We start from the raw sequence: 230686 nt of genomic DNA, 5'->3' as shown, positions 1-230686 counted from the left end.
AGCGGCGGCGGGAGTTGCGCATGATCCGGGCCTTTTTCGAACTGGCCGCAGGCTGAGCTGGCGGTTCAGTCCAGAGGTGCCTGCAACCACCGGTACAGGGGCTCGAGCCCGGCGCCACGGTCTTCGAGGGCCTGGCCGCAGCGCGCGAATGCCTGGCGCTGGGCGTGGCTCCAATGTTGCTGGAAGTACTCGTGCAGCTCGATACAGCGGCCAGGGTAAAGCAGGTTCAGTTGTCCCGGCGTCAGGGCGTACTCCCTGGCCAATCGGCGCTGCTGCTCGCGGTTCAGGCGCAGGCGCCCCGTCGAATCGCTGCGGCCTTCGAGCAGGATGTTGGCGTATTCGAGCCGCTTCAGTTCCTCCAGCCCGGGCCTGGGCATGCGCACGATGTACCAGTCGAGTTCGGGTAGGCACCGCTCCTGGTCGTGCGGGTGTTCGAACAGGTAGATCTCGCCCGTGCACTCTGTTTCCGGCGACGTTGTTTCGGCCTGCGACTGGAGGTCCGGACTGGCTTGCGATAGACCTTGCTGCCGGCCCTGAAAAACGATGCTGTCTGCGCGCACCTGGATCAGATTTCCATTGCTGTGCAAGGTCATGCGTGCGCCGGCAGTGACGTCGAGTACCTGACCAGTGCTTAGGTTCAGCATGGACTCCGCTGGGTTCCAGGCCTGGCCGTCGAGTTCAATGTGGGGCGGCGGTGTGCCGGACGCGTCCGGCTGACCCGAGGGCGGTGGCTCATCCCGTGGGGCAAGACAGCCGCTGATCACGGGTTGCTCAAGGTCCGCGTCGATAAATTCGAGCAGCACCCGGGAGCCGGCCACGGGCGGCGCCTGCGTCGTGCCGCCGAGCCAGGGGACCCAGAGGCCGAGGGGTTGGGCATTGGGTAGATGGTGAGATTCGAGCACCACCTCAAGCCGTCCCGCAGAGTCGCAGGCTACGGCTTGCCCCTGAACGCCGGCGACCCGAGCCAGCAGATGACCAAAGGCTGCTGGGCGACCAGTGGTGAGCGCCGGCCTGAATGGGGTGGCTTGGGGGATGGCCTTGAAATCGTTGTAATAGCTCGCCTCGGGGCCAGCGGTGGAGGGATGATCGCTGTCGGCGTGATGCGTGATTTCAGTGAGTAGCCAATGCTTGTTGTAGGTTACCTGCGGATGGGCTTTGACCTCGAACGTCCGGCCACTGCGCAACAGCGCTTGATTGCTCGCACCCTCGAGCTGACGCCGCCGACAGCGCATGCGCTCCAACTGGCGACGGCCGCGCTGGTCGCCGCGTGCCTGTCCCGCCAGTTCCGGCTCAAGAGGTGTCTGGTTAGCGGCGCCATCGGTCAGGTTCACGGCGCAACGGCTGGCGGCCTCGCCCTGGCTGATGGCGGGAGACTCGAGGCTGACGTCCAGTGACTGGCACTCATTGAGGCGATGGATCTTCGGCTCCAGCGGGTTCGCTGATGGGCCGTTCTGATAAGGGAGTGGCGGTGCCAGCTCGACAAAGCTCTGCCCATCGTCGGCCAATACCAGCACGTGGCGTTGCGGGGTGTGTTCGAAGTGGTAATGGATGCCTTCTTCGGCACACAGGCGCTGGAACAGCTGCAGATCGGTTTCGCCGTACTGGATGCACAGCGGCCGCGGCGGATAGACGCCACGCGCCAGCTCGAAACGGTAGTCGCGCGCGAGGAGCCCATGCTCGTGCAACAACTGGTGCAGTATCGTGGGGACGTCGAGGTCGTGAAATGCCCGCAGGCGTGGCTGGCGTCCCAATGACAGCAGTCGCGGACCGAAGGTCAGGTGATAGTGGTACTGCTGAGCGTCCAGGTGACGCTCGGTCACGGTCTGGACGCTGCCATGCAGGCCCTCTCCAGCCGGGCCGAAGGCCAAAAAGGCGGGGCATTGCAGCAGGGTTTCCAGGGCGGGTGCAAGCTGCTCGCCGAGCAGGTCTACCGCGATGCTGAAGGGTTCGTTCAGGGCTTCGCGCGCACTGAAACCGGTAATGCGCAGGTTCACGGGGTGCTGGTCGAGGGTCAGGGTAAACAGTCGCTGCTGTGCCGGCATATCGTGCCCTCCGATGGCGGTTTTTTAGGTCGGGAGTCAGAGGTTACGTAAAGCCGTGAGGCCTGGGCACTGCAACGCGGATTTTGGGAGTTTGCCTACGAGGCGCGGGTTGGGATCGGGCAATTCCCAGAGTTTTTGGTCGATTGGTGACGGTCAGCCGTATAAACTGGCGCCCATGCGCCGGCCGAGAAGTGGCCCGGCGCCCCAGATCGAGAGAGCAAGCAATGGGCGCACAGTGGAAGGTTAAACACAAAGAGGCAGCAGCCAACGCCAAGGGCAAGATTTTCGGCAAGCTGTCCAAGGAAATCATGATCGCGGCGCGCTCGGGTGCCGATCCAGACATGAATTCACGCCTGCGCCTGGTTGTCGAGCAAGCGAAAAAGGCGTCGATGCCCCGTGAAACCTTGGAACGTGCCATCAAGAAAGGCGCGGGCCTGCTGGGTGAAACCGTTCAGTACCATCACGTCACCTATGAAGGCTTTGCCCCTCACCGGGTGCCGGTCATCGTCGAGTGCCTGACCGACAATATCAACCGTACCGTCGCGGAGATCCGCGTGCTGTTCCGCAAGGGGCAACTGGGTGAAAAGGGCTCGATCACCTGGGACTTCAACCACCTCGGGATGATCGAGGCCCAGCCGGATTCGGCCGACGTTGATCCGGAAGTGGCGGCGATCGAGGCCGGTGCCCAGGATTTCGAGCCGGGTGAAGACGGCACCACCCTGTTCCTGACCGACCCGGTGGATCTGGATGCCGTGCAAAAGGCCCTGCCCGAGTTCGGTTTTACCGTACTGTCGGCCAAGCTGGGGTACCAGGCCAAGACCCCGGTCAGCGGCTTGAGTGATGAGCAGATGGCTGAAGTCGAAGCGTTCCTTGAAGCGCTCGACAACCATGACGATGTGCAGGATATGTTCGTCGGCCTGGCGGGCTGATCCAGCTACCCGCTACTGTCGCAAGCGCCGGCCAGAGGGCAACCTCTGGCCGGCGCTTGTCGTTTAGGCGTGAGGGTTAGCGAACTGCTGAAGGATGTGCCCAAAGTCTGGGCGAGCGTGGATATCGGCTTGAACACAACGTTGCTGCAGGGCGTGCCAGGGTCTGAGTTCATCCGCTGAAGGCGCATTGTCCAGCCGCTCCAGCAGTTCTCCAAACAGGATGCCGAACGCCCTTACCTCGATTTTTTGCAGGGCGCGGCTGCGAGCGCTGTCATCCACAGGATGAAACGAGGCGGCACCAAAATCTCCCAGCAGGCAGTCACCTTGGCGGTTGACCAGAACATTGTGTGCATAGAAATCCCCGTGGCAGATGCCGCGTGCATGCAGATGGGCACCGGCGGATGCCAGAGCCGCAGCGATGTTCAAGGCGCTGGCGACGCTGAAGCGGCGGTGCGGGGCATAGCTGTCGCGTGTGCAGCTCGCCAGGCTCGGGGGCTCTGCAAGGTTACTGAACGCTTGGTCGATCAGCGCCATGACCAGGCCGTCGCTCTCCTCGGGGTGTCCCTTGAGACGACCCTGGATGCGGATCAGATTGGGGTGATGGCCTGCGGCAATGCTAGCCGCCATTTCATGTTGCGGCGAACCGTCGCTGGTGATTGCGCCTTTGTAGAGTTTGAGCGCAACCGGGAGTGGCGGTTGGTGCGAGCGGTGCCAATCGGCCTGGCGGATAACCCCGGAGGCACCTTCCCCCAACTGGTGGGTGACACGCAGCTGGCTCCAGTCGATGTCTGCCAGAGGCTCGTTGTCGAATGATGCCGTGGGCTGGGCGCAAGGATTACCGGCATATCCCAGCCACGCCAGGCTGGGAAGCTCAAACAGCCAGTCGGGCAGTTCGCTCAGGTGATTGCTGGCAATACGCAGCAGCTCAAGACGCTGGCAGCTCGCCAGGCTGGAGGGCAGGTTGCGCAGCCGATTTCCCGCGAGTAACAGTTTTTGCAGATCGCGGCACTCCCCCAGGGCCTCGGGCAAGGTTTCGATACGGTTATCGGTCAGGGTCAGCCAGCGCAGGTTGGGGGGCAAAGCGGCCGCTGGGATCTGCTCGATGCGGTTGGTCTTGAAGACCACCATGCTCAGTTGCTGACATTCGCCAAGGCTTGTCGGCAGCTCGGTAAACCGGTTGTTCGAGCAGAACAGCGCGCGAAGGTGCTTCAGGCGATGCAGGTCGGGGGGCAGTTCGCTCAGGGCATTATCGCTGAGATTGAGGATTTCCAGAGAATCTGCCAGTTGGAAGATTTCCCGGGGGAACTCGGCCAGTGCCTCGCTCAGGTCGAGACGCTTGAGGCCGGCGAGTTCACCGCTGCGGAGTTGGGCAAGTGTGTGCATGAATGTGCGTGACCTTGGAGGGCGGCCTAACGAGGCATGATAGCGATGCTGGTGGCAGGATGGCCGATGTTTGGGGATGAGTTGCGCGCGATCACTGCGGCCCAACTTCAAGCAGTTGTCCCAGGCGGCTACGGGTTCGGGCCAGATCGCTGGCATCGCCGAGCAGGCTGTCACGCAGCGGTTGCCGGCCGATCAGCGTCAGGTGCTTATCCTGATCGTAGAGTACGTCGATCAGATTGATAAACCGCTGCTGTACGGCGCTCGGCAGCGCTTCCAGGCTGGGCAGTTCGTCGATGATCCAGTGGTCGTAGCGTCGACTCAGTTCCAGGTAGTCCATCACGGCGGTGGGCTGCTCGCACAGATCGCTGAAATGGACGCTCAGTGTCCGTTCGTTCGCGTGGCGTATCTGCAAGTGGCGAGTGCCGACCAGCAAGGCCTCGGGCGCACTCTGGCGCTGGGGCAGTTGCAGGGCCTGGCGCTGGGCTGGTGAGCCCGGCCACAGGTAGCGACCGAGGGTAAAAACCTGCTGGGAATGCTGGCGCGCCAGGCTGCGATAGTCGTGGGGGCCGCCGACCTCCATGACCTGCATCCGCGTTTCGATCAGCTCGATAACCGGCTTGAAGCGCTGGTGGTGCAGGGGGTTGGGCAACAATCCGGCGGGCGGATAGTTGGACGTGACGACCAGCAGGATGTCGCGTTGGAACAAGGCCTTGAACAGCCGAGAGATCAGCATCGCATCGCCGATATCGTGCACATGGAACTCATCGAAGCAGAGCAGGCGGCAGTCCTGGAGCAGTTCGTCGAGGGTCGTCGCCAGGGCATCCGGCTGCTGGCGGTGGGCAAACATGCCTTGGTGCAATTGGGCGAAAAAGTCGTGGAAGTGCAGGCGGCGCTTTTCTTCCAGCGCGGCGGCCTGGAAAAAACCATCCAGCAGCCAGCTTTTGCCTCGGCCCACGGCTCCGTGCAGGTACAGGCCGGGTGCCCGCGAAGCGCGATGGCTTGTCGGTTGGACCAGTTCCCGGGCCTGGACGGCCATGTTTTCGATCACCCGCAACTGGCTATGGCTCAGGGTATATCCCTGTTGGCTGGCTTTATTGCGCAGGTGTTCGCGTACGCGATGGCCGGGGTCCTGCGCCGATGGCACTGGCGCCGGGCGTCTGCCCAGTAGGCGCGCCAGTGTTTGCCAGCGGCTGGGCGGGGAAGGGCGATCAGGTGGTGAAGCAGACAATGGCAGTTACCCCGTGCGCCCGAGGTCCCGTCGGGGTTGGTGGCGGCGCCTCAGCCGGGCGCCATCGGGCGCTAATTTAACCAATCGCCGATACGCCTTCAATATGTCGAGAGCCAGTGCGTACTGGCGGCTCAGCGCAAGCGGTTGACGGTGGCGGCAATGCTGCTCAGCACATCCTTGGCCAACTGCCTGGAGCGCTTGGCGGACCAGCCGGTTAACGGGTCAGGTGCATCGTTATGATCCTTGAAGGGCATTTCCAGGGTCAGTGAAAGACAGTCGAAGCGCTGGCCGACGCTATTGCAGGCCAGGGTCATATTGGCCTGGCCCGGCAGGTCGCGTGTATAGCCGTGGAGCGTCTGGAAGTCGCGGGTCTGGTGGCACAGGTGCTCGCGGAACCCGGCTTCCAGTGCCGCGATCCGCGACGTGTAGCCCGGGTTGCCTTCGCACCCTGCGGTAAATACGTAGGGGATTTCTTCATCGCCGTGGATGTCGAGAAAGAGGTCTACACCGTACTTGTCCATTTGTTCCTGCGCAAACAGGACCTCCGGGCTGTGCTCACGACTGGGGTTTTGCCAGGCTCGATTGAGGTCCTGGCCCAGGGCATTGGTGCGCAAATGACCGTGGAAGGCGCCATCCGGGTTCATATTGGGGATCAGGTACAGGTCAGCGCTGGCCAGCAGTTCAGCCAACTGCGGGTCATCGACCTGCTGCAGGCGCTCGATCACGCCTTCCATAAACCATTCGGCCATATGCTCGCCGGGGTGTTGCTGGGCAATGATCCAGATCTTGCGTTGGCTGCTCGCGCCTTGGCCTCGACGTAGCAACGGGATCTCGCGCCCTTCGGCGCTAAGCCCCGTGGCCAGTAGCTCGCAGCCGGCATGGTCCAAGGCTTGCTCGATCAGCCAGTCATGGCGCTGGCGGCTGTAGGGTTCGAAGTAGGCAAACCAGGCATGGTCGTGCTGGGCGTCGAGGCTGAAGCTCAGCGTCTGGCCGTCAAAGTGACTGGGTAGGCGAAACCAATCGACTTGGTTGTAGGAGGCGACCGCCTGGTAACCACTCCAGGCCAGGGGATAGGAAGACTGGGCAGCGTTACTCAGGTTGAAGACATGACGCTGCCCGTGTTGCAGGCCCTCGGCCTTGAAATGAAACCACTGGAAATGTGCGCTGCGGGTGTCCGGCTTGATTGCCAGCAGGACATTGCACGGATCGCGACTATCGAGCATGGCAATATTGGCACTGTCGAAATCGCTGCGAATAATCAGGGGAGAGCTGGGAGTATTCATGGGGTGAGGCCTGCACAGTCACGGTATGCGGGCTACTGTACACCGGCTGGGCGGCGAATCCTGGAGGGAGTTTGCAGGAGGGGGCGTCTTCCTTGACGCGGAGCCAGCTTAGTGGCCATGCGATTGATTCTCAAGTGCTAAAGTCCAAAGCCTCGACCTGTAGGGCGTGCTTGGTCTTCCGTGCTGCAACATTCTTTTGCTATCATCCGCGCCATCGAAAGAAACAGTCTTCATTAGCCTGAAGCCAAGCCAGAAAAACTGGCAAAAAAAGAACCCGGCAAAAAGCCGGGTCAAATAACCGTGATTAGCCTGATGAGGAGATAATCGAGAGTCCGACCTAAGGTCTCCAGATTATCCGCCAGTCTTGCGACCAGCTGCGTTCAATAATAATCATTATCATTTGCAAGTCAAATGAATTTCCACGCTTTCTGAAATTTTTTTACCTCCCCCCTTTCTCCGACACTTTCAAGCAACTGAGCCGACTGGCTGATAGGTGCTTGCTGGCGCATGAGGCAATGTTCAGGCGTTGCTGCGGTGTGTTCAGCTCGGCCCAGGCCCAAGTAGCCGTGCGCGTGTCATGGAGCGCTCCATCAGGGAACGTGCCAGTTCCAGCATATGGACTACCGAGAACGCGAGATCGCGCTTGGCTCCCTGCAAGTCGACAGCTGACTCGTAGGCAATGGCTGAAGCGCAGCGCATCAGATCAGCGGCGTGAATCAGCGCTTCTTCTTCGCCGATACTCTCGTTGACCTTGAACAGTTGTTCCTTCACTTCCTGCTCTGAAACGCCCGGTTTCAAATAGTAATCCAGTGCACGCTGTGCCGCAGCGCAGTTCTTGAGGGAGGAGTAAGGCGCTTCCTCGTTCTCTTCGGGAGCGTCCTTGAGTAGAAAAACCATGGCTCTCGTTCCTTTATGACGATTTGTGCAAAAAGTCTGCTTGATCTTAGTACGTATCGTATTCATTTCTTTGTTTTAAATACTACAATATGTGTGTTGAGAGCTGGAGGACGGTCCGTATTGTTCCGCCGATGGATAAATGGATCGCCTTGGTCAAAGCCAAGATGGCTGAGTTGAAGCTCACCCAAGAAAAGCTCGCAGAACGTATCGATAAATCTCAGGGCGCTGTTGGTCACTGGCTGAACAAGCGCCGCACGCCTGAGCTGAAGATCATGAATGCGATTCTCGAAGCCCTGGAACTCGGCCACTTGGAGGTGGTGCTGAGTGTTCGTGAACGAGGTCCTGGCGCAAGGGAAATCGACGCGGCCAACGATGAGGGCCTGGCAGTGGCTTTGCGCCAGAAACTCTCGTTTCGTTATCCGATCAGCGATTGGGCCCAGGCCGGTGAGATTTGTGAGCCGGGGCAGGTGACCTATCCGCCGGGCCGTTTCGAGGCCACCGATTATCGGGCTCAGGGGCAGGCGTTCTGGTTGCAGGTCACGGGCGATGCGATGACCGCACCGATGGGTATCAGTGTGCCCGAAGGGATGATGGTGTTGGTCGACCCGGATTTGCCGGTCGAGCCCGGGGTCATGGTGGTTGCGCGGTGGCCGGGCAGTTGCGAGGCGATGTTCAGGCAATTGATCGAGGAGGGCGGCCAACGTTACTTGAAGCCGCTGAACCCGACTTACCCCAAAGTGCTGTACAGCGACGAGTGCCGAATTGTCGGTGTGGTGGTTCAGGCCACCATCAAATTTATCTGAGCATCATGCGTCCAAGGCCCCCTAGCCGGGGAGCAGGTCAAAAAAGGAGAGCCGGGGCTCTCCTTTTTTGGGGCTTACTCCAGCTCGACCAGGGCACTGCCTTCGCTCACCATTTCACCCTCCAGGCAGTAGAGTGCCTTGATCACGCCAGCGTGGGGCGCCCGGATGCTGTGCTCCATCTTCATCGCTTCGAGCACGACCAACTGGGTGCCCGCTTCGACGCTTTGCCCGACTTCGACCAGGACCCGGACGATGCTGCCGTTCATCGGTGCGCCAAGACCACCCTGCTGGCCGTGGCTGGCGTCGACCGCCGCAATGGGGTCGTAGGCCTCGATCTTGTGCAGTTCACCCCTCCAGTGCAGATAGAGGCCGTTGGGCCGAGACAGGGCCAGGTGTTGGCGCCGCATGCCGGCGTCTTCACAGGTCAAGCGTTCGTCCTGCCAGTGGTGGCGGGCCAACGTCGAGGCTTGCAGGCGTAAGGCCCGATGCTCGCTACCGCAGTTGAGGTGCAGGGTGGTCTCGGCGGGCAGCCCCAGGCGCAGGCCGGTGCCGATGGCCCACGGCGAGCCTGGGTCATCCTGGCGTTGGCGGGCTGGTTGGCTCTGGATAAACGCGCAGCCTGCGGCTTGCCAGAAGTCGTCCGGCAAGGCTTGCTGTGCGGGTAAAAGTTGCTCCTGATAGCGTGGGATAAAGCCGGTATCGAGTTCGGCCCGGGCGAAGGCCGGATGGGCGACGATACGGCGCAGGAAGCCCAGGTTGGTCTTCACGCCGCCGACCGCGAATTCATCGAGCATACTGAGCAGGCGCAGGCGCGCTTGCTCGCGGTTTTCGCCCCAGGCAATCAGCTTGCCCAGCATCGGGTCGTAGAAGGGCGAGACGACATCGCCTTCGGCCACGCCGCTGTCGACGCGCCTTCCGGGGCCAGCGGCCGACTCGCGGTAGACCTCCAGGCGACCGGTGGCGGGCAGGAAGTCATTGCCCGGATCTTCGGCATATAGCCGCACTTCCATGGCATGACCCAGCAAGGGGACCTGTTCCTGCGTGAGCGGCAGGGGTTCGCCCTGCGCCACACGAATCTGCCAGGCCACCAGGTCCAGCCCGGTGATCGCCTCGGTCACCGGGTGCTCGACTTGCAGGCGGGTGTTCATTTCCATAAAGAAGAACTGGCCCCGGGCGTCGAGTAGAAACTCCACGGTACCGGCCCCCACATAGCCAATGGCCTGGGCTGCGCGTACGGCAGCCTCGCCCATGGCTTGGCGCAGCTCGACGCCAAGGCCGGGGGCGGGCGCCTCTTCGACGACTTTCTGGTGGCGGCGTTGAATCGAACAGTCGCGTTCGTTGAGGTACAGGCAGTGCCCGTGCTGGTCGGCGAACACCTGGATTTCCACATGCCGGGGCTTGAGCAGGTATTTCTCCACCAGCATGCGCGAGTCGCCGAACGACGATTGCGCCTCGCGCTGGGCAGAGGCCAGGGCTTCGGCCAGTTGACTGTCGTCCTCCACCACTTTCATGCCCTTGCCGCCACCGCCGGCGGTGGCCTTGAGCAATACCGGGTAGCCAATCTGCTGGGCGGCGGTACGGAAGGTTTCCAGATCCTGGGCGTCGCCGTGATAGCCGGGAACCAGCGGCACGCCGGCGGTCTCCATCAGCGCCTTGGCCGCCGATTTGCTGCCCATGGCATCGATGGCGCTGGCAGGTGGCCCGAGGAAGATCAGACCGGCGGCTTCGATGGCGCGGGCGAACGCGGCGTTTTCCGAGAGAAAGCCGTAGCCGGGATGGATCGCCTGGGCGCCACTGGTTCGGGCGGCGGCAATCAGCTTGTCGATTTGCAGATAGCTCTCGGCGGCCTTGCTGCCGCCCAGGTCGACGCGAACATCAGCCTCGCGGCAATGGCGTGCGTCACGGTCGACGGCACTGTGGACGGCGACCGTGGTCAGGCCGAGGGCCTTGGCGGTGCGCATGACGCGACAGGCGATTTCGCCGCGGTTGGCGACCATCAGGGTAGTGATTTCGGGGGCGCTCATCAGCGGGACTCCTGAGTGTCGGACGCAACCTGCCACTGGGGCGGACGTTTTTCCAGAAAGGCGCGCAGGCCTTCCTGGCCCTCGGGGCTGACCCGAAGGCGGGCGATGGCCTGTTCGCAATAACCGCGCAACGCGGGGGTCAAGGCGCCATTGCCGACTTCACGTAGCAGTGTCTTGCTGGCGCGCAAGGCCTGGGGGCTATTGAGCAACAGGTTGTCGATCCATGCGCTGACATGGGTGTCGAGTTCGCTGCCCGGGTAGCTTTCGGCCAGCAGTCCGAGTTCGCGGGCGCGCTCGCCGCTGAAGCGTTCGGCCGTCAGGGCATAGCGACGCGTGGCGCGTTCGCCGATGGCCTGGACCACAAAGGGGCTGATCACGGCGGGGGCCAGGCCAATACGTACTTCCGAGAGGCAGAACTGCGCCTCGTCGCTGCCGATGGCCATGTCACAGCAACTGATCAGGCCCAGGGCGCCGCCAAAGGCCGCGCCCTGAACTACGGCCAGGGTCGGGACTGGCAGTTCCGCGAGGCGGTACATCAGCTCGGCCAGTTGATGGGCATCGTCCAGGTTACTTTGCAGGTCCAGTTCGGCCGATTGCTGCATCCAGGCCAGGTCGGCGCCGGCACTGAAATGCTTGCCGCGCGCACGCAGCAGGACAAAACGCAGGTCCGGATCGGCCTGGAGCTGCTGCAGCGCCGCAATCAGTTCGCCAATCATCTGGGCATTGAAGGCGTTGTTCTTGTCTTCGCGGCTTAGCCACAGGGTGGTGAAGCCGCGGGGGTCGCGTTGCAACTCAAGGGTGGTAAAAGCACTCATGGGGCAGGGCTCCGGTAACAGGGGGGCGCGACGCGCGATCACATGCGGAACACGCCAAAGCGGCTCGGCTCGATGGGCGCGTTCATGGCGGCGGACAGGGCCAGGGCGAGCACGTCGCGGGTCTGTGCCGGATCGATCACACCGTCGTCCCACAAGCGTGCGCTGGAGTAGTAGGGGTGCCCCTGATGCTCGTACTGGTCGAGGATCGGCTGCTTGATCTCGGCTTCCTCGGCGCTGCCAAAGGGCTGGCCGGTGCGTTCACTCTGCTCGCGCTTGACCTGGACCAGCACCCCGGCGGCCTGTTCGGCGCCCATCACGCCGATTCGGGCGTTGGGCCACATCCACAGGAACCGCGGGTCGTAGGCCCGGCCGCACATGCCGTAGTTACCGGCGCCGAAACTGCCGCCGATGATGACCGTGAATTTCGGCACCCGGGCACAGGCCACCGCGGTGACGAGCTTGGCGCCGTGCTTGGCAATGCCGCCGGCCTCGTACTTCTGGCCGACCATGAAACCGGTGATGTTTTGCAGGAACAGCAAGGGAATGTCGCGCTGGCAGGCAAGCTCGATAAAATGCGCGCCTTTTTGCGCGGCCTCGGCGAACAAAATGCCGTTGTTCGCCAGAATCGCAATCGGGTAACCGTGCAGATGGGCGAAGCCACAGACCAGGGTGGTGCCGAACAACGCCTTGAACTCATCGAATTGCGAGTCATCGACCAGGCGCGCGATGACTTCGCGTACATCGAAGGGGCGCTTGGCATCGCTCGGGATCACGCCATACAACTCGTCAGTGGCGTAGCGCGGGGCGAGGTTGGGGCGTACCTGCAACTGGCCCTGCTTGCGCCAGTTGAGGTTGGCCACGCTGCGTCGGGCAAGGGCGAGGGCGTGTTCATCGTTTTCGGCGTAATGGTCGGCTACGCCGGAGACCTTGCAGTGGACATCGGCCCCGCCCAGGTCCTCGGCGCTGACCACCTCGCCCGTGGCGGCTTTTACCAGGGGCGGGCCAGCGAGGAAGATGGTTGCCTGCTGGCGGACCATGATCGCTTCGTCGGCCATCGCCGGCACATACGCACCACCGGCAGTGCAGGAGCCCATGACCACGGCGATCTGCGGGATGCCGCGTGCGCTCATGTTGGCCTGGTTGAAGAAGATCCGCCCGAAGTGCTCGCGGTCCGGGAACACTTCGTCCTGGCGTGGCAGGTTGGCGCCCCCGGAGTCCACCAGGTAAATGCAGGGCAGGCGATTCTGCTCGGCGATCGTCTGGGCGCGCAGGTGTTTTTTAACCGTGAGCGGGTAATAGGAACCACCTTTGACCGTGGCGTCGTTGGCCACGATCATGCATTCCACGCCTTCGACCCGGCCGATCCCGGCAATGACCCCGGCGGCGGGCACGTCTTCGCCATACACTCCATGGGCCGCCAGCTGGCTGAGTTCAAGAAAGGCCGAGCCCGGATCGAGCAGCCGATTGATGCGCTCGCGCGGCAGCAGTTTGCCCCGCGAAGTGTGCCGCTCCTGGGCCTTGCTGCCGCCGCCCTGGCTGATGGTCGCCAGCAGGGTGCGCAAGGCCTCGACCTGCTCGAGCATCGCCGCACTGTTGTCGGCGAACTCCGCTGAACGCGTATTGATTTGTGAATGCAGAATCATGGCTTACTCCGTAAGCACTGAAAGAAATAGCCGTCGAGCGCAATGCTCTGGTTGCTTGCTGCTTGAAGCTCGCCGCTACCGTCTATTTCGTTTCGTTGAACAGCTCACGCCCGATCAGCATCCGGCGGATTTCGCTGGTACCTGCGCCGATTTCATACAGCTTGGCGTCGCGCAGCAGGCGGCCGGCTGGAAATTCGTTGATGTAGCCATTGCCCCCGAGGATCTGGATGGCATCGAGGGCCATCTGTGTGGCGCGTTCGGCGCTGTAGAGGATGACGCCGGCGGCGTCCTTGCGGGTGGTCTCGCCGCGCTCGCAGGCCTGGGCCACGGCGTACAGGTAGGCGCGGCTGGCATTGAGCTGGGTGTACATGTCGGCCACCTTGCCCTGGATCAGTTGGAACTCGCCGATACTCTGGCCGAACTGTTTACGGTCGTGGATGTAGGGGACGACCAGGTCCATGCAGGCCTGCATGATGCCGGTCGGTCCGCCGGAGAGCACCACGCGCTCGTAGTCCAGGCCGCTCATCAGCACTTTTACCCCGCCGTTGAGGCTGCCCAGCAGGTTTTCCTCGGGGACCTGGACATCATCGAAAAACAGCTCGCAGGTGTTGGAGCCGCGCATGCCGAGCTTGTCGAACTTGTTGCTGCGCGAGAAGCCTTTCCAGTCGCGTTCGACGATAAAGGCGCTGATGCCATGGGCGCCCTTTTCCAGGTCGGTCTTGGCATAGATCACGTAGGTGTTGGCATCCGGACCGTTGGTGATCCAGGTCTTGCTGCCGTTGAGGACAAAGTGGTCGCCGCGCTTGTCGGCCCGCAACTTCATCGACACGACGTCGGAGCCAGCATTGGGCTCGCTCATGGCCAGGGCGCCGACATGTTCGCCGCTGATCAGTTTGGGCAGGTACTGGCTTTTCTGGGCGTGGCTGCCGTTGCGATTGATCTGATTGACGCACAGGTTGGAGTGCGCGCCGTAGGACAGGGCTACGGACGCCGATCCGCGGCTGATTTCTTCCATCGCCACCACATGGGCCAGGTAGCCTAGGCCGGCGCCGCCGTATTCTTCCGGCACGGTAATGCCGAGCAGGCCCATATCACCGAACTTGCGCCACATATCGGCGGGGAACAGGTTGTCGACATCGATCTGCGCGGCTCTGGGGGCCAGTTCCTTGGCGACGAACGCCTGGACCTGGTCGCGCAGCATGTCGATGGTCTCGCCGAGGGCGAAGTTCAGGGTGGGATAGCTCATGGGGATACCTTTGCCATTTATTGTTGTGAAGGTGGCGAGCGGGGCCGGCTCGTTGCTTGACGTTAACGTAAAGGCTGGTCGCGGTGGTTGTCAATGACCTTTACGTTAACGTAAGGGTGGCGTTCGACGGCAAGCTGCGAGGCAACTATAGATCCCGTTGCGTTCAGGTGTGGGGGGGGGCGTCTCTGCCAGGGAGGTGGGGGAGCAAGAGGGGGAGCGAGGAAACACAAAGGGGAGCCGAAGCTCCCCTTTAATTGTGTTGTTGCCTGCTCTTTTTATTATGAAGGGGGCGGTCTATTGTTGTTTTTGGCAACCGTGATCCCTTTACTGCGTATCGTGCGACCCCCATCCGGGGTCAAGAGCAAACGTATTTTTTTGAGCGCTGATCTGCTTATCCGCAAGTGATCCAACCAGTTCGGGAGCTACCTGAAGGTAGTTTTATTGTTCTCTGCCCGGTCGCGGGTGACTCCGAAGAGTTCCCTGTAAGCACACCTTCTCCAAAAAAATCTGTTAGCTGCGTCTCTGCCGTGTTGTTTTTGTTATGTCAGAGTCGTTTCGTCTTATTTTTATTGGTTTGCCGCTTTTTATTATTGTTGTGCGATAGAGATAGCAGAAGCCGTGCCAACTTTTAAAATACCTTGTAAATCAATGAGTTATAAATTGTGCGTGTTTTCGGGGCGGGCACAATGCTGGAAAACTGTTTCCGTGTTACTCGTCTGAGGGTGGACAAAACGTGCGCGGTAACACCACGACACATTTTCTCTCCCTCACTGTGCGCTGCGTGCCCTGGCGACCCGTGACCCGCTTGGACGTCCCAGCACGTTGCAGATCTGCTGCCCGGCCAGGATCAGGCGCGACATATCGATGCCGGTGCTGATACCGAGTCCTTCAAGCAGGTAGAGCACGTCCTCGGTGGCCACATTGCCGCTGGCGCCCTTGGCGTACGGGCAGCCGCCCAGCCCGGCGATTGAGCTGTCGAAGACCTGGATGCCTTCCAGCAGGCTGGCGTAGATATTGGCCATGGCCTGGCCATAGGTATCGTGGAAATGCCCGGCCAGCTTGTCCCGTGGCACGTGGGCCGAGACCGCTTCGAACAGGCGGCGGGTGGCGCCCGGGGTGCCAGTGCCAATGGTGTCGCCCAGGGACACTTCGTAGCAGCCCATGGCGTAGAGTTCCCGGGCGACCTGAGCCACCTGCTCGGGCGCAACCTCGCCCTCGTAGGGACAGCCCAGTACACAGGACACGTAACCGCGCACGCTGATGCCCTGTGCGCGGGCGGCCTCCATGATGGGCGCGAAACGCGCCAGGCTTTCACTGATCGAGCAATTGATATTGCGCTGGGAGAAGGCTTCGGAGGCGGCGGCAAACACCGCGACCTCCTTGACCCCGGCCGCCACGGCATCCTCGAAACCGCGCAGATTGGGGGCGAGTGCAGCGTAGGTGACCCCCGGCTTGCGCTGGATCTGCGCGAAGACGTCGGCCGACCCGGCCATTTGCGGCACCCACTTGGGCGACACGAAACTGCCCACTTCAATGTAGCCCAGGCCGGCGTCGGTCAGGGCGTCGACCAGGCGGACCTTGTCGGCCACGCTGATCGGTTGGGCTTCGTTCTGCAGGCCGTCGCGGGGGCCGACTTCGATCAGGCGAACATGGGTAGGCAGTGACATGGTTGTTACCTTTGTTGGGCGGCTCGCTTGCGGCGACCGATGGGGCAGGGCTCAGGACGCGGTCTGATTGCGGATAGTCTGTTCGAGCGCCTGGGTGCAGCGCTCTTCGGCGGTGTCGAGTTCGAGTTTCATCTGCTCGATATCGAGCATCTGCTGTTCGAGTTGGGCACGGCGTTCGGCGATTTTGGCCAGCATGCTGTTGAGCTGTTTCTGGTTGCCGCTGGTGGGGTCGTAGAGTTCGATCAGCTCGCGGCATTCGGCCAGGGAAAAACCGATGCGCTTGCCGCGCAGGATCAGTTTCAGGCTGACCTTGTCCCGTGCCGAATAGATCCGTTCCAGGCCACGGCGCTCGGGCGCGAGCAGGCCTTGTTCTTCATAGAAGCGGATGGCACGGGTGGTGATGTCGAGCTCGCGGGCGAGGTCGGAAATGCTGTAGGTCTGGCTGCTCATATGCACGCTCGGATTCGTCGTGGCGCTACGCTAATGTCTGCTTGACGTATACGTCAAGCAGATTGCCGCGCTTTCCATGCATGCGTCGAGGGACCGATGTCGGGATCAGGCGCTCTTGTCGAGCTTCTTTTCCTGGGCCGCGACCTGCTGGCACAACTCGATGATCTGCTCGCGCATCCAGCGGTTGGCCGGGTCCTGGTCGGTACTTTCATGCCAGTACAGATGGGTTTCCACGGCGGGCACATCATTGACCGGCAGGGAGAAGTACTGCAGTTCGTGGCGACGGGCAAAGCGCTCCGGCACGGTCATGACCATATCGGTCTGTTGCAGGACCTGGGAGGCCATCAGGTAGTGTTGGGAGCGCAGGGCGATCTTGCGCTGGATGCCCATCTTGCCCAGCGCCAGGTCGACATGGCCCAGGCCGTTGCGGCGGCTGGAGATATGGATATGGGTCAGGCCCAGGTAATCGTCCAGGCTGAACTTGTCCTTGCCCGCCAGCGGGTGGCCTTTGCGCATGGCGCACACATAACGATCTTCCATCAGCTTGACGTGGCGTACCTGCGGGTCGGTATTGAGCGGTGCGTCGACGGCAAAATCGATACGCCCGGCCGCCAGTTCCTTGGTGGTCTCGCGGCGCTTGGTCAGGAAGCTTTCTATCACCACGGCTGGCGCCAGGCGGCGCAAGCGCTGGAACAGCGGTGGCAGGATCACGGCTTCAGTCAGGTCGGTCATGCTGATGCGGTAGGTCTTGTTCGCCTGCAACGGGTTGAAGATGCGGCTTTCCTGCACCGAGACCCGCAGCAACGAGAGGGCATTGCGCACCGGGCCGATAATGTTCTGCGCCATGGGCGTGGGCACCATGCCCTGGGCGGTACGCACGAACAACGGGTCGTTGAAGGTCTCGCGCAAGCGGGCCAAGGCGTTGGAAACCGCCGGCTGGGTGATGCCCACAATTTGCCCGGCGCGGGTCAGGTTGGCTTCGGTATAGATGGCGTCGAAGACGATGAAGAGATTGAGGTCAACCTTGCTCAGATTCATTGCGCGGCGCTCTTATTATGGGTGGCTCTATGGGCCGATCATATATCGGTGATGAATGTTAATACACGCCGAGAATAGGTTAGGTAAATTTTCGTAGCTGCTCTAGCATCGACTTCATGACCTAAACAACCTCTCTCCAGAAGGTATCTGCCCATGGATTTCGCTTACTCGCCGAAGGTTCAGGAACTGCGTGAGCGCGTCACCGCGTTTATGGACGCCTATGTCTATCCGGCTGAACCGGTGTTCGAACGTCAGGTCGGCGAAGGCGATCGCTGGCAGCCCACGGCAATCATGGAAGAGCTCAAGGCCAAGGCCAAAGCCGAAGGCCTGTGGAACCTGTTTCTGCCCGAGTCCGAGCTGGGTGCCGGCCTGACCAATCTGGAATACGCGCCCCTGGCGGAAATCATGGGCCGCTCGCTGCTCGGCCCGGAGCCGTTCAACTGTTCGGCGCCGGACACCGGCAATATGGAAGTGCTGGTGCGCTACGCCAACGAAGCGCAGAAGCGCCAATGGCTGGAGCCCTTGCTGCGCGGCGAGATCCGTTCGGCGTTTGCCATGACCGAGCCGGATGTGGCCTCATCCGACGCCACCAATATGGCGGCGCGTGCGGTGCGTGACGGCGATGAGTGGGTGATCAACGGCAAGAAATGGTGGACCTCCGGCGCCTGTGACCCGCGTTGCAAGATCCTGATCTTCATGGGCCTGAGCAACCCCGATGCGCCGCGCCACCAGCAGCATTCGATGATCCTGGTGCCGGTGGATGCCCCAGGGGTGAAGATTGTCCGGCCGCTGCCGGTCTTCGGTTATGACGATGCCCCCCATGGCCACGCCGAAGTGCTCTTCGATAATGTGCGTGTGCCCTACGAAAACGTCCTGCTGGGCGAAGGGCGCGGCTTCGAGATTGCCCAGGGGCGCCTTGGTCCTGGCCGTATCCACCACTGCATGCGCTCGATCGGCATGGCCGAGCGCGCGCTGGAGTTGATGTGCAAGCGCGCCGTTGAGCGCACCGCCTTTGGCAAGCCGCTGGCGCGCCTGGGCGGCAATATCGACAAGATCGCCGACTCACGGATGGAGATCGACATGGCCCGCCTGCTGACCCTGAAGGCGGCGTACATGATGGACACCGTGGGCAATAAGGTGGCCAAGAGCGAAATCGCCCAGATCAAGGTGGTCGCGCCGAACGTCGCCCTCAAGGTGATCGACCGCGCCATCCAGATCCACGGGGGGGCCGGCGTCTCCAACGATTTCCCGCTGGCCTATATGTATGCCATGCAACGGACCCTGCGCCTGGCCGATGGCCCGGACGAGGTGCACCGTGCGGCCATCGGCAAGTTCGAGATCGGCAAGCACGTGCCTCGCGAGCTGTTGCGCGGCGGGCATTGATTCGCCGCTGGCCGTGACCAACGCCCGATGGCGATCAGGATTGATCGCCATCGGGCGTTGATGTTTCTAGTACACCCAAACCTCGACCCGGCGATTTCTGAAGCGGCCTTCATCCAGGTTGTTTGCGGCCACCGGCATCTGCGCCCCGACGGCCTGGATATCGCGCAGCACCACGCCGCCCTTGATCAATTCCCGGCGCAACGCCATGGCCCGTAGCTTGGACAGCAAAGCTGCTCGCTGTGGATCGCTCTTGGCATCGCCAAACCCCACCAGCGTGACCCGCCGGTCCAGCTTGTTGTGCTGGCGCAGATAGTCGACCACTCGGCGCAGGTCCTCGCGGGCCTTGTTGTCCAGGCTGGCGCTGCCTTCCTCGAAGCGAAAATTCACGGTCAGCCGTTGTGCCTGGCGAGCCAGGCTACGGTAGGCCTCGGGCATCTGCGGGTTGGCGGGGACGCTGATGGCGTGGACGGTCTGGGCGATAAAACCGCTGCGCGCAACGATGGCCTGGCCTTCGGGGCTCTGGGTGAATTGCACCAGTTGTTCGGCCCAGGGGTTGCGCCGGGTTTCGGGCAGGTAGAAGTACAGCCGGCGCGAGAGCGGGTAGTCCTCGGTGGCGATCAGGCTATTGACCGGCAGCATCGGCGCGGAAGCGCCATCGACAATGGCCATGGCCTTGCCCCGGCGCACAGAGGGGAGGCCGATAAAGCCAATGCCCTGTGGGTCGGCGCTGACTGCATCGGACAGCCGTTCGCTGGACTCGAAGCGCCTGGCCTGGCTGGCCAGGGCTTTGCCGCGCCCGGCCAGGACCAGCTCCCTGAAGGTGTCATAGGTGCCCGACTGATCGTCACGGGCATACAGGTGGATCGGCCCGCCCAGCCCGCCGAGTTCTTCCCAGGTCTTGATCTCGCCGGCGAACACCCGGGCCAGTTGTTCGGTGTTCAGCCGCTCCAGCGGGTTGTCTGGATGCACAATGATCGCCAGGCCATCGATGGCGATAATCTGCTCGGCGCCGGGGTGTTTCAGGTCGCCCAGGCTTTGCAGTTCGGCTCGCTCGCTGTCCTTGATCGGCCGCGAGGCGGCAGCAAGGTCGGCCTGCCCGGCCATGAGTGCGGTAAAACCGGTCCCCGAGCCATGGGCGGCGACTTCCATCACCACGCGGCGTCCGTCGGCAGTTGTGCCGACGATGCGCTGTTCATTGTCGCGGCCGGTGTTTTCGTTGTGAATATCGTGCAAGCCACGGGCGTGAAGCAGGCCCTTGACCAGGGCCGGGCCGAGTTCGGCGCCAATGGTGTTGGAGCCCTGGATGCGCAGGGCCGGGCCGTGCTCTGGCGGTTCGGCCAGCGCCGCGAAGGCAGGGGGCGCCAGGGGGCAGAGGAGCAGCAGGAAGACAGCGCGCAGCATCGGGCCGGCACCTTCAATAAGGGAAAGTGCGGCAAGAATGAGTCGAAATGATGACAGGCAGATGACGGGCGCCCCTGGGTAGGGGCGCTGGTGGTGTCAGCTCAGTTCGAGCCAGATCGGAGCGTGGTCGGAGGGTTTTTCCATGGCGCGTAGTTCGTAGTCAACGCCGGCGTCCTTGATCCGCGGCACCAGGCCGTTGGACGTCATGATCAGGTCGATCCGCAGGCCGCGCTTGGGCTCGTCCTCGAAGCCACGGCTGCGGTAGTCGAACCAGCTGAAGCGATCATCGACCTCGGGGTTCAGGTGCCGGAAGCTGTCGACCAGCCCCCAGTTCTTGAGGCGCTCCATCCATTCACGCTCTTCAGGCAGGAAGCTGCACTTGCCGCTCTTGAGCCAGCGCTTGGCATTGTCCGGGCCGATGCCGATGTCCTTGTCCTGAGGCGAAATATTCACATCGCCCATGACGATCAGGGGCTGGTCGTTGCTGAACCGGCTTTCGAGCAGGGTCTGCAGGTCGTTGTAGAAACGCTGCTTGGCCGGGAATTTGGTGGGGTGGTCGCGGCTTTCGCCCTGGGGGAAGTAGCCGTTCATGATGGTGATCGGGTTGCCATGGCTGTCGGCATAAGTGCCCCAGATAAAGCGGCGCTGTGCGTCTTCCTCGTCGCTGGCGAAGCTTTTGTGCAGGGCCAGGGGCGCCTGGCGAGACAGCAGAGCAACACCGTAATGACCTTTCTGCCCGTGAAAATGCACGTGATAGCCCAGGGCTTCGATCTCGGCGTGGGGGAACTGTTCGTCGCTGACCTTGGTTTCCTGCAGGCCGATCACGTCCGGCTGGTGTTTCTCGATCAGCGCCGCCAGTTGATGGGGGCGGGCGCGCAGCCCGTTGATATTGAACGAAACGATCTTCATGGGCGCCAGTCCTGATAAAACCAGCGATGCTAGCCGACAAGCCCGGACACGGCCAGCATGGCGGCAGAGCAAATGCGCTGCTAACGTCCTAGAGAGTCATCCGGTCGCCACACGGTTGGCGACGAGAACGAGAAACACCGCCCGTGCAGCGGTGTCCAGGGGGAGAACCAGCCTGATGCCAGATACTTCGACCGCCCTCGCAGAAGTCCGCCTGCTCGACAGCGGCTACTCGCGTGAAGCCCGCTCCATGCTGTACCACGCCTATCGGCACGAGCCGACCTTTGCCTACCTGTTCGAGTCCGAGCGCCCTGGTTACGACCAGCGCGTGCGCGCCACGGTACGGGAACTGGTCAAGCAGCACTTCTTGCAGGACCTGCCTGCCATTGGCCTGTTTATCGATGATCGGCTGGTTGGTATCGCCCTGATCGCGCCGCCGCAGCGGCGCCTGGGGATCACCGAGAGCTGGGCCTGGCGCCTGCGGATGCTGCTCAGTACGGGCCTGCGGTGTACCCGGCGATATCTGGAATACCACCAGGCGGTGCTGGCCTGCCTGCCTACGGACGCGGTGCATGTCTTGCCATTGCTGGGCATTCACCCGCAATTCCAGGGTCGGCACCTGGGTGAGCAGTTGTTGCAGGCGGTACATAACTGGTGCGCCGAGGACCCGCACTCCGAGGGCGTGGTCCTGGATACCGGCAACCCGCGTTACCTGGAGTTCTACACGCGTCAGGGCTATCAGGATATCGGCGAGGTGGCGGTGGGGCCGATCCGCGAGCACGTGTTTTTCCATCCCAACCCGCAGGTCGTGGATAAAGCCGGTAATCACTAGCGAACTTTTTGCGCCGTGGTGCGCTCTATGACGGTCCCTCGCTCGTGGTAGCATCCGCGCCTATGACGTTTCCAGGAAAATTAGCCAGCGCATTGCTGGTGCTGCTCTGCAGCTGCGCCGCGCTTGCCGAGAGCGAGTTGCAGGTCAAGATCAAGCCGGCCAATGCCGAGCTCAAGGCCAATATCGAGGGCTATATCGGCAGCCTTGGTGATCGTGACGAAGAGGCTCTGCTGCGTTTCAGTCGCGGCGCCGAGGAGCAGGCGCGCAAGGCCGCCCAGGCCTTGGGCTACTACCAGGCGCGAGTGACGAGCGAGGTCAAGACCGTCAAGGTGCCGCGCCTGGTCCTGACGGTCGACCCGGGTGAGCCGGTGCATTTGCGCAATGTCACCGTGCGGATCGAAGGCCCGGCGGCTGAACTCAAGTCTTTTCGCGTGCCCCGTAGCGATGCGTTGCAGCCCGGCGCGGTGCTCAATCACGGCCACTATGAAGATGCCAAGCGACTGATCCAGAACCAGGCGTCGCGCTACGGTTTTTTCAGCGGGCACTTTACCCAGCAGACCTTGAAGGTCGACCCCCTGGCCGGTGTGGCCGATATCGATCTGGTCTATGAAAGCGGCCCGCGTTACCGCCTGGGCCAGGTGCACTTTGCTGGCGATACGCCCTTTGATGAAGAGTTGCTGCAGCGCATGGTGCCGTTCAAGGCCGACACCCCCTACGACTCCGAATTGATCGCCGAATTGAACCAGGCACTGCAAGGCAGTGGCTATTTCGAGGGGGTGCGTGTCGACACTACGCCAGCCAATGCGGTGGCCCAGGTGATTCCGGTCGATGTCCAGCTGCAGACCCGCAAGCCCCGGACCATGGGCCTGGGCCTGGGCTTCTCGACCGACGTCGGGCCGCGCGGCAAGGCCAACTGGACCCGGCACTGGGCCAACCCGCAGGGGCATAGCTACGGTTTCGAGTCGGAACTGTCGGCACCGCGGCAGAACATCGGCCTCTGGTATGACGTGCCACTTGATCCGCCGCTGACCGACAAGCTGCGCTTTGCCGGCGGTTATCAGTATGAAGAGCTGTCCAATACCGACACCCTGAGCAAGCTGCTCACCGTCGGCCCCGAATGGCACAGCAAGTTGGCCAGTGGCTGGCAGCGGGTGATTTCGCTGAAATGGCAGCACGAAGAGTACCGGCTTGGCGACGACTCGGGGCTCAGCACCTTGTTGATGCCCGGGGTTAGCTATTCCTACCTGCGTAGCGACAACCGTATTGACCCGCACAATGGCTACCGGCTGCAGTTCGATGCCCAGGTGGCCAAGGAAGGCCTGCTCGCCGATACCAACCTGCTGCATGGCACGGTGCTACTCAAGGGCTTGACGACCCTGTGGGATCGTCATCGTTTTCTCGGGCGGGTGCAGTTGGGGGGCAGCGCGACCAACGGCTACAAATCGGTGCCACCGTCCCTGCGCTTCTTTGCCGGTGGCGATCAGAGCGTGCGCGGTTACGATTATCAAAGCCTGTCTCCGGAAAACGCCGACGGCGACCGGGTCGGTGGGCGCTACATGGTGGCGGCGAGTGCCGAGTACCAGTATTCGGTGGCCGAGAAATGGCGGGTGGCGACCTTTGTCGACCAGGGTAACTCGTTCAACTCCCTCGAACTGCCGAGCCTCAAGACCGGGGTCGGGATCGGCGTGCGCTGGGTCTCGCCGGTCGGTCCGCTGCGGCTGGACCTGGCGCGGGCGCTGAATGATGACGGCGGTATTCGTTTGCACTTTTCCATGGGGCCGGAGCTGTGACGCGTGGTGTGAAGATTCTGGTGGCCGTGTTGGCGCCGCTGCTCCTGCTGGTCGTGGCGATTGGATTGCTGCTGGGTACCCAAGCCGGCGGCCGCTGGCTGCTGGGCCAGGTCCCGGGTTTACAGGTCGAGGCTTATCAGGGCCGCTTGGCCGGGCAATGGCAGGCCGACCGGGTGCTCTGGGAGCAGGGTGGCGACCGGGTCGAGCTGGATCAGGTGCGGTTCGACTGGTCACCGCTGTGTCTGGCGCGCCTGACGCTGTGCATTGACCGGCTGGTGGTGGAGCAGATCGACCTGCAACTGGCGCCTGCCCAGGATACGTCCAGCAGTGGCCCCATGACCTTGCCGGACCTGCACCTGCCATTGACGATCCGCCTGGGCGACGTGCGCCTCGGCAGTCTGCGGCTCGATGGCGGTGAACAGCTCAAGGACCTGCAGTTGGCCGCAGCCTGGACGGATGAAGGGCTGCGTATCGAGGCCCTGCAACTGCAGCGCGAGGGGCTTGCCCTGGACCTGAGCGGCTTGCTCCAGCCCGCGGGGGACTGGCCGTTGAGCGCCAGCGGCAGCCTGAAGCTGCCGGCCCCGGATGGGCAACCCTGGGATCTGGCGCTGACGATCCAGGGTAACCTGCTCAAGACCCTCAACCTCAAGGCCGACAGCCGGGGTTACCTGGCCGGGCAACTGAATGCGCAGTTGCAGCCGCTGGCCGAGAACCTGCCGGCCCAGATACGGATCAGCGCCGATGGCTTCAGGGCCAGTGCCGACTTGCCCGATACCCTATTGCTCAATCAACTTGAGCTGAGCGGTGCCGGCGATCTGCAACATGGCTATGCCCTGCAGGGCCAGGCCAGCCTGCCCGCCGAACAGGGGCCGGTGGCGTTGCGCCTGCAGGGGCGGGTCGATGCCAAGGGCGCGCAGCTCGCCGGCCTGGACCTGACGGCCGGTACGCAGCAGCACCTCAAGCTCAGTGGCCAGGTGGATTGGCAACAAGGTCTCACGGCCGAGGCCAAGGTCGCCTGGCGTGACTTCCCCTGGCATCGGCTGTACGCCGAAATCGATGAGCCGGCGGTCACGCTCAAGACCTTTACCGCCGAGGTGCAGTACCGCGACGGCAACTACCTGGGCAACTTCCAGGCGGCCCTCGATGGACCGGCAGGCGCCTTTAGCCTGGGCAGCCCCTTCAGCGGTGATATGCAGCAGATCTTCTTGCCCCAGCTGCAACTGGTGGCGGGGCAGGGCAAGGCTGACGGTCATCTGAAGCTGCGCTTTGCCGATGGCATTGCCTGGGACACCGCGCTGCAGTTCAGCGCGCTGAATCCGGCCTACTGGGTGGCGGAACTGCCGGGCACGCTCGCCGGGCCGTTGCGTAGCCAGGGCGAAATCAAGGATCAGCGCCTGAGCCTCAATGCCGACCTGGACCTCAAGGGCCGGCTGCGCGGCCAGCCGGCGGTTTTCCAGGCCAAGGCCCAAGGTGCGGGGGAGCAATGGAGCCTTTCGACCCTGCACATCCAGTTGGGCGACAACCGTATCACCGGCAGCGCGAGCCTGCAGCAGCGCCTGGCTGGGCAGGTTGATCTCAATTTGCCGCGCCTGGGCCAGCTCTGGCCCGAGTTGCGTGGACAACTGAACGGGCGACTGGCCCTGGCCGGTACACCCAAGGCGCCCCAGGGCTCACTTACCCTGCAAGGCCAGCAACTGGCGTTTGCCGACAATCGCCTGCAAAGCCTCGCCCTGGATGCCAGCCTCGACAATGGGCAACGGGGCCGACTGACGTTCAAGGGCAGCGGCATTCAGGCCGGCGAAACAGCACTGGGGACGCTGACCGCCAGCGGCCAGGGCGATATCAAGCGCCAGCAGTTGCAAGTGGCTTTGCAGGGGCCGCAGTTGAAACTGGATCTGGGCCTGGATGGCGCGTTGGATCGCGGCAACTGGCGCGGTCGCCTGGCCAGTGGCGAAATCCAGGCCGGTGGCCAGGACTGGTTGTTGCAAGGCCCGGCCAAGCTCGAGCGCCTCGCCGATGGCCGGCTGAACTTTGGGGCGCATTGCTGGCGTTCCGGCGATGCCAGCCTGTGCGGCGAAGACCAGCGGCTGATGCCGGACCCGCGCCTGCGTTTTCACCTCAAACAGTTCCCCATCGAAAGCCTCGCGCAATGGTTGCCCAAGGACTTCGGCTGGCAGGGCCGACTGAGCGCCGACCTGCAACTCGACTTGCCGGCCAGCGGTCCGAAAGGCCGGATCATGGTCGATGCCAGCGGCGGTACGCTGCGGGTGCGGGAGAAGAATCAGTGGTTGGACTTCCCTTACGACACCTTGCGTTTTGACAGCCTCCTCAATCCGCGTCGCATCGATAGCGAGCTGACCTTTCGGGGTGGGCAACTGGGTGAGTTGAGCGTCAAGACCCAGCTTAACCCCGTGGCACGCAATAAGCCTCTGAGTGGCGAGTTTCGCCTCAGCGGCCTCGACCTGGCCGTGGCGCGACCCTTTGTGCCCATGGTGGAAAAACTCAATGGCCGGCTCAACGGAAGCGGGCGTATCTCTGGTGGATTGCTGATGCCCCAGGTCAACGGCAGCCTGGTGTTGAGCGGCGGCGAGATTGCCGGTGCCGAGCTGCCGACCCATCTACGTGATCTCCAGGTACAGGCGCTGATTGCCGGGGAAAACCTGCAGATCACTGGCAGTTGGAACAGTGGCGAAGCGGGCCAGGGGCATTTGAGCGGGCAGGTCGCCTGGGCCAAAGGGCTGGCAGTGGACCTGAGCCTGCGCGGTACGCGCCTGCCGATCAGTGTCGAACCCTATGCCCAGTTGGAAGTGGCGCCGGATTTGAAGTTGAGCCTGCATGATGAGCACCTGGCGATTTCCGGCAAGGTGCTGGTGCCCAAGGGCGCGATTGTTGTGCGCGAGCTGCCGCCCTCGACCGTCAAAGTGTCGGATGACACCATCATCGTCGGCCAGCAGACCACGCAGGCCAATGCACCGCTGGCGATGGCCATGGATATTGATGTCGAGGTCGGCCAGGAAAAACTCAGTTTCACTGGCTTCGGCCTCACGGCCACCTTGCAGGGGCAGGTGCATATTGGCGACAACCTGGATACCCGCGGCGAGCTGCGCCTCAATGACGGACGCTATCGGGCCTACGGCCAGCGCCTGACCATTCGCCGTGCGCGGTTGCTGTTTGCCGGGCCGATTGACCAGCCTTACCTGGATATCGAAGCGATTCGCCAGACCGGCGATGTGATTGCCGGGATTCGCCTGAGCGGCAACGCCGAACAGCCGACCACCCAGGTGTTTTCCGAGCCGGCCATGAGCCAGGAGCAGGCGCTTTCCTATCTGGTCCTGGGACGTCCGCTGAGTACCACGGGCGAAGACAACAATATGCTGGCCCAGGCGGCATTGGGGCTGGGTTTGATGGGGAGTTCGTCGATTACCGGCGATTTGGCGAAAAACCTCGGCATCCAGGATTTCGAACTGGATACCGAAGGCAGTGGCAACAACACGGCGGTGGTCGCCAGCGGCAAGATTACCGAGCGGCTGAGCCTGCGTTATGGGGTCGGGGTTTTCGAACCGGCGAACACCATTGCCTTGCGTTATATGTTGAGCAAAAAGGTGTATCTGGAGGCGGCGAGTGGTATCGCCAGTTCGCTGGATATCTTCTACAAGCGTGATTTTTGATACCGGCAGCCTTGTCGCGGTTGTTGCGCCCAGCGCCGTAACGCGTTTATCCAGGCCGATTGAGCGGCCTGGATGGCGAACGCAGCCTGGCGGCTATCGATTCAACTGGCCCATCACGGCCTCGGGATAACGCAGGCCTGCAGCGGCATTCTCGCTAAAGATCGCCTCCAGTGCCTGCAACTCCGCAGGCAGCAGGCGGATCTCCAGCGCCGCGACATTCTCTTCCAGGTATTTGCGCTGTTTGGTCCCGGGAATCGGGATCAGATAGTCGCCTTGGGCCAGTACCCAGGCCAGGGCCAACTGGCCGGCGCTCACGCCTTTGTCCGCCGCCAGCTGCTGGACCTGCGTCACCAGGCGCAGGTTGCGTTTGAAATTCTCGCCCTGGAACCGCGGGCTGAAGCGGCGATAGTCATCGGCGGCAAAGTCATCCGGGCTTTGCAGGGCACCGGTCAGAAACCCCCGTCCCAGTGGGCTATAAGGCACAAAGGCGACGCCCAGGTGCTGGCAGGCGGCCAGGCAGCCGTTCTCTTGCGGGTCGCGACTCCACAGCGAGTATTCACTTTGCAGGGCGCTGATGGGGTGGATCCGGTGGGCCCGCTCCAGGGTCGCCGCCGATGCCTCGCTGAGCCCCAAGTAGCGCACCTTGCCGGCCTTGACCAGGTCGGCCATGGCGCCGACGGTCTCTTCGATGGCCACATCCGGGTCGACGCGATGCTGGTAATAAAGGTCCAGCGTCTCGATCCCCAGGCGTTGCAGCGTGCCTTCGAGGGCCGCCTGGACATACTCGGGGCGGCCGTTGACCCCACGCCGTTCGGGGTGCGCCGGGTCGCGCAGGATGCCGAACTTGCTGGCCAGAAAGACCTGCTCGCGCTTGCCGCGCAAGGCCTGGCCCAACAGGGCTTCGTTGGTGTGGGGACCATAGATGTCGGCCGTATCGAAGAAGTTGATCCCCAGTTCGAGGGCGCGATGCAGGGTCGCAGTGGCTTCGCGGGTATCGCTGCCGGTGGTGTAGAAGTCAGTCATGCCCATGCAGCCAAGGCCGATGGCCGAGACCTGCGGCCCCTGTGTTCCCAGTTGACGTGTGTACATTGTGGGCAGCTCCTGAGTGAGAGAGCCTATTGTTGTCCTCGACAAACCCTGGATAAACCGGCTAGAACCGCTAACACTGTTTGTAAATTCTAAATAATGGGGCTGCCAATGGACCGATTCCACGCCATGCGCGTTTTTACCCGCATCGTCGAGCTCGGCGGTTTCGCCAAGGCAGCCGACAGCCTGCAATTGCCGCGGGCATCAGTGACCATCGTGATCAAACAGCTGGAGGCGCACCTGGGCGTGCAGCTGTTGCAGCGGACCACCCGGCAAGTCTCGCCGACCCTCGATGGCGCGGCTTACTACCAGCGCTGTGTGGGTCTGCTGGCGGATCTGGAGGAGGTTGAGACGCAGTTTTCCAGTACGCGGCAGAATCCGCGCGGCACCCTGCGGGTCGATATGCCATCAGGCATCGGCCAGCTCATCGTGATCCCGGCCCTGGCGCAGTTTACCGAGCGTTACCCGCATATCGAGCTGGAGATCGGTTTGAACGATCGGCCGGTCGATCTGATCCGCGAGGGCGTCGATTGTGTGCTGCGTGCCGGCCTGCCGCTGGATGACTCGCTGGTAGCCCGGCCCCTGGCCCTGATGGACCAACTGACGTGTGCCAGCCCCGGGTATCTGCAGGCGCACGGTACCCCTCTGACCATCGAGGCGCTGGAAGGGCATCGCATGGTCGAGTACTTCTCCACCACCAGCGGTAAACGCTACGGCCTGGAGTTTGAACGGGGTGACAGGATTTGGCCGGTGGACCTGCCTCGACGGATTTCGGTCAACAGCGCGGCGGGGTACCTGGCCGCGTGTACGGCAGGGTACGGCCTGGTGCAGGTGCCGTACTACCATGCGCGGGCTCATTTGTGCGAAGGGCACTTATGTGAAGTGTTGCGCGATTGCCCGCCGCCCGGGCTGCCATTGACGGCGCTGTATCCGCCCCATCGGCAGTTGTCGCAGCGCGTGCGGGTGTTTGTCGATTGGTTGGTGACGTTGTGCGCGCGGCCGGACAGCGGTTTGCAGCGTCCGGCCTGAGAGGTGGGGGAGTGGGCGGATCAGCGATGGTAGTAGCCCGGGCCAGGACCCGCGTTGTAGTAACGCGGGCCGTGATCATGCCAGCCACCGCCGCGCGGGAAGACGATGCAACCGCTTAGGGCCAGGACCAACAACAGGGGAATCAGCCGGGTGATTCGACGTAACATGGATCAATCCTCATGGTTAACGCCTGGCAGCGAAAACGCTGATCGGGCTGTAATATGAGACTGTGCATGTGTCGTCTTATTCGTCCGGCTTTGTAGGTTGTTGGCATGTATCTCGATACAAAGCCGATACACTGCGCCATCCTTTTCTACTTCTATTCCAAGAGCCCGCAATGACTCAATCCCAACGCTTGAAATACTCGCTCCTGATTGCCCTGGCGGTACTGGGCATCATGCTTGGTTTGTCCTACCTGCAGAATGCCGGGACGATCAGCGAGAAAACCTTCCAGTACATCGCCATTGGCGTTGCGGTGCTGGTGGTGGTGATCAACGGCGTTATGCGGCGCAAGGTGAAGCCCTAGGCTTCACCTCCAAGCCCCCACTCTGTTCTTGCCGCTTAGAGCTGCTTCAGAACAGCGGTGGCCTGCTGATTCAGCCCATAGCTTTTATCGGCATTGAGGGTGATGACGCCTTCGCTGCTGAGCCGCTTGAGCACTTCGCGCACGCTGAGAAAGGACAAGGGAATGTCCAGCTCGACCAGGTGGCTGTGTACGCCGCGCACGCCGAGCTTGCGATTGTCGGCGGCGGCGGTCAGTAGCGCATCGATCACTTTCAGCCGGATCAGGCTGGTGCGCAGGCCGAAGTGCTTGAGCAGGCAACGGATGCGCTCGTTGCTCCTGCGTTCGCTGTGTTTATCGAGAAACGGCTCGCCTGCGCTGAATGACGTCTCGCGGGAGAGGTTGCGGCCTTCCATTGGCGCTTGCTGGTCGTACATGCAAAAACTCCTTTTCAGAGCGTGAAACAGGAAGTCAATGATTGCTCTCATTAGATAAGACGAACGAGAGCGCAAAATCATGAAGCCGTCGGTGTGTAAATTTTGTCAGTAGCGGGTTTGAGAGCGATTTTGCTGGGCCTGAGGCTTAAATTTTTTGTCGGGGCTTCGTCTTAACGGGGGTAGCCAACTTCCGGCTGTGCGTTTTTGCTCAGGAGCCCGCGTGACTTATTCCAGGTTGTTACCCCGTATTGGCCTCGCCGGGCTGTTCTTCGGACTGATCCTGGCCGCCCAGGCCCGCGTATCGCCCACCGATACCGAAGCCGAAATCCGGCGCACCACCTTCGGTGTTCCCCATATCAGCGCACAGAACGAGCGAGGTCTTGGCTACGGGATCGGGTACGCCTATGCCCAGGACAATCTCTGCCTGCTGGCCAATGAAATCGTTACGGTCAATGGCGAGCGAGCGAAATATTTCGGCGCCGAGCAGCGAACACTGGAGCAGCGCCCGAACCTGGCCAGCGATGTGTTCTTTCAGTGGCTCAACGGCTCGAAAGCCGTTGCGGCGTTCTGGCGCGCGCAGCCGGACGAGGTTCGCCAACTGATGGATGGCTATGTGGCCGGCTACAACCGTCAGTTGGCCGAGCGCGGCAGCGCCGGCTTGCCGGTTGAGTGCCAGGCGGCGTGGGTGCGGCCGATCACCACTGACGATCTGGTCAAGCTCACCCGCCGGTTGCTGGCGGAAGGCGGCGCGGGGCAGTTTGTCGAAGCCCTGGCGGGTGCGACGCCACCCCAGGCGACGGCGCAGCGTGTGTCGGCGCCGGCGGATTTCCAACTGGCCGCCGAGCGCCAGCAGCGGTTTGCCCTGGATCGTGGCAGCAATGCCGTGGCGGTCGGCGGCGAGCGTTCATTCAATGGGCGTGGCCTGCTCCTGGCCAATCCGCATTTCCCTTGGGACGGTGGCCTGCGTTTCTATCAGATGCACCTGAGCATTCCCGGCAAGCTCGATGTCATGGGCGCCTCGTTGCCCGGCCTGCCGCTGATCAATATCGGTTTCAGCCAGCACCTGGCCTGGACCCATACGGTCGACAGCTCCAAGCACTTCACCCTGTACCGGCTGACACTCGATCCGAAGGATCCGACCCGTTATCTGCTCGATGGCCGCTCCCGCCCGCTGACCCGCCAGACCGTGGTGGTCGAGAGCCTGCAGCCTGATGGCTCCCTGGCCCGGGTCGAGCGCGTGGTCTATAGCTCGCCGTTTGGCCCCGTGGTGCAATGGCCCGGCCGGCTCGATTGGAGCCCACAGTTTGCCTACAGTCTGCGCGACGCCAACCTGGACAATGATCGGGTTCTGCAGCAGTGGTATGCGATGAACCAGGCCGCCAGCCTGGAAGAATTGCAGGCGTCGGTGCATCGCCTGCAGGGGATTCCCTGGGTCAACACGCTGGCGGTGGATGATCGTGGCCAGGCGCTGTACATGAACCAGTCGGTGGTGCCCCATGTTGACGCGGCCCAGATGGCGCAGTGCAGCGATCCTCGGGCCGGCTTGCAACTGATCGTGCTGGACGGTTCGCGAAGCGCCTGTGCCTGGGGCAGCGATCCAAAGGCAGCGCAGAAAGGTATTTTCGCCGCCGAGCGGCTGCCTCAGTTGCAACGTGGCGACTTTGTCCAGCACTCCAATGACTCGGCCTGGCTGGCGAATCCGGCAGCCCCGCTGACGGGCTTCTCGCCGCTGATCAGCCAGGACGGCCAGCCGCTGGGGCTGCGCGCGCGGTTTGCCCTCGACCGCCTGGGCCGGCTGGATCGCCCGGGAGCGGTGGGGGTCAGTGACTTGCAGCAGATGGTCATGGACGACCAGGTGTACCTGGCCGACCTGTTGCTGGCGGATGTCCTGCAGTTCTGCGCGGCACAGCAAGGCAGCGCCGCTACCGCCGTGGAGCCGGCCTGCAGCCAGCTGAAGCGCTGGGACCGTGGCGCCAATCTGCACAGCGGGTTGGGCTTTGTGTACTTCCAGAAGCTGGTCGAAGCCCTCCAGCCGCTCGATGGTCACTGGCGTGTGGCGTTCGATCCTCGTGCCCCTCGGCATACGCCAAATGGCCTGGCTATCGAGCGTCCACCCGTGGCTGAAGCATTGCGTGGGGCACTGGTCACGGTCACCCAGGCACTGGCCGAGAGCGGCCTGCCGGCCGATACCCGCTGGGGTGATTTGCAGCAGGTCAGCGCGGGCGGCCAGGCTGTGCCGATTCATGGCGGGCCGCAGGCGCTGGGCGTGTACAACGCCATGCAGAGCGTGGCGGGCACCGGCGGCAAGCGGGAAGTGGTGAGCGGCACCAGCTACCTGCAGGTGGTCAGTTTCGAAGAGTCGGGGCCGAAGGCCCTGGGGGTATTGGCGTTTTCGCTGTCCAGCGATCCGTCGTCCCCGCATTTCCGCGACCAGACACAAGCGTTCTCGGATAAACAGTGGCATACCATGCCCTTCACCCGCGCGCAGATCGAGGCCGATCCGGCCTACCGCCTGCAACGGATCGCCGAGCGCGACGGGCAGCACGCGAGCACGGCTTCACATTAAAGGGGTTTTGTCAGGTATGCAGAAAGGCCGTGTGCGACCGGGAGGCGTACGCGGCCTTTCAGCTTTCGGGCGGAACGCGAGGGATCGAGTTGAGCACCGGGTTGCCGTCCCGGTTGCGGGTCAGGTAGACCGGCAGCACCTTGGGCAGGGAGCCGATCAGCCCGGCGACTTCCTGGGTGTTGTAGATGCCGCCGATACGGATGCGGCCGGTCGTATGGTCGGCGAGCATGACTGGGTTCTTCAGGTAGCGGTTGATCAAGGGCAGGGCGTCGGTCAGGGCCAGGTTGTCCAGGATCAACTTGCCATTGCGCCAGGCCAGGTTCGGGTCGTTGGCCGCGCTCTGGCTCAGCCGTGGCTCGAAGTCGCCAGAGTGGTAGCTGGCCTGCATGCCGGGCTCCAGGCGAAAGCCGTCGGTTTGCAGATTGCGGTTACTGCTGACCAGCACCGAACCTTCGAGCAGGGTCACGCGGACCTGGTCTTCGTACATCCACACATTGAAGCGCGTGCCGGTCACCCGGATTCGCCCCTCGCCGGCGCGGACCACGAATGGGTGCTCGGCATCGTGACTGACGTCGAAAAACGCTTCGCCCTTGCTTAACGTGACCCGGCGCTGATCCTTGTAGTTGCTGTAGGTCAGTTGGCTGCCCAGGTTCAGTTCGACGGTGCTGCCGTCGGCAAGGGTGACGTGGCGCACGCTTGCCCCGGATTCGAAGGTTTCGTAGGTGTTGGGCAACAAGCCCAGGTTCCAGCCGCTATAGGCCACGAGCGGCAATGCCAACAGGCTGATAGCCGCGGCCAGCCCATAAGTGCGGCGGCGCGAACGGCGTGGACGTGCTGGCAGGACGGGCGCCGCAGCGGGCGTGATGTGCTCGGTGTGCGGGCGAGGCAGGTGGTCGGCGATATCCCAGACTTCCTGGATGGCCTCGTACTCGAAGGCGTGCATCGGATGCGCGGCCAGCCAGCGGGCAAATGCCTCGCGTTCCGCCGGGGTGCAATCCGCCGCGTGCAGGCGCATGCACCAATGCGCAGCGGCATCGGTGATGGCGTCGTGTTCGGCTTCGCTGAGGATCGGCTCGGTCATAGACTCATCCAGGTTTCGCGCATTCTACTCTGGCAGGGAGGTGAGGCGAACAACCACATGGCAAATGCACATCAATGTGCGGTTCTTTTTTTGTAAATGGGACCTGGAATCATACAGACCTCGGCATTTTTCGAAGAAATGCAGCGAAACCCTGTCCGCAATGCTGTGGTCGGTGCGCGGGTGATTGGTGCAGTGATTCTGGCCCTGGGTGCATTAACGGCGGATGAAGGACGGTGTGCTGCCCTCGGTTTGTCTGGCGCGCCACTCTTCACGGGTGATTTCCCAGGTTTCACAGGGTAAGCGTCCGCTGACGAAGTCCTGCTCCTGACAGTGAATCAGACGCATGCCGCTGCGTTCACTGAGCCGGCGCGAGGCCTGGTTCGGCGCGGCCTTGGGCACGCGCAGGCAGTCGCGATCCAGCACCTCGAACCAGTAGGCGGTCACCGCTGCGCTCGCCTCGCTGGCCAGGCCGCGGCCTTGCCAGGGCGGTGCGAGCCAGAAGCCACGGTTGTTGTCCGTTTCATTCATCAAGCTGACGCTGCCGATCACTTGTTCCGGCGCGGTCTGCAGGCGCAGGGTCCAGTGCCATTCCTGGCCGCGATCCATAGCCGGCAAGGCGAGGTCGCGCACGTAGGTCAGCGCACCGTCGTCAGGGTAGGGCCAGGGTACGGCGGCATTCAGGTAGCGCACCACGGCCCATTGCGGGAACAGGCGCTGGATCGCGTCGGCATCGGCCAGCACCAGTGGTTGCAGGATCAGGCGTTCGGTCAGCAGTCGCGGTGTGTGGGGCATGGATGATGTGCCTTGGGGTGGGTTGCCGGGTCGATCATAACCTGCGGGTCGGGTCGGGCAAGCCCTTTGGCCCGGCCCCGCGCGCGGTCGCGCCGAGCGCTGCTAGACTGCGCGCTTTTGCTCAGGATCTCGCTTGGATGTTGCCTCCCGCCGATTGGTCTGCCCAGGCCCCGCTCGAACGCTTGCAGTTGGACTGGCTGCAACGTGCCGGCGTCGAAGTGGCGGTGCTGCGCCTGGATTGCATCGACCCGCTGATCAGCGGCAATAAATGGTTCAAGCTCAGCGAGCACCTGGCCGAGGCTCGGCGGGTCGGTGCCCGGGGGCTGATCAGCCTCGGGGGGGCGCACTCCAATCACCTGCATGCCCTGGCGGCGGCGGGGCAGCGCTTTGGCTTTGCCACTGTCGGCCTGTTACGAGGCCAGCCGCTGGACACGCCCACCGTCGCCGACCTGCTGGCCTGGGGCATGACCTTGCATTGGCTCGGCTATGCCGGCTACCGCGAGCGCCACGCAGCCGGTTTCTGGACGCCCTGGCAAGCGCGCTATCCCACGCTGCTGGGCGTGCCCGAGGGCGGTGGTGGCCTGCCGGGTGCCCGCGGGTGTGCGGTGCTTCTGGAGCAAGTGCGCGGGCAATTGGCGGCCCTGGGCTGGGGCGATCACGATGGCTGGTGGCTGGCCTGCGGGACTGGCACCACACTGGCGGGATTGGTCCTGGCCGAAGGCGGGAGGCACCGGGTTTACGGAGCGCTGGCGGTGCCATCGGATCATGGTGTGGCACCGCAGGTGGCGGCGATACTGGCCGAAGCCGGTTTTGCCGGGGCGAACTACGAGCTGATCGAGGCCTGCCGTGGCGGATTCGCCAGGGTCGATGACGCGTTGCGAGCGTTTATGGCCGAGACGGAACGGGCCTGCGCCCTGCCCCTGGAACCGCTGTACACCGCCAAGGCGCTGCTGGCCTTGCGTCAGGCGGTAGAGGGTGGGCGCTTTGGCGCGGGGACGCGCCTGGTGTTTGTGCACACCGGCGGCCTGCAGGGCCGCCGGGCATTGCTGGCGCGCTAGCCGCGCTTGGGCAGCATGCGCAGCAGGGTGTTATCGCGCTGCACGTAGTGGTGATAGATCGCGGCCAGGGCATGCAGGCCGATCAGCCAGTAGCCGAGGGTGCCGCCCAGCACGTGCCAGTCTTCGATCTGCTTGGCCAGTTCCTTGTTCTCGCCGATCAGCGGCGGCAGTTCGATGCCGTAGAACAGCACGGAATGGCCTTCGGCGCTGACGATCAGCCAGCCGAAAATCGGCATGCCGATCATAAACAGGTACAAGGCCCAGTGCGTCAGCCTGGACAGCAGGATCTGCCAGTTGGGCAGGGCTGGCACAATCTTTGGCGCCACCCCCAGGGAGCGTGCGAACAGGCGCAGCCAGACCAGCACGAACACGGTCAGGCCGAGCATGAAGTGGGCTTCCTTGATCAAGGTGCGCCCGCCGCTGCCTTTGGGGAAGATGCCGCGAAACTCGATGGTCGCGTAGACCAGTATCAGCAGCACCACCATCAACCAGTGCAGGGCAATGGAAACCGTACTGTAGCGTGACTCGGTGTTTTTCCAGGGCATTTCGATTCCTCGGTTAATCAGGTCTGAATCCCCCGTTCTAGTGCGACGGAGTCCTTTTACTCTAATCCTCTTTTCAGCGTTTCGCCCGAGTCAGATCAGTGGTTGGCGGGTTTGGCTTTCCCGGGGCGTCGGGGAACCGTATATTGCCCACGCCTATCGATCCACGCCCTGTTCAAGGTCTTTTGTCATGCTGCTAGCCGTCGCCATTTTCCTGCTGACCATCACCCTGGTGATCTGGCAACCCCGGGGGCTGGGCGTCGGTTGGAGCGCCACGCTCGGCGCGGTGCTGGCGCTGCTCGCCGGCGTGGTGCAATTGAGCGATATCCCGCTGGTCTGGCAGATCATCTGGAATGCCACGGCCACCTTCATCGCCCTGATCGTGATCAGCCTGCTGCTCGACGAGGCGGGCTTCTTCGCCTGGTCGGCGCTGCATGTAGCGCGCTGGGGACGGGGCCGTGGGCGGCGGCTGTTTGCCTTTATCGTGCTGCTGGGCGCACTGGTTTCGGCCTTGTTCGCCAATGACGGCGCGGCGCTGATTCTGACGCCCATTGTGATTTCCATGCTGCTGGCCTTGCGGTTTTCGCCCGCTGCGACCCTGGCCTTTGTCATGGCCGCCGGCTTTATTGCGGACACCGCGAGCCTGCCGCTGGTGGTGTCGAACCTGGTCAACATCGTCTCGGCCGACTTTTTCGGCATCAGTTTCAACCGCTATGCGGCGGTGATGGTGCCGGTCAACCTGGTCAGCGTGGCCGCGACACTGGGCGTGCTGCTCTGGTATTTCCGGCGGGACATCCCGGATGACTATGCGCTGGAGCAACTGGCCGATCCGGCCAGCGCGATCCATGACCGGGCGACGTTTATTGCCGGTTGGTGGGTGCTGGGGATCCTGCTGGCGGGCTGCTTTGCCCTGGAGCCGCTGGGGATTCCGGTCAGTGCCATCTCCGCGACTTGCGCCGTGTTGCTGTTGGGGGTTGCGGCCAAGGGGCACAGGATCTCCACGCGCAAGGTGTTAAAGGAGGCGCCCTGGCAGATCGTGATTTTCTCCCTGGGCATGTACCTAGTGGTCTATGGCCTGCGCAATGCTGGCCTGACGGCGCAGCTGGCCGGCTGGCTCGATGGCTTTGCACAGGGCGGGATCTGGGGCGCCGCATTGGGCACCGGCCTGCTGACGGCGGGGTTGTCGTCGGTGATGAACAACCTGCCGACGGTGTTGATCGGCGCGCTGTCCATCGATGCCAGCCAGGCAACGGGGGTGGTGAAGGAAGCGATGATCTACGCCAATGTGATCGGCAGCGACCTGGGGCCCAAGATCACCCCGATTGGCAGCCTGGCGACGCTGCTCTGGCTGCATGTGCTGGAGCGCAAGAGTATCCGGATCGGCTGGGGCTACTACTTCAGGGTCGGGATCGTGCTAACCGTTCCGGTGCTGCTGGTGACTCTGGCCGCGCTGGCTCTGCGGCTGAGCCTGTAGCCGCACGGGTTCCGGCGGCGTCAGGTTAAACACCGGGTACATTGGGCCAGAGATCGGCCACCAGAAACAGCCGCTCGACTTCTTCCCAGTCGCCTTGGGCGTTCTGTTTCAAGCGCACCAGCAGTTGCGCCGGTGCCTGGGGGTCGAGTTCGGCCAGCCAGGCGTCCAGTTGCCAGGGGTGCCAGGTGTCCTGTTCGCCATAACACGCCGGTGCCAGCCAGGCATGCCGGGGCAGGGGTTGCCAGCGCCCCGCCGGGCTCTGGGCGAGAAAGGCCGGCCAGTCACGCTGGTGCAGCCAGCGTCCGCGCAGATGCCGTGGGTGCGCGCCCTGGGGCGGCGCAGCCAGGCCCGGCCAGGGGTACAACAGGTAGCCGCCCATCCAGAAGTGAGCGCTGAACGCCTGGATATCCAGCTCGGCCAGCAGCTCGCGACTCTCCGGACGGGCGGAAATCGGCAGTTGATGGGTGTGCAAATGCTCCAGCTTGCGGTCCAGGCGGTCATGACACCCCGGGCCCAGCCACTGTGAAGGATCGTCGCCATCGCCCTGTTGCGGTCCCAGATAGAGCTTAATCGCCAGTTCCAGGTGGTGCACGCCGTCGCGGTCGCGCAACAGCAGGTCGAGCTCGCCCAGGGTATGCCCCGCGCGACGGATCGGCAGGTTGGCGGCGATAAAATCGATGCCCGGCGCCTGCTGCACTGCAAACTGCCACAACCGTTCGTAGTACAGCCCCAGGCGGCGGGTGGCGCCCAGGGCCAGCCAGTCGAGCAGGGCACTGCAATCGCGGTCGAGTTGGTGCAGCCAGCGCTCCAGTCGGTCCGGCGCGGCCACCCAGTCACTGCCGGCCAGGGGGTGACGCTGGGGCCAGGGCGTGCGTTCGAGCATCGGCGGGGCGAGGATCACCCACGCCAGGTCGCGTACCGGCGGCTGGCGCAGTTGGCGGGGGAGGTCGAGTAGTTCGGGGAACAGGATCATTCTGCGAGCATAGTCTCCCGGCAGCGGCCTGAAAGGATTTTGTCTATCGGCGCCTTTCGCCCATAATCGCTGTTTTAGCCCGTCCGAACCCCCGCAGGAGCCCCATGGAGCAATTTCGCAATATCGGCATCATTGGCCGCCTGGGCAGTTCGCAGGTGCTGGATACCGTCCGCCGCCTCAAGCGCTTCCTGCTCGAACGCCACCTGCATGTGATCCTCGAAGACACCATCGCCGAAGTCCTGCCGGGCCACGGCTTGCAAACCTCGTCGCGCAAAATGCTCGGTGAAGTCTGCGACATGGTGATCGTCGTCGGCGGCGACGGCAGCCTGTTGGGCGCCGCCCGGGCGCTGGCACGGCACAATATCCCGGTGCTGGGCATCAACCGTGGCAACCTGGGCTTCCTGACCGATATCAGCCCCGACGAACTGGAAGTGAAGGTGGCCGAGGTGCTCGACGGTCATTACCTGGTCGAGAACCGTTTTTTACTTCAGGCCGAAGTGCGCCGCCATGCCGAAGCCATCGGCCAGGGCGATGCCCTCAATGATGTGGTGCTGCACCCTGGCAAATCGACCCGGATGATCGAGTTCGAACTGTATATCGATGGCCAGTTCGTCTGCAGCCAGAAGGCCGACGGCCTGATCGTCGCGACCCCGACCGGCTCCACGGCCTATGCGATGTCCGCGGGGGGGCCGATCATGCACCCCAAGCTCGACGCCATTGTCATCGTGCCGATGTACCCCCATACCTTGTCCAGCCGGCCCATCGTGGTCGATGGCAACAGTGAGCTGAAAATCGTCGTCTCGAAGAATATGCAGATCTATCCGCAAGTCTCCTGCGATGGGCAGAACCATTTCACCTGCGCGCCGGGCGATACGGTCACGATCAGCAAGAAACCGCAGAAACTGCGCCTGATTCACCCCCTGGACCATAACTACTACGAGGTCTGCCGGACCAAGTTGGGTTGGGGCAGCCGACTCGGCGCTGGAGGCGACTGATGCTCGATCCCGCGCGTAGCTACGATCTGATCGGTGACGTGCACGGTTGCGCCCACACCCTCGAACACCTGCTCGACCGGCTGGGTTACCGCAAACATGCCGGGGTCTGGTGCCATCCTTCGCGCATGGCGTTGTTCCTGGGCGATATCATCGACCGCGGGCCACGGATTCGGGAGGCGCTGCATATCGTCCACGATATGGTCGAGGCCGGGCAGGCGTTGTGCATCATGGGCAACCATGAGTTCAACGCGCTGGGCTGGAGCACACCGGCGCCGCCGGGCAGTGGCAAGCAGTTCGTGCGCGAGCACACGCCGCGCCATGCCCGGCTGATCGACGAGACCTTGCAGCAGTTCGCCCAGCATCCGCGGGACTGGCATGACTTTCTCGGTTGGTTCTACGAGTTGCCCCTGTTTGTCGATGCCGGACGCTTTCGCCTGGTCCACGCCTGCTGGGATGCCGAGTTGATCGCCCAATTGCGGGTGCAATATGGCGATGGCCGGGTCGATGAGCATTTTGTCCAGGCCGCGGCCGTACCGGGCAGCTTTGCCTGCAATGCCTTCGACCGCTTGCTGCGCGGCACCGATATGCGCCTGCCTGATGGCTTGACGCTGACCGGGGGCGATGGCCTGACCCGCTCGTTCTTCCGTACCAAATTCTGGGAAGACGATCCACAGACCTACGGTGATATCGTCTTCCAGCCCGATGCCCTGCCTGAACGGGTTGCGCGTACGCCGCTGTCTTCGAGCCAGAAAAACACCTTGCTGCGCTATGGCATCGACGAGCCGCTGTTGTTTGTCGGGCATTACTGGCGTAGCGGCCGGCCGGCCCCGATTCGGCCGAACCTGGCCTGCCTGGATTACAGCGCCGTGCTCTACGGCAAGCTGGTCGCCTATCGGCTGGACCAGGAAACCCTTCTCGACCCGCGCAAGTTCGTCTGGGTCGATGTCGAACGCCCGGAGGCGCCTCGATGAGTGCAATTGCCGTACTACGCCTGCCGCTGGAGCGCGATCTCAGCGGCTTTGTCCATTTGCTGCAGCGCATGCAGGTGCCGCATCGGGTCAGCGAGGAGGCGGGCGAACAGGTGCTCTGGGTGCCCGAGGCCATCAGTGCCGATGTCCTTTCGTTGTACCAGCGTTTCCCCGAGGGCGATCCCGAGCATCAACTGCCCTTGCCCGAGACCACGACCACGCGCTTGCGCCCGGGGTTTGCCCAGCAGTTGCGCGATGGCCCGGTGACCGCCGCCGTGCTGTTGGCGGCCCTGATCGTTGGGGCGCTGACATTGCTGGGCGACAACCTGGCGTCGATGCACTGGCTGACCTTTCTCGATTTCCGCATCCAGGGCGACTACATCCAGTTCCGCCCCTTGGCCGAGAGCCTGGCGGCGGGGCAATGGTGGCGCCTGGTCACGCCGATGCTGCTGCACTTCGGCATCCTGCACATCGCCATGAACGGCATGTGGTACTGGGAGCTGGGCCGGCGTATCGAGCGGCTGCAGGGCGGGATCAATCTGCTTGGCCTGACATTGCTCTTCAGCCTGGTGTCCAACTACGCCCAGTACTACTGGAGCGGGCCGAGCCTGTTTGGCGGTTTGTCCGGCGTGCTGTACGGGTTGTTGGGGCATTGCTGGATCTATCAATGGCTCGCCCCGAACCCGGTCTATCGCCTGCCCCGCGGGGTGCTGGTGATGATGCTGGTCTGGCTGCTGGTCTGCATGTCGGGGCTGGTGTCGATGATCGGCTTCGGCCAGATCGCCAATGCCGCGCACCTGGGCGGGTTACTCATCGGATGCCTGACGGGCCTGTTGGGCGGTGCGCTGGCGCGCCGTAGACTGGCCGCCTGAATTTATTCATCCAACGCGTGGAGCGCTTGTATGTCCTCTTTTAATGAAATGATCGAAAACATCACCCCCGAGATCTACCAGAGCCTGAAGCTGGCGGTGGAAATCGGCAAATGGTCCGATGGTCGCAAACTCAGTGCCGAACAGCGCGAGCTGTCGCTGCAGGCCATGATCGCCTGGGAAGTGCAGAACTTGCCCGAAGACCAGCGCACCGGCTATATGGGCCCGCAGGAATGCGCGTCGAAGTCGATCACCGTGCCGAATATCCTGTTCAAGTCGGATGCCATCCATTGATCGAGATTGGCCGCGGTGCAATCAGCAAGATGTCCGCTCGCCTCGAGGGCGAGGACGTCCAGTACGCGTTTCGTCTGGGTGACAGTGAGGTGCCGGTCAATCCGTTGATCGGCACTTTCCTGCGCCTGGAGTACCTGGGGGCGATCCACTGCTCCCATTGCGGGCGCAAGACCAAGACCAGCTTCAGCCAGGGCTACTGTTACCCCTGCATGACCAAGCTGGCCCAGTGCGACCTGTGCATCATGAGCCCCGAGCGCTGCCATTACGACGCCGGCACCTGCCGCGAGCCGAGCTGGGGCGAGCAGTTCTGCATGACCGACCATGTGGTCTACCTGGCCAACTCGTCGGGGATCAAGGTCGGGATTACCCGCGCGACCCAACTGCCGACCCGTTGGCTCGACCAGGGCGCCAGCCAGGCCCTGCCGATCATGCGTGTGGCGACTCGCCAGCAGTCGGGCTTCGTCGAAGACCTGTTCCGCTCCCAGGTGGCCGACAAGACCAACTGGCGCGCGCTGCTCAAGGGCGATGCCCCCGCCGTGGACCTGGCGGCGGTACGCGAGCAACTGTTTGCCAGTTGCGCCGAAGGGCTGCAGGCGCTCCAGGCGCGTTTCGGCCTGCAGGCGATCCAGCCGGTGCATGACCTGGAACCGCTGGGCATCCGCTATCCGATCGAGCAGTACCCGACCAAGATCGTCAGCTTCAACCTGGACAAGAACCCGATTGCCGAAGGCACGCTGATGGGGATCAAGGGCCAGTACCTGATCTTCGACACCGGCGTCATCAATATCCGCAAGTACACGGCCTACCAGCTCGCCGTGCATCAGTAGAAGGACTCCAGCATGCGCACAGAACAACCGCAGATGATCTACCTGAAGGACTACCAGGCGCCCGAGTACCTGATCGACGAGACGCACCTGACCTTCGAGTTGTTCGAGGACCACAGCCTGGTCCATGCGCAACTGGTGATGCGCCGTAACCCGGCCCGTGGCGCCGGCCTGCCGCCGCTGGTGCTCGATGGCCAGCAACTGGAACTGCTGTCGGTCAAGCTCGATGACCGCGAACTCGGCGCCGGTGACTACCAGCTCAGTGACAGCCACCTGACGTTGCAGCCGACCCGGGACAGCTTCACGATCGACACCAGTGTGAAGATCCACCCGGAAACCAACACGGCCCTCGAAGGCCTGTACAAGTCCGGCAGCATGTTCTGCACCCAGTGCGAGGCCGAAGGTTTTCGCAAGATCACCTATTACCTCGACCGTCCGGATGTGATGAGCCGCTTCACCACCACCGTCAGCGCCGAGCAGCATCGCTACCCGGTGCTGTTGTCCAACGGCAACCCGCTGGCCAGCGGGCCGGAAGACGGCGGACGGCACTGGGCGACCTGGGAAGACCCGTTCATGAAGCCGGCCTACCTGTTCGCCCTGGTGGCGGGTGACCTGTGGTGCGTCGAGGACAGTTTCCGCACGATGTCCGATCGCAATGTGGCGCTGCGCATTTATGTCGAGCCGGAGAATATCGACAAGTGCCAGCACGCCATGAACAGCCTGAAGAAATCCATGGCCTGGGACGAGCAGACCTACGGGCGCGAGTACGACCTGGACATCTTCATGATTGTCGCGGTCAACGACTTCAACATGGGCGCCATGGAAAACAAGGGCCTGAACATCTTCAACTCCAGCTGCGTGCTGGCTCGGGCCGAAACCGCCACCGATGCCGCCCACCAGCGTGTCGAGGCGGTCGTCGCCCACGAGTATTTCCATAACTGGTCGGGCAACCGCGTGACCTGCCGCGACTGGTTCCAGCTGTCGCTCAAGGAAGGGTTCACGGTGTTTCGCGATGCCGAGTTCTCCGCCGACATGAACTCGCGCACGGTCAAGCGGATCGAGGACGTGGCCTACCTGCGCACTCATCAGTTCGCCGAAGATGCCGGGCCAATGGCCCACGCCGTGCGCCCGGAAAGCTTTATCGAGATTTCCAACTTCTACACCCTGACCGTCTACGAGAAGGGTTCGGAAGTGGTGCGCATGATCCGCACGCTGCTGGGCAACGAGGGTTTCCGTAAGGGCAGCGACCTGTATTTCGAGCGCCATGATGGCCAGGCGGTCACCTGCGATGACTTTATCCAGGCCATGGAAGACGCTACTGGCGCCGACCTGACTCAGTTCAAGCGCTGGTACAGCCAGGCCGGCACGCCGCGCCTGGCGGTGAGCGAGGCCTACGACAGCGCCGCGCAGACCTACAGCCTGACCTTCCGCCAGAGCTGCCCGCCGACGCCGGACAAAGTCGAGAAGCTGCCGTTTGTCATCCCTGTCGAGCTGGGCCTGCTGGACAGCCAGGGTGGCGAGCTTGCCCTGCAACTGGCTGGCGAAGCACAGGCTGGGGCGACCAGCCGCGTACTGTCGGTGACCGAGGCCGAGCAGACCTTTACCTTTACCGGGATTGCCGCCAAGCCGCTGCCGTCGCTGCTGCGCGGTTTCTCGGCGCCGGTCAAGCTGAGCTTCCCCTATGATCGCGACCAACTGATGTTCCTGATGCAGCACGACAGCGATGGCTTCAATCGTTGGGAAGCGGGGCAGCAACTGGCGGTGCAGGTGTTGCAGGAGTTGATTGCCCAGCATCAACAGGGCCAGGCGCTGGTGCTCGATCAACGGCTGGTCAGTGCCTTGGGCACGGTACTGGCCGATACCACGCTGGATCAGGCCATGGTGGCCGAGATGCTCTCGCTGCCGAGCGAGGCGTACCTCACCGAAATCAGCGAAGTGGCCGATGTCGACGCCATCCATGCCGCGCGCGATTTCGCTCGCCAGCAACTGGCCGACCAGTTGTTCGAGGCTTTGTGGCAGCGTTACCAGACCAACCGCGCCGTGTCGAAGCAGACGGCCTATGTGGCCGAGGCCGAGCACTTTGCGCGGCGCAGCCTGCAGAACATTGCGCTGTCCTACCTGATGCTGAGCGGCAAGCCTGAGGTGTTGGCAGCCACGCTGGAGCAGTTCGAGGCGTGCGACAACATGACCGAACGCCTGACGGCCCTGGCGGTGCTGGTCAATTCGCCGTTTGCCGAGGAGAAAGCCCAGGCACTGACCAGCTTCGCCGAGCACTTCAAGGACAATCCGCTGGTCATGGACCAATGGTTCAGTGTCCAGGCCGCCAGTGCATTGCCGGGCGCGCTGGAGCGGGTCAGGGCGTTGATGCAGCACCCGGCCTTTACCCTGAAGAACCCGAACAAGGTGCGTGCCCTGATCGGCGCGTTCGCCGGGCAGAACCTGGTCAACTTCCATGCGGCGGATGGCTCCGGCTACCGTTTCCTGGCCGACCTGGTGATCGAGTTGAACGGCTTCAACCCGCAGATTGCCTCGCGCCAGTTGGCGCCACTGACCCGCTGGCGCAAATACGACAGCGCCCGCCAGGCGCTGATGAAGGCCGAACTGGAGCGCATTCGCGGCTCGGGCGAGCTGTCCAGCGATGTGTTCGAGGTGGTCAACAAGAGCCTGGCCTGATCCCCCAGGCCCCGCTTTTCCTGCCGCAGCACGTTCGCTGCGGCGGGATAAGGGCGGTGGCGGTCATTTCTTTCAAGGCCACGATAGTGGCCTTTTTTCATCATGGGCCGGAATGCACTACCATTCAGGAGGCTGCCCGACGCCTGCGGGTTAACAAAACATAACGTCGTATCGATTGTCAGACGTTTCCAAAGCTGGCTAGGATAGCCCAGCTTCCAAGGGGCTCTAGATTGCAGGTTTCAGGACATCGGTCCGCTATCCGGCAACCAGGGCAATGCCCGCTACGGGGCCCTGAGTGACCTAACAATAATAAATGGGGGAAAGGTCTATGAGTGAGCCTGTCATGGGTGTGAGGGCCTATCGCCCGCCGGCGCTGCGCAAGGTCGCGTTGCTGACCACAGCGTTCTCGCTGTTGGGTGTCGCGGTCCTGTCGGCACCGGTCCAGGCTGCGGCTACGCCAGCTGCCGATACGGTCTATGCGATTGAAACGCCCCGGGCCGTCAAGAGCCTGCTGCTGGACGTGGTCCATGCCGGCAAGCGCCTGGTGGTGGTCGGCGATCGCGGGCATATCCTCTATTCCGACGACCAGGGCCAGTCCTGGACCCAGGCCAAGGTGCCGACCCGGCAGATGCTCACGTCCGTGTTCTTTGTCGACGACCAGCATGGCTGGGCCGTTGGCCATGATGCGCAGATCCTCGCCAGCAGCGATGGCGGCGTGACCTGGACCCGGCAGTTCGAAGACCTCAAGCGCGAAGCGCCCCTGCTCGATGTCTGGTTCAAGGACACCACCCACGGTTTTGCCGTGGGTGCCTACGGCGCGTTGCTGGAAACCCTGGACGGCGGCAAGACCTGGGAAGACATCAGCGAGCGCCTGCACAACGACGACCAATACCATCTCAACGCGATCAATGCGGTCACGGATGCCGGACTGTTTATCGTCGGCGAGCAGGGCAGCATGTTCCGCTCCACCGACTGGGGCCAGACCTGGGAACGCCTCGAAGGCCCTTATGAAGGCTCGCTATTCGGCGTGATCGGCACCGGCCAGGCCAATACCCTGTTGGCCTATGGCTTGCGCGGCAACCTGTTCCGCTCCACCGATTTCGGCAGCACCTGGACCCCGATCGAGCTCAAGGCGGTGCGCGGTGCACTGGAATTCGGCCTGTCCGGTGCAACGCTGGAAAGCGACGGGGCACTGGTGATCGTCGGCAACGGCGGCAGCGTGGTGCGCAGTACCGATAACGGCCTGACCTTCACGGTGTTCAACCGCCCGGACCGGATTTCCCTGTCGGCGGTCACCGATGCCGGCAATGGCAACCTGATTCTGGTCGGACAGGGTGGCGTACGCGCTGCTTCGCCAACAGGCGCCGAGCTGGGCAAATAATAAGAAGGCGGGGAGTTTTCCATGAGTGACCATCATCAGGACAAGGCGACGTTTCTCGAACGCCTGATTTTCAACAACCGCCCGGCAGTGATCGTGATCTGCCTGCTGGTCAGTGCCTTTCTGTTCTGGCAGGCGACGCTGATCCGCCCGTCCACCAGCTTTGAAAAAATGATCCCGCTCAAGCATCCCTTTATCGAAAAGATGCTCGAGCACCGCAATGACCTGGCGAACCTGGGCAACACCGTACGTATTTCGGTGGAGGCCAAGGACGGCGACATCTTCACCAAGGAGTACATGGAGACCCTGCGTCAGATCAACGACGAGGTGTTCTACATTCCCGGTGTCGACCGCTCGGGCCTCAAGTCCCTGTGGAGCCCCAGCGTTCGCTGGACCGAAGTGACCGAGGAAGGCTTTGCCGGTGGTGAAGTGATCCCGCAGAGCTACGACGGCTCGCCCGACAGTCTCGACGAGTTGCGCAACAACGTGCTCAAGTCCGGCCAGGTCGGGCGGCTGGTCGCCAACGACTTCAAGTCGAGCATCGTTGATATCCCGCTGCTGGAGGCGTACCCGGACCCTGAAGACCAGGGCAAGCTAGTGGCGCTGGACTATCAGAAATTCTCCCATCAGCTTGAAGAGAAGATCCGCGACAAGTTCGAGGCACAGAACCCCAATGTGAAGATCCATATCGTCGGTTTCGCCAAGAAAGTCGGCGATCTGATCGATGGTCTGATCATGGTGGTGATGTTCTTCGGCATCGCCTTCGTGATCACCTGGATCCTGCTCTACTGGTTTACCTGGTGCATCCGCAGCACCATTGCGGTACTGATCACCACGCTGGTGGCGGTGATCTGGCAACTGGGGCTGATGCATTTCTTCGGTTTCGGCCTGGATCCGTATTCGATGCTGGTGCCGTTCCTGATTTTCGCCATCGGTATTTCCCACGGTGTGCAAAAAATCAACGGGATCGCCCTGCAATCGAGTGATGCCGACAACGCCCTGACGGCGGCGCGGCGGACCTTCCGGCAACTGTTCTTGCCGGGGATGATTGCGATCCTGGCCGACGCCGTGGGGTTCATCACCCTGCTGATCATCGATATCGGCGTGATCCGTGAGTTGGCCATTGGTGCTTCCATCGGTGTGGCCGTGATTGTGTTCACCAACCTGATCCTGCTGCCGGTGGCGATTTCCTATGTCGGTATCAGCAAAAAGGCCATCGAGCGGAGCAAGAAGGACGCGACCCGCGAGCACCCGTTCTGGCGCCTGCTGTCCAATTTCGCCAGCCCCAAGGTGGCACCGGTCTCCATCGCCCTGGCGATAGTGGCCTTCGGTGGCGGCCTCTGGTACAGCCAGAACCTGAAAATCGGCGACCTCGACCAGGGCGCGCCGGAGCTGCGTCCGGACTCGCGCTACAACAAGGACAACGCCTTTATCATCAACAACTACTCGACCAGCTCCGATGTGCTGGTGGTGATGGTCAAGACCGCGTCCGAGGGTTGCTCGCGCTACGAAGCCATGGCGCCGATTGACGAGCTGATGTGGAAGATGCAGAACACCGAGGGCGTGCAGTCGGCGATTTCTCTGGTGACTGTGTCCAAACAGATGATCAAGGGGATGAACGAGGGCAACCTGAAGTGGGAAACCCTCTCGCGTAACCCGGATGTGCTGAACAACTCCATCGCCCGGGCCGATGGCCTGTACAACAATAACTGTTCCCTGGCGCCGGTCCTGATCTTCCTCAATGACCACAAGGCCGAGACACTCGACCGCGCGGTGCATGCGGTGCAGGAGTTCGCCAAGGAACACAACCGTGACGGTCTGGAATTTATTCTGGCGGCCGGCAACGCGGGGATCGAAGCGGCGACCAACGAAGTGATCAAGGAATCGGAACTGACCATCCTGATCCTCGTGTACATCTGCGTGGCGGCCATGTGCATGATCACCTTCCGCTCCTGGGCGGCGACGCTGTGCATCGTGCTGCCGCTGGTCCTGACGTCGGTGTTGGGCAATGCCCTGATGGCCTTTATGGGGATTGGCGTCAAGGTCGCGACCCTGCCGGTGGTGGCGTTGGGTGTGGGGATCGGCGTGGACTACGGCATCTACATCTACAGCCGCCTGGAAAGTTTCCTGCGTGCCGGTCTGCCGCTGCAAGAAGCCTATTACCAGACGCTGAAGTCCACGGGTAAGGCGGTGCTGTTTACCGGTCTGTGCCTGGCGATTGGCGTGTGTACCTGGATCTTCTCGGCGATCAAGTTCCAGGCGGACATGGGCCTGATGCTGACCTTTATGCTGTTGTGGAACATGTTTGGCGCCCTGTGGCTGCTGCCAGCCCTGGCGCGGTTCCTGATCAAGCCCGAAAAACTGGCGGGCAAGGTGGGTGGGTCGCTGTTCTCCCACTAAGGATGGAGGCTTGAACAAAGACACCCCGGACCGTAAGGCCGGGGTGTTTTTGTTGGCGTGTGGCGTTACGAAGGCTGGCTGGCAGCCGTGGGTGTCTAGGCGGGTTGCGAGTCCCACCGTTGGGACCAGTCGCGCTCGGTCTTGACCAGCTCGCGCAGGATCGTGAAGGCTTTTTGCAGGGTCGCCGAATCACGGTCGCGGGAATAGACCAGGTAGGTCGGGTAGCTGAACTCCGGCGCCTTGGGCACCCGTTCCAGCACACCACTGTCCAGGTAGCTTTGCACCACCCGCGTGCGGAAGTAGCCGGCCCCGCCATTGCCGAGAATGTATTGCAGGGCCATGGGCCCAAGATTGAAGCTTACGGCGGCCCGGGCCCTTTCCGGTAATGCGGCATCGTGCTGGCGGCGAAAACTCTCCCCCCAATCGATGTACACATAGGGTTCGGGGCGTTCGGGCAGGCGCACCTGGATCAGTTTCTCCTCCAGCAACTGTTCGACCTGCATCCCCGGCCAGTAAACCGGTTGATAGACCAGGGCGGCATCGAGCAGGCCCAGTTCGAGCTGGCGCAGCAGATGGTCGCCCTGGCTGACTTCGGTGCGCAGGGCGTGGCTGGGGATCTGGTCGCGCAGTTCGCGAATCCAGCCCAGCATCAGCGGGTTGTACAGGCTGACCTCGCTACCCAGGTGCAGCACGGTGTGGAAGCCGTCGGGCAATGGCAAGTCGCGGCGGGCGGCTTCCCAGGTTTGCAGCAGCTGGTTGGCGTAGACCACAAAGGCCTCGCCATCGGCGGTCAAGCGGGCGCCGGCGCGGTTGCGTACAAACAACCGCGCATCGAGCAGGCTCTCGAGTTTGTGCACGCGGGCGGTAATGGCGGTCTGGGTGACATGCAGTTTCTCGGCCGCCGCCGCCAGGCTGCCACAGCGGACGATTTCGAGAAAGGTGCGGGCGAGGTCCAGGTCCATGCTCAGGCTCGGAAGGGGAAAGCAGGCATTGTAGGCGCCTGGACGGGAGGGGCAAATGTTCCGGTCTTGCCTGGGGCGAGATGGTTCCGGCCGGATAAGCCATCAGTTGCCCAGGAACCCCTGGCCGATCAACCAGAGATTGGCGCTGCTGATCAGCGTGAACAGCATCCAGGCCCGGCCGGGATGGCCGCGGCGAGCATCATCGGCGTTTGCCGAACACCGATTTGGGCGATTTGCCAAAGAAGCGGGTGAACGCCGCGCTGAAGTTGTTCGCAAACGCATAGCCGACCTGATAGCCGGCCTGCGCCACCTGACAGCCGTTTTCCAGCAGGGTATGGGCCTTGCGCATGCGCAGTTCGGTCAGCAGGCGATAGGGGCTGGTCTTGTAGTGATGGCGAAAGCCTTCCTTGAGCTTGCATTCGTTGAACCCGACGCTGGCGGCCAGGTACGCCAGGGTCAGCGGTTGGTCGAGTTGTTCGAGCATCAATTGACGGACCCGTTCGAGCTTTTCGATATCGGCCAGGGAAAACTTTGCCTGTGGCGCGGTGGGCGCCGGGCTCAACCGTTCGAGTTGCTCGGCCAGCAGGCCAAGGCTGCGCATATGCAGGCGCAGGCGGTCGCCGCCCAGGCTGAGTTCGCGGGCCAGGGCCTGGCTGGCGGGGGAGGTCCGGGAAAACTGCAGATGGTGCAACTGGCCGCTGCCGAGCAGGGCTGCCGTGCGCGGCTCGCCAATATAGCTGCGCAGGAGTTGCGGGCCGATCAGCAGGCGCAGTTGGCGGGTCTCGGTGTCGGCGGTATAGCAGCGTTCGCCATCGCTGGCCTGGAACGCGGTGATGGTGGTGTGCCCGGCCTCGAAGGCGACCGCCGAACCATCGGCACCGCGATAGCCGGAGGCGCCGCTCAGGCCGAAAGTCATCACCAACATTTGCCGTGCATGGGGGCTGGCCGTGGCTTCGCGCAGGGGATGGTTGGGGCGGTAATGGGAACGCACCAGCAGCAGGTCGGGCGCCAGGCTCAGGTGTTCCGAATAGCAGTCGCCCAGGGTCGTCGGCAGTTGCTGGCGACTCCAGCCGTCGGCGCCCTGGCTGATCTGGCGCACGTCGCTGGTGGCGACCCGACACGTTTGGGAGGCTTTCGCTGAAGCAGGCAACACGGGCTCCTTCCTTTGTCCGGCGGATTGCATAGCAATGGCTACTCAATGCATATGAAGATGCATGATAAGCGTTCTCATTAATGAATAGCATGGTTGCCGGTCGACTGTCATCCGGTCGGCGCATATTCATCAGGGGGAGAACGATGTCCAGAAATACGCGGACCTTTGGCGGTTGTACGTTGCTTGCCGGCTGCTGGCTGGCGGGTGCGGCGCAGGCGGCGCCCACCGAGTTGCCGGAACTGCGGGTCACGGCCAACAAGCTTGAACAGAGCCAGGAGCAGGTGGCGGGCAGCCTGTCGGTGATCGACGGTCAAACGCTGCGCGATGGCGGGATCGATGATCTGGAAAAGCTGGCCCGGTTGACGCCCGGTTTTACCTTCCAGCCTTTTGGCCAGTCCGGCACCCAGTTGCCGGTGATGCGTGGCCTGACGTCCAGTGCTACCGGATTCTCCTCCTCGGTGCTGATGCTGGTCGACGGGGTGCCGACGGTGATGGGCCAGGGGTTCGACCACAATCTGCAGGGGGTCGAGCGTGTCGAGATCCTGCGCGGCCCGCAATCGACCCTCTATGGGCGCAATGCCGAGGCCGGCGTGTTGAGCCTGCACACCCGGCCCCTGGACGCCACGCCCGTGGCTCGTGCCGACCTTGGCCTGGGCAGCCGCGAGCGGCGTGACCTGGGCCTGGAATTGAGCCAGGCACTGATTGACGACACCCTTTACGCAGGCGTTTCCGGTCAATGGCATGGGCAGGATGGCTACATCGAGAATACCTATCGCGGTGGCCAGGCCGACGACCGTGAGCGCCACACGGGGCGGGTGCATCTGCGCTGGACCCCGGGCCTAAACACGGACATCAGCCTGCGCTACAGCCGTCAGGACTATCGCGATGGCGGTTCGCTCTGGGGCGCAGTGGATCGCTCGCGGCGCGAGGTGCAATCGGGTACGTCGAGCTGGAACCATTCCAGTGCGCGTAGCCTGTCGCTGGATCTGCAGCACGTGCTCGACTCCGGTTTGACGTTGCGCTCAATCACTGCGCGCAACGACTTCTATGATCGGGTCCGCCAGGACAGCGACTTCAAACCCGCCGACCTGTTCCATGTGGCCCGGGACTACCATATGAACACCCTGTCCCAGGAGTTTCGCCTGGAGGGCCAGTGGCGCCAGAGCCAGTGGCTGCTGGGGGCCTATGCCGACCGTGACGACCACGACCTGGCCTTCGAGCAGAAGCTGCCGCTGCGCCTGAGCCGCACCGAAGTCAATCTGGGCGGTAATACCCGCGCGTTGTTTGGCCAGTGGATCGAGCCGCTGGCCGAGCACTGGACGCTGACCCTGGGCGCCCGTATGGAGCAGGACAAGGTGCGTGTGGCCCCGCGCTCGGGCCAGAGCCGCAGCGAGCAGTGGAAACGCTTCACGCCCAAGCTGGCGCTGCAATATGAATGGCAGGCCGACTCCACGCTGTATGCCAGCTACAGCGAAGGTTTCCGCGCCGGAGGGTTCAACGCATTTTCCGCGGCCGCCGGCTATCCCGGCTACGACCCCGAGAAGGTCCGGTCCTGGGAAATCGGGGCCAAGGGCTGGCTGGCGGACAAGCGCCTGCGCTACTCGGCGGCGCTGTACTGGATGGACGTCAAGGACATGCAGGTCCAGCAACTGGTGCAGCCGGGCGTGGTGTATATCACCAATGCGGCAGCGGCCCGCTCCACGGGACTGGAGCTGGAGGCCGACTATCTGCTGGGCGAGCACTGGCGTATCCAGTCGGCACTGGGGCTCAATCGCACCCGTTTCCAGCGCTTCAGCGAAGGCGCCAATGACTATCAGGGCAACCGCAACCCCTTTGCCCCGGACCTGACGGGCCGCCTGGGACTGCGCTATGACGCCGACGCGGGTTGGTACGCCCAGGGCGGTGTCAGTGCCGTGGGCAAGACCTACCTCGATTCGGCCAATCAATATCAGCGCGGCGGCTACGGGCTGATCGATCTGGCGGCAGGCTACGATTTTTCCCACTATCAAGTGGCAGCCTATGTCGACAACGCCGCCGACAAACGCTACGACGCGGTGGGGTATTTGAGCGGCACGGCGCGGGTCTACAGCCCGCCCCGCGAGTTTGGCCTGCGCGTGAGTGTCGAGCTATGAGCGCGCTCCGGGTGATGACCGAACATGCCTTGCAGCCCTATTGGGACCTGACCCTGGCCACGGTACGGGCCGATGCACTGCGGGTAGCATTGGAATGGCGGTTGTTCGACCGCCTGTGCCAGCCTCTCGGCGCCACTGAACTGGCCAGGCAGTTGGAAAGCGATCCAGCCAATACCGGCTACCTGCTGGAATTGCTGTGGAGTATGCAACTGCTCGACCGCGACGACGCATTGCGTTATTGCAATAGTGCGGTGGCACAGGAGTATTTCTGTACCTGCGCGGCACGTTACTGCGGTGATGCCTGGGGGTTCCGCCTGGCCAACCTGCGCCGGTTTGGCGGGCAGTTGGCCGAGCAGGTCAGCAGCGGCCAGCCATTGACCGCCGGGTTTGCCCCCGGGGGTTGGGCCAGTGCGGCGAAAGTGCAGATTGCCCAGGAGCAGCGTGCCGTGACGGCCGACCTGGCCGTCGCGCTGCTGGCGCAACTGCCGGAGTTTGCCGGCGCCCGGCGCCTGCTCGACCTGGGGGGTGGCCCGGGCCTGGTGGCGATTGCCCTGGCCACGGCCCATCCGCAGTTGCAGGGTGAGGTATTTGACTTCGCCGATACCGTTGCCATTGCCGCCGACAACATTCGCCAGGCCGGCTTGCAGCAGCGACTGGGGGTCCGCGCTGGCGACCTGGATCAGGATCCATTGGGCGAAGGTTTCGACCTGATCTGGTGTTCCTCGGTGCTGCATTTTGTCCAGGACCCGTTGGCCAGCCTGGGCCGGATCCGGGCGGCCCTGCGTCCCGGCGGGGTGCTGGTCTGCGCCCAGGCGCAGATCCCGGACGATCCGTCTGCCGCCGCGCGGGTGTTGCCGTATTACCTGTCGATGCGCATGCAAGGGCGGCATGTCACGGGGGCCGGCGGCTTGCAGGCGCTGGCGCGCGAAGCCGGTTTTGTCGGTATTGAATGCCACGCCGAGGTGCCGTTTGCGGTGGCGCCGGTAGCGGTGCTGGTGGCTCGGCGGGGTGAATCGTGAGTCCGCTGGGCAGGGTCTTCTGGTTGCAGGCCGTGTTTGGCTGGCTGAATTTTGTCGTGGCGGTGCCCAGCCTCTATTTGCTGATGGGCTTGCCTCTGGTGATGCGTGAGCACGGTTGGTCGGGCACCGATATCGGCCTGTTTCAGTTGGCCGGGCTGCCGGCGTTGTTCAAGTTCGCCCTGGCCTGGCCGGTGCAGCGTTGGCGTGTTGCCGCTGGCCAATTTCAGGGGTGGGCGATGCTGTTGTGCCTAGCCCTGGCGGTGTTGCTCTGGCTGACCGGCCAACAGGCGCTGCTGGACAACCCCCTGCAATTGTTTGCCCTGGCACTGCTGGCCGGAGTCCTCGCCACCTGGGCGGATATCCCGGTCAATGCCCTGGCCATTAAGTTACTGCCGCCTGAGCAGCAGATGCGCGCGGGCAGCGTGCGCGCGGCGGCGTTGTTTCTCGGGGCGATTGTGGGGGCCGGGGTGATGCTGCTGGTGCAGAGTCGCTGGGGCTGGCAGGCGCCGTTTCTGGTGATGGGCGCCGGCTTGTTGCTGGCGGTTGTGGCCTTGGCCTGTGTGCAGGAGGGCAAGGCGCACGCGCTGCCGCCTGTAGCGCCGCTTAGCGAGGGGCAAGGCGGGCCGGGGTTTTTCCGGCAACCCGGCGCATGGCTCTGGACCAGCCTGCTGTTGGGCGGTTTTCCCTTTATCGGCGCGGCCTGGCTGTACCTCAAGCCGCTGCTGCTGGATCAGGGCATGGCGGTCAATCAGGTCGCGGCCATTGCCGGGATCGGGGGTGGCGTGGTCGGCGCCCTGGCCAGCCTGCTCTGTGGGCGTTGGTGGCCCAGGCTGGGCGTGGACCGGGCGATTGCCCTGAGCCTGGGCGCGGCCTTGTTGGCGCTGTGTGGCTTGACCCTGGCGGTCTGGCTGAAGACGGGAGCGCTGGGTTTGCTGTTGGCGGCCTTGCTGCTGGCCGTGGCCATGGGGGCGATGTCGGCCCTGGTGTTCGGGCTGATGATGGGGTTTACCCGCCAGCATCGGCAGGCCAGCGACTATGGCTTGCAGGCCAGCCTGTTTGTGGCGAGTCGTTTGCTGGTGCCGATAGGTGCAGGTGTTTTGCTCGACCACTTTGGTCATCTGGGCATGTTGCTTGGGTTGAGCCTGGCGATGTTGGCGGTGTGTTTGCTGGTGCTGGGCCTGAGTGGCCGGTTGGGTGCCCTGGCGCGGGCCTGATACATCGTTCAATCGTGCAGTTGCAGGCCATCGCGAATCTGCCGGACTTCGGCTTCGGTGGCCGTGTAGCCTTCGGTCGACCCGGCATAGGACAGCGACCAGGCGGTTTGTGGCGAGACGGCGGCGACCAGGGTCTGCTTCATGACCGGCACGCCGTTCTGGGTGATGGTGCAGGTCGATTCGACGGCGTCCAGATTGCCCAGCGTGCTGGGCCGGATCGAGTTGCACACGCTCATGAAGCCGTTGCGGATAAAGTCAATCTGGATGGTCTTGCGCATTTGCAGCAACACACTGGGCAGGTTGACGACATGGCCCGGCTGCAAGGGCGAACGGGTCAGTTCCAGGACCATCTGTGGCTCGCCGCTTGCATCGTTCTTGACCGCACGCTGGCGCTGGCTGCGCTCGTCAGTCGGCACCGGCTGTGCCTGCCAACCGCTCGGCAGAACCAGCGAGGGTTGGTCGGCGAAGGCTGCGGGCAGGGCGAACACGGCTAGCAGGGCGAGGCGGCGGGGCAAGGGCTTCATGGTCGGTTCTGTGGCGGCAGTAGCGTTACAGTGTATCAATGGTTTCGTTGGGCTGTCTCTGTAGGCGCAAACCCGTGCAGGGTCACGATCATGAGCAGGCTCGCCCCTACAATAGCGGCGTAATGACAGGGGCGAGCGCCTCGGGCTGCGGATCGGCATCGCTCAACTGGTTGAAGTATTGGCTCTTGTCGGGGGTAAAGGTGACGATCATCGCGGTACGCGCGCACGTCAGAACCTGTTCGCGAGCGGTATCGACGGCCAGGTCTTCGCCGCGCAGACCCTGCCATTGCGCGAGGTATTTCAGTGAGCCGAATTTCTCCAGCTTCTTCAGCGCCCGGGCCACACCGCCTTTCCAGCCCAGTACCGGCAGTTCGCCAGCCAGGCAGCGTGCGGCGAGTTCGGGATGTTGGCGGGCCCGCTCACGGCCGACTTCCCAGCATTTGATCAGCCCCTGGTCGACGTCTTCCCAGGTCTGGCGCCAATCCAGGCCGGTGCGAACGTTTGTTTCGATACTGCGTCGGATCAATGTGCTCATACGATTCCCTGCGTTCGTGATGGCGCTAACAGCACCGATCATAACCGCAGTTTTTACCCGTGCGACATACTGCGTGGCGCACCCCGCAGCATAGGGTGCGGCGAATAGGAGCTATCGGAGTGCTTTTTTAGATGCATATCATAAAAGCGCTCTTTAGAGTATGGCATGATGCCACTACTTATTTCCTGGACGAGAGCGGTGGCATGGACGCACGAGCGATGACGAGCCTCGGCATCGACGACGTTTTATTTACGGCGAGAGATCAATGTCGGTAATCCCACTGCTGGTCTGTGACGACTCGAATATGGCGCGCAAGCAGGTCTTGCGGGCCTTGCCTAGCGACTGGGCGGTCAGCGTCAGCGAAGCCGCCGATGGCCGCCAGGGCCTGGAGGCCATTCGCCAGGGCCTGGGCCGGGTGGTGCTGCTCGATTTGACGATGCCGGTCATGGATGGCTATCAGGTCCTGACGGCCATTCGTGAAGAAGGGCTGGACGCCAAGGTCATCGTGATCTCCGGTGACGTTCAGGAAGAGGCCGTGCGCCGGGTACTGGGCCTGGGTGCACTGGCCTTTCTGAAAAAACCCTTCGATACCGACGAACTGACCGCGACCCTCGAACGCCTGGGCCTGATGGGCGCGCCTGGCCAGATGAGGTTCGCCAACGCGCAGGCTGACTTGCCGGCGGTCAGCTTCCGTGATGCCCTGCGTGAAACCATCAACGTCGCCATCGGACGCGCCGCCGCGCTGATCGCCCAGGTGCTCGGGGTGTTCGTGCAGTTGCCGGTGCCCAACGTCAATCTGCTGGAGGTCGGCGAGCTGCATATGGCCCTGGCTGATCTGTGCAGTGGCAATCAACTGACGGCCATCTGCCAGGGCTATATCGGCAGTGGTATCGCCGGCGAGGCGCTGTTGATTTTCCATGATTCGGACGTCGCCGATATGGCGCAGCTGATGCAGCGCACCTCGCCTGACTACGGCGATATGGAAATGCTCCTGGATCTGTCCAGTGTCCTGATCGGAGCTTGCCTGAGCAGCATCGCCGAGCAGATCGACGTGGTGTTTTCCCAGGGCCATCCGCAGTTGCTGGGTGAACATGCGGCTATCGACGAACTGATCCGGGTCAACCACCAGCACTGGAAGAAAACCCTGGCCGTGGAAATCAGCTACAGCCTGGAAGGGCACAACATCCACTTCGACCTGTTGCTGCTGTTCACCGAGGACTCGGTCGAACGCCTCAATCAGAAACTTGCCTACCTGATGAATTGAGCCATGAACGAGCCTATCGATCTGAATGAATTCCATTGGTTGCTTGCGATTGCCCAGAGCATCGATGTCGGGGTCGTGGTGTTGGACCGCGATTACTGTGTCCAGGTGTGGAATACCTTTATGGAGAATCGCTCCGGTGTGCAGCCCAAGGAGGCCTACAACCGTTCGTTCTTCGACCTGTTCCCGGAAGTCGACCGCAGCTGGTTCAGCCGCAAGGTCGAAAGCGTGGTGACCCTCGGTACGCCGGCGTTCACCATCTGGGAGCAGCGGCCCTACGTGGTGCGGTTCAAGAGCTACCAGCCTATTACCGGGCAGGAAGCGTTTATGTACCAGAACACGACCCTGTTGCCGTTGCGCTCGACCGACAGCGAGATCCGCCATATCTGCCTGGTGATCTACGATGTCACCGATGTCGCGACCAACCGCCATCAACTCCAGGCAGCCAACGTGCAATTACAGAAGCTGTCCAGCACCGATCGCCTGACCGGGCTGTACAACCGTGGGCATTGGGAAGAAAGCCTGAAAGTCGAGTACGCGCGCTTTCGTCGCCATGGCACCAAGGTGACCCTGGTGATGTTCGATATCGACCACTTCAAGCAGGTCAACGATACCTATGGCCACCAGGCCGGAGACCGGGTGATCGAGCGGGTGGCGAACGTGGTGCGCGACCATGTGCGTGACAGCGATATCGCCGGGCGCTACGGCGGTGAGGAGTTTGCAGTCTTGCTCTCCGATACCGACAAGGCCGGCGGCCAGGTGTTTGCCGAGCGCCTGCGCAAGGCGGTCGAGGCCGAGGAGGTCTTGCACGACGGTCAGACCATTCGTTTTACCATCAGCCTGGGCGTGGCGGATTTGAGCCGTTACTCCACTGAGTACAAGGAACTGATCGAGTGGGCCGACCAGGCGTTGTACGTCTCGAAGAAGGCCGGGCGCAACCAGGTCAGCGTGGCGCCCTGAGCGTTCACACTCTAGAGCACCGTGAGCCCCAGGCCGGCCAGCAGCATGCTGGCCTGTGACCTGGAGATGATTGCGCCCTTGAACAGGTTGGCATCGACCAGGCGCAGCCCGTGCAGGCTGGCCTCGCGCAGGTCGGCTTCGTCGAAGCGGGCATTGTTGACGCGGGCCAGGGACAGGCTGCCGCCGTCGACAAAGACCGCCTTGCGAAAGTCGCAGTAGGTGAGGTCGGCTTCGGTGAAGTCCAGGTTGTGCAGTTGCGATTTAAAAAAGGAAATGCCCGACAGGCAGGCGCTGCGCAGCAGGCAGTCGGAGAAGCTCAGGCCCAGGGAGGCGACATCGATAAAGCTCGCCCCGGTCAGCTTGCATCCCTGGAAGTGGACATGGGCCAGTTTGCTGCGGTGCCATTGGCTGTTGTTCAGGTCGCAGCGCTCGAAGCGCGCGTCGGTCAGTACTGCATTGCGAAACACCGCGTGTGCGCCACGGCAGGCAATCCAGTGGCTGGCACTCAGATCTGCCGCCGTGAGATTGCTCGCGGAAAACTGACAACGTTCGAAGCGCACACCCTGCAGGTTGATCCGCGACAGGTCCTGCTCGCTGAAATCCATATCCGTGCAATGCAATGGGCGTTCATGCTGGGCGACCAGTTGCGCCAGTGTGCAGCCTGCCATATCGGCGGGGCCGACCGGAACAAAGTCATCGAGTGCCTGCATTGAACTCTCCCGAGTCGAGGGGGCGGATACACCCGTTGCCGGAGGGCGGCGGGGATGGGAAGGGGCGGATAATCTGGTGATGAGGCCCGACAAGTCAAGATTGACCTGGGCCCGCGTTATGTGAGCAAGAAGGCATTTCTCCCGCAGAAAGAGCGCCAGTCGATTAGCACTTTTTAACCTGATTCGTATCGGTTTTCATGGGGCCCTTCGACAGAACAAGCGCACTGAAAATACAGGTCTACACCGCCGCCAGGCTTACCGTAGAATCCCCTTCCACCTCATTCGGTCGAGCCGTCTATGTCCACTTCCGCCCAGCCTCCGTTGTGGAAAATCTATCTGATTTTTCTCGCACCCATGGTGCTCTCCAATTTCCTGCAATCGATGTCCGGCACGCTCAATGGCATCTACATCGGCCAGATGCTCGGCACCCAGGCGTTGGCGGCGGTGTCGGGGATGTTTCCCATTGTGTTCTTCTTTATCGCGCTGGTGATCGGCCTGGGCGCGGGGGCCGGGGTATTGATTGGCCAGGCCTGGGGGGCCAAAGAGCTGGGCAAGGTCAAGGCCATTGCCGGTACGACGCTGTTGCTGGGCGCGATCATCGGGCTGGTGGCGGCGGTGCTCGGGAGCATTTTCGCGCGCCAGGCCCTGCTGGGGCTGGGCACGCCGGCCGATGTGCTGGAGGATGCGGTGGCCTATGCCCGGGTGATGATGCTGATCATGCCGATCCTGCTGGTGTTCGTGCTGTTTACCCAGTTGCTGCGCGGGGTCAGCGATACGCTGTCGCCGCTACTGGCACTGTTGGTGTCGACCGGCGTCGGACTGCTGCTGACACCGGCGCTGATTCGAGGCTGGTTCGGCTTGCCGGTGATGGGCATTCAGAGCGCGGCCATCGCCGGGCTGCTGGGGAATGCCTTGGCCCTGGGCCTGCTGTCGTGGCGGCTGCTGTCGAAAAACCATGTGCTGGCGCCGGACCGGGCGCTGTTCGCCGCCATGCGCCTGGACCGGGCGATCCTGGCCAAGGTCCTGCGTATCGGCCTGCCCACGGGGGTCCAGATGGTGGTGATTTCGCTGTCGGAGCTGGTGATCCTGGCCCTGGTCAATCAGCATGGCTCCCAGGCGACGGCGGCTTATGGTGCGGTCACGCAGATCGTCAACTATGTGCAGTTCCCGGCCCTGTCGATTGCCATTACCGCCTCAATCCTCGGCGCGCAAGCCATTGGTGCCGGGCGCCTCGAACGCCTGGGGCCGATCCTGCGCACGGGGTTGTCGATCAATATCTGGCTGACCGGCAGCCTGGTGCTGCTGGGCTACGTGTTGTCGAACTGGTTGCTGGGGCTGTTTATCACTGACCCCAGTGCGCTGGTCCAGGCCGAACACCTGCTGCATATCATGCTCTGGAGCATGCTGGTCTTCGGCTTCCAGGCGGTGATCGGCGGCCTGATGCGCGCCAGCGGCACGGTGATGGTGCCGGTGCTGATCTCGGTGTTCTGTATCGTTGGGGTGGAGTTGCCGGTGGCGTATCTGCTGGACGTCAAGTACGGTCTGCAGGGCGTGTGGATGGCGTTTCCGGTGGCTTATCTGAGTATGTTGGTGCTGCAAAGCCTGTATTACAAGCTGGTCTGGCGGCATCAGAAGATCGAGCGATTGGTATAGGGCAACCCCAACAACAAAAAGGCGACGTGGAATCACGTCGCCTTTTTTGTTCCTGTTGCGCGGGGCTGCCGGTTTAGAGCTTGAACTGCACCACCATCTGGTTCAGCTCAACGGCCAGTCGCGACAGGTCGCGGCTGGCGGCATTGCTTTCATTGGCGATGGCCGAGGTCTCGGCAGACAGGTCGCGGATATTGATCAGGTTGCGGTCCACTTCGCGTGCGACCTGGGCCTGTTCTTCACTGGCACTGGCAATGACCAGGTTGCGTTCGTTGATCGCGGTAATGGCGTCGGTGATCTGGTCCAGGGCCAGGCCGGAAGCATGGGCGGCGTCGAGGGTGGCGTGGGCCCGCTCGTTGCTGTTGCGCATGGCACTGACCGCGCCCTCGGTACCTTGCTCGATGGTCCCGATCATGGTGGCGATTTCCTGGGTCGACTGCTGGGTCCGGTGGGCCAGGGCGCGCACTTCGTCAGCCACCACCGCAAAGCCACGTCCGGCATCGCCGGCCCGGGCGGCTTCGATAGCCGCGTTCAGGGCCAGCAGATTGGTCTGCTCGGCAATCGAGCGGATCACTTCCACCACCTGGCCGATATTGCGTACATCGCCTGCCAGGTGCTCGACCTGCTCGCAGGTGCGGGTCACGTCTTCAGCCAGCAGGCCAATGGAGTCGACGGTGTGCTGGACCTGCTGGCGACCGTGATGGGCGGTTTCGTCGGTGGTGTTCGAGGCCTCGGACGTGCTGACGGCGTTGCGCGCCACTTCTTCCACGGCGGCGGTCATTTCATTGACCGCAGTGGCCGCCTGTTCGACTTCGGCGCTTTGTTGCAGCAGGGTCTGGCTGGAATGGTCGGTCACCGCATGCAGTTGTTCGGCGGAGGCGGCCAGTTGGCCGGAAGAGTCGCTGATTTTTTGCAGGGTATTGCGTAGGCTGGCCTGCATCACTTGCAACGCGTGGAGCAAGCGGGCGGGTTCGTCATTGCCGACCACCCGGATCTCATGGCACAGATCGCCTTCGGCAATGGTTTCGGCCACGCGCACAGCCTGGCTAAGCGGTTGGACGATGCTGCGGGTCAGGATCACGGCCAGGGCGATGGTCAGGGCGACCACCAGGAGCAGAATGCCCAGCACCATGGTGATCGCGCGCTGGAACACCTGGTTGCTTTGCGCGGCGGCGATTTCGCCACCGCGGGTGTTGGTGTCGATGATCACCAGCAGGTCCTTGAGCATGGCGTCGGCATTGGCCAGGAAGGGGCCGGCATCGATAATGGCGGCGGCCTCGTCCTTGCGGCCTTCGCGCATCAAGTCGAGGACCTGCTGCTGGTCCTGGCGGTACAGGGCCTTGGCCTTGACGAAGCGGTCATAGGCCGAGCGCTCTTCGGGCAGGGTGATCAGTTTTTCGTAGGTGCTTTGCTGGGCGTCCAGGCGATTGAACAACTGGTCGATACGCCCGAGCAGTTCCTTGACATCGTTGCTGTCGCGCACCAGCAACAGGCGCAGGGTCAGGGTACGGATCTGGGTGCTGGTCAGGGCCACGCCGTTGGCGGCGACAATCGAGGGGAGCCAGTTTTTATCGACGTCCAGGGACTGCTGGTTCATCTGGCGCATCTCCATCAGGGAGAACCCGCCCAGTGCGATCGCCAGCAGGGCGATCAGGGCAAAGGCCAGGCCCGCGCGCCGGGAGATATTCATCGATCTTAAAAACATGACTCAAGTCCTTGTGGCAGCAAAAGGCACAACCGGCGCAGTCATGGGCCGATTGGCGTCACGGGGCGCGTTAGCGGAGCGGGCTCCGACGCACCATCAGGTGTTTGCAGGCAAGGCAGGCGGGCAGCGCATCAGGTGCGCTTTTTTTAGGCGTGGGACAGCGGCTGAACCGCTGGCCAACGCATTATCGAGCAATGATATCACGGTGATAGCGCTGCGTAGAGAGGGCGACCCTCCGCAGATCCGGGCCTTGCTGGTGCTGATCAACGAGGCGCCGGTGCTGTTGCTCGATAATCGGGCGATGGCACCCGTTGGCCAGGGACAGGGCTTGGGGCGCCACAGGCTGGCGTTTGTCGAGCCGATCGCGCGGGACACGGGATGCAGCCGTCTGCGTCTCTATACCCACGAAGCCATGACGGAAAATATCGCGCTCTACACCCGCGCCGGTTACCGGGAAACCCACCGCACGCACGCGGACGGCTGGCGGCGGGTGCATAGGAGCAAGGACCTGACAGGCCGGTAAATTATTTTTACGGCGCACTGCATCCAAAGGCCTCGGTGGTGGGTAGTCAGAGTAGTAGTCGTTGCTACTGAGCCGATCCCAACCTCTGGAGTACGTGCCATGAATACCCAATCCCTGTTGAGCCTGACCCGTAATGCCCTCGCTGGCGCCTGCCTGCTGGCGCTCGCGCCCCTGGCCTCTGCGGCGCTGGCCGTGCCCGACAGCATCAAGGTGCCGGACGGCCACAAGGTCGCCCTGGAAACCGTCGGCGTCGGCGAGATCACTTATGAATGCCGTGACAAGGCCGGGGCTGCCGGGCAGACCGAATGGACCTTTGTCGGGCCCAAGGCGGTGCTCAATGATCGCAGTGGCAAACAGGTCGGCAGCTACTTTGGCCCGCCCGCCACCTGGCAAGCCCAGGACGGCTCCAAGGTAACGGGCACCCAACTGGCCGTTGCACCCTCCAGCGCCGGCAATCTGCCTTATCAACTGGTCAAGGCCAACCCTGCCGAAGGTCAGGGCTTGATGAGTGGCGTCACCTATATCCAGCGGGTGGCGCTCAAGGGCGGTGTGGCGCCGGCCAGCGCCTGCACGGCCGCCAACAAAGGCGCCATGGAACAGGTGAAATACCAGGCCGATTATCTGTTCTGGGCCGCCAACTAAGCGGCACCAGGCGGATTTCACGGGCCGCCTGGCAAACTGGTCTAAGCTGCCAGACGCCGACCCCGACCTTTTGGTTGGGGTTCCCTTTTTCTGCCGGTGCCTGAATCCCTTGTCTTTGCCCGAGCCCGCTCCATTCGACTACGAAGCCCACCTGCTGGCCTGTGCCCGCGGCGAGCGCCAGGCCCTGCACCGCCTTTATCAGCACGAAGGCGCGCGGCTGCTGGGCGTGGCCCGGCGCCTGGTGCGCGACACGGCGTTGGCGGAGGATATCGTGCATGACGCGTTTATCCGGATCTGGACCGGCGCAGGCGGCTTCGATCCCGTGCGCGGTTCGGCCCGCGGCTGGATGTTCAGCGTGACCCGGCACCTAGCGCTCAATGTGCTGCGCCGCCAGGGCCGTGAAGTGCTGGTCGACGGGACGCAGGAGGCGGGCTTCGACGCATGGCTCGCTGCCGGCGCGGCGGATGAACGGGACGCCGGCCTGGATGGCCTGCTTCAGGCCGGGCGGTTACAGGGGTGTCTGGAAGGGCTTGAGCCACAACGACGCGCATGCATCATGCTGGCCTATGTCGACGGTTGCTCCCACGCCGACATCGCCCGACGCCAGGGCACGCCGCTGGGTACGGTCAAGGCCTGGATCAAACGGAGCCTGACGGCATTGCGCGAGTGCATGGGATGACGAGCGAATTCGAAGACAACGAAGCAGAACTGGACCAACTGGCGGGCGAGTATGTGCTGGGCACATTGTCGGCCGCCCGCCGCGCCGAAGTGATCGAGCGGCTGCCCCATGACCGCGAGTTGCGCGACGCTGTGGACGCCTGGGAGCGTCGCCTGTTGCCGTTGGCCGGGCTGGCGCCGGCGCAGACGCCTGCGCCGTCTCTCTGGGCGCGTATTGAGCGCAGTCTCGGTCAACTGGACCCGCGTACGCGGACTGGCGAGGCGGCGAGCCTGTGGCAACACCTGGCCTTCTGGCGAGGCCTGGCGGGTGCGGGGCTGGCGGCGAGCCTGGTACTGGGCGCGGTGTTGTTGCTGCGGCCGGTGCCCGTGGCGACGCCCAGTTATCTGGTGGTGCTGGTCGCGCCCCAGGACAAGGCGCCCGGCTGGGTGATCCAGGCCGGCTCACGGCAGGAGATCGAATTGATTCCGCTGGCGACCTATGCCGTCCCGGCCGACAAGGCGCTGGAATTCTGGACCAAGGCAGATGGCTGGCAGGGCCCGGTGTCGCTGGGACTGGTCAAGCCGGGTGAAACCCTGCGCGTTGCGCTGGACCGCCTGCCGCCGCTGGAGCCCAACCAGTTGTTCGAGCTGACCCTGGAGGGCCGCAATGGCTCGCCGAGCGGCAAGCCGACGGGGCCGATCCAGTTTATCGGGCGGGCAGTGAAGGTGATCTAAGCGCCGAGCTTGCCGCTCAGGTTACTATGCGGCCTGCCTGATGCCGTTCCGGAGTCCGTTGTTCATGTTTACCCTGTACCAGAGCCCACCCCCCGAGGCGATCAAAAGCCAGATTCTGCAGATGGTGGTCGACTACCTCAGCGATATCAGCCTGGTCGCGCTGACGCCTAGTAATCCGCTGTTTCAGCTGTATCAATACGGCGTTGGCTTCGAAGTGCATCTGTATCTGCAGGCGCTGGGCGAGGGCCAGGACATTCCGGTCGAATTGCTGGTCGCCAGTGATCCGCAGGATCCCGACAGCGTGCTTGGCTTTACCCTGTACCAGCCGCTGAAGGGGGATGCCCAGGCGTGCGCCGTGGCGTTTATGGCGGTGCGGGAAAACCAGCGGCGCCAGGGCATTGCGCGGGGAATGCTGGGTGAAATGCTGGCACGCTATCCCCATGGCGAACTGGCCTGCAGCGTGGCCAGGGTGCCGTGCTTCGAGGCGCTGGGGTTCCAGGTAGTGGGTGCCCGGGGGCCACAGGTGCTGATGAGTACCCGCGACCATGCGAGTGATGGTCTGCGGGCGGTGGTGGATGTGGCGCCGATCTACCGGACCCTGGAAGTGCAGCAGATCCACGCTTACCTGCTTAAACAGCATGGCAAGAAGGCCATGGCCGAGGCCGAGAAAAAGCGCGACCGCCACCTGGATCAACTGACTTACCAGGCCCGGGTCTTTGTCGAGCAGCGTCTGGGTGGCGAGGCGAGCCTGTAAACGCTGCGTCAATTCAGTGATGGCGGCAGCGGCGATCAAAAAGTGGCGTGTCGTTCAGCCATTGTGCTGCAGGTAGTTGCGCAGCGCCTGGCGGGTCAGGTCGTTGAGCGTGACGTTCTGCCGCGCCGCCGCGAGCACTGCCGCCAGGTGCAGATCGTGTCCCACCCGCACATTGAACGAACCCTTGCAGGGCACCTGGGGAGCGCTGCCCTGCTGCTGGCAGGTCGCCAGATATTCATCCACCGCGGCGTGGAACGCGGCTTGCAACGCTGCCACGGTGCGGCCTTCGTAGCTCACCAGCGGGCGGATATACAGGAGCTTGCCGTAAAGGCGGTTATCCGCGGTACTGGCCTCGATCGAGCCGTAATAGCCCTGGTACTGCATCTGCTTGCTCACGGAATCCGTCCTCTTGAGATCAGGTGATCGACCACCTGGCGACTGGCATAAGCCCTCAGCACGTTGCCGGTTGAGAGCATGGTTGCCGCGACGGCTGGAAGCCATCAATGGAGTAAGGCCAAGACATCCCCTGCCGGCTGCATCCTGGCCCAATGCCCACATCCCTTAGGCAACCCCCCCGCTGGCCGCTTGCAGCGGGCCACTGACCTCTGCCCCAGCAGGCCTGAGCTGCTGGCGATAGCGTGGTAACGCCAGCCCGAGAAACACCGCCGCCAGCACCAATACCGACACTGAAGCCGCGAGGGCATAGCGCAACGACTCACTGCCCAGGGTTGGCAGGAACAGGTCACTGAGCATGCCGATCAGCAGCGGGCCGATACCGACGCCGAGCAGGGTCATCGACATCACGAAAATCGCCGTCGCCTGGGCCAGTCGCGTGGCCGGAAACAGGTGGGTAATCGCGCCCAGGCAGGGTGTTGCCCACCAGACCCCGAAGAAGCCGAAGGCGCTGTAAAAGAGAAAGGCCTGGGGCACCGCGATGGTGCCGATATGGAAGGCCGTACCCTGGGGCCAGAGAAAGTAGGCCAGGGCCAATGGGATGCTGAGCAGTGTGCCTAGCAGCGGTACGCCAATCTGCCAACCCACATCGCGGCGCGCCAGCCGATCGGTCAGTACGCCACAGACCAGCGTGCCCAGGGCCGAGCCAGTACCACCGACCACACCGACCAGAAAGCCGGCTTCCTGCAGGTTCAAACCATGGGAGCGGATCAGGAAGCTCGGGCTCCAGGTGCCGATGGCGTAGCCGGCAATGGCTGCTGCGCCGCCGGTCAACACCAACCACAGGAACGAGGGAGTCTTGAGCAGATCGGCCAGGGTCCTGGCCCAGCCGTCGTGCAACGGCGCGGCTGTGGCCAGGCGAACCGGCGACGCGGCCATTTTGGGCGCTCGCACGGTGAGCAGGAGCAGCAGGCCGAGGAAAATCCCCGGCGCACCAATCAGCAAGAACGCATAGCGCCAGCCATGATGCTGGGCAATCCAGCCGCCCAGCCCAAGGCCCACCACCGCGCCCAGGCTTGACCCGAGCATCAGCACGGACAGGGCCGTGGAGCGCCGCCGCGCCGGGTACAGGTCGGACACCATGGCCACCGAAGGCGCCGTGCCGCCGGCTTCGCCGATGGCCACGCCGATACGTGCCAGCACCAGCGTCAGAAAGCTGTTGGCCATGCCGCAGAACATGGTCATCACGCTCCAGGCGATGCAGCTCATGGCGATCACCGGCTTGCGGCCGATACGGTCGGACAGGCGCCCCAGCGGGAAGCCGAAAACGGTGTAGAACAACGCGAACGTCACCCCGGACAACAGCCCGATGGCGGTGTCGGAAATCCCGAATTCGAGTTTGACGGGCTCGATCAGAATCGCCATCAACTGGCGGTCCACATAGTTGAAGACATAGATGGCTGTCAGCACGAAAAGCGCGTAGTGCGTACGCCATGTCACTGGCTTGGATGAGTTCACAACGGGTGCTCCCGGTCTTGTTCTAGTGGCTGGATGCTCGACGCATCGTGCCGGTTTTTCATCGTCCGTTCAGACCAGTTTTTCCCCTCTGGCCAATCGTCTTGGCGCAAGCAAAACCTAGTCTTGACGGACGATGTTTCGAGCGCGCTCACGGTCAATCATTTGGCCCATATCCGGCTCTGCGCAATCGATTGCCGTCAGGCGGCGAAGATTGTGGCACGGCGTGAAATCCCTGTAGTGAAGGAACTGACATGAGCATTCTGTTCGAGCCTGTGTGCCTCGGTGAGCTGCAACTGGCCAATCGTATTGTCATGGCGCCGATGACCCGCAGCCGGGCCGATGCGCGTGCGGTGCCGACGGCCGAGATGGTCGACTACTACCGCCAGCGCGCCAGTGCCGGACTGATCGTGGCCGAAGGAACGGCACCCTCGGCCAGCGGCCTGGGCTATTGCCGGACCCCGGCGATTTACACCGGCGAGCAGATTGCAGCGTGGCGGCGCGTCACCCGTGCGGTGCATGACGCCGGCGGGCGGATCGTGCTGCAGTTGATGCATGTGGGCCGGGCCGCAAGTCAGCACAACAAGCCGCTCGGTGCGCCGACGGTGGCGCCCTCCGCGTTGCGTGCGCAGACCCAGGTGTTCAGTGACACCGCCGGGCTGGTCGATACCGAGCAGCCCGAGGCGCTGAGCCTGGAGGGGATTGCCCAGGTGATCGGCGAGTACCGCCAGGCGGCCCTGAACGCCCGCGAAGCCGGGTTCGATGGTGTCGAACTGCACTGCACCAGCGGCTATCTGCCCATGCAATTCATGGCCTCGGGCAGCAATCTGCGCGCTGACGCCTACGGCGGCAGCGTGGCCAATCGGGTGCGTTTTCCCGCTGAGGTGCTACAGGCCATGGCCGCTGCGATTGGCGCCGGTCGGGTCGGTTTTCGCCTGTGCCCCGGCAACAGCTACAACGATATCCAGGACGCCGATCCGCTGGCCACGGCCACGGCCCTTTGCTCGGCAGTCGAGCCGTTGGGCCTGGCCTACCTGCATATCATGCGTTCGCCGCTGGGCGAGCTGGACGCCTTTGCCCTGGCGCGCCAGCATCACCCCAGCGGGCTGATTCTCAACGATGGTTTCGATGGCGCTTCTGCCGCCGCAGCGCTGGTTGCCGGGGAGGGCGATGCGGTCTCGTTCGGCCGTCATTTCATTGCCAACCCGGACCTGGTCGAGCGCTTGCAGCGTGGCTTGCCCCTGGCCGGCTTTGACCGCAAGACCCTCTACACCCCGGGTCCTCGCGGCTACACGGATTACCCTGTCCAGGCGAGCCAGGCCCTGGAGGTGACGCCATGAACCAGGCTCTTGCGGCTCGCGTGTCGAGCAGCGTCGTGGTGCCCCGCGAGCAGACCCAGGCGTTGCTCGACCAGCGTGCCGTTGCCAGTGGGCAGATCAAGCCCGGCGACCGCTACACCCTGGCCGATCGTCTGGAGCAGCAGGCTCAGCGCTTTGGCGAACGGCCTTTTCTGATCTATGCCGAGCAGACCCTGAGCTACGCCGAAGTCGACGCCCGCGCCAATCAGATGGCCCATACCTTCTATGCCAAGGGCCTGCGCGCCGGCGATGTCTGCGCAATTGCCATGGAAAACCGCCCGGCGTTTTTCTGCACCTGGTTTGGCCTGGTCAAACTGGGTGTGGTGGTGGCGTTTATCAATACCCAGGTCCACGGCCGCGCGTTGTTGCATGCTTTGGAAACCACCGCCGCCAAGGCCGTGGTGATCGGCGAGGAGTGCCTGGGCAATCTGCAGGCCACCGAAGGCCTGCCGTCGGTGCCGTTCTGGTTGGTCCCGGACCCTGAGTACCCGGCCGGCGAGCCACTGCCCAAGGGCGTCGACCGCCAGTTTGCGGCACGCCTGGACAGCGCCCCACGCACGGCCTTCCCCCGGGATATTCGTGCCGATATCCGGGCCGAAGAACCGACACTGCTGATCTTTACCTCGGGCACCACGGGTTTACCCAAGGCTGCGCGCTACAGCCATATGCGCTGGATGTCCTCGGGCGATGTGATGGAAGTAACCCTGCAGGCGACCTGCGAGGACGTGTTCTATTGCTGCCTGCCGTTGTACCACGGCGCTGCTGCGACCTCGGTCACCTCGACGGCGCTGCGGGTGGGCGCCAGTATCGTGGTCCGGCGCAAGTTCAGCGTCCGCGAATTCTGGAAGGATGTCGCCCGCCACCACATCAGCGTGTTCCAGTACATCGGCGAAATCTGTCGCTACCTGCTCAACCAGCCAGTGGTCGCGGGGGAGCGCGAGCACAGCCTGCGCTGCATGTTGGGCGCCGGCCTGACTCCGGAGTCCTGGCAGCGCTGGCTCGAACGCTTTGGCCCGATCCAGGTCTTCGAGGGCTGGGGCGCCACCGAAGCCAACGCCAATCTGATCAATGTCGACAACTACGTCGGCTCCTGCGGGCGTGTGCCGGACTGGGCCAAAACCAATCTGCGGCTGGTACGTTTCGACGTGGAAAACGATTGCCATCCCCGGGATGAACACGGCTTTTACCAACTTTGTGAAGTCGGTGAGGTCGGCGAGGCGATGGGGTTTATCGTCGACCATCCGCAGATCGGCGGCGGTCGCTTCGAGGGCTATACCAACCCCGAGGCCAGTGAAAGCAAGATCCGCCGTAATGTCTTTCGCGAAGGCGATGCTTACTGGAGTTCCGGCGATCTTTTGCGCTATGACGCCGATGGCTACTGCTATTTCGTCGACCGGATCGGCGACACCTTTCGCTGGAAAAGCGAGAACGTCTCCACCCTGGAAGTGGCCGATGCCCTGAGCGAATTGCCGGGCCTGGAACTGATCAATATCTATGGCGTACAGGTGCCGGGCAACGAAGGCCGGGCCGGGATGGCGGCGGTGCTGATGCAGCCGGGTCGGGCATTCGATCCCGCGGCCCTGTTCGCCCTTGGCGAAGCCAGCCTGCCGCGCTATGCCGCGCCGGTCTTTGTCCGTGTTACCCAGGCGGCTGACCTGACCAGCACCTTCAAGCTGCGCAAGGTCGACCTGCAACGCCAGGGCTATTGCCCCCAGGCGTGCGGCGATCCGCTGTTTATCCGCGATGAGGCGGCGCGCACCTATCGGCCGTACTCCGCACAGGCCCTGGCCGACGCCGGGCTGGCGCCCTTTGGTGGCGCCCATGGCTGACCTCGAAGCCTTGGGCCATGAGGTGCGCAGCGGCCTGCGCTATCCCTGGCGCGAGGCGCCTGCCAGTGGTGCGGTGCTTGAGGTTGCTGCGGGGGTGTTCTGGTTGCGCATGCCGCTGCCGTTTCGTCTCGACCATATCAACCTCTACCTGCTGCGCCATGAAACCGGCTGGGTGATTGTCGATACCGGAATGAACACGGCGCAAACCCGTGAAGTCTGGGATCAGGTGCTGATCGAGGTCTGCGATGGCCTGCCGGTGCTGGCAGTGGTCTGCACGCATTTTCACTCCGACCATGCCGGCGTGGCCGGCTGGCTCGCCGAGCGTTTTCGCTGCCCGATCTTCATGACCGCCGGCGAGTTCCAGTGGTTGCACCTCAATGCGCCGAGCGAGGCGCGGCCAGCCTGGGCCTTCCTGGACTTTTACCTCAAGGCCGGTTTCAGCCGCGAAGACGCGACCCAGATGCTCTCGGTCATCCAGAACGGCAGTTTTCGGCCCCTGCCTTGCAGCGGCTTTCGTCGCCTGGTCGCGGGCAGTCGGTTGCGCATTGGCGGGCGGACCTGGCAGGTGGTGATCGGCAACGGCCATTCGCCCGAGCATGCGTGCCTTTATGCAGAGGATGACGGCCTGCTGATTTCCGGCGACCAGGTGCTGCCACGCATCACGTCCACCGTTGGCGTGCAGGTCACCGAGCCCGAGGCCAATCCGCTGCGCGACTGGCTGGACTCGATCGAACACCTGCGCTCATTGCCCGACAGCGTGCTGGTACTGCCGGCCCACGAGCGACCGTTCTTCAATTTGCATCAACGCCTGGACCAGTTGCAGGCCCATCACCAGGCCCACCTGGCGTCGCTGCTGACCCTCTGCGAGGCGCCGCGCAGCGCGCGCGAGCTGATGGTCGAATTGTTCCCCAAACTATCGGGTCGTTTCGACGAACTGATGGCCCTGGGTGAAACGTTGGCCCATGCCAACTACCTCATCGCCGAGGGGGCGCTCGTGCGGGAGGAATACGGGGGGCTCTATCGGTATCGACGCTCCCCGGCGGGGACGCTGGCACCGGATCCGCTCGTGGTGTTTTGAGTGGGCCGGCGCACGGTGAAGTTGAACATTCCAGGCGACCAGTCGGTCGTCACTCAGGAGAGTCAGTGTGATCAATAAGAACAACAATAATTGTACTGGTCTTGGCCCGCACGGAGTCCAGGTAGCCTGCCTGGCGGCGGCCATCGCTGTGGTTTCGCTACCGGCCTGGTCGGGTGAAACCATCGAGTTCGACGACGGCACCACTGTCGACTGGTCGGTGACCACCAGCTACGGCATGGGCGTACGTTTGGGCAATCCGAGCGACCGGCTGTTGGTCCCCGCTGGGCGTAACGCCGACGATGCCAACCGCAACTTCGATAAGGGTAGCCTGACCACCAACCGTATCGGCGCCCTGGGCGAGATGATCGTGCGCAAGGACAACTACGGCGCGGTGGTACGAGCCAGTACCTTCTACGACGATGTCTACCACCAGAAAAACGACAACGACTCCCCCGGCACCGTCAACAAAAACGGGCGCAACGACGAGTTCACCAGCGACACCAAGTACTACAGCGGCGGCCGCACGCGCCTGCTCGACGCCTATGTGTTCAGTGGCTGGCGCTTTGCCAATGACACCATGCTCGACGTCAAGGCCGGGCGGCACATCGAGTCCTGGGGCGAGAGCCTGTTCTATCCCGGCGTCAACGGGGTACAGAACCCGTCCGATGCGGTCAAGGCCGCGCAGCCGGGGGTTGAGGTCAAGGAAATCCTGCTGCCGGTGGGCCAGTTCTCCGCGTCCTACCGCTTGAATCCCCAGCTCACCTTTGGCGCCTATGTGCAGTACGAATGGAAAGGCACCGAGTTGCCGCCGGTAGGCAGCTACCTGTCGGGCAGCGATGTGACCGGGCCGGGCCGCGAATTCATTCTTAACGCCGACGGCTCGCGGATCAACTACCGCGGCACTGACGAGCCACGCGATGGCGGGCAATGGGGGGTGCAGGTTCGCTACCGGCCGGTACCGGCGCTGGAGCTGTCGTTGTTCCATGTCAACTACCACGACAAGAACCCGGCGACCGCGCTGGTCGGCTATGACCCGGTCGCCTTGGGCGGTGGCCTGTATATGGGCAGCCCCAATGGTTACCGGGTCAAGTACTTCGAAGACATCAAGCTGACCGGTGTCAGCGCCTCGACCAAGATCGGCGATGTGCAACTGGGCGCCGAGTGGTCCTACCGCGATGGCGCGCCGGTGATGGTGCTGACCAACCTGGGCCCGGTACCGGCCAAGGGCAAGGGGCAGCAGTTCCAACTGTCGGCCATTCGCATCCTAGGCGATCGGCCGTGGGCCAGCCAGACCTCGCTGACGGCCGAGCTCGTACGGGTTCAGGTCGACAGTGTCCAGAGTGCGTCCGGCGCGAGCAATCTGCAGGGCTACAACCTGATACCGGTGTACGCCAACCTGGTCAAGGACTCCGACAACTACACCTATCGGAACGCGGGCGGCTGGCGTGACAAGTCCTCGATGGCTTACACCGTCGGCGCCTCGTTCAGCTATCCGGGAGTGTTCGAAGGTTGGGACCTGGAAGTGCCGGTGAATTTTTCCAACGTGTTCACCGGTGCCGCGCCGATGGCCGGGACCATTGCCGGTGTGCAGGGCGACCGTCGCCTGGGCATCGGGACCACCTTCAAGTACCTGGGCAACCTGGAAGTGGCGCTCAAGTACACCGGTTACCTGGGTGAAGCGAACCTGCGAGACCGGCCGATGGCTGACCGTGACTACGCCACCTTCTCGATGAAATACACCTTCTGATCCCGGGCTCGCGCCTCTAACCGTGCGGTGCGCAGCGGGCGTTCCTGCCGCTTGCGCGCCGGCATTCATGCATAGACGACTGTTCGCGGCGCTGGCCGCGCAGTGGGAGGAAACATGGGTCTTAAAGGTCACGCGGCCATTGTCGGTACCGCGCAGTACAAGCCAGAGAAATACGCCACTGCGCCGAAGATGTTCCATCTTGAACAGGTCGCCGACCTGGCGGCCCAGGCCTTGCGCGATGCGGGTCTGCGGGCCGAGGATCTCGACGGGCTGGTGATCAATGGCCCGCAGTTTCATGAAGCCTCGGTATTTGTCCCGGCCATGGCCGCCGAATACCTGGGCCTGCGTCTCAATTTTGCCGAAGTGGTCGACCTGGGTGGCTGCACCTCGGTGGGCATGGTCTGGCGCGCGGCTGCGGCCATCGAGCTGGGCCTGTGCCAGGCGGTCTTGTGCGTGCTGCCGGCACGCATGGCGCCGTTTGGCCCCGATGAAGACCCGAGCTGGATGGCCCGGGCCATGCGTTTTGGCGGCCACAGTACGGCGTTTGGCGCACCCGAAGCGGAGTTTGACCTGCCGTATGGGCATATGGGCCAGAACACCGGCTACGCAATGATCGCCCAGCGCTATGCCGCGCAGTATGGCTACGACCCGCGGGCCATGGCGAAGATCGCCGTGGATCAGCGCACCAATGCCCAGGCCAACCCCCAGGCGATGTTCTACGGCCAGCCACTGACCATCGAACAGGTGCTGGCGAGCAAGAAAGTCGCCGACCCGCTGCATGTCCTGGAAATCGTCATGCCGGTGGCCGGCGGCGCGGCGATGATCATCGCCTCGCGGGAAGTCGCGGCCCGTGCGCGCAAGCGTCCGGCGTTTATCAAGGGCTTTGGCGAGCACCTGGCCTTCAAGTCGCCGTCCTATGCCGCGGACATGCTTCACACGCCCATCGGGCCGGCTTCCGAGCGTGCGTTTGCGATGGCCGGCTTGAAACCCGCCGATGTCGATGCCGCACAAATCTACGACTGCTACACCATCACCGCGTTGCTGACCCTGGAAGATGCCGGGTTCTGTGCCAAGGGCGAGGGCATGGCATTTGTTCGCGAGCATGACCTGACCTGGCGCGGCGACTTCCCGATGAACACCCATGGTGGGCAGCTCAGTTTTGGCCAGGCCGGGTCTGCCGGTGGTATGTCCCAGGTCATCGAAGCGGTGACGCAGATCGCCGGCCAGGCTGGCGAGCGGCAACTCCAGCGTTGCGACAACGTCTACGTCTCCGGCACCGGTGGCGTGATGAGCGAGCAGGGCGCATTGATACTTCAGGGAGCATAAGAGCATGTCCAACAACAAACCGATGCCGGTGCCGACTGAAATCTCCGCACCGTTCTGGGAAGGCCTCAAGGCCGAGCGCCTGTTGATCCAGCAGTGCAATGCCTGTGAGCACTGGATTTTCTACCCGCGCCGACATTGCCCGGTCTGCCTGGCCCACGACCTGGCCTGGCGCGAAGTCAGCGGCGGCGCGACCCTCTACAGCTTTACCCTGACGCGTATTGCCACCTTGCCCGACTTTATCGACGAAATGCCGCAGAAACTGGCGGTGGTCGAGCTGGACGAAGGCGTGCGGATCAACACCAATCTGGTGGGCCTGGAAGAGGACGAGATCCGCATCGGCATGCGCCTGCAGCCGGTGTTTGCCGAGGTCGATGCCAAGGGCAACCGACTGCTGCGCTTTACCGGCCTGGACAAGGATGCGGCGCGCCTCAAGGGCTTGCCGTCGGCGGCAGAAACGCCGGTCGTTGCGCCTGCGCCCACGGTACGCAAGATCGACCTGAACGACACCGCCAGCCTGCAGGCCCTGGTGGGTGAAACCTTCAGCGAGTGGAGCAACAGCGTGGTGGTCGACCAGGCGTTGATTGATGCCTTTGCCGTGTTGTCTGGGGATGACTACTGGATCCACACCGACCCCGAGCGCGCGCGTAAGGAAAGCCCGTTTGGCGGCACCATCGCCCACGGCGCGCTGGTCCAGGTGCTGCAGTCGCGGATGAAGCTGGCGCTGGACTTCGAGATCAGCGGGTTCAGTACCATGATCAATTATGGCTCTGACCGCCTGCGCTTCCCGGCGCCGGTCTCGGCCGGCTCGCGGATCCATTCCCGGGCGCGGGTCAAGCGGGTCGAGCAATTGCCACGAGGCACCCAGTTGACCCTGGAACTCAATACCCACGTGGTGGGCAATGAGCGACCGTCGGTCATCAACGACCTGGTCATTCTCTACCAGCCATAACGCCCACGGTAACCACCTTGCAGGAGCGAGTTGACTCGCTCCTGCAGTCGTTTGTGCCCATGGATTTTGCGACGTTGACCCGCCGGTCATCCCTGGCGAATTTTTAAGCCATATGGACGATGTTTCCCAACGCGCTTGCCCTGAGTATCCCCCTAGGCAATGCCCATCTCACTCGCCGCGCCCTGCGCGGATCCTGACAAGAACAAGAGGATTGGCCGCATGACCCCCTTTGCGTGTATCAGTCTCGAACCGGAGTGCCGTCCATGCGTTCAGTAGTCGGCTACTTGGTCTGTCTGGTGGTCGCCCTGACCATCGCCTTCACCTTCACCCCCAAGCCCGCGCCGGTCCAAACCGAGCTGGCGCTGCGTTCCGATCGCGTGCAAATCAACGGGCTGCTGACTCTGGGCCCGCGGGTGATTGCGGTGGGTGAGCGCGGCAGCATTCTGCTAAGCGACGACCAGGGCGTGAGCTGGCGTCAGGCTGACGTGACGCCGCAACGGGACGTAGCGCTCACCGCCCTGGTGGCCTTGAGCGAGCAGCGTCTGCTCGCCGTTGGCCATGACGGCTGGATCCTGCGCTCCGACGATGGTGGCAACCACTGGCAGGAGGTGCGCCATGACGCCCAGTTGGGCGAGCCGTTGCTGGGCATCTGGTCCGCCGGCAATGACCAGGCGCTGGCCTTTGGCAGTTTCGGCAAGTTCTACCAGTCCGCCGATGGCGGGACGCACTGGCAGCCGCTCGCGCTGCCCGTCGACAGTGCCCATCTCAACGGCATGGATGGTGACCGCGACGGCCGGCGCATGCTCGTGGGCGAGCAGGGCCTGGTCCTGCGCTCGGCCGACGGCGGCCAGCACTGGCAGACCCTCCCGGCGTTCTACAACGGTTCGCTGTTCGGCATCGTCCGTCTGAGCGCCGACCACTGGGTGACTTATGGCATGCGCGGGCATGTGTTTGTCAGCCGCGATTTTGGTGACAGCTGGACCCAGGTGAAGCTGGGCAACCAGTTGCCGCTCTATGGCCATGTGCTGTTGCCCGATCATTCCGGGCTGTTGATCGTCGGCGCCGGGAGCGCGCTGGTGCGCCTAGATGCCCAGGGTGGGCTGGTCGGGGTCGGACGGATGCCCGGGCTGGGCACGCTGACGTCTGCCGTGCTGGTCGGCGAGCGGCTGCTGGTGGGCGGCGAGCGTGGCGTATTCCAGGGTTCCAGTGGCAGCGTTGCTGCCCTCGGCAAGTGAGAGGCGGGTCATGAATCAAGGTAATAACTGGGTGACACAGGCGGTCCATGCCTGCGCCGATCGGCTGATGGCCTGGCGCAACGGTTTGTTGCTGGTGTTTGTCCTGCTCACCCTGGGGCTGGGCTATAGCGCCACCCACACGCAACTGGATCCGGGCTTTAACAAGCAAATCCCGGTGCGCCATGAATACATGGTCAACTTCCTCAAGTTCAGCCAGTACTTCACCGGGGCCAACCGCTTTTTGGTCAGCGTGCACTGGAAGGGCGAGGGCGATATCTACAACCGCGAATTCCTCGACACCCTGAAAAAGGTCACGGATGAGGTGTTCTTTATCTCCGGGGTCAATCGCGCCAGTGTGACCTCGCTGTTTACCGCCAATGTGCGCTACATCGAGATCACTGAAGCGGGCTTTTTCGGCGACGTAGTAGTTCCGCCACGTTTTGGCGGCAGCGCCGAGGACCTGGCCCAGGTGCGCAGCAATACCGCCGCTTCCGGGCAGATTGGTCGCCTGGTGGCCAATGACCAAAAGTCGGCCATGGTCCGTGCCGACCTGCAGGACCTCGACCCACAGACCGGCCAGCCGGTGAATTACGCCGAGGTGGCCCAGCGTCTGGAGGACATCCGCGCCAAGTATGCCAACGCGCAGATCGAGATCAATATCGTTGGCTTCGCCAAGCTGGTCGGCGATGTGGTCGAGGGCCTGAACACGGTGATCGGCTTCTTTGTCGTGGCCTTCCTGATTACCGCCGTGCTGCTCTGGATGTACTCGCGCTCGCTGCGCCTGACGGTGGTCGCGCTGGTCGTCGCGTTGCTGCCGGTGGTCTGGCTGCTGGGCCTGTTGCCCCTTTTGGGGCTGGGTATCGACCCAATGTCGATCCTGGTGCCCTTTCTGATTTTCTCCATCGGCGTGTCCCATGCGGTGCAGATGACCAACGCCTGGAAGCAGGACGTACTGGCCGGCAGCGATTCGGTGAGCGCGGCCCGGGCGGCGTTCTGCAAGATCTTTATTCCCGGTTCGCTGGCACTGCTGATGAATGCCTTGGGCTTTGCGGTGATCATGCTGATCGATATTCCCATCGTCCATGAGCTGGGTGTCACGGCGTGCATCGGCGTGATGCTGATGATCGTCACCAACAAACTGATGCTGCCGATCATCATTTCCCACCTGCGCCTGGAGCCGAGTGTGATCCGCCGGGCCCAGCGCAAGTCGGCCGGCCGGCACCGCCTGTGGTGGCGGCTGTCGGCCCTGGCCGAGCCGCGCCCGGCGCTGGCGGTGTTTGCCATCAGCCTGTTGCTGCTGGCGGCAGGCGCCTACAAGGCCCGCGACCTGGCGACAGGGGACATCGGCGCCGGGGCGCCGGAGCTGCGTGCCGATTCGCGCTACAACCTGGACAACCAGAAAATCATCAGCAGTTACTCCATTGGCCTGGATGTGATGTCGGTCTTTGTCCAGGTCCAGAATGTCGAGGAGGGCTGCCTGTCACCGGAAGTGATGCGCGCGGTCGAGGCGTTTGATTTTCGCATGCGTGCCGTCACGGGTGTGCAGTCGGTGCAAAGCGTCGCGGGCATGAGCAAGGTGGTGATTGCCGGCAACAACGAAGGTAACCCGCGCTGGGCCGCCATTCCGGGCTCGGCCCGGGGCTTGAGCCAGGGCGCGCGGGCTTATCTGCCGGATGATGGGCTGGTCACCGATGGCTGCCAGCAGATGCAGATCCTGGTGTTCCTGACCGACCACGAAGGTGCGACCCTGGGCCATGTGCTGGCTGAAGCGCAGCGGATCATCGCCCAGGTGGCCACGCCCCAGGTCGAGTTCCTGCTGGCGGGGGGCAATGTCGGGGTCATGGCGGCGTCCAACGAGGCGGTCAAACGGGCGGAAATCGTCATGCTCGCGGCGTTGTTCGGTTCGGTGGCGCTGTTCTGCTGGCTGACCTTTCGCTCGATCCGCGCCGTGCTGTGCATTCTGGTGCCGCTGGCCATTGTGGCGATTCTGTGCAACGCGCTGATGGCCCTGCTCGGCATCGGCCTCAAGGTCGCGACCCTGCCGGTGATGGCCCTGGGGGTGGGCGTGGGGGTCGACTACGGGATCTACCTGTACGAGCGGATCCAGCATGAAATGGCGGCCGGGGCGGACCTGCGCGAAGCGTTCTATCAGGCCATGTGCCAACGCGGCACGGCAGCGGTGTTCACCGCCCTGACCATGTCCATCGGGGTCTGTACCTGGGCGTTTGCTCCGCTCAAGTTTCAGGCGGATATGGGCGTGCTGCTCTCGTTCATGTTCCTGGTCAACGTGCTCGGGGCGATTTTCCTGCTGCCGGCGCTGGCGGCCTGGTTCAACCGCGGACGCCGTCTGGTGGCGCTCGAACCGGGCGTTCGGCGTGCCCCGAGCGGGCATTACCCGCTGCGCCAGCAGACCGCCGCCAAGGACATTTGAGGGCCGAAAATATTCTTGTTACGGCTCTTGTGGAGTGATTGAGGGCGCGGGAGACTGTGGCGCGCGGCCTTGCTTCAGCGCCGCGCCAAGCGTGCAGCAGCCATCGGGGGAAACGCCTCCCCGGGCCGAAAAAATAAAAATAAAAAGGGAAGGCGTCAGGCCTTACCCGTGCGAAGGAGAAGACTGTGGAAAATGCTGTCTTGACCCATCAAGCCCTGGCCAGTGTCGGCCTTGATCTGGCTGGCTACGACCGGCTGATCGGCGAGTTCTACGACGGTGCCCTCGACCCCAAGTTGATGGCGCAGATCCTCAAGAATCTTCGCGTTCTCTATGGAGCCAATTACGTGACCCTGATCCTGCGGGTGCCGGATCAACCGGACATGGGGCTGATGATCGTCGCGGGCGATATCGAAGGCGAGGGCGAGGTGATCTGCCATTGCTACCCGCAAACCAATACGCCCTTTGCCAATCAACCCCTGGATTATGTGTTTACCGTCGATGACGTGATGACGGCCAGCGAGTGGGAGCACTGCGCCTACTTCAAGATGTTCTGCGGCCCGCAAGGGGTTTACCACGTGATGGGCGCCGATATCTCCACGCCCGACGGCGGCAAGCTGCGGTTTCGCATTACCCGGCCCAAGTCGGCGCCTGGCTTCAATGCCAATGAGCGCGCGCTGTGCGCCATGTTTCTGCCGCACCTGCGCCGCGCCCTGCATATGCATAACCTGCTGGACCGCAGCGAATCGTTGAGCGAGCGCTATTCCCAGGCTATTGGCCGCCTGTCGGTGGCGACCCTGGTGCTGGACGAGAGTGGCAGCGTGCTGCGGGTCAATCCGGTGGCCCAAGAGATTCTGGCCAGCGCTGACGGCCTGAAGCTGGTGGGCGGGCGCCTGGAAGCGACGTATCCCAGTGACAACCGTGAGCTGCAACGGCTGATCCGCCACGCCTTCTCCGATCAGGCCCGCGCCAGCGTGACCAGCGCAGAGGCGATGTCGGTGACGCGGCCCTCGGGGCTGGTCAACCTGGGGTTGGTGGTCGAGTCGATTCCGTCCCTGGAGTGGGCCGATGAAAAGGGCAAGCCGGCGGCGCTGGTGTATATCCGTGATGCGGCGAGCAAATCGCTGGCCAGTGAAGTGGTGACCAAGCAGCTGTTCAACCTGACCAAGTCCGAGACGGCCCTGGCCATGGAGCTGGCCAATGGCTTGTCCCTGGAAGAAGCTGCCGAGGTCCTCAATATCCGTCGCAATACCGCCCGTGCGCACTTGCGCTCGATCTTCTCCAAGACCGGTGTGCGGCGTCAGACCGAACTGGTGCGCATCCTGCTCAACAGCGTGGTGGCCTTGGGAAAGCCAAAGCTGGCGCTAAAGCCAGCTGAACGGCTCAAGGTGCCGCCGCCGCAATTGGCTACCGTGGTCCGCCGTCAGGCCTGAACCCGCTCCGCAGGGTGGAGCCCGCTGGCTTCACCCTGGATGTAATCCCGGTTTTTTTAGTCCGCCCGGACGATGTCGCGCCGTGGGCGGCGTTCCCATACTGCTCGGACCCTTTACGGAGAAAAACTATGCCAGTTACAGCTATCAGCGGTTCCGCCTCGGGTATCGGTGCGGCGGTCAGTGCTGCCTTGCGCGCGGCCGGGCACCAGGTGATCGGGATCGACCGGGCGAATGCCGAAGTCGAGGCCGATCTGTCCACCCCCCAAGGCCGCCAGGCGGCCATTGCCCAAGTGCTGGAACTGAGCGGCGGTGTACTGGATGGCCTGGTCTGCTGTGCGGGCGTTGGGGTGACCGCACCGTCCGTTGGCCTGGTGCTGGCGGTCAACTACTTTGGCGTCAGTCAGTTGCTCGACGGCCTGGCCTCGGCCCTGGCCAAGGGGCAGCAACCGGCGGCCTTGGTGATCGGCTCGGTGGCCGCGACCCATGGCGGTGCCGAGCAACAACCCATGGTCGAGGCGATGCTCGCCGGTGACGAGCTGCGGGCCCTGGAATTGGCCAGCGCCCTGGGCCAGCCCCATGTGGCCTACGCCTGTTCCAAGTATGCGGTGACCAGCCTGGCCCGCCGCCTGGCGGTGGATTGGGCAGCCCAGGGCATTCGCTTGAACGTGGTCGCCCCGGGCGCGGTGCAGACCCCATTGCACCAGGCGTCGCTCGACGATGCGCGGTTTGGCCAGGCGGTGCGTGAGTTCGTCGCGCCACTGGGCCGGGCCGGCACGCCCGAGGAAATCGCCGCGGTGGTGGCATTTTTGCAGTCCGCCCAAGCCAGCTTCGTGCATGGCAGCGTGATCTTCGTCGATGGCGGCATGGACGCCATGGTCCGCCCACAGCGTTTCTAAGAAAAGGAACTGCAATGAACAAGGTGGCATTCATTACCGGCGCCAGCCGCGGTATTGGTCGGGCAACTGCGCTGGCCTTTGCGCGCGCCGGGTTCGACCTGGCGATCAGCGCCCGCACGATCGATGAAGGCGAAACGCATCCGCACGCCTTGCGCGATAACAGCGGTGCGCCGTTGTCCGGCAGCCTCAACAGCACGGCCCAGGCGATTCGCGACCTGGGGCGCCGAGCGCTGGTGGTGCCCATGGACTTGCTCGACAGTGCCTCGGTGCTGGATGCCTGTGGGGCGGTGTTCGCCGAGTACGGGCGGGTCGATGTACTGATCAACAACGCGATCTACCAGGGCAGCGACCTGAATGCCGGGTTTCTCGACCTGCAACCGCAGACCCTCGAACGGGTGTTCCAGGGTTATGTGCTGACGCCCTTTCTCCTCACGCGTGCGGTGGTGGAAAAGATGCTGGAGCAGGGCGGCGGCGTGGTGATCAATGTCACCTCCGGTGCCGGTGAATGCGATCCGCCGATTGCTGCCAGCCAGGGCGGCTGGGGCTATGCCTATGGTGCGGGCAAGGCCGCGGTCTCGCGGTTGGCCGGGGTGTTGGCCGTGGAGTTGGGGGAACAGGGGATTTGTGCGTACACGGTCAATCCGGGGGTGGTGACCACCGATGCGCTCAAGGCCACCATCGGCGACCAGGGCCTGATTGCCCTGCGCGCCGGCAGTGCGCCGCCCGAGGTGCCAGCAGCCGTGATGCTCTGGCTGGCGACATCCGCAGAGGCCCCGCGTTTCCAGCGCCGTACCCTTGCAGTACAAGCCTTTGCGCGGGAGCAGAATATCGTTGCCGACTGGCGTTGATCGCGGCCCTTCGGGAGGTTGGGTCCCGAAGGGCAGGGCGCGGTCTTAGAGTTCTGCCGCCAGTCGCGAGCCCTGGTTGATCGCGCGCTTGGCATCCAGCTCGGCGGCGACGTCCGCGCCGCCGATCAGGTGTACGTTCTGTCCGGCGGCCACCAGGCCGTCGTGCAGTTCGCGCAGCGGATCCTGGCCGGCACAGATCACCACGTTGTCCACCGGGAGCAGTTGTGGCGCGCCTTCGCCGATGCGGATATGCAGGCCGGCATCGTCGATCTGCAGGTACTCGACGCTATTGAGCATCTGCACCTGTTTGTTTTTCAGGCCGGTGCGGTGGATCCAGCCGGTGGTCTTGCCCAGGCCGTCGCCGACCTTGGATTTCTTGCGTTGCAGCAGGAAGACCTGGCGCGCCGGGGCATGGGGCTGGGGCTTGACGCCGGCGACGCCGCCACGGGCCTGCAACTGGGTGTCGATGCCCCATTCCTTCCAGAAGGCCTCGCGGTCCTGGCTGGTCGAGACGCCCTGGTGGACCAGGAATTCCGACACGTCGAAGCCGATGCCGCCGGCGCCGATCACGGCGACCGAATGGCCCACCGGCTTGCGCTCCAACAACACGTCCAGGTAGCTCAGGACCTTGGGGTGTTCGATGCCGGGAATCGCCGGTAGGCGCGGGGCAATGCCAGTGGCGAGGATCACTTCGTCGTAGCCGCCGGCGACCAGTTGGGCGACGTCCACGCGGGTGTCGAGGCAAACCTCGACGTGGCTGGTCTGCAGTTTGCGCTTGAAGTAGCGCAGGGTTTCGTAGAACTCCTCTTTGCCCGGCACGCGCTTGGCCACATTGAATTGGCCGCCGATCTCGCTGGCCGAATCGAACAGGGTGACTTGATGCCCGCGTTCGGCGGCCACGGTGGCGGCCGCCAGACCGGCGGGGCCGGCACCGACCACGGCGATTTTCTTCACCTGGGTGACGGGCAGGTAATTGAGCTCGGTTTCGTGGCAGGCCCGTGGGTTGACCAGGCAGGTGGTCAGCTTGCCGCCAAAGGTGTGGTCCAGGCAGGCCTGGTTGCAGCCAATGCAGGTGTTGATTTCGTCGCTGCGCCCTTCGGCGGCCTTGTTGACGAAATCGGCGTCGGCCAGGAATGGCCGGGCCATGGAGACCATGTCGGCATCGCCTTCGGCGAGTACCTGTTCAGCGATTTCTGGGGTATTGATGCGGTTGGTAGTGACCAGCGGGATCTGCACCGAGCCGCGCAGCTTGGCCGTGACCTTGCTGAAGGCCGCGCGCGGCACCTTGGTGGCGATGGTCGGGATACGCGCTTCGTGCCAACCGATCCCGGTGTTGATAATCGTCGCGCCGGCCTGCTCGATGGCCTGGGCCAACTGCACGATCTCTTCCCAGGTGCTGCCGCCTTCCACCAGGTCGAGCATCGACAGACGGAAGATAATGATGAAATTCGGTCCAACGGCTTCGCGGACCCGGCGCACGATTTCGACCGCCAGGCGCATGCGGTTCTCGTAGCTGCCGCCCCAGCGGTCGGTACGGTGGTTGGTATGGGCCGCGAGGAACTGGTTGATGAAGTAGCCTTCGGAACCCATGATCTCGACGCCATCGTACTCGGCGTTTTGCGCCAGGCTGGCGCAGGTGACGAAATCGGCGATCTGCTTCTCGATGCCGTCTTCGTCCAGTTCCCGGGGCTTGAATGGGTTGATTGGCGCTTGGATCGCACTCGGTGCCACCTGTCGTGGGCTGTAGGCATAGCGTCCGGCGTGGAGGATCTGCATGCAGATCTTGCCACCGGCTTCGCGTACGGCCTGGGTAACGATGCGGTGCTTATCGGCTTCTTCCTGGGTTGTCAGCTTGGCCGCCCCGGAATACACGCCACCTTCATCGTTGGGCGCGATCCCGCCGGTGACCATCAGGCCGACGCCGCCACGGGCACGCTCGGCGAAAAACGCTGCCATGCGCTCGAAGCCGCCCGGCTTTTCTTCCAGGCCGGTGTGCATCGAACCCATCAGGGTACGGTTGCGCAGGGTGGTAAAGCCCAGGTCGAGCGGGGCCAGCAGATGAGGGTAGTGAGCGGCGGCCATAAATGACTCCACAACAAGCAGGTTCACGGAATGCGGGAGGCTTCTTGGCCCCACGTCGGTTATGTCTGGCACCTTAAAGAGAGGTGCCAGCGGCCTCAATGACCGAAACTGACAAGTTATTGATCCAAATGCGCAGCACCTCTTGGCAAGCGTGCGCCATCGTCCTACCCTAGCCGACGAATCCCGCCAATGACTGCCTGCTTGACTTCCCATGCGCAAAATCGTTCTGCTGACACTGGGCCTGGCCCTGATTGCCATTGGCACCGCCTACGGGCTGTGGGCCGAGAAACGCCCGGTCGCTCACTACCTGTCGGACCTGCGCAGCGAGCTGGTGACCAACCAGGGCACGCCCAGCGAGCGTGGCAATCTACTGGGTATCCAGCCCCAACTGTTTCCCGGTGATTACCAGAGCCCGGCGCGCCTGCGCCTCAAGCTCGCCGCGTACCTGAGACATGCCCGTGAACTGGGCCTGCTCAATGACAAGACCATCGCGGTGTTGCCGGAACATATCGGCACCTGGCTGATGCTGGTGGGGGAGAAGCCCGAGCTGTACCAGGCGGCGACGACCAGTGAAGCCATGCATTGGCTGGCGATCAGCAACCCGTTGCTGTTTGTGCAGGCCATGGCTCGGGCCGAGGGTGACAAACGTCTCGATGATGCGCGCCTGCGCATGAAGGCGGCGAGCATGGCCCAGGACTATCAAGCGTTGTTTGGCGGCCTGGCCCGCGAGTTCGGTGTGACCCTGGTGGCCGGCTCCATCGTGCTGCCCGAGCCGAGCGTCGAACAGGGCAACCTGCATATTGGTCGCGGCCCGTTGTACAACAGTGCCCTGGTGTTTGGCCGCGACGGCCGGATTATCGGGCAGCCGCAGCGCCAACGGCTGTCGGACTTCCCCGGCCGTGGCCCACAGGCCCTGGCGGCCCGGCAACCCTTGCAGGTGTTCCAGACCCCCGCCGGCCCGCTGGGCGTATTGATTGGCCGTGACAGCTGGTACCCGGCCAACTACCAGCAACTGCGCCAGATGGGCGCGCAGATGATCGTCGTCAGTGCGGCGCTGTCCGGCAAGGATCGCTGGCAGCAACCGTGGCGCGGCTACCGGCGTCTGCCGTGGCCGGCCCAGGTCACCCTGGCGCCCGGCTCGCTGAGCGAGGCCCAGGCCTGGCAGCAGTTGGCACGCCTGGACGGCCTCCACCCGGGCATCAGCGTTTTTCTGCGCGGGCGCTTTTGGGACAATGATCAGGACGGGCAAAGCTTTGCCCATGGCAGCGTGCTTGCAGACCAGCCGGCCGCCGCACCGGCCGCGCAGTTGCTCAATGTCTGGCTCTAGCCGATGAAGCCGCAGCCGGTGCGTCTGGGCGATCTATCCGTCGGCTTTGTGCATGCCCTGGCGGCCGCGGTCGAACAGCTGGACCAGGACCCTGAGCCGCTGTTGGCGCAATACGGCCTGGATGCCGCCCGCCTGGCCGAACCGGGCGGGCGTTTGTCGATTCCCCGCTACATGCGCCTGGGCCATGGGGCCATCCAACTGACGGGGGAGGCGGCCCTGGGGTTGCGCATGGGCGCTTTGAGCCGCTTCAACCAATTGGGGCTGGCCGGTGTCACGGCGGCCCAGGCGCCCACGGTGCGCGAGGCGGCCCGGACGCTGATCCGCTTCGAGGCGCTCTATGGTTCCAACTACCGTGGGCAGTCGAGCTTCCATGAGGACAGCGCAGGCGCCTGGCTGCGTTTCTACTCCATCAGTCCCTACAACGCCTATAACCGCTTTGTGGTGGATTCAATCCTCGCCAGCTGGTTGCAACTGCTCTCTAGCCTGGTCGGCAGCCCAGTACGCGCGCAGCGCATCGAGATCGAGTTTGCCCCACCGGCCTACGCCCCGGCCTATGCCCAGTTGGGTGAGTGCCCGATTGGTTTTGAGGCGGCGCACAACCAGCTGCGTCTCGACCAGGCCAGCCTCGGCTTGCGTAATCCGCAGCATTGCCCCAGCACCTGGCGCCATCTGCTGCAGTTGTGCGAACGCGAACTGGAGCAGTTGACCCGCACCCGCAGCCTGCGCGAACGCATCACGCAATTGCTGGGGCCGTTGCTCAATGGGGGGCGCGAACCCGACCTGGAAGAAGTGGCGGCGCGCCTCAAACTGCCGACCTGGACCCTGCGGCGCAAATTGGCCGAAGAGGGCACGCAGTTTCGCGCCATTCTCAACGACACCCGCCGCGACCTGGCCATGACCTATATTCGCGATACCGAACTGGCCTTTGGTGAAATCGCCTATCTGCTCGGCTTTGCCTCGGCCGAAGCCTTTCAGCGCGCCTTCAAGCGCTGGAGCGGCCAGACACCGGGTGAGTTCCGGCGCAGCCAGCGGCATTCGGCCTGAGTTACAGCTCCGTCGCGTCGTCCGCCGGCTCCGGTGGATCGAGTTCGATGGCCTGGTACTCCAGCAATTCTTCCTGATACTCATCCATGCGTTGAACCCTCGTGTGGTACGCAAGTGGTGACGGTCAAGCTGACCGTCGGGGCAGCATAGAACGGCCAGATGAAGGAACAGTGACGCGTTTTCCTCTTGATACAAACGTAGCAGCGCCTGACGGATTTACAGGGGCGTGCGATCAGCTCGGTCCGGGCCCGTTTGCTACGATGGAGAGGCATCAACGGATAGTTGGCTGACGTACTCGCTGGGAAAAATACGACCAATGTGAATAGATGACGGGGCTGCCAATGCCAGAGTATTGATTCTCAATTGCGCGATAGGCCGAGGGGGATATATGAGGGATGTTGGTATGCAGGCCCCGCAGGATGCGCAGTGCGTTGACATACGCCGGTCGGAGCCCTTGGGGAGAGGCAGGAGTTGCCCGGTGGCCGCTCTGCCTGCTGATGCAGCGTTGGGCGCTCGGCGTGAGACTCTGTGCTCTAGCGCGTTGGGTCATTTGAAAACCGTATGGGTGCATTTTTCCCGGCTCCCCAAGGCAATAATTGCGTGGGTTAAAGGGCTGCTGGAAGATAACACGCTGAAAAAACAGGAAAAGGTTTTGAACGCCTGTTCTATGGATTTGCTCAACGCAGCCGCCTTGAACGCCTGTTCTATGGATTTGCTCAACGCAGCCGCCTTGAACGCCTGTTCTATGGATTTGCTCAGCGCAGCCGCCTTGAACGCCCTCAATCCTATGTCATGGCGGACTCAGTACCTTGCGGTGTTCGAAGGCAAGAATGAACTAGCCCGGCTGATCAATGGCCTGCGTGCCACTAAAGAACACGCTGACAGTGCTGCCTTAGAACACGATGTCAGTGCTGCCTTAAAACACGCTGTCAGTGCTGCCTTAGAACACTATGTCAGTGCTGCCTTACAACACGATGTCAGTGCTGCCTTAGAACACGCTGTCAGTGCTGCCTTAGAACACGCTGTCAGTGCTGCCTCAGGACACGCTGTCAGTGCTGCCTTAGAACACGCTGTCAGTGCTGCCTTAGAACACGATGTCAGTGCTGCCTTAGAACACGCTGTCAGTGCTGCCTCAGAACACGCTGTCAGTGCTGCCTTAGAACACGATGTCAGTGCTGCCTTAGAATACGCTGTCAGTGCTGCCTTGCGTAACGAAGCCGAGCGACTGCTGGAGTGCGTTTTCAGTCGCTCCATCCAGGACATGTTGCATCAGTGCCATCGAGTCACCGAGGCAGAGGTGGCGCAGTCAAAATTGGCCGATTTGGATTACTGGCGTGATCTGGCAATTTCCGTTCAAAAGGTGCCAATAGAGGTACTTAGGCTCAGGAAGCAAATGCTTTTGTTCAGTATGTCGTTTGGTCGCGGAGCTGTTGATATGACGCCTAGCAATGTCGATGGATTACCTGCGTTATGTGCATTTGCCTGAGGCAAATATTCGCGCAGCAAATCGCCAAGCAGGCAGCAAAGGCTTGCTTGGCGAGCGATACTGAGCCGCTTCTCTGGGCCGTTGGCTGCTGATCATGATCGTTGACTCACCACTGGCTGCCTGGCAACAGGCGGTCGAACAACAGGGGTTTGTGCATGACCCCTCGCAATGGCAGGCCGTGCAGGCCCTGCAACGTTGCCACGAGGCCCTGCATCAGGGCCATACCCCCCAGGGTGTTTACCTCTGGGGGCCGGTGGGGCGTGGCAAGACCTGGTTGATGGACCAGTTCCATCGCACCTTGCGCGTGCCGTCGCGCCGCCAGCATTTCCACCACTTCATGGGCTGGGTGCATCAGCGCTCCTTTCAGTTGACGGGCACCGCCGATCCGCTGCAGGCCCTGGCCCGCGAGCTGAGCCAGGAAGTGCGGGTGCTGTGTTTCGACGAGCTGTTTGTCAACGATATCGGCGATGCGATCATTCTTGGCCGGCTGTTCCAGGTCATGTTCGAGCAGGGCGTGGTGCTGGTCTGTACATCCAATCAGCCGCCTGAGCAGCTGTATGCCGACGGTTTCAATCGCGAGCGCTTTATGCCGGCGATTGCCGCGATCGAACGGCATATGCAGGTGGTCTGCGTCGACGGTGGCGAGGACCACCGCCTGCATCCTGGCCAGGCCGAGCCACGTTATTGGGTCTGCGAGCCGGGGCAGCCAAGTGCCCTGGCCGAGGTCTTCGCCCGGCTGACGCAGGGTGAGGTGGTTTCTTCGGCGCCTATCGAGGTGGGCTATCGCCGCTTGTCAGTGGTGCAGGCCGGCGCGACGGTGCTCTGGTGCCGCTATGGCGAACTGTGCGAGCAGCCGCTGGCGGCCATGGATTTCATGGCGCTGTGCGACCGCTTCAGGGCGATTCTGTTGAGCGAGGTGCCGGCCCTGGGTGCGCCCCAGCGCCCGGGACGTATCGCCCGCGGTACCGAGGATGGCGCTCAGAGGGTCGAGGCCGGGGATCGCGAGTTGCCGCAGTTATCCATCCATGATGACAGCGTGCGGCGTTTTATCGCTCTGGTGGACGAGTGCTATGACCGCAAGGTGCCCCTGTATATCGAAGCCAGGGTGGCGATGGATCAGCTCTATACCGAGGGCTATCTGGCCTTTGCCTTTCGCCGAACCTACAGCCGGCTGCAGGAGATGCAGTTGCATCGATTTGGCCAGCAGAATGAGGGCGAGAGGGCTGTTGCGGTATCGGATCAGGGTTGAGTCGACGAGGGCTTGGCGTGAGAACGCTCTTGAAGGCCCTGCTTTCCCGGATCGCCATGGGTTGTTCAATAAACTCGACTGGAACTGATAGTGGGTCAGTACGGGGGGACTAAATTCGGCACTCCATCCTGCTGCCGGAGTAACGTCCGGCGGCAGGGAAATTGAGCGTTTGAGCCAGGGAAGCGCGGTGTTTTGCCGAGCTTCCGGCAGGCTTTAATTCCCAAGTGAAAAAGGAGATTGATATGAAAGTTGACAACTCTTGCCAAGTAGGAGGCTTGGTATTTTACGGTGCTCCCTTAGACGGCGATGCTGTTTCCGGGCGCGTTGCGGCTGTCCCGGGCTCGTTAAGTGATAAAGAACTTTCGATGATCAACGATCAGGGCGGTGCAGCTCAGCTGGCACGGCGCAGGGAGGACGTTTCGCCAGAGGCTCTTTCTAGTGAGAATGCCGTTCTGGTGAATGATGGGGGCGAATCTCTGTCGGGTCAGACGGTAACGCTGCCCGCTGCTGGATCTGTTGTCCCGGCCATATTTAGTTCCCGACCAGCGAAGCCGCTTCCGCCATTGCCTGTTTTCCAGCCTCGAGCTAGCGCGGCTGAGCACATCTATGCCGAGGCTATCTATGCCGACTCCACCCAGGATAAGGCGGCAACTCTGTCCGGTGCTGGGCCTGCGGTGATGCGCGATAATAGTGTCTACGTCGGAGCATCGAATGCTCGGCCTGCGCAGCCGCTTCCGCAAGTGTCTGGTTCTCAGTCTGGGCGGGCAGAGCCTATTTATGACGTACTTGAAGCAGAGCCCATTTATGACGTACTTGAAGCAGAGCCCATTTATGACGTACTTGAAGCAGAGCCTATTTATGACGTACTTGAAGCAGAGCCTATTTATGACGTACTTGAAGAAGAGCCTATTTATGACGTACTTGAAGCAGAGCCTATTTATGACGCACTTGAAGCAGAGCCTATTTATGACGTACTTGAAGCAGAACCCATTTATGACGTACTTGAAGCAGAACCCATTTATGACGTACTTGAAGCAGAGCCTATTTATGACGTACTTGAAAATGTCGAATCTATCGATGACGGGCCTAGCGAGGAGAGCGGTAAGAGCACAGCCTTGCTTTGAGAGTGGCTGACAGCCTTGTTTTGAGCATCGTAATTATCGGCCGTAGCTGGGTGCGGACGATTGGGGTATTGAGATGGTTTTGATGCCGGAGGCTTGGTCAAACTCTTGGCTCTCCTGCTTACCTTGCTTGGCCGAGGATCTTCCGCAAAAAAATATGCCTGCCCCGTTTGTTCGGGGCAGGCACTGTTAGCACTGTTACAGCGTGGGTAGTCAGTTTGCTGGTGTGCTCAGGCGTTCGGCCGCCTCGATCAGCATTTCCAGCTGGTGGTGAATCATCGCTCGATCCATCTGCAGCAGGGACTGGCGGTTCCATAGCACCTGGGTATCGGTCTCGGCATCCAGGCCCAGCGTGGGCTTGCACAATTCCTGGCTAAACAGGTTCTGTTCCTGGGCTTGCTGCCCATCGCTCGGTTCGATACGTGTAAAGATCAGCAGATGGTCCGTCGGATGTTCGGTCAAATGGCAGACATGCTCGCCGACCTGCAGGCTGGTGACCTCGTCAAATTCCTGCGGCTCCGGCATATCCAGGGCCATGCACAGTTGTTTCAATACGTACTGATACGCCACGCTCATAAGATCCACCTTGGCAAAAACACAAGGGTAGGGCGCCTTGCCTGTAGGCGGCTATTGAGTGGCGTCGCGGTTTTGTACTTTCCCGACGCAGAAAAGGCGGGCATAAAAAAGGCGTCCGGGGAGGGACGCCAAGGGAGAACACCTCGTCCAAAGGAGCCAACGGGCTGCTGAGATGTACTTCGATAGGAAGGGAGTCTGGTGGCAGGGGATTAAGGGCGGGTTAACGCGATGCAAGGGGTTTCGCCGGCCCAGGGGATTTGGCCTATCATGCAGGCTTTCCTTTTGGTGACTGAATGTTATGACCGGCTCTACCGACACCCTGCTCAATGCTCTGGACACCTGCGACATGCTTGAAATCGACGGTCTGCATGCCTTTGATTTCACGCTGGACGACGCCCAGTTGAAGATCGAATGCATGGATGGTCGCGCCGCCAAGCAGTGGTCGTTCAGTCTGGCCCAGGTCCAGGCCGCGACCTTCGACACGGCCCTGCAGAGCTGGACCCTGCTGGGCGAAAACGGGGAGCATCGGCTGGTGTGCCTGAGTGCGCACTCGGGCAACAATACTGACGACGATAGCGACGAAACCCTCTGATGATCCGCCGCCGCTGGTCGTCGTTACTGGCCAGCGGTGTGCTCGTCCTGCTCCTGCCTGCGGCTGAAACCCCAGCCGGGGAACTGTTGGTGGGGACTTATACCCAGGGCGCCAGCGAAGGCATCTATCGCTTTCGCTTCGATAGCGCGACTGGCCACCTCGATCCTCGGCCACGGCAGGTGCTCAAGACCGCCAATCCCTCCTGGCTGGTGCTGTCCGCCGATCAGCGACGCGTGTATGCGGTCAATGAAAATGGTCCGGGCCAGGTCGATCCGGTGGGCCGGGTCAGCAGTTTTGCCATCGATCCGCAGAGCCGCTGGCTAAGCCCGCTCAACCAGGTTCCCAGCCAGGGCGATGAACCGACCCATGCCAGCCTGAGTCGCGATGAGCGCTATCTGTTTGTCGCTAACTACGCTGTACAGCCCCAGCCGGGCGGCAATCTTGCGGTGCTCAAGCTGGCTGATGACGGGCGCCTGGCGGCGGTTATGCAACGCGAACGGCAGGCTGCCCAGCACCAGGCTTCGTCTCACCCGCATTCGGTCGTGTCTTCTGCCGATGGGCGTTATGTGTTTGTCAGCGATCTGGGGGCCGACCGGGTCTTTGTCTATCGTTATCGGGCCGAGCACCCCATACCGCTGGAGGCCGCCGCGGCGGTGGTGCTGCCGACGGGCAGCGGGCCGCGGCATCTGTGGTTCGGGGTTGGGGGGCGGCATGTCTACCTGACCCTGGAACTCAGTGCGCAGGTGGCCGTGTTCGACTACCGCGAGGGCCGGCTGGAGCGCCGCCAGTTGCTGGACCTGGCCGCAGGTCGGCCGGCCTCCGACAAGGCTGCCGGCGCCTTGCACGGCTCGGCGGATGGGCGCTTTCTATATGTCAGCAATCGCGGGACGGCCAACCAGCTGCTGGTGTTTGCCATCGACCCTGATAGCGGCCAGCTTGACGAAATCCAGCGGCGCTCAGTGGAAGGCATCGAGCCGCGCGAATTCAGCCTCGATCCCACGGGCCGGTTTGTGCTGGTGGCCAACCAGCGCAGCAACCAGGTGGTGGTCCTGGCCCGCGACCCGGCCACGGGCCTGTTGGGCGAGGTGATACAGCGCCTGGCAATCGATTCGCCTGCCGCTCTGCAGTTCCTGTCGCATTAGGGCTTCTATCGATGGCGCTGATAGTGGCTACTGCTGCAATGAATTTCAGCCGTGCCCGCCCTCGGAGTAGTTTTGGACCACGGCCTCAAAGGTCAACCAAGCAGCTCAACCGAGGGTTAGTGCCATGAACTTCAATCTCTTTGCCGTGATCGCCGCTTCCGCTATTTCCGCATCCGTTGCCCTGCCTGCCAGCGCCAGTGTGGAAGCCCGCGAGAAAAAAACGTCCAGCCATTCCTACACCCAGAAGTACCTGCAACAAAGCGCCAATTTCTATGCCGCCCTGGATCACAAAAGCCACTCGTAAACAGCCTGAGCTGCGCATAAGCGCCCTCTGATCCAGCGAACACCAAGGCGCCTCCTAGGGCACCTTGGCCATGCTCTCGATGAAGAGCCTGGATTCCAGGTGTCGCGCCAGCCAGGCCTGCAGATGCCCATAGGGCGTCTGCGCAAACCAGTCACGGTCGACATGGGCAAACTGGCGCACAAAAGGCAGCAGGGCGAAATCCGCCAGGCTCAGCGTCGGCGCGACCAACCCGGCCTGCTCTTGCAGGCGGCGATCCAGGCACGCGATAAAGGCACTGGCCGCTTCACGGTGGGCCGGCATCGATTGCTGTGGATGGCGCTCCGGGTATTTGTAGGCATCGAGCAAGTGCTTGAACTGCGTGTCGTTGGCGGCAATCAGGCGCAAGCCCGCTTGCCGGGCGTCTGGCTGATCCAGCAACTGCCAGTTATCCGGATCATTGTGCGTCAGTGCCCACTGCATGATCTCCAGGCTCTGCTCGATCACCTGGCCATCGGCACAGGCCAGCACCGGTACCGTGGCCTTGGGCGACAGCTCGAGCAGGCGCGCCGGCTTGGCCTTCAGGCTGACTTCCTCGATGTGCACCGGCACGCCGCTGTAGCGCAGGGCCAGACGCGCCCGAATGGCATAGGGGCAGCGTCGGAACGAGTACAGGACCGCCGTGCTCATATCACCTCCAGCGTGCTCAGGCCGTTGCCCTGGCGCCGCACCTGAATCTGCACCGGGATGCGCTCATGCATTTCCTGCACGTGGGAAATCACCGCGACCTTGCGGCCCTGAGCCTGCAAGCCATCCAGGGCGTCCATGGCCAGTTGCAGCGATTGTGGGTCGAGGCTGCCGAACCCTTCGTCGATAAACAGCGATTCGATCTTCAAGGTACTCGAGGCCATGGACGCCAAGCCCAGGGCCAGCGCCAGGGACACCAGGAAGGTTTCGCCGCCGGACAGCGAATGCACCGAGCGCAGTTCATCGCCCATTTCCGTATCCAGTACCAGTAGCCCGAGCATGCTGCCACCTCGTTTGAGGCGATAGCGGCGAGCCAGTTGCTGCAACTGGGCGTTGGCGTGGTGGACCAGCAGGTCGAGGTTGTAGGCCTGGGCGATCTTGCGGAACCGATCGCCGGTGGCCGAGCCGATCAGCTCGCTCAGGCGCGCCCAGCGGCGGTACTCGGCGTTGGCGGCAGCGCTTTGTGCCTGCAGGGCCTGGTTGGCGTGCTGGCGGCGCTGGTCTTCGGCCTGTTGTGCGCGCAGTTCGGCGCATTGCTGTTCGCTCTGGGTCAACTGGCCTTGTCGTTCGTTTAGCGCCTGGAGCAGTGCCTCGGCGTCATGTTGGCCGTTGCGTTGGGCCAGATGCTGGTGCAGGGTTTGCTCACGTTCCTGGACCCGTACTTGGGCCTGTTCAATGGCGGTTTCCCCCAGTTGCAGGTGCTGGCGCAGGGCGCTGATGGCGCCGTCGTCGAAGCTCAGTAGCTGTCCCAGGCTGGCTTCGTCGAGGTCCGGATGCTGGCGGCGCCACTCATCCAGGGTGTTGCTCAGGTCCCGGTACTCTTGCTCCAGGCTGGCAAGTCGCTCCTGGCGGGCCTTGAGGTCGCTGTCGAGCTGGATCAACTGGTCACGCACCGCCTGCAAGGCTTGGGCGCTATCGGTTTCGGTCTGGCGCGCCTGGTCGAGCGCTTGCTCCAGTTGCAATTGCCACTGTGCGGCGCTGGGTTGCCCGGCCAGCAAGTGTTCAAGTTGCTGCTGAGCCTCACGGGCCTGGCTTTCAAGCAGGGCGCAACGTTGTTGCCGTTCACCCAGCAAGTGCTCGCGATTGAGCTGCTCGACCTGTTGCAGATCGAGGGTTTTCTGCCGCTCGCTTTGCTCTTGCTGTTCATCGCGCTGCTGTTCCAGATACGCCAGGTGCTGGCTGACCTGGCGATCCAACTGCATAAAGGTGGTCGTCGGCTCATCACGCAGGCGCTGGAGGGTGGCGGCGCAGAGCAGGCTGCTGAAACCGTCGAGCTCTTCGTCCAGGCGCTGGCGGTCGGCCGTCAGTTGGCGGGTCTGTTCGACCCATTGCTGGCTGGCCGTCTGGCTGGCCTGTTCACTGGCGCGCAGTTGTTGTTGTAGGCGTGCGGCGTCCTTTTGCAGGGCCAGCAGCGCCCCCTGGCGTTGCTCGTCCTGGGCGATGCGTTGTTGTAGCTGGCCAAGGCGCAGCGTGAGCCAGGCCGCGCGCTGGTCGACGGCCTGATCGGCCAGTTGCGGGTACAGCGGATGGGCTTCCAGGCTGGGCGCCAGGGTTTGCCGTTCCTGGTTGAGGGTGTCCTGCTGGCCCAGCTGCTCTTTTTGCCGGGCAATCAGGCCACCGGCTTTTTCACGCAACTGGGCAAGGGTTTCCTTGAGTGCTTCGACCTGCGCGCGGGCCTGGGCCTCTTCACTTTCATCATGGCGCCCGAGGCTCTGCAACAGGGCCTCGGGTTGATGGTAGGGGTGTTCCTGGCTGCCACAGACCGGACACGGCTGGTCGTCCTGCAACTGGGCGCGCAATTCTTCGACGCTGGCGCTGCGGGCCAGGCGCTGGCGTTCGAGCACTTCGCGGGTAATGGTCAGGGTCTGCTCGGCGACCTTGAGCTGCTCCTTGGCCTCAAGGCCTTCGCGATTGAGCTGCTCGCGCTGCTGCTGAGCCTCGTGCAGGCGCTGTTGCAGTTCCGCGAGCCGTTGGTCGAGGCTGTGCTGGGCCTGCCAGAGGCGTTGCAGCTCCTGCAGGCTGTGCTGCTGGCGATGACTGTCCTGCAGCAGGCTGGCGAGGGTTTGCACCTGTTCGCCGACGGCCTCGGGTTCGGCCCCGGCTTCACGGTAGAGGATTTCCAGGCTGGCGCGCTGTTCGCCCAGTGCCTGTTCGGCGCTGGCGGCGCGTTGCTGCAAGGCGGGGAGTTCGCCCTGGCCGGTGTGCAGCCGGCTGGCAATCTTGAGCACCTGCTGCAAGCGTTCGCGGTGAAGGGGCCAGGCTTCGGCCAGTGACGCCCACTCGACACTTTCGGCCAGCTGTTCAGCGATGCCGGCCAGGCGTGTGCTGCTTTGCTCTTGGCGGGCGCGCAACCCCTGGAGCGCTTCGCGCCCCAGTTGCAGGGCCTGTTCGGCTTCTTGTCGCAGGCTGTTGGCCTGCTGCGTCTGGTCGCGCAGCAGGGCCAGGCCGTGTTCGGTTTCCATGGCCTGGCGCAAGCCAGGGGCGGCTTCGCTGCGGCGCTGCTGGGCGGCGGCGCGCTGGGCCTGGGCGGTTTGCAGCTGTTGTTCAAGCTGGTCGGCGCGCGTGCGCGCGGATTCGAGTTGCTGGCGCTGCTCGCCCATTTGTGCCGCCAGGGGGCTCAGTTGGGTCTGCAACTCGGTGTGCCGGACAAAGAGATGGCGCTGGGGCGTCAGTTGTTCCAGGCGACTCAGTTGCAGGCGTTGGGCCTGTTGGTCGGCGCGTTGCTGCTGGGCCTGGAGCAACTGTTCAGCGGCGCTGGACTGCAGGTCCTGCAAGCGTTGCAGCTCGTTGAGCCATTGCTGTTGCTGTTCGAGCTGACGCAGTTGGCCCTGGTGCAACTTCAGCTGGGCCTGAGCCTGTTCGAGGCTCAGGTCGAGGGCGGCGCGGGCTTCGGGTTCCAGTGCGGCGCTGCCTTCGGCCTTGAGTGCCAGTTGCTTGCAGACGTCCTCGGCTTCTTTGCTCCGGGTGAACGCACGACGACCCAATTGGCTATAGATCGCGGTATTGGTGAGTTTTTCCAGCAGCTCGCTGCGGTCCTTGTCGTCGGCCTTGAGGAAGGCGCTGAACTCGCTCTGGGCCAGCATCACGGCGCGGGTGAACTGCTCGAAGTTCAGGCCCAGCTTGGCTTCGATCAGTTGCTTGTATTCGCTGCGGCTCTGGTTGCTCAGCAGTTGCTGCTGGTCCAGGTCATAGAGGCTCTGGCGACTGCCCTGTAATTTGCCATTGGGCTTCTCGCGGGCGCGATTGGTGTCCCAGCGGGCGCGGTAGCGGTGGCCATCGATGCCGACAAAGTCGACTTCGGCAAAGCCGCTGCCGGTGCCTCGGCGCAGCAGGGTGCGTGGGTCGCTGGTGCTGATTTCGCCGTCGACTTCCGGGACCTTGGTTTCCCGACCGATATTATTGAGCCGCGGTACGGCACCGAACAACGCGAGGCACAGGGCGTCGAGCAGGGTGCTTTTGCCGGCGCCGGTGGGCCCGGTAATCGCGAACAGGCCGGCGCTGGCCAGCGGTTCGGCGGTGAAGTCGAGTTCGAAAGGCCCGGCCAGCGAGGCAAGGTTCTTCAGGCGAATCGCCAGGATTTTCATGCCTGTTCCTCCTGCTGGACGTCCTGCAACAGCACGGCGAAATCTTCCAGGGTTGCCTGGTCGACCTCGCTGGCGTACTGGTCCTGCCAGGCGCGCTTGAACAACTCCTGGGGGCTGAGCTGGTCAAGTTCAATCAACTGTTCCTCGCGCTCGCTGCCATCCGTGTTGCGCCCGGCATACTCGGCGGCGATCCGTACCAGGCGCACGGCCTTGCCCTGCAGCGCGGTTTCGATTTGCTGACGCAGGTCCGGTTGCGGTTCGTCAAGGCGCGCGCGCACCTCCAGCCAGGGTTGGCGGCGGGTTTCGGCGAGCAGGTCGATATCCGGCAGGTCGGCCAGTTGGGCGAGGATTTCGTTCAGTGGTGCCGGCCCCAGGCGCTGCAGGTTGACTGCCCGAGGGATCAGGCGGGGCTCGACGCTGAGCAGGGTCTCGCCTTCGAGCTGGATATCGAGAATCTGATGGGGGTAGCTGATTTCGGAAAACGACAGCGGAATCGGCGAGCCGCTGTAACGAATACGGCTTTCGCCATTGACCTGCTGCGGCTTGTGCAGATGGCCGAGGGCGACGTAGCTGACGCTGGGGTCGAACAAGCTGGCGGGCAGGGCCTCGGCATTGCCGATGATCAGGCTGCGCTCGGAGTCCTCGGAAATCGAGCCTCCGGCCATATGGGCGTGGCTGATGGCGACCAGTGCCTGGCCTGGCTGACGGCGGGCGTTGGCGGCGGCAATCAGCCGCTCGTGGACTTGACCGATCCCGCGCAGATAGTCGTCACCCAATTGCGCGCCAGTGACTTCGGCCGGGCGCAGAAACGGCAGGGCCAGGCACCAGGCGGCAATGTTGCCATCGGCGTCGGGCAGGGGAATCAGCAGGCGCTCGGCGTCCAGCTCGCCGTCGTCGAGCCAGAGGATCCGGCCGATGGCGTGGGTACGGAGGCGGCGCATCAAGGGCGCCGGCAACTCGATGCGTGAGCCGGAATCGTGGTTGCCAGCAATCATGACGATGCTGAGCTGGGGCTGCTGTTCGTGGGCGCTGACGATAAAGTCGTAGAGCCGTTCCTGGGCTTTGAGTGGTGGGTTGGCGGTGTCGAAGATGTCGCCGGCGATCAGCAAGGCATCGGGTCGCTGGCTGGCCAGTTGGGCAAGCAGCCAGTCGAGAAAGCACAGGTGTTCGTAGTCACGTTCCTGGCCATGGAGGTTCTGGCCCAGGTGCCAGTCGGAGGTATGAAACAGACGCAAGGCAGACTCCGCGAGAGCGAGGGGCGGCAAACAATAATCGCCCAGTCTACTGGCAAACGCGCACCGGGGCATCAAGGGGCCTGTCGCGGCCCCGGGCTACTTGGGGTAGAGCGGCGGCAGGCTGGTGTCGCCGGCTGGCGCCTGGACACCTTCTGCGGCCGGGATCAAGCGGATGGCCCGCCACAGTTCCTCACCTTGCCAATGCTGGCCGGTCTCGCTGTAGAGGGCGCCGTTGAGGCCGTCGAGGGCATCGGACAACGGCACGAAGCGCGCGGCCATATCCGCCAGGGTTTCCGGTTGCTGACGAGCCCAGGCGTCGAGGGCCTGGCGGGTGGCCTGGGGGTCATTGGCCAGGCAACTGCGCTTGAGGTCGTCGAGCAGGGTGCGCGGGCTTGGCCCGGTCTGCGCTGCGCGGTGGATTGCCGGCTGCCAGCGCGCACGCCACCACAGGCCGAAGCCAAGCAGGGTGGTGCAGGCCAGGACCAGGGTGCTGAGCTGCCAGCGCCAGAGGTCTTCGCTGCGTGGCTGCGGGTCGCTGATGCCGACGTTGCTCGGGGTGTCGACCACCAGGCTCGGGTTACTGGCCACCCGCAGCGTGCGTGCCGGCAGGCTGCTGCGTTCCAGATGATCCTCGTGGGTGTTCCACCAGACCACTTCGACCGCCGGTAGCTCGAAATCGCCGCTGTGCCCGGGCACCAGCGCCTCGCGCTCTTCACGGCTGCCGATCAGGCCGCGCTCGCTGGTCTGATTGTCCAGTTGAGGCTGGTCCGGGTAGCGCCGCAGGCCACTGACCTCGGTCGCCGGCAACGCCGGTAACTGGGCACTGGACAGGCCTTCGGCCTTGAGGGTGAGGGTGCGGGTCAGCGAATCGCCAACCTGGCTGTGGTCGGGTTCCGGGTTCCAGCTTTCGCTCAGGCTCAGGCTGCGTGCCGGCAGCCAGGGCGTATCGGCCGGGTAGTCGGCGGGTCGCGGTTTGACGGTGAGAGGGACTTGTGCCGAGCTGACGCGCAGCAGCTTGCCCGGTCTCTGGCCCTGGGCCGCAGTGCCTGGCTGGGCATCGACCTGGGTCGCGCTGAAGACCAGTGCCGGGATGATCAACGGGCCACTGTGCTGGGGATAGATGGCGTAGCGCAGCTCGATCACGCCATGGCGCAGGCCGTTGATCAGCTTTTCATAGGTGCGCGACTCCCCCAGTTGCTCGATGCGCGCATCGGGGATCTGCAGGGGCGCGAGGTTGCTGTCGTCATACAGGGAGACCGAGTGGTAGATACGCAGGGTCAGGATGGCCTGGGCTTGCACATAGACACTGTCCTGGTCGAGGCTGGCATCGATAAATACCGGCGCCAGCTTGCCACTGTCTTTCTGGCTGCTGTTCTCGAGCACTTGCAGGGGGATGGGCGCAGTCGTGAACTCCCCAACCTTGAGCGGCGGGATCACCACGGTGCCACTGTGGCGGGGGACCAGCGTGACGATCCAGCGGGTGGTGGCTCTTCTGTCGCCGTCCAGAGTGGTCAGTTGGTTGACCTGGCGCGTACCGCGTACCTCGAACAGGGCGTCCAGCGGTGCCAGGTCAGGCTTGCCAAACAGGGTGACGTCGTTGGATTCCAGGGTCAGTTCCACCGACTCGCCGACGGTCAGTCGTGCCCGGTCGACACTGGCGAGCAGGCCTGTCGCCTGGGCGTGTACGGCCCAGAAAAAGGCGACGAGCAAGAGGGCGCTAAGGCGATTCATCGAGTCTTTTCCTGATGCAGCTGCTGTTCGTACCAGAATTTGCGGCGCAGCAGTTCGGCGGGATCGTCCGGGATCTGTTGCAGCCATTGTTCCAGTGCTTGGCGGTGCTCGCCGTCGAGGGCATCGGCGCCCAACTGTGAGGGCGGCCGCGTGGTGCTTTCATCGCCGAGTTCGCTGCCGGGCACGTCATTGCCGCCGGGCTCGGGCGTTTTTTCCGCCGGCTCGCCGCTGTCACCCGGTTGGGGCTGCGGGCTGCCGTTGGGGTCCTGATTGCCGCCGGCGGCTGGCGTCTCGGTCGGCGGCGCGGGTGTCGAAGTGTCGCCTTCCTCGGCATCGCGGTCGTTGTCCGTCTCGTCCTCGGCTGTGGCGTTGCGCTGCTCCAGCAATTCCTCCACCAGGGCCTTGTTGTGCAGGGCCGGTTGCAGGTCCGGTTGCAGTTCGAGGGCCTGTTCATAGGCATCCAGTGCCGCTTCCAGCTCGCCGCTGCGCGCCAGGGCATTACCGCGATTGTAGTGCGCGCTGGCCGTGCTGCCTTCGGCGAAGCGCCGGGCCGCTGCACTGTAGTCGCCGGCCTCGTAGAGGGCCAGGCCCTGCCATTGCGGGTCTTCGAAGCGTTTGGCGGCGTCACCGGGACGTTGCTGGCGCAGCAGCGCCTGGCCCTGTTGATCGGGGCGTAGCCACAGGTCGCGGAATTCGAAGGCCTGGCTGGTCTGGGGCGGCAGTAGCAACAGGAATGGCAGGCAGAACAACCAGCCCCGGCGTCCGGCGCAGGCGGCCAACAGCAGCAGGGGTAGCAATAGCCAATAGCCCTGGTCGGCCCAGCTGTCCAACTGCTGGATCTGGCCGGTGGCGCGCATCTGCCGTGGGCCACCCAGCAGGCCCAGGCCGCGCAGGTCATTGTCATCCAGGCGGGCCTGGCGATAACGTCCGCCGACGTCGCTGGCAAAGGCCTTGAAGCTGGGGCTGTCCAGGCGCGGTAGCAGGATGGCGCCCTGATCGTCCTTGAGCAGGCTGCCATCTTCTTGGACCACCGGCGCGCCGTCGCGGCTGCCGACACCGAGGATCAGCAGTGGCGTCGACTGCCCCTTGAGTGCCTGTTCGATGCCGGTGCGTTCCTGCTCGCTCAGCGAGGAGGCAATCAGGAGCAGTCGACCCTGGCCTAGGGCACCCTGTTTGAGCAGCGCCAGGCCCTTGTCCACGGCCAGGTCGGCACGCTGCCCGGCCTGAGGCATGATAGACGGCTTGAGCGCTTCAAGCAGGTTGCGGCTGGTCGCCAGGTCGTCGGACAGCGGCACCAGGGTATGGGCGCTGCCGGCATAGACGACAATCGCGGTCTGGGCATCGCTGCGCGCCTGCAGCAGATCGAAGAGTTTGCGCCGTGCCTGTTCGAGGCGGTTGGGCTGGGTGTCGGTGGCGAGCATCTGCGGCGTGAGTTCAAGCAGCACGACCAGAGGGTCGGCGGGTTTCTGGCTGAGCTGCTCGACCCGCTGCCAGCTCGGTCCGAGCAGCGCCAGCAGGGCGAGCAGCCAGGCCAGCCCGAGGGCGATCCAAGGCAGTTTGCTGTCATTGCCATTGCCGCCGCTGAGCAAGACGCGATGAAAGGCTGAAGGCAGGATCATCTGCCAGCGTCCGGCGCGTTTCTGGCGATGCCAGACCTGCCAGAGCAGCCAGCCCATCAGGGGCGCGAGCAACAGCCAGGCGGGCCGCAGGCCATGGGGCCAGAATTCGCTCATCGACGCCTCCGCAGGCGCAGACGCTTGAGTCGTTCGCGCCAGTCACTGGGCTGCAGCTTGAAACGCTCGGGGTTGAACAGCTGTTGCAGCGGATGGTTCGGCCAGCGTTCCCGCGCGACCAGCAGCAGGCTCAGCAGTACCGCCAGGGCCAATGGCCAGCTATACAAAGCCTGTGCCGGCCGCGCGCGGGTCGGCTGCTGGGTCACCGGCTCCAGTTCGTCGAGGGTTTCCTGGATTGCCTGGAGTTCTTCGCCATTGCGTGCGCGAAAGTAGCGGCCGTGGGTGATTTCGGCGATCTGCTTGAGCGCCGGTTCATCGAGGTCCAGGCTCGGGTTCAGGCCGAGAAAGCCCAGGGTGCCGGTTTGCTCCGGGTCGGCGCCGATGCCGATGGGGTAGATGCGCACGCCTTCCTCGGCGGCCAGGCGGGCGGCGGTCAGCGGGTCGATCTCGCCCCCGTTGTTGGCGCCGTCGGTGACCAGGATCAGTACCCGGCTCTGGGCGGGTCGCTGGCGCAGGCGCTTGAGCGCCAGGCCGATGGCGTCGCCAATGGCGGTGTTCTTCCCAGCAATGCCGATGCGTGCCTCGTCGAGCCAGACCCGCACGGTATGCCGGTCGAACGTCAGCGGGGCCTGTAGATAGGCCTGGCTGCCGAACAGGATCAGGCCCACGCGGTCACCCTCGCGGTTTTGCAGAAAGTCGCCGAGCAGATGCTTGACCAGGCTGAGCCGGCTGATGTCATCGCCTTGCCACTGCATATCGGGAAAGTCCATGGAGCCGGACACATCCACCGCCACCAGCAGGTCGCGGCCGCTGGCGGCCACTGGCAGTGGTTCGCCGAGCCATTGCGGGCGCGCCGCGGCGATCAGCAACAGCAGCCAGAGCAGGACAAACGGACTCTGCTGGCGCCAGGCCGGCAGGTTGGCACGGGCGCGGCGTCGGGCGAGGCCTTCCAGCTCGCCGAGAAAGCTGACCTTGAGCGCCGCCTCGCCACTGTCGGCCGCCGGCAGCATTACCCGCAGTAGCCAGGGCAGCGGCAGCAGGGCGAAAATCCACGGCCAGGCGAATTCAAACATGTTTGCGGATCCAGATTTCGACGGCCTGGTTCAGTCCGGCGATGGCCTTGTCATCCAGTGTGCACTCTGGCTTGTAGGCCCCCTCGACCAATACCATCCAGCGGGTCAGCCCCGCGGCCGGGCAGCGATTGTCGAGAAAGGCCAGCCACTTGCGACCATTGAGGGTGTGGCTCTGGCTGTAAGGATAGTGGTTGCGGCACAGGCGCTTGAGCAGGGCGTTGAGCTGTTGTAGCCAGGCGCCGGCGGGAGCACCGTCGTAGGGCTTGGTCAGTTGCGCCAGTTCAGCCAGGGCGGCCAGGCGTACCGGGTCCAGGGGTTGTTCGGCACGGCTGACGGCACGGCGCACCGGCAGGAACCGGCGCAGCCACCACAGGCCCCAGCCGAGGGCAGGCACCAGTACGATCAACAGCCACCAGCCCGGGGCCGGTGGCCAGAAACCGATGGCCGGTGGCGCGATCAGTGGCTGTAACTGGTCGAGGCTGCTCACGAGGATTTACCCGGGCGTTGTGGGTTGAGGTACTCGCGCAACTGCTCGACCATCGGGCTCTGGGTGCTGAGGGGCATCAGCAGCACGCGCAGTTTCTGCGCGAGCAGCTCCCAGCGGGCGATTCGGGTTTCGGCCTGGGCACGATAGGCCTGGCGCAACTCGACGTTCAGGGTGTCGAGCTCCAACTGCGCGCCGCGCTCGGCAAAACGCAGCAGCCCGGCAGCGGGGAGGGCATGATCCAGCGGATCGGACAGCGGCAGCATCAGCAGGTCGCAATGGCGCGACAGCAGGCTCAGTTGCTGTTCGGCCGCCTCGCTCAAGGCCCGCTCGTCGCAGATCAGGATCACCAGGCTGCCCGGGCGCAGCACTTCGCGGGCGCGAATCAGGGCCAGGCCGAGGGCGTTGGGGTCGGGCTGGATTTCGGTGTGCAGCGACTGGTTGACCCGCACCAGGCGATTGAGCAGCTGCAGCAGGCTCTGCTTGCTGCGCCGGGGCTTGATTTCATAGTGTTCGTTATCGCCGAAGACCAGGCCGCCGACCCGGTCGTTGTGTCCTAGGGCAGCCCAGCCGATCAGGCTTGCCGCCTGGGCCGCGAGCACTGACTTGAACATCAGGCCGGAGCCGAAAAACAGCGGTCGGCTCTGCTCCACCAGAATAAAGATCGGTCGCTCGCGCTCTTCATGAAACAGCTTGGTGTGCGGCTCCTGGGTGCGGGCGGTGACGCGCCAGTCGATGGTGCGCACATCGTCACCGGGCTGATAGACGCGCACCTGGTCGAAATCCACACCGCGCCCGCGCAGTTTCGAGTGATGCAGGCCGATCAACGGGCTGCGCTGGCTGGGCGTCGAGAACAGTTGCACTTCGCGCACGCGATGGCGCATCTCGATCAGCTCGGCCAGGGTCACTCGGATGCCGGGTTCGGCGGGCAGGGGGTGGGTCATGATTCAGGCGACGGCCACGACATCGAGAATCCGCTGGACCACGCGGTCCTGGTCGATCCCTGCCGCTTCGGCTTCGAACGACAGGATGATGCGGTGGCGCAGGACATCGAAGAGCACCGCCTGGATATCTTCCGGGCTGACAAAATCGCGTCCCGCGAGCCAGGCATGCGCCCGGGCGCAGCGGTCCAGGGCGATGGAACCGCGGGGGCTGGCGCCGTAGGCGATCCATTCGGCCATCTCCGGGTCGAATTTGCCCGGGGTGCGGGTCGCCATCACCAGTTGCACCAGGTATTCCTCTACGGCGTCGGCCATATAGAGGCCGAGAATCTCTTTGCGCGCGGCGAAGATCGCCTGCTGGCTCACCCGGCGCTCCGGTTTGGTTTCGCCGTTCAGGGCTTCGCCCCGGGCCTGCTGAAGAATCCGCCGCTCGACGGCCGCGTCGGGGAAACCGATCTTCACATGCATCAGAAAGCGGTCGAGTTGGGCTTCGGGCAGCGGGTAGGTGCCTTCCTGCTCGATGGGGTTCTGGGTTGCCATCACCAAAAACAGTGGCGACAGCTCATAGGTGCTGCGCCCAACGCTGACCTGGCGCTCGGCCATGGCTTCGAGCAACGCCGACTGGACCTTGGCCGGGGCGCGGTTGATTTCATCGGCCAGCACCAGATTGTGGAAGATCGGCCCTTGCTGGAAGACGAAGCTGCCGGTTTCCGGGCGATAGATCTCGGTGCCGGTGATGTCGGCGGGCAGCAGGTCGGGGGTGAACTGGATACGATGGAACTGGGCTTCGATGCCTTCGGCCAGTTCTTTGATGGCCTTGGTCTTGGCCAGGCCGGGTGCGCCTTCGACCAGCATGTGACCGTCCGCGAGGAGGGCGATCAGCAGGCGCTCGATCAGTTTTTCCTGGCCGAGAATCTGTGCTGAAAGAAAGGTTCGCAACGCGAGCAGCGCTTCACGATGTTCCATCGATGACGGTTCCTGGAAGGAGTGGCGGTGGCAATCGATAAAACGCCACGGCTGGGGGCGTTACTTTAATCCATCGCGAGGGGCGGCGACTAACGGCGTTGGGGACAATTGCAAGTTTTTGCGCAAATCAGCGATTGGAGTGGGCCAAGGGGCCGCCTGGCTATTGTGCTTTGGTCGTTTATTGATCCATCGTTTCGTCAGGTGTCGATTTGTATCGCGTGATGCCGACGTAGTCGTTGGCGCCACGCCGTCATCGGATACAGGACATTCGTAAAGCGCCCTCGATGCGGTTTTACACGGCGCTGGCGAAGCGTGGGACGCCGCGATCGGACGCCGCGTGGGCGTGTCGGCGTATGAGGTCGCTCAGCCTGGTCTCAGTTATCCAGCTCGCTGATATAGGTGCCGGTCCCGTCCAGAATGATGCGCAACGTCGCTTCGACCTCCGCCAGATCGCCTGCAGGCGTCGCATGGCGGATCTCTAGATGGTCGATGCCATTGAAGTCGGCGGCATCGTTGGCGCTCAACTCGATCAGCAGGCGCTCGGGGCCGAAGGTGATTTTCAGGTCCTGCCACGCATAGGCGTCGTCCCCCAGGCTGAGCGCCACGTCTTCGTCGTCCGGGAAACGCGACAGCAGCAGGGTTTCCTGCTCCACGGTTTCGCAGAAGATCAGCGCCATGTTGTCTTCTTCTTCATCACACGGATTGGCAAACAGCTGGGCGGTGGTCAGTTGCATTATCGGGTTCCTGTCGAGGCGATACGGGCTAATGGAGGTGATTTTGCCAGTATCGCTGATGGCGTGCAGCGGCTTCGGCGGCTTTTTCGGACGACGCTGGGTGACTCGGTCAATTCCTGCGCCCTCTTTACGGAGGTTTGGGTGTTTTGAGAGCGCTCTTATAGGTCGCATTCGGGGGCTGTGTTTTTCTCTCGCGGTCCAAGGCTTGGGCAATCTGCCATTTGCCTGATTTGGATATGGTTTTTTCTTTAAGCAGTGTAGGAGAACGATGTTGAGCGTCGCAGCGACGTCAGGCCTGCCCCGGTCCCCCAGGCGGTTGCCTCTGTTCTTTATGCGGGTACTGGGCTTGAGCCTGGCACTGTGCTGGCTTGGCGGCGCAGCCTATTGGTTTATCGAGTATCGACATCCGCAGGTTGAGCTGCATGTACAGCCCGCTTCGCGCAGCGACCTGGATGGACTGAACCGCCCAGGGGTGTTCAGTTTGACGCCGGACGAAGCCATTACGCGGTTGGCCATTGCCTTTGAGTCGCTCCAGGAGCGCCAGGCCTTTATTGCCAGCCCGGCATTGGAGGGCGTGACGCCGCAGGCCTTCGGCGAGGGCACCTTGCGGGTCACGCGGATCGAAGGGGCCAAGCCCGTGCAGGCTCCGCATTCGCTGCGTCTGGTTTACCACTACAGCGACGACCGGCAGGGCGCGGCATTGCTCGAGGCTTTTGCCGCGTTTGTCATCGCTCGCGAAGGTGAACGTATTGCCGAGGAATTGAAGGTGATCGTCGGCAATCGTGTCGCTGAGCTGGAAGCCAGGCTATTTGCCGCACGACTTAACTACGAGGTCCGCAAGAAAGCCCGGATTGCCAGCTTGCTTGAGGCCGATACGGTGTTGCGTGCGCAATTGCAGGATGAACTGCAGGCCTGGCAGGCCGCGCGCCTGGGCGAGGAGGGCCAGCGCCGGGTGGCTCAGATCAACAGGCAGTTGCATCAGTTGCAGTTCAATCGCCAGGCCGAGGCCATGGCCCAGCGTGAGGACGAAGACCTTCGGGTGCCGGGGGTCGATGCGCTGCGCGCCAGTGCCCAGCACCTGCGTGACTATCAACAGCGGCTTCAGGAGGTGCGCCCCGCGCGGGTGGAGCCGGCGGTCGTGCGCCCTTTGGCGCAGACCTGGTGGCCAATGGCGGCGATTCTGGGGCTAACTCTGGTGAGCGCGACTATTCTGGTGTGGGCGCTGATGTTGCGTCGCCGCCGATTGTCTGCGTGCCGATGACCGAATATGTCGCAGCGTCGCAAGAGCAGCCTTCCAGCAGTGGTTAAGCTGCGCAACGGATAGTCATCTCTAAAGACACAGCCCGCAGGCTCGGCAGTCGTTTTTGTAGATGCCCATTCTGTGAACGTGCAGGCGGTGCCTTGCTCCTGCGCGCTCGCTCTGCACCACCCGGTCGCTCCTGCACCGCGATGCAGGCTCCCGGGGCTACACGCGACGCTTTTCTATTTATAACAAGCCCAAGCGGAGTACCACAGATGGCGTTCTTCACCGCAGCCAGCAAGGCCGACTTCCAGCACCAACTGCAAGCGGCACTGGCGCAGCACATCAGCGAGCAGGCACTGCCACAAGTGGCGCTGTTCGCCGAGCAATTCTTCGGCATTATTTCCCTCGACGAACTGACCCAGCGCCGGCTTTCCGACCTGGCCGGCTGTACGCTGTCGGCCTGGCGCCTGCTTGAGCGCTTCGACCACGCCCAGCCCCAGGTGCGCGTGTACAACCCGGACTATGAACGCCATGGCTGGCAGTCGACCCACACCGCCGTCGAGGTGCTGCACCACGATCTGCCGTTCCTGGTGGATTCGGTCCGTACCGAACTCAATCGCCGCGGCTACAGCATCCATACCCTGCAGACCACTGTGCTCAGCGTGCGCCGTGGGGCCAAGGGCGAATTGCTGGAAATCCTGCCCAAGGGCACCCAGGGCGAAGGGATTCTCCATGAATCGCTGATGTACCTGGAGATCGATCGCTGTGCCAATGTCGCTGAGTTGAGCGTGCTGGCCAAGGAGCTGGAGCAGGTGCTGGCCGAAGTGCGGGTCGCGGTAGCCGACTTCGAGCCGATGAAAGCCAAGGTCCAGGACCTGCTGGTTGGCCTGGATAACAGCCAGTACGCCGTGGATCCGGATGAAAAGGCCGAGATCAAGAGCTTTCTGGAGTGGCTGGTGGGCAACCACTTCACGTTCCTCGGCTATGAAGAATTCGTGGTGCGCGAAGAGCAGGACGGCGGGCATATCGAATATGACCCGAACTCCTTCCTCGGCCTGGCCAAGCTGTTGCGCGTCGGCCTGACCGCCGAAGACCTGCGCATCGAAGACTACGCCGTCAACTACCTGCGCGAGCCGGTCCTGCTGTCGTTTGCCAAGGCGGCGCACCCTAGCCGTGTGCATCGCCCGGCCTACCCGGACTACGTGTCGATTCGCGAGATCGATGCCGACGGTAATGTCATCAAGGAATGCCGCTTCATGGGCCTCTACACCTCGTCGGTGTATGGCGAAAGCGTGCGCGTGATCCCGTATATCCGCCGCAAGGTCGCGGAAATCGAGCGCCGCTCCGGCTTCCAGGCCAAGGCGCATCTGGGCAAAGAACTGGCCCAGGTGGTCGAAGTGCTGCCACGCGACGATCTGTTCCAGACGCCGGTGGACGAACTGTTCAGTACCGTGATGTCGATTGTGCAGATCCAGGAACGCAACAAGATTCGCGTGTTCCTGCGTAAAGACCCCTACGGACGTTTCTGCTACTGCCTGGCCTATGTGCCGCGCGATATCTATTCCACCGAGGTGCGCCAGAAGATCCAGCAGGTTCTGATGGATCGCCTGAAGGCCAGCGACTGTGAGTTCTGGACGTTCTTCTCCGAGTCCGTGCTGGCGCGGGTGCAATTGATTCTGCGGGTGGATCCGAAGAACCGTATCGATATCGACCCGTTGCTGCTGGAGAAGGAAGTGGTCCAGGCCTGCCGCAGTTGGCAGGACGATTACGCGAGCCTGGTGGTCGAGAGCTTTGGCGAAGCCCAGGGTACAGCTGTGCTGACGGACTTCCCCAAGGGCTTCCCGGCCGGCTATCGTGAGCGGTTTGCCGCGCATTCGGCGGTGGTCGATATGCAGCACCTGCTCAGTCTGGGTGAAGCCAATCCACTGGTCATGAGCTTCTACCAGCCGCTGGGCCAGAGTGCCGGCCCGCAGCAACTGCATTGCAAGCTGTACCACGCCGATACGCCACTGGCGCTGTCGGACGTGCTGCCGATCCTGGAAAACCTTGGCCTGCGCGTACTGGGTGAGTTCCCGTATCGCCTGCGCCACAGCAATGGTCGCGAGTTCTGGATCCATGACTTCGCCTTTACGGCGGCCGAAGGCTTGAACCTGGATATCCAGCAGCTCAACGACACGTTGCAGGATGCTTTTGTGCATATCGTGCGTGGCGATGCCGAGAACGATGCCTTTAACCGCCTGGTGCTGACCGCCGGTTTGCCGTGGCGCGATGTGGCGCTGCTGCGTGCCTATGCCCGTTACCTGAAGCAGATTCGCCTGGGCTTCGACCTTGGCTACATCGCCAGCACGCTGAACAACCACACCGATATCGCCCGGGAACTGACCCGGTTGTTCAAGACCCGTTTTTACCTGGCCCGCAAACTGAGCAGCGAGGACCTGGATGACAAGCAGCAGCGTCTTGAACAGGCGATCCTGACGGCGCTGGACGATGTCCAGGTGCTTAACGAAGATCGCATCCTGCGACGCTACCTGGACCTGATCAAGGCTACCCTGCGGACCAACTTCTACCAGGCCGACGCCAATGGCCAGAACAAGTCCTACTTCAGCTTCAAGTTCAACCCGCACTTGATTCCCGAGCTGCCCAAGCCCGTCCCCAAGTTTGAGATCTTCGTCTACTCGCCCCGGGTCGAAGGCGTACATCTGCGCTTTGGCAATGTAGCGCGCGGCGGTCTGCGCTGGTCCGACCGGGAGGAGGATTTCCGTACCGAAGTCCTGGGCCTGGTAAAAGCCCAGCAGGTGAAGAACTCGGTCATTGTCCCGGTCGGTGCCAAAGGTGGCTTCCTGCCACGGCGCCTGCCACTGGGCGGTAGCCGCGATGAAATCGCCGCCGAGGGGATCGCCTGCTACCGGATCTTTATTTCCGGCCTGCTGGATATTACCGACAACCTCAAGGATGGTGCCCTGGTGCCGCCGGCCAACGTGGTGCGCCACGACGATGACGACCCCTACCTGGTGGTTGCAGCGGACAAGGGCACGGCGACCTTCTCCGATATCGCCAACGGCATTGCCATCGACTACGGCTTCTGGCTGGGCGATGCCTTTGCTTCCGGTGGCTCGGCCGGCTATGACCACAAGAAGATGGGGATCACGGCCCGTGGCGCCTGGGTTGGTGTGCAGCGGCACTTCCGTGAGCGCGGTATTAATGTCCAGGAAGACAGCATCACGGTGGTCGGTGTCGGCGACATGGCCGGCGACGTATTTGGCAACGGTCTGTTGATGTCGGACAAACTGCAGCTGGTGGCCGCGTTCAACCACCTGCATATCTTTGTCGATCCCAATCCGCAGCCGGCCAACAGCTTTGCCGAACGCCAGCGCCTGTTCGATCTGCCGCGTTCGGCCTGGTCTGACTACGACACCAGCATCATGTCCGAAGGTGGCGGGATCTTCTCGCGCAGCGCGAAAAGTATCGCCATCTCTGCGCAGATGAAGGAGCGCTTCGCGATCCAGGCCGACAAGCTGACGCCGACCGAGCTGCTCAACGCGCTGCTCAAGGCGCCGGTGGACTTGCTGTGGAACGGCGGTATCGGGACCTACGTCAAGGCCAGCACCGAGAGCCACGCCGATGTGGGCGACAAGGCCAACGATGCATTGCGCGTCAATGGCAACGAGCTGCGCTGCAAGGTTGTCGGCGAAGGTGGCAACCTGGGCATGACCCAGTTGGGCCGGGTCGAGTTCGGCCTCAATGGTGGCGCGACCAACACCGACTTTATCGACAACGCCGGTGGTGTGGACTGTTCCGACCATGAAGTGAATATCAAGATCCTGCTCAATGAAGTGGTGCAGGCCGGGGATATGACCGGCAAGCAGCGCAACCAGTTGCTTGGCAGCATGACCGAGGAAGTCGGCGGCCTGGTGCTGGGCAACAACTATAAGCAAACCCAGGCACTGTCCCTGGCGGCCCGCCGTGCCTACGAGCGGATTGCCGAGTACAAGCGCCTGATGAGCGACCTGGAAGGGCGCGGCAAGCTGGACCGGGTGATCGAGTTCCTGCCGTCGGAAGAACAACTGACCGAACGCGTCGCGGCGGGCCATGGCCTGACCCGTGCCGAGCTGTCGGTGCTGATCTCCTACAGCAAGATCGATCTCAAGGAGGCGCTGCTCAATTCCCAGGTGCCGGATGACGATTACCTGACCCGTGATATGGAAACGGCTTTCCCACCGATGCTGGTGAGCAAGTTTGCCGAGGCCATGCGCCGTCATCGTCTCAAGCGCGAAATCGTCAGCACCCAGATCGCCAACGACCTGGTGAACCATATGGGTATCACCTTCGTTCAGCGGCTTAAGGAATCGACGGGCATGAGCCCGGCGAACGTGGCGGGCGCCTATGTGATCGTGCGCGATATCTTCCACCTCCCGCATTGGTTCCGGCAGATCGAGGCGCTGGACTACAAGGTCAGCGCTGAAACCCAGTTGGCATTGATGGATGAGCTGATGCGCCTGGGCCGGCGCGCGACGCGTTGGTTCCTGCGCAGCCGCCGCAACGAGCAGGATGCGGCGCGGGATGTGGCGCACTTCGGCCCGCACCTGGCGGCGTTGGGTCTCAAGCTGGACGAGCTGCTGGAAGGGCCGACCCGCGAGATGTGGCAGACGCGCTACCAGGCCTATGTCGAAGCCGGTGTGCCGGAATTGCTGGCGCGCATGGTGGCGGGCACTACGCATCTGTACACCTTGCTGCCGATTATCGAGGCGGCGGATGTCACTGGGCAGAATGCGGCGGATGTGGCCAAGGCCTACTTTGCCGTGGGCAGCGAGTTGGACCTGACCTGGTACCTGCAGGAAATCAGCGGCTTGCCGGTGGAGAACAACTGGCAGGCGCAGGCCCGTGAAGCGTTCCGCGATGATGTCGACTGGCAGCAGCGGGCAATCACCATCTCGGTCCTGCAAATGGCCGATGCCCCGCAGGAAGTCGAAGCGCGCCTGGCGTTGTGGCTTGAGCAGAACCAGGCGATGGTTGAACGCTGGCGGGCCATGCTGGTGGAGATCCGTGCCGCCAGTGGCACTGACTACGCCATGTATGCAGTGGCCAACCGTGAGTTGCTCGACCTGGCCATGAGTGGTCAGTCGGGGCTGTAACAGGCCCGGGCAATCTCTGAATAAAAAAACGCCCCGGCTCGTGAGAGTCGGGGCGTTTTTTATGGGGCGGGCTTATGACCTAGGGAGCGTTTAAATGCCGATATTGCCCAGGGTCTGGACAATATTGCGCAGGGTGCCGGCCAGGGCCGGATGCTCCAGTTCGAAACGTTCGACGGCCAGGTTGACGCCATCGGCGAGGCTGCTGTCTGGCGCTGCGGTTTCCAGCTGGATCTGTGCTTCGATTTTCTGCGCCAGTTCGTGCAGATGTTCGCGTTCTTCCAGCGAAAGCGGCGGATTTTGCTCCAGTTGCTCGCGCAGGGTGTCGAGTTGTTGCTGTAGTTCGCGGGCAGGCATGGCGTTTCCTCTCTGAATAGTCTCTGGCATAGACCGTCTAACGGCGCCAAAGGTCGGTGTCTGGCTTTCAGAGTAATCCACCTGCGCGGCCCTTGCATGATCTTGATCAAAGCGTCCGTCAGGGCTTCTCGCCCTTGAGGCGGCGCAGGCCGATATCGGCCAGGCAGGTGTGCAGTTCGCCCAGGGTGTCGATCACCGAATGCACGCCGAGGGCGAACAGCTGCAGGGTGGCCCGGGCGCGCCGCTGTTCGCACTCTTGCGGGCTGAGGTCCTGCCAGTCGCTGGCGGCCGGCGGGCAGGCGGCGAGGCCGATGGTCCAGAGCCCGGCATTGAGCCCTGCTTGCAGCAGTGTCGGCTGGTTGCTGATCAAGATGCAGCCATCGAGGCGGTTGACATTGAGGCCCATCAAGGCCTGCCAGCAGGCGTCCGGCGCTGGCCAGGCGGCGCATTGCGGATGGGCGTTGGCCTGCGGCAGCCAGTCCGGTAGCGCGCAGGTGCTGCTGGCACTTGAAGTGGTGTCGAGCCAGGCGCAGGGAATGCCCAGGTGCCGGACATGGCCAAGGGCGTCGTGGGGCGGCTGGGTGAGGGTGTGGCGTGGATCGCCGAGGCCAAAGAGCAGCGCGGTCGGCTCGGGAATCGTCTGGCTGGCGAGCGGGGGCATGGAAACATCTCTGAAATACCCAGAGGCTAGTAGCCTGAGATGACGATTACGTGACATTTGACGCGTGCTGCGAGGTAAAACTGCGCGGTGCGCTGCCTAAATAGCGGGATGCGTTTATACTCCGCGTTTGGCTAGGGCATAGCGCCCGCTTGTTCAGTATCCTCAAGGAGTTCCTGCTATGCGTTGGATTGACCGCCTAGCTCAATTGTCTTTGTGCGCCACCGTGGTGATGCTGCCAATCGCCGCTCAGGCTGCGGAAGATGACCCGTGGGAAAGCATCAACCGTCCCATCTTCAAATTCAACGATGTGCTGGATACCTACGCGCTGAAGCCTCTGGCGCAGGGTTACCAGTTCATTACGCCGTCCTTTCTCGAGGATGGCATTCACAACATCTTCAGAAACATCGGCGATGTGCGCAACCTGGCCAACGACGTTCTGCAGGCCAAGCCGCGTGCGGCGGGTGTCGACACTGCGCGGCTGATTTTCAATACCACGTTCGGCCTGCTCGGATTCTTCGACGTGGGGACGAAAATGGGCCTGCAGCGCAACGATGAAGACTTCGGCCAGACCCTCGGTTATTGGGGCGTTCCCAGCGGGCCCTACGTGATGCTGCCGTTCTTCGGCCCGAGCACAGTACGTGATGCACCGTCCCTGTACGTCGACAGCTACACTGACCCCTATCGCTACATGGACCACATTCCGACGCGCAACATGGCGATCGGTGTGGACGTGATCGATACCCGGGCCAGCCTCTTGTCAGCCGAGAAACTGATCAACGGCGACAAATACACCTTTATCCGCAATGCCTACCTGCAGAACCGCGAATTCAGGGTCAAGGATGGCCAGGTCGAAGACGACTTCTAGGTCTCGGCCTCTGCCAATAAAAAGGCGACCTGCGGGTCGCCTTTTTTGTACCTGCCGATCTTCAATGCATTTTCAGGATCGACAGGCCAAGCTTCTGGCTGCCGCCGTCCTGGTCATTGGCCCAGACCACCTCGGTCTCGGCCTCAAGGCCTTTGAGGGCGCTGTGGTCGGAGTCGATACGCACACTCAGGCGGTCGCCGACCTTGAATGCGCGAGGCGCCTGAACCTGCATGCCGCTGCTGGAAAGGTCCACGCAGACCGCTGCAATCACCTGGCCAGCATGGATTAGCGTGATGTCGGCATCGACGCGCATCCGGATGTAATCCCGCTTTTCACTGTAGTCGCGATCACTTTGACTCATGGGGCCGTCCTACGATTGAGTTGTGGTTCTGCGTGTTCTTATAACTCCCGGTGATTTGCACTGTAAAGAGCATGAGCCGACCCTGTGCATGAGCTTGAAACCCCCAGCGGATGGGAGTACCGTCTGCGCCTTAGAAGGGCACCTCTGATCCGTGAATTTGGATCCAGGGTGGCTAGAAAGCGAATCCAGTAGAGTGCGCCAGGGCTAAGCCCGGCCGTCTACGCCAACCTAATTCTGGCGCCGTTTGCCCACATGCAGAAAACCAGTGCCACGCTGCTGATAATTGACGACGACGAAGTAGTGCGCGCCAGCCTTGCGGCCTACTTGGAAGACAGCGGTTTCAGCGTTCTTCAGGCCAGCAATGGCGTGCAGGGACTTGAGGTGTTCGAGCAAGCGAAGCCTGATTTGGTGATCTGCGATTTGCGGATGCCCCAAATGGGCGGTCTTGAGCTGATCCGTCAGGTTTCCGAGCTTGCCCCCCAGACCCCGATGATTGTCGTATCCGGCGCCGGCGTGATGAACGACGCGGTCGAGGCCTTGCGCCTGGGCGCTGCCGATTACCTGATCAAGCCGTTGGAAGACCTGGCGGTGCTGGAGCATTCGGTGCGCCGGGCGCTGGATCGAGCGCGCCTGCTGCTGGAAAACCAGCGTTATCGCGAAAAACTCGAGACTGCCAACCGTGAGCTGGAGGCCAGCCTGCATTTGCTGCAGGAGGACCAGAATGCCGGGCGCCAGGTGCAGATGAATATGCTGCCGGTCAGCCCCTGGAGCATCGACGAGTTCCAGTTCGCGCACCAGATTATTCCGTCGCTCTATCTGTCCGGTGATTTTGTCGATTATTTCCGGGTCGATGAGCGGCGTGTCGCATTCTACCTGGCTGATGTCTCCGGCCATGGTGCGTCTTCGGCCTTTGTCACCGTGCTGTTGAAGTTCATGACCACGCGGCTATTGTTCGAGTCCAAGCGTAATGGCACCTTGCCCGAGTTCAAGCCTTCGGAAGTGCTCGGCCATATCAACCGCGGGTTGATCAACTGCAAGTTGGGCAAACACGTGACGATGGTCGGTGGCGTGATTGACGAAGAAACCGGGCAATTGACCTACAGCATTGGTGGGCACTTGCCGCTGCCAGTGCTGTACACGCCCGATAGCGTGCGCTATCTCGAAGGGCGTGGTTTGCCGGTGGGGCTGTTCAATGAGGCCACCTATGAAGACCAGGTGCTTGATCTGCCGGAAAGCTTCAGCCTGACGCTGATGTCTGACGGGATCCTGGACCTTTTGACTGAACAGACACTCAAAGAAAAAGAGGCTGCCTTGCCCCAACGGGTCAAGGCAGCAGGCGGTAGCCTGGATGGCTTGCGCCGGGTTTTTGGATTGGCCACGCTAGGGGAGATGCCGGATGATATCGCCCTGATGGTGTTGAGCAGGAATCTTTGATGAGTACCGGTAGAATCCAGTTCGCCGAGCAGGATGGCACCTTCGTCCTGAAGTTTGTCGGTGAAGTGCGCCTGACCTTGTGTTCCGCGCTGGACGCGACGATTGAGCGGATCTTCACGGCCTTGAATTTCTCGGCGATCGTGATCGACCTGACCGAAACGCGCAGTATCGACAGCACCACGCTGGGCTTGCTGGCCAAGCTGTCGATCCTCTCGCGGCAGAAGGTGGGCCTGCTGCCGACCGTGGTGACGACCCATGAGGACATCACTCGCCTGTTGCAGTCGATGGGTTTCGATCAGGTGTTCAACATCGTTGATCGGCCGATTCCCTGCCCTGAATGCCTGACGGACCTGCCGTCCCAGGATCAGTCTGAAGAAGTGGTGCGGGTCAAGGTGCTCGAAGCGCACAAGATCCTGATGGGGCTCAATGACTCCAACCGCGAGGCCTTTCACGACCTGGTCAACGCGCTGGAACGCAGCTGAGCCAAGGCTGACACCCGCGCATAAAAAAGGGCGACCCTACCGGGTCGCCCTTTTTGCATTTGGCGTAGTGCTTAGCGCTTGGCTGCGAGCAAGGCCTCGAGCTTTTCCTGGTCGCGGGCAAACTGGCGAATACCTTCGGCGAGCTTTTCGGTCGCCATGGCATCTTCGTTCGATGCCCAGCGGAAAGCGCTTTCGCTCAGGCTCTGGCGTGCTTCACCAGCGTTGCCAGGGGCCAGGCGGCGTTGCAGGGTGCCTTTGTCCTCGGCCAGTTGCTTGAGCAATTCAGGGCTGATGGTCAGGCGGTCGCAGCCGGCCAGTTGCTCGATCTGGCTCAGATTGCGGAAGCTGGCACCCATGACCACAGTCTTGTAGTCATTGGCTTTGTAGTAGTTGTAGATGCGCGTTACCGACTGTACGCCCGGGTCTTCGGCGCCAACAAACTCATTGCCGGTGGCCTTTTTATGCCAGTCGTAGATACGGCCGACAAAGGGCGAGATCAGAAACACCCCGGCGTCGGCGCACGCCACCGCCTGGGCGAAGGAGAACAGCAGGGTCAGGTTGGTCTGGATGCCCTTGCTCTCCAGCTGCTCTGCCGCACGGATACCTTCCCAGGTGGACGCGATCTTGATCAGTACGCGGTCGCGGCCAATGCCGGCCTGTTCGTACAGATCGATCAGGCGTTCTCCGCGCTCGAGCATGGCGGGGGTGTCGAACGACAGGCGGGCATCGACTTCAGTGGAAATGCGCCCGGGAATGACCTTGAGGATTTCCTGCCCCACCGAGACGCCGAAGCGATCGCAAGCCAGGCCCAGGTCGCCGCCGGACTCGTTCATCGCGGCATTCAGCAGCTCGGCGTAGCGGGGCATGGAGGCCGCCTTGAGCAGCAGCGAAGGGTTGGTCGTGGCATCCACGGGCTTGACCTGAGTGATCGCATCGATATCGCCGGTATCGGCAACCACGGTGGTGAACTGCTTGAGTTGATCCAGCTTGGAAGTCATGAGTCTGCTCTGTCCTGTGCGATGCGGTGACATTACTTGAGCTGTGCCAAGGCCTCAAGGGCGCCTCTGAAATGCGCGTGAAGATTCGATTGGCAATTGCCCCCTGGGTTCCATGCGGGGGGGGCGGCTAGCGACCTTCGAGCAATAGCCCGGCCTGGTCGAGCAGGGCCAGTGGGTCCTGGGTCTTGTGAATATCCACCGACAACAACTGGCGGAAGCGTCGCGCCCCGGGGAAACCCTGGCCCAGGCCCAGCATATGGCGGGTGATATGGTGCATGGCGCCGCCAGCCGCGATATGCGCGGCGATATAGGGCCGCATGCGCGCGAGGGCTTCGGCCCGGGAAATCACCGCAGCGGTACTGGCGAACAATTGCTGGTCGACTTCGGCCAGCAGATAGGGATTGTGATAGGCCTCGCGGCCCAGCATGACCCCATCGAAGGTCTGCAGATGCGCGTGGCACTGTTCCAGGGTCTTGATCCCGCCGTTGAGAATGATCTCCAGCTCGCTGAAATCCTGCTTCAACTGCGCCGCCACGTCATAGCGTAGAGGCGGGATATCGCGATTCTCTTTAGGGGACAGCCCCTCCAGAATCGCGATGCGCGCGTGAACGGTGAAGCTGGTGCAACCCGCATCGCGCACGGTGCCGACAAAATCGCAGAGCTGGGCATAACTGTCCCGCCCATTGATCCCGATGCGATGCTTGACCGTGACCGGAATCGCCACCGCATCGCGCATCGCTTTTACACAATCGGCGACCAGTTGCGGATGGCCCATCAGGCAGGCGCCGATCATATTGTTCTGCACCCGATCGCTGGGGCAGCCGACATTCAGATTGACCTCGTCGTATCCAGCGGCTTCGGCCATGCGCGCGCAGGCCGCCAGATCCGCGGGAACACTGCCGCCCAGTTGCAAGGCCAGCGGATGCTCAGCCTCGTCATGACGCAGAAAGCGCTCATGATCGCCATTGAGCAGCGCCCCGGTGGTGACCATTTCGGTATAGAGCAGGGCATTGCTGGAGAGCAGGCGCAGGAAGTAGCGGCAGTGGCGATCGGTCCAATCCATCATCGGCGCAACGCTGAAGCGGCGGGATGGCTCGGGGCGTGTCTGCGCGGGCTTTGCAGTGGGTTTTGGGGGGCTTTCGTTCAAAGTGTCTTGCACCGTTTCTCGGGTGTTTTTGGCGTGATGTACCACCCTGGAGTCGACTCGTACCATTTTCCCATGGCAACGATCAGAGTGCGTAAAAGGGGGCGAAGGTGCTGTAAATGGCAGTGTTCGGGCCCACATCAGTCGTGATAGGCCGCTATTCTATCAAGAGCCTCGCAAATTCGCCTGCCTGTAGGGTGCGCTGATTTTCCTCAAGTGGGGGAGGCTGAGTCGAGGGCCAGGGCCCGCCGGTTGCTACCGGCGGGTGTGGTTGTGCGGGATGTCATCGAAAAGCCAGGTGGGAGCCGGGTGGCTTCACTTGGCTTCCTGGTTGATTTTTTCTCGAAGAGAAATGGCGCGTCCTAAGAAGGCGGAGCCTGTGTAGGAAAGATGGCCAGCGTCTCGGTAAAGCGGGGCGTTGTTGATGTGTGTGGTGCAAAATGCCGAATTGCACAGGTACGAGTCGAAACGGATAACCCCAACATTGTTTTTTAGTGAGGCTTCTGTCAGGAGTGCTTTCGTTTCTTTACTTCTCGCGTTGTAGTCTTTGACTGCGATATTGCAGTTGTCCGTGCCCAGAGAAAATAGATTATTTGCGAACCTTTCCAGACAAATCGAGGTGTCTCGTCCGTTGGAGGGGGGCGGGGCGATAATTACGACTTTTTTTCCTGACGCCCTGATTGCATCAATGGTTTTCGTCAGTCCTTCTAATGTTTCCGCTTTTCCAGTGCTGATGAGTTGGTATGAATTGTTGTTGTAGTTCTTTTTGAGTAACTCGTATTCGTCGGATAGGTAAGAAGCGAAAGGGCTGGCCAGTACCACGGTGTGTATTGATGTCGATTTGTTCAGGTAATCAACGACGGAGTCGTTGAATGCGATGCAGGTTTCGGCCCAAGATTGTGTAAGGCTGGCCTCGACTCGTTTGTTCGCCAATCCGAGTAAGGGGGCGCACGAAGATTTGGTCGCTTGAATAATGAGTGGCTTTGTTTCTTCGCTTTGAATTATTCCAGGTACGATGTGCATGGCAAATGAGTCGCCCCATACCAGGATCTCTGGAGCTTCAGCGTTCGTGCATTCGGGCTGTGCTTTAAAGGTGCCTTTGAAGTTGCATGACTCTGCGAGCCCATAATTGGGGCGGGCCAAGTATGTATAGTTGAGGTCGCTTTTGAATAGTTGCGGCAGTGCAGATGCGATCACAATCAGCGTCAATGTGCTGGTCGCGATATAGAGCAGTGAAGCCTTTGTCGGGAGTGTGCTCTTGTGCCGCAGGGGCTCTTCAATGAAACGGTGCAAAAGCCAGGCTAATAGCAGTGAAAGTGCAATGAGCCCAATACGGATGAAAAGAGCGCGATGATCATCAGCGTCACCAATCCAGATATTGTTGAAAAACGCAAAAATTGGCCAGTGCACTAAATAGAGTGAATAGGATATATCGCCAATTTTGCTGGTGGCTTTTATTGCCACGCCTTGTGATAAACGCGGGTGGTTTCGTAGCAGGACGACTAAGGTGGCCGCGCAAATAATCAGTGCGCCAGGGCCGGGGTGAAGGCTGCTGTAAGGGATGAAGGGGAGTGAAACCAGGGCAATGAGTGCGGGCCAGAATGCAAGCTTCAGGAAGGCCTTGAGGTGGTCGCCCTGTATGATAAGCGCTCCCAGGGCCCCGATAATCAACTCCCAAGCTCGAAAGGGGAGTAAGTAGAAAGCCGCAGTGGGTTTGAGTTGCACCATTAAGAAGCACAGTAACAGGCTTGTCAGCAGTGCGAGCACAGCCGCTTTTAACCAAAAGCGTCGAGGTATGAAGAACAACATGGCGGGAAGAACCAGATAAAATTGTTCTTCGATGGCCAGTGACCAGGTGTGCAGCAATGGCTTGAGCTCTGCACCTGCTGCAAAATAGCCACTTTGACGCCAGAGTACGATGTTGGACGTGAAGGTGACGGCTCCAAGCACCTGCGTACGCAAGTCATTCAGGGCAGCGCTGGTCAGAATAAAAGGAGCCAGAATCAGCGTGAAGAAAAAAGTAACGTAGGCGGCGGGCAACAGTCGCTTGGCACGACGCCAGTAGAATTTCGAAAATTGAAAACTTCCTCTTTCAATTTCGCTTTTTATAAGTTGTGTGATCAGGAAGCCTGATATCACGAAGAAGATATCAACTCCGAGATACCCATTTGCCAAAACTCCAAGCTTGGCGTGATACAACAGAACTATTAATACTGCGAATCCTCGGAGCGCCTGTATATCTATTCGCAGAGGGCGTGGGCTGGGTAATGTATTATTCATTGCTCGACTATTATGGGTGGTGTGAAATTATTTGAGTGGTTAGACGGTACAGGTTACTGCGGCGTGGATTACGTTGATGGGGATTGCCTTTGGTCAGCGAAGAGTTGACTGCGCAATAGATCGATCGCACTTAAGGTAAAGAGGGGTGCGTATTCAGCCTTCAGCCGTCTCGCCAGGCGCATTGATGCGGATCTGGCTGGCGGATTCTACCATCACGACCTGCGCTGAGCGTCGAGATGTTTCGATGTATAGGGTCGGCGAAAAGCTTCGTCATCGCTCCTGTGGCCCGGCCCTTTAGGGGCGACCTGCTAGGGGCGACCGGCTAGGGCGAGCCGCTGCCACATCTGTCCCGCCCCTGTAGCGCTCGGTGCAACACCTGTAGCGTTCGCCAGAAGTCCAATCAAGCTCCCCATATCTCGCCAGGCCCTGCAGATCAAGGCTTTCAGCTTTATCTGCCGAGGCTGGCATGGCCGTTGCTCTGTCTCTGTTGCGCAGCGAAAAGACCGCGCCACTAATAAGAACAGGACAAACCCCATGAGACAGATTGGCCTTGCCTCGCTTTCCGGCGCTCGTTCCACGGTCGCCGGTATCCCTCTCAAATCCCTGGCTGGTGCTTTGTTGTTGAGCCTGGCCGGCACTTGTGTCCAGGCCGTCGAGCTACCGGCCAATGTCGACAGCAAGCGCTTGATTGCCGCCGACCAGGAACCCGGCAACTGGATGAGCACCGGGCGCACTTATGACGAGCAGCGCTACAGCCCGCTCAAGCAGATTAGCGACCGGAACGTCGGCCAGTTGGGCCTCGCCTGGAGCTACAAACTGGACTTGGATCGTGGCGTGGAGGCCACGCCTATTGTGGTCGATGGCGTGATGTACACCACCGGGCCGTTCTCGGTGGTCTATGCGCTGGATGCACGTGACGGCAAGCTGATCTGGAAGTACGACCCACAGTCCGACCGCAACCGTGCCGGCGAGGCTTGCTGCGATGCGGTCAACCGTGGCGTGGCGGTGTGGAAGGGCAAGGTCTATGTGGGCGTGCTCGACGGCCGCCTGGAGGCTATCGACGCCAAGACCGGCCAGCGTGCCTGGTCGGTCGACACCCGGGCCGACCATAAGCGCAGCTACACCATTACCGGCGCGCCCCGGGTGGTCAACGGCAAGGTGGTGATCGGCAATGGCGGCGCCGAGTTCGGCGTGCGCGGTTATGTCACTGCCTATGATGCCGAAACGGGCCAGGAGGCCTGGCGTTTCTACACCGTGCCGGGCGATCCGAAATTGCCGCCGGAAGGCAAGGGGATGGAGATCGCCGCCAAGACCTGGCACGGCGATGCCTTCGTCGAACAGGGCGGGGGCGGGACGGCCTGGGATTCGTTTGCCTTCGATCCCGAGCTGAACCTGCTGTATATCGGCGTCGGCAACGGCTCGCTCTGGGACCCGAAATGGCGCAGCCAGGCCAAGGGCGACAACCTGTTCCTGTCGTCCATTGTCGCGGTCAATGCCGACACCGGCGAATACGTCTGGCACTACCAGACCACTCCGGGCGACGCGTGGGACTACACCGCGACCCAGCACATGATCCTGGCCGAGCTGCCCATCGACGGCAAACCGCGCAAGGTGTTGATGCAGGCGCCGAAGAACGGCTTCTTCTATGTGATCGACCGGGCCACCGGCGAGCTGTTGTCGGCCAAGGGTATCGTGCCGCAAAGCTGGACCAAGGGCATGGACATGAAGACCGGCCGGCCCATCGTTGATGACGAGAATGCTGCCTATTGGAAGGATGGCAAGCGCAAGCTGGTGACCCCGGCGTTCTGGGGTGCCCATGACTGGCAACCGATGTCCTACAACCCTAACACCGGGTTGGTGTATATCCCGGCCCATATCATGTCGGCCTACTACGAACACATTCCCGAGGCGCCCAAGCGCAACCCATTCAAGAGCATGTACCAGTTGGGCCTGCGTACCGGGATGATGCCGGAGAATGTCGATGGCTTGCTGGAAATGGCCAAGGGCTGGTCGGGCAAGTTGATCGCCTGGGACCCGGTCAAGCAGCAGCCGGCCTGGGAAGTGCCCTATGTGACGATCTTCAATGGCGGCACCCTGAGTACTGCCGGCAACCTGGTGTTCGAGGGCAGCGCTGATGGCCGCGTGATTGCCTATGCCGCCGATACCGGTAAGAAACTCTGGGAGCAACCCGCCGCCAGTGGCGTGATGGCGGCGCCGATCACCTATAGCGTCGACGGCGAGCAGTACGTGACCTTTATGGCCGGCTGGGGTGGGGCGTTCTCCACGTTTGCCGGGGCGCTTTCGCTACGGGCCGGGGTCCAGCCGTTTTCCCAGGTGTTGACCTACAAGATCGGCGGCACCGCCAAGCTGCAGGAACCGGCGCCACGTCCCGATACGCCCAAGCCACCGCCGTTGGGCAGCGATACGGCGGCCATCGAAGCCGGCGCGAAGCTTTATGACGGTTACTGCTCGCAGTGCCATGGCATCCATGCGGTCAGCGGTGGTGTGCTGCCGGACCTGCGCAAGCTGACGGCGGACAAGCACCAGATGTTCCTCGGCATTCTGTTCGGTGGCCGAGTGCCCGACGGCATGCCGTCCTTTGCCGATGCCTTTACGCCCCAGCAGGTCGACCAGATCCACCAATACCTGATCAAGCGCTCCCACGACCTGCAGGACGAAGGCGCGGCCTGGAAGCAGTTCAGCACCCAGCAGTAAGCCCCGCGACCGGCTGCCTGGCTGGCCGGTCGCGCCATCCCCGACAAGAGAGACGCGGATATGAGTGACGCCATCTACCAGAACTACATCGCCAATGCCTTTGTCACCAGCGATGAACACCTTGAGGTGCATAACCCGGCCAACGGCCAGTTGCTTGGGCGTGTGCCCCAGGGCAGCAGCGCCGAGGTCGAGCAGGCCATTGCCGCCGCCCGCCAGGCCCAGAAAGCCTGGGCGGCGCGCCCGGCCATCGAGCGCGCAGGCTATCTGCGCAAAATCGCCAGCAAGGTCCGTGAGCACGGCGAGCGCCTGGCGCGGGTGATTACCGCCGAGCAGGGCAAGGTGCTGGAGTTGGCCCGGGTCGAGGTGAATTTCACCGCCGACTACCTCGACTACATGGCCGAGTGGGCGCGGCGCCTGGAAGGCGAGGTACTGAGCAGCGACCGGGCGGGGGAGAGCATTTTCCTGTTGCGCAAACCCCTGGGCGTCGTGGCCGGGATTCTGCCCTGGAACTTCCCGTTCTTTTTGATCGCCCGCAAGATGGCGCCGGCCCTGTTGACCGGTAATACCATCGTGATCAAGCCCAGCGAGGAAACCCCGATCAACTGCTTCGAGTTCGCCCGCCTGGTGGCGGAAACGGATTTGCCGGCCGGGGTGTTCAATGTGGTGTGTGGTACGGGGACAACGGTTGGCACTGCCTTGACCAGCCATCCGGGTATCGACCTGATCAGTTTTACCGGTAGTGTTGGCACCGGCTCGCGGATCATGGCCGCCGCCGCGCCGAATATCACCAAGCTCAATCTGGAATTGGGTGGCAAGGCGCCGGCCATTGTCCTGGCGGATGCCGACCTGGATCTGGCCGTCAGGGCCATTACTGCCTCCCGAGTGATCAACACCGGGCAGGTGTGCAACTGCGCCGAGCGGGTCTATGTCGAGCGCAAGGTGGCCGATGCGTTTATCGAACGTATTGCCGCGTCCATGGCCGCGACCCGCTATGGCGATCCGCTGGCGGAGGACGGCCTGGATATGGGCCCGTTGATCAATCGGGCGGCGCTGGACAAGGTCGCGCAGATGGTGCGCACTGCCAGCGGGCAGGGTGCGCAGATCATCACCGGTGGGGCAGTGGCTGACCTCGGGCAAGGCTTCCATTACCAGCCAACGGTACTGGCCGGTTGTTCCGCCGAGATGGAAATCATGCGCAAGGAAATCTTCGGCCCGGTTCTACCGATCCAGATTGTCGATGATCTGGACGAGGCCATTGCCCTGGCCAACGACAGCGAATACGGCCTGACCTCATCCATCTACACTGCCAGCCTGAGCGCGGCCTTGCAGGCCACTCGCGCGTTGGACTTCGGCGAGACCTATATCAATCGCGAAAACTTCGAAGCCATGCAGGGCTTCCATGCCGGGACGCGCAAGTCGGGTATCGGCGGCGCTGACGGCAAGCATGGCCTGTACGAATACACCCATACCCACGTGGTATATATCCAGGCCTGACGACGGGATCCCCCTCCAAAAAGCCCGGGCCGTGCAAGCGGCCCGGGCTTTTTGGCAGGGGCCTAGAGGCGGTCGTTGGGTTGCACCAGGCGGTGTTTTTTCATCTGCCGATAGAGTGTCGAGCGGGCGACGCCCAGCTCGCTGGCCGCCGCACTGATATTCCATCGATGGCGACGCAGCGTCGCCAGCAGGCGCTGTTCTTCCGGTGCGTCGGGGTCGGGTTGATCGGGTACTCGCTGGCGGTTTGCCAGGGCCTGCACAGCACCTGGCAGCAGTTCGCCGGGCAGGCAGTCCAGATCGATGCAGCCGTCCTCGGCCAGTGCCGCGCCATAGCGCAGGGCATTGAGCAACTGGCGGATATTCCCCGGCCAGGGCGCGTCGAGCAAGCACTGATGGGCCTGGGCCGTAAGGCGGACCCCCGGCGCCTGGCTGTCGAGCAGTTGCTGGATCAGTTGCGTCCGGTCGCTGCGCTCGCGCAGGGGCGGCAGGCTCAGGTGCATGCCATTGAGGCGATAGAACAGATCCTCGCGAAACCCCTTGTCGCGCAGCATGCCGGGCAGGTCCTGGTGGGTCGCACAGATCACCTGGATATCCAGCGCCACCGGCGCCTGGGCGCCGAGCGGAGACATCTCGCGCTCGGCCAGCACGCGCAATAACCGGGTTTGCAGATGGGCCGGCATATCGCCGATCTCATCGAGAAACAGCGTGCCGCCATTGGCCAGTTCCAGCTTGCCCTTCATGCCTTTTTTCTCGGCGCCGGTAAAGCTGCCTCCCCGGTAGCCGAACAGTTCGCTCTCGATCAGGCTCTCGGGGATCGCCGCGCAATTGAGCGCGACAAAGGGCCCGCCGTGGCGGGCGCTGGTCTGGTGAATGGCGCGGGCAAAGGCCTCCTTGCCGGTCCCGGTCTCGCCGGTAATCAGGATGGCGATGTCTTTGTCGATCACTTTGCGTAGCCGCCGCACCGCTTGTTGCAGGGCCGGGTCGCCGCCGGCCAGTCGGTCCAGGTCGGGGTGCCGGGGCCGTTGCGCCTTGGCGGGCGCCGGTGCCGGGTGATGCTGTGCCGAGGGAATGCGCAGGCTCAGGTCCAGCAACGCTTCGTCATGCCGGGCGCGCAGGCGCAGGCCGCGTCCGCCGCCCTGGGTCAGGCGCAGTAACGCGTCCACGCCCATGGGCAGCAACTGGTCGATCAGCCCACCCAGCAGGGCCTGCCCATGGGGTCGGTCATGGGCGACAAAGGCGGCTCGGTTGGCGCCGATCACCCGGCCGCTGTCGTCCAGGGCCAGCAGTTGTTCATTGGCCAGGTCGGCGATTTCGTCAATGGGCTTGAGTGAGAGGGTCAGGCGATCCCGATAGCTCTGGCGAAAATGCGCATTCTCGATCAGGCGGGCATAGAGGATCACCAACTGTAGCGTCAGGTACTGGCTTTCCTTGGGCCCGTCGCTGTTCAGGCAGGTGGCGTTCAGGCAGCCCTGCAGCAGGCCCTGGGCATTGAAGATCGGCGCGACGGAACAGCTCAGGCGTGCATTGGCGGTCAGGAAATGCTCCTCGCGGTGGATGATCAGTGGCTCGACAGCGGCCAGGGTGGTGCCAATGCCATTGGTGCCGGCGATGGATTCGTCCCAGCGCGCCCCGACCACCAGCCCCGAGCGGATATAGGGCTCATGTTGGGCCGGCAGGCGGGCGTCAAGGGTGATGCCGTGCTCGTCGCTGAGCAGCACCGCGAAGCCGGCCGGGACCACCCGCCGGGCTAGGCCGCTGACGCCTTGGCTGGCGATATCGAGGTACTGCTGGTGTTGCTGCTGATGACGACGGATATCCTCGGCGCAAAGGATATCCAGGCGGGTGGCGGTGCCAGGGTCGAGCCGGTGCTCCATCACACTGCGGTACCAGGACTGGGCAATCAGCCCGTCCGGGCGGATACGCCGTTCGGGGAAGTGTTCGTTGACGAAGGCGGCGAGTTCGCTCGGGTGGGTCTGCGCGCTGTGCCGAGTCATGGATGGCTCCCGTCTGGCGTGCCGTTGCAGGGGGCACGGCGATCTTGTTATGGGGCGACGAGCCGCTGTCGCCAGGCGCCTAAGATAGACCCTGGCGGCGGCCAGCGCCATGGCCGCAAGCCGCGCGAAATCCCTCGACCACCAGATAGAGCAGCGGCCCGAGCGAGACAAAAACGGCCGTCAGCAGCCAGTACGGCAGCAGCGAGCGCCATGAACGGCCTTTGGCACGGGCATCGCGGTACATCCAGATCCCGCCCAGCCCGGCCATCAGGTACAGGTCGATCACGACCTGGGCGGTGTCGGGGCGGGCGAGTAGTTCGCGGCCAAATTGCAGCAGGGACTGTTCGGCGTGTACCAGCGTGAACAGCGTAAAGCTGCCAAACGCCAGCAGGGCAATAAGAGCGGCGAGTGTCGGGTAGCGGGGCATGGCGAGGCTCCTGGCAGGGCCCGCGGGCGGGCGTCGGTGATGAGCTTTCACCCTAGCCGCGGGCAGGCCCGCGGCTCAATGACCTGCCAGGTCATGAGTGCTAGGTCGGGTAGGCCATGGCAGGCAGGCGATGCATCCAGGGCTGGGCCCGCTCCAGCTGCGCGGCCAGTTGCAGCAGCAGCCCCTCCTGACCGAACGGCGCAATGAACTGCACGCCCAATGGCAGGCCTTCGGCGGTCCAGTGCAGCGGTACGCTGATCGCCGGGGTGCCGGTCAGGTTGGCCAACTGGGTGAATGGCACATAGCTGAGGTTTTGTCGCGACAGCTCGTTCAGCGGCTTTTCCATCAGGCCCAGGCGGGCCAGGACGCCGAGCAGCCCGCTATTGAGCAGCCAGCCCAGCAGGCGCTCCTGGCCGGCGGGCATCTGCGCGGCGGCGTGGGGTGCGGGCGGGCAGGCCAGGGTAGGGGTGAGGAACAGGTCATGACGCTGATGGAACTCGCCCAGGGCGCGGGCGAACTGGTTCCAGCGTCGATGACTGCGTACATAGTTGCCGGCGCGAGTGGCGTTGCCAAAGGCTTCGAGCAGACGGGTCGCGAGTTCGAAGTCGGCGCTGCGGGCGCCGGCTTCACGGGCTTCGGCCAGGGTCGCGGCGACCTGGCCGAAGTACATGTCCAGGTAACAGCGGGCGAGGGCATGGCCGTCGTATCGTGGTTCGGCCTCGATCACCTCGTGGCCGAGTTTTTCCAGCAACCGCACGGTGTGCTGGACGGCGGCGATGGCCTCTGGATGGACCTCGGTGTCCAGAGGCGAGCGGGTGCTGAAGGCGATGCGCAGGCGGCGTGGTTCCTCGCTGAGCAATGCGCGAAAAGACTGGGCGGGCGGGGCAATCACGAAGGGCTCGCCGCACGCCGGGCCGGCCAGGACGTCGAGGGCCAGGGCCGAGTCGCGCACGCTGCGCGAGACCACCAGATCGCTTGAGGCGCCTTCCCAGATCTCGCCGCTGGCCGGTCCACAGGGCACCCGGCCACGGGAGGGGCGTAGGCCCAGCAGCCCGCAGCAGGCCGCCGGGATGCGGATCGAACCGCCACCGTCATTGGCCCCGGCCATGGGGACGATCCCGGCGGCCACCGCCGCGGCCGAGCCGCCGCTGGAGCCGCCCGGTGTGCGCGTCAGGTCCCAGGGGTTGCGGGTGATGCCGAAGGCCTGGGGATCGGTAAAGCCCTTGAGGGCCAGCTCCGGGGTATTGGTCTTGCCGATAATGACCGCGCCGGCGTCCAGCAGGCGCTGGACCACCGTCGAGTGGCTGGCGGCAACGTGGTGTCGAAAGGCCCGGCTACCATTGGAGGTCGGCAGCCCGGCATAGTCCTGCACCGCGTCCTTGATCAGCACGGGCACCCCGGCCAACGGGCCCTCCAGGGTCTCGCCCACGCGCTGGCGGGCCTGTTCAGGCATGGGCCGATTGACGGCGTTGAGCTGGGGGTTGAGGCGTTGTAGCTGGGCCGTGGCCAGGGCCAGCAACTCGGCGGCGCTGACCTCGCCACGCTGGACCAGATCGGCCAGCGCCGTGGCGTCGGCCTGCAGGTACTGCTGCACACTCAGGGTCATTGAAAGGTCCTAATAGAGGTTTTTCAGGTCGTGCTTGACCACCGCATCGACCACCAGTGTAGTGGCCTTGCCGAGCAGACCCCGGCCATTCATATGTTCGGAAAGCATTTTCGGGAACGACGGGACATCGCTTTCGCGCAGATGGGTGTCGGTGCACCAGAGCCCGGCCTCCACCAGTTCAGGGCAGTGGTTGAAGGCAAAGCGTTCGACTTGCAGGGCAATCGCCACCACCGGCACCTTGCCATTGACCGCCAGGGGTTCGAGCTGGCTGCGCTCGGCGGTCAGCCAGGCGCTGCCCGTCACCGACAGCACGGTGCTGCTGCCGGGAATCAGGAACGCGGCGGTGGCTGCACCGGCCTCGATGATATTGCTCAGCGTGCAGGCCACCTTGTTGCCCGGCCGCTCGGGGATCAGCAGGGTGCGTCGATCGGCGGCCAATACAAAACCTTCCGGATCGCCCCGGGGCGACAGCTCCGTGGCCCCGGCGCCGTTATGGCTCAGCACCAGCAGATAGGGCGAGCGGGCGATAAAGCCCAGTGCCTCGTCCGAAAGCTCTGCACCTGCGGTCGCGCCGCTCGGCGTTGGCTCTGCCTCACGTGGCTGCCAGAACTGCGCGCGCACCTTGGCCCGGGAGCAGTGCAGGAACAACGCGGCGGCGCGAAACTCCAGGCGCGCGCCCTGGGCGTCCGGGACCCAGCGGGCATGGCCATTGGCGCGCAAGGCGAAGCCAATGCCGGGCAGGATGAAGTAGAGGCTGCAGGCCAGCGCCTGGCTGTTCTCCAACACGGTCGGCAGAGGTTTTTCCGTTGGCCAGGCCAGGGCGATCCGATCCCCCTCGGCGACGGCTACCGGCTGGTCGCGCAGATTGAAGAACGTGATATCCAGCCGCGGGTCGAGAAAACCGACCGCGCAGACCGAGGCTTTTTCGATCAGGGTCAGGCAATAGTCGTCGATCTGGGTCTGCAGCCTTTTCTTCATCATGGCCGGCGGCTCGGCAATCAGCTTGCGCAGGCTTTTGACCGAATCGATTCGCTGGGCCGGGGCATTTCCGAACATCTGCAACCTCCTGCTGGCATGGGCTCTTTTCGGCACGATGCTAGGGCGCGAGGAGGCGGCTGAACAGGGCGTGGGGGATCACTGCCATGGCGTTTGGTTGCAATCTGCAGCCCAGGGAAAAATGAGCCCGAACGCCGCGTAACTGACTCCGGGCGCCATGCCCCTGGCGGCTGGCCGTTCCTAGAATCGACGGCCTGGAACCCGCTGAAGGAGACTTCCCTTGATGCTGCGAACCCTTGCCGATATCCACGCTCTGGAGCGTACCCCGCTCGAACAGCACGACCTGCCTGCCAGTACTTACGAGATGCTGCTGCGCAGCGCGCGCCGCCATGGTCCGCGCCCGGCGCTGTCGTTTTTCGCCAGCATGGCCACGCTGGACCAACCCAGGACCTGGAGCTACAACGGCCTGCTCAGTGAAATCCATCGTTTTGCCAATGCCCTGCATAGTCGCGGCTACGGTGCCGAGGACGTGGTGGCCTATGTCCTGCCGAACGTGCCCGAGACCCATTTCGTCCTGTGGGGGGCCGAGGCCAACGGCATCGTGCTGGCGATCAATCCACAGTTGAGTATCGAGGCGATGGGCCAATTGCTGCACGCGGCCCAGGCCCGGGTGGTGGTGACCTTGAGCGGCGATCTGGGGGCCAAGGTCCGCCAGGCGCTGACCACGGTGAGCGCGGCGCGCTTGTTGATCGAGGTCGGCCAGGAGGCGCCTGCGAACGCCGAGCCGGCCTACAACGCCCAGGCCGAGCCGGTGGAAGTTGTCGGGTACGCGCGCTTCGTCGAACACCAGAATGAGCGGTGCCTCGATAGCCAACGCTGCGTGACTGCTGAGGCGTTGTCCTCGTATTTCTGCACGGGCGGAACCACCGGTTTGCCGAAGATTGCCCAGCGCGAGCAGCGCAACGAGGTCTTTGATGCCTATGCGATGAACCTGCTGATGGGGGGCGCGCTGGGGCCTGGCAAGAGTCTGTTCTGCGGTTTGCCGCTGTTCCATGCCAATGCCCAACTGGTCACCGGCCTGGCGCCCTGGGCTGCCGGCGCCCATGTGGTGCTCGGCACGGCCCAGGGCTATCGCGGGGCTGGGGTGATCGAGGGGTTCTGGCGCATTGTCGAGCGCTACCGGATCAACTTTTTCAGCGCGGTGCCCACGGTCTATTCGGCGCTCCTGCAGCAGCCCAGCGCAGGCTTCGAGATCGGCTCTCTGGAGGTGGGCATGTGTGGCGCGGCGCCGATGCCGGTGGAGCTGTTTCGCCGGTTCGAGCAGCACACCGGCATTCGTATCCTGGAAGGCTATGGCCTGACCGAAGGCGCCTGCGCCAGCAGCCTTAACCCCATGGCCGGTGAATCGCGGATCGGCTCCATCGGCCTGCGCTTCCCCTATCAGGCGATGCGCGCGGTGCAACTGGACAGCGACGGCAACTACCTGCGTGACTGCGTGTGCGACGAGATTGGCGTTATTGCCCTGTGTGGGCCGAATGTCTTTCGCGGCTATCTGCAGGCCGAGCATAACCGCGGCATCTGGTTGGAACTGGGGGATGGCCAGCGCTGGTTCAATACCGGCGACCTGGGCCGGGTCGATGCCGACGGCTATTTCTGGCTGGCCGGGCGGCGCAAGGAGCTGATTATTCGCGGCGGGCACAATATCGATCCGTTGCTGATCGAGGCGCCGCTGCATCGCCATCCCCGGGTCGAGCTGGCAGCGGCCATCGGCCGTCCCGATGCCCATGCCGGCGAGGTGCCGGTGGTGTATGTGAAGGCCCGTCCGGGGAGCACCGTCACGGCGGCCGAGCTACTGGACTACCTGACCGAGGAGATTGCCGAGCCCGCCGCGCTGCCCAAGCGTCTGCTGCTGGTCGATGAGTTGCCGCTGACGGCCATCGGCAAGCTGTTCAAGCCGGCCCTGGTGATCCGTGAAATCGAGGATGTGGTGCGCGAGATGGCCAGCGCCCATGGTGTGCGGTTGACGGCGCTGGCGGTACAGCAGGATCCGCGCCACGGTTACCGGGTCGAACTGGTCGTGGCGCGCGCATCGCCGGCTTTGGCCCAGGCCCTGGGCCGCTTTGCCTTTTGTACCGACATTCTCCCAACCCACCCCGAAGCCCCGGCGCCTGACGCCATCACCCCCCTAGAGGAGCAGCGTGTATGCCCGTAATCCAGGTTACCGAACTCGACGGTCGCATCGTCTCGATTGAAGGCCAAGTTGGCGAAACCCTGATGGAGGCCCTGCGCAACGGCGGTTGCGACGACCTGCAGGCCATCTGTGGTGGCGCCTGTTCCTGCGGCTCCTGCCATGTCTATATCGCCCAGCCAGGTTTCGAAGCGTTAGGCTCGCGGCATGAAGGCGAGGAAATGCTGCTGGGCGATTCCGACTACTTTCAGTCCCATTCCCGCCTGTCCTGCCAGGTGGTACTGACGGCGCAACTGGCGACATTGCAGGTGACGATCGCGCCGCCCGAAGGTTAGTGGCATCGGGCTATTGGATCGCGCTACAGTCCCCGGCTGAATTCGTTAGCCGGGAGAGTCGCGCGATGCGCAGGTCCACCACCGTTTCCAGCGTCGCCGTGCTGGACCTGTATGACCAGTTGCTGGAACTGGGTGTGGCCAGTGAGGCGCAGCTGCACGCGGCCGGCCTGGATCGTGCGGCCTTGATCGATAGCAGCCCGGCGGCGCTGCCGGTGCAGGAGCAACGTCTCGATGAGGGGTTGCTGCTGGCGTTGTGGCAAGTGGCAACGCGCGATGAACCATCGGTACCGGCCATCGGCGTGCGAATCGGCCAGGCCTTCAATCCGGCCATGCGTGGGTTGCTCGCCAGCTGGCTGTTCCAATGCACCGAGCTGGGCGAGGCGCTGCAGGTGTTCCAGCGCCACAGTGCGCTGATGAACCCGTCGGAGCAGTGGTGCCGCCACGACAGCGACACCACGCTGGTCCTGGCCTTCGCTTTTGTGCCGGGTGGTCGCTATCCCCAGGCGGCCATCGAACGCAGCATGAGCGCGCTGCTGCGCTGGAGCCAAGCCCTGAGTGGTGAGGCGCTGCGGCCGCTGGCCTGTGAGTTCGAGTGGTCGGCGCCGCAGGATCTGGGGCCATACACCGAAGTCTTTGGGGAAAACCTGCGCTTTGACCGCCCGCACAATCGCCTGCACCTGCCGGCGGATTTCCTGCACCGGCCCATTCAGAGCGCCAATATCTACCTCAAGCAGATGGTCGAGGCGCGGGCGTTGCAGGCCTTCGAGCTGCTGCAGGCCCAGGGTGAGCTGATTGCCCGGGTGCGCCAGTTGATCCAGGCCAATTTGCGCGAGGGCGTGAGTATCGAGTCGGCCTGCGCGGCGCTGCATGTCAGTCGTCCCACCTTGTACCGGCGCCTGAAGCAGCAGGGCAGTAGCTTCAGTGAGCTGGTGGAGAGCGTGCGCAAGGACCAGGCCTACAAGCAGATCCAGCAGGGCCTGTCGGTGGCGGCGGTCAGCGAGGGATTGGGGTTCAAGGATGTCAGTACCTTCCACCGGGCGTACAAGCGCTGGTTCAAGCAGTCACCGGGCGGCGGACGCGAGCCGCGCCGAGGTACTACGCCGCGCCAGGGCTAGGCCTGCAGCCTGGGCCGGCTTCAGGTGCGAGCTTGGCAGAAGCGTCCTTGAACCGCTGACAGCGCAGGGCTATTGGCGCATCCCGATCGCCAGTCGATTGAAGGCACTCATCAAGGCCACCACGAAGGTGAGGTCGCTGATTTCGGCATCGCTGAAATGCGCCTTCAGGGGCGCGAACACCTCGTCCGGGGCGTGGCTCTGGGCGATTTCCACCAGGGACTCGGACCAGGCCAGGGCGGCGCGCTCGGCTGCGCTGAACCGCGCACTGACTCGCCAACCCGCCAGGCTATCGAGCTTGGCATTGGCCATGCCGCCGGCGCGCAGCTGGGTGGCATGCATTTCCAGACAGAACGCGCAGCCATTGATCTGCGAGACCCGCAGATTGACCAGCTCGACCAGCGACTTGTCCAGGGTACTTTTATCCAGGGCCTGCTTGACTGCGACAAGGGCTTGGTAGGCCGCCGGGGAAAGGGTGCTGTAGGGCAAGCGAAGGGTGCTCATGGAAGGTCTCCAGATCCGCAAGGGGCGGTGGGTAGTGGGCGATTGCGTAGCCGGTACTTTAGGGTAATCATGGCCCGGCCATCAGGGCCAAGAATTGACTAAACAAGTAGGACATGAAAATGGGCGACGCTGCGGATTTCGTGTTCCTGCTGCCTCCAGGCGAGCAGGGCGTTCCGATTTATCTGCAACTCTATCGACGTTTTCGCACGGCCATTGCCACGGGCAGGCTGGCCCCGGGCGATCGAGTGCCGTCCGTGCGCAGCCTGGCCAGCCAGTTGAACCTGGCACGGGGGACCGTGGAGCAGGCCTATCAATTGTTGACCAGTGAAGGCTATCTCCTGGCACGTGGCCAGGCCGGGACTCTGGTGTCGCCCAGCCTGGCGGGCGTGAACGGGGCCTTGCCCGGCCAAGGCGTCGAGCGGCGGGTCGAGGCGCGCGCGAGTGCCCAGCCCGCCGACCCAAGCCCCTTCCAACTGGGGCTGCCCGCCCTGGATGCCTTTCCCCGCAAGACCTGGGTCCGCCTGGCGGGGCGTCGCCTGCGCAACATGGACACGGCAGCCATGACCTATCCCGATCCGTGTGGATACGAACCGTTGCGCCGGGCCATTGCCACGTACTTGGGTATCTCCCGGGGCATTACTTGCAGTCCTGAGCAAGTGTTCGTCACGGCCGGCTACCGTGGCGCCCTCGACCTGGTCTGCCGGACCCTGCTGCAGGCCGGTGACAGCGGCTGGTTCGAAGAGCCCGGTTATCGCTTTGCTCGCCAGTTTCTGGAGGCGGCGGGCTTGCAACTGGTACCGGTGCCGGTGGATGCCGAAGGCCTGGATATCGAGTCCGGCTGCCAGCGGGCCGAGCAAGCGCGTTTCGCCCTGGTGACCCCCACCCATCAGAGCCCCTTGGGCGTGGCACTGTCGCTGCCCCGGCGGCTGGCGTTGCTGGAGTGGGCCAACCGCCGCCAGGCCTGGATTATCGAGGACGACTATGACAGCGAGTTCCGCTACCACGGCCATCCGCTGCCGGCCTTGAAGAGCCTGGATCGGGAGGGGCGGGTGCTGTACGCCGGGACCTTCAGCAAGGTGCTGTTCCCGGGGGTGTGCCTGGCGTATCTGGTGGTGCCGCCGGGGCAGGTCGAACGCTTTCGCCAGAGCGCGGCATTGCGGCCCAGCCCCGGCGCCATTGTGCTCCAGGCTACGGTCGCGGATTTTATGGTCGAGGGTCATTTTGCCCGGCACCTGCGCCGGATGCGCGCGCTGTACGCGGTGCGGCGCGGTTATCTGGTCCGGGCCCTGGCCGAGGTGTTTGGCGAGCGCTTGCAGGTCCAGCCCCAGGCTGGCGGCATTGCGCTGCTGGCCGGCCTGGATCGGCCGGCAGACGACCGTGCCCTGGCGGCAGCGGCCAATGCCCTGGGGCTGGCAGTCGAGGCCTTGGGCGACTGGTGGGGAGGGACCCCGACCCGGGCGGGCCTGCTGCTCGGCTTTGCCAATCTGGCGACACCGGAGCAGGCACTGGCGGCGGTCAGACGCCTGCAGGCGGCGCTGCACGGTCAGGTCTAGAACGCCATGGCCAAGCCCCGCGTCAGGCGGGTGGCGCGGTCGAGCCCGGCCTGTAGCCCCAATTGCACCTTCGCAGCAGCCCCGACAGCCTCTCGACAACGGCCAAGTGCAAACGCCGGGGTGGCGTCAGGGGCGGTCGCGCAAGGGGGCGGCAGACCTGCGCTTCAGGCCTGTTCGGTCATGGCGGCCAGGGCGACCGAGGTGGCGGCGGTGCGAGTTTCCACGCCGAGCTTCACGTAGATATGTTCCAGGTGTTTGTTCACGGTGCGCGGGCTCAGGCCGAGAATGTCGCCGATGTCCTTGTTGGTTTTGCCGCAGGCGACCCAGCGCAGCACCTCGATTTCGCGCTCGGTCAACTGGAAACGCCGCGTCAGCCGGTCCTGGGCAGGGTGGTCGTCCAGGGACAGGCTCGGCACCTTGCCGGCCTTGCGCGCGGCTTGCAGGATGCGCGCGGTGCGCAGGTGCGAGGCCACCCGTGCCAGCACTTCATTGCAGACAATCGGCTTGGTCACGTAGTCGATGGCCCCGGCCTCGAAGCCACGGACCACGTGCTCGCTGTCGCTCAGCGCCGTCATGAACAGCACCGGAATATCGGCCATGTCGGCCATGGCCTTGATCCGTCGGCACGTTTCGAAGCCGTCGAGCTCGGGCATCATCGCGTCGAGCAGAATCAGGTCCGGTTTACGCCGTTCGATCCGGCTCAGGGCGCTCAGGCCATTGAGCGCCACCAGCACCATATAGCCGGCCGCATCCAGGGCGTCGGAGAGCAGTGCGAGGTTATCCGGCACATCGTCGACGATCAGGATAATGCCGTTGTCCGCAGGTTCAGTGTGCATGGGCATCAATGGCCTCTTTGAGGTGTTGGCTGAGTTCATCCAGGCGAAAGCCCTTGAGCAGCACGCGCAGTTCGGCGGCGAAGCCGGCGCTGCCGGGGTCAAGCTGTTCCATGGCGTCGAGTTTTTCCTGCAAGCCGCGCACATACCCCTGGGCGCACAGCCCGTCGAGGGCCAGCAGATCGGGCAGGGTTGGCAGGGTGCGCGCCGGCACGTGCGCCGCCGGTACGGGAGCCTGGCGCTGCCAGTGCAGGTCGAGGTGGCGTTGCAGGGTTTCCAGCAACTGGGCCAGGTGCAGCGGCTTGGCCAGGTAGTCGTCGCAGGCCTGGATCTGGCTGTTGCGCGGTTCTTCGGCAAAGGCATTGGCATTGGCCGATAGCACCACGATCGGCACCCGGGACTGGGTATTGCGCCGGATCAGATGGCTGGTTTCCCAGCCGTCCATGCCGGGCATGGACAGGTCCATCAGCACCAGGTCGGGGCGCGCCAGCGAGACCTGGCGGATCGCTTCCTGGCCATTGGCGGCCTCAACGATGTCGAAACCCAAGGGGCCGAGCAACCCGGCAATGACCTGGCGATGCTCGATATGGTCATCGACCACCAGGATCCGCCGCCGTGGGCCGCTGTAGCCGATCACGTCGTGCTCGGCATGGATGACCGCCTTGGGCACCCGTACTTCGCCCAGATACAGGCGAATCTGAAAGCGCGAGCCGGCGCCTTCGCGGCTGGTCACTGACAGCTCGCCGCCCATCAGTGCGATCAGCATGCGGGTGATGGTCAGGCCCAGGCCGACGCCCTGTTCCTGGTGGCTCAGTTCACCGCGCTCGAACGGTTGAAACAGTCGCTCCAACTGCGCCTCGGGGATACCTATGCCGCTGTCGATCACCTCGAAGGTGGCGGTCTCACGCAGGTAACTGACGCGCAGGCAAACCTCGCCAAAGTCGGTGAATTTCACGGCATTGACCAACAGATTGATCAGAATCTGGCGCACGCGTTTTTCATCCCCGCGCACCACGGCCGGTGTGCGTCCGATCAACTCCAGGCGAAAGCCCAGGCCCTTGTCCCTGGCGCTGGGGGCGATCATCCGTTCCAGATCGTGGATAAACCCCTGGAACGCGATTTCACTGGGCTCCAGGCGCAGCTTGCCGGCCTCGATACTGGCGACATCCAGTAGCCCGTCGATCAGTGAAAGTAGGTGCGAACCGTTGCGCAAAATGGTCGCCAGCGGCGCCTGATGCTGGGCCGGGGTGGCCGCATCCCGCTGCAGTATCTGGGTGTAGCCCAGCACGCTGTTCAGCGGCGTACGCAGCTCGTGGGAGAGCCCGGTGACGTAGCGGCTCTTGGCGGCATTGGCGGCCTCGGAGGCCTCCTTGGCTTTTTGCAGGGCCAGATCGGTCTGGTGATGGGCGTCGATTTCCTGCATCAACAACACGGTCTGGCGGTCCGATTCCTCTTGGGCCACGCGCCGGCTTTCGCGGGTCAGTACCACCCACCAGGCGAGCACGCCGGCGAACACCGACAGGGTCAGGAACGCCTTGATAAAGTCCAGCAGCAGGGTGTGCTGCACCTGCGCCAATTGGTCGATCAGGCTGTGGGACACCTGGCTGTAGATCAGCATCAGCGCCGCGCCGAGCATCAGGATCAGCACCGTGAACAGCCCCAGGTAGTGGGCCAGCAGGGTGTGCAGACGCGCCAGCGGCAGCCTGGGCAGCAGGCGCTGGATCAGGTCTTCGAGTTGATGGCCCAGGCGCGCACGGGGTTTGCATTTATCGCCGCAGCGCGCATCCAGGGAGCAGCACAGCGAACAGATCGGCGTGCTGTAGGCCGGGCAGAACGCCATGTCCGGGGTTTCGAAAGCGTTATTGCACAGGCCGCAGACCAGGCTGCTCTGGCGGTCGATGGGGTAGAGCAGAGACGGCTCGCTGGTGCGCGCCAGGTAATAGCGTCCGCCGGTAAACCAGGCAATCAGCGGCGAAATCAGCAGTGCGGTGGTCAGTGCGACCAGCGGCGGGGCTGCCTGGGCAAAGGCACCGAATGCACCGAAATGGGCAATAATCGACAGCAGGGAGGCAATCAGCATCGCGCCAACGCCCACCGGGTTGATGTCATACAGGTGGGCGCGCTTGAACTCGATGGTCCGGGGCGACAGGCCCAGTGGTTTGTTGATCACCAGGTCGGCGACCAGTGCGCCGATCCAGGCAATCGCCACATTGGCGTAGAGCCCGAGCACCTGCTCGACCGCATCGAACACCCCCAACTCCATCAGCATCAGCGCAATCGCCACATTGAACACCAGCCAGACCACCCGGCCGGGATGGCTATGGGTGACCCGCGCGAAGAAGTTCGACCAGGCCAGGGAACCGGCATAGGCATTGGTCATATTGATCTTGATCTGCGAGACGATCACCAACAGGACCATGGCCCCCAGGGCCCATTGCGGCGAGCTGAACACATAGTTGAACGCCACCAGGTACATCTGGGTCGGCTCGGCGGCGCGCTCCAGCGGCACTTCATGTTGCAGGGCGAGGAAGGCCAGAAATGCGCCGGCGAGGAGCTTCAGCGCCCCCGGAACGATCCAGCCTGGCCCGGCCAGTAGCAGGGCGGCCCACCAGCGTTTGCGATTGGCCGCGGTTTTTTCCGGGAGAAAGCGCAGGTAGTCGACCTGTTCACCAATTTGGGTCACCAGGGACAGCCCGACGCTAAAGGCTGCACCAAAAAACAGCAGATTAAAGGTGCCGCCTTCGCCTTCGCGCCCGGCGAAGCTGGTGAAGTCGACCAGTGCCTCGGGGTTCTTCACCGCGACAAAGGCATAGGGCACCAGCAGCAGGATGATCCACAGCGGCTGGGTCCACAGCTGTATGCGGCTGATAAGGGTGATGCCGTAGGCCACCAGCGGAATGATGATGATTGAGCACAGGACATAGGCCAACGCCAGCGGCAGGTCGAAATACAGCTCCAGGGCCAGGGCCATGATCGCCGCTTCCAGGGCGAAGAACAGAAAGGTAAAGCTGGCGTAGATCAGCGACGTGATGGTTGAGCCGATGTAGCCAAAGCCGGCGCCACGGCTGAGCAGGTCCATGTCTACGCCATAGCGCGCGGCGTAATAGCTGATCGGCAGCCCGGTCAGGAAAATCACCAGGGCCACGGCCAGCACCGCCCAGAGTGTATTGGTAAAGCCGTAGCTCATTACGAGGGCGCCGCCGATGGCCTCCAGGGCGAGAAAGGACACGGCACTGAGGGCGGTATTGGCGATGCGCCATTCCGACCATTTGCGAAACGATTTGGGCGTATAGCGCAGGGCGTAGTCTTCCATGGTCTCGTCGGCGACCCAGGCGTTGTAGTCGCGACGGATTTTGACGATGCGCTGGGAACCGGTGGTGTGCACGTTGGATGTCCTGCTGGGAATCGGCCGCACAATCGCGGAGGGTCACTGCTGTAAGCAGGTTCCGTGCCTCGTGCTCCCAGGTGAAGGGCATCGACACCTCAGTCAAATGACGTAGGGCGGTACGTCATGCGGCGTATACCGCCTTTTCGGCGCGCGTCCCATGCTTGCTCCGACCCCGCCGCCACCAGATGCCGGGCACCGTGCCCTTTGGCCGGTCCGGCGGCAGCGATCCCCCCGCACAGGAGCGAAACCATGGAACCCACCCTTGCAGGCGCCAAGCGCCTTTTGCCTCGACGGCTGGCACTGGGCGCTGCGGCGCTGTCGCTGCTCGCGGCAAGCGTCTTCAGCCAAAGCGTGCTGGCGGACGCGGCCAATACCACCGGCCTGGCTGTGACCGATACCGAAGTGCTGGTCGGCCAATTGCATTCGGCCACCGGCACCATGGCCATTTCCGAAACCGGTTCGATCCAGGCCGAGCGCCTGGCCATCGATCAGATCAACGCCTCGGGCGGCATTCTCGGCCGGCAGATCAAGGTGGTGCAGGAAGACGGCGCGTCCGACTGGCCGACCTTTGCCGAAAAAGCGAAGAAACTGCTGGTCGGCGACAAGGTGGCCGCGGTCTTTGGCTGCTGGACTTCGGCTTCGCGCAAAGCGGTGCTGCCGGTATTCGAGAAGGAAAACGGGCTGCTCTATTACCCCACCTTTTATGAAGGCCTGGAGCAGTCGAAAAACGTGATTTACACCGGCCAGGAAGCCACACAGCAGATCCTCGCGAGCCTGGACTGGATTGCCCAGAACAAGGGTGCCAAGACGTTCTACCTGATCGGCTCGGATTACATCTGGCCGCGCACCTCGATGAAGATTGCGCGCAAGCATATCGAGAATGTCCTGCATGGCACCGTGGTCGGCGAGGACTACTACCCGCTGGGCAACACCCAGTTCGGTTCGCTGATCAACAAGGTCAAGCTCAAGAAGCCCGATGTGGTGTTCGCGGCGGTTGTGGGCGGTTCCAACGTGGCGTTCTACAAGCAGATGAAAGCGGCGGGCGTGACCTCGGCCAAACAGAACCTGCTGACCCTCTCGGTGACCGAGGATGAACTGCTGGGCATCGGCGGCGAGAACATGGCCGGCTTCTACGCCTCGATGAAGTACTTCCAGAGCCTGGACAACCCCAACAACAAAGCCTTTGTCGAGGCCTTCAAGGCCAAGTACGGCAAGGATTCGGTGATCGGCGACGTGACCCAGGCCGCCTACCTTGGGCCTTGGTTGTGGAAAGCGGCGGTGGAGAAGGCCGGCAGTTTCGATATCGATAAAGTGGTCGCTGCATCGCCGGGGATCGAGCTCAAGACTGCGCCGGAAGGCTACGTCAAGATCCACGACAACCATCACCTGTGGAGCAAGTCGCGCATTGGCGAAGTGCTACCCAATGGCCAGTTCAAGGTGCTCTACGAGTCCGAGCTGATCGAGCCAAACCCATTCCCCAAAGGCTACCAGTAAACCCTGCGTCCCCCCTGCAGGTGCACGCCTGCGGGGGGCATTGAGGTTGCCGTACCTTTTTTCCTTTACCTGGAGACCATCATCATGGAATGGCTATCGGAGTTTGGAGCCATCGCGGCCATGCAGGGGTTCAACGGGCTTTCCGTGTTCTGCGTACTGCTGCTGATGGCCCTGGGGCTGGCGATCATTTTCGGGCAGATGGGGGTGATCAACATGGCCCATGGCGAGTTTCTCACCATCGGTGCCTATACCACCTACCTGCTGTCCAGCCTGACCCTCGACTATTTCCCGGCCTTGCAGCCGTACTATTTTTTCTTTGCCATCGCCTTGTCGTTCGTGGTCGCCGGCGCCGTCGGCTGGCTGGTCGAGTGGGCCATGATCAGCCGACTGTACAACCGCCCGCTGGACACGCTGCTGGCCACCTGGGGCCTGTCGTTGTTCATGCAGCAGGGCTTTCGCTCGATCTTCGGCGCCCGTGAAGTCAGCGCCACGCCACCGGAGTGGTTGATGGGCTCGTTCAGCCTGAGTGACGCCATTGATATCCCGCGCAACGGGGTGTTCACCATGGCCCTGACGGTGCTGATGACCGGCGCGGTCTTCGTGCTGCTGTACCGCTCGCGCTGGGGCCTGCAGGTCCGTGCCACGGTGCAGAACCGGATGATGAGCCGCGCGGTGGGGATCAACACCCGCAAGGTCGACCGCATGACCTTCGCCCTCGGCTGCGGCATTGCCGGGGTGGCCGGCGCCGCCTTTACCACCATCGGCTCGACCGGACCCACGGCCGGTTCGCTGTACATCGTCGACACCTTCCTGGTGGTGGTGTTCGGTGGCGCGCAGAGCCTGTTCGGCACGATCGCCTCGGCCTTCGCCATCGCCCAGACGCAATCGGTCTCGGAGTTCTTCATGAGCGGCTCCATGGCCAAGGTGCTGACACTCAGCGCCGTGATTCTGATCCTGATGCTGCGCCCCCAGGGCCTGTTCACCAGCAAAGTCCGCAAGTAGAGGCTGCCCTATGAATGCTCTCGATAAATTGCTCGGCGGTCGCCAGGGCACGCTGGGTCTGGCGCTGCTCGCGCTGCTGATCCTGGTGGTGTTTCCCCTCAGCCTGGATGCCCTGCGCCTGGGCATGATCGGCAAATACCTGACCTACGCCTTCGTCGCGGTCGGCTTGGTACTCTGCTGGGGCTATGGCGGTATTCTCAGCCTGGGCCAGGGCGTGTTTTTCGGCCTTGGCGGCTACTGCATGGCGATGTTTCTCAAGCTCGAAGCCTCGGACCCGCAAAGCACCGCCATCCAGTCGACCCCGGGGATTCCGGACTTTATGGACTGGAACCAGATCACTGAACTGCCGGCCTTGTGGATCCCGTTCCAGAGCTTTGGCTTTACCCTGCTGGCGGTGATCGCGGTGCCGGCCCTGTTGGCGGTGGTGATCGGCCTGGCGATGTTCAAGCGCCGGGTGGGCGATGTGTATTTCTCCATCGTGACCCAGGCCATTGCGTTAATCCTCACGGTGCTGATTGTCGGTCAGCAGGGGCTGACCGGCGGGGTCAACGGCATCACGGATCTCAAGACCCTGCTCGGTTGGGATATCCGCGACGACAGCGCCAAGCTGGTGCTGTATTTCATCAACGCGGCCTTGCTGCTGGGTTGCATCGTGATCGGCAAGTTCATCCTCGCGTCCAAGCTCGGCCGTCTGCTCATGGCCATGCGCGATAAGGAAGAACGGGTGCGGTTCTCCGGCTATGACGTGGCCAGCTTCAAGATCTTCGTCTACAGCGTCGCAGCCGTGTTCTCGGCCATTGGCGGGGCGATGTTCACCTTGCAGGTGGGCTTTATGTCGCCCTCGTTCGTCGGCATCGTGCCGTCCATTGAAATGGTGATTTTCGCTGCCGTGGGTGGGCGCATGTCACTGCTGGGCGCGGTGTACGGCGCGCTGCTGGTGAACTACGGCAAGACCTATTTTTCCGAGTCGTTTCCCGAACTGTGGCTGTACCTGATGGGCGGCCTGTTTATCGTGGTGGTGATGTACTTCCCCAATGGCCTGGCGGGCTTTTGGGACAGCCATGTGCGCCCCTGGCTGCGGCGTCTCGCCCGGCGCCGTGCGCCGCTGGCGAACATTCCTGCACCTGCACCTGCGGCGACGCAGTCCGAGCCCGCCAAGACCCTGGAGGTACAGCCATGAGCGCCGTGGGCTTCGAGATGAACAAACCGGTGCTGGCCATCGAAGGCCTGACGGTGTCCTTTGACGGCTTCAAGGCGGTCGACAACCTCAACCTGTACATCGACCGCAATGAGCTGCGCGTGGTGATCGGCCCCAATGGCGCCGGCAAGACCACCGTGCTCGACCTGATCTGCGGCAAGACCCGCGCCACCGCCGGCAGTATCCAGTTCGATGGCCGCGAGCTGACCCGCCTGGCCGAGTACGACATTGTCCGGGCGGGGGTTGGGCGCAAGTTCCAGAACCCGTCGATCTACGAAAACCTCAGCGTGTTCGAGAACCTGGAAATTTCCTATCCCAAAGGCCGTGGCGTGCTTGGCGCGCTGTTTTTCAAGCGCACTGCTGCCGTGGTCGAACGGGTGGAAGAGGTGGCCGCCGAGATCTTTCTGAGCGAGCTGCTCCAGCAACCGGCGGGGCTTTTGTCCCACGGCCAGAAGCAGTGGCTGGAGATCGGCATGCTGCTGATGCAGGACCCTGACCTGTTGATGCTCGACGAGCCGGTCGCCGGCATGAGCGTCAGCGAACGGACCCAGACCGCCGCGCTGTTGCAGCGGATCTGTCAGGGCCGGTCGGTCCTGGTGATCGAGCACGATATGGAGTTCGTCAAGAGCATCGCCCACAAGGTCACCGTGCTGCACCAGGGCAAGGTCCTGGCCGAAGGCAGCATGGAGTCGGTGCAGAGCAACCCGAAAGTCATCGAAGTTTATCTGGGCCACTAAGGAGCGCCGCATGTTCACTATCCGCCAGCTGGCATCCGGGTATGCCCAGAGCCAGATCCTGCACGACCTCGACCTGAACGTGGCGAAGTGCGAAATCGTCGCGGTGATGGGCCGCAACGGCATGGGCAAAAGCACCCTGTTCAAAAGCCTGATGGGCGTGCTGCCCGCCTGGGGCGGGACGATCAGTGTCGACGCGGTGGAAGTCAGCCACCTGCCAACCCATGCCCGGGTGGAGCACGGCATGGCCTATGTACCCCAGGGCCGGATGATCTTTCCCGGCATGAGTGTGCTGGAAAATATCCAGACTGGCCTGCCGGCCTCGGCCCGGGGCCAGGTGCCGGAAGATCTCTACGCGCTGTTCCCGGTGCTCTACGACATGCGCTCGCGCAAGGGCGGCAACCTTTCCGGCGGGCAGCAACAGCAACTGGCGATTGCCCGGGCACTGGCGACCAACCCCAAGGTGCTGCTGCTGGACGAGCCCACCGAAGGCATCCAGCCGTCGATCATCAAAGACATCGCCCGCACCCTCAAGGAGATCCGCAGCCTGCGCAATCTGACCATCGTGGTCTCCGAGCAGGTGCTGTCGTTCACCCTGGAGATTGCCGACCGCTTCCTGGTGATCGAGAAGGGCCGGTTCGTGGTCGAGGAAAGCCGCGCCAATGTCGATGAGGCGACCATCAGCCGCTACCTCTCGGTGTGAGGCACGGCTACGTCATCCAACGTATTTGCCCAGCGCCCGATCGCGCTGACACTGCTTTCAACCCCGGCGCAGTGCCGACTTATCTCCCTCAAGGTTCAGGAGTCTTGCCATGACCGAAACGCTGATCAAAGTCGATCTCAACCAGCCCGTGACTGAAAACGAACAGGTCCACAACCGCTGGCACCCGGATATCCCGATGGCCTGCTGGGTCAAGCCGGGCGAGGACTTTATCCTCGAAACCTATGACTGGACCGCCGGTGCGATCAAGAATAATGACGATGCCAGCGATGTACGCGATGTCGACCTGTCGACCGTGCATTACCTGTCCGGGCCGGTCGGCGTGCACGGCGCCGAGCCGGGTGACCTGCTGGTGGTCGACCTGCTGGATATCGGTGCCCGGGCCGATTCGCTCTGGGGCTTCAACGGCTTTTTCTCGAAACAGAATGGCGGTGGCTTCCTGACCGATCACTTCCCGCTGGCGCAAAAGGCCATCTGGGATTTCAAGGGCATGTTCACCAGCTCCCGACATATTCCCGGGGTCAATTTCGCCGGTCTGATCCACCCCGGCCTGATCGGCTGCCTGCCGGACCACAAGATGCTCGCGGACTGGAACAAGCGTGAGCAGGAACTGATCGACACCGATCCACACCGTGTGCCGCCACTGGCCAACCCGCCGCTGGCGGCTACCGCCCACATGGGCAAGCTCAAGGGCGAGGCCCGTGATCGCGCTGCCGCCACGGGCGCCCGCACCGTGCCGCCGCGCGAACATGGCGGCAACTGCGATATCAAGGACTTGTCCCGGGGCTCCAAGGTGTTTTTCCCGGTGTATGTCGACGGTGCCGGGCTGTCGGTGGGCGATTTGCACTTTAGCCAGGGCGACGGCGAGATCACGTTTTGCGGGGCGATCGAAATGGCCGGCTGGGTGCATATGAAGGTCGAGCTGATCAAGGGCGGCATGGCCAAGTACGGGATCAAGAATCCGGTGTTCAAGCCCAGCCCCATCGTGCCCAACTATAACAACTACCTGATCTTCGAAGGTATCTCGGTGGACGAGAACGGCCAGCAGCATTACCTGGACGTCAATGTTGCCTACCGCCAGGCCTGCCTGAACGCCATCAACTACCTGACCAAGTTCGGTTACTCGCCAGCCCAGGGCTATGCGCTGCTGGGGTCGGCACCGGTGCAGGGGCATATCAGCGGCGTGGTGGATATTCCCAATGCCTGCGCGACCCTGTGGCTGCCGACCGAAATCTTCGAGTTCGATATCAACCCCAATGCCAACGGGCCGACACGCTTTCTCGATGGCAGCATCGATTTGCCGATTGCCCAGGACAAATAGGCGGTCCGTGCGCCGGGCGATTGCGCTCGGCGCCACCCGTGCATACAGGAGCCGATATGCCTATCTATGAATACGACTGTGAACACTGTGGCGACTTCACTGTGCTACGGCCGATGGCCCGGCGCGATGAACCGTGCGCGTGCCCGCACTGCGCCGGCCCGACCCGGCGCGTGATCCTCTCGGCCCCGGCGCTGGCCACCATGGCCGGCAATACCCGCCGTGGCATCGAGATCAATGAGCGCAGCGCCCATGCCCCCAAGACCGTCGAACAGTACGCCGAAAGTCGCCGCCACCCCAAGGGCTGTGGTTGTTGCGGGCCGAGCAAGCCGCTGGCCCCGAGCAAGACCAACCCCCATGCGCTCAAGGGCAAGCCCGCGGGCCGGCCCTGGATGATCAGCCACTAGCCCCGGCAGGGGCGTACCCCGCAGGCGCGGCATGGCGGTAGGTGCGAAACAGCAGGAACACCGAGCCCAGCACCGGCAGGCTGACCAGCAGCAGGGCATAGCGCAGCGACTCTACGCCGAACAGCGGTTGCAGCAGGTCGCTGAACAGCCCGGTCAGCAACGGGCCGACGCCAATCCCCAGCACGGTGCTGATAAGAGTCTGCAACGCCATGGCCGTGCCTCGGCGGCTGGCCGGGACCAGTTGAGTGACCAGGTTGTAGGAGGGCGCTACCCACCACACCGCAAAAAAGCTGTACAGCGCACACCAGAGCATCGCCGTCGGGACGGGCACATCGGCGAGAGCGCCAAGCAGCGTGGCCGGCCACAGTAGGTAGGTAGTCAGGGCGCTGATGGCGGTTAAATGCCCAATGATCGGGATCGCGATTTGCCAATGGGCATTGCGCGGGGTCAGGCGGTCGCTTAGCCAGCCGGCGAACAACCCGCCAAAGCCTGCGGCAGTGCCGCAGATCACCCCGGCGAGGATCCCGGCATGTTGCAGTGATAGGCCATGGGAGCGCACCAAAAAGCTGGTGTTCCACATCCCGACGGCATACGAGCCCAGGGTGGTCAGCCCTCCCGCCAGGATCAGGCAGCGATAGGCCGGCAGGGCCCAGAGCTGGCGTGCCTCGCGCATCAGGCTATGGCGTACCGGCGCCGGTTGCGCGGGTTTCAGGTCCCAGCGCCCGCGCACGGGATCTTTGGCCACAAACCCCAGCAGGCTGCTGAACAGTAGTGCCGGCAGGCCAATGGCGATAAAACCGCTGCGCCAGCCGTATTGCTCGACCACCCAGGCGCCGATGCTCAGGCCGATAATCGAGGAAAACGTCGGCGCGGCGGTAAAGCAACTGATGGCAAAGGAGCGCCGTTGCGGTGGGTACAGGTCGGCGATCAGCGACAGCGAGGCCGAGGTGGTTGGGGACTCGCTCACGGCCACCAGCATCCGCGCAATGGCCAGCACCACAAAGCTACCCGCCAGGCCGCAGGCCATGGTCGCCAGGGCCCATAGCAGGCAGGACAGTGCCAGCAGGCGGGTCCGCGGCATGCGGTCGGCCAGGCGCCCGGCCGGCAGGGCGAGCACCGCGTAGACCGCGGCAAAGGCCAGGCCGGAAATCAGCCCCATGGCGGTATCGCCCACACCGAACTCGGCTTTGACCGGCTCGATCATCACCGCCAGGATCTGGCGGCCGACGAAGTTGTCGGCAAACACCACCGCCAGCAGCATCAGCAGGCCATGGCTGCGCCAGCCGACCTGGGTGGAGGGTAACGCCGCGTTCAACGCGGCGCCCAGAGGTCGGGCAGGCCGGGGTCGGTGACGGCGATCAGGCGCTTGAGCAGGACCTTGAGCGCCTGGGCATCACTGGCGCCGAGCTTGCTTGAAATGCTTTCTTCCACGGCCTTGGCCAGGGCCAGTTGTTGCAATGAGGCTTCGCGTCCGTCGGCAGTGAGCACAAAGCGCAGGCGCTCGGTTTCGCCTTCGATAGCGACCAATTGCTGGCGCTCCAGGAAGCGCATGCTGGCCAGCGTGACTTCATGGCCGGTGTAGCTGACGAAGGTATTGATCTCGTCCAGGCTCAGGTTGTCGCGGATGCACAGCACCGACAGGATAAAAAACGCATGTTCGTCCAACTGCTGGTTGCTCAGCAGTCGGCTCAGGGCATCGAGGCACTGGTAATGGGCGCGGCCCAGCAGGTAACCGAGCAAGTCCTCGGTGTAGCTGCATTCCGGCGGCGGTGGCGTGGTGGCCAGGCGCAGTTCGCTGCGCGGCTTGCGGGTCGCCAGGGCATAGTCGCCGCTCTGGAAGGCCAGGGGCGCACGATCACTGTGGTCGAAAGCGAGCACTTCGCCGACGAAGATCACATGGTCGCCGCCCTCGTACTGAAACGCGGTGCGGCACTGGAAGCGGGCCGTGCAGTCCTGCAGCAGCGGGGCTTCGCTGACGCCGTTGTCGAGCACCACTTCGGCAAACTTGTCCTCGCCCTGGCGGGCAAAGCGCCCGGACAGGGTTTCCTGCTCGGTGGACAGCACGTGCACGTTCCAGTGCCGGCCGCTGCTGAAGACCGGCAGGCTGCGGGCGTTCTTCGCCAGGCTCCAGAGCACCAACGGCGGGTTGAGCGAGACCGAGTTGAAACTGTTGGCCGTGATGCCCACCGGCGAGCCGTCCTCGGCCTGGGTGGTAATGATCGTGACCCCGGTGGTGAAGGTCCCGAGCGCGGCGCGGAAAGCCTGGGGGTCGAAGCTGGTGTTTTGCATAGCCATGACGGGCCTCATGGAGTGGGATTTCGTGCACCTAGTATTGGGCTGCAGGCCACGGCGTACATCGTCTTAACGGACTAACGCTTTTGCTCGATCCTCGTCCGATCGGACCATGTGCGCGGTCCCTGACGAGACTAGTGTCGGGGCATCGGGAAACGCGGCGAACAGCGGATTCCCGGGCCAGCCAACCAGCACCAGTGAGCGAGGGGACACGAATGAGTGCAGCGACGTCATCCGTACAACAGCTGTCGGACCTGTTATCCAGGCAAAAGGCCGCCTTCAATGGTGCCGGGACGGTCAGCGCCGTCGAGCGCCGGGCGCGGATCCAGCGGGTCATCGACTGGCTGGTGGCCCACCATGCAGCGCTGACCGAGGCCATGGACGCGGATTTCGGTGGCCGGCCCCAGGGCTTCTCGCTGATGAACGACGTGCTCGGCTCCCTGGCCTCGCTCAAGCATGCCCGCGATCACCTGGAAGACTGGATGCAGGACGAGCCGCGCCAGCCATTCCCGCCCTATGACCTGCTCGGCGCCAAGGCCTGGGTCATGCACCAGCCCAAGGGCTCGGTGGGCATTATCGGCACCTGGAACGCCCCGCTGTTTACCTTGTTCAGTCCCCTGGCCTATGCGCTGGCGGCGGGCAACCGGGCGATTCTCAAACCTTCGGAAGTGGTGCCGCGCACCGCAGCACTGATCCACGAACTGGCCACGGCGAGCTTCGATCCGCTGGAGGTGGCTGTGGTGACCGGCGATATGGCGCTGGGCCAGGCCTTTACCTGCCAGCCCTTCGATCATCTGGTGTTTACCGGCAGCACCGATGTCGCCCGTTCGGTAATGAGCAATGCGGCGCAGCATCTGGTGCCCCTGACCCTGGAACTGGGCGGCAAGTCGCCGGTGTTCGTGTCGCGCAGTGCCGACCTGCACAAGGCGGCGTTCAGCATCGCCGTCGGCAAGGCCACCAATGGCGGGCAGATCTGTATCAACCCCGATCTGGTCTATGTGCCGCGGGCGCAGTTGGAAGCCTTTATGACGGCGCTGCGCACGGCCTATACCGAGTTGAATCCATCGGTGAGCGGCAATCCGGACGTGGTGGCGGTGGTCAATCAGCGCCATCTGGAACGGGTCGAGGGCTATATCGAGCAGGCTCGCCAGTTGGGTGCGCGGGTCGAAAGCCTGCCCGAGGACCCGGGCACGGCGACCGAGGACCGGCGTCGGCCGCTGCGGGTGGTGGTCAATCCGCCCCGGGACAGCCAGATCATGCAGCAGGAAATCTTCGGCCCGGCCATGGTGGTGCTGACTTATGAGCAAGTGGCCCAGGCCATCGACGATATCAACAGCCGTCCACGGCCCCTGGCGCTCTACTACTTCGGCGAGGACCCGGAGGAGCAGCACGAGGTGCTGAGCCGCACCCTGTCCGGCGGGGTGACGATCAATGACGTGATGATGCACGCGGCCATGCACGACGCACCGTTCGGCGGTGTGGGCGCTTCGGGCATGGGCCATTACCACGGCCGGGAGGGCTTTCTTGAGTTCAGCCATATGCGCACCGTGTTCAAGGCCCCGGCCCAGGACCCGCGTCGTGAGTGGGGCCTGCTGCCGCCGTATGGCGAGCATTACCTGGCGGCCATGCAGGCCATGGTCACTTCCGACTGATCCCATCCGGCCGGTGGCGCTTGGCGCCCCGGCCCGTGCGCGAGGCTTGTGCTCACCATGTTCAAGGCAATCACCATTGCCCAGCGCCTGTGGTTCTGGGCGTTGTTGGCCACGCTGTTGTTTATCGTCGCGGTCGGCTTCGGCTGGTACGGCCTGTACCAGGCCCGCGAAAGCCTGAAGGCCGTGAACGAAGACAATCTGGCGACCCTGTTGCAGTTCGGCGAAATCCAGCATCGCCTGGATGACAGTCGGCGGCGGGCGCTGGTCGCCGTTCTGCACGATCCGGAAGGGCCGCTGGTGGCGGCCTTCGATCGCGAGGTCGAAGTCGTGCTCAAGGAGATCGAGGCCAACAATGCCGTGATCGGCCAACGGCTGGAAAGCCTTCGCCAGCGCGCCCTGGCTCCCGAGGAGCAGCAGGCTCTGGAGACCTTTACCGGGCATTTTCAGGGCTGGAGCGAAGAGTTGGCGATCCTCCTCGAATCGCTGCGCGCCGGGGACTATCGCTTGTCCGGAATTATTTCCTTTCTGCGCATGGCCGAGCCCGAGGGCGAAGCCGCCGGGGTGGCCCTGGGGACGTTGCAGGCGTTTCAGAAAGAGGCGGCGGCCCGGGCCTACCAGGCGGCCCAGCAACGTTATCAGCGCGCCGTGGCACTCTATCTGGCCCTGGCGGTGCTCGGGGTGCTGGCCGGCAGCGTGACGGCGTATTCGACCCTGCGCCGGCTGAAAAAGGCTTTTGCCCAGGCTGCCGAGAGTGTGCGTGCGATTGCCGATGGCGACCTGTCGCGGACCATCGTGGTTCGTGGTGGCGATGAGTTTGCGTTGATGCTGCGCGATATCGTCGCCATGCGTGACGGCCTCCATGGCTTGATCTCGCAGATGCGCGAGCTGGTGCAGCGGGTCAGCTGCGAAGCCCAGTCCATGGCGGGTGCGGCCGCCGAGGCGTCTTCGGCGGCGCAGACCCAGGCCGATGCGGTGCGCGGTATTTCCAGCGCGGTGGAACAATTGTCCGGTTCGATTGGCGAAGTCGAGAACCATGCCGGCGTCTCGCGTCAGATCACCCAGCAGGCGGGCGGTCGCTCGGGCAAGAGCGAAGGGGTGATCCGCGATATGGCGCAAGAGATGAACCGGATCAGCGAAGTGATCAGTGACACCGCCGGGCATATCCGCGAACTTGAAGTGTTTTCCGGCGACATCAGCAGCGTGCTCGGCGTGATTCGCAGCGTGGCCGAGCAGACCAATCTCCTGGCCCTCAATGCCGCCATCGAAGCGGCGCGCGCGGGCGAACAGGGCCGTGGCTTCGCCGTGGTGGCCGATGAAGTCCGGCTGCTGGCCCAGCGCACCGCCCGCTCGATTGGCGAAATCGATATCACCGTGCAACGGATTCAGGAAGGCACCCGCGCCGTGGCCGGTGGCATGGAACGCGCCGTGCACCGGGTGCAGGGCGGGGTTAGCCTGGCCCACGATGCCGGTGCCTCGATGGCGCAGATCCGTGGTGGCACCGAGGAAGTGATCCGCAGCGTCGACCATATCGCCACGGTGATCCAGGAGCAGGTGCTGGTCACGCGCGAAATCGTCGAGCGGGTCGAGAGTGTGTCCCGTGGCACCGGTGAGCTGTCGGCCAATGCCGGACGCAGTGCCATCGCCGCCGCCGACCTGGAGCGCCTGGCCAGCTCGCTGAACGAGTTGTCGGCGCGATTCAGCGTCGCCTGATGCGTGAGATGTTCCCGCGCGATGGGCCTGCTACAAGCGCTTTACCCACTCACAACCATCACCAAAGGCCGTGCCTTGCAGGGGCGGCCTCAATGACCCAGGGTGCAAATAGCCATATGAAAACCACCGATCATCCCACTGATGTCCTGTCCACTTCCCAGGTTGAACAACCCGCTGGCTGGCCTCGGCGCAGCGTGCTCAAGGCCGGGGCCCTGGCCGCTGGCGTCGGTCTGCTTGGGCGCTTTGCCGAGGCGCGTGCTGCCGGTATTTCGGCCAGCGACTACCAGGCCATGGATGCCTGGGACATGGCTCGGGCGGTGCGGGCCGGCGAGTTGACTGGCGAAGACCTGTTGGTTGCCGCCATGGCGCGCTGCGATCTGGTCAACCCCAGGGTCCAGGCGGTCAATATGCGCCACGACGCGTATGCCCAGACCTTGCTGGCCCAGCGGCGCAGTGCCGGTGCGGCGAGCCAGGGCAGCCTGGCCGGGGTGCCGATCCTGGTAAAGGACCTCAACAGTTACCTGCAGGGCACCTCGACCAGCAATGGCAGCCGGCTGTTCAAGGATGCGCCACCCGCGGCCCAGACCAGCACCCTGATCGCGCGTTACCAGCAGGCCGGGGCGGTGCCGTTCGGCAAAACCACCTGCCCGGAGTTCGGCCTGACCACCACCACCGAATCGCTGCTTTGGGGCCAGACCCGCAACCCGTGGAACCTGGCCATGAGCGCCGGCGGTTCCTCCGGTGGCGCGGCGGCCGCGGTGGCCGCGGGTATCGTGCCGGTGGCCCATGCCACCGATGGCGGCGGTTCGATCCGGATCCCGGCATCCTATTGCGGGCTGGTCGGCCTCAAGCCCACGCGCTATCGCACCCCCAGCGGGCCGGGGCATTTCGAAGGCTGGTTTGGCGCCAGCGTGGGCAATGTGGTGTCGCGCAGTGTGCGCGATATGGCGCTGTTTCTCGACGCCGGTCAGGGCCGTGAGGCCGCTAGCCCCTATTGGAGCGAGCCGTTGGCGCGCCCCTATGCCGAAGAAATCAGCCGTGGGCCGGGCAAGCTGCGAGTGGGCCTGGTGCGCCAGTCCCTGACCGGCGCGGCCCTGGACCCGGCCGTTGCCGCGACCCTGGAACAGACCCTCAAGCAACTGCTGGGCCTGGGCCATGAAGTCGAGGAAGTGACGCTGACCGTGGATCCGCGCGAATTGTTCGGCGCCCATGGTGCGGTGGTCGGTACGGCGTTGCTCAGCCTGGTGCACGACCGCGAGAAAACCCTGGGCCGCGATGCCGGGTCCGAGGACCTGGAGAAGGTCACCCGGGTGGTGCTCGAACGCGGGCAGAAAACCAGCGCCGATGGCCTGTACCGCGCGCGTCAGTCGTTCGAGCGCATCGGCGCGTTGATGGAGCAGCAGTTCACGCGTTTCGATGTGCTGCTCTCGCCGGTTACCGCCAACCTGACACCGGCCCTGGGCCTGTTGTCGCTCGACCAGCCCTGGGACAGCTATGCCCAGCACGCCATGGGCAGCGCCGGTTTTACCGTGCTGGCCAATGTCAGCGGCCAGCCGGCGATTTCCCTGCCCCTGGGCTGGAGCGACACCGGCCTGCCGGTGGGCATGATGTTCACCGCCCGCCTGGGCGGCGAAGACGTGTTGCTGCGCCTGGCCAGCCAGCTCGAACAGGACCGCCCCTGGGCCGCCCGGCGCGCCGTGCTCTGAGCTTGCGTGCGGCCTGCAACGCGCCCGGCGTGCGCAGGCCTCGGCTCTAGTCCGCTTTGACGATGAGCCGGGTTGCCCCAGCCCCGATCATGACCTGCACACCGCTGGCGGGCGCAGGGCATCGTTGGCGGGCTTTCTCTGACCTCAGCTAATGGCATAACAACAATGACGGCTCAAGTTCAGTCTCAAACCCGCTACGACGTGATCGTCGTCGGCTCGGGTGCAGGTGCAATGGCCTCGGCGATCTTCCTCGCCGACCAGGGTTTCAGCGTGCTGATCGTGGAAAAAAGCGACAAGTACGGCGGCACCTCGGCCATTTCCGGTGGGGGCATCTGGATCCCCAACAACCACTATTTTGCCGCGAAGGGCGGCAATGACAGCTTCGCGCTGGCGTTGCAGTACCTCAAGAATGCGGCTGGCGCGCATGTCGACGAAGCGCGGCTGCTGGCCTACCTGCGCAATGCGCCGAAGATGATCAAGGCCCTGACCGACACCAGCCACGTGCGTTATGCCGTGGCGCAAAAGTACCCGGATTACTACCCTGACATGGCCGGCTCCCTGCCGGGCGGGCGCACTCTGGACCCGGAGCTGTTCGACACCAGCCTGCTGGGCGCGGAGCTGGACAACCTGCGCAAGCCCTCGCCGTCGACCCTGCTGATGGGCCGCATTGCCTGGACCGCGCGCCATGCGCACAAAGTCATGGCCCGCAGCTTTGGCTGGCGTCTACTGATCATGGGCCTGATGCTGCGCTACAAAGTCGATTTCAAATGGCGCCGCAAGAGCAAGTACGACCGCCTGGCCGCCCTGGGCAGTTCCCTGGTGGCCGCGCTGCGCCGCTCGCTGATGGATCGCAATGTACCGCTGTGGCTCAACAGCGATTTTCGCCAGTTGCACAGCGAGCAGGGCCGGGTGACCGGTGTGACCGTGGTGCGCGACGGACGCGAAGTGCGCCTGGAAGCGACTCACGGGGTGATCTTCGGCTCCGGTGGTTTCGAACAGAACCAGGCGTTGCGCGAGCGTTACCTGCCGCAGCCGACGCGGATGGCCTGGAGTGCTACGCCACCGGGCAATAACACCGGTGCCGCCCTGGAGGCCGGGATGAGCGAAGGCGCGGCCACGGCCCTGATGGACTGGGCCTGGTGGGCACCGACCATCGCCGTACCGGGAGAAGAAAAGCCCCGCGGCATCTTTGCCGAGCGCGCGTTCCCCGGTGCTATCGTGGTCAACGGGCGCGGCGCGCGCTTCGTCAACGAAGCAGCGCCGTACCTGGAGTTCGTCGATGCCATGTACCGCGACAATCAACGCTCGGGAGGGCAGTCGGTGCCGGCCTGGGTGATTTTCGACGGGCATTTTCGCTTCAACTACGCCATGGGCCCGCTGATGCCGGCCCAGGTCATGCCCGACAGCCGCCTGCGCAAGGAGTGGCTCAACAACCTGTACTGGAAGGCTGATAGCTTGCAGGCGCTGGCGCAGCAGATCGGCGTCGATGCGGCGGGCTTGCAGGACACTGTGACCAAGGTCAACGAGTATGCGCGTACCGGCGTGGACCTGGACTTCGCCCGGGGCGGCAATGTCTTCGACCGCTATTACGGCGACAGCAATATCAAGCCCAACCCGTGCCTGGCGCCCTTGCGCAAGGGCCCGTACTACGCCATGCGCCTCGATGCCGGGGATATTGGCACCAAGGGCGGGCTGTTGACCAATGAACACGCCCAGGTGGTGCGCGACAGCGGTGAGCCGATTGCCGGGCTCTACGCCATCGGCAACTGCGCGGCGTCGGTTATGGGCACCAGCTACCCTGGTGCGGGCGGCACCCTGGGGCCGGCGTTGACCTTTGGCTATGTCGCCGCCAATCACCTGGCCAGCCAGCGCGGGGCCAAGGCATGAGTGCCCAGGCTGGCAGGGACAGTACCTGCACCGAGATTCTCGAACCGCTGCGGGTCACCGACAGCGACGCGTTGCAGTGGCAGGAGCACTGCGATGTGTTGGTGTTGGGCTGGGGGGCGGCGGGGGCCTGTGCGGCCCTCGAAGCCCGGGCCGGCGGCGCCGATGTGCTGGTGGCCGACCGTTTTACCGGCGGCGGTGCCAGTGCCAAGAGCGGCGGGGTGGTCTATGCCGGTGGCGGGACCCGCCACCAGCAGGCGGCCGGTTTCAATGACAGCCCCGAGGCGATGTTCGACTACCTGAAGCACGAGACCCAGGGCGTGGTTGCGGATGCCACGCTGCGGCGCTTCTGCGACAACAGCGTGGCCAACCTGCAATGGCTCGAAAGCCATGGTGCGCCTTATGGCCATCGGATGCCGCCGGGGGGCAAGACCTCCTATCCTTCCGATGGCTACTTCCTTTACTACTCCGGCAACGAACTAGTGCCGTCCCACACGGACCGTCTGCCTCCGGCGCCCCGCGGGCATCGCACGGTGGGCAAGGGCCAGTGCGGGGCGGTGTTGTATGCCCATCTCAAGGCCGCCTGCCTGCGCGCCGGGGTCCGCCCGCTGGTACAGGCGGCGGCCAGGCGTCTGGTTCTCGACGGAACGGGGCGGGTGATCGGCGCCGAACTGTGGTGTCTGCCGGCGGGCAGCGAACAGGCCAAGCTACATGCCAAGTGGGCGGCGCGGGCCGAGGCCTGGCAGAACGTTGCCCCGGCCTACTGCGACAAGCTGCGCCTGCGGGTCAGCCAACTGGAGCGGGATTTCGCCCGGCCCAGGTTGGTGCGTGCGCGCCAGGGGGTGATCCTCAGCACCGGCGGTTTTATCTTCAATCGCGAGCTGCTCAACCAGCATGCGCCCAAGTTTCGCCGCAACTTCAAGGTGGGCGCCACCGGTTGCGATGGCAGCGGCCTGCGCCTGGGCCTGAGCGCCGGTGCCAAGGCTCAGGGCCTGGAACGGGTATCGGCCTGGCGCTTTATCAATCCGCCGCTGAGCTGGCCCAAGGGCATTGTGGTCAACCGCGAAGGCCAGCGCTTTTGCAACGAGGAGGTCTATGGCGCGACCCTGGGCCAGCCATTGATGGAGGAGCAGGGCGGCAAGGCCTGGCTGGTCCTGGATGCACGGTTGCGCAAGAAGGCGATTTTCCAGGCGCTGTTTGGCGGCTATTGGTGGTTCCAGAGTGTGCCGGCCCTGGCGCTGATGCTGTTCAAGGTGCGCAAGGGGCGTAGCCCGGAGGACCTGGCCCGTGTGGCGGGAATGAATCCGCGGCAGTTGCGCGAGTCCCTGCGCGCCGCCAATGCGGCAGCCCGGGGCGAGGCCCTGGAGCCCTTTGGCAAGTCCATGGGCAGCCGCCAGGTCCTGGACCGGGGGCCGTTCTATGCCTGCGATATTTCCGTGACCAACCCGATCTTTCCGCTGGGGGCCCTGACCCTGGGCGGCTTGAAGGTAGACGAAACCAGTGGCGCCGCGCTCGATCCCCAGGGGCGGCCGATTGCCGGGCTGTATGCGGCTGGCCGCAGTGCGCTGGGCATTCCATCGCACTTGTATATCAGTGGCCTGTCTTTGGCCGATTGCGTGTTTTCCGGGCGTCGCGCCGGAGCGGCCATCGTGCAGGACCAGGCGCTTTCCCAGCCGCACCCCAACGTTGCGGTAACGGCCTCGTAACCCGCTTCAAGGAGCTCAAGATGGTCGCACGTGTACAAGGTAAGGTCGCCCTGGTGACCGGTGGCGCCAGTGGTATCGGCCGGGCCAGCGCCTGTTTGCTGGTGGCTGAAGGCGCCCAGGTCGTGATCAGCGATATCGATGACGAAGCCGGGCAGGCCCTCGCGCGCGAGCTGGGCCCGGCGGCCAGTTTTGTCCGCCATGACGCCAGCAGCGAAGCGGATTGGCAGCGCGTGATGGCCGGCCTGCGCGAACGCCATGGCCGGCTGGATATCCTGCTCAACAATGCCGGCATCCTGCAGAGCGGCACGGTGGAAGAGACCAGCCTGCACGACTGGCAGAAGATGTTGCGCATCAACGCCGACAGTGTCTTCCTGGGGTGTCGCGAAGGGTTGGCGTTGATGAAGGAAGGCGCTGGCGGTTCGATTATCAATATGTCCTCGGTGGCGGCATTGGCCGGGCGCGAAGATTTTCCCGCCTACAGCGCTTCGAAAGGCGCGGTGGCGGCGTTGTCGCGATCGGTGGCGGTGCTGTGTCGGCGGCGCAAGTATCGGATCCGCTGCAACACCCTGCACCCGGACGGTGTGTTGACGCCCATGACCCTGGCTTCGTATCCGCCGGGCGTCGACCCGACGCGCCTGACGATCGACAGCGATCCGATGCACCGCATGTGCCTGCCCGAAGATGTGGCGGCCAGTGTGTTGTTCCTGGCCAGTGACGAATCCCGCGCGATCAACGGCGTGGAGTTGCGCGTCGATGGCGGGCAACTGGTGATGAGTATCTAGGCGCGGCCCGATGGTCTTGCGGGAGCGAGCGTGCTCGCTCCCGCAGGTTTCAGGTCCTTTGATTACTACGGATTCGAGCCTTAACGCCCTTCAAACTGTGCCGGACGTTTTTCGATAAACGCCTGCATGCCTTCTTTTTGGTCGCGTGAGGCGAACAGCAGGGCATTGGCCTTGCGCTCCAGGGCCAGACCGGTCTCCAGCGGCCCATCCATACCGCTCAGGATTACTTCCTTGATCTGTTCGGCCGCCAGTGCCGGCATGGCCGCGATCACCCGCGCCAGTTCCAGTGCCTGGGCCTGGACCTGGTCGTCGTCGACCAGGTCGCTGACCAACCCTGCTACCCAGGCTTCTTCCGCGCTGATCGGCTGTCCGGTCAGCGCCATGCGCATGGCCTTGACCTTGCCCACCGCCCGCACCAGCCGCTGGGTGCCGCCGATGCCGGGCATGATGCCGATGCGGATTTCCGGCTGGCAGAAGCGTGCGCTGCGTCCGGCCACGATCAGGTCGGCATGCATCGCCAGTTCGCAGCCGCCGCCGTAGGCATAGCCGCAGACCGCCGCGATCACCGGTTTCGGACACTGCTGGATCGGGCCCCAGACGCGTTCGGTATGGCGCTGGGTAATCTCGATGGGGCCGACCCCGGCCATGCTGTTGATATCGCCCCCGGCGGCAAACACTTTGTCGCCGCCGGTCAGCAGGATGCAACGCACCTCGGGGTTCTCGCCCAGTTCACGAAAGTACTGTGACAGCAGCGCCTGCAATTCCAGGCTCAGGGCATTGGAGGCCTGCGGGCGATTAAGCCGCAACAGCGCCACGCCGGGCAGCGGATGCTCCAGCAGAACCGTGGGCGGAGTGTGTTCGGACATGGCCTTCCTCATGCGTGACGTGTCGGGTAAATGAGCGCCAGTGTCACGTTCGCCGGATCGCGATTCATCGTCCGTTCAGACGAAGAATGGCCGTGGTTTTGTCCCTAGAGTGCAGCCTGTCAGTCCATTTCAGGAGCGCATTATGGGTCAGCACACGGGGCTGGATTACAGCGGCAAGGTGGTGCTTGTCACCGGCGGCACCAAGGGGATAGGCGCAGGAATCGCGCTGGATTTCCTGGCGGCCCAGGCACGGGTGATTGTCTGCGGGCGCACGGAACCTGAGCAATTGCCCCGTGTGGGTGAGGCCCGTGCGGCGTTTATTCCCTGCGATGTCCGCGACCTCGATTCGCTGGCCGCACTGTTCGACACCATCGAGCGCGACTACGGCCGTCTCGATGTGCTGATCAACAACGCCGGTGGCAGCCCAGCGGCGGAAGCGGCCACGGCATCGCCGCGTTTTCACGAAGGCATTATCCGTCTCAACCTGATTGCCCCGCTCAATGTCGCCCAGCAGGCCAACCGGCTGATGCAGCAGCAGGATGAGGGCGGCTGCATCGTGTTTATCGGCAGCATCAGCGCCCTGCGCGCATCGCCCGGCACCGCGGCCTATGGCGCGGCCAAGGCCGGCGTGCTGGCGCTGGTGCAGTCGCTGGCGGTGGAGTGGGCGCCACGGGTGCGGGTGGTGGCGGTCAGCCCGGGGCTGGTGCTGACCGAGCAGGCCCATCTGCATTACGGCAGTGAGGCTGGCATCGCAGCGGTCGCGGCGGGCATTCCGGCCGGGCGCATGGCGGTGGCGCACGATATCGGCAACGCCTGCCTGTACATCGCTTCGCCGCTGGCCGGTTACGCCAGCGGCTGCAACCTGCTGCTGCATGGCGGTGGCGAGCGTCCGGCTTTTCTCGGTGCTGCGCAGACCCTGCCCAACTGATCGACCTTTGGCGGTGCCCGGGGTTCGGGCGCGGCCCTCAACATGCAGGAGACGACTTTGGCTGATCCACAATTGCTATCCAACGTGCGCGCCCTAGTGGGGCGCGAATACGGTCGCGTGTATGCCTGGGACGAGGTCAATGCACCGATGATCCGCCAGTGGTGCGAGATCATGGGCGTCGACAACCCGCTCTACACCGATCCTGCCCAGGCCCTGGCCACGGTCCACGAAGGCCTGATCGCGCCGCCGGCGATGTTGCAGGTGTGGACCCTGGAGGGCTTTCACGCCAATAACTACCCACAGGGTTCCACCGCCGAAAACCCTTATGAAGTGCTCAAGCTGATCGAGCAGTACGGCTATGCCGCGGTGGTCGCAGTCAATTCCGAGCTGAGTTTTACCCGGCCCCTGCGCCTGGGCGAAAAGCTCTACTACACCACTCGCCTGGAGTCGGTGGGCGAGGAGAAGACCACGGGCCTGGGCACCGGGTTTTTCGTCACTCTGGTGATGAGCCATTTTGTCGAGAAGCCCGGTGGTCACGACGAGGCGGTCGGCCAGTTGCTGTTTCGGGTCTTCAAGTTCCGTCCGGCCGTGCGTGCGGCGGCAGCCGAGGCGCCGACGCAAGCACCCGCGACGGTCAAGCGGCCACAACCGGGGATCAGTGATGACACGCGCTTCTTCTGGGAAGGCTGTGCCCAGGGGCAGTTGCTGATCCAACGCTGTACGACCTGCGCGACCCTGCGCCATCCGCCGGCACCGGTCTGCATCGAGTGCCACAGCTTCGACTGGGACACGGTCGCGGCCAGCGGGCGCGGCAGTCTCTATTCGTTTGTGGTGATGCATTACCCGGTGGTGGCGCCGTTCGATCACCCGAATCCGATTGGCCTGATCGAACTGGAGGAGGGCGTCCGCCTGATCGCCGGCCTGGTGGGCGTCGAGCGCGATCAGTTGCAGATCGGCCAGCGCCTGCAGGTCGAGTTCCAGACCTTCGACGAGGCCCTGACCTTGCCGCTGTTCCGCCTCGCCGACGAGTAAGGAGCGACCATGGACTTTGAATTTAACGAAGACCAGCGGGCCATCGAGCAGATGGCTGACAGCCTGTTTGTCGACCATTGCGACGATGAATTCATGCGCCAGTGGGACAGCCGAGGCGAGCCGATGATGAGCGAGCTCTGGAACCTGTGCGTGGAGACGGGGCTGCACGCCCTGGCCATTCCCGAGGAGCAGGGCGGCAGCGGGTTGGGCATGACCGAACTGATGCTGGTGTTGCAGGCCCAGGGCCGTAGCCTGGGACAGGTACCGCTGTGGCGTCACCAACTGGCGGCCGCGACCCTGACTCTGTTCGGCGGCGCCCGAGGCGCTGACTGGGCGAGCCAGGCAGCGAGCGCCGAGGGGCTGTTGAGCCTGTCCCTCGACGGGCTGGTAGCGGCCCATGGCATTGAATTGCAGGCTACGGCTGAGGGCCAGGGCTGGCGCCTCGAGGGTCGGGTCGCGGCACTCGCCTTGGGGCAACAGGCCCGGGCGGCGCTGGTGCTGGCCGCGGTCGATGGCCAGCCGCGCCTGTTGATGCTGGACCTGCACGCCGCTGGCATCACCCGGGTACCGGGCGTGCTGACCCATGGCGAAGCCGTCGCGGATCTGCAACTCAAGGCGGTGTGCGTCGAGGGCGATTGCCTGCTACCCGAGGCCGCCCTGGCCTGGCTGGAACCGCGGGCCATTGCCGCCCTGGCGGCCCTACAACTGGGGGTCAGCGCCGAGCAGACCCGGCGCACCGTGGCCTATGTCAGCGAGCGCCTGCAATTCGAACGGCGGATCGGCAGCTTCCAGGCCGTGCAGATGAGCATGGCTGATGCCCATATCGCCTTGGAGGCGCTGCGCAGCAACCTCTGGCAACTGTGCTACCGGCTCGATGCCGGCCTGCCCGCGCCGTCCGAGGCCCTGGCCACGGCCTACCTGGCGTGTGAGGCGGGGCACCGGATTGGCCACAACGCACAGCATGTGCATGGCGGTATCGGCGTCGACCTGACGTACCCGATCCACCGTTTTCTCTACTGGAGCCGTGCCCTGGCGCTGGCCCTGGGTGGTTCGGCGGCAAGCCTGGAACGTCTCGGCGACTGGCTGAGCGATAACGACAAGCTGGGATGGAAATATGACCTTGAAGAACACCAAGCGCTTTGACGACGTACGCCCCGGCGAAGCACTGCCGGAGCTGGCGATCCCGATCACGGTCGGCCTGGTCACCGGTGGCGCCATTGCGACCCGTGACTACTTTCCCGGCCATCACGACCTGGACGCGGCCCGCGAGCTCGGCTCGCCCCATATCTTCATGAACATCCTGACCACCAATGGCCTGGTGCAGCGTTTCGTCGAAGGCTGGGCCGGCCCGCTGGCACAGTTCGTCTCGCTGAAAATCAAGCTGGGCGCGCCCAACTACCCCGGCGACTGCATGACCTTCAACGGCCAGGTCACGGGCCATGACGCCGACACCCGCACGGTGGAAGTCACCCTCAGCGGCAAAAATTCCATGGGCAACCACGTGACCGGTACGGTCGCGCTGGTTCTGCCCTGATAGCGGGAGACACAACAGATGAGTGATTCGTCGATTTCCGGGCGCGCCGCGATTGTCGGGCTGGGCGCCACCGAATTTTCCAAGAACTCCGGGCGCACCGAGCTGCGCTTGGCCCTCGAAGCGACCCTGAGCGCGTTGCAGGATGCCGGTATCGATCCCAGCGAGGTCGAAGGCTTCAGCTCCTACTCCGTGGACAAGGTGCCGGAATATGAAATGGCCCGGCTGTTGGGCTGCAAGGACGTCAAGTTCTTCTCCCAGGTGCCCCATGGCGGCGGCGCGGCCTGTGGCCCGGTAATGCATGCGGCCATGGCCGTGGCCACCGGCGTGGCCAAGGTGGTGGTGGTGTATCGCGCCATGAACGAGCGTTCCTGGTATCGCTTCGGCACCGGCACCTACGGTTTTGCCTCGACGCCGATTTTCGAGAACGTCAATTACGGCTGGTACATGCCCCACGGCTTTCACACGCCGGCGGCCTGGGTTGGGATGTTTGCCCAGCGCTATATGCACACCTACGGCGCCACCTCCGAGGACTTTGGCCGCGTGGCCGTGGCGGTGCGCGATTTTGCCGCGACCAACCCCAATGCGTTTTTCTATGGCAAGCCGATCACCCTGGAAGAACACCAGGCTTCACGCTGGATCTGCGAGCCGCTGCACCTGCTCGACTGCTGCCAGGAGTCCGATGGCGCGGTGGCGATGGTGATCACCTCTGCCGAACGTGCCCGGGACCTGCGCCAGACACCCGTGATGATCAAGGCCGGCTCCCAGGGCATTGCCAGCGGGCAGCAGATCATGACCTCGTATTACCGCGAAGACATTACCGGCCTGCCGGAAATGGGCGTGGTCGCCCGCGAACTGTATCGCCAATCGGGCCTGGGCCCGGAGGCGTTCCAGACCGCGGTGATTTACGACCACTTCACCCCGTTCGTGCTGCCGCAGTTGGAAGAGTTCGGCTTTGTCGAACGCGGTGGCGCCAAGGACTTTATCCGCGCCGGGCACCATGCCCGTGGCGGCAAGTTGCCGATCAACACCCACGGCGGGCAGTTGGGCGAGGCTTATATCCACGGTATGAACGGTGTGGCCGAAGCGGTGCGCCAGGTGCGCGGCACGGCGGTGAACCAGGTACCGGCAGTGGAAAACGTGCTGGTCACCGCCGGTACCGGTGTGCCTACCAGTGGCCTGATTCTCGGCGCGGCCTAAGGAGCGACCTATGTTCGTTGATCTGACGCCTGAACAGCATGCCCTGCGCCATAAGGTGCGCGACTATTTCCAGAACCTGATGACGCCGCAACTGCGTGAGCAATTGCGCGGCCAGGAAGGCGGCGAGCTGTTTCGCCAGACCATCCGCCAGATGGGGCGCGACGGCTGGCTGGCGGTCGGCTGGCCCAAGGCCCATGGCGGCCAGGGCTATGCCGCCACCGAGCAACTGATCTTTTTCGAAGAGGCGAATATCGCCGGCGCGCCGCTGCCGTTCGTGACCATCAGCACCGTCGGCCCGGCCTTGATGGCCCATGGCAGCGCGTTGCAGAAAGAGCGTTTTCTGCCAGGGATCGCCGCCGGTGAAATCATGTTCGCCATCGGCTATTCGGAACCCGATGCCGGCAGCGACCTGGCGGTACTCAAGACCAGTGCGCGGCTGGACGGCGACGACTTCGTGGTCAACGGCAACAAGCTCTGGACCTCGGGCGCGGAGTCGGCGGATTTCATCTGGCTGGCCGCGCGCACCGATCCGGGCCAGACCCGGCACAAGGGCATCTCGATCCTGATTCTCGATACCCAGGCCCCGGGCTTTTCCAGCACGCTGATCCCGACCACCAGCAACCCGACCGCGGCCACCTATTACGACAATGTGCGGGTGCCCCGGGAGATGCTGGTGGGCGAGTTGCACGGTGGCTGGAAGCTGATTACTGCCCAACTCAACCACGAACGCCTGGGGCTGGGGTCCTGGTCGGACAAGGTCGTCGGGTTGTTTCGCCGGGTCTACCTGTGGGCCCGCGCGGCCGACGAACAGGGCCGCCGGGCGATGGACAAGGGCTGGGTCCGCACCTCCCTGGCCGAGTGTTATGCGCGCCTGGAAGCCATGCGGCTGATCAACCTGCGCATTGCCGCCGACCTGGAACTCGAGCGCATGGACGTGGCGCTGGCTTCGACCACCAAGGTCTATGGCTCGGAGTCGGCCATCGAGATTTTGCGCCGCCTGAGCGCCATTGTCGGTGCCAACGGCGCGCTGCGCAGCGGCTCGGCAGCCGCCTTGTTGCAGGGCGACCTGGAATACGAAGTGCGCGCTTCGGTCACCCTGACCTTCGGCGGCGGCACCAATGAAATCCAGCGCGAGCTGATCGCCCAGTTCGGCCTTGGCATGCCCCGTACGCAACGCTGATCGTCCACCTGCCCAACCACAATAAATACCCGCCCGGCGCTGCGCCGGGACGGGCCGAGGGTGAAATCCATGAGCACCATTGAACAATTTCGGCACGAGACCCGTGCCTGGCTGGAGGCCAACTGTCCGCCATTGATGCGCACCGCCACGGCGGAAGGCGAACTGGTGTGGGGCGGCAGCCAGGTCGAGTTTCCCAGTGACGATGCGCGGCTGTGGTTCGAGCGCATGCGCGATAAGGGCTGGTTTTGCCCCGACTGGCCGCTGGAGTATGGCGGCGGTGGCCTGGATGCCGAACGCCTGGCGGTGCTCGAAGGTGAACTGCGCCGGCTCAAGTGCCGCCCGCCGCAGATCAACCTGGGCGTCTGGATGCTCGGTCCGTTGTTGCTCGAATACGGCAGCGAGGAGCAGAAGCGCAGCCTGTTGCCGCCCATGGCCCGGGGTGAGGTGCGCTGGTGTCAGGGCTTTTCCGAGCCTAATGCCGGCTCCGACCTGGCCAGCCTGAAAATGGCCGCCCGCGATGCCGGTGACCATTTTGTCGTGGATGGCACCAAGATCTGGACCTCCTACGGCGACAAGTCCGACTGGATGTACGCCCTGGTGCGCACCAATCCCAAGGCGGCCAAGCACGAGGGCATCAGCCTGATCGTGCTGGATATGCGCAGCCCCGGCGTCAAGGCGGCACCGATTGATTTGATCAGCGGCAAGTCGGCATTTTGCCAGGTGTTTTTCGACGGTGTGCAGGTGCCCAAGGGCCAGTTGATCGGCCCGCTCGACGGTGGCTGGAGCCTGGCCAAGCGCCTGTTGCAACACGAACGCAAGGCCATGTCGAAATTTGGCGAAATCAGCCTGCCTGCGCACTTTCACCTGCTGCCGTTGCTGCGTGAATACCTGCCGCAACCCTCGACCCAGGGCGAGCACGCGCTGTATGCGCGGGCCGTGGCCAACGCCATGGACGAGCATGCCTATGGCCTGACCGTGCAGCGCATGGGGGAAGAGGCTCGGGCCGGCGAAGATGTCAGCGGCCTGATGGCGATCATGAAACTGACCCACACCGAGCAGGAACGGGACAAATTCGAGGTCCTGCTCGATGCCCTGGGCGTGCATGCCCTGGGCTGGCAGGGCGAGGCCTTCAGTGACCAGCAACTGGCGATTACCCGGGGTTGGTTGAACAGTTACGCGCTGACCATTTCTGGCGGTGCGTCGGAAGTGCAGCTCAATGTGATCGCCAAGCGGGTGCTGGGCCTGCCGGAAGCGAAGAAAGCCGATGGGCAAAAAGGAGCTGCGGTATGAACCTGCGTTACAGCGATGACCAGCGTTTGCTGGCCGACAGTGCCGGGGACTTTCTGGCCGCCCGCAGCCCGGTGGGTGCCCAGCGTCGGTTGCGTGACAGCGGCACGCCGCTGGGCTTCGACGAGGCGGTCTGGGCCGAAGCGATCGGGCTGGGCTGGAGTGCCATTCCTTTTCCGGAAAACCTCGGCGGGCTGGATTTCGGCTGTATGGGCCTGGGGCCGATCTTTGAAGCCAGCGGCCGTCATCTGTCCGCTACGCCGCTGTTGTCCAGCGTGGTGCTGGGCGGCTCGCTGCTGCACCTGGCGGGCAATGCCGCGCAGCAAGATCACTGGCTGAGCGCGGCGATCAGTGGCGAAAAACGCCTGGCCCTGGCCCTCGACGAACACCCCCGGCACAACCCGTTGGCCACCGGGCTGCGCGCTGTGGCCGAGGGCGGCGGTTTTCGTCTGGATGGCGACAAGCACTGGGTGGTCGACGGGGTGGGCGCCGATGCCTATCTCGTCGCCGCGCGCACGGCCGGCCAGCCCGGCGAGGCGATGGGGATCAGCTTGTTTCTGCTGCCTGGCGATACCCCGGGCCTGCGTTGCAGCCCGTTGCCATTGATTGATTCGCGCAACTGCGCACGGCTGCACCTGGAGCAGGTCCGGGTCGGCCCCGAAGCCCTGGTGGGTGCCCTGGGTGAAGGCTGGGCAGCGCTGGACAGTGCCCTTGACCGTGGCCGCGCCTGTCTCGCGGCGGAGATGCTCGGCGCCGCCGAGACGCTGTTTGCCAGCACCCTGGAGTACCTCAAGACCCGGGTCCAGTTCGATACGCCCATCGGTTCGTTCCAGGCCTTGCAGCACCGTGCGGCGCAGCTGTATGCCGACCTGGCGCTGGCGCGCAGTGCGGTCATGGCCGGGCTCGCGGCACTCGACGCTGGCGAGCTGGCTGCAGCCGAGCGCGGTCGGCTGGTCAGCCTGGCGAAATGGAAGGCCGGCGACACGGCGCTCAAGGTGGCTAACGAGGCCGTGCAGATGCACGGCGGCATTGGCGTGACCGATGAGCTGGATGTCGGCCTGTACCTCAAGCGCATTCGCGTGGCCCAGGGTTGCCTTGGTGACCGGGATTTCCACGGCGAACGCTACGCGGCCCTGACTGGGGCGAACGGCTAAGGCCGGTTGTTCGGGAGAACACGATGAATGCTCAACGATGGCAGGCCGCCTGGCAGCAACTGATTGCCCCGGGCTCGCCTTTTGAAGTGCTGACCCCGGTTTCCGGTGGCACGCGCTCGTTTCGCCACGCACCGGCCAATCTGCTGGTGGCCCTGGAGGCCGGCCGGGCCCATGGCGAGCGCGAATTCCTGGTGTGGGGCGAGCAGCGGCTGAGTTTTGCCCAGTACTTCGACCAGGTCGATCGCCTGGCCGGGCAACTGCTCGAAACCTTCGGCGTACGCCCCGGCGATCGCGTGGCGATTGCCATGCGCAATCAGCCGGCGTGGCTGGTGGCCTTTGTCGCGGTCCAGCGCTGTGGGGCGGTCTGTGTGCCGCTCAACAGTTGGGGTCTGCGCGATGAATTGCTCCATGGCCTGCAGGACAGCGGCGCGCGGGTGCTGCTGTGCGACGAGCCGCGCTGGCGGCAGTTGGAAGCGGATCTGGCGGTGTCCGGGTGTCAGGCGCTGGTCATCGGCATGGCTGAGGGTGGCGACCTGCCGGCGGGCTGTGCGCGTTATGAAGCGGTGCTGGCGGCGCCGTTGATCGAGGTCCCGCCGGTCACTGTCGAGGCCGATGCGCCGGCGCTGATCCTGTACACCTCGGGCACCACCAGCCGGGCCAAAGGGGTGCTGTCCAGCCATCGGGCCGTGTGCCAGGCGCTGACCGCCCTGGAGTTCCAGGGCGCGTTCAGTGCCCTCAGTTCGCCGGAACGGATCGCCACGATCATGCAGAGCGGTTATGCGCCGACCCTGTTGATGGCGGTGCCGCTGTTCCATGTCAGCGGGTTGTATGCGCAGTTCCTGCTGGCCCTGCGCGGTGGTCGGCGGATCGTGCTGATGTACAAGTGGGACGTCGACATCGCCCTGGACCTGATTCGCGACGAGCGCTGCACCCAGTTCAATGGCGCGCCGGTGATGATGCAGCAGTTGCTGGCCTCGCCGCGCTTTGGCAGCGCCGATACCGCGAGCCTGTTCGGCATGGGCCTGGGCGGTGGCGCGTCCTCGCGCGAGTTACTGGCCAGCATGGCCGAGCGCCGGCCCGAGGCGATTGGCGGCAGCGGCTTTGGCTTGACCGAAAGCAACGGGATCGGCGCTGCGATTGGCGGCGACCAGTTTCTCTACAAACCGCATACCGTGGGCTGGCCCTTGCCGGTCGTCGATGTGCGCATTGGCGAGCACCCGGACCGGCCCTTGCCGGCCGGCACCAGCGGGCTGATCTGGCTGCGTTCGCCCACCCTCATGAACGCCTACTGGAATCTGCCGGAGGCGACTGCCCAGACCCTGCGTGACGGCTGGCTCGATACCGGCGATATCGGGCACCTGGATGACGAGGGCTACCTGTGCATTACCGGCCGACTCAAGGACCTGATCAATCGCGGCGGTGAAAAGATCTCCGCGGCCGAGGTCGAGGCGTGTGCCTGCCTGATACCCGGCGTGACGGAGGCGGCGGCCTTTGCCGTGGCCGATCCGCTCCATGGCGAGGCGGTGGCACTGGTGATCGCCGGCCCGGCCGATGCGGTGCCCGAGAGCGGCGCCGTCATGGCGTTTATCGCTGCGCGTCTGGCGGCCTACAAGGTGCCGGCGCAGGTGTTCCACCAGGTCGAACCCTTGCCGCGCAATGCCTCGGGCAAGGTGCTCAAGGCCCCGTTGAAAGAAAGATGGGCCTGTTAGCGTTTTTTAGTCTTTGTGGACGATGTTTGGTCCGCCAGAACACGAAGAATGGATGCACACCCGAAAGCCTTAACAGCGAAGGAGGCAATACATGAAAATAACAAGAACAGGCGTAATGCTCGCAGCCGCAATCACCGCCACCACTGGCGGTCTCGGTAGCGCGTATGCGCAAGTGTCGCCCCAAGAAGCCGCCAAACTGGGCAAGGAACTGACTTGTGTCGGCGCTGAGCAGGCGGGGAATGCCGAGGGCACGATCCCGCCCTACACCGGCAAGTACCTGGGTGAGGTGCCGGGCTGGAATCATGTGAAATTTTCGGGTGACCAGCCGGTGGATCCCTATGCGGCCGAGAAGCCGATCCTGGTGATCACCGCGCAGAACATGAGCGAGTACGAGAGCAAGCTGACCGATGGCCAGAAGGCCTTGCTCAAGAAGTACCCGACCACCTACAAGATGAATATCTACCCGGGCCATCGCGACTTCCGCTACCCCGACTACGTCTGCCGGCGTGCCATGGACAACGCCCTGCATGCCAAGTTGGTCAACGATGGCCTGGGGATCGAAGGGTTGGGGCAGATTCCGTTCCCGATTCCGAAAAGCGGTATGGAAGTGCTGTGGAACCACCAGTTGCCGGCGCGTGCCTACACCGAGGAAAAGATCAGCGACCTGGCATCCGTATTACCCAATGGCAGCATTGGCTGGGGCCGCGCCCATGCGCGCAACCTGTCCCAGGCCAACTCGCCGACGGTCGAGCCCAAGACTGAAGACCGGATCCAGGCGATGAGCTACAACACCACGCTCAAGCCGGCCCGTGACAATGGCGTGATTGCCATTGCCCACGAGCCCTACAACTTCGCCACCGATGCGCGCCAGGCCTGGAACTACAGTCCTTCGACCCGCCGCGTGCGCCAGCTGCCGGGCTATGGCTATGACCAGCCGATGATCGGCACCAATGGCACCATGATTGTCGACGAGGACCGGCTGTTCAACGGCGGCCCCGAGCGCTACAACTGGAAGCTGATCGGCAAGCGTGAGATCTATGCGCCGGCCAACGCGTTCAAGCCCAACACGGCTGACGTCAAATACGCCGATATCCTGACCCCCAACCACCCGAACCCGGACTTTATGCGCTACGAGCTGCGGCGCGTCTGGGTGGTCGAGGCGGATCTTAAGGAAGGTTATCGCCATGTCTATGGCAAGCGCGTGCTGTTTATCGATGAGGACACCTGGAACTCGGTGATGGCCGACAACTACGACACCCGTGGCCAGCTGTGGAAGCACGCCATGATCAACTACTACTACCATCCGGACATGAGCGGCTGGCAGGCGGGATCGCAGTTCTTTATGGACCTGAACTCCGGCCAGTACACCGGTTATGGCATGACCAACGAAGCGAAGAAGGGGCCGATTCTCAACGAAGGTAAATACACCCCGGACATGTACACCGCCGACGCGGCCCGCGCCATCGGACGTTAAGCATGAGGTGTTAAGCGATCTCTGTTGAGCCACTCCATTTCTTGCCCCGTTGAGGTCCAACGGGGCTTTTTTATGGGCGTGAATCCAGGTGTTCAGCCGTCTCAGAAGTTGATCGAAGCACTGAGCCGTGCGGTCAGTGGGGCGCCCTGGAACAGGTAGCCGTCGCCCATGTACTCACCCACATCCCGCCAGTAACGCTTGTCGAACAGGTTATCGATGCTCAGTCGAAAGACCGTGTCATAGCCGTCGATTCGGGTGCTGTAGCGGCTGCCCAGGTTGACAATCGCGTAGTCGTCGACCTTGACCGCGCCTTCGCGGTTGGCGTACTTGCCGCCGCTGTATTGCACGCCGCCCAGCACGGCCAGGCCGTCGACCCAGGGCAGGCTGTAGTCGGCAGAGAAGCTGGCGCGGATCTTGGGTACGTTGAGGGCCTGATGCCCTTCATAGGCCGGGGTGCCGCTGTCGGTCATCCGCGCGCGAATCGCCGCGACGCTGGCCGATACCTGCAGCCGCGAGGTCGCCCAGCCGCTGGCGCCGAGTTCCAGCCCGGTGTTTTTCTGCTCGCCTTGCTGCACGTAGAGGAAGTGGCCGGTGCCATCGGGCTTGTTGTACTGGTTGGCCTGGCGGATCTGGAATAGCGCGGCGGTGAGGCTCAGGCGTTGCCAGTCGTACTTGATTCCGGCCTCGATCTGCCGCGAAACGGTCGGGGCGAGAATCTCGTAGGCGTTGTCGGTAAACCAGGCCGCTTCACCGCCCATGGACAGGCCCTTGCTGTAGCGGGTGTACAGCGCAAGGTTCGGCAAAGGCTGGTAGATCAGCGCCGCCTCGGGCAGGAACACATAGCGTTGGGTATGGCGTTTGCTCGCGCCGAACTCATCGAAGTTTTCTTCGTCCAGGCGCACTTCGCGGCCACCCAGCACGGTCTGCCATTGTTCGTTCAAGTGGATGCGGTCGTTCAGGAACAAGCCGTATTGGCGGCTGTCCAGGCGCCGCTGGGAGGGCTTGAGGGCGCCGTTGTAGCGCGCGAAGTTATCCGGTTCGCTGGCGATATTGCCGGTGCCGATGGGCTCGTTGATCGCTTCGCGCTTGTCCACCACGCGCCGGAATGCGCTGGTGCCAACGCTCAGTTCATGCGTCAGCGTGCCCGTGGTGAAGGTCCCGCTTAGCGTCGCCTGGGCTTCGTCGTTGCGCTTGGTATCGTCGGGGCTGCGGAAATCGTAGATATCGTAGCCGCCCTCGGGGCTGAAGCCGCTGGCTGATGGAGTGCAGGTCGCCGGATTGCTGGTGTAGCAACCCCAGCCCCAGGCAAAGGCGCTGTAGTCATCGATCACCACGCGGCTGCGTGAGGCGCTGAAACGACCTTTCCACTGGTCGTTGAAACGGTATTCGAAGGCGCCGTTGAGGTTGAGCGCTTCACTGCTGACCGGCTTGGCGCCGCTCTGGTGGGCCAGCAGTTTTTTCGGCGATGCGTGGTGAGGCAAGGCGCTGCCGCCGAGCAACTGGTAGCCGGGCACCGAGCGCTGCTCGCGAGTCTGGTACTCGATATCGAGTTGCAACAGGGCGTCGGGGCTGATCGCCCAGTCGAACGCCAGGGACACGAAGTCGCGCTGGCCATTGGCGTGCTCGACATAGGCGTGGATATCTTCATGGGCCACGTTGGCCCGCAGGCCGAATTGTTCTTCGGCGCCAAACCAGCCGCCGACATCGGTGGCGAGGTAGCCGCTGCCGCGGTCATCGGTGGCGACGGTGACCGAACGCACGGCCTCGGGCCGCTTGGTCACGTAGTTGACCAGCCCGCCGGGTTCCGAGACGCCCGCCTGCAAACCGGCCAAGCCCTTGAGCAACTCGACCTGCTGCTTGTTTTCCAGGGCGATATTCTGCTCGCCGGCGACACTGCGACCATTGATTCGGTAGCTGTTGGCGGCATTCAGAGAGAAACCGCGGACCACGAAGTTTTCGTAATAGCCGACCGGCGCGTAGCTTTCGCCCACCGACGCGTCGTTTTTCAGGACTTCGCTGAGCAGGCGGGCTTGCTGGTCCTGGATCAGCGACTGGTCGATGACCGTGATCGAGGCCGGTGTGTCGAGCAGTGCGGCGCTTTCAAACCCGCCGACACTGGCCTGGCTCGGGCGATAGCCGCTGCTGTCTGTACCTTCCACTCTGGTCGCCGGCAACTGCAAGGCCGCCTGGCCCAGGCCACAGGCCCCGCACAGTGCGAGCCCCAACAGAGGGCGCGGTGGGCGCGGGCGGGCAGGGGTAGGGCGGTGCGGCAAGGACATGGCAAGGCTCCGATCAGCGTTGGCACGCAGGTGCGGCCGCTATTATGAAGCGCGCCATCATATAGGAACGGCCCCGCAGGGCCGACCCTTGGCAAAGTACGGGCTTTCAGCCGATACGGCGCATCAGCCACAGCACCAGGGCTGGCGCCAGGGCAAAACTGGCGAACAGCCAGATCGAAGCGCTGCGTGCACCGGCCAGCGCATCCTCGGCCCCGAGGCCGGCGGCATTGGCCACCAGCCCGGCGACGGCGGCACCGATGGCCATGCCGTATAACTGCACGGTGGTGATGGCCGCCGAGGCGAGGCCACCTTCGTTGGCTGGGGCCAGGGTCAGCACCTGGGTCAGCAGGTGGGGCCAGCAGATCCCGACGCCCGCACCGACCCCGGCCAGGGTCACGGCAAAGGCCAGGGTGGCGAGGTGCGCAGGCAGCGCATCGGCCGTGGGCATCAGCACGGCCAGGGCCAGCAGGCTGAACATGCACAGCGCCGGTCCGACGCGCAGCAGGCGGGCCGCCGTGCGTGCGCTGTGGCCCGAGGAGTACATCGAGGCCAGGCTCCAGCCACCGGCCATGGCGGCGGTCAGGTAACCGGCGGCCAGGGGCGAGTGGCCATGGAGCAGTTGCAGAAAGTACGGGACGAAAATCTCGGTAGTGGCGCCCACCAGCAGCAGGGCGACGCACGCGTAGACTGTGCCCAGCGGCGTGGCCAGGGCGGTCGCGCCACGTGGCAACAGGCGCACGTCGGCGCGGCGGTCCACGGCAATTGCGGCGATCCCCAGGGCCAAGCCGACGATCACGCCAATGGCCTGCCCCAGCAACTGGCTGGACAGGCTGCCGGCGGCAATGGCCAGCACCGAGGTGGCCAGTAGGGTGATCTGGGCGAAGGCAATCTTCGGCAGCGCGCCTTCACGGGCCTCGCTTGATTGCCCGCGCAATTGCACCAGGATCAGTAGCGCCTGGAACAACGCCACCGGCAGCAGGGACCAGAAGGCCCAGCGCCAGTGCCCGGCCTGGGCGAACAGACCACCGAGGGCGGGCCCGCAGAGGGTCGCCACGCCCCACATACCCGACACCAGCGCCACGGCCCGTGGCCATAGGCGGGGTTCGAACACCAGGCGGATCAACGAGTAACTCAGGGCCGCCAGAGCGCCGCCGCCCAGGCCTTGCACGCTGCGTCCGGCCAGCATCCAGGGCATGGACGTGGCCAGGGCGCAGCCGATGGAGCCCAGGGTAAAGATCGCCAGGGCGCTCAGGCAGGCGCCGCGCGGACCGGTCGCGGCCAGCAGCCAGACCGACAGCGCCGCGCCGACAATCGAGGCGACCACGAACAGCGTGGTGTTCCAGGCATACCAGTCAAGGCCGCCGATATCCTGCACCACGGAGGGCAGGACGGTGGTGACGATATGCACGTTGATCGCGTGCAGGGCCACGCCGCCGATCAGGGCGAGGGCCAGCAGACCGTTGCGGCCTCCCAGCAGGTCGCCCCAGGTCGCGGTGGCAGGGGATGGGCTGTGCATGGGCGTTCTCTCGACAGGTCAGTGGGTGACAGAAGCGGGGCTTCGGCCTAATATCCAAGCAATTTCTTGGATATTAGGTGTGGGTCATGAATTACACAAGGGAAAGCTTGGATAATTCGGAAACGATGCCGACTGCCGAGCGTATCCTGTTTTACCTCAAGACCCATGGGCCGGTGGCCAATGGCGCCTTGGCCGAAGCGCTGGCGATCACCCCGGAGGCCGCGCGTCAGCAGGTGCAGAAGCTGGTGGCCGGTGGACTGGTTGAGGGGCAGCAGGAAGCGGCGTCCGGGGTCGGTCGTCCACGTCAGAATTGGGTGCTGACCGAGGCCGGGAACCGACGTTTCCCCGACACGCATGCGCAACTCAGCGTGCAGTTGATCGGCTCGATTCGCCAGCTGTTCGGTGAGGAAGGCCTGGACCGCCTGATCGGTCAGCGCGAAACCGAGGCCCGTGAGTTGTACCTGCGCGAGTGTCCGGGACCGACCCTGGAGGCGCGGCTCCGGCAACTGGCCCGGGTGCGCAGCGATGAAGGCTACATGGCCCGGGTCGAGCGCGAGGGTGAAGACTGGCTGTTGATCGAAGACCACTGTCCGATCTGCGCCGCTGCTCGCACCTGTCAGGGTTTCTGCCGCTCCGAACTGCAGCTGTTCCAGGAGGTGATCGGCGAGGAGGCCGTGGTCACCCGCCTGGAGCATCTGCTCAGCGATTCACGCCGCTGCGTCTACCGGGTCGCCTTGACGGCGCGCTAGCCCATGTCCTGCAACAGGGCCTGAAGCCTGGCGACCAGCGGTGCGGAGCCGGGCAGCATCGGCGCGCGCAGTTCGTCCTCGATCCAGCCTTGCAGGGCCAGTGCACTTTTGACCGGGGCCGGGTTAGGCTCGACAAACAGCAACTGGATCAACGGCAGCAGGGCAAAAAAGCTTTCGCGTGCCGCCTGCCATTGCTGGTCCTGGATCTGGCGATGCATCTGCACGAAGCGCTGCGGATAGAGGTGGGCCGAGGCCGCGATGGCCCCGGTTGCGCCCAGGCACAGTGCGTTGAATATTTGCAGATCCTCGCCGGCCATTACCGCCACATCGCCTGACGCGATCAGGGCCAGGGTGGTGTGTAGATTGCCGCCACAATCCTTGATGGCGGCGATATTCGGATGCCGGACGATTTCCAGCAGCGTGGCGCGTTCGAAGGTCACGCCGGTGCGGTAGGGAATATCGTACAGAATCAGCGGTACCGAAGAAGCCTCGGCCACGGTATTGAAAAACGCCACCAGGGCTGCCTGGGACGGGCGGATGTAATAGGGCGGCGGTACCAGCAGGCCGGCAATCGAGCGCTGCAGGATCTCGGCCTGAAAGTGCAGCAGTTCGGCCTGGTTATTGCCGGCCAGGCCCATCACCACCTGCCGGGCGGGGGCGTGTTCGAGCACGGTGTCGAGCACCGTCAGTTGTTCGCGGTGGCTGAGTGCGGCGGCCTCACCGGTGGTACCGCAGACCACCAGGCCGGCGACGCCGCTGTCCAGGTAATACTTGACCAGGCGCCCGAGCGCGGCAAAGTCGATGGCGCCCTGGTGAAAGGGGGTGACGAGGGGAACCCAGATTCCGTGAAACGATGACATACGATGAACTCCTGATGGCAGACCGTTTGAGTCGTCGTCAGAAGAGTAGAAGGCCAGCAGGCGAGGAGGGTGTGTCCGTAGCGCGCATTGTCCTGTCAGCCCATCTGACGGGACAGTGCGCCCCGGTCAAATGAGCGACTGTTTCTTCGATTTGGAGGCGCTGACCGCACGGCCTTGTGTCCTGGCATTCAAGCCAGTGACGAGTGCTGCAAGGTCGTGGGAAGGAAGCATTGAGATACACGCTCTGATCGATAGGCTTTTTTATAAGCTGCGCGCCGTGTTGTCAATCGGGCGCAGGCCCGCGTTGCATTTTTTCCAGCAGGTTCTGTTTTACCCCGGGCCACTCGGGATCGATGATGCTCAAGCGCAGCGAGTTGCGTTTGCGCCCGTCGGGCATGATCCGCTCGTGACGCACAATGCCTTCCTGCGTGGCGCCGATCCGCAGGATCGCCGCGCGGGATTTGGCGTTCAACTCATCGGTGGTGAACTGCACGCGCACGCAATCCATCACCTCGAAGGCGTGTTGCAGCAGGTACTTGGCCTCGGTATGGATCCGCGAGCGCTGGTGCGATTCGCCGAGCCAGGTATGGCCGATTTCCAGCTTGCGATGCTGCGCGTCGATCTTCCAGAAGCGGGTGCTGCCGACGACCCGCGCGCTGTCGCGCAGGCAGATGGCAAAGGGCAGCACGGTAGCGGCCCGGTAACCGGCGAGGGCGGTGGTCAGCTGCGCGTCCACGGTTTCAGGGCCGGGCATCTGGGTCACCGTCAGCGCCCATCTAGCCCGGGCGTCGCGTGCTGACGGGGTGGGAAATTTACTGATCCGGGGCAGTGGTCTGGCGGAAATATCCTGTTAAAGTGGCGCTATGCCATCATTTATCGTGGATGATGACCAGCACCAAAGGATCCGGTCGCGCTCGCCTACTTCGCAAGACCCCGCTCTCCTCTGGATTACTGATTCAGCGCTTGCCCGTGCCTGCCCGAATGCCGCACGGCTGGTGTTTTCGTGTGAGTCCAAGCTCCATGCCCATCAGTCAGAATCTTTCCAATCTATTTGTCCAGACCCTTGAACAAGCCATTGATGGCGTGGTGGTGATCGACACCGAAAATCGCGTGGTGCTGTTCAATCGCGCCGCGGAGCTGTTATGGGGACTTTCCCGTGAGGAAGTGCTCGGGCAGAACGTCAAGATGCTGGTGCCCCAGGAAATCCAGGCCCATCACGATGGCTATGTGAACACCAACCGCGAGACGGGGATCAACCGGGTCGCCGGCACCAGTCGGGATGTGCCGATCAAGCACCGCGACGGGCGCATGCTCTGGGGCTCGATGTCGATCTCGCGGGTCGAGACTGACGGCCAGGTCATCTTCACCGCGTTTATCAAGGACGTGACCCAGCAGCACGCCGAGCGCAAGCGCTTGCAACTGCTGTCGCTGGTGACTGACCAGACCGACAACGCGATCCTGATTACCGATGGCCAGTGGCAGATCCACTACATCAATGCCGGTTTCGAGAAGATGTTCGGCTTCTCCCTCGATGAAGCCCGCTGCCTGCCGCCCTCGGCCCTGCTGACGCCGCACCTGACGCCCGAAGCGGTGCTGGCGATGCGCACGCAACTGCTGCGCGGCGAGCCGTTCACCACCGAGGAACTGATTTACATCAAGGACGGTTCGCGGATCTGGTGCAGCGTCACCACCAATCCGATCTTCGACAGTTTCCAGCGGCTGACCCACACGGTCAGCATCCTGACCGATATCACTCGCTCGAAAATGCACGAGGTGCTGCAACATCGCATGCTCAGCGCCATGGTGCGTGAAGATCCTTTGGAAAGCCTGATGGAGTTGGTCTGCCGGGAAATCGAACGGATCGCTCCGGAGGTGACCACCTCGATCCTGCAGGTCGATGACGAAGGCCTACTGCATCCGCTGGCGGCGCCCAGCCTGCCGTTGCATTACTCCCAGAGCCTGGAAGGCTTGCGGGTGGGCGAGGGTGTGGGGTCGTGCGGAACCGCCGCGTTTCGCGGGGAAGCGGTACTGGCCAGCGATATTGCCCATGACCCGATCTGGGTCGACTACCGTACGGCGGCCATGGCCCTGGGGTTCAAGGGGTGCTGGTCGACGCCGATCAAGAGCAACCAGGGGCGCTGCCTCGGGGCCCTGGCGTTCTACTACAAGGACGTGCGCGAGCCTTCGGTGTTTCACCAGCAACTGGTGGAGGTGATTGCGCCGCTTTGTGCCCTGGCCCTGGAGCGCGCCAAGAGCCGCGAAGACATGCGCCAGCTGGCGTTCTACGACAGCCTGACCGAGTTGCCCAACCGCAGCCTGCTGCAGGCCAAGGCCGAGCACGCGCTGATTGAGGCCAAGCGCAGCAAGACCAACCTGGCGGTGCTGTTTATCGACCTGGATCGGTTCAAGCAGATCAACGATTCCCTGGGACATCCGGCCGGCGACGAATTGTTGCAAGTGGTCGCCGAGCGTCTGCACGGCCAGCGGCGTACCAGCGATATTGTCGGGCGGCTGTCAGGCGATGAGTTTGTCGTGGTCCTGCCCCAGTGTGGCAGCGAGCATGTCACTGAGGTGGTCGAGCAGATCAAGCTCGCTATCGGTCAGCCCTGCCAGATCGGCGAGACCACGCTGGCGCCGTCGGCGAGTATCGGGATCAGCGTCTACCCCCAGGATGGGCACGACATGAGCACCCTGATCCATCGCGCCGACATGGCCATGTACCAGGCCAAGAGCGCCGGGCGCGGGCGCTTCAGTTTCTTCAGCCACGAACTCAACCAACTGGCCCAGGAACGCCAGGCCCTGGAAACTGCCCTGCGCGATGCCATCGAACACGAAGAGCTGCAACTGCACTACCAGCCCCAGGTGCATATGCAGACTGGCGTGTTGTACGGGGTCGAGGCCCTGGCGCGGTGGAATCATCCGTTGTTCGGCCAGGTCTCGCCCGCGCGCTTTATTCCGCTGGCCGAAGAGTGCGGGTTGATCGGCGAACTGGGGCACTGGGCGATTCGCCAGGCCTGTCGACAACTGGCGGCATGGCGACGTCAGGGCATCGCTATTCCGGCGGTCTCGGTGAACCTGTCGCCGACCAACTTCCACAACCTGGACCTGGCCGGGATGATCATGCGCACCCTGGACCAGCACCAGTTGGTCGCTTCCGACCTGACCCTGGAATTGACCGAAAGCGTGTTGATGGACACCCATCCCAGCACCCTCAAGGTGTTGCACGATGTCAACGCCCAGGGCGTGCGCCTGGCCATGGATGACTTTGGCACCGGCTATTCGAGCCTGGGCTATCTACGCCGCCTGCCGATCCAGGAACTCAAGCTCGACCGTAGTTTTGTCCAGGACCTGGAAAACGATGTCACCAGTCGCGCCCTGAGCGATGCGGTAATCCGCATTGGTGAAAGCCTGCAATTGACGGTAGTCGCCGAGGGCATTGAAGACGAGGCTCAGTACCGGATCCTCAAGGATCAGGGCTATCACGTGGCCCAGGGTTACCTGTTCTCCAAGCCGCTGGCGGCGCGCGATCTGGAGGAGTGGCTCAAGACCTGTCAGCGCGGTGTCGAGGCGGCAACTCGCTAGGCCCCACGGCCCGCGCGCATGCCGGTAGCGGGGCCGGTGGGTCGATTGCGGGCGGGTAACTGGCTTAACATGGCGGATCTTTCTCAACCGACAATAAAAACAAGGACCACCATGCACGAGATTTCCCTGCAAGACCGCGCCGCACCCGAGGGCGTCTGTTACGGCTGTGGCGGGCGCAACCCTCACGGGTTGCATATCAAGAGTCGCTGGGATGCAGAGGGCGTCCAGGTGATCGCCGAGCACCTGCCCGAGGCCAAGTACTGCGGTTGGCCCGATCTGGTCTATGGCGGGCTGATTGCGATGCTGGTCGACTGCCATAGCAACTGGACCGCCATGGCCTTTCACTACCGTGCCGAGGCTCGCGAACCGGGTAGCCTGCCGCGCATTGATTGTGTGACGGGCAGCCTCGGCATCAAGTACATCAAGCCGACGCCCATGGGCGTGCCGCTGATTCTGCGGGCCTGGGTCGAGGGTGAGGTGGGGCGCAAGAGCCGGGTGATCTGCGAGATCTACGCCGACGGTGTGCTGACCGCCGTTGGCGACTCAGTCTTTGTGCGTGTCGATACCGCGCAATTGGCCGCCGCCGCCCATGGGCGCGAGGCGTAAGCGCGGACAGGGCTGCGGCCAGCGTGTGCAATCGGCATAATGCCGGCCGGCCTGCGCTGGCGCCCGGGGCAAACCCGGCGCCGCGGGGGCCGGGCGCAGCATCGATCCGCGCGTTTCCTTCCCCTTTGTGCAAGAGAGTTTTATGGCCAACCATGACCTGACTTTTATCCCCGACCCGGACGCGGAGTCGATTTCCAGCGATGTCGCCGGTTTTGCCGGTCTGCTGGTCTCCACCCAGATTCCGACCCACGCGGACGGCAGCCTGGAACTGGGCGATATCACTGTGCAGAGCGAGTGCACGTTGCAGGCACTCAAGGTCGCGCTGGAGAAGGCCGGTAGCTCCATGGACCGCGTCCTGCACCTGACCATCTACCTCACCGACATGGCCGACCGCGCGGCGTTCAACGCGGTTTACCAGCGCTTCTTCGCTAAACCGTGGCCGGTGCGCGCGGCGGTTGGCGTGGCTGCGCTGGCGGTTGAAGGGATGCGCGTGGAAGTCACCGCAATGGCGGCAGCCGGCATTGTGGCAGTAATGCCCCAGGCCTAGCCTGACGCCCTGGCCCAACGCTCGGCAATGCCCTCATGGCAGCCTTGGGCCCATGCCGCCATGGGGGCAAACTGCTGGCCTGTCGTCGAAGCCTGCGTCAGGTCACCAGTCGTACGTCAGGTTGGCGGTAACGGTACGTCCCTGGCCGTAGTAGCACTCCCAGACGCCGACGCAGCGGCTGACATAGAGCTTGTTGTCCAGGTTCTCCACGTTGGCTTGAACCTTCACCCCCTTGATCTGCAAGGGTGACTTGCCCAGGTCGTAGGAGAGCATGGCGTCGTAGACGGTGAACGAGGGCACGTTGAACTCGCGAAACTCGGTGGCGGTGCCCGGGCTGCTGCGCACGTAGCGCGTGCCAACGCCAAAGCCCAGGCCGGCGAACGCGGTATCGGCGGGCATCTGGTAGTCGACCCAGGCCGAGGCGGTCAGCGGAGATATCCCCCGGGGATGCCGGCCTTTCATGCCATCGTTGTCGTGGGTGTACTCGGTATCGACCCGCGAGACCGCAGCGATCAGGTTCAGGCCATCGCTCAGGTTGGCCTTGCCTTCGAACTCGAAACCGGTCGAGCGTTGGGCGCCGGATTGCTTGCTGTAGGCGCGGTCCAGCGGGTCGGTCGTCAGCACGTTCTTCATGTCGATCTGGTACGCCGACAGCTGGATAAAACTCTCGGAGCCAGGCGGCTGGTACTTGATGCCGACCTCATACTGTTCGCCGGTCGAGGGCTCGAATGGCTTTATGTTCCTGTCTGTCCCGGACACCGGTAGGAACGACTCGGAATAGCTGAAATAAGGCGTGATGCCATTGTCGAACAGATAGCCAAACCCGGCTCGGCCGGAGAACTGCCGGTCCTTTTGGGTGGGGGGGTGCTTGCCGCTGGACAGCAGGGTTTTGTTGTTGATCTCGGCAAAATCGAAACGACCGCCCACGGTAAGGAACCAGTTGTTCCACTTGAGTTGGTCCTGAATGTAGACCCCGGTCTGGGTGACGGTGTTGTCATAGGCGCCGGGCCTGCTCTTGGTGAAGTCCAGCGGGCGGCCGTAGACCGGATTGTAGAGGTCGATACCCGGGGGCGTCATGTCGTAGCGGCCGAAGAACCGGGTGTTGAAGTGGTAGTAGTCCAGGCCCAGCAGCAGGGTGTGGGCGACCTCGCCAGTGTCGAATACCGCCTGGGCGATGTTGTCGATGCCGAAGACTTTGTTGGTCTGCTTCCAGTCAACCCCGTAACGGTCCTGGAAGCTCTGGTTGTTGAGGCCCGTATCCGGGTTCGTGGAGAAGCTCCAGCCACTGAATGCGCCGACGAACTGATCGTCGATGTAGGCGTAGCGGGTGTTCTGCTTGAGCGTCCAGACGTCGTTGAGTGCGTGAGACAGTTCGTAGCCCAGGGCGTACTGGTCCCGATCATAGAAGTTGAAACCGGGCTCACCGTTGAAGCGGTGGCGCGGGACCTTGCCGTTGGGGTTTGGCAGTACCGTGCCGACTGCCGGCAAGCCCTGGGCGGCGGGTGAGTCGTTGTCTTTCTGGTAGTGCGCAAAGAGGGTCAGCGTGGTCTGTTCACTGATGTTCCAGGTCAGGCTGGGCGCAATGAGCATGCGCTTTTGGTTGGCGTAGTCGGTTTCGGCGTTGGTGTCGTTGACCACACCGGTGAGGCGATAGAGGAACGTGCTGTGCTCATCGATTGCCCCGGCGAAGTCGAACGCGCCATAGCGGCGATCGTAACTGCCCGTACCCAGGACTACCTGGTGAAGCGGTTCTGCAGTCGGGCGCTTGGACACCAGATTGACGATCCCGCCTGGCTGGTTCTGGCCGTACAGCACCGAGGCCGGGCCTTTGAGCACCTCGACCCGTTCCAGCAGGTAGGGGTCGATCTGCAGGGCACCACCGGTGCTGCCGCCGCCGTAAGGCAGGTGCAGGCCGTCCAGGTATTGCGGCGAGGGGCTGAACCCGCGCGAGGTGACTTCGTCGAAGGCCTTGATGCGCGTTGAGAAACCGTCGACCTGGGTGCCGGGGGTATAGCGCAGGGCTTCGTTGACCGAGAGCGCGCCGCGGGCCTTGATTTCGGCCTGGGTGACGACGTTGATGGTCTGCGGTGTTTCCAGGATCGAGGTATCGGTCTTGGTGCCGGTGGCGCTGCGCTTGGCCACATAGCCGCTGACCGGGCCATAGGCCGACTCGCTCTGTGTGCCGGACACGGTGGTGGCGCCCAGCGCCAGCGCGCTGCCGGAGTCGACGCGACGGATCAGGCCATAGACGCCATCCCCCAGGCGCACGGCCTCCAGCCCGGACCCTGCAAGCAAGGTGGCGAGGCCTTGCTGCACAGTGTATTGGCCGACCAGGCCGGGTGAGGTCAGGCCTTGGGTCAGCTCGGGTGAGAACTGCACGGTCACGTGCGCCTCGGCAGCAAAGCGGCCGAGGGCCTGGGACAGGCCGCCGGCCTGGATGCTGTAGGGCTGCGGCACGCTGTGCGACTCGGCGTACGCGAGTGGGGAGAGGCCGTTCAGGGTCGCTGCCAGCACACAGAGCGCGAGCAGCCGCCGTTGAGGCGGCACCGGCCGTTCAGCGGTGTTACGCGGGCGGCCGGGCAGAGTGTTCGGGTGAATCATGGGAAGTGTGTCCTGTAGTTATGGCAGATCCACTTCTAAGGACTCATGGCAGAAAAAAAGGGGCCAATAATAATTATCATTTACTGACTGTTACCCAATAACGCGTCCGGTAGGCCACCGTCACCGGCAGGGTGGCGGGCAGGGCGGCAAGAATCGCGTCGGTGCTATCGAGCTGGAATCCGCCGCTGATGCGCAAATGGGCCGCGTCGCCAGCGCAGCGCAGGACACCCGGCCGGTAACGATCCAGTTCGGCAATAAATTGCCCCAGGGGCATGTCGTCGACGATCAACTGTCCGCGGGTCCAGGCGCTGCCTTGTTCCGGTGCGGGTTGTGCCGGTCCGACAGCCCCGGCGCTGAAGCTCACTTGTTCGCCGGCCTCGATCACCTGTGGAGAGCCGGCAAGCGGGGTGATGCGGACCTTGCCCACCAGGACGGCCAGGCGGGTGGTGGCGTCCAGTTGCCTGACGTTGAAGCGCGTGCCCAGGGCTTGCATGACGCCTTGCTCGCTCTGCACCCGCAGTGGACGGTGGATCGGGCTCTGCGAGTCGGCCCCGCTGTCGACGAGGATCTCCCCGCGCAGTAGGCGCACCAGCCGCTGCTCGGCACTGAAGTGCACGTCAATGGCGGTGTCGGTGTTGAGGATGATCAGGCTGCCATCGGCCAATTTGATCTGCCGGCGCTGGCCGACGGCCGTTTGATAATCGGCCTGCCCGCTCGGCCAGGGCAGGCTGCGATAGCCGACGTAACCTGCGGGTAACAGCGCGGCCAGCACCAACAAGCTTTTGAGGGTCTGGCGGCGCTCGCGATTGAGGGTGCCCATGGCCAGCTCCGGCGGCAACAACCCCAGCTTCTCCTGGACCTGCTGGACCCGTTCCCACGCCCGTTCGTGCTCCGGGTCGGCGGCCCGCCAGTGGGCGCAGGCCTGGTGTTCGGTGCTGTTGAGCGGGCCGTCATGCAGGCGCATCAGCCAGTGTGCCGCCTGGCGGGCCACCTCCCGGCTGATCGGTCGGTCGTTCACAGTTGCCCCTCGAACAGGATGATGGCTTCGAAGGCGAGGGCCATGTGGCGCTTGACGGTCCGTTCGCTGATGCCCTGTTGCCGGGCGATTTGCGCGTAGTTGCGGCCCTCGAGCTGGGACAGCAGAAACACCGTGCGGGCCATCGGCTTGAGACTGTCGAGCAGCGCGTCCAGCGCCAGCAGCGTCTCATGCATCTGCCATTGCTCCTGGGGGGACAGCGCCAACCCCTCCGGCATCAGCGCCAGCATCTCCAGATAGGTCTGTTCCAGGGACTGGCGGCGGAAATGGTCGTATACCAGGCGCCGCCCAACCGTGGCCAGATACGCGCGTGGGCGCTGCAGGCTGAGGTTTTCACCCGCCTTGCGTTGAGCCTGCAGCAGGCGTACGAAGGTGTCCTGCGCCAGGTCGGCGGCCTGGCTGGTACAGCCAAGACGGCGGTACAACCAGCCCTTGAGCCACCCATTGTGCTCAGCGTAGAGAAGACCCAGACGATCGTTGTTCACGGACAGCCTCCCGAAAGAAGCGCGAAAGATAATTGATAACGATTCTCATATCAATCATCAGGCTCCATCGGTGTATCTGCTGGTCTGGGTTGTTTACTGTGCGCAACGGCGAGGGGCTTCGATCACTGTGGCCGAACGGATGGCCTGGCTGATCGGCTGGAAGGGGGCGGATGATCTTGTTCGACACTGGCGCTGCGGCCATGCCCATGGCCGCCGGGGCAAAGGGTTGAAGACGGCTGTGTTGGCGGGTCGCAACGTACCCGCCAACGCGTCCGTGGGACAACCCTCCTGCGGGTAGGTTAGAGCAGGCGCCGCTGCACCGCTTCCTCCAGGGTACTGCGTGTCAAAGCCTGTACCACCTCTCGGGTGTCTTGCTGGAAGGGGATGGCGACGATCAGCACCAACTGCATCCAGGTCCGCACGGATTCGCTTTTGCGGATACGTCCCAGCTCCTTACCTTCCTTGTCCTTGAACACGGTTTCCAGAGTGAAGGTGTTTTTCGCTGTGGAGGGGATGATGAAGAGCGTCGCGCCGGTAATGATGGCCGAGGCCATGCTGAACTGCTCGTTGTTGTACAGGGTGGTTTCGACATAGAGGTCCGAAGCGACCTTGTCGAGGCTGACCCGCTCAAAGCGCCCGGATTGGCGGAATGTATCGGCTACCGCCGTTTCCCATGCCGCTGCCGGGGCACCGCCGGCGGCTTGGGCCGGCCCGCCGTTAACCTGACTCAGCGCAGTGCTGCGCACAAATACGCTGGGCTTTTGCTGCGTTGCATCAGCGGTTGGCGGCCAGGTTTGCACCGGGGGCAGTTCGTGTTGCGAGTAGGACACGCAGCCGCTCAGCAAGACAACCGCCAGCACAAGGCTGTGCTTGATTGAACTCAACATGTGACGCTCCTTGATCTCAGGGTTTGGCCAGGTTGGCTGTGGCGGTATCGAGCAGCTGTGAAACCAGTTCGGTCAGTTGCTTGGCGCCCATGCTGGGGGCCCAGTATTCGCGGCCATAGAGGCCGACATTGTGTTCGAACTTGATCTGCTTTTTGGCACTGGCCAGTGCCTTGCCGTCACGGTCGACAATGACCAGGTCGCCGGCCACATCGAAGCGGTCCACGTAGATGGGCCCGTTGAGCCAGATCCACAGGGTCAGAGTCAGCAGTGCCCCGGGGACGTAAGCGGGATGCGGGCCGCGATGACCCTGGAGGGAGGTCAGGTTGAACCTGAGCTGTACATCGTTCTCGGCCAGGGGAGTCGGGTACTGGCTGAGCTGCTTGAAGTAGCCAGCGCTCTGGACGTACTGGTTGAGCTGCAAGGTCAGCGAGCGGCTGATGGCGACCCGCGTGGCGTCGTTGATGTCGGGTGCCGTGATCAGCACATCGGCGATCTGCGCGGTGCGTGGGCTGCTGATGGCGGCCTTGTGGGGCGGGGCGCCCAGAGGACCGCTGATGTTATAGGAGACGCAGCCGGTCATCGACAGCGTGGCCAAAAGGGCACAGGCCCTGAAGAGTGTTCTCAACGCAATAAATCCTTTTAATTGGCGAGTGACACCAAGGCGTCGGCCCGCCACGGCGGGTGGGTGTTGAAGGGGGGCGGTGGCTGATGCAGGCCGTTTTATTTATCGAGCTCACGTCGAGCGAGGGCGCTGTATCGGCGGGCGGGATACTAATAACGATGGGGTGGAAGTTCAATGACGAAAGGGCCGATTGAACGGGAAAGTTCCCGTAGGCCTGGATCCTTATCGGTCGGGGAGATCCAGGCGCTGGTGGGGGCGAGGTGAGCGCGTCAGGCCGGCGCGTCCTTGCCGCAGGCTGGCACCGCCACCGCGTTGCCCGGCTTCAACCGCGAGACCCCAAACAGCACGAGCGCCAGGCCCACGATCTGGTACAGGGTGATCGCTTCGTTAAGCAACAACCATGAGGCCAGGAGCGTCAGCACTGGCCCCAGGTTCCCCACCGCCGCGGTCTGCGTGGCCCCCATGCGCGAGATGGCCAGGGCGACCCAGTAGATCGGCAGCACCGTGGAAAACACGGCCATCAGCCCGGCATTGAGCCAGATCGCCGCAGGCAACTGGTTCAGTGGCGTGGTGTCCGCCTGTAGCAGGTAATGCCCCAGCACCATGATGGAAGAGGCCGTGCCGGCCAGCCCGGCCAGGCGCATCGAGCCCATGCGCTTGAGCATTATCCCGGTGCCTGAGTAATACAGCGCGTAGGTCACTGCACTGGCAAATACCCACAACGAGCCGAGAATTACCTGACTGCCCATGCCCGATACGCTGACATCGTGGGCGAAGGCGATGCCCAGCCCCAGGTAGCAGATACCCATGGCGGCGAAGGTCCGCGAGGAGGGCCGTTCGCGCAGGGCGATGGCCTGGAAGATCAGCACCAGGGTCGGATAGATAAACAGGATCATTCGCTCCAGCCCCGCGCTGATGTATTGCAGGCCGTAGAAGTCGAACAGGCTGGCCAGGTAGTAACCGAACAAGCCGAGCAGCAGTACCCGGATTCCGTCGCCTAGGGTCAGCGCGCTGCTCGCCTGCCGGCGACTGAACCACACCAGCCAGAGGAACATCGGCAATGACAAGGCCATTCGCAAGGCCAGAAGCGTGATCGCGTCCACCGGACCGGCGGCATAGGAGAGCTTGACGAAGATCGCTTTAAAGCTGAAACCCAAGGCCGCCAATACTGCAAACAAACTACCGTTGTGAATGTAACGTTGCATAAGTGCAGGCAAAGGAGTCATGACAGTGCGCCGAGGGAGGGAAGTCCCTTATTCTGAGTAGAACGCCCATTTGCTAGAATCGCTTTTTCACGAATATGGCTTTCTGAATTGGAGAAGCCCTGTGCACTTCGATCTACAAGACCTGCGCCTGCTGAATGCGATTGCCGCCAAAGGCAGCCTCAGCAAGGCGGCGGCGACTTTCCCGGTGGCCATTTCCGCTGCCAGTACGCGTCTGCGCCAGTTCGAGGAACGCAGTGGTCTGACCCTGTTTATCCGCCATGCCGATGGCATGCAGCTGACACCGGCCGGCCGTCTGGTGCTGGAAGCGGCACGTGGCGTACTCGCCGAAACCGGGAAATTACAGGACACCCTGAAGGAACTGGCCGGTCAGCGCCGAATCAATCTGCACCTGGCGGCGTCCACGGTGACCAACAGCACGTTCTTGCCGGCGGTGCTGGGTCCATTCTTGAGTGACTACCCCGAAGTCGACCTGCAACTGGTGGAGCACAAAAGTGTGGAGGTGGTGCGCTTGGTCCTGGCCGGTGAGTGTGAGATCGGCGTGTACGACGGCAACCTGGTCGACGAAGGCGTGGTGTCGTTGCCGTTTCGCACCGAGCGGCTGGTCCTGCTGGTACCGGCCGATCACCTGCTGGTGGCGCGGGCCGCGTTGCGCGAGGCGCTGCGCCTGAGCGATGCGCTGGGCTTTGCCTTTGTGTGCCTACCGGCCGAGCGTGCGATGCAACGCTTTATCGAAGAGCTGGCGATCAACCTCGCCATGCCCCTCAAGGTTCGCGTGCGTGCGCCGAGTTTCGAAGCGATCGCCCAACTGGTGGCCCAACATGCCGGGATTGCCGTGCTGCCCGAGACCCTGGCCCAGCGCCTGATGCAAGAGCTGCCCGTGCGCTGGTTGGCGCTTGAGGAGCGCTGGGCCGCCCTTGAGCTGCGGGTGTGTTTTCGTGGCTGGGAAACCCTGAGTTCCCATGGCCGGCAGTTAGTGAGTTACCTGACGCAGAACTGAGGGGCGCCACGCGCGACGCCCGGGTTTGTTCCACCGGTCTAGACGATCCGTGGGGCCAGTGCTGGTTGGGCTGGCCGGGCCCCGATAAACACCAGCATCGCCAGCACCCCGATGAGGCCCGGCGCGGCAAAGGCCAGAAAACTGACTTGCAACGGTAGATGGGCCGCCTGCAACGCCCCGCCGAGCAACGGGCCGATAATCGCGCCGATTCGACCAATCCCCATGGCCCAGCCCAGGCCCGTCGAGCGGATGTGCGCGGGGTAGAACTGCACGGCACAGGCATTGGCAAGGATTTGCGTGCCAATGGTGCTGGCGCCGGCAATCGCGATCAGCCCATAGAGCACCCACAGTGGCGATTGCAGCGCCAGCAGGCTTAGGGATAAGGCGCCCAGGGCAAAGAATGCCAGCAACACGCGCGACAACCCGATTCGATCACCTAACCAGCCACCGCCAATCGCGCCAAAGATCGCGCCGAAATTGAGCACCAGCAAAAACGCCAGGCTGGAGTTCAATCCGTAGCCGGCGCTGTTCATCAGCTTGGGCAGCCAGGAGCTCAAGGCGTAGACCATCAGCAGGCAGCAGAAAAACGCCAACCAGAGCATCAGGGTCGGCAGCCGGCGACCCTCCTGCAGCAGTTGCAAGATGGACACCGGCTGCCGGTGCCCTTGCGCCAGGCTCAGGTTATCCTCTGCCAGAGGTTGATAGGCGCCGCTGGCGCATTGCAACAGCCTCTGGGCTTGCGCGCTTTGGCCGCTGCGCAGCAGGAAGTTCAACGATTCGGGTAATTGGCGGACCAAAAACGGCAACACCAGCAACGGGATGGCCGCGACCAGAAACACCGATTGCCAGCCCCAGTGCGGGATCAGCAACATACCCAGGCCCGCCGAGAGCATGCCGCCGATGGAGTAGCCGCTGAACATCAGTGCCACGAGGGTGCTGCGGATTTTCTTCGGGGCGTACTCATTCATCAGCGCGACCACGTTGGGCATCACCCCGCCAATCCCCAAGCCGGCAATGAAGCGGCAGAGGGCGAACTCGGTCGGGGTGCGCGCAAAGGCGTTGATCACGGTAAAGCCGCTGAACAGGATCACGCAGGTCATGATGGTCTTGCGGCGGCCGATGCGGTCTGACAGCGGGCCGAAAAACAGCGCCCCGAGCATCATGCCAAACAATGCACAACTGCCGAGAAAACCGGCCTCGACGGCACTCAGGCCCCAGTCCTGCATCAGCGCGGGCAGGACCACGCCGTAGATCACCAGGTCATAGCCGTCGAATACAATGATCAGCGCACACCAGAACAGCAGGCGTCCGTGGAAGGAATTGAAGCGCGCCCCGTCGATCAGGGCGTTGACGTCGATAGTTCGCATGGCATGGCTCTTCTTATCGTTGTTATAGAGCCGGGGCTCGGGGCCCCGGTCATACGGCCACTGTGTGTCAGTGGCTCGTCAGTGCGTGCGCGGTGTGCCAGCCCAGTTGCGTGCGGGCCTGGGCGATATCGGCTTCCAGATCGTGCTGCCACAGCCAGTCGAAACGGCTTTCCAGGGTGGTGGCCAGGGCCTGCTCGTCGGCGCTGACCTGCGGGGCGCGCAGTTCATACAGATCACCGGCTTCGCGGGAGGTGCGCTGCACGCGGCAGGCGCGGGGGCGACGCAGGCTGTCGTAAGCCTTGAGCAAGGTGTCCAGGTGCGTGCGCTCCAGGCGCGGGTCGCCCAGCAGGCGGGCGAGGAACCAGGCGTCTTCCAGGCCCTGGCCGGCCCCCGCGCCCTGGTGCGGCAGCATGGCGTGGGCGGCATCGCCGATCAGGGCCACGCGGCCATGGACATAGCCCGGCAGCTCGGCCAGGTCGTGCAGCGCCCAATAGGTCGGGGCGGGGATGCATTCGAGGAGAATGCGCGCGGCCGCGCCCCAGCCGGCAAAAGCCTCGAGCATCTCGCTCTGGCTGGTCTCGCGGACCCAGGGCGCATCTGCCGGCCAGAGCGGTTCGGCGTCGCTGCGTTTGGACACGAAGGCGACCACATTGATCAACCGGCCCTGCTTGACCGGGAAAGTGAGGATATGGCGGTCCAGTCCCAGGTACATCTGCGGGACATCCACCAGATGCTCATCCACGCCCTGAGCACGGTAAGCCTCGCGCAACTGCTGGCTATCGATCATCCCGCGATAGGCGCAGGTGCCGCTGTAGCGCGGAGCGGCGGGCGCGGCGCCGATCCCGGCCAGCACCTGGCCGCGCAAGGCCGACTTGATGCCGTCGGCGCCAATCAGCAGGTCGCAGCGATAGTCCGTACCGTCGGTAAACACGACCCGGGCCTCTGCGGCCTGTTGCTCAACATGGCTGGCGCGCTTGTTGAAACGGGCGATTCCCGGCGGCAGGCGGCTGGCCAGCGCGTCGAGAAAGTCGGCCCGGTGTACCGATGACTGGCCGACCCCGGGCGCGACGCTGGCGCCCAGGTATTGCGCCTGCTCACCCAGGCGCCACTCGAACCAGACATCCTGCCAGGGTGCGGGTGTGCGGTCGGCGATCTGCCCATAGGGTTCGCCCAGGCCCAGCCCCGCCAGGGCCCGTACCGCGTTGGCGCCAAAGGACACGCCGGCCCCGACCTCGCCAAAGGCCGGGGCGGATTCAAACAATTGGACGTCGAGATGGGCATGGCGGCAGAGATCGAGGGCCAGGGCGATGCCGGAAATACCGCCGCCGACAATGCCGATACGCAAGGGAGAATTCATAAGGCTACCTGTGGTCGCTTCTTGATTTTGTGTGCGACCGATCATCGCGGCTCCAGTACTATTAATAAATGCGCTGTCAGCCATACAAGTTATTACCGTTCTGAATAATGCTCGGTAATCGAACGCTTGAGCACACATGCCCCGGGAAGCCCATGGAACTGCGTGATCTGGATCTGAATCTTTTGGTGGTGTTCAACCAGTTGCTGCGCGAGCGCAAAGTCTCGGCGGCGGCCGAGAGCCTGGGCCTGACCCAGCCGGCAGTGAGCAATGCGCTCAAGCGCCTGCGCCTGGCCCTGCAGGACGAGCTGTTTGTGCGCACCTACCAGGGCATGGCCCCCACGCCCTATGCCGAGCAACTGGCCGAGCCGGTGGCCCTGGCCCTGCAAACGCTGCGCGAGGCCTTGAACCGCGAGGACGCGTTCGACCCGCTGACCAGCGAGCGGACCTTTACCCTGGCGATGACCGATATCGGCGAAATCTACTTCACTCCACGGTTGATGGATGCCCTGGCCAGGCTGGCGCCCAAGTGCGTGATCAGCACGGTGCGCGACAACCCCATGAGCCTGCGCGAAGACCTGCAGAACGGCACGGTCGATCTGGCGGTCGGTTTGCTCCCGCATTTGCAGGCTGGATTCTTCCAGCGGCGCCTGTTCCATCATCGGTATGTCTGCCTGTGCCGGGCGGACCATCCGGCCACGCGCGAGCCGCTGACCCTGGAGCGTTTCCTGGCCTATGGGCATGTGCGGGTGGTATCGGCCAATACCGGCCACGGCGAGGTGGATGCGCATATGGCGCGCGAGGGTATCGAGCGGGCGGTGCGCCTGGAGGTGCCGCACTTTGTCGCGGTCGGGCATATCCTGCAGCGCACCGATTTGCTGGCCACCGTGCCGGAACGGTTTGCCGCCTGCTGCGAAGAACCGTTCCGCCTTGCCACGCTGCCCCATCCGGTGGTGTTGCCGCAGATTGCGATCAACCTGTTCTGGCACGGCAAGTACCACAAGGACCCGGCCAATCGCTGGCTGCGCCAGCTGATGTTCGAGCTGTTTTCCGACTAGGGCTCAGTGTCCCTGGCGGAAAACCAAGGCTTTGAGCCCGCTTTGCGAGTCGATATCGGCGAACTCCGGCGGGTTGTCCAGGCGTTGTTCGAAACGCAGACCGGGAGCTTCACGGGTGACGCCTTCGATCAGAAATTGCGGGCCCATGGCCGGGTCATTCATGCAGGCCAGTACCGTTCCCTGTTCGCTGAGCAACTCCGGCAGGCGGCGCAGCACGCGTTGGTAATCCTTGGTCAGCAGGAAACTGCCTTTCTGGAACGACGGCGGGTCGATGATCACCAGGTCGTAGGGGCCGCCGCTCTTGACCTTGCTCCAGGACTTGAACAGGTCATGGCCGAGAAAGCCGACCCGGCTCAGGTCATGGCCATTGAGGCGATGGTTGTCGCGACCGCGATTGAGCGCGGCGCGCGACATATCCAGGTTGACCACATGGCGGGCGCCACCGGCAATCGCCGCCACCGAGAAGCCGCAGGTGTAGGCGAACAGGTTCAGCACGCGCTTGCCTTCGGCATTGGCCCGGACCCAGTCGCGGCCGTAACGCATATCGAGGAACAGGCCGTTGTTCTGCTTCTGCCCCAGGTCGACCAGATAACGTAGGCCACCTTCGGTCAGGGTCCATTCCTCGATGGGTTCGCCGTGCAGCCATTCCACCGGGCTATTGGGCAGGTAGCGCAATTGCAGCACCAGGGTGTGGGCGCCGCGGGCTTGCCAGGCAGGCGATTGTGGCAGTTCGAGCAACCGCTGTTTGAGCGCGTCCAACTGCTGCGGCTCGGGCTCCTTGAACAGCGTCACCAGCACGACGCCCTGCAGCCAGTCGACCGTCAGTTGCTCCAGTCCGGGCCAGCGCCGACCGCGACCATGGAACAGCCGGCGGGTTTCGTCGGGGGCGGCTGCCAGGGCAGACAACAGATGAGCATGCAGGGTGGACAGGGCTTGAGGGTTCATCGAACGGGGCCGGCGGTGTGAAAAGGGCGGCATTTAACCATATTGCGCAGGATCGGGCCCCTGGTTGGGTGAAGAGCAGGTCGGCAAATGAGAGTGATTCACCGACTAAAAACTATGGATCAATTTTGATCGAAACGCATGATCTAGAGCAATTAGCCTACTGCGTTCTATCACTCGTACTTTCAGGATATGCCATGTCTGGTTTCCTTGGCCGGCTCTTCACCTCGGAGGGTATTGGGCACACATGGGTGTCCCCAAGGGGGTCGGACAATTCAAAGTCAAACGGTGAACACGGTGAAAATGCCAGGCTCGTGAAGACATCCGCATGTCAGGTGCGCTTGGCTCGGCGTGATGACCCCTGCCGTTTTCCCTTGGACTTCAGTCTTTCGAGACTGCGTAATGGCAAGGGATTCAAAATAACTCGTCATCATCTCGCCAAACGTCTGGGTCAAAGCCGCTTGATCGGGAAAGGGGGGTTGGAGAATATGACCCTGCTACAAATCAAACAGGCGGAGTTCCTGGAAGCGAGCGTGAATCAAATAGAGTTCGGCAGAAAGATAACGGTGCGCTGCGAAGGCTCGCCGTTTTTGGGCCGCAGTGGCGCATTGGTCAAGCTGTCGAAGCGGATGGATAGGGCAGACGCACACGTCAATCGGGTCAATCTTTTGCGTGCCCAGGAGGAAGGCATCGCGCGGCGTGATCTGTGTGTGGAGGCTACGTCTCAGGAAGGCGACGATGCCGATCTTGAAAGGACACAAAATCGCGGTTCCGAGTGTGTGTCTCTGGCGATCAACGGTAATTCTGATTCGCTGTCGAGCAAATTGAACCGACCCGATCTCCAGGAAGCTTGTGCCAAGCTCATGATGACCATCGGTTGGAAGGGGCCTGGCGCTGGAAGCGCTAAACAGGACTCCAGGCGTCAGGCCTCTGGATCCCCGTCGTATTGTCACTGTGACGACACCAACGCTGGATGCATTGCGTACTGGCGCTGCCAACGAGGCAGTGAACTAACGCTGGATTGATCATCCGCTCAGCACCACGCGTGACCAGGGAGCCGTCCTTGAATACAACAGGTTATGGATCCCTAAAGCTCGCCTGCGGCAGCCCGGGTGTGGTTGTCCGCGCGGGGGCTGTTTGTCCTGATGCAGCACACCCAGTACAGGGCCCCCAGTAGCGCGCTACCACCAATCAGTGCTTGAGAGGGCAGCGAGTCGAAGCTGTTGAGCGGATGGTCGCGCAGGTGATAGTGCAAGCCGGCATGCAGCAGCATGAAGCTGGCCAGTAGCTGCCGCGAGTATTCGCGTGTTGCCCGGTGGCGGCACCAGCAGACTCCGAGCACGATGGCCAGCAACGGCACATGCAACAGGACAAACCAGCGCTCGGCCAGGAGCGGCGGCAGGTCGCGAAAACCGTAGAGCAGGCGCCATTCCGCCTGGCTGACGGCATCCAGCTCATGGCCGAGGAAAAAGCTCAAGCACAGCACAAACAGCCATGGCTTCATTACGTACTTGCCTCCAGAAAAAGAAGGGCCAAGGTAAACGGCATTCGCCAGCGCGCTCAATGACCTGCCAGGTCATGGCCCGGGTGTTTTAGCAGTGGTCATCCGCCGCTGGAATATCTACGCTCTAGCCCCCAATCCGTGCAAAGAGCCTAGAACCATGACCTGGTCAGCCCGGCAGTACTCAGCCTTTGAATTGGAACGCACCCGCCCGGTGCGCGACTTGCTCGCGGCGATCCCGACCCGCGACGTGCGCGAAGCGGTGGACCTGGGCTGCGGTCCGGGCAACTCCACCGAAGCACTGGTGGAGCGTTTTCCCCAGGCACGGATCAGTGCCATCGACAGCTCCGAGGACATGCTGGCCAGCGCGCGCGAGCGTCTGCCCCAGCTCAGGGTCGAGCTGGCGGATATTGCGACCTGGGACCCCGCCCAGACTTTCGACGTGATCCTGGCCAATGCTTCGTTGCAATGGCTGCCCGATCATGCCGCGCTTTATCCGCGGCTGGCGGGTAAACTGGCCCCCGGCGGTAGCCTGGCGGTGCAGACACCGGACAATTTGCAAGAGCCGGCCCATCAACTGGCCCGCGAAGTGGCGGCGCAAGGGCCGTGGGCGGCGAAGATCGGCACGGTGCGGCACCCGCCACGGCATTCGGCGAGTTTTTACTACGCGTTGCTCAAGCCGCACTGTCAGGCGGTGGATGTGTGGCGCACGACCTACCACCATCCCTTGGCCGCGGGCCACGCGGCGGTGGTGGAGTGGTTCAAGGGCTCGGCGCTGCGCCCGTTCCTCGGGCCATTGGAGGCGGATGAGCAGGCGGCGTTCCTTGAGCGTTACCTGGCCGCTGTCAGCCAGGCCTACCCGGCACTGGCCGATGGAACGGTGTTGCTGCCGTTTCCCCGGTTGTTCGTGGTCGCTACCCGCTGAAACCCAGGATTTTTCGGCCGTTGTACCGGCTGTATTCGATTCACCGTGACGCTTTGGCATTACGAGCGTCTATGACTAGAACTCGCGACACAGGCAGGGCCTGTGTCTGCCCAGGCAATATAGAAAAGAGAGGCTTGTGATGATCATCAAACCGCGCGTTCGTGGTTTTATCTGTGTGACGACTCACCCGGTTGGCTGTGCCGCCAACGTCAAGAACCAGATCGACTATGTCACCGCTCAGGGCAAGATCACCGACGGGCCGAAGAATGTCCTGGTCCTCGGCGCTTCCACCGGCTATGGCCTGGCAGCGCGGATCACCGCCGCGTTCGGCTGTGGCGCCAACACCCTGGGTGTGTTCTTCGAGCGTGAAGGCGACGAAGGCAAGCTGGGTACCGCGGGCTGGTACAACAGCGCGGCGTTCCATGACTATGCCGAAGCGGCAGGTCTCTACGCCAAGAGCATCAATGGCGACGCCTTCTCCGATGAGGTCAAGCGCAAGACCATCGAAACCATCAAGCAGGACCTGGGCAAGATCGACCTGGTGGTTTACAGCCTGGCGGCGCCGCGCCGTACTCACCCGAAAACGGGCGAAGTGATGACTTCGACGCTCAAGCCGATCGGCAAGTCGGTCACCCTGCGTGGCGTCGACACCGACAAGGAAGTGGTCAAGGAAACCACCTTGCAGCCGGCGACCCAGGAAGAAATCGACGGCACCGTAGCCGTGATGGGTGGCGAAGACTGGCAGATGTGGATCGATGCCCTGCATGAGGCCGGTGTCCTGGCCGAAGGCGCGAAAACCACCGCGTTCACCTACCTGGGCGAAAAACTGACGCACGATATCTACTGGAACGGTTCCATCGGTGCGGCCAAGAAAGACCTCGATGAAAAGGTTCTGGATATTCGCGCCAGCCTGGCCGACCTGGGCGGCGACGCGCGGGTTTCGGTACTCAAGGCCGTGGTCACCCAGGCCAGTTCGGCCATCCCGATCATGCCGCTGTACCTGTCGCTGCTGTTCAAGGTGATGAAGGAGCAGGGCACCCACGAAGGCTGCATCGAGCAGGTTTATGCGCTCTACAAGGACAGCCTCTACGGCCAGCCGCCGTGCATGGACGATGAAGGCCGCCTGCGTGCGGACTACAAGGAACTGGCGCCTGAAGTCCAGGAACGCGTCAAGCAGCTCTGGGACCAGGTCAGCAACGAGAATCTCTACGAGATGACCGACTTTGCCGGCTACAAGGCCGAGTTCCTGCGCCTGTTCGGCTTTGAAGTACCGGGTGTCGACTACGACGCCGACGTCAGCCCTGACGTCAAGATCAGCAACCTGATCCAGGCCTGATCCTACGCACTGCGCCGCGCCCTCCAGGGCGCGGCGCGGTGTCGTGTCAAACCCCTCTGTTTTTCGTCGCTCGGCCCGCCCTTCGGGTTTGTGGGCGGTCTTCGGCTGCCTTCAGGTCACCACGCGATAGCACGGCTCATAGGCAGCGCCACCGGGCAGTTTCATCCGATGCTGTTCGACAAAGGCCTTCAGCAGTTTATCCAGCGGCTGCATGATCGAGGCATCGCCATGGATCTGGTACGGCCCGTGTTGTTCGATCAGGCGGATGCCCTTGTCCTTGACGTTGCCCGCGACGATGCCGGAAAACGCCCGGCGCAAGTTGGACGCCAGTTCATGGGGCGGGATCTGGTGATTGAGGACCAGGCTGGCCATATTGGCGTGGGTCGGGTCGAACGGGTGCTGGAAACCCTCGTCAATCTTGAGCAGCCAGTTGAAGTGGAAGGCGTCGTTGCGCTCGCGACGGAACTGCTTGACCGCCTTGAGCCCATCGACCATCTCGCGTGCCACCTGGGCCGGGTCGTCGATAATGATTTGGTAATGGCGCTGTGCGGCTTCTCCCAGGGTGGCACCGACAAAGGCATGCAGCTGCTCCAGGTAGGCGGCGGCGCTGCGCGGACCGGTCAGGATAACCGGGAAGGGTAGGCCCTCGTTGTCCGGGTGCATGAGGATGCCCAGCAGGTAGAGGAACTCTTCGGCAGTACCGGCGCCGCCGGGGAAGATGATGATGCCGTGGCCGACCCGGACAAAGGCTTCCAGGCGTTTCTCGATATCCGGCAGGATCACCAGCTCGTTAACGATCGGGTTTGGCGCCTCGGCGGCAATGATGCCCGGCTCGGTCAGGCCCAGATAACGCCCGCCGCTCATGCGCTGCTTGGCATGGGAAATGGTCGCGCCCTTCATTGGCCCCTTCATCACGCCCGGCCCGCAGCCGGTGCAGATGTCCAGCTTGCGCAGGCCCAGTTCGTGGCCGACTTTCTTGGTGTACTTGTATTCCTCGGTGCTGATCGAGTGGCCGCCCCAGCACACCACCATCTTCGGTTCCACGCCGGGGCGCAGGGTGCGGGCGTTGCGCAGCAGGTGGAAGACGTAGTCGGTCAGGCCCTGGGAGCTGTCCAGGTCGATGCGCTGGCTGTCCAGCTCGTTCTCGGTGTAGACGATATCGCGCAGGGCGCTGAACAGCATTTCCCGGGTGCTGGCGATCATCTCGCCATCGACGAAAGCGTCGGCCGGGGCATTGAGCAGTTCCAGGCGTACGCCACGGTCCTGCTGGTGAATACGCACTTCGAAGTCCTGGTAGGCGTCGAGAATGGTCTTGGCGTTATCGACATGGGCGCCGGTATTGAGAATGGCCAGGGCGCACTGGCGAAAGAGGGTGTAGGTAGTGCCGGTACCGGCTTCGCTCAGTTGTTGTACTTCCCGTTGGGAAAGGGTCTCCAGGCTGCCCTTGGGGCTCACCGAGGCATTGATGACGTGTCTTTGGGCCATGCTTGGGTCTCTCTGGGCGGTGCCGCCAATCGTGAAGGGCGGGGCACCGGATGATCGCTCACTTGCGGTGTGGAGCTCTACGTGGAGGGTGTTTGTAGAGGTAAATCAATGGGCTGGAGCCTAGCACGGGTTGAGGGTGGCGGGGATAGCCAGAGGGTTGGTCGCGATACTGGCGCCACAGTGCAACTGTGCGTTTAAAAAAAACACGGCAAGTGACGATAGCTCCAGCCGTGGCCCAACGCCTAAGGTCGATTTGCTTGACCAATGAAATCACTATAGGCGCAAAACATCATGACTATATTCGCTTGCTCCAGATCGCTTGGAGCATCTGATGAAGCTGAAGTATTTAAATCTAAGGAAACGAATTTTAATACAACCTCGGGAGCCGGTGTTTTCAGCTCGCAGTTCCTTGAAACGGATAGTTATAGCCGTCGTCTGGGAAAGAAGCAGCAGTCTGCCGCCGCCGGGGGCATATTGGAGCGGCGGGGGGGCTTACCTTGTGAGGTCCTTCAGGGCCTTGTGGGACTCGATAAGGCATTTCTTGCCGAGAAGGGACGTGAGCCCGAGGCTTCGGTAGGCGATGTGACCTGGGGAGAATGGCGTGAAATGCGCATGGGCTTAAATGCGCGATACTTGTCCGGTTACGGGCGATTGGCTACGGCCGAAACGCTTCGGGCGATGACTCTCAAGGAGGTGATCAATGTGTTCGGTAAAGAGGGCGATTTCCCCACGTGGGACGATGCGCTTGCGGCCTTTGTCGGCGGTATGACGAGTTTTGCCGACAGTTTTGCCAGCGAGTATGCAGGGCTATACGGGGAGGACTGTTTGCGAGTAGCACCAGATTCATGCGTTGAAAATTTTGTTTTGAAATTTTTAACGGAACTGACCGGGGATCAAGTAGAACAGTTGAGCGCACGGCTGTTGATGGGGATGTCCAAGCGAGCGCAGCACATCTTTACTTTTGCTTATGAGCAGGTTGAGTTGTCCAGGGACAGCAAGCTGGACGATAAGCTCTCTCAGCTAGGGTTTGGGGTACGGGTCTTGGACGCCCTGAGGAAATACCTGAACCTGGAGCCTATGCCCTCTATCAAAATGGTCAGTCTGGGTGACATGGATGACTATGAACTGGCAGCGTTGGACCGAGTGCTGAAAGGGTCTGATGGATAATCGAGGTGCTTTCGGAAATAGGCAATGGCAGGGTCCGTAACAAGCTAAAGGGGATTTAGGCTTGCCTCGTAGTTCAATGAGCTCGGCGGATTCAACATAGGCTTTTCCTGAGCGTGCTGCCGTTGCTGAGGTTTGGCTCGACGCGAGCAGCGGCGCACGGTTTCTACAGTTTGGATTGGAATAATCAGTATCAGCCTTAAATGATAATAATTATCAATAGAGCGACAGGGAGCGGTAGTGATCGCGCTTGCACAGTGTCTATATTTCACGCGTAACCCATTGAAAATATGAGGGCGTGAACATGACGAACAAGGTTGCAGATTTGAATGCGTCGATGTTTTCACCGGGGCCTATGGCATCTATCAGCTCTACCAGATCCGGCGCTCGGTTGGTTGCAAGCCATCAAGATAGCTTCAGTTTAGGCAAGCGGCAGGATGCCGAAAGACGCGGGAGAGTACTAAAGCGTCTGGGGGCTTCTCTAATGCAGCCCTTTATGGTTCCGCGCGAGCGGTTCAGCCATTTGCTCCGTAGCTCGGGTGGATCAACTACAGGGGCCAATGGTGCTGATGAGCCAACAGTTCCGCTTTGCAGTAGGCCGGTTGCACCGCCGTGTTTCTATGCGTTGGCCGGTGCTGAAAACGCGCTCTATGGCCGTCGTATGGATAGCCTGGTCAAGTCGCTTGACGCGGCTGCATCCGTGCTCGGCCAGAAACAGACGTTGGGCCAACGGCTACTCAAGGCCCTCGACTCGTTTGGCAAATGGTTTGTTTGTAGTACCCGCGACGCTGAAAGCTGTACTTCTGATAAACAGAAGTTCAAGGCTCTGTTCGATGAGTGTAGAGCGCGCGCGACTGCCCCAAGGGCTACCCATTCGCCTGAAGGTGCGAGCGACGTTGCTAACGGTTTGACTGCTCTGTATCTGGAGGGGTTTGGTAGGGAGCTGACGGCCGAGGCTGTTCAATGGCTGGTGGCTGAAGAAAAAAAGGGGGCGTCAGCCGTTGATGAATTGGCCGCCAAGTTGAAGGCGACAAAAGACGTTGCGACATGTTATCGATCGCTGCCCTTGAAGGAAGTATTGACGGCCATAGGTGACGGCCAGTATTTCCTCGAGAAAGGCGACGCGCTTGCGGTATTTTTGGATGGGGTTGTAGCGTTCGCCGGGGGAATTGCGGAGCAGAGGAGGGGCGTTCAGACATTCATATCGCAAGACAAACATTTTGCAACCGCTGTCCAGTCACTATTGGGGACATTGACGCCAACCCAGAAAGTCGCAATCAAACTGCGCCTGAATGATTTTCTGGCCGATAAAGCTTACCGAATTTTTGATTTTGCCAGAGTGCATTCATACCTCTCCCGGGGTGATCAGCTCGGTAAGCAATTGTTGTCGCTGAGCCTGGGTGAACAGGTGATGGAGCCGTTGCTCAACGAGTTGGGATTGCAACCGAGAAGTGATGACGAAATCCCTGCCGATATCTCTATCGGCGCGTTGGATATCGACGAACTGGCGGCATTGAACCGTGTGCTGGTGCATATCCAAATCTCCAAAAACTGATGCCCCTAGGGGCATTTCCTTCAATACCCAGGAAACGATGGTCCCTAGGCTTGCGTTCAGGATTCACTTCACGAACGTAAGAGTAGGTACTGCATGAGCGTATTAGTTTCCATGGCCGCCTTTGCCCTGGCCACCTCGATCACCCCCGGCCCGGTCAATGTGGTGGCCCTGAGCAGCGGTGTCCGTTATGGCCTGCGCGCCAGCCTCTGGCATGTCACCGGGGCGACGCTGGGTTTTACCTTGCTCTTGCTGCTGATCGGCCTGGGCCTGCATGAACTGCTGGCGCGCTGGCCGTTTCTGACCCAGGCGATCCAGTGGGGCGGCTGCGTCTTTTTGCTGTTCATGGCCTACAAGCTGGCCGTTGACAATGGCGCGGTCGATACCAAGAGCTCGGCCAAGCGCCCGTCGATGATCTATGGTGCGCTGATGCAGTGGCTCAATCCCAAGGCCTGGATGGCCTGCGTGGCCGGGACTGGGGTCTTTGCCAGCAATGGCGAGGCGCCGTTGGTATGGTTTTTCGCGGCGGTGTACTTCGTGGTGTGCTGGAGTTCCATTGCCTGCTGGGCGTACGCCGGTAGCTTTCTGCGCCACTACCTGGAAAACCCGCGGGGCATGCGCCTGTTCAATCGCACCATGGCTGTGCTATTGGCCGTCAGCGCGCTCTATCTCCTGTTGCCTTAACCCTGATACTGGCCCGGTGTTGCCGCCAGGTGCTGCTTGAACGCCCGTTGCAGATGTGCCTGGTCGGCGAAGCCTGCCAGTAGCGCAACGTCGGCGATTAACCGGCCCTGGCGCAATTGCTGCTGGGCGTACTGGATGCGCTGGTTGACCAGGTAGACGTGGGGCGTCATGCCGTAGTGCTGCTTGAATGCGCGGATCAGGTAGGACGGCGACAGGCCGGCGGCCTGGCAGATTTCGTCGAGCCGCAGGCCCTCGGTGCAGTGCTCGCGGATGTGCGCGGCAGCCTGTTCGAGCTTATGGTTGATCGGGCGGGACGGCGTCGGCGCCGGGTTCAGGCGCAGGTGGAGCTGGGTGAAAAACGCGACAATAGCCGAGTGCTTTTCCAGCAACGCCGCCTGTGCGTCGATCAACAAGGCATACAAGGCATTCAGCTCGGCATACAGCGTCGGGTCCTGGCTGTGGGTGGCGTTGAAGTCACAGAAGCCGCTGCCGGCGTTGAAGCCCAGTTCATGTTGCAGGGCCGTCAGCCAAGCAGTGTCGATGTAGAACATGCAGTAGGACCAGGGCTGGTCGTCGATGGGGTTGCAGGCATGCACGATCCCCGGATTCATCAGCACCACGGTGCCTTGCCCGATCTGCCATTGTTGGTTGCCGCTGATGTAAGTGCTGTGTCCGGCGGTGATCGCGCCAATGGAAAAGTGCTCGTGGGCATGGCGGCTGTAGCAGACCTTGCGCCCGTCCGCGATGGAGCGGGCTTCGATAAACGGCAGGGCGGCATCGCGCCAGAAGCGCGGGGCCTGGTTGTGATCGCGCAAGGAGGTGGGCTTCATGGGTGGCTGTCCGGCTGATGCTGTCGAACCACAGTCTGCCAGTTGCGCGGACGAAAAGCCCGCGCGTTCCCGGGCCGATCAGAAGTTCCACTGGGTCGTCAGCAGTAGGCTGCGCGGTTCGCCGTAGAAGCCTGTGCTGAAGTTGCCGATGCCGGTGTAGTATTTCTTGTCCAAGGCATTCTTCAGGTTCAGGGTCGTGCTCAGGTGTTCATTGAACTGGTAGCGCGTCATCAGATCCACCAGCGCATAGCTCTCTTGGGTGACCTTGGTGTATTCGCCACCATCGACCAGGTTGCCGGGATCGGGCCGGAAGACCTGGCCGAAGAACTCGCTCTGCCAGTTGACCCCGCCGCCGACCGTCAGCCCCTGCAGCGCGCCCTGGAGTTTGTAGGTGCTGAACAGGCGGATCAGTTGCGCTGGTTCGGTGCTCATCAGGACCGAGCCATAGACCGGGTTGCCCTCGGCATCGCGAGTATGGCTGTAGGTGTAGCCGGCACCCAGGTTCCAGCCGGGGCTGAGTTCGCCCGCCACTTCCAGCTCGAAGCCCTTGGTGGTTGCCCCCTTGATCGGCGCATAGATAGCGTCGAAGGAGTCGCCGCTGATCTTGCTGGCCACATTGTCCTGTTCGATACGGAACACCGCAAAACTGGCGTTCACCCGACCGTCCAGATACTCGGCCTTGATCCCGGCTTCGTAGCTGTCGCCCTCGACCGGGTCGAGCAGGTTGCGTGCGGCGTCCTTGCTCATCTGCGGCTGGTAAATGCGGGTGTAGCTGGCGTAGGCCGAGTAGGTGTCGTTCAGGTCGTAGACCAGGCCGGCGTAGGGTGTGATCACGCTGGTCTGGTGATAGCTACCGCGTGCCAGCGGTTTTGTCGGGTCGAAGTAGACGGTCTTGTCGTCGGCCTTGAAGTTGCTGACGCGGGTACCGAGGATCACCGACAGGTCATCGGTGGGCTTGAGCCGGGTCGCCAGGTAGACCCCATTCTGGCGTTGGATCACGGTGTTGTCGGCGCTTTTGGGAATATCCGGCTTGGCGAACTCACCGTGCCAATCATAGATGCTGCCATCGAGCAGGGGATAGACCGAGCCATAGACCGGGACGTCCTGTTTGGCGCTGGTGGACATGAAACCGACCACCAGTTCATGTTCCCGGCCCAGCAAGCTGAAGGGCCCGGTGGCGCTGATATCGACGTTGTTCTGGATCTGGCGGCCTTTGTACTTGCCCATGTACATGAACATGCCGCTGCCGTCGGGGTTCGGGTTACCGCCGCTGGCCGAGCCGAGCAGGGTGTCGTGGTCGCGCTGCTTGCGGTCGTAGCTGATCTTCAGCGACCAGTCATTGGCCAGTTGCTGTTCCAGGGACGCGAACAGGGTCTGGTTCTTGAAGTCGCGGCGGCTCCAGTCGGTCCCGGGGTTGAAGGAGCGCGAGAAGTCGGTGCGTGTGCCCTGGCTATCGAACATTGCGAAGCCGGTCCAGGTCGCCCCGCGCGAACGGGTGTTTTGCTGGTCGAGGCCAAAGGTCAGCAGGGTCTGGGGGGTGATATCGACTTCGAGAATGCCGTAGGCGATGTCCTTGTTGTTCTGATAGTGATCGAGGTACGACTCGCGGTCCTGGTAGACCCCGACAAAGCGCCCGCGCACCGTGCCCGAATCGGTCAAGGGCCCGGAGATATCGCCTTCGGTGCGGTAGTTGTCCCAGGAGCCGGCGGCACCGGTGACCGAGGCCTTGAAGGTCTTGGTCGGGCGTTTGCGGATCAGGTTGACCGTGGCTGACGGATCGCCGGAGCCGGTCATCAGGCCGCTGGCGCCCTTGATGATTTCAATGCGGTCGAAGGTCGCCATGTCGGTGCTGGTGGTGCCGTAGTCGTACACCCCGTCATACGTGGTGTTGACGCCGTCGTACTGGAAGTTGGTGATGGGCATGCCACGTGCCGAGAACTCCCAGCGCTCGCTGTCGTAGTTCTCGACACTGACCCCCGGCGCGCGGCGCAAGGCATCGGCAATGCTGGTAGAACCCTGGTCGTCGAGTTGCTGCCGGGTAATGACCGTGACCGACTGCGGCGTCTCGCGCAGGGACAGGGCCAGGCGGGTGGCGCTTGCCGTTGCCCCGGTAGTGTAGGAACCGCTGCCTTCGGTGACGCTGCCCAGGCCCAGGGCTGACACGCTGGTGGCATCGAGTTCCAGCGGATCGCCGGCCTGCGGAGCAGCGCGCAGGATATAGCCGCCATTGGCCTGGGGCCGGGCCTGCAAACCTGTGCCCTGGAGCAGCAATTCCAGGGCCTGGGGGACGCTGTATTGACCGCGTAGGCCGGGGCTATGTTTGCCGGCCGCCAGATCGTTGTGCCCGGCGAGGAAGATCCCGGCCTGCTCGGAGAAGGTATTGAGCACCGCGGCCAGGGAACCTGGCGCAATGGCGTAATGGCGGGCGGTGCTCGGCTGTTCGCTGGCTGTCGGTGTGGCGGCGGCCACCCAGCCCGGGGCCAGGCTCAACAGGGCGGCAGGAATGGCGAGGGCGAGTGGGCGCAGGGCAAATCGAAAACGCAGGACGGTAGCGGACGGCATGGGATTCCCTTTGGAAATGGCTGAGCTTCTAAAGGGTTAACCGAAGCAAATAATGAAAAGGGCAAAAACGCGGCAAAAACAATTCAAACCCGTGGCTCGATGTTGACCCACCAGTCGGTCAGGCGTTCGACGCGGATGGGCAGGGCCGCTTGTAACAGTGCCAAGGCCCGGTCGCTGTCGTTGAGCGGGAACGTGCCGAGTACGGGTAGATGAGCCAGGGCTGGGGCGCAACCCAGATGCCCCTGGCGATAACTGGCCAGCTCGGCGATCAGTTCGCCCAGCGGCAGGCCCTCGGCCTGCAGGAGGCCGCGGCTCCAGGATTCTCGCGCGGGGCTGACCGTTTGTAGTGGGCCAACGGTGTTGTGGGTGAAGCGCAGTTGGCTGCCGGCTTCCACCACCTGGATCTGGCCACGGTCGGCCGTGCGCACTTCGACCGCGCCGGCATACACATTGAGCAGGCTGTGCGTCGGTTCGCAGCGCACGCTGAAGCGCGTGCCGAGGGCGCGCAGCAGGCCGTCGGCCGTGGCCACGCGCAGCGGGCGTGGGTCGCGGGCCGTATCGACCAGCAGTTCGCCAAAGCGCAGTTGCAGCAGGCGTTGCTGGGCATCGAACTGTTGATCGACGGCGCTCAGGGCATTGAGCCAAAGCTGGCTGCCATCGCTCAGGCGGGTGTGCAGGGTTTTGCCGATGCCGGTGGCCAGATCGGCGGTGAGGCTGGCCCAGGTCCGTGGCAACGGGCCCGTGCGCCCGTTGCTCCAGCCCAGCAGGCCGGCCGACCCCGCAATCAGCAGGCCGACGAGGGTTTGTCGACGGGTCGGGCCGCGACGGCTGCGCAGGGCCTGGCTGGCCGCCTGTTGCGCCTCTTCGGCATGCAGGGGCGCGAAGCGTTGGCTGACGCGCTCGACATAGTGCCAGGCATCACGGTGTTCGACGTGCTGTTCGAGCCAGGCCTGCCAGTGGCGGTATTCCTGCTCGTCGCGCTCGGGATCGTGCAGGCGCACATACCATTGTGCGGCGGCTTGCAGGCTGGCATGACTCAGGCGATTCAGGGCTGGGCGGGGCATGGTTCAGTCGACCAACAGGCCGTCGAGCTCGGTTTCGAGCAGGGCGCAGTGCAGCAGGGCCTGGGCCAGGTAGTTCTTGACGCTGCGCTCGCAGACGCCGAGCTGTGCGGCGATGGTCCGATAGGTCAGGCCGTGGAGCTGGGCCAGGATAAAGGCTTCGCTGACGCGCTTGGGCAGGCGCTGGAGCATGGCGTCGACCTCATGCAGGGTCTCGACGATGATCGCTTGCTGCTCCGGTGACGGCTGTAGCGCTTCGGGCTGCGCAGCCAGGGACTGGAGCCAGGTCTGCTCGAGTTGCCGGCGGCGCCACTGGTCGATGCACAGGCCGCGGGCGATGGTCGCCAAGTAGGAGCGTTCGCGCACCGCGCAATCGAAGGCCGGCGGGCGTTTCATGATCCGTACAAAGGTGTCCTGCGCCAGGTCGGCGGCATCGGCGGTATTGCTCAGCCTGCGGCGCAACAGCTGCACCAGCCAGCGGTGATGGCTAGTATAGAGCGTTTGTACGAGGCTGGCGTCGGCAGAGGGCATCGAAGGCACGGTGGGTTTCCGGCGCGGGGGCCAAGGTGTAAATGGGAACGGTTCGTGATTTAAGCAAAAGCACAGACCTGCTGCAAATGATATTGATTTGCTTTAATCGCGCATGAGTAGCGCTGGGCTACGCTCAAGGGTCTACACGCAAAGGGAGTGCGTTATGCCAGGTCCGGCCAAACCCCAGGGGCGTGAGGCTCGCGTTCAGGCATTGCGAGTCTTTGGCCAGCTTGATCTGGCGGTCGACGAGCGCGAGCGGCTACGTCAGTTGGCGCGCCAGGCCGAAGACGAACTGGTCGCGGTACAGATGGCCAGCCTCGATCCACAGACCCTGCTGCCCAATCGGCATGGTTTCCAAGCGCTGGCGGCCCTTGGGCTGCAAGCCTGCGCGCAACTGGGCCGGCCGGCCACGCTGTTGTATTTTGAGCTGGAGGACGGCGCGCCGCTGGACGGCGGTTTCGGACCGAGCGCAGAGGCGCGGGCGTTGAAGACCTTTGCCGATGTATTGCGTATCGCCTTTCGCGAGAGTGATGTGATCGGACGCCTGGCGGAACAGGGCTTCGGCGTGCTGCTGGTGGGTTCGGATGCTGTGCGTATTGCCACGGTGGTCCAGCGCCTGGAGGATATTCTGAGCCAACACAGCGCGGCATTGCGCCTCGCTGACGGCATTGGCTTCAGGGTGAAGCAGCGTGAATTCGAGCTGGCATCGTCCTCGACCATTGCAAGCCTGCTGGCGACGGTCGAGAACGAACCTTAGGGCGACTACTCCGAGGCCTGGCGGGCCTTGAGGTTCTTGTCGGCCTTGTAGCGCAGGGCGACATCCGGTACCGGACCGCTTTTGCCGGTTTCCAGCCAGTTGCGAATGCGCGCCGCATCGGCGAAATGGGTGTACTTGCCGAAGGCATCGAGAATCACCAGGGAAACCGGGCGGTTAGCCATGCTGGTCACCAGCACCAGGCAGTGGCCGGCCTGGTTGGTGAAACCGGTCTTGGTTAGCTTGATATCCCACTTGTCCCGGTGCACCAGGTGATCGGTGTTGCGAAAGCCCAGGCTGTAGGCGGGTTTGCGGAAGGTTACGGTTTTTTCCTTGGTGGTGCTCAGTTCGCTCAGCAGCGGGTATTTGCGCGCAGCCTGTACCAGCTTGCTGAGGTCGCGGGCGGTGGAAACGTTGTGGATCGACAGCCCGGTGGGCTCGACGTAACGGGTGCTGGTCATGCCCAGGGCTCGGGCCTTGGCGTTCATCGCCGCGATGAACGCCACATAGCCACCCGGGTAGTGGTGGGCGAGCGTGGCTGCGGCACGGTTTTCCGACGACATCAGGGTGATCAGCAGCATGTCCCGGCGGGTCAGTTCGCTATTGAGCTTGACCCGGGAAAACACCCCTTTCATCTCCGGGGTATCGCTGATCGATACGGCGATGTACTCGTCCATGGGCAACTTGGCATCGAGGACCACCATGCCGGTCATCAACTTCGTGACGGAGGCAATGGGCACGACCACATCGGGGTTGCTGGAATAGATGACTTTATTGGTTTGCAGATCGACCAGCATCGCGCTGCCCGAGGCGATATGCAGTTGTGAGGTGTCGCGTGGGGCCGAGATGGTTTCGGCGGCGTCTACGGCCGGGGGGATAAATGCGCCGGTGAAGGCGATACACAGACCGAGGATGGACAGACGGATTTTCACGCGTATTGCTCACTGAAAGTAGGGATATGCCGTTATTTGACGGGCTTTTCGTTGCAACAGAATGTTACTGGTAGACGCCCCCAGTGAGAAGCCTCAAGCGGCACGCTACAGGTTCGCAAAATGGCGTAACCCGACGCGTGTCGCTTGAGGCCTGCCGCTTAGATTTTCCAGTCCAGGCTGAGTGTCAGGCTGCGCGGCTCTCCCCAGTAGATCCCGTTGGAGAAGCCGACGCTTTCGTAGTAACGCGTATCCAGCAGGTTGTTGACGTTCAGGGCAGCCGAGAGCCTGGCGTCCAGGGTGTAGCGGGTCATCAGGTTGATCACCGCGTAGGCGCCCTGGGAGATCTTCGCTGTTTCAGTCGGGCCGTTTTTGAAGGTGGGCCTTTTACTGTTTGCAGTGATCGCACTTTGCCAGTTGACGGCGCCGCCGACGGTGAGTCGTTGCCACTGGCCTGGCAGGCGGTAGCTGCTGGACAGGCGCAGCAAATTGAGGGGTTTGGAGCCGTCGGAGCGTTGTTGCTGTGCATTGAGGGCGTGTGTATAGCTGTAGCCTGCGCTCAGGTTCCAGTGCTCCAGCGGTTGGCCGGCCAGCTCTACCTCGAAGCCGCGTACCGTATTGCCCTTGCCGCCGCTTTTGGAATACGGCCGACCGGTTTTCGGGTCGGGTGGCGACGCGTAATCGGGCTCGGCGACATTGTCCTGTTTGCTGTAGAAGATCGCGCTACTCAGGTTCAGGCGTTCGTCCAGCAGGCTGCCTTTGAGCCCCAGTTCGTAATTGCTGCCCACCACTGGCTCCAGGTAGGTGCCGCTGACATCCCGGGCGTTTTGCGGTTTGAAGATATCGGTGTAGCTGACGTAGACGGTGTAGGCCTGATCCAGGTCGTACAGCAGGCCGGCATAGGGGCTCAGGACGGCGTTGTGATGCTGCTGGCCGTGGCTGCTGGTCAGGACCCGGTCGCTGGTGTCATAAGTGGCCTTGCGATTGCTGACGCTCCAACTGCCATAACGGCTGCCCAGCACGGCATGCAGGCGGTCGGTCAGGCTCAGGCGGGTGGCGAGGTAGCCGGCTTTCTGCCGCTGGGTGTCGTCATACCCCGTCAGCCCAGTGACTTCGTCGTAGAACTTGTCGACGCTGCCCATATCCCGCCAGTCATCGACCTCGTTGTAGCCGGCGGGCAACTGCCGCCTGACGAAAGGTTCGGTATCGCGGCGCCGGGCTTCGCCGTAGCCCAGCAGCAACTCATGCTCGCGCCCGAACAGGCGGTAAGGCCCGGCCAGGTTGAGATCGTAGGCATCCATGCGCTGTTCGCCGACAAAGTGGTTGATGTAGGCACGCATCCCGGACCCGTCTGCATCGGGAAAGCCGGCACCGCTGTAATACATCTTCCCATCAGTATCGCTGTCGCGCCGGGTGTAGGCTGCCTTGAGGTGCCAGTCGCCGGCCAGGCCCTGGTCGAGCGTGGCGAAGCGTGTCCGGTCGCGCCAGGGCCAGGAACTCCAGGGGGCGGTGAGGTTGGTCGAGCGCGGCAGCCGGGCTTTGCCGCCCTGGGCATTCCAGTATGGGGTGGTGCCCCAGGCCGAGCCCTGGACGTGTTTGTCCTGGTAGTCGTAACCCAGCGCCAGCACCGTGTCGTCGCTCAGATCGGCTTCCAGGATGCCGTAGCCGACGCTGCGTTGCAGGGCGTAATGATCGCGAAACGAATGGCTGTCGCGCTGGGCCAGTACGGTCCTGGCGCGCAGGCGGCCGTCGAAAGCCACGGGGCCGCCGACGTCCAGATAACCGTAGTAGTTGTCATAGCTACCGGCACTGATCCCGGTTTGTACCTGTACGAGCGGGCCGGGGCGCTTGCGCAGCATGTTCACCGTACCTGAAGGATCGCCGGCGCCCGTGGTCAGGCCGGTCGCGCCGCGGACCACTTCGATGCGGTCGTAGATGATGGTGTCGGCATCGGACTTCATGTAGCTGAAGGTATTGAGCATCCCGTCGATCTGGAAATTATTGATGGCGTAGCCGCGCGTGCTGTAGCTCATGCGGTCGGAGTCCAGGTGTTGCACGGTGACGCCGGTCACCTGGCCCAGCACGGTGGACAAGGTGTCGAGCTTGAAATCATCCATGTGTTGGCGGGTGATGACAGAGACGGACTGGGGCGTGTCCCGGATCGAGAGGTTAAGGCGGGTGGCAGTGCTCATCGCCCCAGTGGTGTAGGCCCCGGTGTGCTCGGTGGTGTTGCCCAGACCGCTGGCGTCGACATGGGTCGTGTCCAGTTGCATGGCCGTGGGCGGATCGCTCTGTGGCTCGGCGGCGCACAGGCTGCAGCCACAAAGGCCGAGTGTGAACGTTAGGGATCGGGTGATGGGCGATAGCGGCATGGTGCCTGCTCCTGTGGGTCGATGAGGGTTCCATGGCTCAAGGACGAAGGGCGGCGGACAGAGTTGAAGTGAATGAGAGAGGTTATTAATTGCGAGGTGTTGCCATGCTGATTCCAGGCCGCGCTGCCGCGCCTGGCACCGGCTCTGGCGATATGTCTGCGGACATTGCCAAAGCCGGGCAGGGCGATGCGGGTTACTTCTGGGTCACGTCCACCGTCGGTGCGGCTACCGGTTTGGGCTTGATCAGGCTGAAATCGATCAGGGCTTTCTGCGGTCGGGAGTAGGGGTTGCCGATCAATTGCGGGCGGGCCTTGAAGTCGGCACTGACCAGGCTCTTGCTGGTGTCCAGTTCGCTAAAGCTCAGCCCGGCCAGGTCGGCCCAGGTGTGGATCAGGTTCGAGCTGCTGTAGGGCCGTTCCAGGTCCGCACTGAAATCCCGGTTATGGGTCTGGCGCCATTTGGGCGAGGACCAGACCATAAACGGAATGGTGTACATCGGCGCGGTTGGCTTGGCTTCGTTACGGCCCAGGGTGTCATGCCCGGCCGAGTCGAAGACGTCTTCACCGTGGTCCGACAGGTACAGCAGGAAACCGTTGGGGTCGGTCTTGGCATAGTCCTTGATCAGGCTGGACACCACGAAGTCGTTGTACAGCACGGCATTGTCGTAGCTGTTGTAGGTCGGTACCTGGTCATCGGTCAGGCCCGGCGGGACGCCCTGGCGGTCGGTGAACTGCTCGAAGGTCGGCGGGTAGCGGTACTGGTAGCTCATATGGGTGCCCAGCAGGTGCACCACGATAAATTTGCGTGGCGCGTCTTCAGCCAGGGCTTTGCTAAAGGGCTCCAGTACGTCGCCGTCATATTGGCGGGCGTTCTGGTTGCGGTTGTTGTTCAGGTACACCTGTTCGTCGGCCTGCTCGGAAAAGGTCGTGAGCATGGTGTTGCGCTTGGTCATGGTCTGCTGGTTGGTGATCCAGTAGGTCTTGTAGCCGGCCTGCTTCATCACGCTGACCAGCGACGGGGTCTTGAGGTACAGGTCGGGGTTCTCTTCGTCGGCGAAGGTCAGGACCTGTTGCAGGGCTTCGATGGTGTAGGGCCGAGGGGTCACGACATTGCCGAAGACCGCCAGTTCGTCCTTGAGCTTGTCGAGGTTGGGCGTGGTGTTGCGCGGGTAGCCATACAGGCTCATGCGCTGGCGGTTGGTCGATTCACCGATGACCAGCACCAGTGTCGCTGGCTGGCCGGCCAGTTCGTCCGTGAGGTTGTGCAGGGGCGGGATCTTGCTGACGTCGTCCAGCATGCCCTGCATGTTGCTCAACTGCTCGCGATAGCGGCGGTAGGCGACGATCATCTGCCATGGCACGGCGGGCTCGATGCGCGATTCGAAGCTTTCCATGGCGCGGGGCAGGTTGTCGTTGAACTTGCTGATCTGCTTGATCAGTGGGTAGCCCACCACGGCAACCAGCAGGCCGAGTGCGGCCGCCCAAGCCTTGCCGCGGGGCAGGTACAGGGGGCGCACGCGGGTCCAGAGGAAAATGGCCACGGCGGTATGGGCGAGGAACGCGGCCACCATCCACCAGGCGAAATACTGGGTCATGTACTCGCCGGCTTCAGAGATGTTCGACTCGAACATGATGAAGATAACGCTCTGGGAAAACTCCTGCTGATAGATAAAGAAGTAGCCCAGGCTGGCCATGGAACAGGCCCACAAGACCACGCCGATCACGCCGGCTATCAGGCGCGTGCGTGCGGGGAACAGCAGCATGGGCGCGATCCAGATCGAGCTCATGATGAACGCTTGGCGGAAACCGGAGAATCCAGAGGTACCGGTCAACTGGATCAGCAGTTGGGTAATGCCGGAGAAATACCAGAAAAACAGAAACATCCAGCCGAGGCCGGCCCAGTCGAATCCTTTCGCAGTCGTGTTGCTGCGTTTAAACATCGCCATACAGCGCTCCAGAGGGTGTGTTGCCTGAGCCATGGGCACACAGCGCCTTGCCCGTACCCATGGCTGCCCATGAAGGGCCGGCGCAAAGAGCACGAGTATTGCGAAATGTGTGTGAAAACTTTGTGAGTCGAGGTGTGCCGAGAAAATTCAGCCGGTCGGGATTTTGCCTTGCTGATTAGCGATTTGGCAAATAGCCATTATCAGGCGGCGAGAGCCGAGCGAAGCACTAGCGAAGCGGACGGGGGGGCGTCGGGGAAGTCGTGGCCTGGGCTTGTTGCAACTGCTGGCGCAGTTCGGCGACCTGGTCGAGCAGTTGTTCACGCTCTTCGCGCAGTTGGCGCAGTTCATCGCGGCGGATGGTGACGTAGAGGGTCTGTGCAGGTCGTGCAGGTAGTACGGTGCCCATGGCTTACCTCGGTCAGGCGTGTTCTTTCGGGTGTGCGCCGGCAGGTGCCGTTGGCTGAACCCAATCGGCGGTAATTTTGGGTTCTTTTGCGGCGCAAGGGAACTTTTTTATTTTTCGAGGTCTGCTCTGCGCCCGGTCTGCTGGGGCTGCAGCCACTAGGCTAGGCTATGGCCATTCTCTTCCTCGGTCTCAAGGAGCATCGGCATCATGCAACTGGCAATCATTGGCTTGGGCCGCATGGGCGGTAATATCGCGCGGCGCTTGATGCTCAAGGGGCACGACACCGTGGTGTATGACCGCAACAGGGCGGCCGTGGACCTCCTGGCGGGCGAAGGCGCGGTCGGCGTGGCGGACCTGCCGGCGTTGGTGGCGGCCTTGGCCACGCCGCGCGCGGTCTGGGTGATGCTGCCGGCCGGGGCGCCGACCGAAGAGACCATCGAGGCGCTGCGGCTGCTGCTGGAGCCTGGCGATGCGATCATCGATGGCGGCAATACCTTCTACAAGGATGATATCCGCCGTGGCCAGGCCCTGGCCGCGCAGGGTCTGCATTACGTCGATGTCGGGACCTCCGGGGGCGTCTGGGGCCTGGAGCGCGGCTATTGCATGATGATCGGCGGCGAGGCAGCGGTGGTGCAGCGCCTCGACCCGCTGTTCGAGGCGCTGGCCCCCGGGCGGGGCGATATTGCGCGCACCCGCGACCGGGTGGCGGACGATGACCGGGCCGAGCGTGGTTACATCCACGCCGGACCACCGGGCGCGGGGCATTTCGTCAAGATGATCCATAACGGCATCGAGTACGGGCTGATGCAGGCGTATGCCGAGGGCTTCGATATTCTCAAGACCCGCGCGGCGCCGAGCTTGCCCGCCGAAGAGCGGTTCGAGCTGAACCTGGCCGATATCGCCGAGGTCTGACGCCGGGGCAGCGTGGTGTCTTCGTGGCTGCTGGACCTGACGGCCGATGCCCTGGCCAAGGACGTGCAACTGGGCGAGTTTTCCGGGGCGGTGGCCGACAGCGGTGAAGGACGCTGGACCATCGAGGCAGCGATGGAGCAGGCGGTCCCCGTGCCGGTATTGTCCGGGGCCCTGTTCGCGCGCTTTCGCTCGCGCCAGCAGAGCACCTATGGCGACAAGCTGCTGTCGGCCATGCGCCTGGGCTTCGGCGGGCATACGGAGGCGGCGAAAAAATGAAGGCTCAGCCGACCCCAGTCAAACCCGAGCCAGCACCGGCAACCACGCTGTTTCTATTTGGTGCCCATGGCGACCTGGTCAAGCGGCTCCTGATGCCGGCGCTGTACAACCTCAAACGTGACGGCCTGCTAAGCGACGGAGTGCGTATTGTCGGGGTGGATCACAATCCGCTGAGCGACCAGGCCTTCGCGGCAAAACTCGAGGGTTTTATCCGCACCGAGATGGCTGACAAGGTTAGCCTCGACGCCACGCTCTGGGCACACTTGGCGAGTCGGATCAGCTATGTGCAGGGCGACTTTCTCGACTCGGCCACCTACACCGAACTCGGTGCTCGCATTGCCGCGAGCGATAACGCCAATGCGGTGTTCTACCTGGCCACCGCGCCGCGCTTCTTCAGCGCGGTGGTCGAGCAGTTGGGGGGGGCCGGGTTGCTACAGGAAAGTGCCCAGGGCTTTCGCCGCGTGGTGATCGAAAAACCGTTTGGCGTCGACCTTGCCTCTGCCGAGGCACTGAATGCCAATCTGCTGCAGGTGATGAGCGAAAAGCAGATCTATCGAATCGACCATTACCTGGGCAAGGAAACGGTGCAGAACATCCTGGTCAGCCGGTTCTCCAATGGTCTGTTCGAGGCTTTCTGGAACAACCACTACATCGATCATGTGCAGATCACTGCCGCGGAAACCGTCGGGGTGCAGACCCGCGGCAGTTTCTATGAACACACCGGGGCCCTGCGCGATATGGTGCCCAACCATTTGTTCCAGTTACTGGCGATGGTGGCCATGGAGCCGCCGGCGGCCTTTGGTGCCGATGCGGTGCGCGGAGAGAAGGCCAAGGTGGTCGGCGCGATCCGCCCGTGGAGCGTTGCAGAGGCCCGGGCCAACTCGGTGCGCGGCCAGTATCGGGCGGGCACCGTGGGCGAGCAGGCCGTGGCGGGCTACCGCGAGGAAGCTAATGTGGCCCCCGACAGCAATACTGAAACCTATGTGGCGCTCAAGGTGATGATCGACAACTGGCGCTGGGTCGGCGTGCCTTTCTACCTGCGCACCGGCAAGCGCATGAGCGTGCGCGATACGGAAATCGCCATCTGCTTCAAGCCCGCGCCCTACGCTCAGTTTCGCGAAAGTGCCATCGAGCGCCCGCAACCGACTTACCTGAAAATCCAGATCCAGCCCAATGAAGGCATGTGGTTCGAGCTCCTGGCCAAGCGCCCGGGACCGACCCTGGCCATGGCCAATATCGAGTTGGGGTTCGCCTATAAGGACTTCTTCGAGATGCAACCCTCGACGGGCTATGAAACCTTGATCTATGACTGCCTGACGGGCGATCAGACGCTGTTCCAGCGTGCCGACAATATCGAGAACGGCTGGCGGGCGGTGCAACCGTTTTTGCAGGCCTGGCGCGAGGATGACCGTGTCCAGGGCTATCGTGCCGGTGAAGATGGCCCCGCGGCGGCAGATGAGCTGCTGGCTCGCGACGGGCGGGTCTGGACCCAGTTGGGATAAGGGTGGGCTAAGCGAGGAGCGAGCTGTTCGGGGTGGGCGAAGCTCGCTCCTATTGGCGTCTGTTAGAGCCAGTAGCTGACGGCGTACCAGCCCAGTGTGCCCATGACAATGGTGTACGGCAGCGCCATCCAGACCATGCGTCCGTAGGACAGGCGGATCAGCGGCGCGATGGCCGAGGTCAGCAGGAACAGGAACGCCGCCTGGCCATTGGGCGTGGCGACGCTGGGCAGGTTGGTGCCGGTGTTGATCGCAATCGCCAGGGTCTCGAAGTGCTCGCGGGTCATTTGCCCCGAAACAAAGGCCTGCTTGACCTCGGTGATGTAGATGGTTGCAACGAACACGTTGTCGCTGATGGCCGACAGCAGGCCGTTGGCGATAAACAGCATCCCGGGTTGCTGGTCGGCGGGTAGCGCCAGTACCCATTGGATCAACGGGGTGAACAACTGCTGCTCATGGATGACCGCGACCACCGCGAAAAACACCACCAGCAGGGCGGTGAATGGCATGGCGTCCTTGAACGCATTGCCCAGGCGGTGCTCGTCGGTGATGCCGCTAAAGGCGGTAATCAACACAATGACAACCAGGCCGATCAGGCCCACTTCGGCGATATGCAGGGCCAGTGCGCTGATCAGGATCAGTGCGGCAATTCCCTGGACAATCAGCGCGGCGCGCTGGCGTTCGGTGCGCTGGGCATCGTCCTCGCGGGCATAGGTGGCAAGTACGGCGCGTACGTTGTCCGGCAGCAGGGTGCCATAGCCGAACCAGCGCAGCTTCTCCAGCAGTACGCAGGTCACCAGACCGGCCACCAGGACTGGCAGCGAAACCGGCGCGACTTTCATAAAGAATTCGCCGAAATGCCAGCCCAGTTCATGGCCGATCAGCAGATTCTGCGGCTCGCCCACCAGGGTGCAGACGCCACCCAGGGCGGTGCCGACCGCGCCGTGCATCAACAGGCTGCGCAGAAACGCGCGGAACTGGTTGAGGTCGCTGTGGTGGGTATCCGTCAGGCTGCCGTCGCAGCTCAGGTCGCTGTCCTGGCGTGGGTTGGCGCCCGAGGCCACGCGGTGATAGACCGAGTAAAAGCCTACGGCTGCGCTGATGATCACCGCGGTGACTGTCAGGGCATCGAGAAAGGCCGAAAGAAAGCCCGACAACAGGCAGAACAGCAGGCTCAGCAGCGCCTTGGAGCGGACTCCCAGCAGCAGGCGGGAAAACAGATACAGCAGCAGGTCCTTCATAAAGTAGATGCCGGCCACCATAAACATCAGGAGCAGGATGACCGGGAAGTTGTGCACCAGTTCGTCATAGACCGCCTGGGGGCTGGTCATGCGCAGTGCCAGTGCCTCGATCAGCAACAGGCCGCCGGGCATCAGCGGGTAGCACTTGAGGGCCATGGCCAGGGTGAAGATAAATTCGATCACCAGTAGCCAGCCGGCGGCGGCCGGGCCCACGCTGAAGAGCACCAGCGGGTTGAGCAGCAGAAACGCGAGAATGCTCGCCTTGTACCAGCGTGGCGATTGCCCGAGGAAGTTATGTGCGAAGGCCTGGGCCAGTGAACGAGACATCGACGGGGTCCTTGTATTGGAAAGGCACGCAAGGTGCCGTAAGCGCCGCCCAAGATCAAGCCGTGGACGCGCTCGGCGCAAGCCCGGGCGTCCGGCTTTTGGCAGTTGCACGGCCTGCCGTATGCGTAAGGCCCTTGTTATAGTCCACGGTTCGTATGCCACCCCAAGCAAAGGATGACGACCGTGTCCGAATACCAAGCCTTCAACGTCGAACTGGTAGATAACATCGCCCACGTGCAGATAAATCGCCCGGAAAAAATCAACTCGATGAATGCCGCGTTCTGGAGCGAGATCGTCGACATCTTCGAGTGGATCGATAATACCGACGAGGCTCGTGTGGTCGTGCTGAGCGGCGCCGGCAAGCATTTCTCCTCGGGTATCGACTTGATGATGCTAGCCTCGGTGGCCAATGAACTGGGCAAGGATGTCGGCCGCAATGCCCGCCTGCTGCGGCGCAAGATCCTGCAGTTGCAGGCCTCGTTCAATGCCGTGGACCGCTGCCGCAAGCCGGTGTTGGCGGCGATCCAGGGCTACTGCATTGGCGGGGCGATCGATCTGATTGCCGCCTGCGACATGCGTTATGCCGCCGAAGACGCGCAGTTCTCCATCAAGGAGGTCGATATCGGCATGGCGGCGGATGTCGGCACCCTGCAACGCCTGCCACGGATCATCGGTGATGGCATGCTTCGCGAACTGGCTTACACCGGGCGTAATTTTGGCGCTGGCGAGGCGCTGGGCATGGGTCTGGTCAATCGGGTCTGGCCGGACGCCGCCAGCCTGCTCGACGGCGTGATGGCCATTGCCCGGGAAATTGCCGCGAAGTCGCCAATCGCCATCAGCGGGACCAAGGAAATGCTCAGCTACATGCGCGACCATCGGATTGACGATGGGCTGGAATACGTTGCCACCTGGAACGCCGCCATGTTGCAATCCAACGATCTGCGTGTCGCCATCGCCGCGCATATGAGCAAGCAGAAACCGGTTTTCGAGCACTAAAGCGCACGGGCCGGGACCGCTTGGGACCAAGGCTCAACCAGGAAACCGCAATGACTGAACGCTGGACAACTGCAGTACTGGACCCACAAAACCCCGGCGGCTGGGCCGTGGTCCGCGGCCGTGAGGGTTTTTTGCGCGATGACAACGGGGTGCTGTTCCCTCGTGAATGGCTCAAGCGTCAGGCATTGGACGTGCTGGCCGAGCACGGGATCGGCCACTTGGATGGCGAGCCGGTCTATCTGTTGGAGTTGCAGGGCAGTGCCGACGTGCCGGGCTGCGGTTGGCAGGGCTTGCGTAGTTTTATGCTCGAAGGGGATGCGGCCACGTATCGGATGCTGGGCTACGCCGCGCAAATTGGTACCTGGGCGCGCGAGCATCGGTTCTGCGGCAGTTGCGGCCAGCCGATGACCCAGGTGCATCTGGAGCGAGCGATGTATTGCGGACCGTGCGACCTGCGCAGCTATCCGCGGATTTCACCGAGCATGATCGTGCTGGTGACCCGCGGTGATGAAGTGCTGCTGGCGCGTTCGCCGCGTTTTGTGCCCGGGGTCTACAGCACCCTGGCCGGGTTCGCCGAACCGGGGGAGTCGGCCGAACATTGCCTGATTCGCGAGGTGCGCGAGGAGGTGCAGGTCGAGGTGCGCAATATCCAGTATGTCGGCAGCCAATGCTGGCCGTTTCCGCACTCGTTGATGCTCGGCTTCCATGCCGAATATGCCGGTGGCGAGATAGTGCCGCAGCCGGACGAGATCGAGGATGCACAATGGTTCAGCATCCACGCGTTGCCGCCCCTGCCGGCGTCGCGCTCGATTGCCCGACACCTGATCGATCTCTATGTGGCGCGGCGACTAGGCCACGCTGAACCAGTGCTGCCAGGCTAGGCGCACGGTCAGGCCAAGCACCACACAGATAAACACCGGACGGATAAACTTGGCGCCCCCGCTGATGGCAGAGCGGGCGCCGAAGAAGGCGCCGAGCATCACCGCCAAGCCCATGCTGAAACCGATGACCCAGTCGACCTGGCCGGAAAAGATAAACACTGACAGCGCGGCAATGTTGCTGACGAAGTTCATGCTGCGCGCCACACCGCTGGCCTTGACCAGGTCGATGGGGTAGAGCAGCAGGCTGCTAACGGTCCAGAACGCGCCAGTGCCCGGGCCCGCGACGCCGTCGTAGAAACCCAGCCCCAGCCCTTGGGGTAATTGCCACTTTTTCTTGATCGGTGCATTGCTGTCCAGCGGCGCCTTGGGTGTGCCTCCGAACAACAGGTACAGGCCGCAGGCAAAGACCACCACCGGGAGCATCTTGTTCAGCCATTCGGCGGGCAGGTAGTGGGCAACGGTCGCGCCGATCAGGGCGCCGGCGAGGGTGCCGAAGATCGCCAACTTCCATTGCCCGGGGTGAAACAGCTTGCGCCGGTAGAACGTCAGGCTCGCCACGGCCGAGCCGAACGTGGCGCTGAGTTTGTTGGTGCCCAGCACCAGGTGTGGCGGCAAACCGGCGGTCAGCAGGGCGGGCGTGGTGAGCAGACCACCGCCGCCGGCAATGGCATCGATAAAGCCGGCAAGAAAGGCCACGCCAATCAGTATGGCGAGGGTGAGCAGGTCAACGCTGAGTTCGAAAGGCATGATTCGGCTTATTCGGCAGGGCACGCAGGGGAAGCGAGGCAGGACCGCTATCTTACCCATTACCGTCGGACCTCGCGACCGCCGAGGCGCTGCGCAAACTGCCCAGGGGAGTTGCCAGCGCCGGCCATTTCTGCGAAAAGGCGAGCGGTTTAATTTATCGACGAGTGAACAAGATGGCAGGCGAACTGCAAGTAGTGGATCTTCGCGTTGGCGACGGCAAGGCGGTGGTCAAGGGGGCGCTGATCACCACTCAGTACCGGGGGACGCTCGCGGACGGGACAGTTTTCGACTCGTCCTGGGAGCGCGGTAAACCGTTCCAGTGCGTGATCGGCAGCGGTCGGGTCATCAAGGGCTGGGACCAGGGGCTGATGGGCATGCAGGTGGGCGGTAAGCGCCAACTCTTCGTGCCGTCGCACCTGGGCTATGGCGAACGCCAGGTCGGGGCAATTCCACCGAATTCGGATTTGAGTTTTGAAATTGAGTTGCTGGAAGTGCTGACCCGGGATGATTGAGACCCGTTTGTTGCGCCAGTTTATTGCCGTGGCCGAAGAGCTGCAGGCGGCGCGAGCCGCTCTATCTGGGATTGCTGTTGGATCATCGTGGTCCTGGTCGCGTCGCCGGAGCACTTTGCCCGTTGCCGCACGCCCCGGCAGCCGGAGGATCTACTCTGCTTTGCATCACGGGGCCCGGGCATTGCCTGCCTGCCGGATTTTTCCATAGGCGAGGTTTGGTCGATGGTCGGTTGCGTAGCGTGCTGGATGCGTTTGTCGAGCGTCGCGTCAACCTGCGCCTGCTGTGGCCAGCCAGCCGGCACCCGACGCCGAAGCTACGGGCTTTGATCGACTTTCTTTGCGAGCGGGTGCTGGCCCGGGACGTTGGCTGAAGACGTGTCTCAGCATGGCGTGCGCCCCGGCTCCAGTACTTGGGCGCCGGGTCCCTGCTGGCCGAGTTCATCGGCGTAGTTGCGCAAGGGGCAGGCCTCCATCGACAGGCAGCCGCAACCGATGCAGCCATCGAGTTGATCGCGCAGTCGCGTCAGGCGGTCGATACGCTCATTCAACTCATGCTTCCACTGAGCGGAAAACCGCTCCCAGTCAGCCGCCGAGGGCGCGCGCCCCCGAGGCAGGGTCTGAAAAACCTGGTGAATGCTGGCCAGGGGAATGCCCAGGCGCTGCGCTACTTTGATCAAGGCCACCCGGCGCAGCATTTCACGTGGGTAACGGCGCTGGTTACCACTGTTACGCCGGCTGCTGATCAAGCCCTTGGCTTCATAGAAGTGCAGGGCGGTGACCGTAATGCCACTGCGGGCGGCCATTTGGCCGACGCTGAGTTCTTTGTCCTGTGGGGTAGGCGCAGCGATTTTTTTCATGATGAGCACTTGACCTTAACTTAACTGGAGGTTTTACCCTTCGAGGCCTTGGATCGCAAGATTCGTACTACTTATCTGTGGGGAAGGTCATGCAGTCGATAGGGGAAAATCGTAGCTACGCACAGTTGATAGAGTTCGATATCGAGCCGCATCAACAGGATGGCCTGGTGGCCGCGCTGGCCAGCCAGACCGAACGCCTGGCCCGTGACCACCAGGGGTTTCTCAGTGCCAGCGTGCAGGCCAGTGATGATGGCCGGCGAGTGCTGAATTACCTGCAATGGCAATCGAAGGAAGCGGGGGAACGCGCCTTCGCCGCTATCGAGGCAGGGCACACGGATTTCTGGGGCCTGATCCGCACCTATCAAGCCAAGGCGGTGACCTTCGGCTCGTTTCAGGTGCTACGCAGCCTTGAGCGCAGTGTCGATGACGCACTGCAGTGCCGCCTAGTGAGCCGGGCGAGGCAAGGCCACTGAAAGACGCGCCGATCGATAGCGACTATTGAGCACGGTGATTGTTGCTGGCCCGCACGGGCCGCTAGCCTGTGGCCATTGATTTGTCGTGGTTGGCCGGGGGTGTCTTGATGAAAGGGTTTGGCGCTGTTGCATTGATGGTCCTGAGCGTTGCAGTGGCGGGTTGCGCCCAGCATCCCGCCCCGCAGGACCGTGGCTACAGCGCAGCAGAGCAGCTTGAGCTGGCGCTTGAGTCCCTGAATCGGCGCGGCCTTTCATTCGATGAGTATCAGCGGCGCAAGGCCGAGCTGCTGGGGCAAGATCTGTTGCAAAACGGCGCACAAATCAATGCGGATCCGGCGCTTGATACAGTTGTCCCAAAAAGCTGAGGGCGCACAACTGTACGGCTCTAAGTGTGGGTAACTGTCCGTGCGTTTCGTTGTGTGGCTGGGTACTGTCGAGCCCTGACAATCACGCGCCGGACCGCCGCCATGAGCCTCTCTCCCGAACTGCTTCTCGCCTTTGCCCTGTTCGCCATGGTCACTTCCGTGACGCCGGGGCCGAACAACACCATGCTGTTGGCGTCAGGGGTGAACTTCGGTTTCAACCGTTCGATTCCGCATATTCTCGGTATCAGTTGCGGCCTGTTTGTCCTGGTGTTGGCGGTGGGCCTGGGCCTCGGTGCGGTGTTCGAGGCGTATCCGCAGCTTTATCGTTTCCTGCGCTATCTGGGTGGCGCCTATCTGCTTTACCTGGCCTGGTGTATCGCGCGTTCGGGCCCCGTTGCCCATTCCCAGGAGAGTGGTAGCCGGCCATTGGGTTACTGGGGCGCGGCAGCGTTTCAATGGGTCAACCCCAAGGCCTGGGTGATGGCTGTGGGCGCCATCAGTACCTATGTGCCCTTGCAGGGCTACGTGGTCAATGTGCTGGTGATCGCCGCCGTTTTTGCCTTGATCAATGCGCCCGTTATCAGCCTATGGGCGGCCTGCGGCAGCTTGTTGCGCAATGTGCTGCGCCAACCACGCTGGTTGCGGCTGTTCAACATCAGCATGGCGTTGTTGCTGGTGATTTCCCTGTATCCATTGTTGCTCGAAAGCCTGAGCTAGGCGGTTGCCGATGGATGCAGCGTGCTCCATTATCGCTCGCAGATCATTATTCAAGCGGCCAATAGGAGAGACCATGAGCACGCAGACTTTGCCCGACGACTCGGTGCCCCAGCGTCTGGCACGTACCCGGGAGGCCATGCGCCGCGAAGGTATCCATGCGTTGCTGGTGCCCTCGGCTGATCCCCATCTTTCCGAATACCTGCCGGGCTATTGGCAGGGGCGTCAATGGCTGTCGGGGTTCCACGGTTCGGTCGGTACGCTGATCGTGACCCGCGATTTTGCCGGGATCTGGGCCGATAGTCGGTACTGGGAGCAGGCGAGCAAAGAGTTGGCCGGTAGCGGCATTGAATTGATGAAGTTGCGGCCGGGCCAGCCAGGGCCGTTGGACTGGTTGGCGGAACACGTGCCGGTGGCTGGCGTGGCTGCAGTGGATGGTACGGTCATGGCGCTGGCGGCAGCACGGACCTTGAGGGAGAAATTGCAAGCTCGCGGCGCGCAACTGCGCACGGATAGAGATGTGCTGGCGGATGTCTGGCTGCAGCGCCCATCCTTGCCGACAGCGCCGGTGTATGCCCATCTGCCCCCCGAGGCCACGGTCAGCCGGCTCGACAAGCTGACGCAACTGCGGGCAGCGCTGAACGAGCGTGGTGCCGATTGGCACTTTATCGCGACGCTGGATGATATTGCCTGGCTGTTCAATCTGCGCGGTAGCGATGTGTCGTTCAATCCGGTGTTTGTCGCGTTCGCGTTGGTGAACCAGGTGCAGGCTATTCTGTTTGTGGCTTTGGACAAGGTCGATGCCGCGCTGCGCAAGGTCCTGGAGCACGACGGGGTGACCTTGCGCGATTATGGCGAGGTTGCGGCAGCGCTTCAGGGGATCGGCGCCGGGCAGCAACTGTTGGTGGATCCGGCACGGGTCACCTGCGGGCTGCTGGATCATCTGGGGCCTGAAGTCAGGCTGGTGGAAGGCTTGAATCCGACCACGCTGGCCAAGTCGCGCAAGAGTCTGGCGGACGCCGAGCATATTCGCCGTGCGATGGAGCAGGATGGCGCAGCGCTCTGTGAGTTCTTTGCGTGGCTGGAGGGCGCGCTGGGGCAGGAGCCTGTCACGGAACTGACCATTGACGAGCGTCTTAGCGCCGCTCGCCGCCGCCGCCCGGGGTTTGTATCCCTAAGCTTCAATACCATTGCGGCCTTTAATGCCAACGGCGCGATGCCTCATTACCATGCCACCGAAGAGGCTCACGCGCTGATCGAGGGCGATGGCCTATTGCTGATCGACTCCGGAGGCCAGTACCTGGGGGGCACCACGGATATCACCCGGATGGTGCCAATCGGGCAGCCCAGCGCCGAGCAGAAAGCCGATTGCACGCGGGTGCTCAAGGGTATGATCGCGTTGTCTCGTGCGCAGTTTCCGCAGGGGATTCTCTCGCCGCTGCTCGACGCGATTGCGCGCGCGCCCTTGTGGGCTGACGGGGTCGATTATGGCCATGGCACCGGGCATGGGGTTGGTTATTTTCTCAATGTGCACGAAGGCCCACAGGTTATTGCCTACCAGGCTGTCGCGTCGCCCCAGACGGCCATGCAACCGGGGATGATTACCTCCATTGAGCCCGGGACTTACCGCCCAGGACGTTGGGGGGTGAGGATCGAAAATCTGGTCTTGAACTGCGCAGCGGGTGCCACCGAGTTCGGCGAGTTCTTGCGATTCGAGACTTTGACTTTATGCCCTATCGACACTCGCTGCCTGGAGCCTTCACTGCTGACGCGCGAGGAGCTCGACTGGCTCAATGACTACCACGCCCAGGTGCGGGAGCGCCTGGCACCCTATCTTTCAGGTGCCAGCCTGGCGTGGTTACAGGTCCGGACCGAGCGCCTGGCGCCGTAAACGTCAGGCCAGGGCCGCGCGGACAAAATCCAGGCGGTCCTGGCCAAAAAACAGTTCATCGCCGACGAACAGGCTGGGGGCGCCAAACACGCCCCGTTGCAGGGCCTGTTCGGTATTGGCCTTCAGAGCCGCCTTGGCCCCTTCGTCTTCGCTGAGTTGCAAGATGCTGTCAGGGGCAAAGCCGGCGCTTTGCAGGACCTGAGCCAGCACCGCAGGGTCGGCCAGGTTGTGCCCATCAACCCATAGCGCCTTGAACAGGCAGTCCAGAAACTCGATAAATCGCTCCGGTAGTTGCCGTTGCACGCCCACGGTTGCGCGCATCAGGTGCAGCGTATTGATCGGAAAGTGCGGGTTGAAGCGCAGGGGAACCTGGTAGCGCCTGGCGAACCGCTCCAGGTCCTTGAGCATATAGCGCGCTTTGGCGGGCACCTGGATAGGGGAGGCGTTGCCGGTGGCCTTGAATACACCTCCCAGCAGCATGGGGTGATACACCAGTTCGCTGGCGGTCTGCGCGCACAGCGCGGGTAGCTGGGTGTAGGCCAGGTAGCTGGTGGGGCTGCCAAGGTCGAAGTAGAACTCGAGGGTTTTGCTCATCTGCGGGACTCCTTGTTTATTGTTTTGGGAGAGGGTGTTACCAGCGTTCATTCCAGGGGCGCAGGTCCAGTTCGAAAGTCCAGGCATCGCGTGGCTGGTTATGCAGGAACCAATAGTTTTCGGCGATATGCTCGGGGTCGAGAATGCCGTCCTGGTCCTTCAGGGCGTATTTTTCCGGGAAACTGGTACGAATAAAGTCGGTGTCGATAGCACCGTCGACCACGACGTGGGCGACATGAATATTCATCGGCCCCAGCTCACGCGCCATGCTTTGCGCCAGCGCGCGGATACCGTGTTTGGCGCCGGCAAAGGCGGCGAAACCGGCGGCCCCGCGTAGCCCGGCGGTGGCCCCGGTAAACAGGATGCTGCCGCGGTTACGGGTCACCATGCGCTTGGCGACTTCGCGGCCATTGAGAAAACCGGAAAAACAGGCCATCTCCCAGATCTTGAAGTACTTGCGTGCCGTTTCTTCAAGGATGCTGCAAGGCACGTTGGCACCGATATTGAAGACCAGTACTTCAATGGGGCCAATCTGGCTTTCGATCTGCTCGACCAGTGCGATCACCTCCTCTTCCTTGCGAGCGTCGCAAGCAAAACCATGGGCCTGATGGCCGCTTTCGATGATCGCGTCGACTAACGGTTGCAGTTTTTCTTCGCTGCGGCGAGTCACGCAGGCGATGTAGCCCTCACGGGCGAATCGCTTGGCTATCGCGCTGCCTGTGGCGTCGCCTGCACCCACTACCAATGCCACCCTGTTGTTTTTATGTGCCGTAGTCATGGATTGCTTCCTTTGGTAAACGATCGTTAACTAAACGAACGTTATGTTACAGTTTTCCAGTCGTCAAGATCCTTGAAGAGTTGGAATACACGCCATGCGCTACAGTGCCGATCACAAGCAGCAAACCCAGGTGCGTCTGCTCGAGAGCAGTGCCAGGCTCATCAAGAAGGAAGGGGTTGGCAGCGTAGGTGTCGATGGGTTGATGAAGGCCATCGGCCTGAGTGGGGGAGCGTTCTACAGTCATTTCCCCTCAAAGAGTGACTTGTTCAGTGCCGTTGTCGAACGGGAACTTACCCAAAGTTTTGAGCGTTTGAGCGGTGGGCAGTCATTGAGCCATGCGCAGCTTGATAAGTGTCTCAAGCAGTATCTGAGCCTGGCCCATGTCGAGAACGTCGAGGCTGGCTGTGCGCTTCCTGCCCTGGGGGCCGAGATTGCGCGTGCCGATGAGGCTGTGCGTAAGCAGGCCGAACACTGGATTTGTCAGTTGCACGCCAGTTGGGCGCGGACACTGGGCTGTGAGCAGCTTGCCTGGGCTGTCCTGTCCCAGTGTGTGGGGGCTTTGGTCATTGCACGGATGATGGTGAGTGTGCAGGCCCGCAGTGAGGTGCTGCAGGCGAGCTATGCCGCCCTGAGCCAGCAGGTTGCTGAAACCAAGGGTGGCCAGGCATAGCTACTTTTTGCAGATGACAATCATGCTGCGACTGGTATAGCCGGCGGGGTTGAGACCAAAGGGATAGTCTCCCGGGTCCTCCACGGCGTCACCGGACTTGGCGATGACTTTATAGCCTGCCGCTCCACAGGAGGTAGCGGCTTTGGCGTAGCACTTGTCCCAGGATGAGGAAAGACCCGAGCAGTTGATATGCAAACCGCGTTTGCCGCGTTTGACCTCTGTCTGCGACGTTGCAGCACAGCCGGCGATCATGAGTGTGACGAGGAGAATCGAAAATCGCTTCATTGCCATCCTTATAACAGGCCCTCGGGTCAATTCGCCCAAGTCTGGCTTTCACTGCCTCCAGAGGTTTTCCTAGTGTTATTTCCAAAGAAAAAACTAAGGCAGGCATTGAGTTACAGGCTAAACATGGCCTAATTGAGCAGCAATTACTAGTTCAGCGTCAAATCCATTTTTAATCAGCAGGTATCAAGGGCTTTGGCTCGTGGCGCATGCTCAGGCTCGCGCCAACAGACGCCAGGATGATGCAGCCGATGGCGAGCCATTGCACTGGGCTGAGCATCTCATGCAAGAAGACCAAGCCTGACAATGCGCCGATGGCGGGCTCGATGCTCATGAGGGTTCCGAAGGTCCGCGCGGGCAGTCGTGTCAGGGCGACCATCTCAAGGGTATAGGGCAGTGCCGTGGAGAGCAGGGCTACGGCGAATGCGATGGGGATCAGTGCGGGTGTCAGCAGGGCAGCTCCCGCGTGGGCGATGCCTACTGGCGCAACAAGCAGCGCGGCGATCATCACGCCCAATGCGGCAGTCTGCACGCCATTGTCCGCCCCAGCCTTTTGACCAAAAAGAATATAAAGCGCCCAGCAGATCCCGGCGCCCAGTGCATAGCAGACGCCCGCCAGGTCCAGGGCCATGCTGTTTGCGCCAAGCGGGATCAGTAGTAGAAGGCCGGTTATTGCCAGGCCTACCCATAGAAAGTCGATGGCTCGTCGCGATGCATAGATGGCGACGGCCAGGGGGCCGGTAAACTCGAGAGCCACGGCAATGCCGAGCGGGACGGTTTGCAGCGACATATAGAAGAGCAGGTTCATCCCGCCCAGGGCTGCGCCATAGACGATCACGGTCCGCAAGGACTGTGCTGTGAGCTTGGCACGCCACGGACGCAGGAGGATCAGCATGATGATGCTGGCGAAGATCAGGCGTAGGGTGGTCGTGCCTTGGGCGCCGACGACGGGAAACATGCTTTTGGCCAGCGTTGCACCCGACTGGATTGAAGTCATGGCGATGATAAGCAAGCCGACTGGGAAGAGGGCCGCTATTAAGCTGCGAGGTTGCTCGGTCATGAGAGGGGAAGCCGGGTCAGAGGGGCGGGGGTGAAGGCTTATGATGCTTCGTTTTCTCCAAGTGGGCAATATATTGCGCAATGGGTTTTCTTCTATATATAGGTGAGCGTTATTCGGCCCTTTGAAA

192 protein-coding genes and 4 pseudogenes (1 of these 196 cut by a window edge) are annotated in these 230686 nt (G+C 63.1%); 108 read left to right on the top strand and 88 right to left on the bottom strand.

The genetic code is table 11. From position 1 onward, the window contains the following. Window positions 1-56: the end of a LysR substrate-binding domain-containing protein gene (locus NPS46_RS16375; protein WP_274108885.1), read on the top strand. Its footprint begins 805 nt before the window's first position; only the last 56 of its 861 coding nucleotides appear in the window; its start codon lies beyond the left edge, outside the window; the stop codon is at window positions 54-56. Window positions 57-65: 9 nt separating this feature from the next. Here the strand turns inward: NPS46_RS16375 and NPS46_RS16370 are convergent, their stop codons facing one another. Beyond that, window positions 66-2042, bottom strand: coding sequence for a type VI secretion system Vgr family protein (locus NPS46_RS16370; protein ID WP_274108883.1), 1977 nt, complete (start codon window positions 2040-2042; stop codon window positions 66-68). Between the two features lie 224 nt (window positions 2043-2266). On the opposite strand from NPS46_RS16370, the gene NPS46_RS16365 reads away from it, so the two are divergent. Beyond that, window positions 2267-2971, top strand: a complete 705-nt coding sequence (locus NPS46_RS16365) for a YebC/PmpR family DNA-binding transcriptional regulator (RefSeq protein ID WP_274108881.1) — start codon at window positions 2267-2269, stop codon at window positions 2969-2971. Window positions 2972-3034: 63 nt separating this feature from the next. Here the strand turns inward: NPS46_RS16365 and NPS46_RS16360 are convergent, their stop codons facing one another. From NPS46_RS16360 to NPS46_RS16345, 4 genes are all read right to left on the bottom strand, one after another. After that, window positions 3035-4354 (bottom strand): leucine-rich repeat-containing protein kinase family protein, encoded by a 1320-nt coding sequence (locus tag NPS46_RS16360; RefSeq protein ID WP_274108879.1) that lies wholly within the window; start codon window positions 4352-4354, stop codon window positions 3035-3037. 91 nt (window positions 4355-4445) lie between these two features. After that, a complete protein-coding gene (gene zapE, locus NPS46_RS16355) occupies window positions 4446-5582 on the bottom strand; it encodes a cell division protein ZapE (protein WP_274108877.1) in 1137 nt (378 codons plus the stop codon). Between the two features lie 131 nt (window positions 5583-5713). After that, on the bottom strand, window positions 5714-6865 hold the full coding sequence (locus NPS46_RS16350) for a M14 family metallopeptidase (RefSeq protein ID WP_274108875.1): 1152 nt from the start codon (window positions 6863-6865) through the stop codon (window positions 5714-5716). A 540-nt stretch (window positions 6866-7405) separates the two neighbouring features. After that, complete coding sequence (locus NPS46_RS16345) at window positions 7406-7762, bottom strand: DUF6124 family protein (RefSeq protein ID WP_274108873.1); 357 nt, start codon at window positions 7760-7762, stop codon at window positions 7406-7408. Between the two features lie 131 nt (window positions 7763-7893). Here NPS46_RS16345 and NPS46_RS16340 point away from each other — a divergent pair, with 131 nt between their 5' ends. Further along, entirely contained in the window at window positions 7894-8565 is a 672-nt protein-coding gene (locus NPS46_RS16340; RefSeq protein WP_274108871.1) for a LexA family transcriptional regulator, read from the top strand. A 74-nt stretch (window positions 8566-8639) separates the two neighbouring features. Here the strand turns inward: NPS46_RS16340 and NPS46_RS16335 are convergent, their stop codons facing one another. The 7 genes from NPS46_RS16335 to NPS46_RS16305 all read right to left on the bottom strand — a co-directional run bounded on the left by NPS46_RS16335 (window position 8640) and on the right by NPS46_RS16305 (window position 17448). Further along, on the bottom strand, window positions 8640-10589 hold the full coding sequence (locus tag NPS46_RS16335; protein WP_274108869.1) for an acetyl/propionyl/methylcrotonyl-CoA carboxylase subunit alpha: 1950 nt from the start codon (window positions 10587-10589) through the stop codon (window positions 8640-8642). After that, window positions 10589-11404: a gamma-carboxygeranoyl-CoA hydratase gene (locus NPS46_RS16330; protein ID WP_274108867.1), complete on the bottom strand. Its 816-nt coding sequence runs from the start codon at window positions 11402-11404 to the stop codon at window positions 10589-10591. Before NPS46_RS16330 ends, NPS46_RS16335 begins: the two co-directional genes overlap by 1 nt. Window positions 11405-11442: 38 nt before the next feature. Further along, complete coding sequence (locus NPS46_RS16325) at window positions 11443-13047, bottom strand: carboxyl transferase domain-containing protein (RefSeq protein ID WP_274108864.1); 1605 nt, start codon at window positions 13045-13047, stop codon at window positions 11443-11445. Between the two features lie 82 nt (window positions 13048-13129). Continuing rightward, complete coding sequence (locus tag NPS46_RS16320) at window positions 13130-14293, bottom strand: isovaleryl-CoA dehydrogenase (protein WP_274108862.1); 1164 nt, start codon at window positions 14291-14293, stop codon at window positions 13130-13132. Window positions 14294-15060: 767 nt separating this feature from the next. Beyond that, on the bottom strand, window positions 15061-15960 hold the full coding sequence (locus NPS46_RS16315) for a hydroxymethylglutaryl-CoA lyase (protein WP_274108860.1): 900 nt from the start codon (window positions 15958-15960) through the stop codon (window positions 15061-15063). Window positions 15961-16011: 51 nt separating this feature from the next. Next, on the bottom strand, window positions 16012-16410 hold the full coding sequence (locus NPS46_RS16310; RefSeq protein WP_274108858.1) for a MerR family transcriptional regulator: 399 nt from the start codon (window positions 16408-16410) through the stop codon (window positions 16012-16014). Window positions 16411-16515: 105 nt separating this feature from the next. After that, entirely contained in the window at window positions 16516-17448 is a 933-nt protein-coding gene (locus tag NPS46_RS16305; RefSeq protein WP_274108856.1) for a LysR family transcriptional regulator, read from the bottom strand. A gap of 153 nt (window positions 17449-17601) precedes the next feature. Between NPS46_RS16305 and NPS46_RS16300 the strand changes: the two genes are divergently transcribed. Next, a complete protein-coding gene (locus NPS46_RS16300) occupies window positions 17602-18831 on the top strand; it encodes an acyl-CoA dehydrogenase (RefSeq protein ID WP_274108854.1) in 1230 nt (409 codons plus the stop codon). A 66-nt stretch (window positions 18832-18897) separates the two neighbouring features. Here NPS46_RS16300 and NPS46_RS16295 read toward each other — a convergent pair whose 3' ends face one another. Beyond that, window positions 18898-20232 (bottom strand): phosphate ABC transporter substrate-binding/OmpA family protein, encoded by a 1335-nt coding sequence (locus tag NPS46_RS16295; RefSeq protein ID WP_274108852.1) that lies wholly within the window; start codon window positions 20230-20232, stop codon window positions 18898-18900. 96 nt (window positions 20233-20328) lie between these two features. Beyond that, the gene (gene xthA / locus NPS46_RS16290) at window positions 20329-21141 is read right to left on the bottom strand and encodes an exodeoxyribonuclease III (protein WP_274108850.1); all 813 of its coding nucleotides are present in this window, start codon (window positions 21139-21141) and stop codon (window positions 20329-20331) included. 175 nt (window positions 21142-21316) lie between these two features. Between xthA and NPS46_RS16285 the strand changes: the two genes are divergently transcribed. The 3 genes from NPS46_RS16285 to NPS46_RS16275 all read left to right on the top strand — a co-directional run bounded on the left by NPS46_RS16285 (window position 21317) and on the right by NPS46_RS16275 (window position 27428). After that, window positions 21317-21970 carry a GNAT family N-acetyltransferase gene (locus tag NPS46_RS16285; RefSeq protein WP_274108848.1) on the top strand — a complete coding sequence of 218 codons (654 nt, stop codon included), beginning with the start codon at window positions 21317-21319 and terminating at the stop codon, window positions 21968-21970. A 62-nt stretch (window positions 21971-22032) separates the two neighbouring features. Next, entirely contained in the window at window positions 22033-23760 is a 1728-nt protein-coding gene (locus NPS46_RS16280; RefSeq protein ID WP_274108846.1) for an autotransporter assembly complex protein TamA, read from the top strand. Continuing rightward, window positions 23757-27428: a translocation/assembly module TamB domain-containing protein gene (locus NPS46_RS16275; RefSeq protein ID WP_274108844.1), complete on the top strand. Its 3672-nt coding sequence runs from the start codon at window positions 23757-23759 to the stop codon at window positions 27426-27428. Before NPS46_RS16280 ends, NPS46_RS16275 begins: the two co-directional genes overlap by 4 nt. Window positions 27429-27521: 93 nt before the next feature. On the opposite strand, the gene NPS46_RS16270 is transcribed toward NPS46_RS16275, so the two are convergent. Next, the gene (locus tag NPS46_RS16270; protein WP_274108842.1) at window positions 27522-28517 is read right to left on the bottom strand and encodes an aldo/keto reductase; all 996 of its coding nucleotides are present in this window, start codon (window positions 28515-28517) and stop codon (window positions 27522-27524) included. A 108-nt stretch (window positions 28518-28625) separates the two neighbouring features. On the opposite strand from NPS46_RS16270, the gene NPS46_RS16265 reads away from it, so the two are divergent. After that, on the top strand, window positions 28626-29543 hold the full coding sequence (locus NPS46_RS16265) for a LysR family transcriptional regulator (RefSeq protein WP_274108840.1): 918 nt from the start codon (window positions 28626-28628) through the stop codon (window positions 29541-29543). 20 nt (window positions 29544-29563) lie between these two features. Here NPS46_RS16265 and NPS46_RS16260 read toward each other — a convergent pair whose 3' ends face one another. Then, window positions 29564-29710 (bottom strand): hypothetical protein, encoded by a 147-nt coding sequence (locus NPS46_RS16260; protein ID WP_274108838.1) that lies wholly within the window; start codon window positions 29708-29710, stop codon window positions 29564-29566. A 170-nt stretch (window positions 29711-29880) separates the two neighbouring features. On the opposite strand from NPS46_RS16260, the gene NPS46_RS16255 reads away from it, so the two are divergent. After that, a complete protein-coding gene (locus NPS46_RS16255; protein ID WP_274108836.1) occupies window positions 29881-30069 on the top strand; it encodes a hypothetical protein in 189 nt (62 codons plus the stop codon). Between the two features lie 35 nt (window positions 30070-30104). Here NPS46_RS16255 and NPS46_RS16250 read toward each other — a convergent pair whose 3' ends face one another. Then, a complete protein-coding gene (locus tag NPS46_RS16250; protein ID WP_274108833.1) occupies window positions 30105-30482 on the bottom strand; it encodes a fe2+ zn2+ uptake regulation protein in 378 nt (125 codons plus the stop codon). A 220-nt stretch (window positions 30483-30702) separates the two neighbouring features. Between NPS46_RS16250 and NPS46_RS16245 the strand changes: the two genes are divergently transcribed. Beyond that, the gene (locus NPS46_RS16245) at window positions 30703-33048 is read left to right on the top strand and encodes an acylase (RefSeq protein WP_274108831.1); all 2346 of its coding nucleotides are present in this window, start codon (window positions 30703-30705) and stop codon (window positions 33046-33048) included. Window positions 33049-33106: 58 nt separating this feature from the next. Here NPS46_RS16245 and NPS46_RS16240 read toward each other — a convergent pair whose 3' ends face one another. Both NPS46_RS16240 and NPS46_RS16235 read right to left on the bottom strand, forming a co-directional pair. Next, window positions 33107-34129 carry a FecR family protein gene (locus NPS46_RS16240; protein WP_274108828.1) on the bottom strand — a complete coding sequence of 341 codons (1023 nt, stop codon included), beginning with the start codon at window positions 34127-34129 and terminating at the stop codon, window positions 33107-33109. Window positions 34130-34342: 213 nt separating this feature from the next. Beyond that, window positions 34343-34921 (bottom strand): GNAT family N-acetyltransferase, encoded by a 579-nt coding sequence (locus NPS46_RS16235; RefSeq protein ID WP_274108826.1) that lies wholly within the window; start codon window positions 34919-34921, stop codon window positions 34343-34345. Between the two features lie 137 nt (window positions 34922-35058). On the opposite strand from NPS46_RS16235, the gene NPS46_RS16230 reads away from it, so the two are divergent. Then, window positions 35059-35979, top strand: coding sequence for a 1-aminocyclopropane-1-carboxylate deaminase/D-cysteine desulfhydrase (locus tag NPS46_RS16230; protein WP_274108824.1), 921 nt, complete (start codon window positions 35059-35061; stop codon window positions 35977-35979). Here NPS46_RS16230 and NPS46_RS16225 read toward each other — a convergent pair. Next, the gene (locus tag NPS46_RS16225) at window positions 35976-36524 is read right to left on the bottom strand and encodes a cytochrome b (RefSeq protein WP_274108822.1); all 549 of its coding nucleotides are present in this window, start codon (window positions 36522-36524) and stop codon (window positions 35976-35978) included. The two genes, NPS46_RS16230 and NPS46_RS16225, sit on opposite strands and share 4 nt — an antisense overlap. Before the next feature lie 187 nt (window positions 36525-36711). On the opposite strand from NPS46_RS16225, the gene NPS46_RS16220 reads away from it, so the two are divergent. Further along, the gene (locus NPS46_RS16220) at window positions 36712-37995 is read left to right on the top strand and encodes an arsenic transporter (RefSeq protein ID WP_274108820.1); all 1284 of its coding nucleotides are present in this window, start codon (window positions 36712-36714) and stop codon (window positions 37993-37995) included. Between the two features lie 25 nt (window positions 37996-38020). Here the strand turns inward: NPS46_RS16220 and NPS46_RS16215 are convergent, their stop codons facing one another. Continuing rightward, window positions 38021-38968 (bottom strand): DUF1853 family protein, encoded by a 948-nt coding sequence (locus tag NPS46_RS16215; protein ID WP_274108818.1) that lies wholly within the window; start codon window positions 38966-38968, stop codon window positions 38021-38023. Between the two features lie 104 nt (window positions 38969-39072). On the opposite strand from NPS46_RS16215, the gene NPS46_RS16210 reads away from it, so the two are divergent. The 8 genes from NPS46_RS16210 (at window position 39073) to NPS46_RS16175 (ending at window position 49369) form a co-directional block, all read left to right on the top strand. Then, entirely contained in the window at window positions 39073-39963 is an 891-nt protein-coding gene (locus tag NPS46_RS16210) for an NAD(+) kinase (RefSeq protein ID WP_274108816.1), read from the top strand. Beyond that, a complete protein-coding gene (locus NPS46_RS16205; RefSeq protein WP_274109060.1) occupies window positions 39960-40934 on the top strand; it encodes a metallophosphoesterase in 975 nt (324 codons plus the stop codon). Before NPS46_RS16210 ends, NPS46_RS16205 begins: the two co-directional genes overlap by 4 nt. Then, window positions 40931-41803 (top strand): rhomboid family intramembrane serine protease, encoded by an 873-nt coding sequence (locus NPS46_RS16200; RefSeq protein ID WP_274108815.1) that lies wholly within the window; start codon window positions 40931-40933, stop codon window positions 41801-41803. The genes NPS46_RS16205 and NPS46_RS16200 overlap by 4 nt, the downstream gene beginning before the upstream one ends. 30 nt (window positions 41804-41833) lie before the next feature. Next, window positions 41834-42094, top strand: coding sequence for a YeaC family protein (locus NPS46_RS16195; protein WP_274108813.1), 261 nt, complete (start codon window positions 41834-41836; stop codon window positions 42092-42094). Continuing rightward, window positions 42091-42921: a DUF2797 domain-containing protein gene (locus NPS46_RS16190; protein ID WP_274108811.1), complete on the top strand. Its 831-nt coding sequence runs from the start codon at window positions 42091-42093 to the stop codon at window positions 42919-42921. The genes NPS46_RS16195 and NPS46_RS16190 overlap by 4 nt, the downstream gene beginning before the upstream one ends. 12 nt (window positions 42922-42933) lie before the next feature. Beyond that, window positions 42934-45591 carry an aminopeptidase N gene (gene pepN, locus NPS46_RS16185; RefSeq protein WP_274108810.1) on the top strand — a complete coding sequence of 886 codons (2658 nt, stop codon included), beginning with the start codon at window positions 42934-42936 and terminating at the stop codon, window positions 45589-45591. A gap of 328 nt (window positions 45592-45919) precedes the next feature. Beyond that, window positions 45920-46972: a WD40/YVTN/BNR-like repeat-containing protein gene (locus NPS46_RS16180; RefSeq protein ID WP_274108807.1), complete on the top strand. Its 1053-nt coding sequence runs from the start codon at window positions 45920-45922 to the stop codon at window positions 46970-46972. A gap of 21 nt (window positions 46973-46993) precedes the next feature. After that, window positions 46994-49369, top strand: coding sequence for an efflux RND transporter permease subunit (locus NPS46_RS16175; RefSeq protein ID WP_274108805.1), 2376 nt, complete (start codon window positions 46994-46996; stop codon window positions 49367-49369). 95 nt (window positions 49370-49464) lie between these two features. On the opposite strand, the gene NPS46_RS16170 is transcribed toward NPS46_RS16175, so the two are convergent. Beyond that, complete coding sequence (locus NPS46_RS16170) at window positions 49465-50331, bottom strand: LysR family transcriptional regulator (RefSeq protein ID WP_274108803.1); 867 nt, start codon at window positions 50329-50331, stop codon at window positions 49465-49467. A gap of 199 nt (window positions 50332-50530) precedes the next feature. Then, window positions 50531-51484: a helix-turn-helix domain-containing protein gene (locus tag NPS46_RS16165; protein ID WP_274108802.1), complete on the bottom strand. Its 954-nt coding sequence runs from the start codon at window positions 51482-51484 to the stop codon at window positions 50531-50533. 143 nt (window positions 51485-51627) lie between these two features. Here NPS46_RS16165 and NPS46_RS16160 point away from each other — a divergent pair, with 143 nt between their 5' ends. From NPS46_RS16160 to NPS46_RS16150, 3 genes are read left to right on the top strand one after another with little or no spacing between them, the layout of a single operon-like run. Continuing rightward, window positions 51628-53616, top strand: a complete 1989-nt coding sequence (locus NPS46_RS16160) for a TonB-dependent receptor (RefSeq protein ID WP_274108800.1) — start codon at window positions 51628-51630, stop codon at window positions 53614-53616. Then, window positions 53613-54635: a methyltransferase gene (locus NPS46_RS16155; protein ID WP_274108798.1), complete on the top strand. Its 1023-nt coding sequence runs from the start codon at window positions 53613-53615 to the stop codon at window positions 54633-54635. The genes NPS46_RS16160 and NPS46_RS16155 overlap by 4 nt, the downstream gene beginning before the upstream one ends. Then, window positions 54632-55849, top strand: coding sequence for an MFS transporter (locus NPS46_RS16150; RefSeq protein ID WP_274108796.1), 1218 nt, complete (start codon window positions 54632-54634; stop codon window positions 55847-55849). Before NPS46_RS16155 ends, NPS46_RS16150 begins: the two co-directional genes overlap by 4 nt. Window positions 55850-55857: 8 nt before the next feature. On the opposite strand, the gene NPS46_RS16145 is transcribed toward NPS46_RS16150, so the two are convergent. Further along, entirely contained in the window at window positions 55858-56373 is a 516-nt protein-coding gene (locus NPS46_RS16145) for a DUF4946 domain-containing protein (protein ID WP_274108793.1), read from the bottom strand. Window positions 56374-56479: 106 nt separating this feature from the next. Beyond that, a complete protein-coding gene (locus NPS46_RS16140; RefSeq protein ID WP_274108792.1) occupies window positions 56480-56908 on the bottom strand; it encodes a hypothetical protein in 429 nt (142 codons plus the stop codon). Window positions 56909-57173: 265 nt separating this feature from the next. On the opposite strand from NPS46_RS16140, the gene NPS46_RS16135 reads away from it, so the two are divergent. Both NPS46_RS16135 and NPS46_RS16130 read left to right on the top strand, forming a co-directional pair. Next, entirely contained in the window at window positions 57174-58172 is a 999-nt protein-coding gene (locus tag NPS46_RS16135; protein ID WP_274108791.1) for a response regulator, read from the top strand. Window positions 58173-58175: 3 nt separating this feature from the next. Beyond that, the gene (locus NPS46_RS16130; RefSeq protein WP_274108790.1) at window positions 58176-59129 is read left to right on the top strand and encodes a sensor domain-containing diguanylate cyclase; all 954 of its coding nucleotides are present in this window, start codon (window positions 58176-58178) and stop codon (window positions 59127-59129) included. Window positions 59130-59140: 11 nt separating this feature from the next. On the opposite strand, the gene NPS46_RS16125 is transcribed toward NPS46_RS16130, so the two are convergent. Next, window positions 59141-59839 (bottom strand): pentapeptide repeat-containing protein, encoded by a 699-nt coding sequence (locus tag NPS46_RS16125; RefSeq protein WP_274108788.1) that lies wholly within the window; start codon window positions 59837-59839, stop codon window positions 59141-59143. A 297-nt stretch (window positions 59840-60136) separates the two neighbouring features. Between NPS46_RS16125 and NPS46_RS16120 the strand changes: the two genes are divergently transcribed. Beyond that, entirely contained in the window at window positions 60137-61492 is a 1356-nt protein-coding gene (locus NPS46_RS16120) for an MATE family efflux transporter (protein ID WP_274108787.1), read from the top strand. 73 nt (window positions 61493-61565) lie between these two features. Here the strand turns inward: NPS46_RS16120 and NPS46_RS25405 are convergent. Both NPS46_RS25405 and NPS46_RS25400 read right to left on the bottom strand, forming a co-directional pair. Then, window positions 61566-62165 (bottom strand): annotated as a pseudogene (locus NPS46_RS25405) (methyl-accepting chemotaxis protein); the annotation flags it as partial. 258 nt (window positions 62166-62423) lie between these two features. Continuing rightward, window positions 62424-63179: pseudogene (locus tag NPS46_RS25400) on the bottom strand (MCP four helix bundle domain-containing protein); the annotation flags it as partial. A 271-nt stretch (window positions 63180-63450) separates the two neighbouring features. Here NPS46_RS25400 and NPS46_RS16110 point away from each other — a divergent pair. From NPS46_RS16110 to NPS46_RS16090, 5 genes are all read left to right on the top strand, one after another. After that, window positions 63451-63717 (top strand): GNAT family N-acetyltransferase, encoded by a 267-nt coding sequence (locus NPS46_RS16110; RefSeq protein WP_274109058.1) that lies wholly within the window; start codon window positions 63451-63453, stop codon window positions 63715-63717. A 99-nt stretch (window positions 63718-63816) separates the two neighbouring features. Further along, window positions 63817-64359 carry a DUF3455 domain-containing protein gene (locus NPS46_RS16105; RefSeq protein WP_274108785.1) on the top strand — a complete coding sequence of 181 codons (543 nt, stop codon included), beginning with the start codon at window positions 63817-63819 and terminating at the stop codon, window positions 64357-64359. 109 nt (window positions 64360-64468) lie between these two features. After that, complete coding sequence (locus NPS46_RS16100) at window positions 64469-65038, top strand: sigma-70 family RNA polymerase sigma factor (RefSeq protein WP_274108784.1); 570 nt, start codon at window positions 64469-64471, stop codon at window positions 65036-65038. Further along, on the top strand, window positions 65035-65751 hold the full coding sequence (locus NPS46_RS16095; protein ID WP_274108783.1) for an anti-sigma factor: 717 nt from the start codon (window positions 65035-65037) through the stop codon (window positions 65749-65751). The genes NPS46_RS16100 and NPS46_RS16095 overlap by 4 nt, the downstream gene beginning before the upstream one ends. 64 nt (window positions 65752-65815) lie before the next feature. Further along, window positions 65816-66505: a GNAT family N-acetyltransferase gene (locus NPS46_RS16090; RefSeq protein ID WP_274108782.1), complete on the top strand. Its 690-nt coding sequence runs from the start codon at window positions 65816-65818 to the stop codon at window positions 66503-66505. 54 nt (window positions 66506-66559) lie between these two features. Here NPS46_RS16090 and NPS46_RS16085 read toward each other — a convergent pair whose 3' ends face one another. Next, a complete protein-coding gene (locus NPS46_RS16085; RefSeq protein ID WP_425312751.1) occupies window positions 66560-66889 on the bottom strand; it encodes a type II toxin-antitoxin system HicB family antitoxin in 330 nt (109 codons plus the stop codon). A 177-nt stretch (window positions 66890-67066) separates the two neighbouring features. Further along, window positions 67067-68416, bottom strand: a complete 1350-nt coding sequence (locus tag NPS46_RS16080; protein ID WP_274108780.1) for a spinster family MFS transporter — start codon at window positions 68414-68416, stop codon at window positions 67067-67069. A 251-nt stretch (window positions 68417-68667) separates the two neighbouring features. On the opposite strand from NPS46_RS16080, the gene NPS46_RS16075 reads away from it, so the two are divergent. The 11 genes from NPS46_RS16075 (at window position 68668) to NPS46_RS16025 (ending at window position 83540) form a co-directional block, all read left to right on the top strand. Then, the gene (locus tag NPS46_RS16075; protein WP_274108779.1) at window positions 68668-69753 is read left to right on the top strand and encodes an alkene reductase; all 1086 of its coding nucleotides are present in this window, start codon (window positions 68668-68670) and stop codon (window positions 69751-69753) included. After that, complete coding sequence (locus NPS46_RS16070) at window positions 69750-71600, top strand: long-chain-acyl-CoA synthetase (RefSeq protein WP_274108778.1); 1851 nt, start codon at window positions 69750-69752, stop codon at window positions 71598-71600. The genes NPS46_RS16075 and NPS46_RS16070 overlap by 4 nt, the downstream gene beginning before the upstream one ends. Further along, window positions 71593-72678, top strand: coding sequence for an MBL fold metallo-hydrolase (locus NPS46_RS16065; RefSeq protein WP_274108777.1), 1086 nt, complete (start codon window positions 71593-71595; stop codon window positions 72676-72678). The genes NPS46_RS16070 and NPS46_RS16065 overlap by 8 nt, the downstream gene beginning before the upstream one ends. A gap of 67 nt (window positions 72679-72745) precedes the next feature. Continuing rightward, the gene (locus NPS46_RS16060; RefSeq protein ID WP_274108776.1) at window positions 72746-74425 is read left to right on the top strand and encodes a DUF1302 domain-containing protein; all 1680 of its coding nucleotides are present in this window, start codon (window positions 72746-72748) and stop codon (window positions 74423-74425) included. 114 nt (window positions 74426-74539) lie between these two features. Beyond that, window positions 74540-75751, top strand: coding sequence for a thiolase family protein (locus NPS46_RS16055; protein ID WP_274108775.1), 1212 nt, complete (start codon window positions 74540-74542; stop codon window positions 75749-75751). 4 nt (window positions 75752-75755) lie between these two features. After that, window positions 75756-76700, top strand: coding sequence for an OB-fold domain-containing protein (locus NPS46_RS16050; RefSeq protein WP_274108774.1), 945 nt, complete (start codon window positions 75756-75758; stop codon window positions 76698-76700). A gap of 263 nt (window positions 76701-76963) precedes the next feature. Next, window positions 76964-77935, top strand: coding sequence for a WD40/YVTN/BNR-like repeat-containing protein (locus NPS46_RS16045; RefSeq protein WP_274108773.1), 972 nt, complete (start codon window positions 76964-76966; stop codon window positions 77933-77935). A 10-nt stretch (window positions 77936-77945) separates the two neighbouring features. After that, window positions 77946-80366 (top strand): efflux RND transporter permease subunit, encoded by a 2421-nt coding sequence (locus NPS46_RS16040; protein ID WP_274108772.1) that lies wholly within the window; start codon window positions 77946-77948, stop codon window positions 80364-80366. Between the two features lie 185 nt (window positions 80367-80551). Beyond that, the gene (locus tag NPS46_RS16035; protein WP_274108771.1) at window positions 80552-81796 is read left to right on the top strand and encodes a helix-turn-helix transcriptional regulator; all 1245 of its coding nucleotides are present in this window, start codon (window positions 80552-80554) and stop codon (window positions 81794-81796) included. A gap of 128 nt (window positions 81797-81924) precedes the next feature. Beyond that, window positions 81925-82692: an SDR family oxidoreductase gene (locus tag NPS46_RS16030; protein ID WP_274108770.1), complete on the top strand. Its 768-nt coding sequence runs from the start codon at window positions 81925-81927 to the stop codon at window positions 82690-82692. Between the two features lie 14 nt (window positions 82693-82706). Next, on the top strand, window positions 82707-83540 hold the full coding sequence (locus tag NPS46_RS16025; RefSeq protein WP_274108768.1) for an SDR family NAD(P)-dependent oxidoreductase: 834 nt from the start codon (window positions 82707-82709) through the stop codon (window positions 83538-83540). Between the two features lie 45 nt (window positions 83541-83585). Here NPS46_RS16025 and NPS46_RS16020 read toward each other — a convergent pair whose 3' ends face one another. Continuing rightward, the gene (locus NPS46_RS16020) at window positions 83586-85622 is read right to left on the bottom strand and encodes an NADPH-dependent 2,4-dienoyl-CoA reductase (RefSeq protein WP_274108766.1); all 2037 of its coding nucleotides are present in this window, start codon (window positions 85620-85622) and stop codon (window positions 83586-83588) included. Between the two features lie 211 nt (window positions 85623-85833). Here NPS46_RS16020 and NPS46_RS16015 point away from each other — a divergent pair, with 211 nt between their 5' ends. The 5 genes and pseudogenes from NPS46_RS16015 (at window position 85834) to NPS46_RS15995 (ending at window position 91852) form a co-directional block, all read left to right on the top strand. Next, window positions 85834-86949 (top strand): carbon-nitrogen hydrolase family protein, encoded by a 1116-nt coding sequence (locus NPS46_RS16015; protein ID WP_274108764.1) that lies wholly within the window; start codon window positions 85834-85836, stop codon window positions 86947-86949. Window positions 86950-86952: 3 nt separating this feature from the next. Beyond that, window positions 86953-87990 (top strand): annotated as a pseudogene (locus NPS46_RS16010) (AraC family transcriptional regulator); the annotation flags it as partial. A gap of 481 nt (window positions 87991-88471) precedes the next feature. Then, window positions 88472-89479 (top strand): hypothetical protein, encoded by a 1008-nt coding sequence (locus NPS46_RS16005; RefSeq protein WP_274108762.1) that lies wholly within the window; start codon window positions 88472-88474, stop codon window positions 89477-89479. Window positions 89480-89573: 94 nt separating this feature from the next. Then, window positions 89574-90728 carry a cell division protein ZapE gene (gene zapE / locus NPS46_RS16000; protein ID WP_274108760.1) on the top strand — a complete coding sequence of 385 codons (1155 nt, stop codon included), beginning with the start codon at window positions 89574-89576 and terminating at the stop codon, window positions 90726-90728. A gap of 242 nt (window positions 90729-90970) precedes the next feature. Continuing rightward, window positions 90971-91852, top strand: a complete 882-nt coding sequence (locus tag NPS46_RS15995) for a DUF4573 domain-containing protein (RefSeq protein ID WP_274108758.1) — start codon at window positions 90971-90973, stop codon at window positions 91850-91852. Between the two features lie 210 nt (window positions 91853-92062). Here the strand turns inward: NPS46_RS15995 and NPS46_RS15990 are convergent, their stop codons facing one another. Beyond that, entirely contained in the window at window positions 92063-92425 is a 363-nt protein-coding gene (locus tag NPS46_RS15990; RefSeq protein ID WP_274108756.1) for a CesT family type III secretion system chaperone, read from the bottom strand. 298 nt (window positions 92426-92723) lie between these two features. On the opposite strand from NPS46_RS15990, the gene NPS46_RS15985 reads away from it, so the two are divergent. The 3 genes from NPS46_RS15985 to NPS46_RS15975 all read left to right on the top strand — a co-directional run bounded on the left by NPS46_RS15985 (window position 92724) and on the right by NPS46_RS15975 (window position 94463). Beyond that, window positions 92724-93017: a DUF5629 family protein gene (locus NPS46_RS15985; protein ID WP_274108753.1), complete on the top strand. Its 294-nt coding sequence runs from the start codon at window positions 92724-92726 to the stop codon at window positions 93015-93017. Then, a complete protein-coding gene (locus tag NPS46_RS15980; RefSeq protein WP_274108751.1) occupies window positions 93017-94159 on the top strand; it encodes a lactonase family protein in 1143 nt (380 codons plus the stop codon). Before NPS46_RS15985 ends, NPS46_RS15980 begins: the two co-directional genes overlap by 1 nt. 124 nt (window positions 94160-94283) lie before the next feature. Further along, window positions 94284-94463 carry a hypothetical protein gene (locus tag NPS46_RS15975; RefSeq protein WP_274108749.1) on the top strand — a complete coding sequence of 60 codons (180 nt, stop codon included), beginning with the start codon at window positions 94284-94286 and terminating at the stop codon, window positions 94461-94463. Window positions 94464-94517: 54 nt separating this feature from the next. Here the strand turns inward: NPS46_RS15975 and NPS46_RS15970 are convergent, their stop codons facing one another. From NPS46_RS15970 to NPS46_RS15925, 10 genes are all read right to left on the bottom strand, one after another. Beyond that, entirely contained in the window at window positions 94518-95129 is a 612-nt protein-coding gene (locus NPS46_RS15970; protein WP_274108747.1) for a glutathione S-transferase, read from the bottom strand. Then, window positions 95126-98770, bottom strand: a complete 3645-nt coding sequence (locus NPS46_RS15965; RefSeq protein ID WP_274108745.1) for an AAA family ATPase — start codon at window positions 98768-98770, stop codon at window positions 95126-95128. Before NPS46_RS15965 ends, NPS46_RS15970 begins: the two co-directional genes overlap by 4 nt. Continuing rightward, window positions 98767-100005, bottom strand: a complete 1239-nt coding sequence (locus tag NPS46_RS15960) for an exonuclease SbcCD subunit D C-terminal domain-containing protein (RefSeq protein WP_274108743.1) — start codon at window positions 100003-100005, stop codon at window positions 98767-98769. The genes NPS46_RS15965 and NPS46_RS15960 overlap by 4 nt, the downstream gene beginning before the upstream one ends. Window positions 100006-100101: 96 nt before the next feature. Then, complete coding sequence (locus NPS46_RS15955) at window positions 100102-101736, bottom strand: BatD family protein (protein ID WP_274108741.1); 1635 nt, start codon at window positions 101734-101736, stop codon at window positions 100102-100104. Continuing rightward, window positions 101733-103469 (bottom strand): tetratricopeptide repeat protein, encoded by a 1737-nt coding sequence (locus tag NPS46_RS15950; RefSeq protein WP_274108739.1) that lies wholly within the window; start codon window positions 103467-103469, stop codon window positions 101733-101735. The genes NPS46_RS15955 and NPS46_RS15950 overlap by 4 nt, the downstream gene beginning before the upstream one ends. Further along, complete coding sequence (locus NPS46_RS15945) at window positions 103466-104542, bottom strand: vWA domain-containing protein (RefSeq protein ID WP_274108737.1); 1077 nt, start codon at window positions 104540-104542, stop codon at window positions 103466-103468. The genes NPS46_RS15950 and NPS46_RS15945 overlap by 4 nt, the downstream gene beginning before the upstream one ends. Further along, window positions 104535-105029, bottom strand: coding sequence for a DUF4381 domain-containing protein (locus tag NPS46_RS15940; RefSeq protein WP_274108735.1), 495 nt, complete (start codon window positions 105027-105029; stop codon window positions 104535-104537). The genes NPS46_RS15945 and NPS46_RS15940 overlap by 8 nt, the downstream gene beginning before the upstream one ends. Next, window positions 105026-105970, bottom strand: coding sequence for a DUF58 domain-containing protein (locus NPS46_RS15935; RefSeq protein WP_274108733.1), 945 nt, complete (start codon window positions 105968-105970; stop codon window positions 105026-105028). The genes NPS46_RS15940 and NPS46_RS15935 overlap by 4 nt, the downstream gene beginning before the upstream one ends. 3 nt (window positions 105971-105973) lie before the next feature. Continuing rightward, complete coding sequence (locus NPS46_RS15930; RefSeq protein ID WP_274108731.1) at window positions 105974-106933, bottom strand: AAA family ATPase; 960 nt, start codon at window positions 106931-106933, stop codon at window positions 105974-105976. Between the two features lie 374 nt (window positions 106934-107307). Continuing rightward, window positions 107308-107667: a hypothetical protein gene (locus NPS46_RS15925; RefSeq protein WP_274108729.1), complete on the bottom strand. Its 360-nt coding sequence runs from the start codon at window positions 107665-107667 to the stop codon at window positions 107308-107310. Between the two features lie 268 nt (window positions 107668-107935). On the opposite strand from NPS46_RS15925, the gene NPS46_RS15920 reads away from it, so the two are divergent. Continuing rightward, entirely contained in the window at window positions 107936-108928 is a 993-nt protein-coding gene (locus NPS46_RS15920) for a hypothetical protein (protein WP_274108727.1), read from the top strand. Between the two features lie 254 nt (window positions 108929-109182). Continuing rightward, the gene (locus NPS46_RS15915; protein ID WP_274108725.1) at window positions 109183-114042 is read left to right on the top strand and encodes an NAD-glutamate dehydrogenase; all 4860 of its coding nucleotides are present in this window, start codon (window positions 109183-109185) and stop codon (window positions 114040-114042) included. Window positions 114043-114132: 90 nt separating this feature from the next. Here the strand turns inward: NPS46_RS15915 and NPS46_RS15910 are convergent, their stop codons facing one another. Then, window positions 114133-114396 (bottom strand): DUF4404 family protein, encoded by a 264-nt coding sequence (locus tag NPS46_RS15910; protein WP_274108723.1) that lies wholly within the window; start codon window positions 114394-114396, stop codon window positions 114133-114135. 118 nt (window positions 114397-114514) lie between these two features. Beyond that, window positions 114515-115057 carry a hypothetical protein gene (locus tag NPS46_RS15905; protein WP_274108721.1) on the bottom strand — a complete coding sequence of 181 codons (543 nt, stop codon included), beginning with the start codon at window positions 115055-115057 and terminating at the stop codon, window positions 114515-114517. Window positions 115058-115235: 178 nt separating this feature from the next. On the opposite strand from NPS46_RS15905, the gene NPS46_RS15900 reads away from it, so the two are divergent. Continuing rightward, entirely contained in the window at window positions 115236-115922 is a 687-nt protein-coding gene (locus tag NPS46_RS15900) for an MlaA family lipoprotein (protein ID WP_274108719.1), read from the top strand. A 61-nt stretch (window positions 115923-115983) separates the two neighbouring features. Here the strand turns inward: NPS46_RS15900 and NPS46_RS15895 are convergent, their stop codons facing one another. Then, a complete protein-coding gene (locus NPS46_RS15895) occupies window positions 115984-116283 on the bottom strand; it encodes a PilZ domain-containing protein (RefSeq protein WP_274108717.1) in 300 nt (99 codons plus the stop codon). 252 nt (window positions 116284-116535) lie between these two features. Between NPS46_RS15895 and rssB the strand changes: the two genes are divergently transcribed. Continuing rightward, window positions 116536-117717: a two-component system response regulator RssB gene (gene rssB / locus NPS46_RS15890; protein WP_274108716.1), complete on the top strand. Its 1182-nt coding sequence runs from the start codon at window positions 116536-116538 to the stop codon at window positions 117715-117717. Further along, window positions 117717-118199, top strand: a complete 483-nt coding sequence (gene rssC, locus NPS46_RS15885) for an anti-sigma factor antagonist RssC (RefSeq protein ID WP_274108714.1) — start codon at window positions 117717-117719, stop codon at window positions 118197-118199. The genes rssB and rssC overlap by 1 nt, the downstream gene beginning before the upstream one ends. A 71-nt stretch (window positions 118200-118270) precedes the next feature. Here the strand turns inward: rssC and tal are convergent, their stop codons facing one another. From tal to NPS46_RS15870, 3 genes are all read right to left on the bottom strand, one after another. Next, window positions 118271-119197, bottom strand: coding sequence for a transaldolase (tal, locus tag NPS46_RS15880; protein WP_274108712.1), 927 nt, complete (start codon window positions 119195-119197; stop codon window positions 118271-118273). Between the two features lie 127 nt (window positions 119198-119324). After that, window positions 119325-120344: a tRNA dihydrouridine(20/20a) synthase DusA gene (gene dusA, locus NPS46_RS15875; RefSeq protein ID WP_274108710.1), complete on the bottom strand. Its 1020-nt coding sequence runs from the start codon at window positions 120342-120344 to the stop codon at window positions 119325-119327. 312 nt (window positions 120345-120656) lie between these two features. Continuing rightward, window positions 120657-122621 (bottom strand): acyltransferase family protein, encoded by a 1965-nt coding sequence (locus tag NPS46_RS15870; RefSeq protein WP_274108708.1) that lies wholly within the window; start codon window positions 122619-122621, stop codon window positions 120657-120659. Window positions 122622-123155: 534 nt separating this feature from the next. Here NPS46_RS15870 and NPS46_RS15865 point away from each other — a divergent pair. Together NPS46_RS15865 and aldA are read left to right on the top strand one after the other, a co-directional pair. Next, window positions 123156-125336: a PQQ-dependent dehydrogenase, methanol/ethanol family gene (locus tag NPS46_RS15865; protein ID WP_274108706.1), complete on the top strand. Its 2181-nt coding sequence runs from the start codon at window positions 123156-123158 to the stop codon at window positions 125334-125336. A 60-nt stretch (window positions 125337-125396) separates the two neighbouring features. Further along, window positions 125397-126830 carry an aldehyde dehydrogenase gene (aldA, locus tag NPS46_RS15860; protein WP_274108704.1) on the top strand — a complete coding sequence of 478 codons (1434 nt, stop codon included), beginning with the start codon at window positions 125397-125399 and terminating at the stop codon, window positions 126828-126830. Window positions 126831-126892: 62 nt separating this feature from the next. Here the strand turns inward: aldA and NPS46_RS15855 are convergent, their stop codons facing one another. The 4 genes from NPS46_RS15855 to NPS46_RS15840 all read right to left on the bottom strand — a co-directional run bounded on the left by NPS46_RS15855 (window position 126893) and on the right by NPS46_RS15840 (window position 131913). Further along, window positions 126893-128824, bottom strand: a complete 1932-nt coding sequence (locus NPS46_RS15855; RefSeq protein WP_274108702.1) for a sigma-54-dependent Fis family transcriptional regulator — start codon at window positions 128822-128824, stop codon at window positions 126893-126895. A gap of 79 nt (window positions 128825-128903) precedes the next feature. Further along, window positions 128904-129251: a DUF2834 domain-containing protein gene (locus tag NPS46_RS15850; RefSeq protein ID WP_274108700.1), complete on the bottom strand. Its 348-nt coding sequence runs from the start codon at window positions 129249-129251 to the stop codon at window positions 128904-128906. Between the two features lie 100 nt (window positions 129252-129351). Next, a complete protein-coding gene (locus NPS46_RS15845) occupies window positions 129352-130857 on the bottom strand; it encodes an amidase (RefSeq protein ID WP_274108699.1) in 1506 nt (501 codons plus the stop codon). Between the two features lie 9 nt (window positions 130858-130866). Further along, window positions 130867-131913 carry a hypothetical protein gene (locus tag NPS46_RS15840; RefSeq protein WP_274108697.1) on the bottom strand — a complete coding sequence of 349 codons (1047 nt, stop codon included), beginning with the start codon at window positions 131911-131913 and terminating at the stop codon, window positions 130867-130869. Between the two features lie 220 nt (window positions 131914-132133). On the opposite strand from NPS46_RS15840, the gene NPS46_RS15835 reads away from it, so the two are divergent. The 3 genes from NPS46_RS15835 to NPS46_RS15825 all read left to right on the top strand — a co-directional run bounded on the left by NPS46_RS15835 (window position 132134) and on the right by NPS46_RS15825 (window position 135491). Beyond that, complete coding sequence (locus NPS46_RS15835) at window positions 132134-134065, top strand: acyl-CoA synthetase (protein ID WP_425312747.1); 1932 nt, start codon at window positions 132134-132136, stop codon at window positions 134063-134065. After that, on the top strand, window positions 134056-134376 hold the full coding sequence (locus tag NPS46_RS15830) for a 2Fe-2S iron-sulfur cluster-binding protein (RefSeq protein WP_274108693.1): 321 nt from the start codon (window positions 134056-134058) through the stop codon (window positions 134374-134376). Before NPS46_RS15835 ends, NPS46_RS15830 begins: the two co-directional genes overlap by 10 nt. A gap of 65 nt (window positions 134377-134441) precedes the next feature. Then, the gene (locus tag NPS46_RS15825) at window positions 134442-135491 is read left to right on the top strand and encodes an AraC family transcriptional regulator (protein WP_274108691.1); all 1050 of its coding nucleotides are present in this window, start codon (window positions 134442-134444) and stop codon (window positions 135489-135491) included. Between the two features lie 69 nt (window positions 135492-135560). On the opposite strand, the gene NPS46_RS15820 is transcribed toward NPS46_RS15825, so the two are convergent. Next, entirely contained in the window at window positions 135561-135992 is a 432-nt protein-coding gene (locus NPS46_RS15820; RefSeq protein WP_274108689.1) for a carboxymuconolactone decarboxylase family protein, read from the bottom strand. A gap of 119 nt (window positions 135993-136111) precedes the next feature. Between NPS46_RS15820 and NPS46_RS15815 the strand changes: the two genes are divergently transcribed. Beyond that, window positions 136112-137545 carry a PLP-dependent aminotransferase family protein gene (locus NPS46_RS15815; protein ID WP_274108687.1) on the top strand — a complete coding sequence of 478 codons (1434 nt, stop codon included), beginning with the start codon at window positions 136112-136114 and terminating at the stop codon, window positions 137543-137545. A gap of 164 nt (window positions 137546-137709) precedes the next feature. Here NPS46_RS15815 and NPS46_RS15810 read toward each other — a convergent pair whose 3' ends face one another. Beyond that, window positions 137710-138387: a response regulator gene (locus tag NPS46_RS15810; protein ID WP_274108686.1), complete on the bottom strand. Its 678-nt coding sequence runs from the start codon at window positions 138385-138387 to the stop codon at window positions 137710-137712. Beyond that, complete coding sequence (locus NPS46_RS15805; RefSeq protein ID WP_274108685.1) at window positions 138371-141763, bottom strand: hybrid sensor histidine kinase/response regulator; 3393 nt, start codon at window positions 141761-141763, stop codon at window positions 138371-138373. Before NPS46_RS15805 ends, NPS46_RS15810 begins: the two co-directional genes overlap by 17 nt. 252 nt (window positions 141764-142015) lie before the next feature. Between NPS46_RS15805 and urtA the strand changes: the two genes are divergently transcribed. From urtA to NPS46_RS15770, 7 genes are all read left to right on the top strand, one after another. Further along, window positions 142016-143260: an urea ABC transporter substrate-binding protein gene (urtA, locus tag NPS46_RS15800; protein WP_274108684.1), complete on the top strand. Its 1245-nt coding sequence runs from the start codon at window positions 142016-142018 to the stop codon at window positions 143258-143260. Window positions 143261-143344: 84 nt separating this feature from the next. Next, complete coding sequence (urtB, locus tag NPS46_RS15795; RefSeq protein WP_274108682.1) at window positions 143345-144262, top strand: urea ABC transporter permease subunit UrtB; 918 nt, start codon at window positions 143345-143347, stop codon at window positions 144260-144262. Window positions 144263-144272: 10 nt separating this feature from the next. After that, window positions 144273-145442: an urea ABC transporter permease subunit UrtC gene (gene urtC, locus NPS46_RS15790; RefSeq protein WP_274108681.1), complete on the top strand. Its 1170-nt coding sequence runs from the start codon at window positions 144273-144275 to the stop codon at window positions 145440-145442. Continuing rightward, on the top strand, window positions 145439-146197 hold the full coding sequence (gene urtD / locus NPS46_RS15785) for an urea ABC transporter ATP-binding protein UrtD (protein WP_274108679.1): 759 nt from the start codon (window positions 145439-145441) through the stop codon (window positions 146195-146197). The genes urtC and urtD overlap by 4 nt, the downstream gene beginning before the upstream one ends. Window positions 146198-146207: 10 nt before the next feature. Continuing rightward, the gene (gene urtE, locus NPS46_RS15780) at window positions 146208-146897 is read left to right on the top strand and encodes an urea ABC transporter ATP-binding subunit UrtE (RefSeq protein ID WP_274108677.1); all 690 of its coding nucleotides are present in this window, start codon (window positions 146208-146210) and stop codon (window positions 146895-146897) included. Window positions 146898-147006: 109 nt separating this feature from the next. Continuing rightward, entirely contained in the window at window positions 147007-148236 is a 1230-nt protein-coding gene (fmdA, locus tag NPS46_RS15775; RefSeq protein ID WP_274108676.1) for a formamidase, read from the top strand. Window positions 148237-148292: 56 nt separating this feature from the next. Continuing rightward, window positions 148293-148640, top strand: a complete 348-nt coding sequence (locus NPS46_RS15770) for an FmdB family zinc ribbon protein (protein WP_274108674.1) — start codon at window positions 148293-148295, stop codon at window positions 148638-148640. Here the strand turns inward: NPS46_RS15770 and NPS46_RS15765 are convergent. Together NPS46_RS15765 and NPS46_RS15760 are read right to left on the bottom strand one after the other, a co-directional pair. Next, a complete protein-coding gene (locus NPS46_RS15765; protein WP_274109056.1) occupies window positions 148630-149901 on the bottom strand; it encodes a spinster family MFS transporter in 1272 nt (423 codons plus the stop codon). The genes NPS46_RS15770 and NPS46_RS15765 overlap by 11 nt on opposite strands. Before the next feature lie 50 nt (window positions 149902-149951). Further along, window positions 149952-150935: a flavin reductase family protein gene (locus NPS46_RS15760; protein ID WP_274108672.1), complete on the bottom strand. Its 984-nt coding sequence runs from the start codon at window positions 150933-150935 to the stop codon at window positions 149952-149954. A gap of 194 nt (window positions 150936-151129) precedes the next feature. Here NPS46_RS15760 and NPS46_RS15755 point away from each other — a divergent pair, with 194 nt between their 5' ends. The 6 genes from NPS46_RS15755 to NPS46_RS15730 all read left to right on the top strand — a co-directional run bounded on the left by NPS46_RS15755 (window position 151130) and on the right by NPS46_RS15730 (window position 160372). Then, complete coding sequence (locus NPS46_RS15755; RefSeq protein WP_274108670.1) at window positions 151130-152584, top strand: coniferyl aldehyde dehydrogenase; 1455 nt, start codon at window positions 151130-151132, stop codon at window positions 152582-152584. 57 nt (window positions 152585-152641) lie between these two features. Then, window positions 152642-154294 carry a methyl-accepting chemotaxis protein gene (locus NPS46_RS15750; RefSeq protein ID WP_274108668.1) on the top strand — a complete coding sequence of 551 codons (1653 nt, stop codon included), beginning with the start codon at window positions 152642-152644 and terminating at the stop codon, window positions 154292-154294. 116 nt (window positions 154295-154410) lie between these two features. Further along, window positions 154411-156000: an amidase gene (locus NPS46_RS15745; RefSeq protein ID WP_274109054.1), complete on the top strand. Its 1590-nt coding sequence runs from the start codon at window positions 154411-154413 to the stop codon at window positions 155998-156000. Between the two features lie 165 nt (window positions 156001-156165). Beyond that, a complete protein-coding gene (locus NPS46_RS15740) occupies window positions 156166-157887 on the top strand; it encodes an FAD-binding protein (protein ID WP_274108667.1) in 1722 nt (573 codons plus the stop codon). Next, complete coding sequence (locus tag NPS46_RS15735; protein WP_274108666.1) at window positions 157884-159590, top strand: FAD-binding protein; 1707 nt, start codon at window positions 157884-157886, stop codon at window positions 159588-159590. Before NPS46_RS15740 ends, NPS46_RS15735 begins: the two co-directional genes overlap by 4 nt. 20 nt (window positions 159591-159610) lie before the next feature. After that, window positions 159611-160372 carry an SDR family oxidoreductase gene (locus tag NPS46_RS15730; RefSeq protein ID WP_274108665.1) on the top strand — a complete coding sequence of 254 codons (762 nt, stop codon included), beginning with the start codon at window positions 159611-159613 and terminating at the stop codon, window positions 160370-160372. An 80-nt stretch (window positions 160373-160452) separates the two neighbouring features. Here NPS46_RS15730 and NPS46_RS15725 read toward each other — a convergent pair whose 3' ends face one another. Continuing rightward, window positions 160453-161238 (bottom strand): enoyl-CoA hydratase, encoded by a 786-nt coding sequence (locus tag NPS46_RS15725; protein ID WP_274108664.1) that lies wholly within the window; start codon window positions 161236-161238, stop codon window positions 160453-160455. Window positions 161239-161380: 142 nt separating this feature from the next. Between NPS46_RS15725 and NPS46_RS15720 the strand changes: the two genes are divergently transcribed. The 10 genes from NPS46_RS15720 to NPS46_RS15675 all read left to right on the top strand — a co-directional run bounded on the left by NPS46_RS15720 (window position 161381) and on the right by NPS46_RS15675 (window position 172733). Continuing rightward, on the top strand, window positions 161381-162166 hold the full coding sequence (locus NPS46_RS15720; RefSeq protein WP_274108663.1) for an SDR family oxidoreductase: 786 nt from the start codon (window positions 161381-161383) through the stop codon (window positions 162164-162166). 57 nt (window positions 162167-162223) lie between these two features. After that, a complete protein-coding gene (locus NPS46_RS15715) occupies window positions 162224-163198 on the top strand; it encodes a bifunctional MaoC family dehydratase N-terminal/OB-fold nucleic acid binding domain-containing protein (protein WP_274108662.1) in 975 nt (324 codons plus the stop codon). Window positions 163199-163207: 9 nt separating this feature from the next. After that, window positions 163208-164341, top strand: coding sequence for an acyl-CoA dehydrogenase family protein (locus NPS46_RS15710; RefSeq protein WP_274108660.1), 1134 nt, complete (start codon window positions 163208-163210; stop codon window positions 164339-164341). Further along, entirely contained in the window at window positions 164313-164732 is a 420-nt protein-coding gene (locus NPS46_RS15705) for a MaoC family dehydratase (protein WP_274108658.1), read from the top strand. The genes NPS46_RS15710 and NPS46_RS15705 overlap by 29 nt, the downstream gene beginning before the upstream one ends. Before the next feature lie 18 nt (window positions 164733-164750). Further along, on the top strand, window positions 164751-165929 hold the full coding sequence (locus NPS46_RS15700; RefSeq protein ID WP_274108656.1) for a lipid-transfer protein: 1179 nt from the start codon (window positions 164751-164753) through the stop codon (window positions 165927-165929). A 10-nt stretch (window positions 165930-165939) separates the two neighbouring features. Continuing rightward, the gene (locus NPS46_RS15695) at window positions 165940-167109 is read left to right on the top strand and encodes an acyl-CoA dehydrogenase family protein (RefSeq protein ID WP_274108654.1); all 1170 of its coding nucleotides are present in this window, start codon (window positions 165940-165942) and stop codon (window positions 167107-167109) included. A gap of 69 nt (window positions 167110-167178) precedes the next feature. Beyond that, complete coding sequence (locus tag NPS46_RS15690) at window positions 167179-168399, top strand: acyl-CoA dehydrogenase family protein (protein WP_274108653.1); 1221 nt, start codon at window positions 167179-167181, stop codon at window positions 168397-168399. Then, window positions 168396-169550, top strand: coding sequence for an acyl-CoA dehydrogenase family protein (locus NPS46_RS15685; RefSeq protein WP_274108652.1), 1155 nt, complete (start codon window positions 168396-168398; stop codon window positions 169548-169550). Before NPS46_RS15690 ends, NPS46_RS15685 begins: the two co-directional genes overlap by 4 nt. Before the next feature lie 23 nt (window positions 169551-169573). Beyond that, window positions 169574-171259, top strand: a complete 1686-nt coding sequence (locus NPS46_RS15680; protein ID WP_274108651.1) for a class I adenylate-forming enzyme family protein — start codon at window positions 169574-169576, stop codon at window positions 171257-171259. Between the two features lie 91 nt (window positions 171260-171350). Further along, window positions 171351-172733, top strand: coding sequence for a DUF1329 domain-containing protein (locus NPS46_RS15675; RefSeq protein ID WP_274108650.1), 1383 nt, complete (start codon window positions 171351-171353; stop codon window positions 172731-172733). 101 nt (window positions 172734-172834) lie between these two features. Here NPS46_RS15675 and NPS46_RS15670 read toward each other — a convergent pair whose 3' ends face one another. Beyond that, a complete protein-coding gene (locus tag NPS46_RS15670) occupies window positions 172835-175012 on the bottom strand; it encodes a TonB-dependent siderophore receptor (protein ID WP_274108649.1) in 2178 nt (725 codons plus the stop codon). A gap of 106 nt (window positions 175013-175118) precedes the next feature. After that, window positions 175119-176528: an MFS transporter gene (locus NPS46_RS15665; RefSeq protein ID WP_274108648.1), complete on the bottom strand. Its 1410-nt coding sequence runs from the start codon at window positions 176526-176528 to the stop codon at window positions 175119-175121. Between the two features lie 86 nt (window positions 176529-176614). Here NPS46_RS15665 and NPS46_RS15660 point away from each other — a divergent pair, with 86 nt between their 5' ends. Further along, the gene (locus tag NPS46_RS15660) at window positions 176615-177277 is read left to right on the top strand and encodes a helix-turn-helix transcriptional regulator (protein ID WP_274108647.1); all 663 of its coding nucleotides are present in this window, start codon (window positions 176615-176617) and stop codon (window positions 177275-177277) included. On the opposite strand, the gene dapA is transcribed toward NPS46_RS15660, so the two are convergent. Both dapA and NPS46_RS15650 read right to left on the bottom strand, forming a co-directional pair. Further along, a complete protein-coding gene (dapA, locus tag NPS46_RS15655; protein WP_274108646.1) occupies window positions 177274-178137 on the bottom strand; it encodes a 4-hydroxy-tetrahydrodipicolinate synthase in 864 nt (287 codons plus the stop codon). The two genes, NPS46_RS15660 and dapA, sit on opposite strands and share 4 nt — an antisense overlap. 283 nt (window positions 178138-178420) lie before the next feature. Then, entirely contained in the window at window positions 178421-178966 is a 546-nt protein-coding gene (locus NPS46_RS15650; protein WP_425312750.1) for a GNAT family N-acetyltransferase, read from the bottom strand. Window positions 178967-179157: 191 nt separating this feature from the next. On the opposite strand from NPS46_RS15650, the gene NPS46_RS15645 reads away from it, so the two are divergent. The 3 genes from NPS46_RS15645 (at window position 179158) to NPS46_RS15635 (ending at window position 182872) form a co-directional block, all read left to right on the top strand. Next, window positions 179158-181719, top strand: a complete 2562-nt coding sequence (locus NPS46_RS15645) for an EAL domain-containing protein (protein WP_274108645.1) — start codon at window positions 179158-179160, stop codon at window positions 181717-181719. 111 nt (window positions 181720-181830) lie between these two features. Further along, a complete protein-coding gene (locus tag NPS46_RS15640) occupies window positions 181831-182325 on the top strand; it encodes a PaaI family thioesterase (protein ID WP_274108644.1) in 495 nt (164 codons plus the stop codon). 142 nt (window positions 182326-182467) lie between these two features. Beyond that, window positions 182468-182872, top strand: a complete 405-nt coding sequence (locus NPS46_RS15635; RefSeq protein WP_274108643.1) for a RidA family protein — start codon at window positions 182468-182470, stop codon at window positions 182870-182872. Between the two features lie 102 nt (window positions 182873-182974). On the opposite strand, the gene NPS46_RS15630 is transcribed toward NPS46_RS15635, so the two are convergent. The 6 genes from NPS46_RS15630 to NPS46_RS15605 all read right to left on the bottom strand — a co-directional run bounded on the left by NPS46_RS15630 (window position 182975) and on the right by NPS46_RS15605 (window position 189729). Further along, the gene (locus tag NPS46_RS15630) at window positions 182975-185473 is read right to left on the bottom strand and encodes a TonB-dependent siderophore receptor (protein ID WP_274108642.1); all 2499 of its coding nucleotides are present in this window, start codon (window positions 185471-185473) and stop codon (window positions 182975-182977) included. Between the two features lie 76 nt (window positions 185474-185549). After that, window positions 185550-186491, bottom strand: a complete 942-nt coding sequence (locus NPS46_RS15625; protein ID WP_274108641.1) for a FecR domain-containing protein — start codon at window positions 186489-186491, stop codon at window positions 185550-185552. Then, on the bottom strand, window positions 186488-186994 hold the full coding sequence (locus NPS46_RS15620; protein WP_274108640.1) for a sigma-70 family RNA polymerase sigma factor: 507 nt from the start codon (window positions 186992-186994) through the stop codon (window positions 186488-186490). The genes NPS46_RS15625 and NPS46_RS15620 overlap by 4 nt, the downstream gene beginning before the upstream one ends. Window positions 186995-187293: 299 nt before the next feature. Then, entirely contained in the window at window positions 187294-187881 is a 588-nt protein-coding gene (locus NPS46_RS15615; RefSeq protein ID WP_274108638.1) for a hypothetical protein, read from the bottom strand. Between the two features lie 16 nt (window positions 187882-187897). After that, window positions 187898-188461: a hypothetical protein gene (locus NPS46_RS15610; RefSeq protein WP_274109053.1), complete on the bottom strand. Its 564-nt coding sequence runs from the start codon at window positions 188459-188461 to the stop codon at window positions 187898-187900. A 311-nt stretch (window positions 188462-188772) separates the two neighbouring features. Beyond that, window positions 188773-189729: a DMT family transporter gene (locus tag NPS46_RS15605; RefSeq protein WP_274108636.1), complete on the bottom strand. Its 957-nt coding sequence runs from the start codon at window positions 189727-189729 to the stop codon at window positions 188773-188775. 100 nt (window positions 189730-189829) lie between these two features. On the opposite strand from NPS46_RS15605, the gene NPS46_RS15600 reads away from it, so the two are divergent. After that, a complete protein-coding gene (locus tag NPS46_RS15600; protein WP_274108634.1) occupies window positions 189830-190726 on the top strand; it encodes a LysR substrate-binding domain-containing protein in 897 nt (298 codons plus the stop codon). A 38-nt stretch (window positions 190727-190764) separates the two neighbouring features. Here the strand turns inward: NPS46_RS15600 and NPS46_RS15595 are convergent, their stop codons facing one another. Both NPS46_RS15595 and salA read right to left on the bottom strand, forming a co-directional pair. After that, window positions 190765-192093 carry an MFS transporter gene (locus tag NPS46_RS15595; RefSeq protein ID WP_274108632.1) on the bottom strand — a complete coding sequence of 443 codons (1329 nt, stop codon included), beginning with the start codon at window positions 192091-192093 and terminating at the stop codon, window positions 190765-190767. Window positions 192094-192160: 67 nt separating this feature from the next. Next, window positions 192161-193450: a salicylate 1-monooxygenase gene (gene salA, locus NPS46_RS15590; RefSeq protein WP_274108630.1), complete on the bottom strand. Its 1290-nt coding sequence runs from the start codon at window positions 193448-193450 to the stop codon at window positions 192161-192163. A 152-nt stretch (window positions 193451-193602) separates the two neighbouring features. Here salA and NPS46_RS15585 point away from each other — a divergent pair, with 152 nt between their 5' ends. Further along, the gene (locus NPS46_RS15585) at window positions 193603-194505 is read left to right on the top strand and encodes a LysR family transcriptional regulator (protein ID WP_274108628.1); all 903 of its coding nucleotides are present in this window, start codon (window positions 193603-193605) and stop codon (window positions 194503-194505) included. 3 nt (window positions 194506-194508) lie between these two features. Here the strand turns inward: NPS46_RS15585 and NPS46_RS15580 are convergent, their stop codons facing one another. After that, window positions 194509-195450: a class I SAM-dependent methyltransferase gene (locus tag NPS46_RS15580; protein ID WP_274108626.1), complete on the bottom strand. Its 942-nt coding sequence runs from the start codon at window positions 195448-195450 to the stop codon at window positions 194509-194511. A 485-nt stretch (window positions 195451-195935) separates the two neighbouring features. Between NPS46_RS15580 and NPS46_RS15575 the strand changes: the two genes are divergently transcribed. Continuing rightward, entirely contained in the window at window positions 195936-196472 is a 537-nt protein-coding gene (locus NPS46_RS15575) for a hypothetical protein (RefSeq protein WP_274108624.1), read from the top strand. Between the two features lie 62 nt (window positions 196473-196534). Here NPS46_RS15575 and NPS46_RS15570 read toward each other — a convergent pair whose 3' ends face one another. Beyond that, complete coding sequence (locus NPS46_RS15570) at window positions 196535-196951, bottom strand: DUF6713 family protein (protein ID WP_274108622.1); 417 nt, start codon at window positions 196949-196951, stop codon at window positions 196535-196537. 157 nt (window positions 196952-197108) lie between these two features. On the opposite strand from NPS46_RS15570, the gene tam reads away from it, so the two are divergent. Both tam and fabV read left to right on the top strand, forming a co-directional pair. Further along, the gene (tam, locus tag NPS46_RS15565; protein ID WP_274108620.1) at window positions 197109-197873 is read left to right on the top strand and encodes a trans-aconitate 2-methyltransferase; all 765 of its coding nucleotides are present in this window, start codon (window positions 197109-197111) and stop codon (window positions 197871-197873) included. Window positions 197874-198012: 139 nt separating this feature from the next. Further along, window positions 198013-199209, top strand: a complete 1197-nt coding sequence (gene fabV / locus NPS46_RS15560) for an enoyl-ACP reductase FabV (RefSeq protein WP_274108618.1) — start codon at window positions 198013-198015, stop codon at window positions 199207-199209. A gap of 111 nt (window positions 199210-199320) precedes the next feature. On the opposite strand, the gene ppnN is transcribed toward fabV, so the two are convergent. Continuing rightward, a complete protein-coding gene (gene ppnN, locus NPS46_RS15555; protein WP_274108616.1) occupies window positions 199321-200694 on the bottom strand; it encodes a nucleotide 5'-monophosphate nucleosidase PpnN in 1374 nt (457 codons plus the stop codon). 291 nt (window positions 200695-200985) lie between these two features. Here ppnN and NPS46_RS15550 point away from each other — a divergent pair, with 291 nt between their 5' ends. The 3 genes from NPS46_RS15550 (at window position 200986) to NPS46_RS15540 (ending at window position 204094) form a co-directional block, all read left to right on the top strand. Next, window positions 200986-201861 (top strand): hypothetical protein, encoded by an 876-nt coding sequence (locus NPS46_RS15550; RefSeq protein ID WP_274108614.1) that lies wholly within the window; start codon window positions 200986-200988, stop codon window positions 201859-201861. 301 nt (window positions 201862-202162) lie between these two features. After that, a complete protein-coding gene (locus NPS46_RS15545; protein ID WP_274108612.1) occupies window positions 202163-203413 on the top strand; it encodes a hypothetical protein in 1251 nt (416 codons plus the stop codon). Between the two features lie 93 nt (window positions 203414-203506). Then, window positions 203507-204094 (top strand): LysE family translocator, encoded by a 588-nt coding sequence (locus NPS46_RS15540; RefSeq protein WP_274108610.1) that lies wholly within the window; start codon window positions 203507-203509, stop codon window positions 204092-204094. Here the strand turns inward: NPS46_RS15540 and NPS46_RS15535 are convergent. The 4 genes from NPS46_RS15535 to NPS46_RS15520 form a co-directional block, all read right to left on the bottom strand. Next, on the bottom strand, window positions 204091-204924 hold the full coding sequence (locus NPS46_RS15535; RefSeq protein WP_274108608.1) for an AraC family transcriptional regulator: 834 nt from the start codon (window positions 204922-204924) through the stop codon (window positions 204091-204093). The genes NPS46_RS15540 and NPS46_RS15535 overlap by 4 nt on opposite strands. 78 nt (window positions 204925-205002) lie before the next feature. Next, window positions 205003-207486 carry a TonB-dependent siderophore receptor gene (locus NPS46_RS15530; RefSeq protein WP_274108606.1) on the bottom strand — a complete coding sequence of 828 codons (2484 nt, stop codon included), beginning with the start codon at window positions 207484-207486 and terminating at the stop codon, window positions 205003-205005. Window positions 207487-207569: 83 nt separating this feature from the next. Then, on the bottom strand, window positions 207570-208550 hold the full coding sequence (locus NPS46_RS15525; protein ID WP_274108605.1) for a FecR domain-containing protein: 981 nt from the start codon (window positions 208548-208550) through the stop codon (window positions 207570-207572). Window positions 208551-208553: 3 nt separating this feature from the next. Next, window positions 208554-209078 (bottom strand): sigma-70 family RNA polymerase sigma factor, encoded by a 525-nt coding sequence (locus NPS46_RS15520; RefSeq protein WP_274109051.1) that lies wholly within the window; start codon window positions 209076-209078, stop codon window positions 208554-208556. 163 nt (window positions 209079-209241) lie between these two features. Between NPS46_RS15520 and NPS46_RS15515 the strand changes: the two genes are divergently transcribed. Beyond that, a complete protein-coding gene (locus tag NPS46_RS15515; RefSeq protein ID WP_274108603.1) occupies window positions 209242-209835 on the top strand; it encodes a GGDEF domain-containing protein in 594 nt (197 codons plus the stop codon). 5 nt (window positions 209836-209840) lie between these two features. On the opposite strand, the gene pbpG is transcribed toward NPS46_RS15515, so the two are convergent. From pbpG to NPS46_RS15495, 4 genes are all read right to left on the bottom strand, one after another. Continuing rightward, window positions 209841-210764, bottom strand: a complete 924-nt coding sequence (gene pbpG, locus NPS46_RS15510; protein ID WP_274108601.1) for a D-alanyl-D-alanine endopeptidase — start codon at window positions 210762-210764, stop codon at window positions 209841-209843. A gap of 158 nt (window positions 210765-210922) precedes the next feature. Beyond that, window positions 210923-213133 carry a TonB-dependent siderophore receptor gene (locus tag NPS46_RS15505; protein ID WP_274108599.1) on the bottom strand — a complete coding sequence of 737 codons (2211 nt, stop codon included), beginning with the start codon at window positions 213131-213133 and terminating at the stop codon, window positions 210923-210925. 193 nt (window positions 213134-213326) lie between these two features. Beyond that, entirely contained in the window at window positions 213327-215078 is a 1752-nt protein-coding gene (locus NPS46_RS15500) for a phosphoethanolamine transferase CptA (protein ID WP_274108598.1), read from the bottom strand. A gap of 226 nt (window positions 215079-215304) precedes the next feature. After that, on the bottom strand, window positions 215305-215484 hold the full coding sequence (locus NPS46_RS15495; RefSeq protein WP_274108596.1) for a DUF6026 family protein: 180 nt from the start codon (window positions 215482-215484) through the stop codon (window positions 215305-215307). A gap of 207 nt (window positions 215485-215691) precedes the next feature. Between NPS46_RS15495 and gnd the strand changes: the two are divergent. Together gnd and zwf are read left to right on the top strand one after the other, a co-directional pair. After that, window positions 215692-216672 (top strand): annotated as a pseudogene (gene gnd, locus NPS46_RS15490) (phosphogluconate dehydrogenase (NAD(+)-dependent, decarboxylating)). Next, window positions 216669-218174 (top strand): glucose-6-phosphate dehydrogenase, encoded by a 1506-nt coding sequence (zwf, locus tag NPS46_RS15485; RefSeq protein ID WP_274108594.1) that lies wholly within the window; start codon window positions 216669-216671, stop codon window positions 218172-218174. The pseudogene gnd and the gene zwf overlap by 4 nt, the downstream one beginning before the upstream one ends. Window positions 218175-218236: 62 nt before the next feature. Here the strand turns inward: zwf and nhaB are convergent, their stop codons facing one another. Further along, on the bottom strand, window positions 218237-219739 hold the full coding sequence (gene nhaB, locus NPS46_RS15480; protein ID WP_274108592.1) for a sodium/proton antiporter NhaB: 1503 nt from the start codon (window positions 219737-219739) through the stop codon (window positions 218237-218239). A gap of 183 nt (window positions 219740-219922) precedes the next feature. Here nhaB and NPS46_RS15475 point away from each other — a divergent pair, with 183 nt between their 5' ends. Further along, window positions 219923-220735 carry a crotonase/enoyl-CoA hydratase family protein gene (locus NPS46_RS15475; protein ID WP_274108590.1) on the top strand — a complete coding sequence of 271 codons (813 nt, stop codon included), beginning with the start codon at window positions 219923-219925 and terminating at the stop codon, window positions 220733-220735. A gap of 50 nt (window positions 220736-220785) precedes the next feature. Continuing rightward, window positions 220786-221616 (top strand): NAD(+) diphosphatase, encoded by an 831-nt coding sequence (gene nudC / locus NPS46_RS15470; protein WP_274108587.1) that lies wholly within the window; start codon window positions 220786-220788, stop codon window positions 221614-221616. Here nudC and NPS46_RS15465 read toward each other — a convergent pair. After that, the gene (locus tag NPS46_RS15465) at window positions 221584-222363 is read right to left on the bottom strand and encodes a TSUP family transporter (protein WP_274108585.1); all 780 of its coding nucleotides are present in this window, start codon (window positions 222361-222363) and stop codon (window positions 221584-221586) included. The two genes, nudC and NPS46_RS15465, sit on opposite strands and share 33 nt — an antisense overlap. Before the next feature lie 173 nt (window positions 222364-222536). Between NPS46_RS15465 and NPS46_RS15460 the strand changes: the two genes are divergently transcribed. Together NPS46_RS15460 and NPS46_RS15455 are read left to right on the top strand one after the other, a co-directional pair. Further along, window positions 222537-222875, top strand: a complete 339-nt coding sequence (locus tag NPS46_RS15460; protein WP_274108583.1) for an FKBP-type peptidyl-prolyl cis-trans isomerase — start codon at window positions 222537-222539, stop codon at window positions 222873-222875. A gap of 230 nt (window positions 222876-223105) precedes the next feature. Further along, complete coding sequence (locus tag NPS46_RS15455) at window positions 223106-223246, top strand: hypothetical protein (protein ID WP_274108581.1); 141 nt, start codon at window positions 223106-223108, stop codon at window positions 223244-223246. A 9-nt stretch (window positions 223247-223255) separates the two neighbouring features. Here NPS46_RS15455 and soxR read toward each other — a convergent pair whose 3' ends face one another. Further along, window positions 223256-223732, bottom strand: coding sequence for a redox-sensitive transcriptional activator SoxR (soxR, locus tag NPS46_RS15450; RefSeq protein WP_274108579.1), 477 nt, complete (start codon window positions 223730-223732; stop codon window positions 223256-223258). Between the two features lie 89 nt (window positions 223733-223821). Here soxR and NPS46_RS15445 point away from each other — a divergent pair, with 89 nt between their 5' ends. From NPS46_RS15445 to NPS46_RS15430, 4 genes are all read left to right on the top strand, one after another. Continuing rightward, the gene (locus tag NPS46_RS15445) at window positions 223822-224205 is read left to right on the top strand and encodes an antibiotic biosynthesis monooxygenase (protein ID WP_274108577.1); all 384 of its coding nucleotides are present in this window, start codon (window positions 223822-223824) and stop codon (window positions 224203-224205) included. Window positions 224206-224312: 107 nt separating this feature from the next. After that, complete coding sequence (locus NPS46_RS15440) at window positions 224313-224570, top strand: hypothetical protein (protein WP_425312749.1); 258 nt, start codon at window positions 224313-224315, stop codon at window positions 224568-224570. A 102-nt stretch (window positions 224571-224672) separates the two neighbouring features. After that, entirely contained in the window at window positions 224673-225287 is a 615-nt protein-coding gene (locus tag NPS46_RS15435; RefSeq protein WP_274108573.1) for a LysE family translocator, read from the top strand. A gap of 73 nt (window positions 225288-225360) precedes the next feature. Next, complete coding sequence (locus NPS46_RS15430) at window positions 225361-227175, top strand: aminopeptidase P family protein (RefSeq protein WP_274108571.1); 1815 nt, start codon at window positions 225361-225363, stop codon at window positions 227173-227175. A 3-nt stretch (window positions 227176-227178) separates the two neighbouring features. Here the strand turns inward: NPS46_RS15430 and NPS46_RS15425 are convergent, their stop codons facing one another. Further along, window positions 227179-227769 carry a 2-hydroxychromene-2-carboxylate isomerase gene (locus NPS46_RS15425; RefSeq protein WP_274108569.1) on the bottom strand — a complete coding sequence of 197 codons (591 nt, stop codon included), beginning with the start codon at window positions 227767-227769 and terminating at the stop codon, window positions 227179-227181. A gap of 37 nt (window positions 227770-227806) precedes the next feature. Beyond that, window positions 227807-228547 carry an SDR family oxidoreductase gene (locus NPS46_RS15420; protein ID WP_274108567.1) on the bottom strand — a complete coding sequence of 247 codons (741 nt, stop codon included), beginning with the start codon at window positions 228545-228547 and terminating at the stop codon, window positions 227807-227809. A 94-nt stretch (window positions 228548-228641) separates the two neighbouring features. Between NPS46_RS15420 and NPS46_RS15415 the strand changes: the two genes are divergently transcribed. Next, a complete protein-coding gene (locus tag NPS46_RS15415; RefSeq protein ID WP_274108565.1) occupies window positions 228642-229217 on the top strand; it encodes a TetR/AcrR family transcriptional regulator in 576 nt (191 codons plus the stop codon). Here the strand turns inward: NPS46_RS15415 and NPS46_RS15410 are convergent, their stop codons facing one another. Beyond that, entirely contained in the window at window positions 229218-229502 is a 285-nt protein-coding gene (locus tag NPS46_RS15410) for a hypothetical protein (protein WP_274108563.1), read from the bottom strand. A 169-nt stretch (window positions 229503-229671) separates the two neighbouring features. Then, entirely contained in the window at window positions 229672-230559 is an 888-nt protein-coding gene (gene rhtA, locus NPS46_RS15405) for a threonine/homoserine exporter RhtA (protein ID WP_274108561.1), read from the bottom strand. Between the last annotated feature and the right edge of the window lie 127 nt (window positions 230560-230686).

Source organism: Pseudomonas putida, from assembly GCF_028682395.1.
Taxonomy (GTDB): domain Bacteria; phylum Pseudomonadota; class Gammaproteobacteria; order Pseudomonadales; family Pseudomonadaceae; genus Aquipseudomonas; species Aquipseudomonas putida_AB.
Note: the sequence above shows the minus strand (reverse complement) of the source record. Positions and strands in the feature narration are given on the sequence as shown.

What these genes read in the sequence shown, in the direction of transcription:
- NPS46_RS15905 (WP_274108721.1), bottom strand. Translation starts at nt 115,057, where the DNA reads ATGCCCCCGCTCGCCAGCCAGACGATTCCCGAGCCGACCGCGCTGCTC.
- NPS46_RS16175 (WP_274108805.1), top strand. Translation starts at nt 46,994, where the DNA reads ATGAGTGACCATCATCAGGACAAGGCGACGTTTCTCGAACGCCTGATT.
- NPS46_RS15525 (WP_274108605.1), bottom strand. Translation starts at nt 208,550, where the DNA reads ATGCCCCGCCCAGCCCTGAATCGCCTGAGTCATGCCAGCCTGCAAGCC.
- NPS46_RS15815 (WP_274108687.1), top strand. Translation starts at nt 136,112, where the DNA reads ATGGGCGACGCTGCGGATTTCGTGTTCCTGCTGCCTCCAGGCGAGCAG.
- NPS46_RS16285 (WP_274108848.1), top strand. Translation starts at nt 21,317, where the DNA reads ATGCCAGATACTTCGACCGCCCTCGCAGAAGTCCGCCTGCTCGACAGC.
- NPS46_RS15550 (WP_274108614.1), top strand. Translation starts at nt 200,986, where the DNA reads ATGACTATATTCGCTTGCTCCAGATCGCTTGGAGCATCTGATGAAGCT.
- NPS46_RS15665 (WP_274108648.1), bottom strand. Translation starts at nt 176,528, where the DNA reads ATGCACAGCCCATCCCCTGCCACCGCGACCTGGGGCGACCTGCTGGGA.
- NPS46_RS16305 (WP_274108856.1), bottom strand. Translation starts at nt 17,448, where the DNA reads ATGAATCTGAGCAAGGTTGACCTCAATCTCTTCATCGTCTTCGACGCC.
- NPS46_RS16250 (WP_274108833.1), bottom strand. Translation starts at nt 30,482, where the DNA reads ATGTACGACCAGCAAGCGCCAATGGAAGGCCGCAACCTCTCCCGCGAG.
- NPS46_RS15660 (WP_274108647.1), top strand. Translation starts at nt 176,615, where the DNA reads ATGAATTACACAAGGGAAAGCTTGGATAATTCGGAAACGATGCCGACT.
- NPS46_RS15535 (WP_274108608.1), bottom strand. Translation starts at nt 204,924, where the DNA reads ATGAAGCCCACCTCCTTGCGCGATCACAACCAGGCCCCGCGCTTCTGG.
- NPS46_RS15500 (WP_274108598.1), bottom strand. Translation starts at nt 215,078, where the DNA reads ATGGCGATGTTTAAACGCAGCAACACGACTGCGAAAGGATTCGACTGG.
- NPS46_RS16200 (WP_274108815.1), top strand. Translation starts at nt 40,931, where the DNA reads ATGAGTGCAATTGCCGTACTACGCCTGCCGCTGGAGCGCGATCTCAGC.
- NPS46_RS16315 (WP_274108860.1), bottom strand. Translation starts at nt 15,960, where the DNA reads ATGTCACTGCCTACCCATGTTCGCCTGATCGAAGTCGGCCCCCGCGAC.
- NPS46_RS15690 (WP_274108653.1), top strand. Translation starts at nt 167,179, where the DNA reads ATGAGCACCATTGAACAATTTCGGCACGAGACCCGTGCCTGGCTGGAG.
- NPS46_RS15410 (WP_274108563.1), bottom strand. Translation starts at nt 229,502, where the DNA reads ATGAAGCGATTTTCGATTCTCCTCGTCACACTCATGATCGCCGGCTGT.
- NPS46_RS16120 (WP_274108787.1), top strand. Translation starts at nt 60,137, where the DNA reads ATGTCCACTTCCGCCCAGCCTCCGTTGTGGAAAATCTATCTGATTTTT.
- NPS46_RS16260 (WP_274108838.1), bottom strand. Translation starts at nt 29,710, where the DNA reads ATGTTACGTCGAATCACCCGGCTGATTCCCCTGTTGTTGGTCCTGGCC.
- NPS46_RS15970 (WP_274108747.1), bottom strand. Translation starts at nt 95,129, where the DNA reads ATGAGCACGGCGGTCCTGTACTCGTTCCGACGCTGCCCCTATGCCATT.
- NPS46_RS16155 (WP_274108798.1), top strand. Translation starts at nt 53,613, where the DNA reads ATGAGCGCGCTCCGGGTGATGACCGAACATGCCTTGCAGCCCTATTGG.
- NPS46_RS16280 (WP_274108846.1), top strand. Translation starts at nt 22,033, where the DNA reads ATGACGTTTCCAGGAAAATTAGCCAGCGCATTGCTGGTGCTGCTCTGC.
- urtC (WP_274108681.1), top strand. Translation starts at nt 144,273, where the DNA reads ATGAATGCTCTCGATAAATTGCTCGGCGGTCGCCAGGGCACGCTGGGT.
- NPS46_RS16350 (WP_274108875.1), bottom strand. Translation starts at nt 6,865, where the DNA reads ATGAATACTCCCAGCTCTCCCCTGATTATTCGCAGCGATTTCGACAGT.
- rhtA (WP_274108561.1), bottom strand. Translation starts at nt 230,559, where the DNA reads ATGACCGAGCAACCTCGCAGCTTAATAGCGGCCCTCTTCCCAGTCGGC.
- NPS46_RS15845 (WP_274108699.1), bottom strand. Translation starts at nt 130,857, where the DNA reads ATGACCCTGAGTGTGCAGCAGTACCTGCAGGCCGACGCCACGGCGCTG.
- NPS46_RS15955 (WP_274108741.1), bottom strand. Translation starts at nt 101,736, where the DNA reads ATGAATCGCCTTAGCGCCCTCTTGCTCGTCGCCTTTTTCTGGGCCGTA.
- NPS46_RS15575 (WP_274108624.1), top strand. Translation starts at nt 195,936, where the DNA reads ATGACCCTGCTACAAATCAAACAGGCGGAGTTCCTGGAAGCGAGCGTG.
- NPS46_RS16255 (WP_274108836.1), top strand. Translation starts at nt 29,881, where the DNA reads ATGACTCAATCCCAACGCTTGAAATACTCGCTCCTGATTGCCCTGGCG.
- NPS46_RS15985 (WP_274108753.1), top strand. Translation starts at nt 92,724, where the DNA reads ATGACCGGCTCTACCGACACCCTGCTCAATGCTCTGGACACCTGCGAC.
- NPS46_RS15520 (WP_274109051.1), bottom strand. Translation starts at nt 209,078, where the DNA reads ATGCCCTCTGCCGACGCCAGCCTCGTACAAACGCTCTATACTAGCCAT.
- NPS46_RS15975 (WP_274108749.1), top strand. Translation starts at nt 94,284, where the DNA reads ATGAACTTCAATCTCTTTGCCGTGATCGCCGCTTCCGCTATTTCCGCA.
- NPS46_RS15530 (WP_274108606.1), bottom strand. Translation starts at nt 207,486, where the DNA reads ATGCCGTCCGCTACCGTCCTGCGTTTTCGATTTGCCCTGCGCCCACTC.
- NPS46_RS15820 (WP_274108689.1), bottom strand. Translation starts at nt 135,992, where the DNA reads ATGAGCACCCTTCGCTTGCCCTACAGCACCCTTTCCCCGGCGGCCTAC.
- pepN (WP_274108810.1), top strand. Translation starts at nt 42,934, where the DNA reads ATGCGCACAGAACAACCGCAGATGATCTACCTGAAGGACTACCAGGCG.
- NPS46_RS15685 (WP_274108652.1), top strand. Translation starts at nt 168,396, where the DNA reads ATGAACCTGCGTTACAGCGATGACCAGCGTTTGCTGGCCGACAGTGCC.
- NPS46_RS15415 (WP_274108565.1), top strand. Translation starts at nt 228,642, where the DNA reads ATGCGCTACAGTGCCGATCACAAGCAGCAAACCCAGGTGCGTCTGCTC.
- aldA (WP_274108704.1), top strand. Translation starts at nt 125,397, where the DNA reads ATGAGTGACGCCATCTACCAGAACTACATCGCCAATGCCTTTGTCACC.
- NPS46_RS15870 (WP_274108708.1), bottom strand. Translation starts at nt 122,621, where the DNA reads ATGAATAATACATTACCCAGCCCACGCCCTCTGCGAATAGATATACAG.
- NPS46_RS16300 (WP_274108854.1), top strand. Translation starts at nt 17,602, where the DNA reads ATGGATTTCGCTTACTCGCCGAAGGTTCAGGAACTGCGTGAGCGCGTC.
- NPS46_RS16020 (WP_274108766.1), bottom strand. Translation starts at nt 85,622, where the DNA reads ATGGCCGCCGCTCACTACCCTCATCTGCTGGCCCCGCTCGACCTGGGC.
- NPS46_RS15705 (WP_274108658.1), top strand. Translation starts at nt 164,313, where the DNA reads ATGACCTTGAAGAACACCAAGCGCTTTGACGACGTACGCCCCGGCGAA.
- NPS46_RS16105 (WP_274108785.1), top strand. Translation starts at nt 63,817, where the DNA reads ATGAATACCCAATCCCTGTTGAGCCTGACCCGTAATGCCCTCGCTGGC.
- NPS46_RS16015 (WP_274108764.1), top strand. Translation starts at nt 85,834, where the DNA reads ATGCGCAAAATCGTTCTGCTGACACTGGGCCTGGCCCTGATTGCCATT.
- NPS46_RS16040 (WP_274108772.1), top strand. Translation starts at nt 77,946, where the DNA reads ATGAATCAAGGTAATAACTGGGTGACACAGGCGGTCCATGCCTGCGCC.
- NPS46_RS15925 (WP_274108729.1), bottom strand. Translation starts at nt 107,667, where the DNA reads ATGCAACTGACCACCGCCCAGCTGTTTGCCAATCCGTGTGATGAAGAA.
- NPS46_RS16330 (WP_274108867.1), bottom strand. Translation starts at nt 11,404, where the DNA reads ATGAGTGCTTTTACCACCCTTGAGTTGCAACGCGACCCCCGCGGCTTC.
- NPS46_RS15915 (WP_274108725.1), top strand. Translation starts at nt 109,183, where the DNA reads ATGGCGTTCTTCACCGCAGCCAGCAAGGCCGACTTCCAGCACCAACTG.
- NPS46_RS16050 (WP_274108774.1), top strand. Translation starts at nt 75,756, where the DNA reads ATGTCCAACAACAAACCGATGCCGGTGCCGACTGAAATCTCCGCACCG.
- NPS46_RS15760 (WP_274108672.1), bottom strand. Translation starts at nt 150,935, where the DNA reads ATGGCTATGCAAAACACCAGCTTCGACCCCCAGGCTTTCCGCGCCGCG.
- NPS46_RS15765 (WP_274109056.1), bottom strand. Translation starts at nt 149,901, where the DNA reads ATGCTGCTGGCGGTGGTGTTTGCCGACAACTTCGTCGGCCGCCAGATC.
- NPS46_RS16140 (WP_274108792.1), bottom strand. Translation starts at nt 56,908, where the DNA reads ATGAGCACATTGATCCGACGCAGTATCGAAACAAACGTTCGCACCGGC.
- NPS46_RS15580 (WP_274108626.1), bottom strand. Translation starts at nt 195,450, where the DNA reads ATGAACCCTCAAGCCCTGTCCACCCTGCATGCTCATCTGTTGTCTGCC.
- NPS46_RS16195 (WP_274108813.1), top strand. Translation starts at nt 41,834, where the DNA reads ATGTCCTCTTTTAATGAAATGATCGAAAACATCACCCCCGAGATCTAC.
- NPS46_RS16130 (WP_274108790.1), top strand. Translation starts at nt 58,176, where the DNA reads ATGAACGAGCCTATCGATCTGAATGAATTCCATTGGTTGCTTGCGATT.
- fabV (WP_274108618.1), top strand. Translation starts at nt 198,013, where the DNA reads ATGATCATCAAACCGCGCGTTCGTGGTTTTATCTGTGTGACGACTCAC.
- urtE (WP_274108677.1), top strand. Translation starts at nt 146,208, where the DNA reads ATGTTCACTATCCGCCAGCTGGCATCCGGGTATGCCCAGAGCCAGATC.
- NPS46_RS15965 (WP_274108745.1), bottom strand. Translation starts at nt 98,770, where the DNA reads ATGAAAATCCTGGCGATTCGCCTGAAGAACCTTGCCTCGCTGGCCGGG.
- NPS46_RS15505 (WP_274108599.1), bottom strand. Translation starts at nt 213,133, where the DNA reads ATGCCGCTATCGCCCATCACCCGATCCCTAACGTTCACACTCGGCCTT.
- NPS46_RS16265 (WP_274108840.1), top strand. Translation starts at nt 28,626, where the DNA reads ATGGACCGATTCCACGCCATGCGCGTTTTTACCCGCATCGTCGAGCTC.
- NPS46_RS16360 (WP_274108879.1), bottom strand. Translation starts at nt 4,354, where the DNA reads ATGCACACACTTGCCCAACTCCGCAGCGGTGAACTCGCCGGCCTCAAG.
- NPS46_RS15910 (WP_274108723.1), bottom strand. Translation starts at nt 114,396, where the DNA reads ATGCCTGCCCGCGAACTACAGCAACAACTCGACACCCTGCGCGAGCAA.
- NPS46_RS15855 (WP_274108702.1), bottom strand. Translation starts at nt 128,824, where the DNA reads ATGACTCGGCACAGCGCGCAGACCCACCCGAGCGAACTCGCCGCCTTC.
- NPS46_RS16365 (WP_274108881.1), top strand. Translation starts at nt 2,267, where the DNA reads ATGGGCGCACAGTGGAAGGTTAAACACAAAGAGGCAGCAGCCAACGCC.
- NPS46_RS16085 (WP_425312751.1), bottom strand. Translation starts at nt 66,889, where the DNA reads ATGCAGTACCAGGGCTATTACGGCTCGATCGAGGCCAGTACCGCGGAT.
- NPS46_RS15545 (WP_274108612.1), top strand. Translation starts at nt 202,163, where the DNA reads ATGACGAACAAGGTTGCAGATTTGAATGCGTCGATGTTTTCACCGGGG.
- rssB (WP_274108716.1), top strand. Translation starts at nt 116,536, where the DNA reads ATGCAGAAAACCAGTGCCACGCTGCTGATAATTGACGACGACGAAGTA.
- NPS46_RS15930 (WP_274108731.1), bottom strand. Translation starts at nt 106,933, where the DNA reads ATGGAACATCGTGAAGCGCTGCTCGCGTTGCGAACCTTTCTTTCAGCA.
- NPS46_RS16215 (WP_274108818.1), bottom strand. Translation starts at nt 38,968, where the DNA reads ATGATCCTGTTCCCCGAACTACTCGACCTCCCCCGCCAACTGCGCCAG.
- NPS46_RS15980 (WP_274108751.1), top strand. Translation starts at nt 93,017, where the DNA reads ATGATCCGCCGCCGCTGGTCGTCGTTACTGGCCAGCGGTGTGCTCGTC.
- NPS46_RS16325 (WP_274108864.1), bottom strand. Translation starts at nt 13,047, where the DNA reads ATGATTCTGCATTCACAAATCAATACGCGTTCAGCGGAGTTCGCCGAC.
- NPS46_RS15850 (WP_274108700.1), bottom strand. Translation starts at nt 129,251, where the DNA reads ATGCCCCGCTACCCGACACTCGCCGCTCTTATTGCCCTGCTGGCGTTT.
- NPS46_RS15935 (WP_274108733.1), bottom strand. Translation starts at nt 105,970, where the DNA reads ATGACCCACCCCCTGCCCGCCGAACCCGGCATCCGAGTGACCCTGGCC.
- NPS46_RS15990 (WP_274108756.1), bottom strand. Translation starts at nt 92,425, where the DNA reads ATGAGCGTGGCGTATCAGTACGTATTGAAACAACTGTGCATGGCCCTG.
- NPS46_RS15595 (WP_274108632.1), bottom strand. Translation starts at nt 192,093, where the DNA reads ATGCGAACTATCGACGTCAACGCCCTGATCGACGGGGCGCGCTTCAAT.
- NPS46_RS15710 (WP_274108660.1), top strand. Translation starts at nt 163,208, where the DNA reads ATGGACTTTGAATTTAACGAAGACCAGCGGGCCATCGAGCAGATGGCT.
- NPS46_RS15840 (WP_274108697.1), bottom strand. Translation starts at nt 131,913, where the DNA reads ATGTTCGGAAATGCCCCGGCCCAGCGAATCGATTCGGTCAAAAGCCTG.
- NPS46_RS15745 (WP_274109054.1), top strand. Translation starts at nt 154,411, where the DNA reads ATGAAAACCACCGATCATCCCACTGATGTCCTGTCCACTTCCCAGGTT.
- NPS46_RS15895 (WP_274108717.1), bottom strand. Translation starts at nt 116,283, where the DNA reads ATGAGTCAAAGTGATCGCGACTACAGTGAAAAGCGGGATTACATCCGG.
- NPS46_RS15900 (WP_274108719.1), top strand. Translation starts at nt 115,236, where the DNA reads ATGCGTTGGATTGACCGCCTAGCTCAATTGTCTTTGTGCGCCACCGTG.
- zapE (WP_274108760.1), top strand. Translation starts at nt 89,574, where the DNA reads ATGATCGTTGACTCACCACTGGCTGCCTGGCAACAGGCGGTCGAACAA.
- NPS46_RS15610 (WP_274109053.1), bottom strand. Translation starts at nt 188,461, where the DNA reads ATGACCGGCTGCGTCTCCTATAACATCAGCGGTCCTCTGGGCGCCCCG.
- NPS46_RS16160 (WP_274108800.1), top strand. Translation starts at nt 51,628, where the DNA reads ATGTCCAGAAATACGCGGACCTTTGGCGGTTGTACGTTGCTTGCCGGC.
- NPS46_RS16090 (WP_274108782.1), top strand. Translation starts at nt 65,816, where the DNA reads ATGTTTACCCTGTACCAGAGCCCACCCCCCGAGGCGATCAAAAGCCAG.
- NPS46_RS15440 (WP_425312749.1), top strand. Translation starts at nt 224,313, where the DNA reads ATGAAAGGGTTTGGCGCTGTTGCATTGATGGTCCTGAGCGTTGCAGTG.
- NPS46_RS15445 (WP_274108577.1), top strand. Translation starts at nt 223,822, where the DNA reads ATGCAGTCGATAGGGGAAAATCGTAGCTACGCACAGTTGATAGAGTTC.
- zwf (WP_274108594.1), top strand. Translation starts at nt 216,669, where the DNA reads ATGAAGGCTCAGCCGACCCCAGTCAAACCCGAGCCAGCACCGGCAACC.
- NPS46_RS15635 (WP_274108643.1), top strand. Translation starts at nt 182,468, where the DNA reads ATGGCCAACCATGACCTGACTTTTATCCCCGACCCGGACGCGGAGTCG.
- NPS46_RS16220 (WP_274108820.1), top strand. Translation starts at nt 36,712, where the DNA reads ATGCTGCTAGCCGTCGCCATTTTCCTGCTGACCATCACCCTGGTGATC.
- NPS46_RS15720 (WP_274108663.1), top strand. Translation starts at nt 161,381, where the DNA reads ATGGGTCAGCACACGGGGCTGGATTACAGCGGCAAGGTGGTGCTTGTC.
- NPS46_RS15865 (WP_274108706.1), top strand. Translation starts at nt 123,156, where the DNA reads ATGAGACAGATTGGCCTTGCCTCGCTTTCCGGCGCTCGTTCCACGGTC.
- NPS46_RS15740 (WP_274108667.1), top strand. Translation starts at nt 156,166, where the DNA reads ATGACGGCTCAAGTTCAGTCTCAAACCCGCTACGACGTGATCGTCGTC.
- NPS46_RS15950 (WP_274108739.1), bottom strand. Translation starts at nt 103,469, where the DNA reads ATGAGCGAATTCTGGCCCCATGGCCTGCGGCCCGCCTGGCTGTTGCTC.
- nudC (WP_274108587.1), top strand. Translation starts at nt 220,786, where the DNA reads ATGACTGAACGCTGGACAACTGCAGTACTGGACCCACAAAACCCCGGC.
- salA (WP_274108630.1), bottom strand. Translation starts at nt 193,450, where the DNA reads ATGAATTCTCCCTTGCGTATCGGCATTGTCGGCGGCGGTATTTCCGGC.
- urtB (WP_274108682.1), top strand. Translation starts at nt 143,345, where the DNA reads ATGGAATGGCTATCGGAGTTTGGAGCCATCGCGGCCATGCAGGGGTTC.
- NPS46_RS15695 (WP_274108654.1), top strand. Translation starts at nt 165,940, where the DNA reads ATGTTCGTTGATCTGACGCCTGAACAGCATGCCCTGCGCCATAAGGTG.
- NPS46_RS16270 (WP_274108842.1), bottom strand. Translation starts at nt 28,517, where the DNA reads ATGTACACACGTCAACTGGGAACACAGGGGCCGCAGGTCTCGGCCATC.
- NPS46_RS15615 (WP_274108638.1), bottom strand. Translation starts at nt 187,881, where the DNA reads ATGTTGAGTTCAATCAAGCACAGCCTTGTGCTGGCGGTTGTCTTGCTG.
- NPS46_RS15735 (WP_274108666.1), top strand. Translation starts at nt 157,884, where the DNA reads ATGAGTGCCCAGGCTGGCAGGGACAGTACCTGCACCGAGATTCTCGAA.
- soxR (WP_274108579.1), bottom strand. Translation starts at nt 223,732, where the DNA reads ATGAAAAAAATCGCTGCGCCTACCCCACAGGACAAAGAACTCAGCGTC.
- fmdA (WP_274108676.1), top strand. Translation starts at nt 147,007, where the DNA reads ATGACCGAAACGCTGATCAAAGTCGATCTCAACCAGCCCGTGACTGAA.
- NPS46_RS15670 (WP_274108649.1), bottom strand. Translation starts at nt 175,012, where the DNA reads ATGTCCTTGCCGCACCGCCCTACCCCTGCCCGCCCGCGCCCACCGCGC.
- NPS46_RS15770 (WP_274108674.1), top strand. Translation starts at nt 148,293, where the DNA reads ATGCCTATCTATGAATACGACTGTGAACACTGTGGCGACTTCACTGTG.
- NPS46_RS15460 (WP_274108583.1), top strand. Translation starts at nt 222,537, where the DNA reads ATGGCAGGCGAACTGCAAGTAGTGGATCTTCGCGTTGGCGACGGCAAG.
- nhaB (WP_274108592.1), bottom strand. Translation starts at nt 219,739, where the DNA reads ATGTCTCGTTCACTGGCCCAGGCCTTCGCACATAACTTCCTCGGGCAA.
- NPS46_RS15995 (WP_274108758.1), top strand. Translation starts at nt 90,971, where the DNA reads ATGAAAGTTGACAACTCTTGCCAAGTAGGAGGCTTGGTATTTTACGGT.
- NPS46_RS15540 (WP_274108610.1), top strand. Translation starts at nt 203,507, where the DNA reads ATGAGCGTATTAGTTTCCATGGCCGCCTTTGCCCTGGCCACCTCGATC.
- NPS46_RS16210 (WP_274108816.1), top strand. Translation starts at nt 39,073, where the DNA reads ATGGAGCAATTTCGCAATATCGGCATCATTGGCCGCCTGGGCAGTTCG.
- NPS46_RS16075 (WP_274108779.1), top strand. Translation starts at nt 68,668, where the DNA reads ATGAGCATTCTGTTCGAGCCTGTGTGCCTCGGTGAGCTGCAACTGGCC.
- NPS46_RS15680 (WP_274108651.1), top strand. Translation starts at nt 169,574, where the DNA reads ATGAATGCTCAACGATGGCAGGCCGCCTGGCAGCAACTGATTGCCCCG.
- tal (WP_274108712.1), bottom strand. Translation starts at nt 119,197, where the DNA reads ATGACTTCCAAGCTGGATCAACTCAAGCAGTTCACCACCGTGGTTGCC.
- NPS46_RS16065 (WP_274108777.1), top strand. Translation starts at nt 71,593, where the DNA reads ATGGCTGACCTCGAAGCCTTGGGCCATGAGGTGCGCAGCGGCCTGCGC.
- NPS46_RS15945 (WP_274108737.1), bottom strand. Translation starts at nt 104,542, where the DNA reads ATGTTTGAATTCGCCTGGCCGTGGATTTTCGCCCTGCTGCCGCTGCCC.
- NPS46_RS15920 (WP_274108727.1), top strand. Translation starts at nt 107,936, where the DNA reads ATGTTGAGCGTCGCAGCGACGTCAGGCCTGCCCCGGTCCCCCAGGCGG.
- tam (WP_274108620.1), top strand. Translation starts at nt 197,109, where the DNA reads ATGACCTGGTCAGCCCGGCAGTACTCAGCCTTTGAATTGGAACGCACC.
- NPS46_RS15570 (WP_274108622.1), bottom strand. Translation starts at nt 196,951, where the DNA reads ATGAAGCCATGGCTGTTTGTGCTGTGCTTGAGCTTTTTCCTCGGCCAT.
- NPS46_RS15515 (WP_274108603.1), top strand. Translation starts at nt 209,242, where the DNA reads ATGCCAGGTCCGGCCAAACCCCAGGGGCGTGAGGCTCGCGTTCAGGCA.
- NPS46_RS15430 (WP_274108571.1), top strand. Translation starts at nt 225,361, where the DNA reads ATGAGCACGCAGACTTTGCCCGACGACTCGGTGCCCCAGCGTCTGGCA.
- NPS46_RS16095 (WP_274108783.1), top strand. Translation starts at nt 65,035, where the DNA reads ATGACGAGCGAATTCGAAGACAACGAAGCAGAACTGGACCAACTGGCG.
- NPS46_RS16235 (WP_274108826.1), bottom strand. Translation starts at nt 34,921, where the DNA reads ATGCCCCACACACCGCGACTGCTGACCGAACGCCTGATCCTGCAACCA.
- NPS46_RS16055 (WP_274108775.1), top strand. Translation starts at nt 74,540, where the DNA reads ATGGGTCTTAAAGGTCACGCGGCCATTGTCGGTACCGCGCAGTACAAG.
- NPS46_RS16335 (WP_274108869.1), bottom strand. Translation starts at nt 10,589, where the DNA reads ATGAGCGCCCCCGAAATCACTACCCTGATGGTCGCCAACCGCGGCGAA.
- NPS46_RS15630 (WP_274108642.1), bottom strand. Translation starts at nt 185,473, where the DNA reads ATGATTCACCCGAACACTCTGCCCGGCCGCCCGCGTAACACCGCTGAA.
- NPS46_RS15825 (WP_274108691.1), top strand. Translation starts at nt 134,442, where the DNA reads ATGCGCAGGTCCACCACCGTTTCCAGCGTCGCCGTGCTGGACCTGTAT.
- NPS46_RS16340 (WP_274108871.1), top strand. Translation starts at nt 7,894, where the DNA reads ATGGATAAATGGATCGCCTTGGTCAAAGCCAAGATGGCTGAGTTGAAG.
- NPS46_RS16030 (WP_274108770.1), top strand. Translation starts at nt 81,925, where the DNA reads ATGCCAGTTACAGCTATCAGCGGTTCCGCCTCGGGTATCGGTGCGGCG.
- NPS46_RS15435 (WP_274108573.1), top strand. Translation starts at nt 224,673, where the DNA reads ATGAGCCTCTCTCCCGAACTGCTTCTCGCCTTTGCCCTGTTCGCCATG.
- dapA (WP_274108646.1), bottom strand. Translation starts at nt 178,137, where the DNA reads ATGTCATCGTTTCACGGAATCTGGGTTCCCCTCGTCACCCCCTTTCAC.
- xthA (WP_274108850.1), bottom strand. Translation starts at nt 21,141, where the DNA reads ATGAAGATCGTTTCGTTCAATATCAACGGGCTGCGCGCCCGCCCCCAT.
- NPS46_RS15605 (WP_274108636.1), bottom strand. Translation starts at nt 189,729, where the DNA reads ATGACTCCTTTGCCTGCACTTATGCAACGTTACATTCACAACGGTAGT.
- ppnN (WP_274108616.1), bottom strand. Translation starts at nt 200,694, where the DNA reads ATGGCCCAAAGACACGTCATCAATGCCTCGGTGAGCCCCAAGGGCAGC.
- NPS46_RS15750 (WP_274108668.1), top strand. Translation starts at nt 152,642, where the DNA reads ATGTTCAAGGCAATCACCATTGCCCAGCGCCTGTGGTTCTGGGCGTTG.
- NPS46_RS15675 (WP_274108650.1), top strand. Translation starts at nt 171,351, where the DNA reads ATGAAAATAACAAGAACAGGCGTAATGCTCGCAGCCGCAATCACCGCC.
- NPS46_RS16125 (WP_274108788.1), bottom strand. Translation starts at nt 59,839, where the DNA reads ATGCAGGCACTCGATGACTTTGTTCCGGTCGGCCCCGCCGATATGGCA.
- NPS46_RS16025 (WP_274108768.1), top strand. Translation starts at nt 82,707, where the DNA reads ATGAACAAGGTGGCATTCATTACCGGCGCCAGCCGCGGTATTGGTCGG.
- NPS46_RS16310 (WP_274108858.1), bottom strand. Translation starts at nt 16,410, where the DNA reads ATGAGCAGCCAGACCTACAGCATTTCCGACCTCGCCCGCGAGCTCGAC.
- NPS46_RS16230 (WP_274108824.1), top strand. Translation starts at nt 35,059, where the DNA reads ATGTTGCCTCCCGCCGATTGGTCTGCCCAGGCCCCGCTCGAACGCTTG.
- NPS46_RS16370 (WP_274108883.1), bottom strand. Translation starts at nt 2,042, where the DNA reads ATGCCGGCACAGCAGCGACTGTTTACCCTGACCCTCGACCAGCACCCC.
- rssC (WP_274108714.1), top strand. Translation starts at nt 117,717, where the DNA reads ATGAGTACCGGTAGAATCCAGTTCGCCGAGCAGGATGGCACCTTCGTC.
- NPS46_RS15730 (WP_274108665.1), top strand. Translation starts at nt 159,611, where the DNA reads ATGGTCGCACGTGTACAAGGTAAGGTCGCCCTGGTGACCGGTGGCGCC.
- NPS46_RS15640 (WP_274108644.1), top strand. Translation starts at nt 181,831, where the DNA reads ATGCACGAGATTTCCCTGCAAGACCGCGCCGCACCCGAGGGCGTCTGT.
- urtD (WP_274108679.1), top strand. Translation starts at nt 145,439, where the DNA reads ATGAGCGCCGTGGGCTTCGAGATGAACAAACCGGTGCTGGCCATCGAA.
- NPS46_RS15420 (WP_274108567.1), bottom strand. Translation starts at nt 228,547, where the DNA reads ATGACTACGGCACATAAAAACAACAGGGTGGCATTGGTAGTGGGTGCA.
- NPS46_RS15810 (WP_274108686.1), bottom strand. Translation starts at nt 138,387, where the DNA reads ATGCCCATGCACACTGAACCTGCGGACAACGGCATTATCCTGATCGTC.
- NPS46_RS16045 (WP_274108773.1), top strand. Translation starts at nt 76,964, where the DNA reads ATGCGTTCAGTAGTCGGCTACTTGGTCTGTCTGGTGGTCGCCCTGACC.
- NPS46_RS16225 (WP_274108822.1), bottom strand. Translation starts at nt 36,524, where the DNA reads ATGCCCTGGAAAAACACCGAGTCACGCTACAGTACGGTTTCCATTGCC.
- NPS46_RS16295 (WP_274108852.1), bottom strand. Translation starts at nt 20,232, where the DNA reads ATGCTGCGCGCTGTCTTCCTGCTGCTCCTCTGCCCCCTGGCGCCCCCT.
- NPS46_RS15645 (WP_274108645.1), top strand. Translation starts at nt 179,158, where the DNA reads ATGCCCATCAGTCAGAATCTTTCCAATCTATTTGTCCAGACCCTTGAA.
- NPS46_RS16070 (WP_274108778.1), top strand. Translation starts at nt 69,750, where the DNA reads ATGAACCAGGCTCTTGCGGCTCGCGTGTCGAGCAGCGTCGTGGTGCCC.
- NPS46_RS16345 (WP_274108873.1), bottom strand. Translation starts at nt 7,762, where the DNA reads ATGGTTTTTCTACTCAAGGACGCTCCCGAAGAGAACGAGGAAGCGCCT.
- NPS46_RS16170 (WP_274108803.1), bottom strand. Translation starts at nt 50,331, where the DNA reads ATGGACCTGGACCTCGCCCGCACCTTTCTCGAAATCGTCCGCTGTGGC.
- NPS46_RS15465 (WP_274108585.1), bottom strand. Translation starts at nt 222,363, where the DNA reads ATGCCTTTCGAACTCAGCGTTGACCTGCTCACCCTCGCCATACTGATT.
- urtA (WP_274108684.1), top strand. Translation starts at nt 142,016, where the DNA reads ATGGAACCCACCCTTGCAGGCGCCAAGCGCCTTTTGCCTCGACGGCTG.
- NPS46_RS15495 (WP_274108596.1), bottom strand. Translation starts at nt 215,484, where the DNA reads ATGGGCACCGTACTACCTGCACGACCTGCACAGACCCTCTACGTCACC.
- NPS46_RS16240 (WP_274108828.1), bottom strand. Translation starts at nt 34,129, where the DNA reads ATGACCGAGCCGATCCTCAGCGAAGCCGAACACGACGCCATCACCGAT.
- NPS46_RS16180 (WP_274108807.1), top strand. Translation starts at nt 45,920, where the DNA reads ATGAGTGAGCCTGTCATGGGTGTGAGGGCCTATCGCCCGCCGGCGCTG.
- NPS46_RS15585 (WP_274108628.1), top strand. Translation starts at nt 193,603, where the DNA reads ATGGAACTGCGTGATCTGGATCTGAATCTTTTGGTGGTGTTCAACCAG.
- NPS46_RS16135 (WP_274108791.1), top strand. Translation starts at nt 57,174, where the DNA reads ATGTCGGTAATCCCACTGCTGGTCTGTGACGACTCGAATATGGCGCGC.
- NPS46_RS15830 (WP_274108693.1), top strand. Translation starts at nt 134,056, where the DNA reads ATGCCCGTAATCCAGGTTACCGAACTCGACGGTCGCATCGTCTCGATT.
- NPS46_RS15425 (WP_274108569.1), bottom strand. Translation starts at nt 227,769, where the DNA reads ATGAGCAAAACCCTCGAGTTCTACTTCGACCTTGGCAGCCCCACCAGC.
- NPS46_RS16145 (WP_274108793.1), bottom strand. Translation starts at nt 56,373, where the DNA reads ATGAAGCCCTTGCCCCGCCGCCTCGCCCTGCTAGCCGTGTTCGCCCTG.
- NPS46_RS16320 (WP_274108862.1), bottom strand. Translation starts at nt 14,293, where the DNA reads ATGAGCTATCCCACCCTGAACTTCGCCCTCGGCGAGACCATCGACATG.
- NPS46_RS15700 (WP_274108656.1), top strand. Translation starts at nt 164,751, where the DNA reads ATGAGTGATTCGTCGATTTCCGGGCGCGCCGCGATTGTCGGGCTGGGC.
- NPS46_RS15725 (WP_274108664.1), bottom strand. Translation starts at nt 161,238, where the DNA reads ATGTCCGAACACACTCCGCCCACGGTTCTGCTGGAGCATCCGCTGCCC.